Genomic DNA, 183281 nt, shown 5'->3' with positions numbered 1-183281 from the left:
GCTCGACCAGGCTCACCGAGATCAGGGCCGTGAGGCCCATTCAAGCCGCCGATCACGGCCGGCTTGGGCCACCCGGGGCCCAATTCGAGAATGACCCATACGAGGGCGGTCAGGGCGACCACAATCGCCAGCCCGGCCAATTCGAGGCGGCGGGTCAGCGGATGGATGGCGGGCATGGAACGAAAGGTAATCCGTGTCCTATATTCCCCCCATGACTTACTCCCCCGAGACCCTCGAACCCAAGTGGCAGCAGCGCTGGGCCGAACGGCATACCAACGAGCCCGACCTCGATCAGGCCCCGAAGCCGTTCTATAATTTGATGATGTTCCCCTACCCCTCCGCCGAGGGGCTCCATGTCGGGAATTTCTACGCCTTCACTGGTAGCGACGTCTACGGCCGGTTCATGCGGCTCCGCGGACACACGGTGTTCGAGCCAATCGGGTTCGATGCCTTCGGGATCCACAGCGAAAATTTCGCGCTCAAAGTGGGCATCCACCCGAGCGTGCTGATCCCGAACAACATCAAGAATTTTACCCGGCAGCTGACCGCGCTCGGCGGGATGTTCAACTGGAAGCACGTCCTCGCGACCACCGACCCGGCGTACTACAAGTGGACCCAGTGGCTGTTTCTCCAGCTCTACCATGCCGGCAAGGCCTACAAGAAAAAAGCCGCGGTCAATTGGTGCCCAAGTTGCAAGACCGTATTGGCGAACGAGCAGGTCGTTGCCGGGGCCTGCGAACGCTGCGGGTCAGTCGTGGAGCAGCGGGCCCTGGAGCAGTGGTTCTTCAAGATTACCGACTACGCCGAGCGCCTGCTCCAGAATCTCGATGACCTCTCGAAGATGGATTGGTCCAACTCGACCACCACCGCGCAACGGAACTGGGTGGGACGGAATACCGGGGCCGACATCGGGTTTGCGGCCGGTGCCGAGACGATCCGGGTATTTACCACCCGGCCCGACACTCTGTTCGGAGCCACTTTTATGGTGTTGGCACCGGAACATCCCCTGGTCGACCGGCTGACCACGGCCGGGCACCGGGCCGCCGTGACCGCGTACCAGAAGGCCGCGGCCGCCCGCGACTTGGTGTCCCGGAAGATCGGCGACAAGGACAAAACCGGCGTGTTCACCGGTGGCCACGCCATCAACCCGGCCACCGGCCAACCGATTCCGGTCTGGATCGCCGACTATGTCCTGATGGAGTACGGCACCGGCGCGATCATGGCGGTGCCCGGCCACGACGAGCGCGACTTTGCCTTCGCCGGCAAGTTCGGATTGCCGATCGTGCGGGTCATCGCGGGCCCCGACGACTCGGACACCACTCCGTTGATCGAGCCACTGGCCGAGACCGACGGATGTCGTCTGGTCAACTCCGGCAGCTACACCGGCCAGACCGTGGCCGAAGGCACCGCCTCGATCGTGGCGTGGCTCGAGCAGAGCGGCGCCGGCCAAGGCGTCGTCAAGTACCGGCTCTATGATTGGTGTATTTCGCGGCAGCGGTACTGGGGGCCACCGATTCCGATCATCTACTGCGATGCCTGCGGGCCGGTGCCGGTCCCCGAAAAGGATCTCCCGGTACTGCTCCCCTACATCGACGATTTCCGGCCCGACGACTCAGGCATCTCTCCGCTGGCCCGGCACCAGGAGTGGTACCACGTACCCTGCCCAACCTGTGGGAAACCGGGACGCCGCGAAACCGACGTGTCCGACACGTTCCTCGACTCGGCCTGGTACTTCTATCGCTACCTGTCGACCGAATTGGAGGATCGGGCACTCCACCCGGACCGGGTGAAGGCCTGGCTCCCGGTCTCGATGTACATCGGCGGCAACGAACACGCCGTCTTGCATCTCTTGTACTCGCGATTCGTAGCGATGGCGCTGCAGGAACAGGGACAGGTCCACTTCGACGAGCCGTTCCGGCGGTTCCGGGCCCACGGCCTGATCGTCAAAGACGGATCCAAGATGTCGAAGTCGAAGGGGAACGTCGTCAACCCGGACGAATACATCGCCAAATGGGGCGCCGACGCCTTCCGGCTGTTCCTGATGTTCATCGGCCCGTTTGAAGAGGGTGGCGACTTCCGCGACGCCGGCTTGGTCGGACCGCGGCGGTTCTTGGATCGGCTCTGGGACTTGGTCGATCAATGTGAACGCCGAACGCTCACCGGCGAAGAGTTGCACCGGGACATCGTGGTCAAGTGGAACGCCACCAAGAAGAAGGTGACCCGCGATCTCGAAAGCCTGGGCTACAATACGGCCATAGCAGCCCTGATGGAGTTACTCAACGCTCTCCGAGATTCGAACTGCAGCTCCCGGATGATCGTCAAGGACATGGTCATCATGGTGGCACCGTTTGCGCCCCATTTTGCCGAGGAGTGCTGGGAGCGCCTGGGCGGCCGGGACACCGTGTTCCAGGCCCCCTGGCCAACCTGGGACGAGGCCCTGACCCAAGACAGCGTTGTCGAGGTGGCGGTCCAGGTCAACGGTAAGACCAGGGGCACGGTGCGGGTGGCCCGGGGCGCCAAGGAGGCGGCGGTGCAGACCCAGGCCACCCAGGACCCCACCGTGGTGCGTGCAATAGATGGCAGGGCCATCCGGAAGGTGATTTTCGTCCCGGACCGGCTCATCAATCTGGTGGTCTAGCCGTCAACCCCTTCCGGATTCCTGACGGCAGGCTAGACTACCAAAGCTTATGATGACCCTTATCCGCGAGGCTCGGCTTCGACCCGAGTACGCCCACCTCTATCCCGAACTCGCGGCCGGCCAGTGGCTGTCCGCCTCCGAGGTAGGCGCCACCATTCTGCTGTCGCAGCTCAAGTCGAGTCGCCCACCGTCGTTAGGCGAGCGACTCTTACCCGAAGAGTATTTCGAATTCCGGGGCGGGCCGGCTCGCGGATTCGAAACCAGACTCCGGACCCGGTTCGGCGAACCGGGTCCGGCCGCCCAACAACACTAGAGACCCAACCCGATCAGGAGCAGGGCCCCGGTGGGCGCCAGAAGCCCGCCGATCAGTTCGAACACCCCCTCGGCGAACTTGACGACCTCACCCAGCGCGGTTAGCTCCTCGGCGGTCAACTCCCGGCCGCCATCACCCTTGATGACCGGATTGGCCGACGTCCCCCTCACCTGGTTTGGTCGAGAGCCGGCCCATCGCCTCCCGCAACCGGGTCCGGGATCCCTCGGCGGCCAGACTTTCAACCGGGCCCGCGACCTCTGACGGCTGCTCCCGCCACCATCGCCCCAGTCGAAGCGCCTGATTCCATTGCCATCGGCGCTGTCCTTGAGCCGGGTAACGCATCACCCCGAACAACCAGGTCCGGAACGTGGAACGCCCCTCGAACTGAGCTTTGCCTTCCAACATCTTGACGTAGGCAAGGTGAAGGACGTCCTCCCCTCGGTCTGGTCGCCCCGGCAACAGCGCATGGCCCAGGCGTATCCGTGAGAGTGAAGCCGTTCCAGCTCGCTCTCGAGGTCCCGTCGCTCCATGCGGGGTTCGGCACTCCCAGGTAACAATCGACCGTCAGGTGAGGATTGGGTGGCGGGCACCGGGCGGCCATAGGACACGCCCAGACGGGGGGCCTATAGTTTGAAGGCGAGCGCTCCAGCCACGACGACCGGATCGGCCAACACCCGCAACCCCGTTACCCCCGCTTCGAGGCTCAGGCCGATGGTCTCGCCCCGACCCCTGAGAAGATTCCTATAGCTTCGAAACTCGGCCGGACCGAGAAACGCCGAATAGGGATCGCCGAGGGTGCTAACGACGCCCTTGGCGGCTTTGACGTAGAGCTCTTCCTCGGTCAAGGAGTCGACGAAGGTCGTCCGGATCGCGCTCATCACGTCTTCGAACACCTGCGCGGTGGTGACGGTCCACTTGGCCGCCTGAACCTCCCGCCACCGGGCAACGCCCAGGCCGAGGCCAAGCCCCGCGCCGAGGCCGGCGATGAAGAGGAGTGAGGAGCGGGACCAAAGGTACATGACCAGCCTAGAGGCGCAGAATGAGTGCCAGCCTGACCACCCTGAGTTCGCCTACTTCGGAGCCGTTTCCACAATAGGCCATTGGACTTAAGCCCCATTCGGGGGGATATTTGCAGCTCAACCCCATGACTCGATTCGATTCCAAGCTCGTCGGCCGGGCGGCCGGTCCGGTTCTTTTCGCCTTGGTTCTGGCGTTCGGCCCGAGCGAGCTCTCCCCGGATGCCCGCAAAACCCTCGGCGTTACCGCCTGGATGATCACCTGGCTGATCACCGAGGCGGTCCCGATCGTGGCCACTTCGCTGCTGCCGATCGTCCTGTTTCCCGCACTCGGCGTGGCCTCGAGCCGGGAAGCGGCCGCGCCGTACGGCAATGACTTGGTATTCCTCTTCATGGCCGGATTCTTCCTGGCAACGGCCCTGGAGCATTGGCAGAGTCACGTCCGGATCGCTTACAAGCTGGTGCTGGCAGTCGGCCTGACCGGCAAGCGGGCCGTCCTCGGCATCATGCTGGCCACCGGCTTCATCTCGATGTGGATTTCCAACACCGCCACCGCCGCGATGATGTACCCGATCGCCATGGCGGTGGGGGCGCTGTTTGCCCAAGGCAAGGACGGCGACCGGACCCGGACCGCCCTGATGCTCGGCGTGGCCTATGCCGCGACGTTAGGCGGCAACGCGACGATGATCGGAAGCCCGCCCAACCTGATCGTGGTCGGCGGCATGAAAGAGCTGACCGGCACCTCGGTGTCGTTTGCCCAGTTCATGGCCCTGGGGATGCCGATCACCCTGATCTTGTTGCCGATCTGCTGGTTTCTGTTAGTCCACGTCTGCTTTCGAAGCAAGGCCGACCTCGGACCGAGCGCCGCCGACATGCTGAAGGACCGGTTGGCGTCTCTCGGCAGGATTCAAGGCGGCGAGGCCCGGGTGTTGGCGATCTTCAGCGCGACCGCCCTCGCCTGGTTCCTCCGGGAACGGAAGGAATTCGGCACCTTCACCATTCCCGGGCTGGCCGATCTCTTTCCCAAGCTGTCCGACACCGCCATCGGAGTAACCGGCGCCGTGCTGCTGTTCCTGGTGAGCGGAACCACGCGGGACGGACAACGCCGGCCGCTCTTGACCTGGACCGAAGCCCGGACGATTCCGTGGGATGTGCTGCTGTTTTTCGGGGGCGGTCTCTCCCTCGCCGATGCCATTGAAAAACAGGGCCTCACGACCTGGATGGCCGGCGGGTTGTCGGGTCTGGCCGGGTTCCCGCCCTTCGTGATCTATCTCGGCTTGGCGGTAACGGTGTTGATTCTGAGCGAACTGGCCTCGAACCTGGCCGTGGCCGCCATGATGATGCCGATTACCGTGGCGCTCGCCACCTCGCTTGGCCAACCGCCGCAAGTCCTCATGCTGGTGGCCGGATTCGCGGCCTCCACCGGCTTCATGCTGCCAGTGGCCACCCCGCCGAATGCCATCGTGTTTGGATCCGGACAAATATCGGTGCGAGACATGGCCAAGGCCGGCTTCCTGCTCGACATCGTCGCGGTCATCGTGGTGGTTACGGTCATTGCGGTGCTCGCGCCGGTCGTCCTGGCGCCATGACCGAACCGCCAACCCATCCGCTCCTGGCCGGGTATCCCGTCGTCCTCGCCATCGAAGTGGCGTGGGGCGACATGGACGCCTATCAACACGTCAACAACACCGTGTACCTTCGCTACGCCGAGAGCGGCCGGATTGCCTATTTTCAGACGGTCGGGTTTCGGCCCGGGCTCGCGGCACCGGGGGTCGGTCCGATCGTGCACTCGGTGAGTTGCCGGTTCCGGATTCCTGTGACCTACCCCGATCGCGTGCTCGTCGGCACCCGGATCTCGGCGGTCGGCGCCGACCGGCTCACGACGGAGTTCCGAATCGTCAGCACCCGGCATGACGCCGTGGCCGCCGAGGGTACCGGCATCGTCGTCGCGTTCAACTACGACACCAACCAAAGGGCGCCGGTTCCGGCCGCGGTCGTCGACCGCATTGCCGCGATCCAAGGGCCCTGATCCACCTGGAGACAGCCCATGCCCGTCATCAGCCGCGAGTTCCAACTCAACCAGCGCCCGGTCGGGATGCCCACCGCCGCCGATTTTACCCTGGTTGCCACGGAGCTCCCTCCGGTCGGGCCGGGCCAGCTCCGGGTCAAGAACCAATTCCTGTCCGTCGATCCCTACATGCGGGGGCGGATGACCGATGCCAAGAGCTACGTCCCCCCGTTTGAGCTGAACGTCGCGATGGGCGGCGGGGCCGTCGGCCGGGTCGAAGAATCGACGCACCCGGATTTTTCCGTCGGGGCCCTCGTGTTGAGCATGGAAGGCTGGCGCGAGGGCTTCGTGAGCGACGGCAAGGGGTTGGTCAAAATCGACGTGTCGGTGGCCCCGCCCCAGGCGTATCTCGGCACCCTCGGCATGCCGGGTCTCACGGCCTATGTCGGGTTGCTCGATATCGGGGGACTCAAGGACGGCGACACGGTGCTGGTGTCCGGCGCGGCCGGTGCGGTCGGCATGGTGGTCTGCCAGATCGCGAAGGCCCGCGGCTGCACGGTCATCGGTTCGGTTGGCTCCGACGAGAAGGGGGCCTGGCTCAAGGCCAATGCCGGCGTCGATGTCACAATCAACTACCGGACCACGCCGAATCTCCGAAAAGCCGTCCTCGCGGCGGCGCCGGATGGCATTGACGTGACGTTCGAGAACGTCGGCGGCGAGCACCTCGAAGTGGCGCTCGCGTGTTCCAAGCCGTTCGGCCGGGTGGCGGTCTGCGGGTTGATCTCACAGTACAACGCCACCGAGGCCGGCCCCGGCATCCGGAACGTCCCTGATATCCTGAAGAAACGGCTTACGGTGCGGGGGTTCATCGTCATGGACCACGGCCAGCGGCAGCCGGATTTCATTAAGGACATGACCGGCTGGATTGCCGCCGGCAAGATGAAGTGGACCGAGACGATCGTGGACAGATTCGAGAAGATGCCGGAGGCGTTCCTCGGCCTCTTCAGCGGTACCAATCTTGGCAAGATGGTCGTTCGCGTCAGCTAAACCCCGAGGTTCCTCATGCGCCCGTTCCTCTCCGTCGTCGCCGTCATCGGGCTCGCCATCCAGCCGGTGGCGGCCCAATCCGGATTCACGCTCGAGCAAATCCGGTCCTATCCGTTCCCGAACGAACTCGCGGCCGCCGCCACCGGCGGGCGGATCGCCTGGGCGCTGAATGAGCGGGGCCTCCGGAACCTCTACGCTGCCGAGGGGCCGACGTACGCGGCTCGGCGCCTGACCAACTACCAAACCGACGACGGCCAGGAACTCACCAGCATGGCCGTGTCGGCCAACGGGCAGTGGGTGATCTATGTCCGGGGCGGCGACCACGGGTCCAACTGGGACGACGGCCTCCCGGTCAATCCGACGTTTGCGCCGGTGCCGCCGAAGGTCCAGATCTGGGCGGTTCCCTTTGCCGGCGGTGAACCCAAGCTCCTCGCCGACGGCGATGAACCGGTGATGTCGCCGCGGAGTGATGTCGTGGCTTTCGTTCGGGGCGGCCAGCTCTTTTCGGTACCGGTCGACGGATCGGCAGCCGCCAAGCCCTTGTTCAACGCCCGGGGCAGCAACGACTCGCCTGTGTGGTCGCCTGATGGGTCGAAACTCGCCTTCGTCTCGAACCGCGGCGACCATTCGTTCATTGGCGTCTATGGCGGCTCAGACACCCCGATTGCCTGGCTCGCTCCGTCCTACACCCGCGATCGCTCACCGCGGTGGTCACCCGACGGGCGGCGGGTAGCCTTCATCCGGACCCCCGGAGCCGGCGGGGCGGTCGATTCCCTGCTGGCCCGGCGCCCCGCACCGTGGTCGATCTACGCTGCCGAGGTCGCGACTGGAGTGGCGGTCCCGCTGTGGAGCGCCCCGAAGACCCTCCGGGGCTCGGTGCCCGGCACCGACGGCGGCACCAACCTGCACTGGGGCGCCGGCCGGATCGTGTTCCTGTCGTACCAGGATGGCTGGCCCCACCTCTATTCGATGGCCGAGTCCGGTGGTGAGGCGCTGCTGCTGACGCCGGGCCGGTTCATGGCCGAGCACATCAAGATGTCGCCGGATGGCCGGTGGATGGTCTTCACGGCCAACGCCGGAATCGATCCGCTCGACATCGACCGCCGCCATGTGGTGAAGGTACCGGTCGACCGGGCGGCGGCCGAAGTCATGACGCCGGGGGCTGGATTGGAGTGGAGTCCGGCCGTCACCGGGGACGGCACCCTGGCTTTCATTTCCGCCACGACCGACCGGCCTCCGCTGGCCTCCGTCATGCCGTTAGGCGGCGGCGCCCACCGGCTGCTGGCGGAGGACCGGATTCCCACTGAGTATCCGGCCGGGCGGTTGGTCACGCCAAAACAAGTCGTCTTCAAGAGCCCGGACGGGGTGACAGTTCACAATCAGCTGTTCGAGCCTTCGACGGGTACCGGGAAACGTCCGGCCATCATTTACGTCCATGGCGGCCCGCCCCGCCAAATGCTGCTCGGCTGGCACTATTCCGACTACTACTCGAACGCCTACGCCACCAATCAGTACCTCGCCAGCCAGGGCTATGTCGTCCTGTCGGTCAACTACCGGCTCGGCATCGGCTATGGCTTCGAGTTCCATCGGCCCGCCCGGGCCGGGGCGGCCGGGGCCTCGGAGTACATCGACGTCAAAGCGGCCGCCGAGTGGTTGGCGCGGCAGCCGAATGTCGACCCCAAACGGATCGGGATCTACGGCGGCTCCTACGGCGGGTATCTGGTTGCCCTGGCCTTGGGCCGCGACTCGCGGCTCTTCGCGGCCGGGGTCGACATTCACGGGGTGCACGATCAGACCGTCGAGCGGACCCGGAACCTCTTGTACCCCGACCGCTACGAGCGAGCGCCGGACGCCGATCGAGCCAGCGCGGTGGCGTGGGCCTCCTCACCGGTTTCGTCAGTCAAGACGTGGACCTCGCCGGTGCTGATCATCCACGCCGACGACGACCGGAACGTCCGGTTCAGCCAGAGTACCGATTTAGTGCGGCGGCTCGATGCCAAGGGGGTGCCGATGGAGACGCTAGTCATCGTGGATGACACCCATCATTTCATGCGGCACGCGAATTTTCTGACCGTCGGTTCCGCCACCGTCGATTTTTTCCGGCGGAAGTTGCAGCCGTAGCCGGGGGTGACAGGCCCACGCTTTTTCGCCCCGGGTCGCACAATTCGGGTTACCGGGAAAGCCTCGAAGGTCGGCATCGTGGGGGATGCCGAGTTGCCATCTGTCACGCCGAGTCCCCAAATTATGGCCATATCCATTACCCGTCCGTCGCTATACCGTCGACGAACTGGACGAATTCCCCGACGACGGCAATCGGTACGAACTACTCGACGGGGTCCTCTTCGTGAGCCGGTCGCCCAGGCTCCAGCGCGAAATGGGACGACGTGCCGGAGCAATGGCTCGCCATCGAGGTCTCGGGAGCTGGGTCGCGAATCTACGATCGGGAGTACAAGCGTGACGCCTACCTCGAGATGGGGGTCCGGGAAGGCTGGCTGGTCGATATCAACGCCAAGCAGATTTGCGTGTCCCGGCCCAGCGCCGCTAAGGACACGCCGCACGACGCCAACCTGGTTTGGCGGTCGCCCGGAGGCCGGGAACTCCGCATCGATGTCCACGCACTTTTTCGCGGCGTCCCGACTGACCGGTAGATGGACTTCTTAGGAAGTCGGCTTTGCCCACCCCGACCGCATGGCCGGCTCCAGGGCATCACAGACGTCCCGCTTCAGGTCGGCCCGTGGGGTGACCTGGTTTCCGAGTTCGAGATATTCCTCCCGGCCACCGCCATGGGCCGGCCACGTCGGGCCGGTGCCGCCGTTCGGATTGCCGGTCGTCGCGAACCGGATCCAATAGTCACCCATCACCGCGCTTAAAGCCTCGTCGGTTTGGTCGCGCGGGAACCACGCCAACCGATTCCCGAAAACGTAGCTGATCTCGGCCGCATGGAAGGCCCCGAGTTTGTCGCCACCGGGCGCCACCCGGGTAAACTGGTACATAAAGGTCTTCTGGCCGGCCTTGGTCATCGCCCGGGCCGCGATCCGGGTCGGGCAAGTGAACAGCATGTGGGTCGAGAGTTCGAGACTCGCGCTCTCAATCTCCGCCGCGGTCGACGCCGGAAAGAGTTCGAGCACTTTTTCCGCGCCCGCGCCGGCCGTCTGGGTCACCCATTTGCGATAGCCTTCCGCGGTGCGCTCGAACCGGGGCAAGTAGATCCGGAGCGTCGTCATCTCGAGCGCGTTGGTGCCGGCCAGGAGCGGCACCTTGAGTTGCTCGCCTCGCTCGAAGATCCGGGCGGTCATGTCAGGCAACACCGATCCGTCGACGTTCGGACCCACCAACATGCCGCCGGCAAACATCCGGTCCTGGGCGGTGAGGAGATCGGCCGCCGGTTTGGCCCGTAACGCGGCCAGTTGATCCTGAGCGGTGTCGGCCCCGACCAGTTTGGCGAGGGCCACCCCGAATCCGCCGCTCGTCTTCAGGTCGAGCATCGGGGCCATCGGAGCCCCGCTTTGGGCAATGGCCCGGTGGAACAACCCCTTCGCCTGGGGGGACGCCATCAAGTGCATGATGTCGATCGAGCCGGCCGATTCCCCGAACACCGTAACCCGCGACGGATCGCCACCGAACGAGCGGATGTTCCGCTTGACCCACCGAAGCGCCTCGAGCTGGTCCATCAGGCCATAGTTGCCGGCCGCACCCTGAGGCGATTCCGCTGCCAGCGCGGGGTGGGCCAAGAACCCGAACACGCCCAAGCGGTAGTTGACCGACACGACCACCACGCCTCGGCGGGCCAGGGCCGCGCCGTCGTACCAGTTCGAGGAGCCGCTGCCGTTGAGGTTGGATCCGCCGTGGATCCAGACCATGACGGGCTTGGCGCCCGACCCCGGCGCCTGGGTCCAGACGTTGAGATACAGGCAATCCTCGCTCGGATTGAGCGGCTCATCGAAGATCTTGTCGGCAGTTCCGAACACCGCCGCGATCCCCTTGCTCCAGACCCCCAATCGATCGGTCTGCATGCAGGAGGCCCCGAATTGGGTGGCCTGCCGCGCGCCCGATCCCGCCGGACGGGAAACCGGCGGCTTCCACCGCAGCGCTCCCACCGGCGGCACGGCAAACGGCACCCCTTTGAACACGGCCACATCCCCGGACCACTCTCCCTGCACGGTCTCGCCATCGGCCTTGGCCTGTGGAGCGGTTTGGCCCGCGGCGATCGTCGCAACGAGTACGACGGCCGCGGCCGTCAGGGTCATGGCTTTCATCGAGCGCTCCGGGTGGGGTTCAGCATGAGCACGTGCTTGGTTTCTCGTTCCACCGCGCCGCGAGTATAGGCGAGCGGGAAGTACTGATAGTTGGTCCATAACGGCAGCAGGTTGTCGTAGAACGGGCTGCCGGGCTGGCCCGATTGGCCCGGCACGCTGGTGGCCACCGAGTTGTCCCAGTCGGCGGCGTCGAAGATCCCGCGATAGGTTGCCCCGCTCGATTGAAGCCATCCTGGGCCACCCGTCATGTTGACGGTGTTGTCATCGCCGCCCCGGGTGGCCGCCGCCAGATCAAAGGCATTCGACAGGGGGTGCCTGAAGTTGGCGACATGGACCGATCCGTAGCGCCAGGACGCCGGATCGGTGCCGAACTCCTTAGTGAGATTGGCCATCGCCTCGTCGAGCGCCGCCAGCACCACCGAGTCGCGAGCCGCCGCCCGAACCGGGTGCTTGATGAGACGGATCAACAGCGGCAGGTCCCATTCCCGGCCGCGCTGCCGGCCAACCTTGTCTCCCAACAACGGCTGATAGACCATCGGGCCCAGGGCCCGGAGCCAAGCAATGTAGACCAACGGCTGGGCGGCGTCCTTCCGCATCACGAAGTCCCACTGGCCGAGCAGCGAAACCGCCGGTCCAGACACGCCCCGTCGCTTCGCGGCACCAAGAAGCTCGGGGACCAACGCCTCGGCGGCCAACGAATGCTCGTCGTGCTGGAGCTGCTCGAAACCGGCTCTGGTCCAGTCGGAGCGGGAGCCTAACTGGCTGGTGACCCGATCGGCCCGGTAGGAAGTGGCCCACTCATAGTTGAGTTGGTGGGGATAGCCCTTCGGCATGATGTTGTTGTTGGACGTGGCAATGATGCCATTGGCTGGGTTGAACGACTGCGGCAATTTCGAAAACGGCAGAAAACCCCGCCACTCGAATCGGCCATCGCCCGGCACTGGCAACAGGCCACTCCAGGTCCGGTTCGGGTTGAGCCCCGCCGCGATCCACCCGATGTTGCCGTCGACATCGGCGTAGATCATGTTCTCGGTCGGGAGGCGCCACCGATAGGCCGCCGCCTTGAACGTCGGCCAATCGCGGGCCCGATTGATCGAGATCTGGGCCAGATACCCGGCCGTTCCCGGCTCGGTCCCCACGAACCGGATCACGAACCCCTTGGTGCCGGTCGAGTCCACGTTCACGATCGGCCCGTGCTCGGTGAATTCGAGGTCGACCGGCCGGGCCGGTTCGCCTTTGACCGGAATCGTGTCCCGAAGAACGGTCACCGGCTTCCACGCCCCTCGGTTCCAGTAACACCGCTTGGCGGCCGCCCGCGGACAGGGCCCGAGTTTCTCGATGTACACATCCTGCTGGTCCATCCCGACGATCGTGAATCCGAAGGCAATCCGCTCGTTGTGGCCTCCGGCCACCCCCGGCAGGGCTGGCTCGCCGGCGCCGATCACATTCCACCCGGGTCCGACCAAGTGGGTGAGGTAGCGAAGCGACGGTAACGTCACCGCCCGGTGCGGATCGTTGGCGAGTAACGGCTTGCCGGTGGCGGTCCGTTTGCCACTGATGACCCAGTTGTTGGAGCCATCGAACCGGGGATAGCCGAGACCGGCATACATCTGAGCGGCGGCGCCCAGCGAGGCGACGCCAACGCCCTTGAGGTCGAGCCCCGGAGCCGGATCGAATCGGCGGACCGGGTCCACCGGAAACAATGTTTCGACCTTGGCCAGGCCGTAGACGTTGATCAGGTTGGCCCGGTCCACCTCCGTCAGGGCGTTGCTGGTCATCGACAACGCCGCCATTCGCTGGAGCGGCACGTCGTAGGCCCAGGGCTCCGGTTTGAAATTGAGCAACGCGAATTCAATCGGGGGATGATCCCGGACCTCGCGAATATACCCGTTCACTCCGTCGACGAACGCCGCGACGATCTCCCGGGCATCCGGCGCATAACTGTTCCACTCCCGCGCCATGTCGCCGCGGTACTTGAAGAGCCGGGCAAACTTGTCTCGCTCGACGGAACCCTTGCCTAACACCTCGGCCAGCCGGCCCTCGCCTTGCCGGCGCCACATCTCCATTTGGAAGAGGCGGTCCTGGGCAGCTACGAAGCCCTGGGCGAAGAACAGGTCATGCACCGTCTTGGCGTAGATGTGGGGCACGCCCCACCGGTCGCGGCGGACTTCGACCGTGGAATCGAGCCCGGCCACGTCCATTTGCCCGTCAATCTTGGCCAACCGGGTCCGAGCGGAGTCGAGGAGGCCTTGTGCCGATACCGGAACGGCCCCCCCGAGGGCGACGAGCGCAAGGAACCTGAGGCGGAGCGTCATGGTTTCCCCTGCTCCTCGCGCCACAGTTTCCGTTGCTCACGCAAGAGATAGGCGTGGATCGCCGAGGCATCGGCCGGGGTCAGGACATCGGCAAAGCTCGCCATTCCCGAGTCCTTGAGGCGGCCGTGCAGCACGATCGAATCGAACACCGCGTGAGTCTGGATTGTGAGACGATTGAGATCCGGATAGGCGGAGAGCTGGGCTTCACCCCGGCCGCCGTGACAGACACTGCACTTGGCCCCAAAGATCGGGCCACCCCGGTCGGCCATCGCATCGGTCATCCCAGCCAGGGTCGGGGGCTCCGGCGTGGTCTGCGTTACCCGGGCCGGCGGCAAGGGGGTCGGGGCCCCGCCCAGCTTGAATGCCAAGAGCCGGCCATAGTTCTGATACCGATACGCGGCGATTTCCTTCGGGTAGACCGGCGCGATGGCGCCCCCGAAGCCGGCCAGCACCGCGAGGTACTGCTCGCCATCGATCTCGTAGCTGATTGGCGCCGCCATGATGCCGGTACCAACATCGATGTCGGCCAACTGAACTCCGGTGTCGGCCCGATAAATCCGGAGGCGCCCCGCTGAGGTTCCCTGCACCACCAGATTGCCCGCGGTGGTGAGCACCCCGCCCCCGGCCCAGTCGCCGGTGCCGATCGGCACCCGCCACCGTTCCTTCTGGGCCACCGGGTCATACCCGATCAGCACTTCCTTCGTCTTCGGCGAAGGAAGGCCGGGATGGGCCGCGATGGTTTGATCGAACAGGGCCCGCTCAGCGGGGCCCAGCAGATCCAGAATGAAGCCAAGCATGCCCACGGACCCGACATTGACGTCGCCCTTCATCCACCGGTACTCGGGCTGGTTGGCCATGACCATCCCCTGTTCCCGGGCCGGGATGTAGGCCAAGCCAGTCTGAGTGTTGAATGCCATCGGCTGCCAGTTGTGCGCCCCGGCCTGGGTCGGGAAGATCACTGCCGGTTTGTCCTGGTAATTGGCGGCCGGATTGATCTTGGGCCGGCCCGCGGAGTCGATCTCAGTGGCCCAGTTGGTGAACACGAACGGCTTGGCCGAAATGAACTGGCCGGTTTCCCGGTCGAGGATGTAGTAGTAGCCGTTCTTCGGCGCCTGCATGATCACTTTGCGGAGGCGGCCTTCGATCGTCAGGTCGGCCAGGATCATGTTGGCCGTCGCGGTGTAGTCCCAGAGTTCCCACGGCACCTGCTGATAGTGCCACTTGAGCTGGCCGTCGTCCAGATTGATCGCCAGAATCGAAACCAAGTAGAGATTGTCGCCACCCGAGGGATCGCGGTGCCAGCCAGAGTACGGCGTGCTGTTACCGGTACCGACATACAGCAGATTGAGGTCGGGATCGTAGTTCATCTCGCCCCACACCGTCCCGCCGAGGCCGGAATTCCAGTCGGTCTTCGGACCCCAGGTCTTCAGGGCCTGCTCCATCGCCGGGTTCTCGGGCGGCCCCTTGGCCGGATCGCCGGGCACCGTGAAGAACCGCCACTTCTCGGCGCCGGTCTCCAGATCGTACGCCGTCACGTAGCCGCGAACCCCGAACTCCGCGCCGCTATTCCCGATGACCACGACGTTCTTAGCCACCTGCGGCGGGCCGGTGATGGTGTAGAACCGGGTATCGCGATCGATGAAGGTATCGGCCCGCCACACCTCCTTGCCGGTCGCGGCATCGAGTTTGACCAGATACCCGTCCAGGGTTCCGACGTACACCGCGCCGTTGGCGACCTGGACGCCCCGGTTGACGACGTCACAGCACGCCCGGCGGTTATAGCTCCCGTCGACCGCCGGATCGTACCGCCACTTTTCCTTCCCGGTCTTCGCGTCCACCGCGAACACACTGCCCCACGGCCCAGCGGCGTACAAGACGCCGCCGACCATCACCGGCGTGGCTTCTTGGCCATGCTCGACCCGGCCCCGATGCGAGCGGGCCTCATACTCCCAAGCAAAGCCCACCTGACCCGCGTTCTCGGCATTGATCGCGCCGAGCGGCGAGAAGCGATCGCCGCGAAAAGTCCGACCCAGGGACGGCCAGTCGGTTTCTCGGGACGCCGAGGCTGTGCAGCCGGCCAGGGCAACCAACGCAATGACGACGCAGCGGTTCATGATGGATGTTACTCCCTCTTCCAAAGGAATGGGTTACCGCCGAGCTCGCTCCGTCCAGAATCGGGACGCGCCAGGGATGAAGCCCAGAGGCCTCGAGCAGCGACGGAACGAAATTGAACTGGATGATACGAGAAGGGTACGGCAGAGCCCCGGAGGGGTCAAGCTCGGGTGCCTCTCAATGCAAAGAAAAATCATAGTATCGGAGACAAATATTCAAATTGTGGTAGCATCGACGGATCCCTAGGTTGGATCGCGTACGGGAAGAGCAGCCCGGATGGTCCGGCGCCCACGAAACCCTCCCGCACACGTGGAGGATCTGACGATGGGGATCAATACGGCGGTCTTGGAACGATTGGCGGCCCTTCGGGTAAAACTGGCGGAGACCCGGAGCCCGGCCCGGCGGCGGAAACGGCAACCCGACATCCGGGTGATGTTCTTCCCGCCCTCCTCCGGCCGGGAGTGGGCAACACCAGGTGGTGATCCGAAATCGACCGGACGACTGGCCCTGGCCCCACAACCGCGAGTCCGACCCTGGCCGGGCCCCCGCCCCGACTGACCGCACCACGTTGGCCGCGATCGCCGAGTCTCCCTCTGTCCAGCGGGGAGCCCGGCGACACCGCGGCCATTGCCTTTCGATGCCTCACCCGCTTGCGGGCGCTCCCCATTAAACGCTAGACTCGTCCGCATGAAACCACTCGCCAGCGGACTGGCCGGGCTCGCCCGGCAATCCGCCGTTGCCCTCGGGCACTTCCCCACCCCGGTTGACGAACTGGTTCGCTTCCGTCAGTCGCTCGGCCTGAGCCAGCGGATCTTCATCAAGCGGGACGACGCCATTTCCTTCGGATTCGGCGGCAACAAAGTCCGCAAGCTCCACTACGTGATTCCCGACCTCAAGCGCCAAGGCGTCGACACCATCGTCACCTGCGGCGGGGTCCAGTCCAATCATGCCCGGGCCACCGCGGCGGCCGCCGCCGCCCATGGTTTGGCGTGTCACATCATCGTCAACGGAACCGAGCCCAGCCATCCGACGGGCAACGCTCTCCTCAACCGGCTCCTCGGCGCCACCTTCGAGTACGTCGGCGGCCGCGAGGGGCGCGTTCCCGGAATGGAAGCCGCCGCCGCCCGGTTTCGGACCGAAGGCCGCCGGCCGGCCATTGTCCCATTGGGCGCCTCCACCCCGATCGGAGCGTTAGGCTTCGCCGATGCGGTGTCGGAACTCGTGGCGCAGGACGCCGTACCCGACGTCATCGTCCATGCCTGTTCCTCCGGCGGCACCTCGGCCGGCCTGGTAGCTGGAGTGGCCATGCATGATTTGGCCACCCGGGTCATCGGGATCAGCGCCGACGACCCGGCGGCGGCGATCGAAGCCCAGGTTCGGTCCATCGTCCAAGGCATGGCTCCGATCCTCGACCTTGACGCTGAGACCCTCGACGCGGCCGTGTGGGTCGAAGTCGACGACGGCTTCGTCGGCGCCGGCTACGGCGAACCAACCCCCGCGTCCCTGGAGGCGCAGCGGGTCGCGGCCCGGACCGAGGCCATTTTCGTCGACCAGACCTATACGGCCAAGGCGCTGGCGGGGTTGATTGCCTATTGCCGCGACGGACGGATTCCCCAAAACGCCAAGGTGCTGTTCTGGCACACCGGCGGGCAGGTCGCCCTGTTCGCCTGATTCAGTAGCTTGATTGACCCGGCAAGCCTTAACCGAGAGCTGTTGCGATGCCTTTTTCACTGCTGCTCCCCCTGCTGTTGGCCGCCAACGCGCCCAACCCCAATCTCCTCGTCACGGCTCAGTGGCTGGCCGCCAATCGGCAGAACCCCCGCGTCGTCGTGCTCCAGATTGGCCGCGACCGGGCGGACTACGACCGAGGTCACATTCCCGGCGCCCGATTCATCACCGCCTCCAAGCTCTGGACCACCACCGGCCCCGGCGTTGAGCTCCCGACCGTGGCCTATCTCGATTCCCTGTTCGAATCGGTCGGGATCTCCTCGAACTCCCGGATCATCCTGTACGGTGAAGCCTGGACCACGCCCCGAGCCTTCCTGGCCCTCGACTATCTCGGCCTCGGCGACCAATCTGCCATCCTGGACGGCGGACTCATCCAGTGGAAAGCCGCCGGCCAGAGCGTCTCGACCGAGGCGCCGGTGGTCACGGCCGGCACCATCGAGCCCAAGCCCCGTCCCGAAATCGTCGTCGACGCCGAGTGGATCAAGCAGCACCTCAACGACACCAACGTGGTCCTGGTGGACGGCCGGTCGGCGGAGGAATATGCCGGCACCACCGAGGCGGAGCGGTTGCCCCGGTACGGGCACATTCCCGGCGCCGAGAATTTGCCGTGGGATCAGACCTACTCCGACGGGGCCGGCGCCCTGAACGGCGTGGCCTCGACCCTGGTCAACCCCCGGCAACTCGAGGCCCTGCTGTCGGCCGCGGGCGGCACCAATGGCAAACAGATCGTCACTTATTGCACCGTCGGACTCCGGGCCAGCCACCTCTATTTCATTGCCCGGCTGCTGGGGCACCGGCCGAAGATCTACGACGGATCGATGCGGGACTGGAGTCCCCGAAGCGAACTCCCGCTCGTCGGGCCGCCGCCCCGGGCCGCCGCCCAGCCGCCCAGCGAAGGCCTTGCCTACTTCGTCGACCCCGACTGGCTCCACCATCATTACGGCGAGGAGGGGCTGGTCGTCCTCCATGTCGATCGCAATCGGGCGGCCTACGATTCGTCGCACATCGAGGGGGCCCGGTTTGTGGCCATGAGCAGCTTCGTAACGGAGCGGAACGGGATTGCCACCGAGTTGCCGCCGCCGGCCGCGCTCGATTCCTTGCTGGAGAGTCTTGGCGTCACGGACGGCTCCAAGATTCTGCTCTACGGCGAGATCCTCGCGGTCAGCCGCTTGTTCTACACCTTGGACTATCTCGGACTGGCCGAACGCACCGTGGTACTGAACGGCGGTCTTGGGAGATGGAGGGCAGAGGGGCATCCGGTCTCGGCGCTCGGCGGGAGAGTGGGGGGGCTTACGGTGACGGCGAGGGATTCGTTGGTGGTTGAGGCGGATTGGGTTCGGGCGGCCGCGGGCGACCCGCGGGTGGTTGTGGTCGATGCTCGGAGGGCGGACGAGTATACGGGGGCGGTGGCGGAGGACGGGGTGCCGCGGGCGGGGCACATTCCGGGGGCGGTCAATCTCGATTGGAATTCGCTGTTTGAGAAGGGAAAGGCCAAGGACCCCGCGACGCTGATCGCGATGTTCCGGGCGGCGGGTGTGACCGATGGCGCGACGATCGTGACGTATTGCCGGGTCGGAACCCGGGCGGCGGCCCTCTATCTCGTGGCGCGGGCGCTGGGCAGGCGTACCAAAATGTATGACGGGTCGATGGTGGACTGGAGCCGGCGAATGGACCTCCCGATCGCGACGGGTGCGGCGGCGGGATCGATGCGCTAGCTGCCGACCGGGCGTTCGACGTAGCTCCGGATCTTCCACCGGCGCCCGTCGAGATACAGCACCATCACAAAGGTGCCGGTGACATCCGCGCCGGCGCCGCCCTCCAACCGATAGCGCATCCGGCCGAGGTAATAGGCCAACCCGCCGCTGGCCGTGAAATCGAGCAGGGTGACGTGGTAGTTCTTGATCCGGCCGGCCCGCACCAGGAGAGTGTCCGCCAGGGCATCCGTCCCCTGCACGTACCAGCCGTCGGTCGGCGAATAGAGCCCGTCTTCCGTGAACAAGCGGCCGAGCTGCTTCGGGTCTCCTTTGGCCAGGAACGTCTGCCAATCGGCCAGGACCTTCTTGACGTCGGCATAGGTATTGGCCAGGAACTCATTGCGAGACCGGGACATGACCGGCAACTCGTCGCCCGGGATCTGACCCCGGGCCGGCCCGGCGGCCCCGACCAGCACCAAGCCGACCAGACATCCAACCCGGACGCCAACCCTCATTGGAGCCTGGCGCTGAACCGGTCGAGGAACTCGCGTTCGCCCGCCGTGAGGCTCGCAATCCCCGTTTGGCTGATCTTGTCAAGGACCCGATCGAGTTCGGTCCGATTCACTTCATGGAGATCATCGCGGCGGATCTTGCCCCACCGTTCCATCGCCTTGCCGGCCCCCTCCAGCCGCGGGACCACCGGCCGCGACTGTTCTTGCCACTCTCGCATTGGGGCTTTCTGGCGGTTCTCGAGCCACTTGAGATAGAGGAATCCGCCCAGAAACCCACCAAGATGCGCGAAATGAGCGACTCCACCGCCAGCGCCGCCGCCGTTAAGACCAGACCAGAGAGAAATACCGGTCATGATCACCACCAACCAGCGGGCCTCGATCGGGAGAACCCCCCAGATGTAGATCGGCTGCCGGGGCCAGAAGTAGGCGAATCCGAGCTGGATGCCGAAGACCCCGCCGGACGCGCCGATGAGCGCGCCAAAGCCCCCGGCCGGAAAGGCACTGAAAATCAGCCACGCCAGCCCGCCGACTAACCCACTCAGGAGATAAAGCCGGACGAACTGAGCCCCGCCGAGCCGCGACTCGAGCACCGGACCGAAGAAATAGAGCCCCAACATGTTCCAGAAGATGTGACTGAACCCGCCATGGAGAAACATGTACGACACCAGGGTCCACGGCCGCCACAGGAGGCCGGCGCCCCGGAGCTCGAGCAGCGAGTTGACGGCCGGAATCGTCTGCTGGAGAAAAAACACGACGACATTCGCGACGATGATGCGAAGAACCCAGGGACTCACGAGGCCGGCCGATGGGTGCTGGGGTAGTCGACGATGTGCTCCCATTCACCCGCGTCGGAGCGGGCCACCACGGCCACCACCGGCTCGGTGTCGCTCCGGTTGAACACCTCGTGCGGGATGCCGGGTTCGATGAAAATGAAATCGCCGGGCCCGTTGTCCACCACTTCGGTCAAGCCTTCGCCATAGCAGTGGCGGACCTGGCCCGACAGGATGTAGAGCATGACTTCGAAATCGACGTGGATATGGGCAAACGCAATGGCGCCGGGCGGTACCGTGGCCACGTTCATCGACAGCCGCTTGGACCCGACGTTGGTGCCGGACAGACCGGCCTGGTACTGAATGCCGTTCCAGGCCCGGCAAATGGCACTGGAACGCAACACATGGATCCCGGCGCCACGCTCAGCGTCGGGAATCATGGGAATGGCCATCGAAGCTCCCGAAAAGTTCCTGTCTGCAATCTAAACGGGGGCCGGACCTAGTTCTTGATCTTGAGATACATCCGCCGAATCTCGACTGGAATCGGCATCCGCTTTGACTCCACCTTGAGGTCGTACACCAGGTCACCCTGCTTGGCGTCGAGCCGGTATTTCTCTCGGATTTTGGTGTCGCCGTCGATGGTCTGCTCCAGGACGAATTCCTCGGCCTTTCGTTTGACCTTGGTGCGCCGCACTTCCCCGCCAAACAGGGTATCGACCATCTCCCGGCCGTCGGTCCAAACCAGGCGCTTGAATCCGGCGCCGTCGAGCAGGGACACCGTGGAGTCGGAGAGCCCGATTTCCATCGTGTCCGACGGCCGGAGGAGCTGGCGAATCACCGGCGAACCGTCTTCACCGGTGGCCCGCCCGCCTCCGCTTGGAAAGCTGCCCGGACGCCCGCTGCCCGGGCGCCCCCCGCCCGGGCGGCGGCCGCCCCCAAAACCGCCGGGAAGACCACCCCGGTCCATCCGGCTCGGCCGATCGCTGCGGGTCGGATCGAGCTGCCATTTGCCGACCAAAGTGGGAACCTCCGCCCCCTCCGCCTGGGCCGCGAGCCGGTCGGTTCCGCCAACCAAAAGCACCGCGACAACCGCGGCCGAGTTCCAGATCTGCATTGGGTTCCTCCGTCCCACTATGAACCCTAACGGCCGGGGTTACCCCGACGCTAGTGACCCGCCGGGACGGCGGCCCGCCAGCCGGCCAGCCGCTCGGCTTCGAGATCTTTCCGCACCGTCGCGTACTCCGGCCTCGAAGCCAGGTTGACGTTCTCGTCGGGATCAGCCTCCCGATCGTACAACTCGTGAGCGGTGAATTGCTTGGTACTCCAGTTCATCCAGGTCACGTAGTGCCACCGATCGGTGAGCATACTGTAGCCCATGTACTCAATGCCGTCCGGTGCCACCCAGATCCCTTTCCGGAGAAATTGGCTGAACACCGCCGGTTTCCAGGCCTGGCCGGGGTTCTTGACCAGCGGCACCGCGCTCACTCCTTGGACGTGAGACGGCACCTCGAGACCCGCCAATTCACTGAGGGTCGGATAGACGTCCACAAGCTCGACCATCTGGCGGATCTTGAGTCCGGCCGGGATCGTGCCCGGCGCCCGGATGATCAAGGGAGAGTGGGTGTCGATCTGGTAGTTGGTCATCTTGGCCCAGCTGTTGTGCTCACCGAGTTTGTAGCCGTGATCGCCCCAGAGAACGACGATGGTGTTCTTGGTGAGACCAAGGCTGTCGAGTTGATCGAGGAGCCGACCCACCTGGGCATCGATGTAGCTCACTGAGGCGTAGTACCCGTGCTTCAACAACCGGCTTTGCGCTTCGGTAACCCCGCCCCGAAACGGATGCGGGACCTCGGCGAAATCGGCATACCCGCGCAACTCCCGCATGTTGTCGATGGCCGCTTCCGGCCCGTCTTTGGGCACGAACCGGTTTCGGGCCAGGGGAATCGCGTTCCGGTCGTAGAGATCCCAGTACTTCTTCGGGGCGTTGAACGGCAGATGGGGCCGGTAGTACCCGACCCCGAAGAAGAACGGCTGGTTCCGTTTCACGAGGTCGGCCAGTTTGCGAATCGCAGAATTGGTTTGAGCCCCGTCGTAGTACACGCTGTCGGGCAAGTCGACACTCTCGGTGGCGTTGGCCTTGAGGTACCAGAGACCAAAGCGGTCGATGGACTGAGCCTGTTGTCCCGCCGCAATGGTCTTGCCCTTGCGGGCTTCCTGAATCGCGACGTTGTCCCGGTGGTGGTAGACCGCATCCGGGTCGTACGGAAACCCGGGTACTTTGATTTCCGGTTCGCTCCACGACAACGAATCCGGAATGATGTTGTGATAGACCTTGCCGATGACGGCCGCGTAGTAGCCGTTCCGGATGAAATGTTGCGGCAAGGTCACCACATCGGGCACGGTGTTGCGAAAGTCGGTTTCCAAATCCCACACCCGGCTCGAATCCGGGCGGAGTCCGGTCATCAGACTGGTCCGCGAGGGATTGCAGACCGCCTGTTGGGCGTGGGCATCCAGAAAGGTCACACCCGAGCGGGCCAACCGGTCGATGTTCGGGGTTTTGATATCGGAATCGCCGTAGGCACCGAGTGCCGGCCGAAGATCGTCGACCGCGATGAACAGGACGTTAGGCTTGGCCGGCTCCCCGCCGCGACACCCCGCCAGGGCCAGCGCCGCTACTCCCGGCCAAAGGAACTTCACGGCGCCGGTTTCGCATTGATTTCATGGGCCTGGACGATGACCCACTTCCCGCCCCGACGCTGATACACGAACGTCCAGATTTTCCCCTCGGTCCACAGCGCGACGCCCCCGGTATCCACCATCTGGGGCCGAAAAATCCCGGTAAAGGCCCCGGAACTCGACGACAACGGCAGCACGTGGGCCGGATCCCATCTGCCTCCGGTCGAACGAACCCGTTTGAAAAAACCGCTCGCGGCCTTGGCCAACGCCTCCCGGTTCGGATAGATCCGCCCGTTGTCGACGTACACCAGATCCGGCTCGGTCGTAAACAGATCCATGAATCGGTCGATGTTCCCAATCGTTCCAATCAACCGGTCGGCTTGGATCCGAATCGTATCGGCCACCGCGGCCCGTTGCCGAGCCGAGAGCTCCTGCGCCACCGCCGGCCCAGCGGCTCCCACCAGCATCACCACCGCCGCCGCCGCTCGAAATATCCTGGCCATGTCGCGTGCCCCGATCAAAGGAGTTTGACCAACCAGTCGCCCAGGAAATAGCCCACCACCGCCACCCCGAGACCCACGACGAGCATGTCGATCCCACTTCGCATGATTCCCCGCCCGGTAAACAGGCTCCGAGCCGCCCCCACGAAGAAATGCGAGAGCATCGCCACGGCGAACGAGGTCCAGAGCGCCCACGGCTCGGTACTGATGAGCAACGGCGCCACCGGAATCAAGGCCCCGATCAAGGTGGCCGAACCCGTTACCAAGGCTTCCCGCATCGGGGTGCTGCTCGCATCCCCGATCTTCAACTCTTCCCGAACTTTCTCCGCCAAGGCCCGCTCCGGATCGGCCATGATCACCTCGGCCATCCGGCGGGCCTCCGGTTCGGAAATCCCCTTGGCCTGGTAGATCAGCGAGAGCTCTTCCGTCTCGAGCTCCGGCATCAGCCGGATCTCCTCTCGCTCCATGGCGATCTCGTGCTCGTAGACCTCCCGTTCACTTTTGGCCGCCAGATACCCGGACGATCCCATCGACAACGCGTCGGCAACCGCCCCCGCCAACCCCGCCACCACGACCGCGTGACCGGCCGTATCCAGCGACCCCTGGGCCCCGATCATTCCAGCCACCAACCCAAAATTGGCCGTCAGCCCGTCATTAAACCCATACACCACGTTTCGAACGAACCCGCCGGCCCCGGTCTGATGCCAGGGTTCACCCGGGCGCCCCAGCAGGCCCGCCAACCGTTCGGCGTGCTCTTTCGACTCCTTGGCCAGCCGCAACGCCGGGCGGCCCGCAGGGCTCCCAGTGGACCGCTCGTGGAGTTCGAGGTACCCTTTGACCTCCCGGCCTTCCTCCGCCAGCAGGGCCGGGAGGAGAAATTGGGGACCAAACCAACCCACCAACCGGGCCATGATTCGAGCCCTCCGGGTCGGGGTCGGGGCGGGCGGGAAATGTCCGGCTTCGGCCAAGATCTTCATCCAGACCCCGACATGGCGGTCTTCTACCTCGGCGAGGCTCTGGTAAATTGTTGACTTGTCTGGACTTAGCTCTACAGCGGCGAGTTTGCGATAGAGGAACGCGGCATCGGCCTCGTCCTGGAGGTGCTCGAGCCATTCAGCGGGAGGAGTTGCCATGCCCCCAATCTGCAACCAAAACCCCAAGTTAGACATCTTTCCCGACGTGCTGACAGGAACCCTACGAATGGACGCTTACCGGCTGGCCGATGCCGAGGCAGTACTGCCCCGGCTCCGCACCGGCGACCCCGAGGCCCAGGAGGCGTTGTTCCGCGCCTTTGAAGCGCCGGTCTACAGCGTGGCTCGCCGGATCTGTCGGACCACCGAGGACGCCGAGGACGTGGTCCAGGACACCTTCATCGAAGTGTTCCGGAGCATCGGTCAGTTCCGGGGTCAGGGCAGCATCTGGGGCTGGGTCCGGACGGTGGCATCGAGCAAGGCCTTGATGCGGCTCCGTCGGAACAAGTACCGCGACACCGACGACCTGGTCGATGATGTCGCTCCGATGAAGCGAGAAGACCCGGCGCTCCGGATGGACTTGGAGGCCGCGTTGGAGCGGCTGTCGGAAACCTCCCGGGCCGTCGTTTGGCTCCACGATGTCGAGGGCTACACTCACGAAGAAATTGCCGGGATGATGGACCGGACCGTCAGCTTTTCGAAATCGCAGCTGGCTCGGGCCCATGCCCGGCTCCGCAAATGGCTCGGCGAGGAGGCGATCGCATGACCCATCTTTCCATGGAGCAGCTCTTGGCCACCCGGGAGCCCGGGCTCGAGCCGCAGGTCCGCAACTGGCGCGATCACATCGAGATCTGTGCGGTGTGCCGGGCCGAACTCGATCGACTCGATCAGCGGGTGGCCCGGCTCCGGGCCCTACCCGGCCTCCGGCCGTCGCGCGATCTCTTCGGAGCTGTCCGGCTCAAAGCCGCCGCCGATCGGCGGGCCAAGCAGGTGCGCCGAGTCGTCCTGGGCGGCATGGCGTTGGCAGCATCGGTTGCCTTCGCCGCATTCATGATCAACGGCCGCCCAGACCATCGCACGTTGGTGGCCGCCGATCCCGAACTGGCCGAAATGATGAGCCAGTCGCAAGGCCTCGAACAAGCCCTTTCCGGATTTGACCAGGACCGCCAGGTGGTCGACGGTCGGGCGGTAGCGGTCACGTCTTCTCTCGAAGACCAGTTGGCGCGGGTCGACCGGCAGCTCGAAGCGGTCGGGATGCTCGAGGCGGAGGCCCGGCAGATTCGAATGATCAAGTTGTGGCGCGAGCGGGTCGGGCTGCTCGACGCATTGGTGGATGTTCACCTCACTGGTGCCCGTTACGTGGGGTTCTGAGCCCCAAGGAGTCATAGCAGGATGACCAATCGATCGCTGTGGTGCGTTGCGGCCTTGGCCCTTGCCTCCAGCCCCATGGCCGCCCAGGAGCGGCGACCGGCCCCGGAGCGAACCCCGCGGGCCCGGGTGTATCTCAACGGCGAAGAAGTGAATCCGATGGACATGGTGACGAGCCGGCGGGCCCGGATCGGCGTCGTGCTCGACATGCGGGCGGTCGACAATGACTCGATCGGGGCCACCCTGAGCGGCGTGACCCCGGGCGGGCCGGCCGCCAAGGCCGGGATTCGATCCGGCGACATCATCACCCGGCTCAACGGCCAGCGGCTGATCAAGGCCGAAGGGGACCGGAACGCAGACGACGAGCGGTCGCTCGCGGCCTTGCGGCTCACCGAGCTGATGGCCAAGCTCGAACCCGGCGATACCGTGGCGGTCGAGTACCGGCGGGGCCGGGACACCCGCACCGCCAGCATCGTCACCGCCAACGAGCGAAGCCTGGCCATGCGCGACTTGGGCGAGGGGAACACCTTCTTCCGGATGCCGCAAATCGAGGGGAACCTCCGGAACTTGGAGGGCCTGGGCGAGATCCGGGTCAACCCGCCCCGGATCAGGGGCACGCCGGACCCCAATGGCTTCGCGTTCAGCTTCGGGGGCCCGTTTGCCGACCTCGAACTGGCCCCTATCAACGCTGATCTCGGGGCCTACTTCGGTACCGCGGAAGGGGTCTTGGTCATCGACGCCCCCGAGCGGAACACCCTGGGCCTCAAGGGCGGTGATGTGATCTTGAGCGTCGATGGCCGGAAAGCCCGGGGACCATCGAGTCTGCTCCGGATCATGAGCTCGTACGAGAACGGCGATGTCATGAAACTCGAGATTCTCCGGAACAAGGGCCGCCAGACCATCTCGTCCAAGGTCGATCGCGACGAAGACTAGACGCGGCACCCATCGGCGGGTCCGAGCGAGAGGCGGTCATCCGACCGCCTCTTTTCGTTTTCGGTCTGTTCTTGCCACTAGTCCGGCCTCTCGCCACCTTACCAGTATGAGCAAGTACCGCACGATCGAAATCGACTCCTGGGCCGACTATCAGCGCTTAGTCGGCGGGAGCGAATTTCGAACCTGGGCCTTCCGGGGGCAGCAAAGCGCCAGGTGGAAACTCTTCAGCACGATCTCCCGCTATTTCAAGACCTTCCGGGTCAAGCCCGAGGCGTGGTCGCGCCAGGAACTCCGAGTCAATCGGATTTTCCGGCGGAAGGCCCATCTCTACCTGAGCCATGTGCCGGACCGGGACGACGATTTTCAGTGGCTGGCCCTGATGCAACACCACGGCGCCCCAACCCGGCTCCTCGATTTCACCTGGTCACCGTTCGTGGCGGCGTTCTTTGCCCTCGAGGCGGCCACCGAGCCGGCGGCCGTCTGGGGACTCTGTGTTCCGAGGCTCCTCGGTGAGCAAGTGACCACCGAGAAAGGTGGCGTGGCGGCCAGGGATCTTCGCCTGAACGACGCCGGCCACTACGACCGCTGGTTCATTCCCAACAACCTGCGGTTTGCGGTCCAGGGCGAACCGTTGGTCATGAATCAGCGACTGGTGGCGCAATCGGCCACGTTCGTGGTGCCGGGTGTGCTCGACCGACCCGTGGAGCGGATCATCGAATCGTATCGTGATCCCCAACGCACCCTGGCCAAGATCGTCCTCGATACCGAACGGATTCGGGACGACGCGATGTTCTCACTCTACAGCATGAACATCACCAACGCCACGCTCTTTCCCGGCCTCGACGGGATGGCGCGCTCGCTGGCCTACGAGCTCGAACACCACTGGGAGTACAACCCGAAAACCCTGGACGTCCATCCGGACTTCCTGTTGCCGCAACGAGGCGCCGGGCCCAAACACCTCAAGCGAGCCGAGCCCGGTTGACCTCACCGGCCCGCCGGACCTGGAAACGCCGGAGCGAGGCCCGGCCCCGAGAACTCAAGGCGGCCGCCTTGGCGCTGTTTGCCGAGCGCGGGTTCGGCGGCACGACGATGGAGGATGTGGCCAAGGCGGCCGGCGTCACGGTCGGCACCCTCTACCGCTACCTGCCCGACAAAGACGGCCTGCTCACCGCCCTCGGCGAGTGGGTGGTCGAGGAGCCGCTCTGGCCGGAGCCAACCGAGATGCCGATGGAGCCGACAGCGCGGTTGGCCGCGATGCTCAAGTCGATCTGGACAATCGCACGGCAGGCGCCCCATGCCGACATGCTCCGGGTCTTGGTCGCCGAGACCGGTAACGCCCCCGCCCTCGTCAGCCAATACCGGACCCAGATCATCGAGCCAACCGAGCGGGCCATCGCCGCGGTGGTTGCGACCATCGATCCGAGCCGCGATGCGCTATTGGTTGCCCGAGCCGTGCTCGGCAGCCTGCTCGGCGCGAGCATCCTCGGTGGCACCCCATCCGGTGTGATGCCTCTGATTCCCCAGCTCGCCCCGGTCGACGTCACCATCGACCTCTTGGTTCGCGCCGTCGCCGAACCGAACCGCCCTGCCGCGTCAAATCCTGTTCTCACTCGCCACTCGGGACCCGAATCGTGGTAACTCGCCGAACCGCCGCCTGGCTTCTCACGACCGCGTTGCTGGCGGACCGGGCAACCGCCCAGGGATTGCCACCCTACTTCGCCGTCAACCCGGTCATCACCTCGCGGAGCGGGCTCTTCTTTCAACCCTATGTCGACCCGGATCGGCGCTGGGAAGTTCGGCTCCTGACCGACTACGCCAGCCTGATCGAGTACTCCGGCCGGCCCACTTCGTCCGTGGTACTCGACGCTGAGCTGTTGCGGCTCGAAGGCACGGTCATCCGGAACACCGGCCGAGGGTTCGTGGGCGTGTCAGCCGGCATGAACGGCGCCTACAACGGCTTTATGGATGGGGTTCTCAACTGGTACCACCGGGTCACCGGACTCGAGGTCAAAGCCCGGGAAATCAGACCGAACAACGTCTACGACTACGCCATCAAACTCCCCAACGGCGACAGCCTGAGCCGGGCCCGGTCCGGGAGCTTCCTCGGCGACGTTCGGTTCTTGGGTGGCTACCGCCATACCGGTCATTGGCAAACGACGGTGGCGGTGACCGTGCCGACCGGCCCGCTCGGATTCGGACGCCAAGTGGCGTCAGCGGCCGCCACCACGACGTTGCGGGGCGCTCTGAGTGATCGGTGGACAGCGGAACTTGGTTTTGGGGCGGGCTACACGCCCCGATCCGGCGACCTCGCGATCTACCAGCACACGACCTTTGCCTCGGCCAGTACCGGGTTTCGGTTCCGGTTTGCCGGACGCCAGGCCATGTTCATCAACCTGTTCTATCAATCACCGAACTACCACGATACCGGAACCCGGGCGCTCGACCAACGTGAACTGACGCTGGACTACGGGTTCTTGCTCAAGGCCCGGCGGGGACCGGAATGGTTCTTGGGGATGACCGAGGACCTCGAGCCGAAGGGGCCCGCGGTTGATTTGTCGCTCAGGATTGGGGCGCGGTGGTGAACAGGCACTTCTCGAGTTCGCCGAGCAAGAACTCTTTGGAGCGCGGCTCCCGGAGATTCAGCCCGTAGTGGTTGATCAGTTGCTGCTGGAGCTTGAGCCATTCGCTCCAGCAGACGTTGCAGATCTGGTCCAGTACGCGCTGCCCCAGTGCGTTCGGGAACGGACGAAACGGAACTGGATCGCGAGACTGACCGCATCGGGTACAGGTCACTGACGGCATAGCGGCTCAAGGTTCAAGATCGAAGAAAATGGACGATGGCCCGAATGAGGCCACTCAGGCGCTCGGGAACATAACACCGAGCCAAGGCGAGCTCATCGAGGATGGCACCCTCGCAAGCATGAGCCTGACCCCGTACCACGCCAAGTATTTCGCGTATGAGCTAACCAGACGGCTTCCGGCCGACAGCAACGAGCGGCTGGCGGGCGCCGTGGCCAGTGCTCAGGTCGACCTCAACCCCTGGGGGCAAGGCGCCGGTTACGAACCCGACTTCGTGGTCGAGACGGGGGATCGGAAATATCTTGTCGAGACCAAAGCGGCAAACCAGATCGACGATCCAGAGGTCCTTGCCAAGGCGCTGGCGGCGACGACCTGGTGCCGGCACGCCTCGGCGTACGCGGCGCAACATGGCGGCAAGGCCTGGGTCTACCTCCTGATTCCGGACGCCGAGGTGACGGCCGCGGCGACGCTGGCGGGGTTGGCGGGGTTGGCGGCCCAGTGGAGCCGCTCTTGACCCATTGATTGGATCTTTTTCAGTCTCCGCTTCGAAGGGCCTTGATTCCGCTGGCCGTACCGAGCCCGGTGCCGATCCCCACCAACGCCGCCGTCAGCCAGGTAATCAGCGGTAAGATGGTCAACGGCGACGCAATCACCATCGCCAGGCCCCCCGCGATCAGCGGTGCCACCGGCGATTTGGCCGCATCGACAAACCGGAGCCGGCGCCGCACAAAACCCCGGGCAAACCCGAACGCAAAGACGGACCCGGCCACCGCAATCCCGAGCGAGATCAACTCAAACATCTGAACCCCCTTGTGTGTCAACGACTTAACCGTTGTCGCAGTACGCAACCAACCGCACTCCGGTTTCAGACTTCATCCCTCCAATGACCTGCCGATACTACGACCAGTACGCCCAAAATCGCGAGCCGGGAAGCCGGTTCAGCGACTTCCAATGATCGCCGCATGCCGGAGACCGAATGCCGAAACACCCGACGGTCGAAGTGCCCAACATCGGAACTCCCGGAAATACTCGCTGGTCACGACCTGAACGCTACCACCGGAGCAGAACGCTCCCCCAGACAAATCCTGATCCAAACGCGGTCATTGCCACCAAGTCGCCGGGCCCGAGGCGGCCGGCCCGCACGCACTCGTCCAGCGCAATCGGAATCGTCGCGGCGGTCGTATTCCCGTAGCGTTCGATGTTGTTGTAGATCTGGTCGTCCCGGAGCCCGAGTTCTTTCTGAACCACCTCGGAAATCCGGAGATTCGCCTGGTGCGGGATGACCAGCTTAAGCGCCGCTGCGGACACGCCGACTCGGTCGAGACAAGTGCGGACCGACTCCGGCATCCGAACCACCGCATTCCGATAGACCTCCTTCCCGTCCATCTGGAGGAAGTAGCGGCCTTCCCGGTACCGCTCGGCGTCAACGGTGGGGTTGTAGATCGCGCCCGGCTCGTCAACCCAGAGCTTCTCTGCGTGAGCCCCCTCGGCGTGGAGATCGAACGTCAGAATGCCACGGTTGGGGTCGTCGGTGACGCCGAGCACCACGGCGCCGGCGCCGTCGGCAAAGAGCACGGCCGTATGACGCCCCCGGGGGCTCACGTCCATCCGGGTCGATTGAATCTCCTGGCCAACGACCAGCACCTTCCGGTAGACCCCGCCCCGGACAAAGGCATCCGCCATCGAGATCGCGTAGACAAAGCCGGCACACTGGAGCCGGATGTCGAACGCCGGGATGGTCCCGACCCCGAGTTTCCGCTGGAGGAAGACCCCATTGCCGGGCAGAAAATGGTCCGGGCTGATGGTCGCGTAGATGATGGCATCGAGGTCGGTGGCGTTCAACTGTGCCATCTCGAGCGCCTGACGGGTGGCCGCGAGGCCGAGATCGACCCCGGTTTCTCCCGGGGTAATCCAGTGCCGCTCCCGAATCCCGGTCCGGGTCCGAATCCACTCGTCGGAGGTATCCATCGAGGTGGCAAACTCGGCATTGGTGACGGTCCGGGCCGGGACGGCGCGGCCGGTACCGAGAATGATGGACGAAGACATTAGTGCCGGAATTGGTAGGCGAGCTTGAAGAAAAACCCGTCGTCCTGTTTCACCAAGTCCCGGAGGGTCAGGTTCCGCTCGCCGTCGTAGCCGGCGCCGTAGCCGAAGAACGCCACCGTACCGGGCGCAGGCTGGAACGACAGCAGGACATCGACCCGGAAGCGGTTGGTGTTGGTCGCCTCGGACGGGAGCCCGTCGACATAGAGCAGGTCTCCCGTCGTGGCGCTCCGGCGTTCCGCCAGCCGCTCCGACCGGTACTCCGTAATCACCCGGAGGAAATAGGTCCGGTTGGGCTGGAACTCGAGCCGGAGCCGGGGGATCATGGTCCGGCCGAACTCACTGCCGTCGCGTTCTCGGATCAGCTTGGAATAGACCCAGTTCCCCTCGAGGCGGACCCACCGATGGGGCCGAATCTCGGCCTCCGCGGAGAACTGGAACTCGCGCGCCTCGGAGGCTTCCGAGAAGATCCCGACCTCCCGCCGGCTCACCCGAATGTTGGCACTCCCCTGGCGGAGGTTCGGGGTGCTCGCGTTGAGGGAGACCTCGACGGCCTTCTCGAGGCGGGCCAGGCCGCGATAGGGGACCAACTGACCGTTGACCAGTTGTTGGGTCCCTTCGTAGAGGTCGGGATTAAAGTCGACAAACCCGAGCCGGGTACTCCACCCATAGCTCCAGCCACCCCGAAGCCGGCCGAAGCCGGACAAGCTCTGATCGCCTTCGGTCGGCTGGTCCTGGCCGAACCGCCGATAGTCCCAATAGCGGCTGGCTCCGGCAAACAGCGTGATGCCCTCGAAGAAGGCGCCCCGCTTGCCGAAGATGGTCAGCCGGTTGAACGCCCGGAGATTGACATCACCAACGCGGGGCACGAATCCCAAAGCGGCCTCGAACCCAGGGTCCCGGCCCTCGACACTGTAGCTGAACCCCACCGATCGACCGGTTCGGTCGAACCCGACCGACCACGCCGGCGCGCTCACGGTTCCGGTACTGTCACGATGCCACGAGTTAGCAAGGTTGGCACTGAAGGCGTACAGCGTCCCGAGCGCCAATCGTGAATCGGCCGACACCGTTCGGCTGAACCCGCCACTGATCGAACGATTCGTCACGGTGGCACCGGCCAGCGAATTGGCCCCGATGTCGGAGCGAACCCGGGTGACGCTGACGAATGGATGGGTTCTTTCGCCGGTGGTCTCATCGTTGTGTTCGTCGACGGCCGAGAGGTGGGCAATCCCGACCCTCCCGAACTTCCCGGTGACTTTGCCACCCGCCACCGGATTGGCAATCCGGCGGGTGTAAACGATCGACCCCGGGGTTTGAAAGAGCTCGATGCCCTCGAGGAAGAACGGACGCCGCTCCGGGAAAAAGAGCGCGAATCGCTCGTTGAGCGTCACTTGCCCGGCGTCAGACTCGACTTGACTGAAATCAGGGTTGATGGTCCCGTCAACGGCCAGGCTGGTAAAGCCAAGCCGGAAATTGACCCCGACATCCGGATTGAGCGACTGGCGACTGAAACGCCCCGTCGTGGTATCGATCAGGCCGGCGGCGGCGGCGGTAATGAACGGCTGCACCTCGGTGACCACGCCGCGCCTGATGCCTGCCATCCCGGCCAGGAAGCCGGCCTGGGAGAGAAAACTCGTATTGCCGCGGCGGGCATCGGTCCAGGTGTCTTCGAATCCGCTTCGTTGGGTCGAACGGACCACATTGAAACCCCAGGTGAGTTCTTCGTCACTGGGGTAGCGAAGGCTCTTGAACGGGATCCGGACTTCAACGACATACCCGCTGTCCGTGATGTGTCCCTTGGAATCGAACAGATAGTTCGGACTCCGGTCGAGACCGGTGCCACCACCACCACCACCACCACCGCCGCCGCCGCCGCCCCGCCCGCCCCCGCCGCCCCCACCGGAATTCCCTTCGCTCCGGACGCCGTCTTCCTGGACCCCGAACGGATTGACTCCGAACACGAACGCCCGGCGGCGGTCGTTGAAGGTGTCCAACAAAATCTGGACCCGGTCATCTTCGTCGATCTTGTCGCGATCAGCTAAGGTGGCGCGAATCGCACCGGGGTTCCGGTCGTAGGCGACGATTCCGAAGTAGATGGCCGTCGGACTATACCAGACCCGGACCGTGGTGGCCTGTTCGGCCGGCTGCTGATCGAGGGGACGATACTGATGGAAACCGCCGACGAGCGCCGCCGAGGCCCAAGCGGGCTCGTCGAGATTACCGTCAACGACAATCGAGGTATCGACCCGCGGCGGCCGGACCACCGGCCGTGCAGGTGGTGGAGTCCCCACCACCTGAAGTAACAAGAAGCCGACCACTACTCGTAACGAAGGGCGTCGATCGTGTTCAGATTCGCGGCCCGCCGGGCCGGCCACAAGCCGAAGAACAGTCCGACGAATGCGCTGAAGGCGAAGGCCACGATTACGGCAGTGGGCGAAATGAGCGTATTCCACCCGAGCAGTTTGGACATGACCCGGGCACTCCCGGCACCCACCAGGACCCCAAACGCCCCGCCCATCAGGCAGAGCACGACGGCTTCGATCAAGAACTGGCTCATAATGTTGAGCCGGGTCGCACCAAGCGCCCGGCGGACCCCGATTTCCCGGGTCCGTTCGGTGACCGACACCAACATGATGTTCATGATCCCGATGCCGCCGACGACCAGGGACACGGCCGCGATGCTGGCTAAGAGGACCCCAAACACCTCGGTGGCCTGCTGCTGAGTGGCCAGGATTTCCTGCTGATTGCGGATTTGGAAGTCGTTGTCACCGCCGGGCCGGATCTTGTGTTCCCGCCGGAGAATCCGCTCGATGTCGACCATCCCCTGCTCAAGCGGCACATCCTCCTTGACCTTCAGGCTGACCTGCCGAATCCGATCGGTGCCCATCAATCGGAATCTGGCGGTGTTGAGGGGGATCAGAATCTGCTCGTCAGGATTCTGCCAGGACATGGCGGCGCCCTTCTTGGCCAACACGCCGATGACCTCAAACGTCTGGCCGCCGATGCTGATCAACTGCTTGAGCAGTGCGGCTGGATTGACATCGAGCATTTCCGGCACCGAGCTGCCCAATACGGCGTAGCGCTGGCGGGCGCCGTCGTCGCCGGTGGTAAACATTTGGCCGTACAGAATCGTAAAATTCTTGACCGGAAGAAAATTCGGCGTGGTGCCGACGATATTCACGTTCAAGTTCTGGTTACTGTATCCGACCGTCATGCTTCTCGACAATTCTGGGACGACGTCGGAAATGAGGTGGGCATCCTCTCGGAGTGCATCGGCATCATCAACCGTCAGGCTAACGCGAACATCGGAAGAGCGGCCGCCGAAGAACGACTGCCCGGGATACACCGTCAGCACGTTCGCACCGAGCGCGTTGATTCGGTCCTCGACCGCCTTTTGCGCTCCGCTGCCCAATGCGACCACCGCAATGACGGCGCCGACGCCGATCACGATGCCGAGCATCGTCAGGGCCGCACGCAGCTTATTGGCGCGGATGCTCGAGAGCGCCACTTTGACCGTTTCGCCGATGATCATGGCCGGGCTCCGGTTGACGGGCGGGCGCCACCAGCCGGGGCCGCGCTGCTGGTGGTCGAACGCATCCCGGGCACCGCGCCGCCGCCGGTCATGTTCGTCATCCGGTTGCGGAATTCTTCCTGCTGCTGAACCATGCTGGCGCTCGGGAGCACCAAGACGGAATCGGTCGCGGTCAGACCACTCACGATCTCGCTGTAGTCGAGATCGGTCAGACCGGTCCGCACCATCAGGGGCGTCGCCTGTCCGCCTCGCATCACGAACACGATGTAGTTGCCGCCGAACTGGAAGTCATTGCCGCCTCCGGTCCGGGGCCGGCCGCCGCCCGCGCCGCCGCGGCCACCGGCTCGCATCATCTGCTGCATGATCTGCTGCTCACTCGCCGCCAGCGTCCCACCGCTGAACCGTTTCTGAAAGATGGCCCGGATTTGCGCCTGGGTCACACCGGGCGGCAGGGTGATGGTCCGCCCGTCCGGCGTGGTCATCGTATTGGCCCCAGCCGCGGCCGGCTTGGCGGCCTCACCTTCCGGCTTTGCCGAGTCACGGGGAGCGTTTCGGGCCGCCAGTTCCTTGGCTGAGTCGGCCTGCGCCTGAGCGGCCTGCAGCATCGGCTGCAGGGCCTCCGCGCTGATCCCGAGAACCGAGGCCGCCGAGGCGACATCGCGCTGGGTCCGGAGCGCGGCGTTGGGCACCGCCAAGACACTGTCCCGGCGTCCAATGTGGAGTTCGACATCGGCGTTCATACCCGGCTTGAGGAGGCCGTTCCGATTGTCGATCCGGACCAACACCGGAAACATGGTCACGTTCTGGGCAGTCTCGGCCTGGGGCTCGATCTTGAGCACCTCACCGGTGAAGGGCTGGTTCGGGTAGGCGTCGACCGTTACCGTGGCCCGGAGACCAGCCCGGATCTTCCCGATATCGGTTTCGTCGACCAGCGTCCGCACCTGAACCAAGTTCAAGTCGGCCATCTTGAGGAGCACGGTCCCGCCGCCGACATCCCGGGTCGGCGAGGAAATAACCTGGCCCCGCTCGACGTTCTTGGCGATGATGGTCCCGGTGATCGGCGCGAGCACGTCGGTATCCTCCATCGCGATTCGGGCGTTCTCGACCTCGACCTGGGCCCGGACCACTTCGGCCTTAGCGTTGGCCAGGGCCAACACAGCCGACTCGTGCTCCTGCTCGGTGATGGACTGGGACTTGAACAGTTCGTCGGAACGCCGCCGCTGGGCGTCGGCGTTCTGGAGCCGGGCTTTCCCGACGTCGAGGTTGGCTTCGGCCTGATTGACCGTATTCCGGGGGCCGCGCTGGTCGACCCGTACCAGCAACTGGCCCCGAGTCACCACCGATCCGGTCTCGACCTTCATGTCGAGAATCTCACCGGACGCCTTGGACTTGACCTCGACCACGGTATCGGGGAGGACGGTGCCGGTGGCTCGCGCCGACACAACGATGTCGCGGCGTTCGATCGGCACCGACTGATACACGACCAGCTTCACTTCCTCTTTCTTGCATCCGAGGACCACCATCGCCGCCAACGGCGCCCAGGTCCACCCACGAGTAGCCATCGTTACTTCTCCGTCATGAAGTCGCGCTCGACCTTGCCATCCCGGAGGTGGACTTGGCGATGAGCGTGCGCGGCAATATCCAGTTCGTGGGTGACCAAGACGATGGTCTGCCCTTCCTTATGCAGCTGGTCGAAGAGCTTCAGGATCTCCTCGCTGGTCTTCGAGTCGAGATTCCCGGTCGGTTCGTCGGCCAGGATGATGCTCGGGCTGTTGACGAGCGCCCGGGCAATCGCCACTCGTTGCCGCTGGCCGCCCGACAATTCGTTCGGGCGGTGGGTCATCCGCTCGGCCAAACCGACCCGGGTGAGCGCCAGCATTGCAGCCGCCTTGCGTTCCTTCGAACCGACACCCGCGTACACCATCGGCAGCTCGACGTTCTGGAGTGCCGTGGCCCGGGGGAGCAGGTTGAAGGTCTGGAACACGAACCCGATTTCCTTGTTCCGGATCCGAGCCAGCTGATCGTCGCCCAAGTCCGAGACCCGGTAGCCGTTGAGCCAGTACTCGCCCATGCTCGGGGTGTCGAGGCAGCCGATCATGTTCATCAAGGTGGATTTACCGGAGCCCGACGGACCCATGATGGCCACGAACTCGTTCCGCCGGATGGTCAAGTCGACGCCCCAGAGCGCCCGGACCGTCTCGCTGCCCATGACATATTCGCGTTCCAGGTTCCGCACGACGATGACCGCATCGCGCGGGACCTCGATCGGCAGGATTGCCATCCGCTCGGCGGTGGTCCCGATATCGGCAGTCGTCATAGTTTCCGTCCAATCAGGGCCTGGATCTGCGCTTTGGCCCGGAGGTAATCGAACCGGGCGGTCACCGCGTCGACTTCGGCCTGGGTGAGTGATTCCTGGGAAGTGAGCACGTCAACGATCGTCGCGACCCCGAGGCGGTACCGCTCCTGCTGCACTCGCCCATCCTCGCCGGCCGCGGCAAGACTCGTTTGGGAAATGCCGGTCCGGACCCGCGCCGCGTCCAGCTCCGCCAGCCGGGTGGTCAGACTCGCCAACACTTGGCGACGGACCTCGTTGGCATTGGCCTCGGCGGTTTCGGCGGTCGAGGTTTGATTGGCGATGTTCTGCTCCCGGGTGAACCGGTTGAACACCGCCCAGTTGACCGTCAAGCTCGCCTGCCGCTGTTGGAGGAACTGGAAGTCGTTCTGTTCGCTCCCGTTGATCGAGTTGGACCCGGCCAGCGTCAGCGTCGGCCAATAGCCGGCCCGCGCCACACCGATCGAAGCCCTTGCCGCCCGGGCCGCCGCCTCGGCCAACCGCACCTGGGGGGCCCGGGCTATCGCCTCGGCGCGAAGCGCGACGGTATCGAGCACCTCGGTGACCTGATAGAACCCGGAATCATCGACCGCGGCCGCCGGCCCATCGAGCCCGATCAGCCGGCCGAGATTGGCTTCGGCCGTTGCCAGTTGGGTTGCCGCATTGATCAGTTGCACCCGGGCGTTGCCTAACGTGACGAGCGACCGGAGCGAGTCGGAGCGAATCGCGGCGCCGGCCCGGAGCCGAGCAATCGAGACCTTGAGCTGCTCATCGGCTCGCCGGACACTGGCCTCCCGGACCCGGCCTAACTGAGTGGCCGCGAGTACATCGAAGAACTGGTTGGTCGTGAGGAGGCCTTGCTGGAACCGGGCGTCCTCGAGGCTCTCGACCGCCGACTCGCGGTTGGCCCGAGCCGATCGGGACTCAGCCCCCCGCCGGAATCCGTCGAACAGTTCAATCGAACTGTTGACGCTTCCGTTGAAGCTCGTGGTGCTCGAATTCGTCTCAACCAGCTGACCGGTGCTCTGGTCCACCCGCTGACCCTCAGAAAAGAACTCCGCCGCCGAGGTCGACACGTTGAGGTTGGGGAGATAGGCTCCCTTGGACGACCGGACCCGGGCGTCGGCGTTCTTGACCACGCCCATAGCCTGGACCACCCGCGGTTGCACCCGCTCCGACCGCTCGAGGGCCTCGACCAAGGTGACCGCCGGCTTGGTTTGGGCCGCACCTGGTCCGGCCAACAGACCGATCGCAATCAGGGCCCCGAGCATCTCGTTACTTGTTGCCATTCTTCGCTTTCCGGGCTCGATGCGCGCTGTCGCGCCGAGCCAACATTGCATCGTATTTGGTCGATTGTTCCGGCGTCAGCGACGCTCGAATCTCCTGGCGAATGGCCATTCGCTGCTGATCCAACTCGGGATGCTCAGCCCGAATGGCCCGGAACATGGAATCCATCACCGGCTCGTGGAGGCGCAACACCCCACTCACCGTCTCCTCCTGCGCCGGGGTCAAGTCGAGTTCTTGGTCGAGCCGGGCCACGTATCCCTGGCGCCCGTCTTGGCCGTGGTCGGACCGGGAATGGTTGCCCCGATCGGCCAGCATGGTGGCCGCGCCACCAACGAGGCCACCGAGGGCAAACGCCGCCGCCAACAGTCGGATGGCGGCCGAACGGGATCGAATCATCGTCCCTCCAGGACCACGTAGAGGATCTGGGTCTCGCCCGGCGGGCTCGTCGCGGCGTCGAGGATGGCCACTGAAACCGACGTCGCCACCACGACCGGACCCGCGGTTTGGCGTTGCCAGCTCTGCCACAAGGCTACGCCGAGTAAGAGGGCGGCGGCCGCCGCCGCGGTGATCACGCCAGGCCGCGCCCACGTTGCCAGGATGTCCCACTGCGACGCTCGAGCCGGCAACGTCCCGAGGGTCCCATTCAGGCGGGCCAGAAACAGATCCGGATCGGGCCCTTGATACGCGTCTCGGATCAGCGAGCCCAATTCGCGATCGGGCTCGTTTCCAAATGGCATCTCCTCCATCAGGCCGGTTCCTCCACCAGAGTGGCAAGCGCTTTGCGGAGCGCCCGCCGGGCATGAAACACATAGGAGCGCGCGGTACCCTCGGGTACCTGGAGCACGCTCGCCACTTCCGCGTGACTATAGCCTTCACCGTCGAACATCATGACCGCCACTCGCTGCCGCTCCGGCAACCCGGTCATGGCCGCGTCGATCTTCTCTCGGAGCACGACCCGGCCGGCATCAGCATCCGGTAATCGCCCCCGGCTCGGCAACGACTCGTGCAACGGCTCGGCGTCGCGAACCCGGCGGCGGCGCAGTTGATCGAGCGCGGCGTTGGCCACGATCCGAAGAAACCAGGGCCGAAACGACCGGGCCGGATCGAATCGCTCGATGGCCTGCCAACCGGCGAGCGAGGCATCTTGGACCACGTCTTCGGCTTCATCCCAATTTCGGAGGAAGGAGTAGGCAACCCAACGAGCAACCACAGCATACGCCATGACCAAGCGCCCATACGCATCGGCATCGCCGGTGCGAGCCGCTTCAGCCCATCCTGATTCGGTCACATCGCTACTACGCGGGTCGGCGGAAATCCGTTGAGGCGGGTTATCTGGGGTGGTCGGCATGATCCCGGCGACGACGAAGGGCTTCAGCACCGGCAACAACCGCGAGCCAAGTACTTGCGATACCGAAGGTTATAGCCATAGGGCCGGGCAGGACCAAGAACAGCACCCCGATGACGGCGAATCCAATGGCCAGGGGGCCAAAGAGCGCCAGCCGGGCCCCGGCCACGAGGGTGCGCATCGCCAGCACCGAGCGGCTCCCGCGTTCCCGGACCCCCCTGGCATGCCGAGAACCAGTTGCGGCTGGAATCGACAGGGCCGGCGGAAGGACCCCCCGGAGCTGGCGCGGAGCCCGGACGGGACGGGTCGAGACTTCGGCACTCTGATCCAAATCACGCCGGAACTGGGCCTCCATCTCATCGGCCAGATCGGGGGCGTCGACCAAAACGTCGAGCTCGTAGTTACTGACCAGGCTCGAATGATTGAGATTGCTGGACCCGATCCTGACCCACCGGCTGTCGGCGACGACCGTCTTGGCATGCAGCATCGGGCCGTTCCATTCGTAGATCCGAACCCCAGCGCGGATCAGATCGCGGTACCCGAACCGGGTCAGGTTCCTCACCAGCGGAATGTCGCTGGTCCCCGGCACCAGCAGCCGGACGTCGACCCCCTCAGTGGCGGCGTCGACCAAATACCGATACAGCCGGCGCGGCGCCACCAAGTAGGCGTCCGTCACCCAGACCCGCTCGGCGGCCGTCGCCAAGAGCAGTTCCGTGACCCGGTAGGCCCGTTCAGTGGCCGGCTCGCCGGCCAACACCCGGACGAACGCGGAGCCGCAGGCCTCGACCTCACTCGCAAATTCATCGTCCGGTAACTGGGGCGCCCCGATGGCCCAAGTCCTCGCAAAGGCCCGGTCGAGCGCCGCCGCCGCCGGTCCATCAACGGCAATGGCCGTATCCCGCCAGGGCAGGCGGCCCCGGGCCAGGTCACCGGCCCACTCATCTCCGATGCAGAAGCCTCCCAGGACGGCCCGGCGGCCATCGGCCACCACCAGCTTCCGGTGGTTGCGACTCAAGTACGACGGGAGATCGAGCAGCCCTGGGCGGTGGAAGAAATGGATTGAGACACCGGCGGATTCCAGCAGCTGCCAGAGAGTCCGTTTGGTACCGAAGGACCCGAGCCAATCGACCGAGACTCGAACCTTGACCCCGACGCGAGCCCGAGCCGCCAGGGCCTCCGCGAATCGAAACCCGGTTTCGTCGGACTGGAAGATGTAGTTGTCGAAGTGAATCCACCGCTCGGCCCCAGCAATGAGTCCGAGCATCGCCTCGAACGCCGCCGGCCCGTCAAAGAGCAGGCCGACCCGATTGCCCGGGATTGGACGGCCTCCAGTGGCGCGATCGAAGGCTCGTTCGACCGCGTCGGCCGCCAGAGGGTGTTGGCGGCCGCGTGGACTCACGGGAGGCCGAGTCCCAAAGATTTTTCGTGAGGCCGGAGGGCGGCGAGCACGAACCCGATGTGGTCCTCGAGCGGCACCCCGAGTTCCTCGGCGCTCCCGTAGACGTCCTCCCGGCTGACACCCCGGGCGAACCCCTTGTCCTTGAGTTTTTTCTTGACGCTCGAGACCTCCAAATCGGCCAGCGAACGGGACGGACGCACCAGCGCACAAGCCACCAAAAAACCTGACAGTTCGTCGACCGCAAACAGCGCCTTGGCCAGCGGCGTGGAGCGAGCAACCCCGGAGTAGGTTGCATGTCCGAGAATGGCCTGTTGCCCGTCGTCGGGAAGGCCGTGCCCGGCGAGGATCCGGACCCCTGCCGCGGGGTGCTCCTCCGTTGCCGAGCGGGAGGGGTTCGGAAACCGTTCGTAGTCGAAGTCGTGCACCAAACCGATGATGCCCCAGTATTCGGGATCGGCGCCGAACTTTCCGGCCATGGCGCGCATCGCGATTTCGACCGCGTACATATGCTTCCGAAGGGCGTCGGATCCGGTGTATTCGTGAACCAAGGCCAGGGCAGCGGCGCGATCGAGCATGGGAGGACTCAGTGGAGTTGGCCGGTCGGGGGCGGCGGAATCAGGGCGGCCGACAAGGCCACCCGAACCAGGCTTCCGCCCAGGCCGATTTCAAACGCGTAGGTTCCTGGATGCGGGAGCGGCACGTCGAACACCAACACCGCCCCGGCCTCGACTTCGGTAATACCGGCCGGTGGCTCGCCGAACTGCACGGCGCCGTCCCCACCCATCAGTTCGCGCCCTTGGTCATCGACGAATCGGATCCGCATCGCATGCTCGCCGATCTCGGTGCGTTTGCCTTTGACCCGGAGGACCAGATGGGTCCGCGGGTGGGTAGCCGGAAAGCTGGCTACCCAGACGTGCTGAAAAATCCCCAAGACGGAGAGCTTGCCCTGTTGATCGATCAAGGCGTAGTCGGCCAACACCGCGAAATCCACGTGCACCGTGGTCAGGCCACCCGGATCGACTTGATCAGGTCGTTCGCTTTAATGGTATCGATGACCTCGAGTCCGGTGGTGACCTGGCCGAACACCGTATGCTTCCCGTCGAGGTGCGCTTGGGGGGAGTGGCACACGAAGAACTGACTCCCGCCAGTGTCCTTCCCGGCATGGGCCATCGAGAGGCTCCCCGTCGCGTGTTTATGGGTATTCAGGTGGCACTCGCACTTAATCTGATAGCCGGGCCCCCCGGTTCCGACCTGGGGGTTGTTCGGATCCTTCGAGAGCGGGTCGCCGCCCTGGATCACAAAGTCCGGGATGACCCGATGGAAGCGGGTGCCGTCATAAAAGCCCTCATTGGCGAGCTTCTCGAAGTTAGCCACCGTCTTCGGGGTTTCGGTGTCGAAGAGCTCGGCCACCATAGTGCCTCGCGCGGTCTCGATCGTAGCGGTTTTCACGGGTTGTTCCTGAGATAATGTTGGCGGGTAAAGTAAGCTCGGACACCCCCCGGTGAAACTCGGACCCGGCGGCCTTCGTCAGGCCAGACCCAAGCCCAGGCTCACGACCATCTGTCGGTCGAGGCCTTCGAATCTCGCCTGGAGCAGGTGCGGCACGCTCCCAACGCGGCCACGCTCGCGGCGATCCTGGCGGACCTGGACGAATGGGTGTTCCCACCGGCGATCATCAGCGACCGGTACCCGGTGGCGGCCGATCACACCGGTGGGGCACCGGTTTCACCGGCGGAGCATCTCCGCCGCTCGAGTGTCTGCGGTTCGACCACGCGGGCCGGGTCCTGGACCGCCCCCCTCAGCCTCGCCGCCAAGGTTCTGTTCGGCGAAATGACGATCGATCTCCGCGATGCGGTGTTCGGTGCGGATGTGATGGACATCGAGATCAACGTCTCGCTGGGATCGTTTACCCTGATCGGTCCGGCGGGCACCCAGGTCGAAAACGAGGTCGAGGAAACCCTCTCGAGCTCGACCCACTCGACTTGGAGCGCCCGGGGCGCCAGTCCGAACGGCCTGCTGATCCGAGTCACCGGCACGGCCTTCATGGGGTCGGTCGAGGTCAAGGAGAAATTCCCCTCGAGTCAAAGCAAGGGGCCGAGTCTGTTCGACCGGCTACTCGGGGGCGGCAGCTGACGGGCAGAGCTTAGCCAGGACACACCGCCCGCACTGCGGGCGGCGGGCAATGCAGACCGCCCGGCCGTGGGTGATCAGCCAATGCGAGACCAGGGTCCAATCGTCCCGAGGAACGAGCGCCATCAGATCACGCTCGACTTTCTCGGGATCTTGGTGTTTGGTGAGCTTGAGCAGCCCGGAGAGCCGGCCCACGTGGGTATCGACGACGACCCCGTGATTGATGCCGAACGCGTTCCCCAACACCACATTCGCGGTCTTTCGGCCCACCCCGGGCAGCACGCAGAGGGCTTCCATGTCCTTCGGAACCTCACCCCCGTGCCGCTCCGCCACCGCCGTGGCCATCCCGATCAAGCTCTTGGTCTTGTTCCGGAAGAATCCGGTGGACCGGACCAAGTCCTCGACATCCTCGGGCCGCGCGGCGGCCAGATCGCGAGCCGTCGGATATTTGGCGAACAACGCCGGCGTCACCAGGTTGACCCGGACGTCGGTGCATTGCGCCGAGAGAATGGTGGCGGCCAGCAACTCGAACGGGGTTCGGTGATCGAGGGCGCAATGGGCATCGGGATACTCGGCCTTGAGTTTGGCCAGGATCTTCTTCGCCCGCTTGGTTCGGTCCGCCGCTGATTCAGCCATTAGGATCTCCGCCGGGCCGCCGCAAACTCGAGGAAGCCCTCAACTGGACGGGCGTTCAGGACGTCGGCGGCCGTGAGCCAGCCTTTGCGAGCCATCATGATGCCGAACCGTACGTTGTCGAGACCAGCCTCTGAGTGAGCGTCTGCGCCGATCGAGATCGTGACCCCGGCCAACTTCGCTTCCCGAACCAACCGCCAATCGAGATCGAGCCGCTGCGGGTCGGCGTTGATCTCGATGGCCACTCCCGTCGCGGCGGCTTTGGAAAAAATCCGGGCATGATCCAGTTGATACGGATCACGGGCCAGCAGGAGCCGGCCGGTCGGATGGCCCAAAATGGTGACGGCCGGATGATCCATGACCGCGAGGATCCGCTCAGTCATCTGGTCGCGGTTCATTTCGAACCGGTTGTGGACCGAGGCGATCACGAAGTCGAAGCCCTCGAGTACGGCATCGGAATATCCGAGCCGGCCGTCGGCCAAGATGTCGGCCTCGATGCCTTTGAGCACCCGGGCACCTCCGGGCTCCTGATTCGTCCGGTCGATCTCGTCCCACTGGCGCCGCAGGTCGGATTCGCTCAATCCGCCGCTGTAGGCCGCGGTGCCGCTATGGTCGGTAATGCCGACATAGCCATACCCCGCTTGCCCGCAGATCCGGCCCAAGTCCCGAACCGAAAAACTCCCGTCCGAGTAACTAGTGTGGCAGTGGATCAGACCTTGGAGATCGGACCGTTCGACCAACCGCGGTAACCCGCCCTCGACCTCACCGAGCCCCTCGCGAAGTTCGGGAGGAATCCAGGCCATGCCTAACGCCTGGTATACGGTGGCCTCGTCTGGGGTGGCCACGAACTCACTGCCGCGCCAGAGCGCCGCCCCCCGGAGCGTGTAGCCCTTGGTGCCGGCCAGTGTCACCAACTGCTGGAGGTGTGCCGGGCTGCCGGTGGCCTGCAACAAGACCGCGCCGAGATTGGCTTCGGGCGTGACGATGACCTGGGCGCTTTCACCCCCGGCAAACCGAATCGTGGCCCGCCGCTCGTCCTGCCCCCCGAACTCATCCACACCCGGCAAGGCCGCGATGGCCTTGAGCACCTGCTCCGGCGGTTCGTTGGCAACCAGCACGACGACCATGTCCCGGACCAATTCGAGGCCGCGACGCACCTCGCCGGCCGCGATGGCCGCCGTGACACCAGGCACCTGTCCGAGCGTTGATTCGAGCCGGGCCGCCTCCTCGCCCGCATGGTGAATCAGCCGGTAGGTCGCCGCCTGACGGAGCCGGGCAATCCCCCGAAGGACGTTCTCCGCCGTCTTGGTCCCGAATCCGGGCAGCGCGGCCAGCCGGCCATCCCGGGCGGCCGCCTCGAGCTCCGGAATCGAGTCGAGATGAAGGCGCTCATGAATGGTCCGGACCTTGGCCACGCCGAGCCCCGAAATCCTCAACATCTCGATCAGCCCCGGCGGCACGTGCTCCCGAAGCTCGTCCAGCATCGTCGATCGGCCCGACTGCACCAAATCACGAATCACGGCCTGAATCCCCGCGCCGATCCCCGGCACGTCATCGAGCACACCGTCGGCCAGCCACTGCTCCGGTTCCCCGGCGACCCTCACGGTGGTCCGCGCCCCCATCCGAAACGCCCGGATCTTGAGCGGATTCTCGTTCTGAAGCTCGAGATGTTCGGCGATCTGATCCAAGACCCGGGCCACCGCTTGCCGATCGACGGTCATCGGGTGTTCACCCGCTCCACCCCCGCGGGGACTCCGCCCGGTGGAAGTAGAGCATGACACCGATACGCCAACTCGAGCACCTCTTCACCCCCAAGAACCTGCCAGAGACCAGCCGCCAGAGCGCCGTCGAAACCAGGCGAGAACAGCGCCGACCGGTCCGGACGGACCAGGCGACCCGGCTTCGGCCCGCGGATCGTCACGACCGTAAGCCCGTCTCGGGTCGGGTGGAATCCGAAGACGGCCACCACCTCGAGTTCCCCCGCGCGGGGCGCGGCAAACCAGCCGTCAAGCGGCTCGATCGGCGCCCCGGGCTGCGACTTACCCCACACCCGCTGCGGCGCGAGCTGGATATAGTAGACGCGGCCCGTCGGCTCCGACTCCGCTTCAGGGGCGTTGGCGACGAGATCATCCAGGGTCTCTCGATCCACCACCACGGTCCGAAGTCCATCAACCCAAAACAAATAAGCGGCGTGGAGAAAACCGACCAGTTCATCGACGCCGCCTCCCTCCGTTTCCGTCGGCCGAAGCTCGCGGAGTAACTCCACGACTTCCCTGACCAGGACAAAAGCCTCCCGATCCCGCCCATCGCGTCCCGCGGACTCAAGGCCCTGGCGGAGGACCGGAAACCGCTCCTCGGCCGTCGGACCGAACACCGCGTCAAACGGGTTGAGGCGCGAGGTCATGCCGGACTCTTGGGCAAGAACGAATCGAGAGCCGCGACGAATTGGTCGGGCGCTTCGACGTAGGGCACGTGACCACAGGCGGGGATCCGGCACAACGGCGCGTGAAGCAAGGCGGCCAGCGCCTCGGCCGTCTCGACCGGAATCGGATCGTCCTCGCCGTGGACCACGACGGCCGGAATCGCCGCGAGACTTGCGAGCCGGGGCCGAAGGTCGAATTCGCCCAAACTGTCCCACACCGCCTGTTGGGTCCGGCCGGTAATCCGAAACGGCCGAAGGTCCCGGGCCAGGGCCGGATCATGGAAATACCCGGCAACGGAAAACTCGAACATGCGCTGACGATAGCTTTCTTGGTCGAGTTCGCGAAGGCCGCCGGCCTGGACCCGGCGGCGAGCTTCGACAACGACGGGCGCGGCGTTTCGGGCGGCCAGCCGGCGTTCGTACTCCTCACGGGCCCCCCGCCACATCGGCGCCGCCGACACCAGCGCCAGCGACGCCACCTGCTCCGGATGTTCGAGCGCGTAGAGCACGGCCAACAAACCGCCCCAGGAATAGCCGGCCAAGGAAAGCCGGTCGAGTCCCCAGAGCCCGCGGAGCGCGTCGAGGTCAGCTATCTGTTCCCGCCAGCCCACCGCCACCTCGCGATCCACGGCCGAGCGGCCCCCGCCCCGCTGATCGTAGTACACCAACGTCCGGCCCCCCGCCAACCGGTCGAATCCAGGCAGGAGATAGTCGTGATGCGCTCCGGGGCCCCCGTGCAACACCACCGTCGGCGGGCCGTCACCGGTTCGCCGTTCGAACAGAGACACCCCGCGAACCGAACGGGTGGTGGTCATTTCACCCATACCGCGCCAAGAGCTCCCGCACCGTGTTCGCGTGAATCGTGACCAGATCCGCCAAGTCGTGGGCATAGCCGCCACCCATCACGACCGCCACCGGAATTCCCCGATGCCGACAGGCGTCGAGCACCTTGGCATCGCGGACCCGGAGCCCCTCGATCGTCATCTTGAGCCGGCCCAACCGGTCACCCTCGTAGGGGTCGGCGCCCGCAATGTACACCACCAAGTCCGGGCGGGCCGAGTCGAGCACGTCATCGAGATGGTGATCGAGTTGTCCCAAGTAGTCACGGTCGCCGGTGCCGTCCGGCAACTCGACGTCACGCCAACTCCGCTCCTTTCGAAAGGGATAATTCCGCTCGCCGTGCATCGAGAACGTCATGACATCCGGATCATCCTCGAAAATCTTGGCGGTCCCATTCCCCTGGTGGACGTCGAGATCGACGATCGCCGCGCGCCCGATTCGGCCTTCCCGCTCCAAGGTCCGGATCGCAATCGCCACGTCGTTGAACACACAGTACCCCTCGCCATGGGCCGGAAAAGCATGGTGGGTACCTCCGGCCAAATTGATCCCGGCACCGACGGCCAAGGCATCGCGGCACGCCTCCAACGTTCCCTGGGCGGTCCGCAAGGACCGCTCGGGAAGGAGCGGGCTCCAGGGGAAACCGAGCCTCCGGACCTCCGCGGCGGTCAGGGTGCCGTCGAGCACCGCATCGATGTACCGCGCCTCGTGGACCAGCGCCAACCCATCGCGGCTGATCCGTTCGGGTTCGCGAATCGCCTCAGCCGGTAGCAGACCGGCCGCGATGACACCGTCCCGCACCATTTGATATTTTCCCATGGGAAACCGGTGCCCCACCGGCAACGCCATCGACCACCGCGCCGACGACCAGGCCCGAGAGACGGCGGGACGCATCCTACAGCAGGACGGCCAAGGCGTCGGCGACTTTTTTTGTTTCCCCGTACTCGGCGGCGGTAAAGGGGTCGGGGACATCGCTGTCGACGTCGATTTGGCCCAAGATCAACGCGCCCCGCTTAATCAAGACAACGAGCTCCGACCGAGTATCGAGATTGCAGGCCAGGTAATTGCCGACGGCCCGCACGTCGCCGACATTCTGGTCCTCACCCGTGGCCACGGCGGTTCCGCACACTCCCTGCCCCACGGGAATCCGGGTATGATCGGTCACCCGGCCCGTAAAGGCCTCGAGTTCCAGCAAATCCCCGTGGAGCATGTAGAGGTACACCGAGGTGTACGGCGGCCCGGCGGCCCGAATCCGATCGGCCGCGAGTTGGAGCATGGCTTGGCGCCCGACGTCGCGGGTAAATGCGCCACGGAGGGCCGCCACGATCTTGTCGCCGTCGAGAATCGGCATCCGTCAGCCGCCCCGGCGGCCGAGGACCGCCTTGACCGAGTCCTGGCGGGCACCCCGGCGGAACCGGACCATGACCGTGTCGCCAGGGCGATGCTGCCGGAGCGCGTCGGTCATGCCCTGCAGATCGGCAATGTCGAGCGGCCCAAGGCCTTCCAGAATGTCGCCTTCCCGAAGCCCGGCCCGATCCGCGGGACTGTCGGGCCGAACCCCCGAGAGCCGGACCCCCGGACCCCCGGAGGCCATATCAGGAATCGTCCCGAGGGAAGCAGCCCCGCCTGGTTGGTTGCCCACCACCGGCTGGGGCGGCGGCGGCGCCTTGAACACGAAACTGAGCGGCGCGGTGCGATCCGCGAGGGCCCGGACGATCGAGGTGGCATACGTCGCTACTTTTTCGAGCCCGGCCAAGTTGAGCTTTTCCCAATCGTCCGTCGGGCGGTGGTAGTCCTCGTGCAGATCGGTGAACACGTGCAGCACCGGTTTCTTGGCGAGATAAAACGACTGCTGGTCGCTCCGCCCAAAACCGTCGCCCGAATATTTGAGATCGAATTTCGGCCCGGCATTCAAGGAATCGAGCAGGACTGGAAACTCGGTGGCGGTTTCGGAGCCGAACACCAACAGCCGGTCGTTCTTGAGCCGCCCCACCATGTCGAGATTCACCATCGCCACCGTTTTGTCCATCGGCACCGGCGGCGACCGGACGTAGGCCGCCGAGCCCAGGAGGCCAAGCTCCTCGCCGGAGAACGCCACCAGCACCACCGAGCGGCCCGGGGGCTTGCCCGCGAGTTGTCTCGCGATTTCAATCAACGCGACCGACCCCGAGGCATTGTCGTCGGCCCCGTTGTGGATCTCGCCGATGTTGCCGAGCGAACTCGACCGGTTGCCGTGGCCCAAGTGGTCGTAATGGGCTCCGACGATGACGTATTCCCCGCGAAGGGCCGGGTCGCGGCCGGGGATGGTGGCCACGACATTGATCGATCCGGTGGGCCGGCTTCCCTCCGGCAGGTCTTTGACGCCCGGCACGTCGGCGGCGATGGTAAACAATTGCAGCCACCCCGGCACGCCAGGCTTGGCACCGACCGCCCCGAACCGGCGGGCCAAATACTGCGCTGCGCGCTTGCCGCCCTCACTGCCGGTAAACCGGCCGCCGAGCTCATCCGACGCGAGATACTTGATGTCCTCGCGAATCGCCCGGGCCGCGCTCGTCTGGGCCGCGCTCGTCTGGGCCGCCACTGCCGAGACTCCTGCCACCAGCCCGAGCCCGACCAACATTGTCACTCGATGCAACGCCATAGCCCGCTCACTTGAATCAGGGAATAAAGGAGGTGTCGGTGGTGACCCGCCGGACAAATCCAGCCAAGAGCGCCGCGGTCCGGTCGAGGTCCTCCAACACGATCATCTCGTTGGGACTGTGCATATAGCGGTTCGGAACCGACACCAACCCGGTGGCCACCCCACGAAACGAGGTGAAGATCGCGTCCGCGTCGGTCGCCGTGTACTTCGGCGAGGCGTGCCACGCGAACGGAATTCCCTCGGCCGCGGCCACCAGAGCCAGAAGATCCACCACCCGGGGATTGGCCGATGAGCCCCGAGACAGCACCGGCCCGCCTCCGAGCTTCACGTCGCCATGCCGATTGTTCTCAATGCCCGGCGTATCAGTAGCGTGGGTCACGTCGACGGCAATGGCCACGGTCGGCACCAGCGTCGTGGCCGACGTCCGGGCCCCGCCCCCGGTGTAGGCAATTTCTTCTTGGGCCGTGGCGACGGCCGTGACCGTGGCCACCGGACGATCCTGGGCCAGCCGCCGGAGGGCTTCGAGCACCACAAACGCCCCGATCCGGTTGTCGATGCTCCGGCTCACCCAGCGGCCGTTCGGGAACTCGAGCACCGAGCTGTCGATGACGCCCGCATCGCCGACTCGAATCCGCTCGGCCGCCTCCGCCCGAGACGCTGCGCCGATGTCGATCCAGAGATCCTTGACCTTGCTGGCCTTCTCTCGATCCTCTTTGTCCATCAAGTGGATCGCCTTTTTGCCGACGACGCCCCGCACTGGCCCGCCCCGGCCCAGCAACACCACCCGCTGGCCGACCAACACCTGCTCGTCCCATCCCCCGATCGTATCGAACCAGAGGTACCCGTTCTCATCGATATTGAGGACCATCAGCCCGATTTCATCGATATGGCCGGCCAGCATCACGACCGGCCCGCCTTTGGCGCCGGTGAGCGTCGCCATCGAGTTGCCGCTGACGTCGGCGACGACGTGGTCGGCGAACCGGGAGGCCTCGGTTCGCCAGACCGATGCCGGGGCCGCCTCGAATCCCGACGGACCCGGGGTACTGAGCAGCGCCTTCAGGAAATCAACTGAACTCTGGTCCATCACGGCCCTCCCCCGAGTAGAACCACGCCGCCAAAACTAAACTACCCGACCCCCCCGGGCCTGGTGATTGCCGTCATCCCGAATACCCCTCAGATTGGTCCCATGTTCCGCCGCCTTGATCCCGCCCAGATTGTCGAGACCGCCCGCCAGGTCCGGCAGCGAGTGACCGAGCGGTTTCCAAACGCCGGGCTCCAGCGGGTCGCGGTCGAAGTGGTGGAAGTTACCGAGAGCGCCGCCGCCGACCGAGCCTGGTTTGCCAGTCCGCATTGGCCGCTCCGCATTGCGGTCGGCTTCTTCATTCTGTTGCTGGTTCTGGTCTTCGTGGCGACCTTCCTGGCCGTCCTGCAACTCCCCGCCACGTCCAGCATTCCCGACGTGGTGCAAGCCGTCGACTCGTTCATCAGCGAGGTCGTGTTCCTGGGCCTGGCCATCGTCTTCCTCTCGAGCCTCGAAGTCCGCCGGAAGCGGCGCCGGGCCCTCTGGGCCATCCACGAGCTCCGGTCGATTGCCCACGTCATCGACATGCACCAGCTCACCAAGGACCCGGAACGGATCGTGAATCCCCACCTCGGCGACGATACCGCCTCATCGCCGGTGCGGACGATGACCACGTTCGAACTGTCCCGGTACCTCGACTATTGCAGCGAGCTGCTGTCATTGCTCAGCAAATGCGCCGCCATCTACGCCCAGGATTTCGATGACCCCGTCACGATCTCGGCTGTCAACGACATCGAATCACTCACCAGCGGCCTGTCCCGAAAAATCTGGCAAAAGATCACCGTGCTCAACAGCCTGCCCCTGGGGTCCGACAGATGAGCGACATGCTCCGGATTACCCATCTGAACATCTATCCGCTCAAGAGCGGGGCGGGCATCGCCGTCGAACGGTTCGATCTCGACCGCTTCGGGCCCGAGAACGACCGCCGCTGGATGGTGGTCGACACCGACGGAGCCCTGGTAACCCAGCGCGAGAACGTCGCGCTCCGCCGCGTGGCCGCCGCTCCCGCCCCCGAGCGGCTCACCCTCAAGGCGCCGGGCCAACTGGACCTCGAGGTTCCCCGAGACGACCAGGCACCCCGCCGCACCGTCAGGGTCTGGAACGACCAAGTGGACGCCGTCGACGCCGGGGACCCGGCCGCCCAATGGCTCAGCGATTTCCTCGGTCAGGCGGTCCGGCTGGCCTACTTTCCGAGTTGGGCCACCCGCCGTACCGATAAAGACTACGACCCGATCGGAAGCGAGGTCGGGTTCGCCGACGGCTATCCGATTCTGGTGATCGGCCAGGCGTCGCTCGATGACCTGAACCAGCGCCTGGCCACCCCGCTCCCGATGAACCGGTTCCGGCCCAATGTCGTGGTCAGCGGAACGACACCGTATGAAGAAGACACTTGGCGGCGGTTCTCGAGTGGCCCGGTTGCCTTCGACGCGGTCAAGCCTTGTGCCCGATGCGTCATGACGACGACCGATCAAGACACCGGCGAACGAGCCCCGGAGCCCCTGCGAACGCTGGCGACGTTTCGGAAACAGGGCAGCGCCGTCATGTTCGGGATGAACGTGGTGCACCGCGGACCCGGGACCCTCCGGGTGGGCGACACCATGACCGTCGAGACCCGGGCCTAGCGCTGATCGGGGGGGCCGGTCCGTTTGGCCAGCAGGCGCTCGTTGAAGTCGACCCGTTCGTGGAGCTCGTTCATTTCGGTGCGGAGCGCGTACAGTTCGTCGAGCAATTCCTTCGGCGCCCCCGCGAGCTCGTCCGCGGTTTCCGGGTCCCACCGGAGCACTCGACGCCCGTCCGCGTCGCGAAACCCGCCCGAGGCAATCATGATATTGTCGATCAGATACCAAATCCCGAGACCGCCGGCGGAGCAGAGCATCAACAACCCGGTCCCGAACTTCCCGACGTAGAATCGGTGAGCCCCGAAAACCCCCAGCATCAGACCCAGAACCAGCGAGACCGTCCGGCTCTTGTCGGAAACATTACCCATAGATCCTCGTAACCTAGCGAAGCTACATTCATCGCGCACCCGGAACGTCCCCTCGAATACGGAGCCTCCATGTCCGGTGTTTCGCTCTGGCTAGCCCTGACCGCCTCGATCGGCGGTATCCCCCAGCCGATGGCCACCGGATCCGACGTGATCCGCGCCATGCACGCTCGCCATCAAGGCCGGTGGTACCGAACCCTGTCCTTCGTCCAACAGGCGATCTATCCGGACGGGCGCCCGGAAGAGGAGTGGTGGGAGGCCGCGTTGATCCCGGGGCGCCTCCGGATCGACATCGCGCCGGTCGACAGCGGCCGGACGATAATGTACCGGGCCGACTCGGACTACGTCTTCGAAAAGGGCAAACTGGTTCGTGCCGTTCCGGGACAAAACATCCTCGCCATCCTCGGATTCGACGTGTACGGCCAGGCGCCGGAACGGACCATCGGACTGGTCCAGGGCGAAGGCTTCGATCTGTCCAAGCTTCGGGACGGCGAGTGGGGCGGCAAAGCTGCCTACGTCATCGGAGGCGGAGGCCGCGAACTGTGGATCGAGAAAGACCGATTGATCTTCCTCAAGGTCATCCAACCCGGACTAGGTGGCACCTCGACGGATATCAGCTTCAACAAGTACGTCAAGCTCGGCGGTGGTTGGATCGGCACCGAAGTACTGTTCCTCCGGAACGACAAAGAGTTCTTCCGCGAGGTGGACCGCGATTGGAAGATCAATCCACAGGTCACAGACGAACTCTTTCAAACCTCTCCCTGGCGGCGTGCCGCCTGGATCCCCAAACCTTAGAGCGAACATATGCCTCAGACGGTGGCGCTACTTGGGGTGCCCTTCGACGCGGAGGGCTCTTTTGAACGAGGGCCTGCGCTGGCCCCGGCCGCGATTCGGGCCGCACTTCGCCGGGAATCGAGCAACACCTCGACCGAAGGCGGGCTCGATGTGGCCGACCCCGGCATCTTGGTCGATGCCGGAGATCTCGACTTCACCGGCCTCGACGGGGCCGCCATTCGGGCTCGGATTGAAGCCGGCGTCGCCGAGGTCCTCGAGTCCGGCTCGACCCCCTTGATCCTGGGTGGCGACCATTCGATCACCTACCCGGTGCTCCGGGCGGTGGCCCGTCGCTTCCCCAACCTCAACCTGCTGCACTTCGATGCCCACCCTGACCTGTACGACAGCTTCGAGGGCAGCCGATTCTCCCATGCCTGTCCGTTTGCCCGGATCATGGAGGAAAAGCTGGCCACCCGGTTGGTCCAAGTCGGAATCCGGACGTTGAGCCGCCCGCTTCGCGAACAGGCCACGAGGTTCGGGGTTGAAATCCACGAGATGCGGCACTGGACCGGTCCGATCAGCTTTTCATTTGAGGGCCCGCTCTACATCTCACTCGACATCGACGTGCTCGATCCGGCATTCGCGCCTGGAATCTCCCATCCGGAACCGGGCGGGCTCTCGGTCCGCGATGTGCTCGCGGTCATCCAGCGGGTCACGGCGGAACGTTTCGTCGGGGCGGACGTGGTGGAACTCAACCCGGTCAATGATCCGTCGCCCCGGACTGGGCTGGTGGCCGCCAAATTCGTCAAGGAACTCACCGAGCGACTCTACCTCGGCGCGTCGTAGTGCGGTTCGGCTCCCTGATTCTCTCGATGACCGTCGCCGGGTCGGCGGCTGCCCAGACCACCAGCCAGCAGCAAATCCGGCGATACCGGGAACAGCATGAGGTGGCCATCGTTCGGGAACTGGCCGACCTGCTGGCCCTTCGCAACGTGGCCACCAGCCTGCCCGACATTCGCGCCAACGCCCGCATGCTGGTGGCGATGCTCGCCCGGCGGGGCGTCGCGGCCCGGATCCTGGAAGCCGGTGATGCCCCGCCGGCGGTCTACGGCGAATTGTTGACCCCCGGCGCCACGAAGACCGTGGTGTTCTACGCTCATTACGACGGCCAACCGGTCGACTCAAGCCGATGGACGGGCAACCCCTGGACGCCGGTACTCCGCTCCGGAACAAAGGAACTCTCCTTGGCGGGGACGAACGGTCGTTTTGACCCGGAGTCGAGGATCTTTGCCCGCTCGGCGAGTGACGACAAATCACCGATCGTGGCCATGCTGACCGCGCTCGACGCGCTCGCGGCCAATCAGATACCGAGGTCGGTCAACCTCAAGTTTTTCCTCGAAGGCGAAGAAGAGGCCGGATCGGTCAACCTCCGGGCCATTTTGTCTAAATACCGCGACTTGCTGAAGGCAGATTTTTGGATCTTCGGCGATGGACCCGTTCATCAATCCGGGGCGGCTCAGGCGGTGTTCGGCGTGCGTGGGGTCATCGGGGCCAACCTGACGATCTATGGGCCGGCACGGCCGCTTCATAGCGGGCACTACGGGAACTGGGCCCCCAACCCCAATGCCCTGATGGTCCAGCTGTTGGCCTCGATGCGGGATTCAGAGAGTCGGATCAATATCCCGGGATTCTACGACGACGTGGCCCCGTTGACCGACGCGGATCGAGCCGCGTTCCGGTCGATGCCGGCCGTCGAAGAGCAACTGGCCGGCGAACTCCGGCTCGGGCGGACTGAAGGGGCGCCAGCCAGCTTGGCCGAGCAGTTGGCACTTCCTGCCCTCAACCTGAGCGGACTGTCCGGCGGCCGGGCCACCGGTGGCGGCGCCAATGTGATCGTGGCCGAGTCCGACGCCTATCTCGATTTTCGGCTGGTACCCAACCAGACACCGGCCCGGGTCCGACGCTTGGTCGAGGATCATTTCCGGCGCCAAGGATTTCAGGTCGTTGAAGCGGCGCCGGACTCCGCCACCCGCCGGCGGTACCCCAAGATCATTCGGGTGGTATGGTCGGGAGGATACGGGGCTGCCCGGACCGGCCTCGAGATCCCGGGGGGACGGGCCTTGCTGGCCGCCGCCGACCAGGCCCTGGGCCACCCGATCATCCGGGTGCCGACCCTTGGCGGGAGCCTCCCACTCTTCGATTTCGTGGACCTCCTCGGGGTGCCGTTCGCGATCCTGCCGATCGTCAACCACGATAACAACCAGCACGCGGAAAACGAGAACCTCCGGCTCCAGAACCTCTGGGACGGAATCGAGCTATACGGCGGGGTACTGGCCAACATGGGGCGGGAGTGGCGCCTGGTTCCCTGACCCCCCGACCACCGCGGCCGATACCAGGAGGACGATCAGCTCGTCCTCCTGGACGCCGGTCTTCGGTGCCAACGGACCCAACACCAGGGTTGCCACCAAGGCGTCGAGAGTATGGCGGGCGACGGCGGCGGGGTCACCGACCGCGATGAGGTGCCCGGTTCGCATCCGGGTGGCGAAATAGGCCGTTAGCCGGTGATGGAGATCCGACCAGATGACATGCTGGAAGAGCTCCGCCAAATCCGGCCAGTCCGAGCGCTGGCGGCCGAGTCAGCGGAACCAGCCGAGGAGTGGCTCGGTCGCCCGGGGGACGGTGGGGACGGAGCGAATGCAGCGACGATGAGGACGGCGAGGTGTGGCAGCAGGCGGTGTTCTGGCTCGGGCAATCGGGCGGTGAGCATGCGGCGACGGCGAGACCTTTCTTCGCGACCGGACCCGCGACAACTCCGTCATGATGCGGCACTGGAGCGGTAACGACCGAAGTTGGCGGAATCGGGCTTGTGAGGAAGGCCCAGTCCGAGTGGCGCTCGCGGTCCGCGGGGGTCGGGTCCGCTCGGCCAAGGTGTTCGTCGAGGGGAACTGGCCGGAACGGGCATCGGCCAGCAACCTCGGATTGGTGGGCACCGGGGCGGCCCTCGTCGCGTTCATCGAATTGGCCCGCACAGGCGGATCGTCCTCGGACGACATTCTGTTTCCGCTGACCCTGGCAGACAGTATCGTGGTGTGGCCGGCCTTTCTGTCGCTGGCACGCGACAAGTCGGCCCCCCGCTCAACCCGGAAACAGGCCGTGTTTTTGGTCAGCCAGGCCGCGGGTGAGAAGACCGCCGAAGGCTTGAGTGAGTTGGCCAGCGACGAGGACGAGGACCGGGAAGTCAGGGAGCAGGCCGTCTTCGCCCTGTCGCAATTGCCTGAGGAGAATAGAGTGCCGGTGCTTATTCGGGTCGCCATCAGCAATCGCGACCGGGAAATCAGGAAGAAGGCCATGTTCTGGTTGGGTCAGTCAGACGACCCCCGCGCCTTGGCCCTGTTCGAGGACATCCTGACCAAACCGCGCCACTAGCCAACATGGCGAATCGCGGGCGGGCAAGTTAGCTATCATAAGGTCTGTCAGGATGGCTTGAACCCTGCAGGTCTATCTACAAGTTGGGGGCTCCGACCTGGGGCCCCCTTTCGTGCCCAACGGGGGTTCTCGAAATGCGACGTCGGTACTGGCTCTCCGCAGCGGTTTTGATCGGCCTTCCTTTGGTTGCCGGGGCGTTCTTGCGGCAGAGCAAGGAGCCGCAGGACGGGGCCCGTCTCTTCTCACAAGTGTTGCAACGGATCGAAGAAAACGCCGTGGATTCGATCAGCCGGGCGGCGATCTTCGAACGGGCCGCTCGCGGCCTCGTCAAGCAACTCAACGATCCGTATGCCGACCTGTATTCGCCGGAGGAATTGGCTTCGTTCCAGCGGAACACGCTTCGGAACAACTACGGCGGCGTCGGGATGCAGATCGAGAACCAAGAGGGCGCCATTATCGTGGCCCGGATTTTCCCGAACACACCGGGCGAGAAAGGCGGCGTCATCGCCGGCGACCGGATTCTTTTTGTCGACTCCTCGGCAGTGACCGGCCTCCGGCTCGAGCAGGTCTCCCAGAAGCTGCTCGGCACCCCGGGGACCGACGTGAAGGTCACGTTCCAACGGGCCGGCGCCCCGGAAGTCATCAAGCAGACATTCAAGCGGGCGGTGATCCGGGTTCCGGCCGTGCCGTATGCCCTGATGCTCGACGGCGGTGTCGGGTACATCCCGTTGCAGAGCTTCAACGAGTCGGCCGCTCAGGACGTGGAGCGGTCGTTGCTGGCCCTGAAGGGCCAGGGCGCCAAAGCCTTCGTCATCGATATCCGCGGCAACGGCGGCGGCAGTCTCGAACAGGCGTTGGAGATCAACAACCTCTTTTTCGAGCCGGGGCAAGAACTGGCCAGCGTCCGCCATCGGGGCCGCACACCGGAGATCTACCGCGCCAGCCGAGCATCGGTCATCGATTCGATCCCCGTGGTGGTGCTCGTGGACGGGTACAGCGCCTCGGCCTCCGAGATCGTGGCCGGGAGCCTTCAGGACCATGACCGGGGGCTCGTCGTGGGAACGACTTCGTTCGGGAAGGGCTTGGTCCAGACCCTGTTCCCGATCGAGGGTGGCTGGGCCATGAAGATCACGACCGGCAAATGGTACACGCCGAGCGGCCGGTCCATTCAGGCCGACCACGACCGGTTGGGCGATGAGCGGTTTGTCGAGTACGCCGATGGCGAGGGTCCGGCGGCGGCCGATACCACCAAGCGGAAGCGGCCCGAGTTCAAGTCGGACGGCGGCCGGACGATCCTGGGCGGCGGCGGCGTCACGCCCGACGTCATCATGACACCCGATACCCTGCCGACGCAGGAGCGGGACTTGGCCCGGGCCTACCAGCCCCAATACTCGCAGTGGTATGTGGCGCTCTACAACACCAGCCTCCAGCTCAAGAAGGGCGTCAAGCCGGACTTCGAGGTCCAAGCGGCATGGCGGGAGTCACTGTGGAGCAAGGTGCAGCAATCGAAGATCAATGTTACCCGGGCTCAGTTCGATGCCGGACTCCCGTTGGTTGACCGCTCGCTCGAGCAGTGGGTCGCGAAGCTGGCCTTCGGCGACTCCGCTGCGTTCCGCCGATCGGTCCGTTACGACCGTCAGTTGACCACGGCGATGGACTATCTGAAGCGGGGGGTGACCCAGCGGCAGCTGTTGGCGCTGGCATCGGGACCGGGAACCAAGGGGAAGTGAGGGGTTCGGCACTCGGCACTCGGTGCTCGGCACTCGGCGGAAAGAAAGGGGGTCGGCTTGACGCCGACCCTTTTTTATTGGCGGGGGGAGCGGATTTTTCCTTCGGCTAGGCGGTCGGCGGCTTCCGAAGGGGGGATGCCTTCCTCGGCGGCTCGTTCGAGGACCATCAGGGTGGTGTCGTAGATGGCGTCGATCCGGGCCAGGGTGGCCTCCAGGCTGAGCTTCAACACTTCGATGGAGCCGCCGAATAGGACGCCGCCGGCGTTGGCGACGTAGTCGGGCACGTAGACGATCTTCCGGGTGGCCAGGTCAGCCCCGTGGCGGGGTTCGAGGAGTTGATTGTTGGCGCCGCCGCAGATCAAGCCCACGGTCAAGTCCGGCAGGGAGAGGTCGTTAATCACGGCACCGAGGGCACAGGGCGCAAAGATATCGGCGGGGACTCGGTGGATCCGGTCAACCGGGGCGGTCGTAGCGCCAAACTCCGCGACCACTCGGGCCACCTTGGCTGGATCGATGTCGCTCGCGATCAAGGTGGCCCCGGCCCGGTGGAGTTGGGCGGCCAAATGGTAACCGACATTGCCGCAGCCCTGGAGGGCGACGGTCTTCCCTGCCAATTGATCGGATCCCCAACGCACTTTGGCGCCGGCTTGCATGGCGCGGAACACGCCCCGGGCGGTGTGGGGTGATGGATCGCCGGAGGTACCGGCCCGGCCGGCCACATAGGTCGTTGTCTCGGCGATGAACTCCATGTCGGCTAGGGAGGTCCCGACGTCTTCCGCGGTCACGTAGAGGCCGTGGAGCCGATCGATGGATCGGCCATGGGCCCGAAGGACCGCGGGCCGATCGGATGCGGCGGGTCCGCCGAGGATGACCGATTTGCCCCCGCCGAGCGGCAGGTTGGCCAGGGCATTCTTGAACGACATCCCGCGCGACAGCCGCAAGGCATCCGTGATGGCCGCTTCGTCGGACGGGTAGTTCCACCAACGGGTCCCGCCAACGGCCGGGCCTAACGCCGTCGAGTGGATGGCGATGATGCCCCGATACCCCGAGGCCGGATCGGAGCAGAGGACGAGTTGTTCATGGCCCAGGTGGCTCAGTTGGTCGAAGATCTTCATGGACGGTCCGTGGTGCCGGACAGAATCGCGTGGCGAATTCGGGCGGCTTTGAGGGAAGGACGCCGATCGAACTCAAGCCGGCCATCGACGCGCACCTCGGCTCGGACGACGAGGGACAGACTGATCTCGGCGCCCTCCCGGCGAACGGTGAGCGGCACCGTGGCACCGATCCGGGCCCGGTACCGGGATCGGAACGCGGGGCCGAAGTTGGGATCGACCTTGAGATCGCCGATGCTCACGAGTTCGTCGCCGGGCAGGACGCCGGCGAGGGCCGCCGCCGCGCCGGGGGTGATGTTGGTGACCATCTCGCGGCCGTCAACCGTCGTGGTTCCCACCCCGAGCCTCGGCTCCAAGACGCTGTCCACCACGTAACGAAGGCCGGCCAGCGGCGCGATCCGGGACCAAGGGAATGGCTCCCGGCCGTCGATATATCGGAGGGCAAAGGTCGTCGCGAGGTCCCGGCCGGCCAGCGCATTGACGGTTGACCACCATTCGTCGGTCGTGAATCCACGACCAGCCGGAACGGTGGACCGATAGAGCGTCCGCATCACCTCATCGAGCGAGGCGCGGTTGTCGCTCGCGTCGCGAATCATGATATCGAGCAAGAGCCCCGCCAGCGACCCTTTGGGGTAGTAGATCGTCGCGGTGCCGTCGGTCGGTTGGATCCAGGTCGAGAACGAGGCATCCTCCAGGGCAATCGGCGGAGCAGCCGCAACCTCCTCGATCTTGCCTTGGGTTACGTTGAGGAACACCGCCGAATCGATGACGCCGCCACGGACCAGGGCCAGATCGGCATAGTAGTCGGTGATGCCTTCGCTGACCCAGAGGAGCGGAGTCGGCTGAGGACGGTCATAGCGATAGGGAACCAACTCCGCCGGCCGGAGCCGCTTAACGTTCCACCCGTGGAAGATTTCGTGGGCAGTAATCGAAGCGAGAATCGGAGTTCCAGCAAAGTCCGGAGTGTAGATCCCAAGGTGGGAGTTCTGGTGCTCGAGCGCGCTACCTCCGCCGAACGCCGGATCAAACACCAGCAAAGTAGTGTAGTTGGGCCATGGCGTTTCGCCGAAGACCTTGGCCATGGCCGGCACCATGGTGCCCAGTTGCTTCCACAGCAGAGCCCGGGGAGCCCCGACCAGCGCTCCGGATGGATAGGACGCGATCCGATTCATGACCCCGCCGATTGCGGCACTGTCGAGGTCGAACCGGCCAATGAACAGAGGCATGTCCACGAGATCGTGGAAATTGGCCGCGGTATACCGGCGCGGACCAGTTGACGTGAGGCCGGTGGCCACGCCCCAGCCGGTTTCGGTTTCGACCGACAGGGTGGCCGGGAAGTCGAATCCGGCACCTTCCGGGTAGAGCAGCACGTTGGTGCCGTTGACGAAAGCGAAATCGGCCCGGGACCACGCCATGGCATTGTCGAGCGTGTCGGCGGTGAAGCTGAACGCCACGGTGACCGGGCCGGGGGCGGACACTTGGACGCGCCAGGTGTCGAAATCGGTTTTGTCCCAGCGAAGGGCGGTCGTGGCCTGGGCAGCGGAGAACGAGGAAACCCGGCGGGCGTAGTTGCTGATTTCGTAGGAACCGGGAGTCCAGGCCGGAAGCGACAACTCGACGGGACCGGTCGACGACGCCTGAAATCGCATCGACACGCCGAGGCTCCGGGTTGCCGCGGTGGTTTTGTTGAAGACCAACTGGTATTCGATTCCGGTCACCACCGGGGGCGGGGACGGAGGGATCGTCCCCGTTGCCAGCAGGCCGAGGGTTGCAAGGGCTAGACGCATGGTGGAAAGTAATCGAGAGTGAGCGCCACCCCACCGACCTGATCGGGAGATGCCGAACCCAGGCGACCCACATGGTTTTAGGGACCATGGTACTTTCAAGGCTGTCCAACACTCTTGAGGAAGCCTTGATCCGCCACGTCACAAAGCTTGTTGTTCTGCTGGCCACCGTGCTCGGCACGGCGAGGCTTGGAGCCCAGAATCCGGCGGCCCAGAAGGCGGTGCTGATCACCGGTGCCAGTACCGGGATCGGGCGAACGATGACGGAATTGTTTGCCTTCAAGGGGTATTTCGTCTACGCCGGCGCGCGGAAGGATCAGGACATCGCCGATCTGAACAAGATCCATAATGTGCAGGCCATCAAGCTCGACGTGACCTCCAAGGCCGACATCGCGGCCGCCGTTACCACGGTCGAGCGGGGTGGCCGCGGACTCCATGGCCTCGTCAACAACGCCGGCGTGGCGGTGGCGGAACCGCTGATCGAGATGGAAGAGGAGGACTTGACCTTCGTTTTCGACGTGAACGTGTATGGGCCGTTCCGGATGACCAAAGCCTTCAGCAAGCTGTTGATTGCCTCCAAAGGCCGGGTCGTCACGACAGGGTCGATCTCGGGTATCCTCTCGGGCCCGCTGCTCGGAGCGTACAGCATGAGCAAACACGCCGTCGAGGCCTATACCGACGCGCTCGCCGCCGAGTTGGGCCGAGTGGGGGTCCGGGTGAGCGTGATCGAGCCGGGCGGCTATCAGTCCGAGATGGGCCGGAACGTGGTTCGGCGAATGGAAGAACGGGGCAAGAAGATCGAGGGCTCGATGTTCGAGAAGGAGCTCCGCGGGTTGCTCAACTCCACCACAGCCGAATCGCGCGACCCCAAGCCGGACGATGTGGCCCAGGCTGCCCTTCACGCGGTGTTCGACCCCGCCCCGAAGGCCCGCTACATGGTCGTGCCGAACCAGCGGCAGGCCGAAGGCACGCTCCGAAAGCAGATCCTCGAATTGGTCCAGCTCAACGAGGGCCATGCCTTCAGCTACAGCCGGGATTCTCTGGTCTCAATGCTGGACCAGGCGCTCAAGCGGCCCAAGTAGGCCATAGTATGGATGACGCGCTCCGCGCTCGGGTCGAAGCCTTGTGCACCGAGGGCTGGGCGGTCTGGGATCAGTTTGCCCTCGAAGTCCGGGAGCATCACTTTCACCCGTTTGTCGCTGCCGACTATGAAGTGGTGCTGGCGGCCTTGCTGCCGCATCGGGGCCCGGGCCGGCGATTTCTGGAGTGGGGTTCGGCCACCGGGGTCATTACGATCATGGCCGATCTGCTTGGCTTCGAGGCTTACGGAATCGAATTGGACTCGAGCCTGGTCGCCACGGCACGACGTCTGGCCGAGAAATTCGATTCGCGGGCGCGGTTTGCCGCCGGGAGCTTTCTGCCAACCGGGTATCGATGGCAGCCAAGCGACGGCGACGGGCGCACCGGCACCGTCGGCACCGGACCGTCCGGATACCTGCAACTGGGGTACGCACTCGACGACTTCGACGTGGTGTTCGGCTACCCGTGGGGGGGCGAAGAACCGATGATGCTCGACTTGATGAAGACCTATGGGCGCTCGGACGGCCTCTTGCTGCTCCACACCGTCAACGACGGCGTCAAGACCTACCGGAACGGTCGGCCGGACCCGGTTTCGCGGCTTGGCCGAAGTACTTGATGTAGCGGATCAGTTCACCGGTAAACCCGAGCCGCTCGTACACCGATCGGGCCCGAGTGTTGCTGCCGAACACATGCAGGGTGAGTGATTCAGCCCCGCGGGCCTGGACCTTCTGTTCGATTTCTTCGATCAATCGTCGGCCGATCCCCTGACCCTCGGCGTCGGCGTGGACCGCGACAACTTCAAGGTGCGCACTGGGCTGGTGACTCAGCAATTCTTCGCGCAGTTGGGCCATGACAACCCCAACGATCCGATCGTCGGGATCCACGGCGACATAAACCAGGCATTGGGGAACGGCGCCAGTGGTCCAGCGACGGAGGAGATCGGCGTCGCCTTCCCAGAGATGCTCCGCGCGACGTTCGGGCGGGAGCGGAAACGCCGCGAGCCTTGGGAACAAGGCCAGCATCGGTTCGACGTCCGCCGGGGACGCGGCGCGAATTGAATAGCTCATCGAGCGGATTGCGGGTCCAACCGCGGCCCGGGACGTTTTCGGGCTGAAACGAGATTCCGAAGCCCGGGATCCGCGGTAAAGCCCTTGCCGGTGACGAGGCCGGCCTTGGCCTTGAAGACAAAAGCCGAATCGGATCGGAACTGGCGAGCGACATTGTCGTAGGCCACTCGGGCACTCCGGAGGGTATCGCGGCGCGGCGTGATCACGACGACGTCACCGCGGGCGTCGAAGACCTGGTTCTGGATCGTGTATCCGGCCCGGCGGGCGGTCAACTCCGCGGTTTGCTGGCCCTCGGCGTCAAAGAACGTGACCCGGACCTGGATGAACTCGAGACGCTGGGCCTCTTGGTAGGTAAACGCGGAATCGGCCACGACGTAATTCTTCCGGCGGCCGTCGACAGCGAGATTGGTGACCACTCCGGTCAGGACCTGGTCCGCCGCGTCGGCCGAGCTGACTTCCGGGGCGATCGCCGGGCCGGGGGAACCGCATCCGGCCAGGGCAACCGCCAGGCCGGCCAGTCGAATGATCGTTGTCCACGAGATCCCGAGTTGTCCCACGCTGCCTGCTTTCAGATCTCAAGGTTTCGATGGCCGGTCCCGAGCGAGCGAACGATAGTACTCCTCCACCTGCTCGCGAAACTGGGGCGGCACCCGGGCCGAACCCGCCCGGCCCGGAGGTAGGACCACCCCGCCACAACGATCAACAACCCAACCGCCGGCACGACCAGCCGAGCCCAACCGGCTCCTTGCCACACGAACACGCCCTGCTCGAACACCCGGCTTGGATATTTAAACAGCAATGCGAGGAGGGACGCGAGGAAAGGAGGGGTCGTCGACATACCTATTCTGTACCGACGCCCGGGTTTCGGGGAAAGTTTCCAAGGCCCCGGATGTTGCACCGGCTCCGCAGCCGATCGAGATTGTACCGATGACTACCTGGTTCCGAGTCAATCGGCCGGTTCGAATCCTCACCGTGCTGGTGGGTGTTTTGGCTCTCGTCGCGGCCCTGGTCCCTGGATGGCTCGCGCCAACGGCAAGTGCACCCGTCATTACGCCCCCCCCCATTGCTTCGTTGGATGCCGGGATCCGGTGGACGGACTCGGCTACCCCGGCCAGCGCCCTTCAGCGTCTGGCGGTGGACCAACTTCTGGGGTGGTTGGTGGTCCTCGGGTGGAGCGCTCTGGCGGTTGGCGGGGTCACGGGACTTGCGTTGTGGGCCACCCTGGCCGGCCAGCGGATTCCGGAAGTCGCGATCCGGCGAGCAGTTGGGGCCAGTCGGGGTTCGCTGGTTCGGGCGGCCATCGGGGAAGGCCTCGGGATCGGAGCGATGGTGGTCGGAGCCGCCATCAGCCTCAGCATTGGTGCCGTTCGATTGGCCATGGCAACTTGGCCCGGCACCTCGGCAGCGCCAGGGTTCGGCGCTCCACTCATGGCGCTGGCGGCGATCGGTGGTTTGATGGTCGCGGGTGCTCTCTTCCCGTTGATTGCGGCGCGGTCCCGGGGCGTCACGGAGCAGGTTGAAACCCCGCCGCCGCTCTGGATTCCGGCAACCCAGCTGGGCGTGGGGCTCGCCACCTTGGTTGGCGCCGCCATGATTGCGGGCCAAGTGCGCCGGCCGCTGCTGGCTCCCTCCACCGCCCCAGCCACCGAGCCAGGTGCTCTCTATCAACTCGAGCACGACGGGGTCGATGTGGGGGCCCGGGGCCGGGACTATGGCCGGCTGTTGGTGGCGATGCACGGCGGAGACCCTGGCGCCGTCGCGAGCCTGACAAGTCCGGGCGGGCACGAGGGCATCGGCCCGATCGATCAGCTCACGACCGACTGCGGCCAGTGTTATGTCGGCGGTATCTACCTCAAATGGCGGCCGCTCCGGACCACCTATCACACCGCCAGCGCCGACACCTTCCGGGCTCGGGGATTCCCGATGATCGCGGGTCGGGGCTTCGCCGCCGCCGACAGCCTCGGGGCAACCCGGGTTGCCGTGGTGAACCGGTACTTGGCCGCCAGGTACTTCGAGTCGGGCCAGCCGCTTGGCCGGGAGGTGTTCTTGGCGGGCCGGATGACCGGTCCGGCCTATCGGGTCATCGGGGTGGTCGACGACCAGGACGCCGGCCGGGGGCTCGGGAGCGGAATCGGGCCGCTCGAAACGATCTACTTGAGTTCCCTCCAGGCGCCTGGACGACGAACCGAACTCCTGATCGTCGGCACCCCGCTGGATGGTATGGCCGTGCCTAACGCTGTGACGGTCGTCGACCGGACGACCCGGGCCGCTCTGGCCCGGCAACGAACGGCGGTGGTGCTTTGGTTCGGCTGGCTCTTCGGCCTCGAGGCTGCCGCGACACTGCTGCTCGCGGCCGGCGGGATTGCGGTCCTGATGGCCATATGGGTGTCCGGATCGCGGATTGAATTCTCGATCCGCCGGTCGGTTGGGGCAACGCGGTGGCAGATCCGGTCCTTCGTGCTGACGAGGGCCCTGGTGGTGTCCGGTGCGGGAACCGGCGTCGGCGTGGTGTTCTTCGGACCGGTCCTGTGGCCTGCAATCGCTCAGTTGGTGCCGGGCCTTTCCTACTGGCAGCCGGCGCTCGTCTTCGGCATGGCGGGCGGGCTGGCGGCGATCACGGTGCTCGCCTCCGTGGGGCCGGCGTGGCAGGCCGCGAAAGCCAGGCCCGCCGAGCTCACCAGCAACCGCTAAACCCACTCCCGCCGTCGAGGCTTCCATGTCCGATGTCCTGTTGGGCGCCCTCTTGGGCTTGAGTATTGGTTTCTTAAGTGGGGCCGCTCTCTTCTTCAGCTGGAAAGCCCGCCATACCCAACAGATTCGGCGCGACGCGGTGGCGCGAAGCCAGGCGGTGATCGCCGGCAAGGTGTCCGAGCAGCTCCTCCCGTTTCTACCGGGATTTACCTTCAACCCGAAGGACGTGCGCTTCCTCGGTTCGCCGGTTGATTTCGTGGTATTCGACGGACTCGCGGCGGGCCACCTGGATCGAATCGTGTTCGTCGAAGCCAAGACCGGAGCCGCCGGCTTGACCGGGCGGGAACGCCAGGTCCGTGAGATCGTGATGGCGCGCCGGGTGGAGTGGAGTGAATGGCGGGTCGGTTAGCGCTCACTACGAGTCCGCCGAGATAATGATCGTGAGGGAGTACGGCTGTGGTCAGGCCGGGAGTGCCGGACATGCAGAGGACCGGCAAGCCAATGAACTCCCGGCCGATCTGCCGGGCCAGGGCTTCGCCGCCCATGTTCGGGATGACCAGATCGGTCAGTACCAGGGCCAAGACTTCGTCCGACATCCCGGTGCCGGTATCGCTCACGGCCAGTTGCACCCGCTGGCCACATGGCTCAAGACCGACCGACACGCTGAGCGTGCCCCCGGCCGGCATCGCATCCCGCGCGTTCAGCGCCAGGTTGAGGAGGATCTGCTCCGCCTGGGCATCGTCGAGCATCACCGGCGTGGGCTCGGCTCCGATCGTCACGATCATCTGAATCGACGACGGCAGCACCGTGCGGAGCGTTGGTTCGACCGCCCGCACCAGGCCGCCCAGATCGACGATCCTCGTCGAGACCTCCACCGGGCGGCTGAGCGAGAGGAGCTGGCGGGACAAGGCGGCCCCGCGGCGCGGCGCGGCTTCGACGGCTTGAAGGTCGGCGGATCCGCCTTGGGGTCCGGCCATACGAGCCAGTTGCAGGTTCCCAATAATGATCGTGAGCAAGTTGTTGAAGTCATGGACAATACTGCTGGAGAGCCGGCCGACAGCCTCAAGCTTCTGGGCCTGCACCAACTCGGCTTCGAGCCGCACCCGTTCCGTGACATCCCGAAGATTGACCACGATCCCTTCGACCACCGGGTCCGCGGTGAGGTCGGTCGCCGCCGCCTCAACGTCGAGCCAGGTCCCGGCCCGGCCAATCCGCCATTGGGTCAGAACATGGCCAGCCGACCCAAGAAGCCAACCGGCCACCCGGCGGGGCCACTCGACATGGCCCAGGCCAGCAACCCGGGAACGACCTCGTGGCCGGCCTCTCGAACCAGGCGGCGCCACGGACGAGCCGCCGAGAGGACCCGACCGACAGCGTCGTCGTCGGCCCAATCCCGGTGAATCCGAAAGTCACTTAGAGGAGTAGGGTAAGAAACGAACTCGTTCGACTCCGTGGCGATGCCGCCAATGAAGAAGCGCATTGGCTAATCGTAATACAGCTTAGACAAAGAGATGACCACGCCGGCGGCGTGCTCTGCGGGGTTAGTTGCCCGGCTTGGCATACACCACCTCGCCGGCGATGATCGTCATCACCGTCTTCGTGGTGAGAATGTCCACCTCCGGCACCGTCATGATGTCCCGGTCGAGGATCGTCAGGTCGGCCCACTTTCCCTTAGTGATCGACCCGCGCTTGTCCTCCTCGAACGAAGCGAAGGCCGCATACTTCGTGAACATCTTGAGCGCCTCCTCGCGGCTGACCTTTTGCTCGGGATGCCACACCGAATCAGCGCCCGCGTTGCCCCGGATATCCCGGCGCGCCACGGCGGCGTAGAACTCGATCATCGGCTCGCCCCGTTCAACCGGCGCATCCGAGCCACCGGCTACCGGTAGCCCAAGGTCGAGAAACGACTTCCAGGCGTACGCCCCGATCAAGCGCTTGGCGCCAAGCCGGGCTTCGGCAAAATACAAGTCGCCGATGGCATGGGACGGCTGCATCGAGGGAATCACGCCAAGTTCCTTGAACCGCGGGATATCGGCGGGGTCGACGATCTGGGCATGCTCGTTTCGCCACCGGGGCTGGTGGACCCGCCGCCGCTCGCCGTTGGGTACCGACTTGAAGGCGGCGGCGTACATATCGAGCATCAATCGATTCCCGCCGTCTCCGATCGCGTGGGTCTCGACTTGAATCCCTTTTTCCAGGGCGCTCACCAACATCGTCCGAAACGCGGCGGTATCGGTGGTCAGCAAGCCATGGACCTTGGCATCGTCGCTGTAGGGCTCGATCAACAGCGCGCCACGAGAGCCTAACGCCCCGTCCACGGCCGCTTTGAGCGTCCGAACGGTATAGCGGCCGCCAAATTCGTCGACGCTCGCGCCGTTCGCCAGGAGCGAATCGGCATCGGAGCCGGGACCGCGAATGGCCTGGTAGGTCCGGAGCTTGATGGCCCCTTGGCCGTAGAGGCGCCGGATCCGGGCCACATCACCCCATGACACGCCGGCATCGTGGACTTGGGTCCACCCGAGTTCGACACTAAGCCGGGCTCCGATGACGTAGGCCGAGTCCTCGTCGGCGGAGGTTGGCGGGGGCACGACCCGGTAGAGAAGCCCCATGGCCCCGTCGATCAACATCCCGGTCAATTCACCCTTGACGTCCTTGTTGAGGGCGCCGGCCGGCGGAGCGGCCGTAGCCGGCGTGATCCCGGCCAGCGCGAGCGCTTTGGTATTCGCGACCAGGGCGTGCCCGTCCGCTCGGACCAAGGCCACCGGATTGTTGGGGGCAATCCGATCGAGATCGTGCCGGCTCGGAAACGCCTGGGGAACCCAGAAGGTCTCGATCCAACCCCGGCCGGTCACCCACTCCCCCGGCTTGGCGACCCCGACCCGCTCGGCCACCTTCGCAAGGAACGCCTCCTTGGTGCCGGTGCCTTCGAGATTTAGGACCATCTCCCGCTCGCCCACCCCGCTTAGGTGGTAATGCGCGTCGGCCAGTCCGGGGAGCACGGTGGCCCCGGCCAGATCAACGACCCGGGTCTTCGAGCCCTCGAACTTGGCGGCCTCGGCGTTGGAGCCAACGAAAATGATTTCGGAGCCCCGAATCGCCACGGCTTCGGCCTTGGGATTCTGATCGTCGACGGTGTAGACCACCCCATTTTTGAGCACGAGGTCGGCAGGTTCGGAGGCCGCGCAGCCGGTGGCCAAGAGCGCGGAGAGCAGCAGATGAGATCGGTTCATGGGCTATAACGTGTCGCCCGACCAGCCCCGTCGCAAGGTCTCCCTTGTGCCGAGTCGAGGGCGAGCGGTACGATTGCGGGATGGGTCGATGGATCGGAGTCGTGCTGGAAACACGGCGTTCAGGTTGACGTTCGTGAGCTCGTGGCAGATTGTCCCACGACGATTCATGGAGCTGATCCGTGACAGGAACCCTGGGAAGGTGAAGGCCGTGATGGAAGCCATGACGATGAGGATGAAGCTCGACGTAGCGGTTCTTGAGAGAGCCTACAATGAGGCGTAGCAGTGGGGTCCCGAGAGCTCCGGGGGCTGATTCGTTTCGGCTCCTACCGCACCAGATACCACTCGGTCTGACGCGGGCCAAAGAACGTCCAGCCCTCCTCCGTGAGATGGGCGTCGTCCTCCATCATCACGTAGACCTTCTGCCCGCGCCACTCCGGCACCGCCGTCGCGGTATTGAGCTCGATCGAGATATAGGAGCCTAACCGCAACGGCTTCCCCGCTCGCCCAGGCGCGCTACCGAACGACACCCCCGCCCCCAAGCCATGGCCCTGATTGCCGATGGGATGAGAGTAGATCATCGCCTCGATCCCCCGCTCCTTCATCTCCGCCATGGCGCAGTCGTAGGCCTCGGTGTTGAGCCGGCCGGGCCGCGAGCAGGGCCTCATCACCGCGTCCTGCAACGCATTGGTATTCGCCATCGCTTTCTTGAGACCGGCCGGCACGTCCCGCTCACCAGCTTTCAGCACGTACGCCATCTTCTGCCAATCGGTATCAAATCCCATCGCCGTGATGCCTATGTCGATGTGCACCACGTCGCCCCGCTTGATGATCGTGCCCTCCAAGGCCGGTCCCGGCACCGATGGCGTGGCGGAATGTTTGCCCAACTCGTAGTTGCCGCCGCCGAGCCGCTGGACCCGGACGTCGGGCTGAAACCACGTAGTGGCCCCCCGCCTGGCGTATTCGTCGAACAGGAACCGCCGCACGTCCCCGACCGTGGTCTTACCCGGCGTGATCACCGCATTGGACAGGGCCTTCTTCGCGATCTGGTCGGTGATCTTGACGAGGTGCTGGTAGGTGGCAAACTCTTCCGGAATCCGGGTATCGAGGTGGTCTTCGATCAGCGCTTCACTGCCCGTCACTCGGCACTCGGCGCTCGGCGCTCGGCATTCCGGGGTAGAGTCAATGGCTTGTTGGATCAGCTGGAAGGTCGCGTGGGTGAGGGTTCGGGTGACGCCGCGGGAGCCCTCAATGCCGAGGGCGATGGTCTTGGGTCTGAAGCGGCGGAACAGGTCGGACAGCATCTTGGACGGGTTCCGGCCTTCGGACATCGGCTCGAAATAGGCATTGATCTGCTCTTCCGGGTAGCCGGTGATCGAGAACGCCTTGACCCGGTTGCCGCCGTCATCGGCAAAGATGAAGAAATCGCGGTTGCCGGCGTAGGGGAGGGGCGGGGCGATGGTAGGGACGATCGGGTCGGCATGAAACTCCTCGTTGACCACGATCCACATCGCGACCCCGTGCCGCCGCATCATCGGCAGCAACATCTCGTGGCGCTTGGCCAGCCAGCTTTCGCGGGTGGCGAGCTGAGCGGACCATGGCGGCACCACCAGCGGCTGCTGAACCATGGCGAGCAGCCCGGCAAACAGAAGTCCAGTCATCAGTCAGTTCTCCAAGGTCTGGAGGAGGTCGCGCCACGTGAACCAACCCGGCTTGCCCCGAATATACTTCTCGAACCACTGGAACTCCACATGGGCTTTCACCAGTTGGTTCCGGGGCGCGGTAATCCCGTGGGTATCACCGGGGTAGACGAAGAACTCGGTCGGGACGCCGAGCTTCTTGAGCGCCATGTGGAGCTCCTCCGATTGAGGCCTCGGCACCCGCGGATCGCCATCGACGACGTGGATCAAGGTTGGCGTCTTGGCCGCCTTGATGTACTTGAGGGGCGACACCTTCCAGTAGGCGTCGAAGTTGTCGTACGGGAGGTCGCCGCCCATGTACCACTGCCGGTTTCGCTGAATATCACTTTGGGCATACATCGAAATCCAGTTCATGGTACCCGCGCCGCTCGAGATGGCCTTGAACCGTGCGGTGTGGGTCAAGATCCAGTTCGAGTAGTGGCCTCCGGCGCTCCAACCCATGACCCCAAGGCTATCCGGATGGGCAATGCCCTGGGCGATCAGATAGTCCACGCCCGTCATGATGTCTTCAAAGCCGCGGTCGAAGTACTTCCCGATGCCGGCGGTTTCCATCCGGTGGCGCTCGCCGTAGTTGGTCGACCCGCGGTAGTTCGGCATCAACACGGCGTAGCCGGCGCCGGCGTAAATCTGCGAGCCGTAGCCGCCATTGAAACCCAACATGTCGGCACCGGCCGGCCCGCCGTGGATTTGGACGATCAACGGATACGGACGGCCCGGAACGAAACCCGCCGGCTTCAGCAGCACCCCGCCGACCAGCTTTCCGTCCTTCGATTTCCAGGTGATCTCGTCGGCTTCGCCTAACGCAAAGCCCGCCACCTGCGGATTCGGATTGGTCAGCCGGGTCCAGGCACTTTTCGTCGCGAGATTGGCCTCGGTGCGAACCAGGTACTGGCTGGTCGGCGTCGAGGGGTCGGCGTAGGTGACCAGGATCAAACCGGTATCCTCGTCCCGGGTGGCGGCAATGGTCCCCTTTTCCCTGGAGACCTGGGTCACCGTGTTGAGGGCTACGTCAAGCGCCATGACCTGGCTGGTCGCCTGAATTCCCTCGGTGAAGTAGATCGTCTTGCCGTCCTTCGACCACCAATCCGCCGACACGCCCCCGTCAAAGCCATCACCGAGTTTCCGCCACGGTCCGCCGCTGGCGGTGACCTCCCGGAGGTAGACTCTCGAGTCCCGGGAATAGACGAAGTCGTTCGCTGCGGAGAAGGCGATCCATTTGCTGTCCGGCGAAAACGACAAGCCGCTCTCACCGATGTCGGCGGTCGTGGTCAGTCGTTCAATCTTGCCGGTCGAAACCTCGAGCAGGTATCCGTCGGCGTGGTTGCCGGTCTCGGTCACGGTCCGCTGGTACCGGTCGTTGGGCGTTCCATTGAAGCTGATCCACCGGCCATCAGGGGAGACTTCGACGTTCCCAACCGTGTAGTCGGTGCCGCCGGTCAGGCGCTTCTCGACCCGGCTTTCGAGATCCGCTACCCAGAGATGCCGCAGGGGCGAGTCTTCATTCCGGATCTTGACGTCAAACTTCTTCTCGACCCGGTCAAGGTTGTCTTTGTCGACGCTATCGGGCGCGATGAAATAAAGCGACCGGCTGTCGGGAGACATCTCCCACCAAGTAACCGGGGCGGCATGCTTGGTCAGCTGAATCGGCGCCGCGGCCAAATCGGCCACCGACAAGGCCCATACTTGCTGTTCGTCCGTCTTGCCGGCCGAGTACACAAGCCACCGGCCGTCATGGGAGAAGACGAACGTGCCGACGCCGTCCTTCGCGTCAGTGATCTTCCGGGCCTCGCCACCGTCGGTCCGCATGGCATACAGCTGGTTCCTGGCACCTGAATCGGACCGTTCACGATTCGAACTGAACACGAAGAATGACCCGTCACGAGCCCAGCGTGGCGCCGTTTCGTTCTTGTCCGGGGTGAACGTGAGCTGCCGGGCCGAACCAACCCCTTGGTCGGTCGAAACGACCCAGATGTCCGTGAACCGGCGGGCCTCTTTCCAATCCGGGACCGACAGCGCGTACAACGCCGAGCGGCCATTGGGAGAGAGAGCCAGGCTTCCCGTCTGGTTCAGCCGCTGCACATCGAGAAACGTCATTGGCCGCTTGGCTTGGGCTGACAGCGACGCCGCCGCGGCCAACCCGGCAGCCGAAACCACTGGAATCCACCGCATCAGCGCTTCTCCTCGACCGGCGCCGGCACCACGGGATAGAGTCCGGCCTCGGCCAGCCGCAAGTAGAACGGCTTCAACTTGGCCAGGAACCCATTGACCTCCGTCACCGCAGCCGGAACCTCCGTGGCCAGCGCACTCACCGCCTGACGATTCGCCTCGCTCGGTTTCACGTGGGCCCCGCCGATGTCACCACCGGTCATCGACAGGCGGATGGGAAGCGCCCGCCGAAGCTCGGAGAAATCCATACTGAACAGATCCTCGCCCGGCGTTCGGATCCCAAGCTTCCGCTTGAGGCCGACCAGTTCCTTGGTGAGCGAATCCGTCGTGGCTTTGATCGGCGCCGGGACCTTGGTCGAGTCCGGCAGTCCCTTCCGAATCGAGCCCAACTGGTCGTCGGCATCCCGCACGGCATCGGTAGCGGCGGTCAGCGTCCGGTTCAAGCCGTGGAGCTGTTTGAGTGCGTCGAACCGTTCCTTCAAGTCGGCATCCGCGATCTGGATGTCGGGATCGAGCCGGACCTGAACCGGGCCCGAGGCCGCCTCCTTGCCGTTGACGAACAGCGCAGCCGTGTAGGTACCCGGGAGCACCATCGGGCCTTCCCGCCCGCCCCCGAAGAACGATGGCAGATCTGTGCCAGCTCGTTTGGAAGGTGGCAGCGGCTCGACTCGGAAGTCCCACACTATCGTATTGATCCCCGAGGTGGGTTTGGTTTTGGCGCTGTCACCGTTCAGTTCCCGAACGATGGCGCCCGAGCCATCCTTGATCACGATCCGGACGCTGTCGCCTTTGGTCTTCAGATGGTAGGTGATCGGCGCGCCAACCGGCGGATTCTCGCCCAAGAACCGCATGTCGCCTTCGAACTCCCGCATCCGGTCCTCGGCCCGGACCCGCTCTACCGCCGGCTCAACCTCGAACACGTGGGCATCCTTGGCCGCCGCTACCGAGTATTGCTGGAACGGCGTCAGATCATCGAGAATCCAGAGCGCCCGGCCGTGGGTCGCGAGGATCATGTCGTTGTCCCGCGGGTGGAGGGTGATTTCATACACCGGCACGGTGGGGACGTTGGCTTTGACCCGGACCCACGAGCGCCCCCGGTCCGTGGTGACGAACAACCCGTTCTCGGCACCGAGATAGAGCACGTCCGGATTCTTGAGGTCTTCGGTAATGGTCCGAACCACCACGCCGCTCGGCAGGTTCGCGGCGATCGACCGGAACGAACCACCGAAGTCGGTGCTGGCATAGACGTAGGTTCCGTAGTCACCGCTCCGATGACCGTCGAAGGTCACATACACCGTGCCTTCGGCGAATTTCGAAGGCTCCACCTTGGACACATAGGCCCACTTTGGGGCATTCGGAATCTTGGGGGTGACGTTGGCCCAGGCGGCCCCATCGTCACGCGTCACCGACACCTGGCCGTCATCGGACCCGGTATAGAGCAGCCCCTTCTTGAGCCGCGACTCGGCAATCGTGAACAACGTACCGTACACGGATACGCCGTCGTTCTTGGCGATCTTGATGTCTTTGCCCTTCATCCCCATCAGATCGACCGTGTCCCGGTCGAGCGCCAGCGTCAGATCACCGCTCACGGCTTTCCACGAATGACCACGGTCGGTCGTCTTGTAGAGTGTGTTGGCCCCCGCGTAGAGCGTGGCCGGATCGTGGGACGAGAGCATGAACGGGGTGTCCCAGTTCCATCGGAGCGGCTTCTCACCCGGAACCGCCTCGGGGCGGACACTCTTCCGCTCGTTGGTCGTCCGGTCGGTCCGAACGATGTTGCCGTCCTGCGATTCAGCGTAGATGATCTTGTGATTAGTCGGATCGATCAGCCCGACGAATCCGTCGCCGCCCTGGGCTACGAACCAGTCGTCGTTGGCGCTACCGTCCTTGGAGCGCACCTGGCTCGGCCCGCACCAAGTGTTGTTGTCCTGCAGCCCGCCGCAGATGGTGTACGGGGTTTGCATGTCGAACCCGACATGATAGAACTGCCCGACTGGAATGTGCGGCAACCACATCCACTTGGCACCTCGGTCGTAGCTGATCCCGACGCCACCGTCGCCGCCGATCATCAGGTGCTCGGGATCGGAAGGGTTGATCCACATGGCGTGATAATCGACATGGATCTTCTCGTCGAGCGACCGGAAGGTCTTCCCGCCGTCGTCCGACACCAGCACGTTGAGGCCCGGGACATAGACTCTGAGATCGTTTCTCGGGTCGACCTTGATGACGCCGAAGTACATCGGCCGCGGGTTGGTCGAGCCCATCTTCCGCCAGTTGGCCCCGGCGTCGTCGCTCCGGTACACCCCGCCCTGGGTCGGATGCTCGATCCGGGCATAGACGATGTTCGGGTTGGCCCGGTAGACGTCGAGCCCCGACCGGCCCAGCGACCCCTCCGGTAGCCCCTTCGTGAGCCTGGTCCAGGTCCGCCCGGCGTCGGCGGTCTTCCAGAGGGCCGAGTTGGGCCCGCCGCCATTCATGCCCCAACTGGTCCGGCGGCGCTGATAGGTCGCCGCGTACATCACCTTGTTGTTGGTGGGATCCATGACCAACTCGATCCCGCCGGCATCCGGCCCCGCGTCGAGGACCCGGGACCACGAAATCCCGCCGTCGGTCGTCTTGTAGATGCCCCGTTCGCCCCCGGCTTTCCAGAGGTCGCCAAGCGCGGCCACGTAGACCACCTCGTGGTCGACCGGATCGACGAGGATCCGGGCGATCTGCTTCGACTCCCGTAGGCCCATGTGTTTCCACGACTTGCCGCCGTCGGTCGACTTGTAGATCCCATCGCCCCACGAGGAGCTTTGGCGGTTGTTCGCCTCGCCGGTGCCGACCCAGACCAGGTTGGCGTCGGCTGGAGCGATGGCAATGGCACCCACCGACCCCGAGCCGCCTTCGTCAAACACGGGGGTGACCGTGATCCCGTTGTTGGTGGTCTTCCACACCCCGCCCGTGGCCGCGGCGACGTAGAAGGTCCGGGGGTCGCGGGCGAGGACCGCGAAGTCATCGATCCGCCCGCTTGGGGTGGCCGGCCCGATGCTCCGGAACTTGAGACCGTCAAATTGAGCGGCGGCGGGCAGCGGCTGAACCAGCGCGAACAGCAAAAGAGCGTGGTGCAAGGGAAACTCCGGGGTAGGGATTATCTTTGGGGCATGAAAGTCAAAATCTTCAATAATCAGAGCCAAATGGTCGCCGCTGAGACCGAACTCGTCGTCAAGCCCGACACCCACTGGCGCGCCATGCTGAGCCCCGAGCAATACCAAATTGCCAGGGGCAAGGGAACCGAACGCCCCTTCTGCGGAACGCTCCTCGACAACAAACGCAAGGGATTCTACTCCTGCGTCTGTTGCGACCTCCCGTTATTCGCGTCCGACTCCAAATTCGACTCCGGGACCGGCTGGCCCAGCTTTTTCCAGCCAGTAGCCCCGGAGAACATCAAAACCGTCGCCGACAAGAGCCAGGGCATGGTCCGCACCGAAGTCCTCTGCGTTCGCTGCAACTGCCACCTGGGCCACGTCTTTACCGACGGACCGGCGCCGACCAAACTCCGCTACTGCGTCAACTCGGAGTCACTGGTCTTCACGGAGTTGCCGGGCCGGTAAACTTCTGGTACCAGCTCATCATGTAGAGCTGGGTCCGGATGAAGTTGGACGGCTTCGACGAGGTGCCGTGGTATTCACCGGAGAACCGGAGCAACTCAGTCGGCACGTTGAGTCGCTTGAGCGCCGTGTAGAATTCCTCCGACTGCGGCATCGGAGTCCGAAGATCGAGCTCGCCGGTCATCAGGAGCGTCGCCGTCTTGACGTTCTTGACGTACATGATCGGTGAGGTCTTGAGCCACGGCGTCGGATCTTCCCAGAACGGCTTGTCGTAGAAGTTGTCGATGAAAAGCGGAACATCGGTCTGTCCCGCCATGCTCATCCAGTTGGTAACCGGGCACCGAACCGCCGCGGCCGCAAACCGGGTGGTGTGTCCGATAACCCAACTCGACAACACCCCGCCGCCGCTGCAGCCCCCGACATACATCCGATTGGTGTCGATGTACCCCCGGCCAACCACCGTGTCGACGCCGGCCATCAAGTCGTCATAGTCGACGCCCGGATATTGCCGCTCGATTGCGTTCCCGAACGCGGTGCCGTAGCCGGTGCTGCCCCGCGGATTGGTGTACAGAACGACGTTGCCGTTGGCCGCGAAGTTCTGGAATTGATAGCTGAACGCCACACCGTACATCCCGTGCGGACCGCCGTGAATTTCCATGACGAGCGGATATTTCCGGCTCTTATTGAAATTCGGCGGCTTGACGATCCAACCCTGGACCTTGGTGCCGCTGGTCGAGGTGTACCACACTTCTTCGACGTCACCGAGCTTGATGTTCTGGAGGACATCACCGTTGACGTCAGTGAGCTTGGAAACCTCAGCCGGCCGGGCCACCGCAAACCGAATGATGTCGCCCGGCTCCTTCGGACCGCTCCTGGTACCGACCGCAATGCCGGCGTTCGAAATCGAACTCACGTCGAGCATGTGATTGCCCGTCGTCAGTTGCCGATAGCCGCCTTTGACCGCCGCGAAGTAGTAGTTGGCGGTGCCCCGATCCTGAACCCCGAAGTACACCCCGCTGCCGTCCGGGGCCCAGTTGAGGTCGCTCACATCGCGGTCTAAATCGCCGGAGGCCGGCCGCTGGTTGCCGCCATCGATCCCCATGAAATAGAGCTCGGAGGTCTTGTAGCTCTTCCGGCTTGAGTCGGCCCCGGCAAACGCCACGGTCTTGCCGTCCGGCGACACCACGGGGTTGGCCCAGCTCCCGGGCCTCGTCGTCAGGGTGCGAATGGACCCCGTGGCGACGTCCACGAGGTGAATGCCTGAGTTGCGGTAATTCTTGTCGGCGTTGGCCTGCCGGTGACCGTCGAACAGGATGCCCTTGCTGTCCGGCGTCCAGCTATACCCGGCGCCGCCAACCAGTTGGTCGAATCGGGATCCGACGTTGAACTCGCCCGTGGTGATCTGGCGCGGAGTCCCGCCGTCGGCGGGCACCACGAAGAGTTGGACGTAGGACAGGTCCATGAACCCGGCCCGGTCCTGACGGTAGTGGAGCTCAGTGACCCGCCGCGGAGCCGGGGTCCACTTGGCGCCCGCCGGCGCCGCCGGCATGCTGATGGCCCAGGGCCGCTCGAACTTGACGCCCATCGTAAAGGAGAGCCACTTCCCGTCCGGTGACCACGCCAAAGAACCCGGCGCTTCCGTCAGCCGGGTGATCTGGGACACCGCACCCTCGGCGTCCATCCACCGAACAAAGATCTGCGCCTTGCCGTCGGTCTCGGCGATGTAAGCGATCCGGGTCCCGTCCGGCGACCACCGCGCCGAGCCGCCCTTCAGGAGGAAGCGCTGCTTGGTCCCGTCGGCACCCATGATCCAGAGCGCCGAGTCAAACCGGTCCTCCATGGCATTGACCCACCGCCGGTTGTACACGATCTGGGTGCCATCGGGCGAGATCTGCGGGTCGCCGACGTTTTCCCAGTTGAGGAAGTGTTGGACCGTGAGGAGGGTGTCGGAGGGCGTCTCCTGAGCGGAGGCTTGGGTCGTGGCGGCGACCACGGCCAAGACCAACCCGGCAACGGCGAGTCGAATGGGGATCATTGCATTCTCCTGGATTATGGCGGTGAGCTGGCTCCAAATATACTCCACCCTGACCGGTTCGTTACCCTCCGTCGTTATCTTGGCACCCCAATGATCGATTTCACCAAGCGGGTTCTCGCTGAGACCCTGGGCACCGCTGTCTTGCTGACGGCTGTGGTCGGATCCGGAATCATGGGTGAGCGGCTGGCGGGCGGCAACGACGCGATCGCACTACTGGCGAACTCGCTTGCCACTGGAGCCACCTTGGTCTGCCTCATTCTGGCGCTCGGTCCGATTTCCGGGGCGCATTTGAACCCGGCGGTCACGACGGTGGCCGCGGCCCATGGCGACCTTTCTTGGGGTGAGGCGCTTCGGTATATCCTCGCTCAGGTGATCGGAGCCGGGCTTGGTGTGATCGTCGCCAATCTGATGTTCGGTCTGGATCCGGTATCGCTGTCCACCCACATCCGAACCGGGCCGCACCTCTGGCTCGGCGAGTCGATCGCCACGGCCGGCCTGCTGGCCGTCATCATCCTGGTCGCCCGGCAGCGCGCCGAAGCGGTGCCGGTGGCCGTGGGTTGCTACGTCACCGGAGCCTACTGGTTCACCTCATCGACCTCATTCGCGAATCCGGCCGTCACCCTCGCCCGCACCCTCACCGACACCTTCGCCGGAATCCGGCCTGATGACGTGGCCGGCTTCATCCTCGCACAAACCACGGCGGTCGCGATCGTCATCCTCGCCCGCCGAAGGCTCGGCCGCCCATGACCGCCACCGTCCTGTTTGCCTGCGTCCACAATGCCGGCCGTTCTCAAATGGCCGCGGCCTGGCTCAACCACCTGGCCAACCCGGCCAAGGCCCGGGCGATTTCCGCCGGTACCGCTCCGGGCAAAGCCGTGCATCCCGAAACCATCACCATCATGCGCGAAGTCTGGATTGACCTTTCAGAGGCAACGCCGCAGTTTCTGTCTACCGAACTCGCCGCAACCGCCGGATACTTGATCACCATGGGCTGCGGCGATGAGTGCCCGGTCGTACCAGGGGCCATCCGGGCAGACTGGCCCCTGCCCGACCCCAAAGGCCAGGCACTCGAAGCCGTTCGGGCCATTCGCGACGATATTCGGCGGCGGGTCGAAACCATGATCGCGACCAACGGCTGGACATAACCTCTTCGAAGGCCCAACCACATGATGAGAGCGACGATACTGGCGGCGGCTCTACTTGGTACCACAGCCTGCGCCAAGTCAGCCGGACAGCCGGAGGCTACGAAATCCATGTACCACGACAACACCGGACGAGACGACATCCTGACGGGCGGGGTCAAGATGATCCCGATCACGACCCCCAAGGGGACGTTCAAGGTCTGGACCAAACGGGTCGGCAACAACCCCACGATCAAGGTCCTGCTCCTCCACGGGGGTCCCGGCTTCACCCACGAATATTTCGAGGCCTTCGACAGTTTCTTCCCGGGCGCCGGGATCGAGTACTACTACTACGACCAACTCGGCTCCTACTACAGCGATCAACCGAACGAACCCGACTTGTGGGACCTGCCCCGTTTCGTCGAGGAAGTCGAGCAGGTTCGGGTCGCGCTCGAGCTCAACAAAGACAACTTCTATCTCTTGGGACAGTCGTGGGGCGGGCTCCTCGCCATCGAGTACGCCCTCAAGTACCAGCAGAACCTGAAGGGCCTGATCATCTCGAACATGATGTCGAGCATTCCGGCCTATGTCTCGTACGCCGAAAACGTCCTGATGCCGGCCATGGACCCGAAGGTCCTGGCCGAGATCAAGGCGCTCGAAGCCAAGAAAGACTACGCCAACCCCCGGTACATGGAACTGCTGATTCCGAATCACTATCAGCAACACATTCTCCGGATGCCGCCCGACCAATGGCCCGACCCGGTCAACCGGGCGTTCAAACACGTAAACCAGGCCGTCTACATCCCGATGCAGGGTCCGAGCGAGCTTGGCGCGAGCGGCAAGCTGGAGAAGTGGGACCGGAGTGCCGATCTCGGCCGGATCGCCGTGCCCACCTTGGTGATCGGTGCCATCCATGACTCCATGGACCCCGAGCACATGGAGTGGATGTCGGAGCAGTTCCCGAAGGGGCGGTATCTCGAATGTCCGAACGGGAGCCACATGGCGATGTACGACGACCAGCAAACGTACTTTCCGGGCCTGATCCAGTTCATCACCGATGTGAACCAAGGGAAACGCTGAGATAGCAATGATCCGAGGACTTCGGACCGTATCGTATCCCGCCCCCGGACCTCGCGAAGGGCAAGGCGTGGTACAGCAAAGTGCTCGAGCAAGAGCCCTACTTCGACGAGCCGTTCTACGTCGGCTACAACGTGGACGGATTCGAATTGGGATTGGTGCCCGACGCCAAGCCGGGACCCGACGGGCCAATCGGGTGCTGGGCGGTGGACGACCCCTTCGGCAACAGGTTCGGAATCATCGAGAATCCCCTTTTCAAACTGACCGAGGTCCGGTAGCGCTTCGGAGTTGACCATGGAATACCGGTTCTATACCTGCGATGTGTTTACCGATGCCCGGTTCGGCGGCAACCAGCTGGCGGTTTTTCCTCGCGCCGCTGGCTTAAGCGATGGCCAGATGCAGCAGATCGCGCGGGAATTCAACTTCGCGGAGACCTCGTTCGTGCTGCCGCCGGAGTCGGGACACACCCGCCGAGTCCGGATCTTCACGCCGACCCGGGAAGTCCCCTTCGCGGGCCACCCGAATATCGGCACGGCCGCCATGCTCGCGGCACACGGCGAGCTTGGGGCGGTCGGGACCCGTCTCGACGTCGTGTTCGAGGAGATCGCGGGACTGGTGTCCGTCACGATCGAACCCCGAGCCGATGGGCGGTTTTGGTGTGAACTGGCGGCGCCGGAGCTGCTGTCACTTGGCCCGCCGGTGCCGGTCGCAGCGGTGGCCCGCGCGGCTTCACTCGCGGATGGCGACATCGTCACCACGACTCACGAGCCCCGGGCCGGATCGGTGGGACTCGCCTTCCTGCTCGCGGAAGTTCGGAACCGGGCCGCCCTCGAGCGAGCCCGGCCGGACATCTCCGCGCTCGATCGGCTGGCCGGTCTGGAGTTCGGGCAGCCGTATCTCCACCTGTATGCTCGAACCAGCGACGGGTTCGACCTCCGAACCCGACAATTCTCGTCCGGCGACCCGATGTTGGAGGATGCGGCCACCGGCAGCGCCAACGCGGCCCTGGCCGGACTCCTGGCTCACTACCATCCGGAAACCAACGGAACGTTTCGCTGGCGAATCGCGCAGGGAGCGGAGATGGGACGGCCGAGCGTTTTGGAGGCACGAGCGGAGAAACAGGAGGGCCAAGTTGCGAACGTGTGGATCGCCGGCGAAACCGTGGCGATGACCACGGGTCTCTTCGCCCTCTAAGCGGACGAAGAGACCCCGGTCGGCGTGCTTTACGGCTTCTCGACCAGCTTGGGAACAGCCGGGTAGAGCCCCACCTCCGCCAGCCGCTGAGAGAGCGGCTTCAACTTGTTCACCGGCGCATTGACCCGGTCAATCGCCGCGGGCACCTCGGTCTTGAGTTCATTCCATTGCGCCAAGTCCACCTCGGTCGGCGGAACCGTGGTGCCGCCGATGCTCCCGATGACCCCGCTCAACTTGAACGTGATCACTTTTGGGAATTCCGAGAAGTCAAACTCGGATTCGTCTCCTTCGTCACGGATGAAGAAGGTCTTCTTGATGGGCTCGAGCTCATTGGTCAGGCTGTCGTAGGTAGCCCGGATGCCGGCAGGGACCACGGTGGTGTCGGGGAGCGCGGTCTTCATCCCGGCCAACTGGGTATTGGCGGTCCGTGCCGCCGTCGCGGTCTCCGCCAACCGGGCCTCGAGCCGCTGGCCTTCCTTCAAGAGCCGGTATTCCCGCCCAGTCTTCGAACGACCCCGGCCTGCGGCTGGGCTCACCTCGGCTACATCGTCGGACGGGAGGGACGGGTCGAACGGGCCTCCGTCGTGGTCCTTCGGGCCAGCCATCCCGAGTTCGGCAGGGCGGCGAGCACCGCGATTCTCGGTTCGGTGTTCAAGCCCGCCCTCCGCCGTCGGGCTCGTCGGTCCGATGCCTTTGAACGGCCAGATCGCCGTGGTAACCGCTACTGAACCGTCACCAGTTCGAGGCTGAAAACCAGCACGGCGTTCGGCGGGATCGGCCCGCTCCCGTTGGCGCCGTAGCCCTGCTCCGACGGAATGACCAGCAACCGCTTGCCCCCGACCTTCATGCCGGGCACCCCGTCGTCCCATCCCTGAATGACCCGCTTGTCGCCGATGCGAAACGAATACGGCCTCCCGTTGCTGGCGTCGAACTGGGTGCCGTCCGGTAGGGTACCAACATAGTTGAGCGATGCCGTCGTGCCGATCGTGGCCTCGGCGCCGGTGCCGACCACCAAGTCTTTGTAGTAGAGACCGGTCGCCGTCTTCGTCATGGTGGCGACGTCGACTCCTAGTGCCGGTGCGAAGGTGGTGGTCGGGATGACGTCAGCGGCCGGCGCGGCCGGAGCCACAGCCGGCGGCGCTGCGGCAGCCGAGTCGGCGTTGGCCCCGGCGTCGGGTTTCGCGCCACAGGCGGCGAGGATCAGGGCGAGGGTCGGGTAAATCAGGTTCCGGGGCATCGAATGACCTGCGGGAAATGGTGAGGCGGAAAGATCGCGGCACCACCCCGGCCCGGCAACTACCGCCCGGTCGGATCCCGGCGTCCGGTCAGCAGTCGAAGCAGCAGTCGCTCAGCCCGAGCTTCAAATCGGTCCCGCCAGTCCCGGTCCACCCGCCATTCGGGGACCTCATCCTCGCACGGTTCGTCGTCGGGATTCGCCTGGGCGAGGAACCCGGCCACGATCGGCAACGCCGCGGTGGCGCCGGTCATCCGAAGGCTTCGGCCATCGTCGAACCCAACCCATACACCGACGACGAGCGTGGAGGAGTACGCCACGAACCACGCATCACGCCAGTCATTCGAGGTGCCGGTCTTCCCGGCAATCGCACCGAACCGGCCTCCGACATCGAGCGCCCGTCCGGTGCCGCGGGTCACGACACCTTCGAGGGCCGAGGTCACCAAGCGGACTCCGCTGGGCCGATCTTCCGGGCATCCTTCCCGAAGTAGAAGCGGGCAGCCGCCCCGACCCCGTGAATCTGGTTGTCGCCGTCCTGGCCCAGGTCGATCTCATTGAGGTAGGCCTCGAGGAGCTCGGCCTTGCCGTGTTGCGCTTCCAAGACCGAGGCATAGGCCGATTCGCGGAGCTTCCGAAGCGGGGTCCGGTCGGCCGACAGAAACAGATTCTTCGCGAGCTGCTGAGTCAGGGTGCTCCCGCCCTGGGTCACCCGGCGAGCCTTGAGGTTGGCCAACAGCGCCCCACCGATCCGCCGGAAATCGAGGCCGGCATGCTCGTAAAACCGTTGGTCCTCCACCGCGAGCACGGCCTGAATGAGATGTTCGGGGAGCTCTTCGACCCGGAGCGGGATCCTCCGCTCGGCCAACCGATCATCGATCGTGGCCACGAGCACGGGCTGTTCCCGGCTGCCGTCGCCGCCCCAGGGCAGGGCTCGAGAGTAGACCGCGCTCGGCATTCGGGCCTCAGGACTCGTCAACTCGGCGCGGAACGCCGCCTCGCCCGCGATGCCGAGCCCTCCCACCGCCAGCGAGAGCACCAGGATCTGGCCGAGCCGCCGAGCCGGAATCCGGGCCCGAAGCGAGCTGATGGTCGTCTGACACCGGGACCTGAAGGCCTGCCACGACACGGGGCGCTCCGGAAAAGAGGGGTCGGTACCTGACTTGGACGCATGAGAGGGGTAAAGGGTTTCAGGCTGGAACGAGAGGCTCGGCGCTCGGCGCTCGGCACTCGGCGGGTGGTCAAGGATGCCCTCGATCACGTCGAGGAGGGCATCCGGGTCGACCGGAGGAGCGGTTAGTGTCGGTCCGGAAAGGCCGCATTCGAGAGCCGGGTGATGCCGCGCTCCCGTTTTTGTTTGGCCACCATCTTCGCCACGTCGTCGAGCAGTCGTTTGGCGTCGTAGACGATGCCGTCTTTGATGGTGTACTTGATGCCGCCCACCCGTTCGACCTTGCCGGTCTTATCGTTCAACCGGACGAACCCAGAGCCGTAAAGCACCTTGAGGTTGGCGATCGGGTTCTCGGGGACCACGACGAGATCCGCGAGCATTCCGGGACGGATGACCCCAAAATCCGGGGCCCGGCCAAGCGGGCGCGTCAAGGTTTCCGCGGCGTGCAGCGTGGCCGCCCGGATCACTTCGAGGGGATGGAACCCGGCCTCCTGCAAGAGCTCCATTTCCTGAATCGTCGAGAAACCGTACGTGTTGTAGATGAATCCCGCGTCCGAACTCGCCGTCACCCGCCCGCCTAGGTTCTTGTAGTCGTTGAGCAACTCGAACCACACCCGGTAGAAGTTCCGCCAGGCCACCTCGTCCCACGTGGTCCAATTGTAGAAGTAGGCGCCGTGGTTGACGCGGTTCGGAGTATAGAAATCCCAAAGCGATGGCAGCGTATAGGTCTCGTGCCAATCGGCATTCCGTCGGGCCATCAGGTCGCGGCCCGAGAGGTAGGCGGTCATCGTGGGGTCGAGGGTCACGTCGTGGGCTTTGAGGGTGTTGAGCAGGGCCCACCATTTTTCGCCTTTGGGCTTGACCAAGCTCCACTGTCTGGCCACCTGCCCAAAGCGCCATTGCTCGTCGTTGTAGTTGTAGCCCTCGGGATACGGCTGGACGTCGGCGTTCTCGTACATCGCTTCGAACAAACCGTAGAAGTGAGTCAGGGTGCCAAGCCCCAGCTTGGCGGCGTCGGCGGCGTTGACCTGGTTGACGCCGGTCTGGGCCAAGTGGGCCACGGTACCCAGGCCGTTCTTCGCTGCCTCGTCGGTGATGGCGCCGAAAATCTCCGGTCGGTAGGACGTCAGCTTGAACCCGTCAACTCCGCGCTGCTTGGCCTCCCGGACCCAAGCCCGCGCTTCCTCGGCGGTCTGGAACGCCGAGGAAAAATCCCAGACGCCTTTGGGGACTTCGTAAAGCCACATCCGCGGAGCGGTGATTTCGTTTTTGGCGCTCCGGGCCTTCTCACGGAGTTCCCAGGCATCTTCTCCGAACGGGACGCCCCGGCCGCTGGTAATCCCGTGGGCCATCCAGAGCTTGTAGGCATATTCGGCCTCGGGCGCCTTGGTCCCATCCTCGATATGAAGGTGGAGATCGACGAGGCCCGGCATGACAAACATGCCCTGCACATCGATCTCCTTGGTGGCTCCCGTGGGCCGGCCCTTGGGATCGATCGGCACATTCGGAAATCCAACGTCGACGACCTGGGTGATCCGGTTTTTCTCAATCACGATGTCGACCGGACCCCGCATCGGGCCACCGGTTCCGTCAATCAGATTGGCGCCGCGGAGGATCAGTTTGGCCCATGGCCCCTCACCTTCGGCCCGGGGAGGCGCCGGTTTGGACGGTGGCTGGGCGAGGAGCGGGGCGGGCGCGGCAAGCGCCAAGGCGAGAACGAGCGCAGTGGGTAACATGGGTTCAAACTACGACGCGACACCCCACTTGGGGAGGGCCCCGCGACACCGTATTCTTCCCCTTCACCAAGGAGATGCGCCATGGCAGCGAAAACGATGTTGATTCTCGGCGGGACCGGATTCATCGGCCCGAACACCGTCAAGTACGCCGTGGCTCGCGGACACCGCGTCACGATCCTGACCCGCGGGCGGAGTCAGACGAAAGTGGCCGACGTCGAGCGCCTGATCGGCGACCGGGACAACGATCTGAGCGCCTTGGCCAAACGGAAATGGGACGTGGTGCTCGACAACAACGCCCGGGATTACCGCTGGGTGGACCGGAGCCTCAAAGCGCTCAAAGACTCGACCGGCCACTACCTCTTCGTCTCGTCGATCTCGGCGTACAAGACCGACTCGATGGGGTACCAATTCAAGGACCGGGTGTTGCCCAAGCCGATCATCGACGAGGATTCGGAGCGATTTACCCCACCGGCCACCTGGAAAGAGGGCGACACCGCCCCCTACGGCTTGACCAAGGCGTTATCCGAAAATCTCTGCCACGCCGTTTTTCCGGGACGAACCACGGTCGTTCGGCCGGGTTTGATCGTCGGCCCGACCGATCCGACCGATCGGTTCACCTATTGGCCGGTGCGGATCGACGAAGGCGGCGAGGTGCTCGCCCCCGGCAATCCCAACCACGCGGCCCAAGTCATCGACCAGCGCGACTTGACCGAGTGGATCGTCCGCCTGGCCGAGAACGGGACGATGGGCAACTTCAACGCCACCGGTCCGACCGGCCGGATGTCGATTGCCGAAATGCTGTACGGGATCCGAGCCACCACCGCGACCCCGGTGAGCTTCACCTGGGTCCCGGAGAGTTTTCTCGAGGAGCAGAAGGTGGCCCCGTGGAGCGATATGCCTGCATGGTCTCCGGGCGAGGCCTTGATGTACGTCAACGTGTCCCGAGCCGTGGCCGCCGGGCTCACGTTCCGCCCCCTGGCCGATACCGTCCAGGACACTCTGGAGTGGGACAAAGCCCGTCCGGCCGCCGAGCGTGCCAAACGAGCCGCCGGCATGACCCGGGCCCGGGAGCGAGACGTCCTCGCCGCCTGGCACCAACGCCGCGGATAGCTCTCGCTACTGCCGAGTGCCGAGCGCCCAAACCCGTGGAGCATCGTCGGCATCGAGCCAGGTCCCGAGAATCCGGTTGGGGCCAATCCACGTTGGTTCGAAACCGACCGGCAGTTCAACGGTGGTGAGCCACGCGCCCTCTCGGTCAAACACGGTCCATCGTCCCGGGCGGGTTCGGTGGTCGGGGCCGAGGTAGTCCCGGAACCAGAGTTCGCCGTCGGCCCCGGGCAACACCCGGTCGTAGGCCGGTTTCGTCTTGGGAATCGGCGTCGTGGCGAGGAACTTTCGATACCGGGCCCGGGCCTCTTCGTTAGGCAGGCCGGCCCACGCCAAATCGGCGGCGAGGTCGGCCGCGGTAACCGGCTCCGGCGTATGATCCCGCCGAATCCGGCTCCGCAGCCGGCCCGAGGGCCCGTAGAGGTCGAACTCATAACGATCCGAGGGCGCCACCACGACTAAGCTGTCCGCCGCCACGAATCGCGATGAGCGGCCAAACGGCACCGCGGCAATGTTCACCGAAATCACCTCGCCGTTGTGGGTCTTGATCTCAAGCACGGCTTCCAAGCCGGGGAATCGGCCCACTGCCGTGACCGAACCATCCGCGGCCACGACCCGGAGGTCGACCGAGTCGCGAACCAGGCCGGACGTGGTGGGCTCCCGGCCCGACCGCGCCGGACTGACCAGGATTCGCCCGTCCGGCAGCACCCCAATCATCGAATTGGCCAAGGTCCCTTGGCCGAGGTCGATCATGGCGCTTCGAACGATCTCCCCGGTGGGAGCGATGACCGAGAGCCGGCGGGTGCTCCGGTCAAACACCAGCACCGAATCGCCGGCCCCGACCACGAGCGATGCGATCCGCTCGAACTCCCCCGGTCCGGACCCCTTCCGCCCGACGGTGTTGAGCCGCGCGCCCTTGGCGTCATAGAACCGAATTTCGCTGGTGCCTTGATTGGCAACCACGATCCGGCCATCCCGAAGCTCGACGGCGATGACGGTGCCGCTGAACTCATCCGCCGGGTCGCCACTCCCCCCAAGGTCGAGTCCGGGAACGGAGTCGACCCGGTACCACCCCGGCGACCGCGCCGCGGACGAGGTGACGACGGTAATCCCGGCGCTATCCCGCCGGACCGTGGCCGGGCCCGGCGGCGGCGGGGTGTCCCGGCATCGCGACAACCCGACCAACACCACATTGAGCAACCAGATCGTCCTCATGCCGGATGGTAAGATGGCCCCGAGCCGTGGTCAACGCAGCTCTTGCGCCCAAAGGCCTCTTGGCGGTGATTACTTGATCATGCAGAGCGAACTCATCCAGGCCGCCCGTCGCCTCTATCGCAGCCCGGGCTTCAGCCTGACCGCCGCGCTCTCCCTGGCCCTCGGCCTCGGAGCCGCGACCGCCGCTTTCAGTGTCATCGACGCGGTCCGGTTTCGCGCCCTTCCGTTTCGTGACGGCCACCGTTTGGTCATCGTGAGCGAAACCTCGGGTGATCGAGCCGCCCCCTGCGCCGGCGGCTGCGAGGTCGGATACGAGACCTTCGCCAATGTTCTCCAGACCCACTCGTTCACCACCGTCGATTTGGTGGCGGGCTACACGAGCGGCGCCAAGGCCCTCACCTTGGGCACCGAGCCGATCGTCATCCTCGGCGGCGTCGCGACGCAGAGCTTGTTCACGATGCTCGGGACCGAGCCGGAAATGGGCCGAGTCTTTACTGCGCTCGACGACCGGCTCGGCGTGGAACTCGTCACGGTCATCAGCCACGATCTCTGGGTGAACCATCTCGGGCGCGACCCGAAGATCTTGGGCCGGTCGATCAAGTTGTCCGATAGCCGGTACACCGTGATCGGCGTGATGCCGGCCGGATTCCGTCACGAGGTGAACAGTCTGTTCTGGCTTCCGGCGGTCCCGACCCTCGACCCGAGCACCAAGCCCTCGATTCGGACCCTGACGGTGGTGGCCAGGCTCATGTCCGGCGCCACCGTCGAGCAATTCCGGGCCGAACTCGGGGCCATCGACCCGGCCGCCCTCCGCGGAGCCCGGCCACCCACGGCTCCTCCGGTCCGGCTCGACGCGCTCCCGCTCCGGGACCGGTACGCCGCGGCTACCCAGTCCCACGACCTGATCTTCGCGGCGGTCATGGCCTGCATCCTCCTGATTGCGGCGGCGAACGTGGCCAACTTGACGTTGGTGCGGGCCCTCCACCAGCGCCGCGAGTTTGCCGTCCGGTCGGCGTTAGGCGCCGGCGCGGGTCACCTCACCCGTCAATTGATGGCGGAGCAGCTCCTGCTCGTGGCGGGGGCAACGGTGGCGGGCGTGGTGTTCGCCCGCTGGTTGCTCGGCGTCCTGGCGGGTGTCGACGTGCTCCAGTCGCTCCGGCCGGCCGGGATGGACTACCAGATTGATGCCCGGGTCCTCGGGTTCGCGGTGGCCGTGGTGGCCTTGTTCGTGGTCGGCTTGAGCGCGGTCCCGGCCCGGCTGGCCCGGCAACTCGACTTGCATGGGTTCCTCCGTCAGAGCGGATCACAGTTGGCAGGTGGGCGAGTCGGGACCTTGCTGCAGCGGTCGTTCGTCGTGGCCCAAGTGAGCGGGGCCGTGGTGCTGGCCGTCTCGGCCGGACTCTTGGCGAAGACGGTGATCCGCCTCGGGCAGGTGGATCTCGGTTTCGACGCCAGCCACGTCGTGGAGGCATTGCCGAGTTTCCCGCATCCGTGGCGGGCCAAGGAGAAGTTCGTGCCGGTCACCGAACAGATCGCCCGCGATCTTGCCGCCCTTCCTGGTGTTGCCGCGATCGGAGTCCGGGCGGTCGCGCCACTGGGGCCCCGTGGCACTGTGCCGCAACTGACACTCGAGGGATCGGCGACGCCGTTGGCGCCGGCCCTAGTGCCGCCCAGCGGTTGGGCGGTGGACACCGGGTACTTCCGCACCGTCGGCGTCGGATTGGTCCGGGGCCGGGGGTTCGGGAGCGAAGACACCGAGGCGAGCCCGACGAGCATCATCGTCAACGAGTGGGCCGCACGACGGTGGTGGCCTTCCCAGGATCCGTTAGGCAAGGTCATTCAGGTCGACACCGCGCCCGGGTTGCCGGTTCGGCTGGCCGTCGTCGGCGTGATCCGTGACAACAAGGCGGCGCAACCAAACCTCCTCCTGGCCTCGGAGGGACCGGAGCTCTACCGGCCGTTGACCCAGGCGCCCTCGGCCTTTCCGACTTTCCTGATTCGGGCCGGCGGCGGGACGGCGCCGCTCCTCAAGCCGATCCGGGAGACGCTGGCCCGCTTGGTTCCCGACCGGCCCCTCAACGCGACCACGATGACGACACGCGTCGACCAGCAATTGGCCGGTGTCCGCGCCAATGCGTACCAGGTGCTCGGCTTTGCGGCGGTAGGGTTGGCGCTCGCGGTGTTGGGCGTCTACGGCGTGTTGGCGTTTTCCGTGGGCCAGCGAACCCAGGAAATCGGCATCCGCGGCGCCCTCGGCGCCGGCGCCGGTCGAATTCGGAGGATGGTGCTCCGCGATACCGCCATGCTGGCGGCGGCGGGCCTGGCCATCGGCCTGCCGCTGGCGGCGGCCGCGGCACGGTGGTTAAGCGATCTCCTTCACGGAACCAGCCCCACCGATCCGGCGGTCCTGGGCGCGGTCGCGGTCGTTACAATGGTCGCGGCGTTGTTGGCGGGTTACCTCCCGGCCCGCCGGGCGGCCAGGGCCGATCCCTTGGTGGCCCTCCGAAGCGACTAGAAAATCGCTGGCCCAATTCCGGCACCCCGGGGGCCTGCCGCTGGCGCTCCCCGCGGGAACGAGGCATCTTTAGGGTCGTGCCTTCCCTCCACCAGTGACCCGGACATCGATGGCGGAAATCCGCCGCCCTCGGGGCTGGCTCAAACACCTCGCGCCGCTCGACGTCCTCACCATGGTTTACGTGGTGAGTTCGTTTCTGATCGTCACGGTTCAAGCCGCCGGCGCCCACAGCCTGCGGCTTTCGGGCATGATGTTCGGGTCGCTCGTGCTTGCCCACGTCCTGCTGCTCGTGCTGGTGATGTTGGCGGTCGAGGCCCGGCACCGCCGCACCTGTTCGACGCCTTGTTTGCTGGCGGAGTGGTATCCGCTGGTGGTGCTGTTGGCGGTCTATGGCTCACTGGATATCATCAACGGACCCCGGGAAGCCGCCGCAATGTCCTACGACGCGGTCGTTCAGCGCTGGGAACTGGTCACCTTTGGTCGTCAGCTCGCCCATGACTGGAGTCGGTCCCGGAACGGGAGTGCCATCGCCACGTGGCCGCTGTCTCTGGCGTACCTCGCGTTCTTTCCGATGGTCATCTCGGCGCCAGCGGTGCTCTGGTGGCGAGGCCATTTCGAACGGGCTCGGCAGACCATCTTCGGCATTTCGCTGGCTTTCTTCACCTGCTATCTCGTATTTCTTCTCTTCCCGGTTGCCGGACCGAACTACTTGTGGGGCTGGCCGACGGTCAGCGGCCAGGCCAATCTCCCCGCCCAGATGGTCCGCGACCTCATTGACCTGGGCGACTCGTGGGGGTCGGCCTTTCCGTCGAGCCACGTCGCCGGTTCGATGGCGGCCGTGCTCCTGGCTTTTCGAAACTGGCGCCCCCTCGGCTGGACTCTGCTCCCGTTTGCGATCGCGATTCTCATCGGCGTGGTCTACTTCCAAGTCCACTATGCCGTGGATGTGGTGGCCGGACTGACGATTGCCGTGCTCGCCACCATGGCCTCTTCCCGCCTCTGCCCCTTGGCTCGCCCCGCGATATGAGCCGGACCGTCCGCCTCCTTGCGATCCTGGCGGGGATGGCGGTGCTGGTTCTGCTGGTGTGGCAGGTTGGACTCGAGGCCCTGTGGTCGGGGTCCCGTGCCGTCGGATGGCTGTTGATCCCGATTCTCCTCTTGCACGCGGTCGTGTACGGTCTCAACGCCGTCGCATGGTGGATTACCCTTGCCCACGAACCGAACGGCCCCGACTTCCTGACCGTGTTTCGGATTACCGTGGTCGGTTTCGCCATCAACTTCATTTCGCCGGTGGTCAATGCCGGCGGTGAGCCGTACCGGGCCGCCGCCCTTTCCGCCTGGCTCGGCACCCGCCGGGCCGCCGGCTCCGTGCTCCAATACGCTCTGCTTCACGCCATCAGCTCCCTCTTGATGTGGCTGACGGCGGTGGGTTTTGCCCTGTTGGTCGGCCAGATCAGCAGCAGTATTCGCCTGGCCCTGGCCGGATCCGCCACCGGGATTTCGATCGCGCTCGCGCTGGTCCTCACCGGACATCGCCACGGCTTCGTCGGCAGCCTCGCGACCGGGCTGGCACGGCTTCGCCTCGGACGTTTCTCACACTGGCTAGTGGCCCGGGAAGCGGCGTTCGCGGCAGTCGACGACCAGGTCACGACCCTGCATCGGGAGCGGCCCGGGCGGTTGGCGCTCGCCGTACTGGTGGACTATCTGTCACGGTGGGTGGCGGCCGTTGAGCTGCTGCTGGTAGCCTACGGATTGGGCATCGCCGTCAGCATCCCGGCGGCCATGATGATCTCCGGCCTGTCGGCCCTCGCGGTGAACCTCCTCTTCATGATGCCCTGGGAACTCGGATCCCGTGAGGGGTCGCTCTATGTGTTCTTTGCCTTGGCCGGGGTGCCAGCGTCGGTCGGACTGGTCGCGGCGGTGGTTACCCGGATCCGAGAGTTTGTCTGGTGCGGGCTCGGACTGGCCCTTGCCGGACGATCGAACCACCCGAACCCCGAGCCACCAGCTTCGAACTGACCGCTAGCCCCGCCGCGCCGGCGCCGGGCCCGCCACCGATTCAAAATACTCAGCCATCCGTTTCCGAACCGACTCGTCGGGCAATCGCCCCATCGCGGCACCCATGTTGTCGCGCATGTTGGTCGGCTTGCTGGTACTCGGGATCGCCGCGGTGATGGCCGGGTGACCGATGACGAACTTGAGGAAATATTGAGCCCAACTGTCGACGTCGATGTCCTTGGCCCACTCCGGCAACGGCTTCCCGGCCACCCGGGAAAACAGCGACGCCCGCCCGAACGGCAGCGCGACGAGGACTCCAATCTTCCGTTGCAGCGCCAACGGCAAGATCACGTCCTCGACGTTTCGATTGGCGATTGAATAGTCGATCTCGATGAAGTCGAGCGGTTCGTTCCTCATGATCGACTCGAGTTCGGCGTACTGGCCGTCGCTCGTCGTGGTCACGCCCAAATATCGGACCCGTCCCTGCTGCTTCAATTCCTTCAAGACCCCGAGTTGGGTGGGCATGTCGCCGAGGTTGTGAACTTGGATGAGGTCGATTTTGGGTTTCTTGATCCTGGCAAACGAGGTTTCGATTTGCGCCAGGGCCGCCGCCCGGTCGGCCGATCCGCCGCGGCTTGCCACGTTGACCTTGGTGGCCCAGAACACTTTGTTGGCGACACCGAGTTCCTGGACGATGCCCCCGGCGACCTCCTCGGAGGCGCCGTAACTCGGGGCGGTGTCGAACACCGTGCCGCCGAGATCGACCATCGTCTTCATCACCTCCCGAATCGCCGAAACGTCCTCGCTCCGGGCCACTTGGGAAAACGTGGCCGAGCTTCCGAGACCGACCACGGGAATGGCCTCGCCGGAGGACGGAATCGGGCGGGTGATCAGCTTTTTCCCTTGGGCCAGCAACACCCGGAGGTCCACGGCGAGGGCGGCGGCAACTCCAGCAGTCAGACCAACCCACTCACGGCGACTTTGCATCAGACTCTCCAGCAAGGGTCATGAAAAAGGTACCGCAAGCCTCGAGGCTCGGGCGACTGCCCCATCAGAGCCACGCGGGCAGCCGCCCGACTCCAGGCGCCCCCAGGAATCGGGTCATTCGTTCGAGTTCCGCTCGAATCGCGGTTCGGAGATCCGGCTCGACGATTCGCCCGGCCACCAAGCCGATGTCGACATCGAGGCAGCCTTCGCGCACCGAAAGGTTTCCCCACCCGATGACAGCGTCCCGCCACAAGAGCGGCAACGCGTAGTACCCGAGTTTTCGCTTGGGTGCCGGCGTATAGGCCTCGAACCGGTAGGCCCAGCCCCAGAACAGTTCGAACCGCCGACGGTCCCACACGACGGGATCGAACGGGGCCAACAACCGGGCCTCGTCGAACCGCGCATCGGGTTTCCACGGTACTGATTCATCCGCGGGCCAATACCAATCGATACCATCGATCCTGGCCCGGGCCAGTCTGGCCTTGGCCCGGTCGAGCGCGCCCTTCCGTTCGGGTCCGAGTTGCGGGGCGCCAAACCGAAGCCGGCTCACCAGCCCACTCAGACTGGCCGCCGGCAGCGGAGCGTACTGGTTGACGACGACATCCACCAACTCGTCCATCGCCTGCCGGCGAGACTCGGCGTCGGTCGGCCGGACCGGATGGGTATGGGCGGCATAGATCCGGATCCCGCTCTCCCGCCGCACCACCCGGAGCAACCCTTGGTAGTGCAAGTTGTTGAGGAGGTGCGACGTCGCGGTCGAGGAGCCGCCCCAATAGTTGGTGACCCGGCCGTGCCCGAAGTGCTCATCGACTTCGCGGGGATGAACCGGTCCGTGTTCCCGGACAAAGCCCACCAGCTCCCGACTGCGTTTCTTGGTGCTGACCCGCCAGGCCGCCGGAGCCACCCGCGGGTGCATCAACGCCTGCAAGGCGCGAGGCAGGAACCCGTAGTTGACGAAGAAATCCTCTTCGATGTCGAGTTTGGCGTAGCGTCGCTCGAGATCGCCGACCGTGTAGCCAGTAACTCGGTGGCGGAGCGTCAGGTCCTGGGCCCGGGCCGGCGCCCGGATCGGATCGGCTTGCACGAAACCGAGTTTGGTAATGGCGCGGCCGAGCGTGGTGGGCGGAAACAGCGAACGAGCCACGGCGTAACGCCGCAGGCGATCGAGAGATATCACGACCGGCGAATTACGAAACCCCGATCGATCTCCGCAATCGATCGGGTCCCGCTTTGGCGCATGATGGTCTTGAGTTCCCGGCGAAGGAGCTCGAGCACCATTTCGACGCCCGGCTGACCAAAGGCGCCCAAGCCCCAGAGATACGGCCGGCCGATCCCGACACCGCGGGCACCGAGGGCCAGGGCCTTGAACACGTCGGTGCCGCGGCGAAACCCGCCGTCGATCATGACCGGCATTCGGCCGGCAGCCCCTTCGAGGACTTCCGGCAACGCTTCGACGGTCGATCGGTTGGCGTCTTCAGCTCGGCCACCGTGATTCGACACGACGATGGCGTCGATCCCGTGGCGGACGGCCAGGGCCGCGTCTTCCTTGGTCAGGATCCCCTTGAGGATCACTTTCATCCGGCTCATGTCCCGGATTCGTTTGATGGATTCCCACGTCAGCACCGGGGGGTGGAGCGCCGTGACCCGGCTCAAGTCGAGCCCAGAGAACATCGGCTTCCGGCGCATCCGGTTGGCGTAGCGGTCGCTATCGTGGCAGGCGGTGCACTGCCGGGTATCGGCCCGGGCGCCCCGGACCTCCGTCTCCCGGTTGCTGCCCTCTTTGAGATCCACCGTCACCACCAGGGCCGGCGACCCCGCCCGCTCGGCGCGTTGGACCATGGCCCGGGCCACGTCCCAGTCATTGGTTGGGTAGAGCTGAAACCAGACCGGCGCCCCGCGGGCTTCGGTGACCTCTTCGATGGAACTGGTGGCCACCGTGGAGAGCACCAGATGGTAGCCCTTGGCCAAAGCCGCGCGCGCCACGGCCATTTCGCCGTCGGGATGAAACGCCTTGCCGCTGCTCGTTGGAGAAAGGAAGATCGGGGTTTCCCACGACGCGCCGAGCACCCGGGTGGTGGTGTCGATCACACTGACGTCCCGGAGCCGGCGGGGGCGCAAGGCAAACCGGCTGAAGCCTTCGCGATTGGCGCGGACGGTGCCATCGGAATCGACCCCCGTGGCGAGGTACGCCCAGTGCGCCGGTGGGATGGCATTCCGGGCCACCGGCTCGAAGTCCATCACGTTGAGCGCCTGCTCGGGCGCCGTGATCAGCGCGGGCTCCTGAAACACCGAGTCGAGGGCGCGCTCCGGATCGCGGCCGAAAAAGATCCGGCTTAGACTGTCCGTCGAAAGCCCCGAAGGCAAAAGCGGACTCGCGGCGAGGAATCGCAAGAATTGGCGGCGGTTGGCGGTCCCGTCCCCGGTCATAGCGCCTGCGCCGCTTGCCGGGCCAGGACCGCCACCCGCTGGTTGAACGACGCAAACCGCTCGTCGCTGGTGAATCCGCGGACGTAGCGGGCATAGATCTGCTGGAGGATGACCGCCAGTTTGAACACGCCGAAGACGTAGTAGAAGCGGAGATTTCCCACCGTGGCTCCGGCCTGCTCGGCGTACCGGTCCGCGAACCGCTGCCGCGTCCACATCCCGGGCGCGAGAGGCCCCATGGCGGCGGCCCGAAACGGCGCCGGATCGCCCGGCTCGAGCAAGTAGGCGAGCGCGGTGCCCAGATCCATCAACGGATCGCCGATCGTGGCCATTTCCCAATCGAGCACCGCTTCCACCCGGCCCAGGTCGCCGGCGGCCAGCATCACGTTGTCGAACTTGAAGTCGTTGTGAATGACCGCGGCGGCGCGATCCGCCGGCATGTTCTCCGCCAGCCACCGCCCGACGGCGTCGAGGTCGGGCACCGCCTCGGTCTCCGCTTTGGCATATCGCTCAGTCCACCCTTTGACCTGGCGGGCCACGTACCCGTCAGGTTTGCCGAAGTCGGCCAAGCCAATGGCCCGATAGTCGAGGCGGTGGAGGGCCGCGAGGGTATCCGCCATGGCTTGGCAGAGCCGGCCCACCAGAGCCTGATCGGTCATGAGTTCGGACGGAAACACCTGACGGAGCACGACGCCATGACGCCGTTCCATCAGATAGAAGGGCACCCCGAGCACCCCGAGATCCTCGCAGTAGAACAGCGGCCGGGGCGCCGGCCCGAACACCGGCGCCAAGGCGCTCAGGATTTTGAATTCGCGGCCCATGTCGTGGGCCGATTTGACCTGGTTGCCGAACGGCGGGCGCCGGAGCACATAGTCGAACCTGTCGACACTGACGAGGTAGGTCAGGTTGGAATGGCCGTGGCGGAATTGGCGAATGACCGGGTCGCTCCGGAGTCCTGGTTGCTGGGTTTTCAAATAGGCCGCGAGCGCACTCTGGTCCAGCTCTTCGCCCGGCCGGATCGAATCGGCGGCATTGGGCAAGAGACTCACGCCTGCTCCTCGAGTCGTTGGTGCAGGCGCTGCATGCCCTTGATCCAGCGGTCCCGGTCGGCCGCCTTCCGGGCGATGTATTCGCGGACCTGGGGATGCGGCAGGATCAGAAATGTCTCCACCTCCATGCCCCTGACCACCGCCTCGGCCACCGCCTCGGGCTCGATGGCCTCGGGCGACAAGAGCGCCGTGATCCGCTCGTCACTGAAGGTGAGCATCGGGGTCTTGACGCCTAACGGGCAGACACAGGACACCCGTACCCCCAGGGCGCCGTAGGTTACCGCCAGCCATTCGGCAAAAGCCACGGCGGCGTGCTTGGTCACCGCGTACGGAGCGGAGCCGAGCTGGGTCAACAGACCGGCCGCCGAGGCCACGTTGACGAGGTAGCCTTGGCCGCGGCGGATCATGTCGGGCACCAGCACCCGGGCGACCCAGACGTGCGCCATCACATTGATGTCCATGATCCGGCGCCATTCGGCGTCGGGCGTCTCGGGGCCGCCGCCGATGGCGATGCCCGCATTGGAGACGAACACGTCGATCGGGCCGACCCGTTGCTCGACCTGAGCCACCAGCGCAATCAGATCCCGTTCCTGGCTCACATCGGTCCGGAATGCCACGCCATTGATGGCCGCCGCCACCGCTTCGGCACCCGGCAGGTCTACATCGGTCACGACCACCCGGGCCCCCTCGGCGGCAAACCGATGACAGAGGGCCCGGCCGATGCCGCTGGCGCCCCCGGTGACCACCGCCACCCGGCCGTCGAGTTTCATGACTTCGGGGTCCACTTCCGGAGTTCGAGCTTGGCCACCGACTCGCGGTGCACCTCATCGGGGCCATCGGCCAACCGAAGGGTCCGGGACTGGGCCCAGGCATAGGCCAGGAAGGTGTCCTGGCTGACCCCCATGCCGCCGTGCGCCTGGATGGCCCGGTCGAGCACCTGCAAAGCAACGTTAGGCGCCACCACCTTGATCATCGCGATTTCGGCGCGGGCCGCCTTGTTGCCGACGGTGTCCATCATGTGGGCCGCCTGGAGCGTCAAGAGGCGGGCCTGATCGATCTCGATCCGGGAATCGGCGATGTCGCGGCGGATGGTGCCCTGATCGGCAATCCGTTTGCCGAAGGCGGTCCGCTGATGGACCCGGCGGCACATCAATTCGAGGGCCCGCTCCGCCACCCCGATCAGCCGCATGCAGTGGTGAATCCGCCCGGGACCGAGCCGCCCTTGGGCAATTTCGAACCCGCGGCCTTCGCCCAGCAGGAGATTCGAGACCGGGACCCGGACATTGGTAAACGACACCTCGCCGTGTCCGTGGGGGGCGTCGTCGTAGCCGAACACCGTCAGCATTCGTTCGATCGTGACGCCGGGGGCGTCGGTCGGCACCAAGATCATCGACTGCTGGAAATGGGTGGCGGCGTCGGGGTTGGACCGGCCCATGACGACCAAAATCTTGCAGCGGGGATCGCCGGCACCGGAGGTCCACCACTTCCGTCCGTTGATGAGGTAACTGTCGCCGTCCTTGGCGATGGACGCCCGGATGTTGGTGGCGTCGGAACTGGCCACCTCGGGCTCGGTCATGGCGAAGGCGCTGCGGACCTCGCCATTCAGCAGCGGGTCGAGCCAGCGGCGCTGGTGCTCTTCGGTTCCGTAGCGTTCGAGGACTTCCATGTTGCCGGTGTCGGGGGCGGAGCAGTTGAACGGCTCCGACCCGATCGGCGAGCGACCCATGACCTCACAGAGCGAGGCGTATTCGAGGTTGGTGAGGCCGGCGCCGTGTTTGGAATGAGGGAGAAACAGGTTCCAAAGGCCGGCGGCGCGGGCTTTGGTCTTGAGATCCTCGACCACCGCCGTGGGGTGCCACCGCCGGGCGGCGACCTCGGCGTGAAAGATGGCTTCGTTGGGATAGACATGCTGATCCATGAAGGCGATCAGCCGGCCGCGAAGGTCAGCGGCCCGGGGCGAGAGTTCGAAGGCGGTCATCCGCCAAACTTATCTCGCCCGCCGGGCCCGCGCGATGCTTCTCTGGGCTATCGGATCCCGGCGCCGCGCCGGCCCCCGACGCGTGACGGACCGGAGCTTCGGAGCCCGCCCGGTGTTGACGGGGAGGTTCGGTTGATTGCCACCCCGTGGTTGCCGTGGGCACCCGGGCGATCGAGGTCGCAGTCATCGTCCACTCCGCCGCGGCCGCCCCGAATCAGAATCGTCGGACCGCGCCGAGCGGTGAATCCCTCTGACCCATCGATGGCTGGGTAGTCGCCGCCGGGGGCCTGGAACGACATCGGCAGCCCTCGGTCCCGGATTTCCACGATCTCGTCGGCGGGAGCGGCCGATGACTCCGATGTGACGGCGGACGGCCCACCGACCGGCTGGATCGTCAGTTCGGCAACGGCCGGCACGACGGCCGGTTCGACCGGGGCGGGTTCGGTTTGCGGCGCTGGAAGGGGCTGGTCCGCCAGGACGCGCTCGACCGGCCGGTTCCTAGGTGCCCGGGGCGGGCGGCCGGCCTCAAGGTCCGAGATCCCGGCGGCTGGGTTGGCGGGGGCTTCGATCAGCTGAAGGTCGCGAGCGGACTTCGCGCCGGTAGCGTCTTCGGGAGACCGGGCGGGCGTGGAACATGCGGCTAGCCAGCCCGCGGCGACCAGGCTCGAAACGATGACGGCTTTCATGGATGCCCTCAGTTGGAGATCACCGAGCAATGTATCGTATCAGGCAGCTTTTGGCTCGATCGCATTTGCCGCGCCAGGCGGTAAGTTGAGATAGCGCATACCGCCGGTTGGCGTCCAACCGGCTCTCCTGTCACCACCATGGTACACCGATCGTCTCTTCGGAGGGACACATGACCAAAGAGTGGGGCCGCCCCGGGCTCGGGTTTTTGCTGGCCGCGCCCCTGCTAGTCGGCTGCCAGGGTCCGAGCGTCGGGGGGCCGGATGCGGCCCTTGCCGACACTCTCAAGGCCCGGATCGAGACCGCCTACGACTTTACCAAGCCGGGTGTCGCCGGGCGGATGAACGCCCTGTACCCGGATTCGGGCCGGGTCGTTTCGGCCAGCGGCGGCCAGATCGTGGCGTCGACCGATTCGATCCGGGCCGGCATCGCGGCCTTCTGGGCCAATGCCGGGCAGAACATGCGGGACGCCGAATGGGTCTGGGGTGAGGTCTACGTCGACCGACTCGGCCCGGACGCCGGGGTCCTCACGGCGACTTGGTCGATCCCCCATATCGCACCGACCGGGAATCCCCACACGATCCTGGGTGCTTGGACGGCGGTCTTTCGCCGACTCGGCGGGAACTGGATGATCGTGGCGGAGCATCTCTCGGTTCCGCCGGCCTGACAGTTGACTACTTTGCAATACAAAGAACTTGACAACTAGTAGAACTTGTCAGATGTTCGCTCCATGAGCGAGGAATCGGTGAATCCAAGCCCGGGACCGAGTGCCGCGGCCGGCGGGCCCATCATGCGTTGGGCCCTGGCCGCAGCGGTGGCCGGCTTCGGAAACTGGGTGTTGTACGATGCCCGCCCCGGAATCAACTGGACCCTGTGGACCGGCGCCGCCGTGGCCGGCCTCTTGGCGTGCTCCCGCCCGCACGGCCAGCCGCCGCGGTCCATCCTGATTCTGGGCGGCGCTTCGGTCGTGATTGCCGGAGCGACGGCGGTGACCGCCAGTCCGGACCTCTGGAGGCTGATCGGCCTGGCCATCGTCTTCCTCTTGGCGATCCAGATGTTGCTGACCGCCAACCCTTCTCCCCGATCGATCACCGCCCGGTTCGCGGCGACCGCGCCGCTGGTGGCCATCGGGATCGCGGCGGTGCAGGCAATGCGCCAGGGCGTCGACGCAACCCACGTCATCCGGTCGACCCGGGCGCGGGCGCGGGTCCGGGGCCTCGCCATCACCCTGCCGGTCTTGGTCGGCTTTGCGTTGCTGCTCGCGGCGGCGGATCCGGTCTTCGCCGCATGGCGGGACGCGGTCGGAGACCTGGTGAGCCGGGAATTCGGGCCGCGCGTGGTGTTTTTCGGAGTCCTCCTCGTGATCGTGCTCGGTGCCTATGGATACGCGTCGATCGAGTCGGGACGCTCCCCCGCGATGGAGGACAAGGCCCCCGAGAAGTGGCTGGGATCGACCGAGCGATTGATGCTGCTCGCCGGCGTCGCCGGACTGCTCTGGCTGTTCCTGGCGGTGCAGTTGGGCTACCTCTTCGGCACTCTCCCGGAAACACCGGCCTCCGGGGTGACCTTTGCGGAGTATGCCCGACGAGGCTTCGGCGAGTTGTCCGTCGTCGCCTCCGCGAGTGCGCTGCTGATCGTTGCCTCGGAGCGTTATGGCAATGATGAGGGGCGTGAGCGCCTCCTCCGCCTTGTGACCTTCGCGGTCATCGCGGCGGTGATGTTGCTGCTCGGCTCGGCCTTCCGACGAGTGTGGCTGTACGAGGCGGCGTACGGATTCACGACGGCAAGGCTGTATGCCCAGGCCTACATGAGCGCGGTCGCCGGGGGCCTGGTGATACTGGCACTCGAGGTCGCCGGGGACTTCGATGCCGGCCGGCTTTTCCGCCGCGCCACGGCGGTGGCCATGATCCTCTTCATCGCGCTCATCTACTGGAACCACGAGGCTTGGATCGCCAACCGGAACATCGACCGATACACGGACACGGGCAAACTCGACGTTGCCTATCTCACGCGGGGCCTGTCGTCCGACGCGATCCCAGCGATTGTGGCGCGGCTCCCTTCGCTTCCTGAGCCGATGCAGTCCGAGATCCGCCGGGACGTGGGCGAGGAGTTTGCCAAACGGACGGAAGGCCGTCCGCACCGCTGGTTCGAGTGGAATTGGGCCACTGGCCGGGCCCGCCAGGCGCTAGGCGCGAACGGCGTGTCGCCCTAGAGGAAGTTGGTGGCGCGCCCGGTCCCGTCGCGACCCCAGAACGCCACATCCCATCCGCGATTGCCACCCATTGCCGGCTCGACCGGGAGAAACGATCGTCGCCCAACGGAAGCAGCTCGGTGGCCACGGCATTGCTGCTGCCGGCCCCCGAGATCGACTGCACCGTCAGCTTGCCGCCGACGGCGGTGGAGATCGACTTCGAGCCGAAGGCCTCGAAGGTCCCGACGTAGCGGGCGGGATCCATCGGGGCGCGGGGGACCGCCTCGGGGGTCAGTTGCTTCGGCTTGGCGATCCCGAACATCTCGGGCAGCTCGGCGTCGAAGATCCAGTTCGCCAACGGGTAGCCCTGGTTCGGCACATTCGCGGCCGAGGTGCCGGGCGTGGCGCCATCGAACACAAAGTGTCATATTACAACAACTTACGATAGACCAACCGAACGAACAACTGACTGGAATTCGGGCGAAGCAGGGACGACCAGTGGTTGCCACGTTTCCCGGCGGCCGAGGCCGTTCGCTTGACCCGGCCCGGCTGAACTCTTAGTTCTCAGTCCGATGCCATTCGCCACCTACACCAACTTCGAACGAGACGAGTGGGCCCCGCTCCGGTTCAACACCCCCCTCACCTTGACCGAGGCGGACCTGGCTGAGCTTCGGGGCGTGAACGACCAGCTCTCGATGCGGGATGTCGAGGAAGTCTACCTTCCCCTTTCGCGGCTTCTCAACCTCCATGTGGCCGCCACCCGCGACTTGGCCCGGGTGGCCGATATTTTTCTCGGCAAGACGGCCGGCCGGAAGCCCTATATCATCGGGATTGCCGGCAGCGTGGCGGTCGGGAAGAGCACCACCGCCCGGGTCATGCAGGCGCTCCTAGCCCGATGGCCTGACCACCCGACGGTCGAGCTCATCACCACCGACGGCTTCCTGTACTCCAACGCCCAGTTGGAGGAGCGGGGGTTGATGCAGCGCAAAGGCTTTCCGGAGAGCTACGACGTTCGGCGCCTGGTCCAGTTCGTGGCCGACGTGAAGGGTGGTGCCCCCACGGTTGCAGCTCCGGTGTACTCGCATCTGGTGTACGACATCGTGCCCGGGGCCGAGGAAGTGGTCCGCCAGCCCGACATTTTGATCATCGAGGGCCTCAACGTGCTCCAAGGCGCCGACGGCCGCTTGGGCGACGGTGACCGGCCCTTCGTGTCGGACTTCTTCGATTTCTCGATCTATGTCGACGCCGACGAGACACACATCCGGCAATGGTTCCTGAGCCGGTTCCAGCGGCTTCGGGACACCGCGTTTCGCGACCCCAAATCCTTCTTCCGCCGGTACGCCGAGATGAGCGACGCGGAGGCGCTGGCGTTTGCCGGCCGGGTCTGGACCGAGATCAATGGCCGGAACTTGCAGGAGAACATCGAGCCCACCAAGGAGCGGGCCCATCTGATTTTGGAAAAGGGCGCCGACCACAGTGTGACCAGAGTGAGACTCCGGCGTCTCTAAACGAAACCTCGGAGCCCAAGGCCCCGTACACACCAGTTCACAACCGCCCGTCCTGACTGAAAGGAATTTGATGCGCTCCCTCGACCTCGTCGCCATCCTCCTCACTGGCGCCATCTCCGCTACCCTGGCATCATCGGCCGCCGCCCAAGCCGCCGCGCCTGCCGCCACCGCGGCCGCCAATCCGAAACTTCTAGGCACCTGGGAAGGGCCTTACACCACCGACGGGCCCTCGGGCACCATGACCGTCACCCTCGCCAAGGACGGTACGGGCTTCAAGGTCACCGCCTCGTTAGGCGGAGGCGAGGCCCCGGCCCCCGGCGAGCCCCGGGACCTGGTAATCGATGGCGACACCGTCACCTGGAAGCAGGTCTTCGGCGAGTACGACGTGACGTTTAAGGCCACCCTTAGCCCCGACGGGGCCCAGGTTACCGGTACCCTGGAAGCGATGCAGGGCGGGAGCTTCGTTGGCGGGGGGAGCTACACGCTGGCCAAGAAATAGCAAAAAAGGGCCGGGGCGAGCAGACGCTCGCCCCGGCCCTTCGCTGGTTTCACCCCGCCCTATTGTCGCAGCCGGTTGGTCTTGAGCAAGATCGCACCGGACTCGTGCCCCGCCCCGTACCGCCCCGACGCGTCGGTCCCGTTCATATAACGGATTTCCGCGACCTCGGCGACTCGAATGTTTTTGAGGTTCTCGACGCTTTCCTGCTTGACGTCATCGACGTAGGCCACCGGGCCCGACTTTTTGTTGGCTTCGTCAGCCATCATCCGGTCCCGATCGGCATTGGCGGTTTGGGACGCGGCGTCGATGGATCCCGTCGGGTTGTCCTCGCTCCCGGTGTTGCGGCTGGACGGCCGGGAGGCCGCCGATCCGAACGAAGCCGACCCGAGGCCTCCCTTGGAGCGGGCGGTCTTGAGCCACTGGGGCCGCAGGAGCCGAACCGCGTCATGCACGGTCGAGATATCCTCCCGCTCCTTGATTTCCTCGACAGTGATGAGATACCGGTCCTTCTTTTGGGCGGCGGCGGCCGTGCTGCCGACCGTCAGTCCGGATCCCGCGATGACCAACGCCAGCCCGATCTTCTCGATCATGAAGCCTCCCCTGGAGCCGAGTTTTCCGCCTGATGCCATCTTCAACGTAGCCGTCGGTCGGCCTGGACGTCAACAACCTCGATCCGTTCGATGACGTCGCCCTCGAGGATCTCATCGACGACGTCCATGCCGCGGGTGATCTGACCCCAGACGGTGTAATCGAAATCGAGCCGGAGGTTGTCGACCAGATTCACGAAGAGCTGGGCGTCGCCGGTGTTCCGGCCCCGAGTCGAAATCCCGAGGGTACCCCGTTCGTGGGAGAGCGGTCCGACTTCGTCGGCCAGGAACCGGGCATCGCCATAGTACTCGTTGGCATTGGGGCTGCCGCCTTGAATCACGAAGTTCGGTTCCACTCGGTGCCAGGTCAGCAAGTCGTAATACCCCTGGCGGGCCAAGGCGACGACCCGGGCGGTGGTGACGGGAGCCAGATCCGGTCGCAGGGTGATCTCGAAACTGCCGCCGCCCGACCCTGGGCTCATGACCACCACGAGCTTGGTTCCATTGGCGGGGACCGAATCCGGGGCCTGTTTGGGTAGCGGGACCAGATTGGCCACCTTGGTCACCCCGGTCCACTTGGTCACCAACCGAGCGGCCCGGTTGGCCACCTCGGGATCGAAATCCCGGAGATAGGGCTCGAGGTTCGCCGCCAAGCCCGGGTCACCGAGCTCACCTAACCGGTCCAGGATCGCGACTCGGGGATCGCGGGCGTTCTCCCGGCGTTCGGCCGTGAGTCGGCGGAGGGCCGCCACCAGCGATCCAGCCGCCCGGGCGCGATCGGGGGCGCCTTCGAGCAGCTGGGCGGCGGTCATCACGAGTTGGTAGTCGGTCCGGGCCAGCTGGGCGCGGAGCACCGAATCATTGGCGTGACCGCGGACCTTGAGGAGCCCGGTTATCGCGGCGTGGCGCACGTTGTCCTCTGGATCGGCGGCGAGAGCCAAGAGCCGGTCGCCATCACCAACAATGGCCGCCGCGCGGGCGGCATAGGCACGAACCTGCCAGGTTGGATCGGCGGCCAGGCGGCCCAGCAGGGTGGCGGCCCGGGCCGGCGCCGCTTTGACCAAGGCCAGCACGGCATGGGCCCCCCGGTGCCAGCTCGCCAGGCTTTCGATCCGTCCGCGGGGAGAGGCCGCCAGCGAGTCGACGATCCGCCCCAACGCGTCGGCCGCGGCGAGTGAATCCGGACAGGGGTTGGCGAGGAGATCGAGCGCCTCAAGGGCAACAGCGCCGGAACGATCCTTGGTGGCGCGGAGCACCGGACCGCAATCGCCCGATTGGAAATGACGACTGAAGGCGCGGAGCGCCTCGAGCCGGACCCTGGGCTCGGGGTCGGTCATCCCCCGCGTCACGGCATCCCGCCGCTCGGCGAGGTCGGGAGCTGCCGATGCCCACCCGATCGCGAGCCGGCGGACCTCGGGATCGGCATCGGTCAGTGCCTTGGCGAGCAAAGGCTGAGGCCGGCGGCCGGCCCGCGCGAGCGTGGCGACCGCGGCGCGCCGCACTCGGGCTGCCGCCGCCGGATCGCTCCCGCCGGGGTAGAGGGTCAGTTGCTCCAAGCGATCGAGCGCCCCGCTGCTCAAGAACGCCACCCGGCCGTTGATCCGGACAAATGACTCGGCCCCGCGAACGATCTCGACCACCGTGGCGGGGCCGGCGGCCTCCGCCAGCCAGCCGTCGAACAACGCCGCGGTCTTGGCCGCCCGAGCCGGATTGGTCTGGCGGACCCGGCCAAGTGCCCGCGCCGCCGCCGCGAGTTCGAGCGGCCGGGGCCCGAGGGCCAAGAGCAACCCGGCCACGGTATCGGCGGCGGTCGAGTCTTTGGCAAGCTGGGCCAACGCCCAGATCGCTTCGGCTCGAATGGCGGGGTTCGGGTCTTTCAGGTCAAAGGCGACTCGGGGCACGGCGGCCGCCCGTTCAGACCGGCCCAGCGCTCTGATCTCGGCGACTCGGCACTCGGAGGCTCGGCGCTCGGCGCTCGGCGCTCGGCACTCGGCGGGGAGTTGAGTTTGCAGGAACAGCGCGAGGGCGATCATTGGATGCCGACCATGCCTTTGACTGAGAGGCGGAGCTTCTGGGCGTCATAGCCGATGCCGTCTTTGAAGACTAACCGGACGTTGCGGATAACGGCGGGGGTGGCGGCGAGGTTGCCGTCGAGCACCACCAAATCGGCTTGTTTGCCGATGGTGAGGGTGCCGCGCTGGTTGAGTTCGCGGAGGACTTGGGCACCGTTGGCCGAGATGATCTTGATGGCTTCGACCGGGGTGAATCCGGCTTCGATCAGGAGTTCGTAGTTCCGGTGATCGCCGGAGCCGGGCAGGCTTCCGTTGCCCCAGGGATCGACCCCGGCGGCGAGGAGGCCGCCGGCTTGGACCCACTTCCGTTCGAACTGCATCATCTTCTGGAACAGCCGGGGCGAGACGAAACCGTTGCCCTCGTTGGTGGCTTTGAGTTCGGAGAGAACGACGGCCCGGGCGGCCGGGGCGATCATCTCAAGCGCTTCCGGGGGAACCTTGGCGCGGCCGGGCACGAACAACTCATAGACCGATAGCGTCGAGGTCAGCGCCACGTTTCGGGCGAGCAGCTCGCGGATCGTTGAATCGACCGCGGGCGAGTCGACGTCGACGTCGGCTTGGATCCGCATGTTCTTGGGCGAGCACCGGTCGGGCTCGCGGTCCGGGACCCAGTCGCTGTTGGTGATGAACCCGTGTTCGAGGTTGTCGATGCCGAGGGCGGCGGCTTCGCGGAAGCTGACCGAGCAGAGATGGCCGGTGACTCCCATCCCGTGCTTATGGGCTTCCTCGATGGCGGCGCCTAACACGGCGCGGCCGACCCCGCCCTGGAACTTGAGCCAAGTGACGCCTTCGCTGGCGAGGTAGGCCACCACCCGGCGGGCTTCTTCGGGGCTTTCGAGCCGGCGCTCGCGGCCGGGCCCGGGATCGGGACCGTCGAGGTACGGGCCGCTCAAGTGCATCCGGGGTCCGGGGGCCAGGCCCCGGTCGATGTCGCGCTTGGTGTTGATCTCGTCGTACGGCATCTGGGCGCCGGCGGTGCGGACGGTGGTGATGCCGCCGCCGAGATAGAGCCGGGGAGCCGAGACTGCCATCTGGGTCAGGCCGGCGCTCGAAAAGAAGTATTGGTGGGCGTGGAGGTCGTAGAGCCCGGGGATCAGCGTGGTCCCCGTGAGATCATGGACCTTGGCGCCAGGGGGCACGGTGACCAATGCGTCGTCACCGACCGCGGTGATCCGGCCGTCGGTGAAGACCACAGTTTGGTTGTCGCGAACCGGTGCGCCGGTGCCGTCGATTACCCGGACGTGCCGAAGGGCTATGACGGGCGCGTCTTCGACCACGAACTGCCGGGTCAGGGGCGACAGCGTGGGTCGGGGTTGGGCCGCGACTGGAGTGGTCAGGGCGACGACGAGCATCGCCTCCTGGAACGAGGGCATTCTCATGAGGTGGAGAATACCAACAAAATCAGGGTTCCGCGATTCGGCGGGCCTCAGGCCGTCTTGACCGAGGCCGCCAGTTCGAGTCCCAACTCCCGAACCGACACTTCGCGCATTTCGATCTTTCGGATCTTGCCGGTGACGGTCATCGGAAACCCCTCGGAAAATCGGATATACCGGGGAATCTTGAAGGTGGCGATCTGGCCTTTGCAAAACGCTCTGATCTCCTCCTCGGTGGCGGTGTGGCCGTCCTTCAGTTTGACCCAGGCGCAGAGTTCTTCGCCGTACCTCTGATCGGGCACCCCGACGATCTGAACGTCTTGAATTTTCGGGTGCCGATAGAGGAATTCTTCGATTTCTCGGGGAAAGATGTTCTCCCCGCCCCGGATGACCATGTCCTTGATCCGCCCGATGATGTTGACGTAGCCGTCGTCCCGCATCACGGCCAGATCACCGGTGTGCATCCAGCCAGCCCGGTCGATCGCGGCCGAGGTGGCGAGCTCGTCGCCCCAGTAGCCGAGCATCACGAGGTAGCCCCGGCTCAGGAGTTCTCCGGGAATGCCGCGGGGGACCGCTCGCCCGGTGTCGGGGTCGATGATCTTGCACTCGACGTGGGGATGAACGGCGCCGACGGTGGCGGTCCGGTGTTCGAGGTCGTCGGCCTTGCCACTTTGGAACGAGACCGGGGAGGTCTCGGTCATGCCATAGCAAATGGTGACGTCCCGGAGGTACATCCGGGCGATGGTTTCCTTCATCACCTCGACCGGACAGGGTGAGCCGGCCATGATCCCGGTCCGGAGGCTCGAGAGGTCATAGCCGGCAAAATCCGGATGCTGCAGCTCGGCGATGAACATCGTTGGTACGCCGTAGAGCGAGGTGCACCGCTCGGCCTGGATGGCCTCGAGGGTGGCCTTGGCGTCGAACGCGACGTCGGGATAAACCACCGCCGCCCCATGGGTCAGCGCGCCGAGATTGCCCATGACCATGCCGAAGCAGTGGTAGAGGGGCACGGGGACACAGATCCGGTCGGCGGCCGTGTAGCCGCAGCCTTCGCCGACGAAGAACCCGTTGTTGAGAATGTTGTGATGGGAAAGGGTGGCGCCCTTCGGGAAACCGGTGGTGCCCGAGGTGTACTGGATGTTGATCGGGTCGTCGAAATCGAGTTCCGACTCTCGGTCCCGGAGCTTGGCCGCGAGGGCAGGCCCGCCGCCTTCGAGAAACTCCTCCCACCCCAGCATGCCCGCGGAACCCTCGCCGAGGAGGACGGTGGCCCGGAGCGAGGGGAGCTCGGGGGTCACGGCCCGGAGCAGTTCGAGATAGTCGGTCTGCCGGAAGTTCCGGGCGGCCACCAAGACGGTGACGGCCGATTGACCCAGGGCATACTCGAGTTCGTGGCGGCGGTAGGCCGGGTTTACGTTGACCAGCACCGCCCCGATCTTAGCGGTGGCGTACTGGACGATCAGCCACTCGACACAGTTCCCGGCCCAAATCCCGACCCGGTCGCCCTTCTCCACCCCGAGGGAAAGGAAGGCCCGAGCGGCCCGTTCGACCGTTTCGTGGAGCTCGCCATAGGAGAGCCGGACCCCTTGGTGGCAGCTCACGACGGCCAGCGCCGCGGGGGTTTCCCGGGCAACCCGGTCCAATTCCGCCCCGATGGTCCGGCCGATTAGGGGGGCCGTCGAGGGGCCTGAGACGTAGGAAAGTGCCGACATAGAGGGCTCCGAGGGGTTTCCAAGGGGAATTTAGAGGGAAAAAGCCATTTTCCCTATTGTGTTCCTGGAGAGGCTTCTTAGATTTTCTCTCGGAAGTTGAATCCCGTAGTAATTTGCTCGTGTCCTTTTCCCAGGAGAACGCATGGCAGCCAAGAAGAAACCCGCCAAGAAGGCGACCAAGAAGGTGACCAAGAAGGCGACCAAGAAGGCAGCACCGAGGAAGGCGGCGAAGAAGCCGGCCGCCAAACGGAAATAGAGGGCTCCGAGGGGTTTCCGAGGGGAATTTAGAGGGAAAAAGCCATTTTCCCTATTGTGTTCCTAGAGAGGCTTCTTAGATTTTCTCTCGGAAGTTGAATCCCGTAGTAATTTGCTCGTGTCCTTTTCCCAGGAGAACGCATGGCAGCCAAGAAGAAACCCGCCAAGAAGGCGACCAAGAAGGTGACCAAGAAAGCAGCACCGAGGAAGGCAGCGAAGAAGCCGGCCGCCAAACGGAAGCCGTCTGCTGCATTCATGAAGCCGATGAACCTGAGCGAGAAGCTCGCCGTGGTGCTTGGTTCGAAGCCGTTGCCCCGGACCGAAGTCACCAAGAAGCTCTGGGCCTACATCAAGAAGAACGATCTGCAGGACAGGAAGAACCGGCGGAACATCAATGCCGATGCCGCGCTCAAGCCCGTGTTCGGTGGCAAGGCGACGGTCAACATGTTCGAGATGACCAAATTGGTGAGCAAGCACCTGAGCTAACCGCGATTTCTGCGGGGATCACCAGGGGGGGCCGGACGTCTCCGGCCCCTTTTTTTGTCTCGGCACTCGGCGTTAGCGGAGATCGAGGACGCGGCGGGCTTTACCTTGGGAGCGGGCGATGGTGCCGGGGGGTTCGACCCGGACGGTGGTGGCGATGCCGATGAAGGTCTTGATGTCGTGAGCCAGGATTTGGGCGCCTTGCTGGGCGGCGTGGGAGGAGATGGTATCGTCCTTCAGTTCGACCACGACGTCGAGGGTGTCGAGGCGGCCCTCGCGGCGGACCTCCAGCAAATAGTGGGGACAGTAGAGGCCGATCTTGAGGATGTACTCCTCGACCTGGGACGGAAACACGTTGATTCCCCGGATAATCAGCATGTCGTCGCTCCGGCCGGTGATCCGGGCCAGGCGGCGCATCGTGCGGGCGGTGCCGGGCAGCAGGGCGGTGAGGTCGCGGGTTCGGTACCGAATGACGGGTAGCGCTTCCTTGGTGAGCGAGGTCAGAACCAGCTCACCGGCGGTACCATCCGGCAACGGCGTCCCGGTCTGGGGGTCGACGATCTCGGGGTAAAAGTGGTCCTCCCAGAGGGTCAGGCCATCCTTCGTTTCGACGCACTCGTTGGCAACGCCGGGGCCCATCACTTCCGATAGGCCGTAGATATCGACCGCATCGATCGCAAACCGGTCTTCGATTTCCCGCCGCATTTCCTCGGTCCAGGGTTCAGCGCCGTGGATTCCCACCTTGAGCGAGAGCATCCGGGCATCGATCCCGAGCCGCTGGCATTCGTCGCCGATGACCAGCAGGTACGACGGGGTGCACATGATGACGTCGGGGCGGAGATCCTGGATCATCTGAATCTGCTTATCGGTCTGGCCCCCGGACATCGGGATCACGGTACAGCCCAACCGCTCGGCGCCGTAGTGGGCCCCGAGCCCCCCGGTAAAGAGCCCGTAGCCGTAGGTCACTTGGACGATGTCGCCCTTCCGGCCCCCCGCGGCGCGGATCGACCGGGCCACCAGCTTGGACCAGGTCTCGATATCCTTGGCCGTATAGCCAACCACCGTGGGCTTGCCGGTCGTGCCGGAGGAGGCGTGGACCCGGACGACCTGTTCCCGGGGAACGGCGAACATTCCGAACGGGAAGGTCTCCCGAAGATCTTCTTTGGCCGTGAAGGGAAACCGGGCCAGATCCTCGAGGGTCTTGAGATCGCTTGGGTGGACCCCTTGGCGCTCGAACTTCTCCCGGTAGCGGGGCACGTTCTCATAGGCGTGGGCCAGCGACCACCGGAGCCGCTCCAGTTGAAGGGCCGAAATTTCGTCGCGGGTGGCCACTTCAATCCGGTCGAGTTCCTTCTTACTCGGGCCACTGCGGAGCGTCTTGCCGTACCGAATCGTCTCGGCGCGCTTGACGAGCTTGAAGGCGGCTGGCTTAGCCACGGGCAGTCTCTCCGAGTGGCGGAATCCGGTCGGCCCAGGGGCGGGCCTGTTCAAGCTGACCCGCGAGCCGAAACAGGGTGGCTTCGTCGCCCAGCTTGGTCACGAAATGAAGACCGATCGGAAGACCGGAGGCATTCCATTCGAGCGGCACGCTCATGGCGGGCTGCCCGGTGGCGTTGAACAGCGGCGTAAACGGAATCGTCTCGAAGATCTGATCGGCCATCTGGTGGAGAAGGCCGGTCACCTTGACTAACCGGCCCGACCCGATCCGGCCAACGATTTCGAGCGCGGCGCGTTCCGCCGGTTTCGGCTGGAGGGCGCCGATCGGAAAGGGCGGCACTGCCAGGGTGGGTGTGAGCAAGACGTCGTACTGCTCGAAGAACGCTCCGACCTTCCGCCCGACCTGCCCAACGACCCGGAGCGCAATGGCCAGATCCTCGGCGGAGAGCGCTTTCCCGAGCAGGCGGACGGCCCAGGTGGCGGCTTCGAACTCGGTCCGGGTCGGTTTCTTCCCGAGAATCAGGCCGGCATCGTGAACATCGGCGGCGCACTCGGAGCACACCATCGTGACGAACGCATTAGCGAATCCGGCGCCGTCGAAGACGGGTGCTGCCTCGAGGACGTGGTGGCCTAACGATTCCAGCAGGGCCGCCGTGTTGGTCACCGCGGTCACACAGTCCGGATGCGAGGCTTGGCCGAGGAAGGACCTCGTGGTGAAGGCGACCCGGAGCTTGCCAGGCTCTCGGGTCACTTCCTCGAGATAGGGCCGCTCCTGAGCCGGGCAGGCGTAGGGCGCTCCGGGATCGGCGCCGGCGGTGGCGTCGAGTACCGCGGCGCTATCGCGGACGCTCCGGGTAATGACGTGGTCGACCACCGCGCCGTGCCAGAGTTGGCCGACATCCGGGCCGGTTGGATTCCGGCCCCGGCTGGGCTTCAAACCAAACGCGCCGCAGCAGGAAGCCGGGATCCGGATCGAGCCACCGCCGTCGCCGCCGCCCGCGATGGGCACGATCCGGGCAGCCACCGCGGCGGCGGAGCCACCACTCGAGCCGCCGGTGGTGCGGGCAAGATTCCACGGATTCCGGCTCGGCCCAAACCGTTCCGGCTCGGTATACGGAGTGAGGCCGAACTCCGGAGTATTGGTCTTGCCGAACGGGACCAACCCGGCCCGGCGAAACCGCGTCACCAACTCGGTATCGTGATCGGGACGGTAATCGCCGAGGAAGCGGCTGCCGGCCCGATAGGGCTCGCCCTTCACCAACTGGACCAGATCCTTGATCAGGAACGGGACGCCGCCGAGCGGCCCGGCGCCGACCGGGGCGGCCCGGGCAGCGTCGTCCATCCGGTGGATGATGGCATTGAGCATGGGGTTCAGGCGGTCGGCCCGGGCCAGCGCCGCCTCCAGCACCTCGCGCGCGGAGACCTGCCGGGTCCGAATCAGCTCGGCGAGGCCGTGCCCATCGTATCGGTGATAGTCATCAAAAGGCATGGGGTCTCGGCAAAAAAGATCAGAACCGGATCACGAAGTCCACGTAGGGAACCCCGGGGAACACTCCACCGTCCGTCGTATTGAGGAGCCCTAACGACACCGACATCTTCTCGCCGAAAATCCGAAGGCCGTAACTCAAGCCCACATCACCGCCACCGTAGTGGAAACGCTCCGGGATCTCCCCGGTGATTTTGTCGTCCTTGGCGCCGGCGGCAAGATGGGCCCGAGCTTGGTTGGCCTCCTCTGTCGGGCGAGTGCGGCGGCTGGAGCGAAGCGGCGGGTGACCGTACCCAAAAGTCACAGCGCCTAACGCCATCACATAATCGAGGTACTCGCGCCCCTCGGCGTCCCAAAGCCGGGATCCCGCGCTCCGCATCATCATCGTCGTCGGCAGCCCGCTGAGGTCGCCCGGCCCAAACAGAGACTCGGGTCGCTTGCTGCCGGTCGAGGTCACACCCGGAATGGTCATCCGAGCAGCTTGAGCGAACCCCACTGACGGGGATCCCGCCGGTCGCCCCGGAGATAGATCCACCCGTTCCCGCCGCCCCACGCCAACTGTCCGGCCCGCCGGATCCGCCCCGGGCGGGCCTCGTTGACCGCCACGTCGAACAGGACGAGCGGCTGGCCGGACGTTTCCCCGAGTTCCCCGCAGGGCAACCTGACCGTGAGCGAGTAGCCCAACTCGAGCCAAGCCGATCCTCCCCGAATCTCCGCTGCCATGGCCCGGTCCTTCTCGTCGATGGCCCGGGCCAGAATGCCCCCGGCCTCATCGGGCCGAATTACGAATGCCCGTGGTTCGCCGGCCGCGCCGATCTGGTAGTAGACCTGGATGCCGTCGGAGTGGATATCGTCGGGTTCGTTATCGAGCCGGAGCGGCGCCGTACCGGCCGGGGAGACCACGACCTCGGGTTTCTGGACCTGCACCGCGAGGTAGAGATGACCGACATCCCAGTTGACGAACGCCGTGGCCGCAAAATCGTCGGGGCCGGCGTACGGCTCCTCGCTCCGGTAGTAGTGCCCTTCGTCGGCCATCTCGAGTGGCGCCCGATCATCGAATCCGTCAAGCGACCCGTCGAGGGCCGGTTGCCGGTCCACCCGAAGCGCCCGCCCCTCGGTGCGGATCGGCCGCTCGGCGAGCAACGCCTTCCGAACCACCGGAGCCGCCCGCGCCCCGCCCAAGGCAATCGAGCCATCCGGCGTCACCACCGTGGCCGTCCCCTGCCCCAGCCGAATCTCGACCCGACCCACCGTGACGCGATCAGGCTGAACAACCACCTCACCGACACCGCCGGAAAGGTCGAGCACCGCCGCCAGCCGACGAAGCGGGCCGGAGCGGACGAGATAGAACGGACGCTCGGGGTCGCCCGGTCGCCCGAGGCCGGTGGCCCGGATGACCGTGCCGCCCACCAGGTGGAGGCGCACCGTGGCTTCCCCTTTCCGCGCCGCGAGTACCACGTCGCCGCCGTCGGCCACGAACTGCTCGGCCCCCTTGGCAAACTCGTGGTCCAGCACCGCCGGTTCCCACCGGCCGGCGGTTTCGACGACGACCTCGCCGTCGAGGTGCCACGGCAACTCGAACCCCGGATCGCCATCGACGAGGTCGAGGATCCAATCGGGCCCGGTAATGACGGTCCGCTTGAACGAGGAAAATTCACCCACTACCCAGGCCCAGTCACCGGACTCATCGAAGGCCAAACACCGGGCGTCTTCCATTGTCGGCGAACGGCCCCCCGGCATCGGCGCATTGTGGGCCAGGGTCGACCGGTACCAGAACAGGTCGCGCGACACGTAGGAGCCGGCGCCGGGATCGGCCAGCCAGTGAACCCCGTCGGCATGGAGGGTCAACTGCAGCCGATCGGGATGCCCATGGCCACCGCCGTACCCCCCGCACTCGAGGCTCAGGTACCGAGTACCCCGCCGGAGTACCGCCACGCCCTGGGACGCCAGCAACTCGCTGTTCCAGGCGAACGGTTCCGCCTCGGGCAGCGACTCGGCCATGGCGAACAGCATCCACCACGAGAGGTCGGCCCGGGTTGTGGTCGCGCGAGCGGTTTCGCCGGCATCGTGGAGATAGGCGTCGTAAGTCAGTTCGCCCCGGGCCGGTTGGCGGTAGAGCGCGGCCAGCCAGGAGCCCAAGTCGTCCGGGGCGTCGTCGCCCAATCGGGCCAGCGCCCACTCCCACACTTCGAGATATGCCGGATGAGCCAGGGAGACGCCGAACCGGGAGTCCTTCCGGGCCGGAAACGTGAGGTCCGGCAGCGCCGTTCTGGCCGGAGCCATCAACGCTCTGCCTAACGTTTGTACCAAGACCGGATCGGCGAGCAGATCGGCCCCCGCCACCCGGGCCCAGGCGATGCCGGTCACTAACCCCCGGATCGCGAACAAGTGATAGTTCTCGCCCTCGGCCCACATCCCGTCGTCCCCGAACCCTTCGGTCAGGTGGCCGAGCAGGCCGGTCCGTCCCTCGATGGCCGATTGGGCCAGGTCGTCATCATCGAACCAGACCGCGATGGCCGTCAACGCCGCCGCGTTCCAGGTTTGCCGATTGCTCATGCCCTCGTCGAATTCGCCGATCAGCTGGGCCGCTTCGTCGGCAATGGCGTTGATCGCTTCGACGTCGGCTTCGTTGAGCCAGCCGCGCTCCCGGAGGAGATGGGCGGCCGCGAGGTAGTTGGTGATCCAAATCGACTCGAGATAGGTCGAGAAGAAGAGGTGGGTGGGGCCGAGGACATTGTCGTCGTTGGGAAGCGCGTGATACAACTCGTAGTAGGCCGCCAGCAGCTGACAGGCCCGTTCGGCGCACCGCTGATCATCCGTCAGGACCGCGACGGCCGCCAGCTCGGCCGCCCGCTCGGCGATCCAGAGGTGCTGGGTCCGGGCCCAGTGCCCGTCGTGGCGGGGGCCGGTGACGGTGGCCTGACATGCCCCGCAGGTGTGGACCTTCGGACTCCAGGGATCGAAGGCCAGAATCGTCCCGCACTTGGGACAGATCCCGCCGTCGGTCGAGAGCATGGCTTTTTGGTCCGGCACTACCGGCGCCTGCTCCAGCAGCCGTCCGGCCCGCGCCAGCTGGCGAGCCAGTAGTGCCGCCAGGTCGCCCCGCCCGAGCAACGGCCGCCGCGCCTCGATCTCCTCGATCGTTACCACACCCGCACCCCTTCCCATGCCCATTGCAGTGGTAAAACGGTCGACCCCTGCTCCGCCGCCACCCGGGCGGCCCGGGCCGGATCGTCCCCGATGACGAAGAACATCGTCCCGCCGGCGCCCGCCCCCGCCGCTTTGCCGCCTAACGATCCGCAGTCGGCCATCGCCTGCTCGAGCCGGGCCATGACCGGCGTTTGCATCCCCGGGTCGAGCCGCTGTTGGATTTGCCAATTGGCCGACCAGAGGTCGCCGACCTCTCGCTCATCGCCCGCTTCGAGGGCTTCGGCCATCCTGATACCAAGTGCGGCCAGGCCCTCGAGCGCCGCCACCTCCCCGGCCTCGCGCGCGACGAACCGGGCCATGACCCGCCCGATCGTGGCCGACGATACCCTCGACTGCCCGGTGTAGCACACGATGATGTGACGGGCCAGCCAGTCGGCAAAGGCCGGCGGCACTGCCAACGGGCGGACCAGAACCCCGGCGGCCGAGAAGTCTAACCGATGAAACCCACCGAGTGCGGCGGCATATTGGTCTTGCTTGCCGGGCGGCGGCGCCGAGCGAGTGGTGAGTCGGCAAGGCGGCAACTGATGGATCCGGACGGCCGCTTTGAGGAGGTCGAGCCAGCCGTCCCGCTCATTCATCACATCCCAATCGGCTTCGACCACCTGGGCGAGGTCTTTGGCCTCGAGCCGGTAGCGGTCACCGCCAACTTGCAGTTCGGCTTCCGCACGGAGTTCGATGGCGGCGTTGACCACGACCCCCCGTCGTTCGGTCGCGAAGGGGGCCACGTCGGTCCACGCTCCCGCAAAGTCGAGCCGGGTCGGCGCAGAAGCCCGAACTAGAGGGGGAGCAGACCAAGGCACGCCCAAAGTTATCGGGGTTGGGAGGAGCGCGCATCGGGCTTCCGCGATCCCGAGTGGACCGCCCGCCCCCGACCGCGTAGCTTGGGAGAACTTCCAGGAAGAGACCCGCGTGCCACCCCTCCGTCCTTCCGCGAGCACCATCGTCGCTCTCGCGGCCCTCTCGCTTGCCCGATTCCCGCTTCCCGCGTTGGCGCAGGCCCGGGACTCGACGCCGTTCGAGGTGGTCGCTAGCCGAAACGTGATGGTCACTTCCCGAGACGGGGTCCGCCTCGCGACCGACGTCTACACCCCGGGGCGGGGCGGCGTGGTGTCCGGCCGGTTCCCGACCATCGTCGAGCGGACCCCGTACAACATGGCCAGCGGGGCCGAATCGCAGGTCCAGTATTTCGTGCCGCTCGGCTACGCGGTGGTGCGCCAGGATATCCGGGGGCGCTACGGTTCCGAAGGGAAGTGGCGACCACTCCGTGACGACGGGCCCGATGGGGCCGACTTGCTGGCGTGGATTGCGGCCCAGCCTTGGTCCAACGGCAAAGTGGGAACCGTCGGCACCTCGTACGGCGGCGCCACTCAGCACGCGATCGCCATCACCAATGCGCCGAGTTTGGCGGCCATGGTGCCGGTCGACGCGATGAGCAACACCGGGTACTACGGGATTCGCCACCACGGCGCCTTCGAGCTCCGGTGGCTCAACTGGATCATGACGTTAGGCAACGCCACCGGCACCCGGGCCGCGGCCACCGGCCTCTCGGCTTCGCCCAACGCACTCTTGGCCGCCACCCGGGCCGCCGCCACCCCCGCGGCCATTCCGGCGTTGCTCGAACTCGGTACCAAGATCCAGGAATCGGCGCGGGCGCTGCCGCTCCAGGCCGGGACCACGGCGCTCAAGTTCGCCCCGGACTACGAATCGTGGTTGGTGGAGGCCATGCGGCACGGTGACAACGACGCCTATTGGGCCGATATGGGTGCCAGCGTGGTGGACCATCTGAGGCGGTACCAAGATGTTCCCGCCTATCACGTTACCGGGTGGTACGACTCCTGGGGAACCCAGGTGGCCAACATGAACTACCTCCAGTTGTCGAAGACCAAGAAGAGCCTCCAGCGCCTGATCATCGGACCCTGGACCCATGGCGGGCAGGAAGTGAGTTATGCGGGCATGGCCGAGTTCGGTGACGCGGCCGCCATCGACATGAACGGGCTTCGAAAACGGTGGTTCGACCGCTGGTTGCTGGGAATCGAGAACGGGGTCGACCGGGAGCCGCCGGTCCGGCTCTTCGTGATGGGCGGCGGTGATGCCCACAAGACGCCCGACAACCGGTTGTTCGTGGGCGGAGCCTGGCGCGACGAGCGCGAATGGCCGCTCGCACGGACTCAATACACTCCGTATTACCTCCAGGCCGGCGGCTCCCTGGCTCCGCGGATGCCGCGAGCGGCCGCGCCGACAGGGTACTCCTTCGATCCCCGGAATCCGGTGCCGACGATCGGCGGCAATGTCTCGTCCGAAGGGGTGCTGATGCCCCGGGGAGCTCAGGACCAACGGTGCTCACCGGCCCACTGGCTCTGCCGGGACAATCTTCCGCTTTCGGCCCGGGCCGATGTGCTGGTGTTTCAGACTCCGCCTCTCGAACAGGACCTGGAGGTCACCGGCCGGCTGGTGGTGACGCTCTGGGCCGGCTCCGACGCGCGGGACACCGACTTCACCGTCAAGCTGATCGACGTCTATCCTCCAAACCCGGATTACCCCGCGGGTGTGGATCTCAACGTGGGCGATGGGATCGTCCGGGCTCGCTATCGCCAGTCGCTGAAATCGGCCCGGCTCCTCGCCGGAGCCGGTCCCCAGGAATACACCATCGAGATGTATCCGACGTCACTCATCTTCGGGCGCGGGCACCGGATCCGGCTCGATATCTCCAGCAGTAACTTTCCGCGGTTCGATATCAATCCGAACACCGGCGAGCCCCTCGGTCAGAGCCGGCGATGGAAGGTTGCCGAGAACGCCGTCTACCATGATCCCGCGCACCCGTCGCGGATCGTTCTCCCCATCATTCCGCCGGCCAACAGGTAACCTATCGCAGCCGCCACTCCGCCAGGCCGGCCAGTTCGCCCCGGATGTCCATTCGCACCCCCTCGAGCCGCCGGTTCATTCCCTGGACGCCCCGGGCGTGATAGAGAAAGGTGACCGGCACCGAGTCGCGGAACACCGGCACCAAGGTGCGGCCTTGTCCCCGCACCGACAACCCGGCTAGGTCCGCCAGGGATCGAAGGTATCCCAACTGGAGATCACCTGAGATCCCCATGACCGCCGCCTCAAAGTCGTGCCCGCCCTGGACCCGTTCCAGAAACGTGGCCAACTCGACCTGCCGGATGATGACCGTGACGCCGATCCGCGCCAGCTGCTGCTGGATCATCTGCTCCATGGCCGCCTCGCCGCTACCGACGGTGAGCAGTTCGAAGCTCCGGGGCGAACTGCCTAACATGGCCCGCCCGCGACCCGGAGCATAGAGCGGCGCCACGACCGGCCCCCGGCTCAACTCCGGCGGCAACGGCCCCGACGCCGGCACCCCGAATCCGAACGAATAGCCCGACACGATCGAGGGCCGGTCGATGGCCAAGCCGATGGCCCGCCGAACCGCAACGTCGTCAAACGGCGGCCGCCGGGTGTTGAACACGATGGCATAGCTGAACAACAGCGAGTAGTCGAGGACCCGGAGCCGGTTGGTGTTCGGGGCCAGGATTTCGCTGGCCGTGGCGCTGCTCGCCACCGCCGTGTCGGTCGGGGTCGGGATCACGATCGGCGGGCTCTCGGCCCTGGCGCCCCGGCCGGTTACCGCGGTTCTCCTTGGGATCACCGATTTCGCGCTGGCGTTGCCCCGGGTGGTCGTGTTGCTGTTGCTCGCGGCGCTCTGGCAGCCGAGTGCGGCGCTCATCGTCCTCACGTTGGGGTTGACGGGGTGGATGCCGGTAGCCCGGCTTACTTATGCCGAGACCCTGAGTCACCTCGACCGGCCCTACGCTGAGGGGTCGCGGGCGCTCGGCGCGGGGCCGATTCGGTTGTTTCTGACGCACCTGCTTCCCAACGTGGCACTGCCGCTCCTCACCGCCGCCACGTTGGGTTTGGGCAACGCGATCACGCTCGAGGCCGGATTGTCGTTCTTGGGGCTCGGGGTTCAGCCGCCGGCCACCTCGTGGGGCACCTTGATCGCTTCGGGACGCGACACCGTCGTCAATGCGCCGTGGGTCGGCCTGGTGCCGGGGTTGGCCTTGGTATTGGTCGTGGTCTCGGCCACCTTGGTAGCCGACGGATTCGAGACCAGGTCGGCGACGGAGGCGGCCAGGGTACGATGAAAACCAAAATGCCGCTGCTGGCCGTGGGCCTGGTCGTCCTGACCTTCCTGGCTTTCTACCCGATCCTTAACGCCGGTTGCACCAACTGGGACGACCCGGCCCAAGGGCTACCGCCCCTCGGGCTTCAGTCAGCGAGGGCCGAGGACAGCGCGGCCGGCGTCGAGCATGACCGCCGGTCGCTTGGATCAGGCCAGATCGAACCGATCCAAGTCCATCACCTTGGCCCACGCCGCCACGAAGTCCCGCACGAACTTCCCCTTCGAGTCGTCCTGGGCGTACACCTCCGATACCGCCCGGAGCTCTGAGTTCGACCCGAAAATGAGGTCCACCCGAGTAGCGGTCCACTTCACGTCGTCCGTCACCCGATCACGGCCCTCGAACCCGTCCGCGGCGTTCGAGGTCGCTTTCCACGTGGTCCCGATGTCGAGCAGGTTCACGAAGAAGTCGTTGGTCAGGATCTCGGGACGGTCCGTGAAGACGCCGTGCTTGGACTGCCCGAAATTCGCGCTCAGCACCCGGAGGCCGCCCACGAGCACCGTCATCTCGGGCGCGGTCAGCGTCAGGAGCTGCGCCTTATCGACCAGCAACGCCTCGGCCGATACGGTGTAGTCCGCTTTCTGGTAGTTTCGAAAGCCATCGGCGATCGGTTCGAGCACGGCGAACGACTCCACATCCGTCAGCTCATCAGACGCATCCATCCGCCCGGGAGAAAAGGGCACCTTCACTTTGAACCCGCTCTTCGTCGCTGACCGCTCGACCGCCGCGCACCCGCCCAGAACGATCAAATCGGCGAGCGAAACCTGTTTCCCGTCGGTCTGGGCGGTGTTGAACTCCTTCTGGATGGTCAGGAGGGTCTCCAGAACCCGCGCCAGCTTGGCCGGCTGGTTGACCTCCCAATCCTTCTGCGGCGCGAGGCGGAGCCGGGCACCGTTCGCGCCGCCACGCTTGTCGGAGCCACGAAAGGTGGAGGCCGACGCCCAGGCGGTCGAGACGAGCTGGGCGACGGACAGTCCCGACGCGAGGACCTTGCGCTTGAGAGCCGCGATATCCTTCGTGTCAATCAGCGGGTGATCCACGGCGGGGATGGGGTCCTGCCACAACAGCTCGTCCCGCGGCACGAGCGCGCCGAGGTAACGGGGCCGCGGCCCCATGTCGCGATGGGTCAGCTTGAACCATGCCCTGGCAAACGCCGCTGCCAGCTGGTCCGGATGTTCGTGGAACCGCTTCGAGATCGGGCGGTAGATCGGATCCACCCGGAGCGCCATGTCGGCGGTGGTCATCATCGGCGCGTGCCGCTTCGCCGGATCGTGCGCATCCGGCACGGTCGCGGCCGTGGCGGGGTCTTTGGGCGTCCACTGGTGGGCTCCGGCCGGGCTCTTCGTCAATGCCCACTCATAGCCGAACAGCGTATCGAAGTAGCCGTTGTCCCAAGTGGTCGGGTTCGGCTTCCAGGCGCCCTCGATCCCGCTGGTGGTGGTGTCGCCACCCTTGCCGGTGCCGAAGCGGTTCTTCCAGCCCAGCCCCTGTTCTTCGATGCCGGCTCCCTCGGGCTCCGGTCCGACCAGCTTAGGATCGCCGGCGCCGTGCGCCTTGCCGAAGGTGTGGCCACCGGCGACAAGGGCGACCGTCTCCTCGTCGTCCATCGCCATCCGCTTGAAGGTCTCCCGGATGTCTCGGGCCGACGCGAGGGGATCCGGCGTGCCGTTCGGTCCTTCGGGGTTCACGTAGATCAGTCCCATTTGCACGGCGCCAAGCGGGTTCGCGAGTTCCCGGTCGCCGGAGTAGCGCTTGTCGCCGAGCCATTCCGCCTCGGCGCCCCAATAGATGTCCTGGTCGGGCTCCCAGACGTCCGCGCGGCCCCCGGCGAAGCCGAAGGGCTTGAGTCCCATCGACTCGATGGCGCAGTTGCCGGCGAAGATCATGAGGTCGGCCCAAGAGACCTGCTTGCCGTATTTCCGTTTGATCGGCCAGAGCAGCCGACGGGCCTTGTCGAGATTGCCGTTGTCGGGCCAGCTGTTGAGAGGCGCAAAGCGCAGAGTGCCCGAAGCCGCGCCGCCGCGGCCGTCACCCGTGCGGTAGGTTCCGGCGCTGTGCCACGCCATCCGAATAAAGAGCGGCCCATAGTGACCGTAGTCGGCCGGCCACCAGTCCTGCGAGGTCGTCATCAACTCGAAGAGGTCCTTCTTCAGGGCCTCGAGGTCGAGCTTCTTGAATTCTTCGGCATAGTTGAACGCCGTGCCCATGGGATCGGACAGAGGCGAATTCTGATGGAGTATCGCGAGGTTCAGTTGGTTGGGCCACCAGTCCCGGTTCGACCTGCCTCCAGCCGTCGTTGCCTGGCTCCCTCCGTGAATGACCGGGCACTTGTCTCCGGCCTTGGGTGCATTGCCGTCCATGATTCGCTCCGATGGTGCGTAAATTTGAGTGTCCGATCAATTCAAAATACCATCCGAGATCACCGGAAGACCATCCCAAGCTGGGTTAGGCCCCGGGGCGCCGGCCCGATCGCAGGCGCCACAACCCGAGCGCCGAGGGGATGATGTCGTCCGCCAGGTGAAACAGGGAGAGGAGGATCGAGAGCACTACTCGGACCCGGCGGGTGGATCTAGACTTCCCAGAGCCCCGATCCGAATGGAGCCGTGACATGCCGAACCCGGCCAAGAACAGGTTGCGCCTTTGGTACGATCGCGACGCCGAGGACTGGAACGCGATCGTCGGCAACGGCGGCCAGGAGAGCGCGTGCGGCCTGGTGCAAGGACCAATGGGGACTGTCCTGGCAGATCACGCCGATCGCCCTGACCAAGGCGATCACCGATCCCGATCCCGCTGCCGCCAAGCGCGCGTTCGATGCGATGATTCGGATGAAGAAGATCGATATCGCCGCCATCAAGGCAGCGCGCGAGGACCCGTAAAGTGGAGGTCATGATTCGGCGCGCAGGCGTCTCCGACGCGTCGGTACTGGCGGAACTGGCGGCGCGCACGTTCGCCGATAGTTTTGGCGCGGACAACCGCCCCGAAGACCTCAAGGTCCACCTGGAGTCATCCTATGGCAGGGCCCAGCAGGCCGCTGAGCTAGCCGACCCCGACGTCCGAACCGTGCTCGCGTACCGGGACCACCAACTCATCGGTTTCGCCCAAGTGCGCCGCAAGTCGGCGCCGGCGTGCGTGGTGGCCGCCGAACCGGTTGAACTCCATCGTTTCTACCTGGTTCGCTCCGTGCAGGGAACCGGAGCGGCGATGCCGCTGATGCTCGCGGCGCGCGAGGCGGCCCAAGAACTCGGTGGCCATCACTTGTGGCTCGGTGTCTGGGAGCGAAACCCGCGAGCGATCGCCTTTTATCTGAAGGCCGGGTTCGCGAAAATCGGGAGTCATGACTTCTTAGTGGGGAGCGACCGGCAAACCGACTGGGTACTCCTCGCCCCGCTCTTGGCGGATGGCTGAGGCGGGGGGTTGGCTGGCCGCCAATCGGCAGTAGTATTGAGGAGACTCTGACTCAGGCCTTCCATGCGAATCGCTCCCTGGCTCGCGCTCCTCAGCGCCGCGCTCCCGTCCATCGCCACCTCACAGTCTCTCGAGAACCTGGGATCGGGCGTCCGCCAGTACGTCTCGGTCGACGCCCCGGTCGTGGCCCTGACCCACGTGCAACTGATCGATGGCACCGGGACGGCACCCCGCGCCGATCAGACCATCGTGCTCGAGCGGGGCAAGATCAGCTGGGTCGGACCGGCCGCCGGTGCCAAGATCCCCGCCGGCGCCCGAGTCATGGATCTCACCGGCCACACCGTGATCCCCGGCCTGGTCGGGCTCCACAATCACACCTTCTACTACACGCTCGCGCCCCGCGCCGTGCAGTCGAACTTCACGGCACCCCGTCTTTACCTCGGCGCGGGGGTCACCACCATCCGGACCACCGGCAGCGCGTCGCCCTATGCGGAGATCAACCTCAAAGCCAACATCGAACGCGGCGAGATCCCCGGCCCCCGGCTCTTCGTCACCGGACCGTACCTGATCAGTCCCGGACCCGACATGCGTCTCGACCTCCTCGGCATGCACGAGCTGTCGGGTCCCGAGCAGGCCCGCAAAGTCGTCGACTACTGGGCCGAAGAAGGGGCCACCTGGCTCAAGGTCTACAACCAGCTCCAGGTGGCGACGCTCGCGGCGATCACCGACCAGGCCCACAAGCGCGGGCTCAAGGTGACCGGGCACCTCTGCTCGGTGGGTTTCCGGGACGCGATTGCCGCGGGGATCGACGCCCTCGAACACGGCCTGATGACCAACTCCGAATACCTGCCGAACAAGCAGCCCGATCTCTGTCCCGCGGGCATCCGTGACGTCTATGTGAAGCTCGACATTGCCAACGATCCGCGGATCAAAGCCACCTTCGCCGACATGGCCGCCCGCAAGGTGGCCATGACCTCGACTCTTGCCGTGTACGAATCAGGGACTGCCGGACGGCCCTGGGGCGACGACCCGCGGCTCTGGGACGCGCTTGCGCCCGACTCGAAGGCCGAGGAAGAGGCCCGCCATCGCGGCGTCGAGGCCGCCGGCCATTCCGAGATAGCGCAGCAGGCGCTCAAGAAGTCCATGGAGTACGAGGTGGCGTTCTTCCGGGCCGGCGGCCTGCTCGGCGCCGGCGTCGACCCCGCGTGGAATGTGCCGGCGGGGATCGGCGACCACCGGAACTATGAATTGCTGGTCGAGGCCGGGCTCACCCCGGCCGAGGCGATCCAGGTCATGTCGCTCAACGGGGCCACGGTCCTGGGAATCGCCGATCGGTTGGGTTCGATAGCGGTCGGCAAGACCGCCGACCTCGCGGTGATCGCCGGAGATCCGGTGAGCAAGCCCGCCGACATTCGGAAAGTCACCGTGGTCTTCCGCGACGGCATCGGCTACGACAGCGCCAAACTCTATGCCTCGGTCAAGGGGCTCGTCGGCATTCGATAGGCAGCGAGCCCTTCGTCACGAGATCGGCTTCGCGCCAGCCAACTGTTTCACCAGCTGGTAGAGAAACGCGTGCCCCTCGAAAAACGACTGCACCCGGATCCGTTCGTCTCGGCCGTGGAAGCGGATGTCGTCCCGGTCGAAGAAGAACCCTTGCACCCCATACGTCGGGATCCCGGCTGATCGGAGCAGGCGGCCGTCGGTCGCGCCCATGACCATGATCGGCACCGTGACGACGCCGGGCCACATCGCGGTGGTGATCTCGGATACGGCGCTCATCACGTCCGGCCGGAGCGGCGAGGCCGGCCCGCGGCCCAGCGCGTTGACGCGGCTGATGGCAACCGCCGAATCGGCGACGACCTTACGGAGGGCGGCCTCGACGTAGTCCGGCTCGTCCTCCGGAAGGACTCGGCAATTGATCGTCGCGGCCGCCAACTGGGGCAGCGCGTTCATCGCATGGCCGCCCTCGAGCATCGTCGCCACACAGGTGGTGCGGAGGGTGGCATTCCACGACGTCGACGACCGGGCCACTCGGAGCATCGCCTCGCGTGATCCCGCCGCCACCCGCTCGAGATCGGCTCGGACGGCCCAGGTCTCGGTCTTGGCCATCTGCTTGAAGTACGCGGCGGTGACTTCGTTCGTCTTCAAGGGTCGGTCGAGCCGCCAACGGGCCGAAGGAATCGGGTAGAAGATCGCCTGGACCGCTGCGCTTGGGCTCCCATCTTCGCCGACCAGGTTCGGAAACCGCGCAATCCAACGCCGGGGGTCATGACCGGCATCGAGGGCGGCACGGTCGGCGGCGAACACCGCCGGGCGGCTCAGGGCCGGCAGGATCAACAGGCCCCCGAACGCCCAGAGGGTCATCCAACAGGCGTAGCCGACCAGCGCTTCCGCCGGAGTTCGGGCGGCCAACGCGAAAGCCGTCGAGCCGGCCCAGCCGCCCAGGAGATTCCAACCCAAGACCACGAGGAAAGTCCGGAGGGGCAACCCGTTGTTGATCTGCCATTGACGCCGGACGGTTTCCACGGAGAGGTCTTCCCTGAACTCTCTCGCCAACCAGCGTTCGGGAAGCAGGGTTTGCGCGGTTGGGCCGAGCCCGAGGATCCCGCCGGTGAATGCCGGGTCCGTGGCGGTCGCGATCAGCCGTGATTCGCCTTCGGCGGGGGCTGCCTTGGCTACGATCCCGGCCACCGCGCGGAGCAGGAGCCGCCGACCGAGCGCCAAACCGGCGGTCGCGACGAGGATCGACGTTCCGAATCCACCGGTGAGCTGGAAGCTGGTGTAGCTGAGAACCCCGACCGTGGTCAGCACCAGGCTGTGCGCCAATACGCCGCGCGACCAGGAACGGAGGTAGGCCCTCATCGTCGGGCGCGGCTCCGGCATCAGCAACCGACCGCCCAGGAAGTCGAAGACCGCCTGCGCGGCGACCGCGGCGGCAAAGACCAGGGCACCGTCGGAGAGGCTGATGGCGTTCGGACGGGCCCTGCAGAGGAAGAACAGACCGCCGGATGCCGCCACCACCCAGAAGCCGATGTTGGTGATGCCGAGCCGGAGACGGCGACGGGCCAGGGCCATGGCCTCCGGGGTCACCGGGTCACCGCCTTGATCCAGCTGATCTCCAACTGGAACGGCCCGGCTCGCTGGTCCGCGATCAGAACCCCGACCGAGACGATCTTCTCCGCTGTCAGCAGCGGCAGGTTGGCCAGTCGCCGTCCGCGAAACGTCGGCACGAAGTCGTCGAAGGCCAGTTGGTACTCGCCCCACTCGCCCCGCCTCGGCATGAACGCGAGCTGGTACGTGGGTGCGTTGAAACCCGCCCCGGTTTGGACGGTAAACTGGTATCCCCGTCCGTCGCCGCGGACCCGGAGCACGAAGGTGTCGGAGCCCTCGAGCTTGTCTCGGAGCGGCGCCGAGCGCGCCGAGGCAAAGCCGCCCCGGTTCTCCAGCGAAACCACCCCGGAAAACACCGCGCCACCATCGGCGCCGAGTTGGAACTGGCTCGAGGAACGGCCGCCCATCACGTCATCGTTCACGATCCGCCAGGGAGGGGTTTTGGTCGGAGCCCGGAAGTCGTAGAGCATCCTACCGGCGGTATCGGCGGTCATCGTCAGGGCCAGTGAGGTTAACCAACACGCAATGATCATCGGGCCGAACGGAGCCAGGTTCGGAACGGCACGAGGTCGCGAAAGACTTGGGCGCCAAGACGCCGCAACTGCAGGGCATGGGCGGCGGCCGCTCGCCCGCCGCCGATGAGCGAGGTGCCCCGGGGCAACCCCCTGGCGAGGCGATCGAGCTCTTTGGCTGTCTCGGGACCGGCGACCTCGAGAACCAGGCTGATCGCCACGGCCCGGGCGCCGAGGGTCCGAGCGGCCGTGATGATGTCATTGGCGGGCAGGCTGGTGCCGAGATAGACAACCTTCCAGCCCTCGGTCGCGGCGCTCGCGGCAGCCAACATGGCGCCCAGCTCCACCAGTTGTCCGGTGGTCGTGGTCACGACGATGACCGGAGCGTCGGGCTCGACCGCCGCGCGTTCAACCAGCCACGCCAGGAGGCGACGGACCTCGATCGACGCCAGATGCTCCTGGGCCGGGGAGAGGTCGCCACCCGCCCAGCGGTCGCCGATCCGCCATAGGAGCGGCGCGATGAAATGATCGAGCATGGTCGGCACGCTCAGGTGGAGCGAGACCGTCTTGAGGATTCGCTCGAGACGGGCGGCATCCAACGCCTGAATCGCGTCGAAGGCCGTGGCGAGGTGCGAGGCGATCGCCCGCGTGGTTGCCTCAGCCAGCGCCGGAGCAGTGACCCTCGTGGCGGAATCGTCGGAACGCACCAGCTTCTCGAGCTCGCGCGGGGAGAGGCCGGCCACCGTCCCGATGCTCCGCCCGGCGATGATGGCGCGATGGAGCAGCTTGAGCCGCTCGACGTCGGCATCACTGTAAAGCCGCTGCCGGCCGCCGCTTCGCGACGGCTCCACCACCTGGTACCGGCGTTCCCAGGCCCGAAGCACGTCGGGGCTGAGGCCGGTGCGGGCGGTGACGACCCGGATCGGGTGTTTGGCGGTGGCGGGCACACTATCCATTCAGTAGCGGCCTATGAACCATAGTGGGCCAACTCCGTCAAGTCAATGTTTTGTCCAGCTATATACCTTGACAACAGATGAACGAAATTGTATTTTCCCCCCTTGGCTCATCTGAGGCCGACGAGTAGGCAAACCGATGGTTGGTTCATCCATACCCAAAGAAGGCACCATGACTGCTACAGCTACGATCCATCAGGACATCGTCGACATCGCCGTCGCCAACGGCTCGTTCAAGACCCTGGTGGCCGCGGTGGCCGCTGCCGGTCTGGTGGAGACCTTGAAGGGCGAGGGTCCGTTCACGGTCTTCGCGCCGACCGACGCGGCGTTTGCCAAATTGCCGGCGGGCACGGTCGAGGCCCTGCTCCAGGACCAAGCGAAGTTGACCGCCATTTTGACCTACCATGTCGTTCCGGGGACCGTTCTTGCGGCCGACGTGGTCAAGTTGACCTCGGCGACTACCGTGCAGGGCGGGACGGTCGCGATCGCGACGCGCGATGGTAAGGTGATGATCAACGGCGCCGAGGTTCTGGCGGCGGACGTGATGGCCTCGAACGGGGTCATTCACGTGATCGACTCGGTTCTGCTCCCGAGCTGAATCAGCTTCGGCGCAGAGGAAGAGGCGGCCCCAGCGAGGGCGGCCCCAGCGAGGGCGGCCCCTTTTTCCTATGAGACCTAACGGTTCGCCTCCACCAGAGTACGCTCAATGAAACGGACCTATCTGATTGTCGGCCATTCGAGCGGGATTGGGCTTGCCATGGCGAAGAACGCCTTGGCCCTGGGCCATGCGGTGATCGGTCTTTCCCGGCGGACATCCGGATTGTCGTCCCCGGACCTCATGGAAATCGGCGCCGATGTCTTGGAGGCGGATCTGGCGACGGTCGGCATTCCGGCCACCTTGGATGGCGTGGCCTATTGTCCCGGGAGCATCAACCTCAAACCATTCCGGAGTCTCCAGGAGTCCGACTTCCTCGCGGACTTCAAGATCTCCGCGCTTGGTGCGGTGCGAGTCCTTCAGGCGGCGGGCACCGCGCTCAAGGCCGGGCAGCACGCCGGGGTCGTCCTCTTCAGTACCGTCGCCGTCCAACAGGGGATGCCCTTCCATGCCTCGGTCGCCATGGCCAAGGGCGCGGTGGAGGGTTTGACCCGGTCGCTTGCCGCCGAATGGGCGCCCTCGGTTCGCGTCAACGCCCTGGCCCCATCCCTCACCCACACACCGTTGACCGCACGAATGCTCACCAACGAGGCCCGGATTCAGGCCAGTCGGGACCGGCATCCACTCAAGCAGATTGGTCAACCCGAAGACCTGGCCGGCGCCGCGTTGTTCTTGCTGAGCGACCAGGCCAAGTGGATCACGGGTCAAGTGTGGGCGGTTGACGGGGGGATGTCGGCGGTCCGGGTGTGACGCATGCCAGTTGTCCGCAGGCCGCGCGGCCGGATCGACCGTGCATCCTCATGCTGCGGAGTCACCTCGAGTAGGGCTGCTGGTCCTCACGGCCGGGGGCCCCGACCTCGCCACGACGGATCGCGGCCGCCCTGGCGGTCACCGCCTGCTTCTCGGCATCGGTCAGGCGGGCCACGTTCTTCACTTGCAGCGCCATGCGCGGGTTCCTGGCCAACGTCGATTCATGGCGCATCAGGAAGTCCCAGTACAAGGTGGTGAACGGGCACGCTCGGTCGCCGCTGCGGAGTGCGGGGTCGTAGCAGCAGGCCTTGCAGTGCGGGCTCATCCGCTGGATATACTTGCCGGTGGCGATGTAGGGCTTGCTGCCCATCACGCCGCCGTCGGCGTACTGGCTCATCCCCAGGGTGTTGGGCAACTCGACCCACTCCACTGCGTCGACATAAACCGCCAGGTACCAAGCGTGCACCTGCTTGGGCTGCACCCCCAGCATCAGCGCGTAGAGACCGGTGACCATCAACCGCTGGATGTGATTGGCGTAGCCGTACGCCAGCGTCTGGGTCAGCGCATCGCCGAGGCACGCCATGTCTGTGGCGCCGGTCCAGTACCAGGCGGGCAGATCTTCCGCCGCGCCAAGGGCGTTTCGCTCCCGGTACTCGGGCATCTGGGTCCAGTAGATGCCGCGCACGTATTCGCGCCACCCAAGAATCTGGCGGATGAAGCCCTCGACACTGGCCAGTGGCGCCTGCCCGTCGTGGTACGCCCGTTCGGCTGCAGCCACCACTTCGCGGGGGTTCAGCAGCTTCAGGTTGAGCGCGGCCGACAGGTGCGAATGGTACAGCCACGGGTCGCCCGGCCACATCGCGTCCTGGTAGCGCCCGAACAACGGCAGGCGCTCCGTGATGAAGGCGCGCAAGGACTTGAGCGCCTGCGCCCGGGTCACCGGCCAGTCGAAGCGGTCCAGCCGGCCGGGGTGCGGCGCGAAACGGGTATTGACCAGCGCGATCACCTCGCGAGTGACCGCATCGGGTTTGAAGGACCGGCGCGGCGGCACCTTACCCGGACCGGCAGCGCCGAAGGCCTCGCGGTTCTCGGCGTCGAAGTTCCATTGGCCGCCGAGGGGCTCACCGGCCTGCATCAGCACATCATGTCGCTTCCGCTGCTCGCGATAGAAGTACTCCATGCGGAGCGATTTGCGGCCTTTGGCATGGGCGGCGAAGTCGCGGACGCTACTGAAGAAGTGGCGGTCCTCGCGGACCTCCAGCGGCAGACGGTTGGACTTGGCCACGGCGTTGATCGCTTGCAGCACCCGCCAGTCGCCCGGTGCGGTCATCACCAGTCGGGCGGGCCGGAGGCGCTCGACGTCGGCCTGCAATTGGGCGCCCAGGGTGCCGCCGTTGCCGGCAGCATCCAGCCGGGTGTAGTGGAGCGGCCGGCCGGCAGCTTGCAGGGCCAGCGCGAAGTGCCGCATTGCCGCCAGGAACATGGCCGTTCGCGGTTTGCTCGACCACACGTGGGTCGACTCGTCAGCCACCTCGGCCATCCAGACGGCGTCGACACCCGCATCGAAGCCGTCGAACGCGGCGGCTTCGAGATCGAGCTGGTCACCCAAGACCACGATCAAGACGCGCAGTTCAGCCACGCGGCGCCTTGGCGTGACGACATGCCTTGGAGCAGTACTTCACGGCGGCCCAGTTTTTTGCCCACTTGCGACGCCAACTCATTGGCAAGCCGCACGCCACGCAGGGTTTGCTCGGCAACGCGGCTTTGTTGCCGCGGAACGAGCGGTTGCGCGGAGGCATGCCGACCAACTTAGCGAGGCCGCGCAGAGCGGTCCAGCTGAAATGCATGCCCAGTCCGCGGGACGGGCGTCAAGCTGGGACAGGCCGATGGCTCGGCCTTGGGCCTCGCGACGATCCACCTCGGGCACGCGGACCCCGGCCGGCCGGCGCTCCCCCGGAAAGGCCCCATGACTCTTCTTTATCGGCGCCAGGCGGCACCGATCTTCGGCGCAGGTGACATTCAGCGTGCCCCGGCCAGCAGGGCTAACGCGAGGACGGCCCTGGCCGACCAGGCCACAGTTCGGACCCAGTTCATCCGTACCAGCCTGCGGTGGGTCGCGACGTCGAACCCACCCTCAAGCCGTCGGTGGGCGGGTACCTGCCAGAAGCCGGTGCTCACCCAGATCAGCCCCAAGACGGAAAGCCCACCCCAAGCAAGGACGCCCCCCATCCGCCAGGCGAGGACGACGGCGCTCGCCAACTCGGCGACCATCGGCAGCGCAACGACCCAGCCGGTCCGGCGGGTGTGCCGCCGCTCGTATTCCACGAATCCGCTGTCGCCGACGTGCTGGAACAAAGGGTAGTGAACGATTTGCACGAACCAGATGACACCCAGCATGAACAACGTCGTCGCGCAGTGGACGAGCAGCAGCCAGGCGTTACCAGAGGATGGGGCCATCTGAGCGAAAGGGTTCGCTTGCCGGGTGGAGAGGAATCCGGTTCTCCGGCGCGGAGCTTCCCCTACAAGTGGTCGTTGTCGCGTCCGTCCCTGATCGCCGCCATTACCAGGCCGACGATGCAGACCCCCACTGGAATCGAAACCGCGACGCCCATGGCAAACAGCGCGAGGTCACTCACGTTGATCTCCGATCATCAGAAGAGCGACGGTGCCAAAGGAGAGAATCGACGGCACCCACAGACCGACGAAAGCGCCTTGCTCGCGGCTGCCGGTAAACCAGAGCGTGATGGACAACAGGAATGAGACGAACGCCGCCCCAAGGATGCCCAGCCCCGCACGAACTCGAAGCTTACGTCGCTGCATGTTGGGAACTCCCGAAGATGGTTTGGTCACGCCGGGGCCCGTCACAGGAAGGCCACAAGGCAAGACAGGCCGAGCAACGCCAACGCGGGCAGCGACTTCTTGATGGGATCGCGAACTTTGAGATGCATCGACACGGCACCGAGCATCAAGACCGCGGTCCCAAGTGCCGCCGGCCGAGAAACGGTCGGCCACCAGATCCCAGCCAAGAGCAGGATGGCCAAAGTGACTTTGGCGATCCCGACCGCGGTCACCGACCACGGAGGCAGTCCATAGGTGGCGAACTCCTCACGGAGCGTTTGGGCGTTTTGGCCGCGCCATGCGGTCGGCTTCCCGGCTCGCAAGACCCAGACATTGAGAAGCCCCAACGCGATGAGCACGCTGCTTCCGATTCCTAGGAACTCCATCCCTAACCTCCTTGTTGGTCCTGACCCGTTTGTCATACACCGGCCATGCTGTCCATGTGACATACAGGTACGTTGCACGCTTGTACTGGTTTTGTCAAGCAAATTGGTGGAGATGGGCCGGGTTTGAACCCGAGCTCGACCTTCGCGGCTGACCTTCCGCGTCAGTGCCGGCCCCGGCATCTTCCTCTTGTCGTGGGCATTGCGCTCGTCACCCTGGTGGTGGTGGGCATTGCCGTGTTCTGGCCCGGCGTGTTGTGGTCCCTCGTCGTCATCGGCCCGCTGATTGTCCACGGCGTCATCGACATGACCCAGACCCACCAAGCGGTCCGGCGGAACTTTCCGGTCATCGGCCACGGCCGCGCTCTCCTCGAAAAGATCCGGTCCGAGATCAACCAGTATTTCGTCGAGTCCACCAACGACGGAAAACCGTTCAGCCGGAACGATCACTCGGTGATGTACTAACGGGCCAAGGGTGAACTCGACACCCTGCCGTTCGGCACCCAGCGTGATGTCTACGCGGCCGGCTACGAATGGATCAACCACTCGCTGATGCCCACGACGCCAGACCACACGTCCGAACGGGTGTTGGTGGGTGGGCGGGCCGGCCTGCCGGGTGCCGTACTCCGCGTCGGTCTTCAGCGTCTCGGCGATGAGCTACGGCTCGCTGAGCAAGAACGCGGTACTGGCTCTCAACACCGGCGAGGTTGGCTTAAGCCCCTACCACCTCGGCCCTGGTGGTAACCTGATCTGGCAGATCGGGACCGGATACTTCAGCTGCCGCGACAAGCAGGGACGGTTCAACCCGGAGGAATTCTCCTGGCGAAAAAGCTGACGCCGGAGATCGTCGAGATCCGTGGCGTCGAACCGGGGAAAGACGTCATTTCCCCACCGGCCCACACCACATTCTCGACCCTGCTTGGGCTGGTCGAGTGCTTCCACCAGCTCCGCGAGGCGTCGGGCGGCAAGCCGGTCCCGGTGGCCCGGTATCACAAGGAGACGGTGAAAAGCTGCTTCGAGGTTCTCGGTACGGCGGGATTTACTCGTCTGTCGGACCTCAAGCCCTGGTACATCATGCGGCGGGTGACGGCGACCGAGATTCGCAACTACAGTGAGATCTATCCGGCCATCGAACCAGGGTCGCTGTTGGCGTCCGGCGTCACCGGGAGTCTGGCGCACGGCTGGGAGGCCGCCCGGCCCGACCGGTTTTGACCGGGGCCGAGCCGGCGGCGTTGCTCAAGGCGCGCCTCGAATCGGTCGGCCTGCGGCGGCCCCATCCGCCAGCTTACCACCATCCACAGTCACGACGCCGTTGACCACGACGTAGTCGAACCCTTCCGAGTACTGGGCCGGGTTGGCGTAGGTGGCTCGCTCGCGGACCCGGGCCAGATCGAACACCACGATGTCGGCGTCGGCGCCCGCCGAGAGCCGGCCCTTGCGGCGCATCACCGGCGCCGCCTTCACCAATCGCTCGGCCGGCATCAGGGTCATTTTCCGAATCGCTTCCATCAGCGTGAGATGGCGCCCCTCCCGGACGTACTCTCGGAGGAACTTGGCATAGGTACCCGCGCCCCGCGGATGGCCGCGACCGTCCAGGATCCCGCCGTCACTGCCGACCATCACCAGCGGATGCGTCAGCGCGGCGACGTTGGCCCCCTTGGTGACGAAGTGAATGACCACGCCGTCGGGCTTCCCGTCCTCGCGGTACTGCTTGAACGTTGCCTCGGTGAGCCGTTCGCCGGTCTTGACCAACTCGATGTCGGAATAGGTGATCGTCATCCGCTGCTGCCAGCCCGGGTCGAACACGGCGGATTCAAGCCCGGTCGAGCCGGCCTCCCACGGATATGCGTCGGCCATGACGTCGATGCCCCGAGCCCGGGCCCCCGAAATCAATTCGAGGGCGGTCTCGACCCCGCGCTGCACCACCGAGATCGAGTTCAAGTGAACGACCTGCGCGGAGACCCCCGTCGCGGCGGCGTCGGCGATGACCTCTTGAATACCTTTGACGCTGTTTTCCGGTGCCAGCGGACCGAGGAACCGGGTGTGCAAATGGGCCGGCACCCCGAACTCGGCGCCGAGCCGGAAGAGGGTGAGGACTTCCTCTTCAGAGGCCCCCGGCGTGTACTGGACTCCGAATCCGATCCCGACCGCGCCTTCCATGATGGCTTGGCGCGCGAGTTTGAGCATTTCGGCGAGTTGCAGGTCGGTGGCCGCTTTTTCCCGGTCGGTGATCCCGACAGCCGCCCGGAGCGCCGCGTGACCGACCGTGGTGCCGTAGTTGACCAGCATGCCGCCCCGGCCCAGGCTGTCGTACCACGCCGTCATGTTCACCGGGCCGCCGTGCATGCCGAGGATGCTGGTGACGCCGTCGGTCACTTTGTAGCGGCTGCCCTCGGGTGTGAATCCGCCGCTCAGGATGTCGATGAACCCGGGCGCGACGATCCGGCCGCGGGCGTCGATCACCCGCTTGCCGGTAATCGACGCGTCGGTGACGATGACCACGGTCGCGCCACGAATCCCGACGTTGGCGATCCGGTCGGTCCGGGTTTCGGGATCGATGACCCGGCCTCCGCGAATGACCAGATCGAACGGCGGTTCCTGCCCGGTGGTCGTGGAAGCGGCGCCGAACAGCAAGGCGGTGCTGAACAGAAGGACGACATTCATAGAGCCTCCGAAGGCAGAACCGACCGCTCAGGTGAGGGTTCGGAAACTTGAGGCTAACGGCGCAGCCGATTCGGCGGAAGGGGCCAGTCCAACCCCCGTTAGATTCCGCCGATGACGTTCCGTATTCTCGTAACCGACGGGATCGACCGCGAAGGCGCCGATCTCCTGCAGGGGGTTTCCGACTTCATCGTCGACGAACTCCCCACCCTTCCCGCTGAAGACCTGCTGGCCCGGATCGGCGACTACGACGCGATCGTCGGGCGAAGCGCCACCAAGATATCCGAACCCTTGCTCCGGGCCGGGCGGTGGGAGCGAGACAAGTTCCTCGGCGCCGAACTCAAGGGCCGGACCTAAGGTGTGGTCGGGCTGGGCCGGATCGGGGGCGAAATCACCACGCGGGCCCGCGCGTTCGGCATGAAGGTTCTGGCCTACGATCCCTATGTGTCCGAGGAGCGGTTCCTGGCGCTGGGCGCGGGCCGAATAGCGACGTTAGGCAGCCTCTGCGACGTGGCCGACATTGTCACGGTACATACCCCGCTGACCGACGAGACCCACGGCCTGGTCGGGGCGGTGGAATTGGCCCGGCTTCGGCCCGGCTCGATCGTCGCCAATTTGGCGCGGGGCGGCATCGTCGACGACGAGGCCCTCCGGGCGGCGTTGGAGCGCGGACATCCTCGGGGCGCGGCGCGCGACGTCATCACGTTAGGCGGCACGGTGGCCGCCGAGCATGGGATCGGCAAGGTCAAGGCAAAGTGGCTCCCGCTTCAATTCAGTGGCACCCAGCAGCGGATGCTCCGAGCCATCAAGCGGGAGTTCGATCCGGCCGGGTTGCTGGCGCCCGGCAACCTCCTCTGAGTCGGACGAAGCCGCTCCGGGGCCGGTGGGACGTCGAGCAACGTTCTACCTGGTTTTGGATCCGGGTTGATAGGTTCGCTCGGCGTGTTTCTCGACGTCTTCGCGGTAGAACAGAACGTCCTTGAATTGGCCTTGGGAGTACATCTTGGCCTGGTCGTAGAAATGGGGCGACGTGGGGTCGCCACTCACTCCGCCGGCCAAGACACTCTTGGCCCGGACCCGGGGCCCGAACTCGACGGCGGCGACGAAACTGTTGCCGCTGGTCCCGTACATCTTCTTGGTTCCGTAGAACCGGCTGCCGAACGACGCCAACGACCCCCACTGGGCCGACGCGAACCCCACCGGCAAGCTGGGCAACGAATCGTTGAACGGCTGCACGATGTCGCCCGATACCCGCTGGAACCGGTTCACCTCGCCCCACCCGGTCTTCCAGGTGCCGAAGTCCGCCTCCAGCTTCGTCACCGCCGTGACTAACGCGTCGAGACGCGCGGCGGCCGAGGCTTTCTTCGCGATGTAGTCGAACACCGATCCAGCTTCCGTGTCGTCGGCAGCCCGGGCCACCCGGACCATTTCCTGCCCCCAATATACCGCCACCGCCGTTGGCACCGAGGCCACTGAGAACCGGAGATTCCAGGACCGCAGGGAATCGATCGGCTCCTTGAGCTGGGCTTTGAGGGGTGACGACGACGCCAGCTGGTCATAGGCCTTGAACAACCCCGGCAAGATCGGCTCGAACCCGGTAAGGTACGAATCGTACGCCGCCTCGATCAGCGACTCGACCGTAAAGCCCTTCCGGTTCTCCAGCACCCGGACCGCGTGAACGCCGCGGGCGTTCTCCTCGTCGGGCGCCATGTAGGACGGATAGTCCTTTCGCCTGGGGCTGGCCGAACCCGAGACCGTGAACGGCGTCGAGTTGCAGTTCTGAATCCACCCGGTGGCTGGATTCCGCACCTGGATCATCTCGTCGAAGGTGTGGAGCCCCTGCCACTCGGTGGCGGGATCGCTGCCATCCACCACGCCGGCCCAGTTGAACTTGGGATCGCGCTTCGGCATGAAGTTGCCGTGGAAGTAGGCGATGGTGCCCGCCCCATCGGCAAACACCGTATTGTTCGAGGAATTGGTTTTGAGCTCCATGACGGTCTTGAACTCGTCATACCCACGGGCTTTGGTCCGGAGGAACGACTGCACCAACGCTTTTTCGTGCTCGACCATCAACGTGACGCTGATCCACTTTCCGCTTTCTTCCCGAATCACCGGCCCGTGGTGACTGAAATAGGCCGTGAACTCCCGCACGGCGGTGGAATCGCCGTCCCGGTATGCCAGCCGGATCTTCTTCTCGGTAAACGGGCGCACCTCGGTACCGTACCGATAGCCGGTAGCTCTATCGCCCCGGACCACGGTTTCAGCATATTCGTCGATGACGTCGGCGGCGCTCGAGGTGTGCATCCAGCCGCTGTGCTCGTTGAAACCCTGGTAGATGAAGAACTGGCCCCAGGTAACCGCGCCGTAGGCGTGGAGACCCGCTTCGCTCACCATCTGGACTTCGGGCCGGAAATAGAACGAGGTGTGGGGATTGATCATCAGCAGGGCATGACCCGTGGCGCTGTTGGCCGGGGCGATCGCAAAGCCGTTCGACCCGCGCGGCTCGAGGTCCTCCCCCGGCTCCACGGCGGCAACCGGCATCGGCGCCGTCCCGCCATAGAACGCTTCCAATCCGGGGAGTGAAATGCTCTCGATGTCGCCACCGATACTGCCTTCGCTGAACGCCAGGGCCATCCACGGTTCAAACCGGGTCAGCAACTTGGGCTTCACCGCCGGGTGGGTGTAGAGGTAGTAGTTGATGCCGTCGGCAAAGGCATCCATCAAGGCCTTGAGCCACCCGGGGCTCTTCTCGTATTCCTTCTTGACCTCGAGCGTGTCGATGAACAACCGCATCCGAAGATCGGAGAATAGCGCGGAGGGGCCTGCCACCTCGGCCAGCCGCCCCGTCGCCACGATGTAGTTGGTTTCGACCCGATTGAAGTCGTCTTCCGATTGGGCATACAACAGGCCGAACACCGCATCCGCATCGGTCTTGCCGTAGACGTGGGGAATCCCCCAGTTATCCCGAATGATCGTCACGTTCTTGGCGCGGGCCTCCCACCGGCCCAGGTCGGGATTCGCCGGTGCGGCGGGGGAGCAGGCGACGAGGAGGGCCAGGCACAGCAAGCGTGTTTTCATCGCCATACGTTACCGCTGTCTCGGGCCCCCGCGTAAGCCCGGGGCCTGGCACTGCGGCATCCGGAAGGCACCGATCCGCGTCGAATAGTTGGCGCTGTCCCTCTTGAGGTAGTCGCCGACGTACCATATCGTGCAGTCGTCGGCCGGGTCCATGGCCGTCTGCGTGTAGTCTTCCCATCGCATGGTGGTGGTTTGCGCGGCTTGGCCGGTCGCCAGCACGGTCTCTCGCAGAGTCAGACGCCCCTTTGGATCATTGGCCATCCGCCCCGCAAACCGCTGGCCGGCAAAGTGGGGCGTCCCGCCGAACGAATATCCGATCCCGATGTTGCCCTTTCGGTCCATGGCCGGACTCGCCATCCAGCGATAGAACCGGTCCGGCGCATAGGTTCCTTGCTGATAGAGACCCACATTGCGGGCTTCGTCCAGGCGAAACTCGTACCACCGGACCCCGCCACCACCCGCCCGGGTGTTGACCGAGTGGACGGCCACGATCGACTCCTGCTTGCCGATCCGGCGATAGACCACCCGGGCCATCAGTTTATCACCCTGGGCATCGAGCCGCCGGTCGGTCCCGGGTTGCGGCACGCAGTCGGTGAGTTGGCCGTCGCAGAGGTAGTGATACCGGGCGACCGGAATCTTGGTGGGACCGGTCACTGTTGTTTTGGTCGAGTCCTCCCAGTCGACGTGGAAAGTCCAGGCGTAGACCCCGTCGTCCTCCATGATCTCGTTTAACTGGGCCCCGCCGGCCGCCAACATGATATTCGGCGCTCCGGGCGGCGGAAGTTCCTGGCCATCAAGATCGGCGTTGTTGAGGAAATTGACCCCGTCGATGATCACGCACTGTTCTTTGGCGTCGCCACCGACCAGCATCTTGGCCCGTTCCACCACGCAGGCATGTTTCTGGATCACCTCGTCGCCGGTACTGGTCGGCACATAGTATCCGTCCGGCCAGACCGCCGGCCGCGGATAGTCAGGAAAGAGCGCCCGCGGAAACTCGTACCGATAGTAAGGCCCCATCGGATCAGTCCCGGTACTGATCGCATAGCACATCGCGAAGCTCGTTCTCGGCACTCGGCCCTCGGCGCTCGGCATTCGAGTGCCGAGGGCCGAGTCCTGAGTGCCGAGCAGTACGGCTGAGCCGGGTTGAGGGGCGGATCGGAGCAGGTGCTTTGAAAAAATCGGCATAACGATCAACCAGCGGCCGGCGAGTTGGTCATAGCGAGCCACCGCGTCGCCATTGTTCTGGGTCTCGCAGGGGCCGCCGAAATGTCGGAAGAGGGCCCTGGTCTCGACCGGCCCGTAGAGGGGGGTGCCGGTTTTGGTGAAGATCGCGAGCCGAGTATTGATGATCTGCATAACGTGATCAGGGCCGACGGCCAGACTGTTGTCAGAAGGGTTCCGCTGGGTCGAGATCCCTTGGGGACCGACGAAGCCGGCCCCGAGGCCATCGAAGCTCGCGATCAGCGCCGGCGGCGGTTTGGCGCCTGGCCTGGTCTGCTCGACCATCACGGCCGGGGTGCCGAGGACGATCAAGAGCATCGCTTTGAGAGTTCGAGTCATGGCTGAGGATAGGCCCCGCGCCGAATTGAAGCGAGGGGAGCCCAGGCCACCGTCACCATTACATCCGGGTATTATTGACAATACAATAATACCCGGATACAATAGCCGCCGATGCCTCTACTATCCGACCGTCTGGCCATCGCGTTCGAGGGTCCCCGCTGCGTCGCGGATGGGCCGCTGCCCGACGTGGCGCTCGCTGTCAAGAAGATCCTGGCCCGGGGTAGCCGGGGCGAGATCTTGGTCTTCGACCGAGTGACCAGTACGCCGATCGATCTCGATCTGAGCGGTACCGACGCCAACGTCCTGAGCCGGCTCGAGCTGCCGAAGCGGAGTCCGGGCCGCCCCAAACTCGGGGTGGTGCCGCGGGAGGTTACCCTGCTGCCCAGGCATTGGGACTGGCTCCACGACCAACCCGGTGGGGCTTCGGTCACCCTCCGGAAGCTGGTCGACCAGGCCCGCCAGAACACGGTCGATGCCGAACGGATTCGGAAAGCCCGCGAATCGGCGTGCCGGTTCTTGACCGACATGGCCGGCGACCGGCCCGGTTTTGAAGAGGCGCTCCGGGCCCTCTTTGCCGGCGACCGGGCCCGGTTCGAGCAACTCGTGGACCGGTGGCCGAACGACATCAAAGCCCACGCGAGGACGCTTGGGGCGGAGGCCATGCCATGCACGACTTGACCGAAGGCCCGGTTTGGGGTCACCTGATCCGCCTCGCGGTGCCACTCGCCGCCGGGATGCTGTTTCAGACGCTCTATTACCTGGTCGATCTCTACTTCGTCTCGCAACTCGGCGACGCGGTCATCGCCGGCGTCAGCGCGGCCGGCAACGTCCAGTTCATCGTGATGGCGCTGACCCAGATCCTGGGCGTCGGGACGATGGCCTTGATTGCCCACGCCATCGGCCGGAAGGACCGAGCCGACGCCAACCTGATCTTCAATCAGAGTCTGGTCCTGGCCGCGGTAGCCGCGGCCGCCACGCTGGTGGGTGGGTACGCGTTGGCAAGCGTCTACATGAAGGAGCTCGGCGCCAATGCCGCCACCGCCGCGGCCGGCACCGAATACCTCCATTGGTTTCTGCCTGGCCTGGCGCTCCAGTTCGCCATGGTGACCATGGGCTCCGCGCTTCGTGGCACCGGGATCGTCAAGCCGGCCATGGTGGTCCAAATGCTGACGGTACTGATCAACGCCGTGTTGGCTCCGATCCTGATTGCCGGGTGGCTCACCGGGGTTCCCCTCGGCGTGGCCGGAGCGGGGCTCGCCACCTCGATTGCCATCGCCATCGGCGTCGCTCTGATGTGGTTCTACTTCGTCAGGCTCGAGAAGGCCGTGGCCTTCGACGCCGGGATGTTCCGGCCCCGGCTCGAGGCCTGGAAGCGGATTCTCCGGATCGGCCTTCCGCCGGGTGGTGAATTCGCCCTGATGTTCGTGTTCATGGGAGTGGTCTACTGGATCATCCGAAATTTCGGGCCCGAAGCCCAGGCCGGTTACGGTCTGGGATCGCGCGTCATGCAGGCCATCTTCCTCCCTGCTATGGCGATTGCGTTCGCCACCGCGCCATTGGCCGGCCAGAATTTCGGAGCGGGCAAGTTCGAGCGCGTCAAGGAAACCTTCCGCGCCTCGATGATCTTGGGCTCGATCATCATGGCCGGGCTGACCCTGCTCTGTCAGTGGCAGCCCGAGTGGTTCTTTCACGGGTTCACCAACGAGGCCGCCGTCATCGGCGTCGGCGCTCAATTTCTTCAGTACGTCTCGTGGAACTTCGTGGCGTCCGGCCTGATCTTTACCTGCTCGGGCATGTTCCAAGCCCTCGGCAACACATTGCCGGCGTTGCTGAGCAGTACGTCCCGCCTGTTCATCTTCGCGATCCCGGCGGTCTGGATGTCGGGCCGCCCGGGATTCGAATTGCGGCACCTCTGGATTCTCTCGGTGTCGACGACGGCGGTCCAGGCCCTCGTCAGCTACGGGCTGCTCCGCCGGGAATTGCGGCACCGGCTCACGATCGGCTAGCGGCGGACCTATATTGGGGTCGGCACCCATGACCGCTTCCCAGCCACCCGTCGATCTCGCCTTCCGGCCCACCAGTTATTGGGACCCGGCCAGCGCCGAGAGCGCCATCCTGCTCAATGTGAAGGGTGACCTCCGGCGCCAGATGATCCGCGATTTCATCACCGGTCAGACCGGTCACCTCGGGGAGCTCGACCCCGAGCTGCTCGAGGCCGAACTCGATGATGAGACCCGGAACAACCTCGGCGCCAACGACCCCCGGTGGCTCGGCGGCGAGTACCTTCCGGATTATTTACCCGGCGAAGTCGAGATCGCGCGGCTGGTGCTGGAGTCAACTACCCGGGACGTTTATTCGGTCCGGGCTCGCCGGCGCACTCGCGGCATCAAGTACCGGGTGGTCGATGAGTACGATACGGTGTTCACGCTGACCCGCCGGTCGTCGGTGCGCCCGCTCCGGCTCGGTGAATTGATCGAACTGATCGAATCAACGGCGGTCGATGGCGCCGACCGAACCGAGAGCTTCACCGACGAGTTTCGGGATGCGGCGGCGGAGGATACCGAATCATTGGAGGAATCAGCCGATTTCATTCACGTCGAGTCTGACCTCTATCCGGAGTTGGCGCGGTGGTCGGCCTGGAAAGCGGCGGATTGGATCGACCGGCGGATTGCCGTCGACGACGTCACCGGATAGCGACCGGTCGAACTCGGCGGATCGCGGCGTAGTTCAGCAGGCAGATGCCCGCCGAGTGGGCGAGGTACAAGACCCGGCCTCGGGTCAGCCGTTCCGGGTAGTTCGGATCGGTGGCCCAAACCACCAACGTCCAGATCAACCCCACCAATCCGACGGCCGCCGCAACGAGCAGGAGCTTGATCCCGAATCCGCGACCGGTCACCGTTGCCCATCGGACCAAATTGATCGGCGTGACGAGGAGCAAGATGCCCATCGCTCCGGCCAGGGCCAGGAACATCACGAACGCGGAACCGCTCGGACCGGTAGGATCCTGGATCGCATACCAGCCGGTCAGCATCAGGCCGGCAAAGGCCGTCGCCACCGCAACCCTCATGAGCACTCCTTGAAGACCTTTCGCCCGTGAACGTGCTCGAACCGCGCTGGCAGCAAACCTGGCGCGATCTCGGCTTGCCACAACCGGCCCCGGCCGTATTTGACCGACTCCTGGCCCGATATCGGGAGTCCCATCGGGCCTATCACACGGTCCAACACCTCGAGGAATGTTTGGCGCTGCTCGACGAACTCCGTTCGATGGCCCATGAGCCGGCGATCATCGAACTGGCCCTCTGGTATCATGACGCGGTGTACTGGCCCCGCCGCTCGGACAACGAGGCGGCCAGCGCCGCCCTGGCCAGCACCGACCTCGACGTGGTCGGTGCGCCGGGTTCGCTGATCGAGGCGGTGTCGGCCATGATTCTGGCCACGACCCACCAAGCTGCGCCACCTCCTGGGGACACGGGGATCTTGATCGATATCGACCTCGCCATTCTGGGCGCGGAGCCGGCCCGTTTTGCGCAGTATGAGCGCCAGATCCGGAGCGAATACTCCTGGGTACCGGAATTCCTGTTCCGGCGAAGGCGGGCCGCGGTGCTCGCGGGGTTCTTGGCCCGCCCGGAGATCTACCAGACCCCGTTGCTCCACACCCGGCTTGAGAAGCGGGCCCGCCAGAATCTCGCGGCCGTGGTCACATAGAGGTTAGCCGCCGGGGAGCGGCAGTCCGAGGACCCGGTAGAGGATGCCGATCGGGAGCCCGATATTCCCGATGAAGTGGGCAATGATCCCGGGCCAGGTGCTCCGGGTCCGCTGCGCGACGTAGGCTAGCGGAAGGGTCATCGGGAGATAGGCCACCACGCTGCCCAAGTTCGTGTGATAGAAGAAATGGAACAGATTCCACAAAAGCCCATTGACGAGCCACGCCCATCGGCCGAACACGAGCTCCTGCCGGGGAAGGATGATCCCCCGCCACCACAGTTCCTCGCCACCGATGTTGAAGAGCAGGCTCCCGAACACGAAGAACAGCCAGACATCCCAACGGCCTTTCAAATCAAAACCGAAATCCGCCTGGCGCATTCCGCCCATGAAGTCGCCGAATTCCTTGGAGGCATCATAGAACCGGACTCCCTCGACCCAGCCGGCGATCGGCCCGATCGCGAATTGTAGGGCATAGGTACCCAGCACCAGACCCAACGTCCAAGCCCAATCGGTCTTGGTCATCGAACGGAGCCGGAGCCGGTCACGAAACGGCGCCCAACTCCAGGGCCGGCCCTCGAGCCGGTAGGCGGCCACTGCGGCGACGAGCATCAGGACGAGCGGGCCGACAAAGGTGACGACAAAGACGAGAAACGGCGGCGAGCCATTCCGCACCATTGCCGGAAGGAGCCCGAGAATGGCGGTGGCGAAGATGGCCGCTGGAATGCCGAAATACAGGAGCGAGCCCAGGGGACCGATCGGCTTGAGTGGAATCTGGTCAGACACCGGCGTTTCTCGGTTCTTGATCAAGTCTTGGCGCGTTCGGGGGGGGCGGCGAACCCATTGTACGCTAACCCGAACTCGTCCGCAATTCGCCTGGTTGGCAAGAGGTCATTGGAGTGAAGGAGGCGGAGCTTGAACGATCGGGTCGGACAGGTAGGCGGCGCGAATCCAGATTGGGTGGACGCCGGTCGGGCCAACGTACCCCCGAGCCGGAGCGATCGAGAACTCAACCACATGGCGACCAGGCTCCTGGGCCGCCGGGGTAGCGGTGGCCCAACCGGCATGGCCGAGTCGGTTGCGATTGTCGGTCCGGGAGAGTTGGCCCACCGACCGGCACAACGTGAGGGCGACATCGCCCTCGGATCCGAGTTCGTACTCGAAGAACCCGGGCCAGTCGAGCTGAAACGGCGGGACCGGTCCGGCCGACCGGAGAAAACCCTGCGCCGGGGCCGTCGGCAGGGTGGCCTCTTCCGGCCAGGAACGGTTGTCCCGTCCGGGACCGCGATGCTCGGTGCCTAACGGCGCACTGCCATTGGGCCAAGGCCATGCCACCCTTCACTTCCCGCTCGGGTGTGGCTGGGAGGTGGGCGACGAAAGCCCGCATCAGGGTCCGCTCGAGCCACTGGTATCGGAGCAGCCGCCGGACCGTTTCGTCGACGCCGTAGCCGACCCGGGCCTCCGCCGCATAGCTGGCGGGCCCGGCGAGTTCCGGCACCCCGATCGACGACGCCATGATCAGCGTTCGCTCCGGGCGGCGCGGAGCATCGTGACGCCGGTGTAGAGCACCACCACCGCTACCAACCACCGCACCGCGGTCAGCGGCAGCGACTTGACGATCAACACGGCAATCAGCACCGCTGGAATTCCGCCGAGGGTCAGACCTAACGCCGCCCGCTGGCGATAGGCCCCCGCTCGCATGAACCGGATCCCAGCCATCACCATGAGAAACGCGCACGATCCCATCATGATCGGAAAGGCGGCCTTCGGGTTCATCCCGAGAACCGCGATCATGATCATGGCCGGACCATAGAGTCCGATTCCCAGGGTCATCAAGGCACCGAGAGCAAAATTGCCGGCCGCGGCCAGCGCCAGTTTCCCGCCAGTGAGTCCAACCGCATCGCCGCCGCCGACGACGATCCCGAGATTCGTCAGGGTAAACAACAGCGCCGCGACCAACAGCGCGGTGCCCATGCCGATCTGAATGGTCCGGCGGGGCCACCCGGCCACCACGCCGGCACCGAGCCAGGCGCCCAGCACGGCCGCCACGATCAACGTCAGAAGGGTCGTGAATTCCACCTCGACCACGGAGATGAAGAACAACGCCTGCACCAAGGTCGGAATCGTGTGGCCGACGTTCAGGGTCCCGGGGATTCGTTCGTCTGGTACCAGCTTGAGGAGCCGGTACATTGCCGTGGTCGGCGCGTACGAGCCGATCCCCAAGGTGTCGAAGAAGTTGATGACGAACCCGAGCCCGATATGGGTCGGGGTCGGCGGGCCGTGGTCGTCATCGGACTGGGCTTTGCCGATTTTGAACCAAACGACGATGTAGACAACGGCAAAGATGCCCAGCGCCGCGAGCAGGTAGACGACCCGAGAATCGGGCATGAGTAGTACCTCTGGATTGTGAAGGTTTACGGAGCGCCCAGTCCGACGATCGCCTCACCGGCATGCACGATCGGGTGCGAGACCCGCCAAAGAATGTATCCCGATTCCGGGGCCGTGAGGACAGCGCGCGGCAATCCCATCGGATCTCGGACCTCGGCCAGCGCGGCGCCGGCCTCGACGGGGTCGCCGGCGCGGACCAGGGTCCGGCACCAGCCCTCGGCGGGGGCCTCGAGAAACCGATACTGGGTCAGCTCAATTGGGCGGTGGACGGGGATCGCCCGGGCGCCGAGCATCCCGAGGTCCGCTGCCACCCCAAGCACGCCATCGAGATGGAATTCGACATCGGATTTTGGCATCAGGCCGTGCGAGCCGCCCTCGGCGAACACCGCGAACTCCCGGCGCGCCGCCCGGGCGGTACAACTCCGCCCGGACTGGCCAAGGAGCGACGGATTGATCCGAACCAGGAAATCGGATCCGAACGACCGAGCCAACTCGAGATTCCGCCCGTCGAACGCCGCATCCCCGGTTTCCTGGCACACGACGAAGCGCGACATCTCTTCCCGGAGATCGCCGCCATGGAGATCGATCAGGCTGACGGCGGCGTTGGCCCAGCTGGACAGGATCGCATCGGCAAGAGCCTCACTGAAGCTGCCATCCGGCCGGCCGGGAAAGCAGAAGTTGATGTTCTTGCCATCGATCGGGCAGAGATACTCGGTTCGTTCGCCGTAGCCCGGTCCGTTCACGACCGGAATGATGGAGATGGTGCCCCGAAGGGTGCGGGCATCAATTCGCTCGGCCAAGCGATACGCCGCCTCGACCCCGGCCACCTCGTTCGGATGAATCCCCGCCATCACCGCCAGGGTCGGGCCATCCGAGAGGCCGATGATGTCGATGGCCTGCCACGAATGCCCCGCCAGGGCGGGGGCCGCGAACCGGAGCGTCCGGTAGTTGATCCCGGCGCGGGTCATTGGTGTCGGGTGGCGAGCAAACCCATGCGCCACAACACAAAGACATAGTCGGTGGCGATTTCCCGGAGCCGGTCGTACCGGCCCGATGCCCCCGAATGCCCGGCGCCCAGATTGGTGTGCAACAGCAACGGATTGGAGTCGGTCTTCAGGGTTCGAAGCCGGGCCACGTACTTGGCGGGCTCCCAGTACATCACCTGGCTGTCGTTGAGCGAGGTCCGGACCAGCATGGCCGGATAGGCCTGGGCCGCCAGGTTGGTGTAGGGACAATAGGGCCGGATCCAGCGGTACTCGGCCAGGACGGCGGGATTGCCCCATTCCTCGTATTCGCCCACCGTCAGCGGCAGCGAGGCATCGAGCATCGTGTTGATGACGTCGACGAACGGAACCTGAAGGACCGCCGCTCCGCAGACCTCGGGGCGGAGGTTGAGCACCGCACCGATCAGGAGCCCACCGGCGCTCCCGCCCTCGATAACCAGGCGCGACCGATCCGTCTTGCCGATGGCAACCAGATGATCGGCGGCCGAGATGAAATCGGTGAACGTGTTCATTTTGGCGGCCATCTTGCCGGCATCATGCCAGGGCCGGCCCATCTCGCCGCCGCCCCGGATGTGCGCCACCGCGAAGACGACACCCCGGTCGAGCAGTGAAAGCCGGTTCGAGGTAAACGATACCGGATAGGGAATCCCATAGGAGCCGTAGCCGGTCAGATAGGTCGGGCGTGGCCCGGCCGCCATCTGATCCGTCCGCCACACCAGTGACACCGGGATCCGGGTCCCGTCGGCGGCCTTCGCAAACACCCGTTCACTCTGATATCGGGCCGGGTCGTAGTCACCCAGGACGTCCTTGCGTTTGAGGAGCGCCGACGTCCCATCCACCATGTCGAAATCGTAGACCGACGAGGCGGTCACGAACGATTCATACCGATAGCGGAGCTGATCGCTGTCCCATTCGGCGTTCATCCCGGGCCCGGCATCGTAGACCACCTCGGGGAACTCGACGTACCGCACCTGGTCGGTAGTCGCCTCCGCCACCCGGATCCGGGCCAGGCCGTCATGGCGCTCCCACGCCACCCAGTGCCCCGCAAAACACTCGACGCCCTCGATCACCACGTCACCCCGAAGCGGGAGCACCTCGGTCCAGTTGGCCGGCGCGGGGTCGACCACCGGCGCGGTCACGACCCGAAAGTTTTTGCCGCGGTCGTTGGTCCGAATGAAGAACCGGTCGCCGTGATGGTCGAGATCATATTCTCGATCCTGGATCCGCGGAGCCACCACTCGCCACGAACCGGCCGGCGTCGCTGCCTCGAGGATCTGGGCTTCGGTCGTGGTATGGCTGGCCGAGAAGAGGAGCAAAAATCGGCGGCTCCTCGTCCGGGTCACCATCACCCGGAACCGCTCATCGGTTTCCTCGTAGACGAGCACGGCGGGTTCGCCTAACGCCATCCGGTAGACCCGATAATCCCGTTTGGCGTGGTCTTCGATCGTGTACAGGATGGTACGGCTGTCCGCGGCCCAGACCGCCGACCCGGCCAGCGGCACCGGCTTGACGGCCATCGCCCCGGAGTCGAGGTCCTTGATGAAGAGGGTGTACTCCCGGCCCCCGGTCACATCGGTCGAGTAGCAGAGCTTCCGGCCGTCCGGGCTCACCTGCATCAGCCCGACGCTCAGATACGGATGCCCAACAGCCATGGGGTTCAGGTCGAGGAGGACCTCATCGGGTGCTCCCGCGGCGTCCCGGCGGCGGCAATAGGTCGGGTACTGCTTCCCTTCCTCGGTCCGGCTCCAATACCAGTAGCCGGTGTCCCGGTACGGCACCGACAGGTCGGTCTGTTTGATCCGGGCCAGCATTTCGTCATAGAGGCTGGTCTCGACCGCCTTGAACGGCTCAAGTACGGCCTCCGTGTAGGCGTTCTCGGCCTCCAAATAGGCCCGAACCTCGGGACGCTCCCGGTCGCGGAGCCAGAAATAGTCGTCCGTCAGGGTGTCGCCATGGAGGACGACCGGGTGCAGCTCCCGGAGGGCCACCGGCGGGGTGAGGCGTTGAGTCATCGATGAAATCTAGACGGAGGGAGGGTCGGGCCACGGCGCCGCGACCACATTCGAGGTGCCGATCGAGAGAAACACCTCCACACCCGCCGCGGCCTGCTGGGCCCGCTCCAACGCTCGCGGCGGCAGGCCCTCACCGAACCACACGACATCGGGCCGGAGCATCCCGCCGCATGCCGGGCACCGGGGAACCGCCTCGGTGTCCTCGAATGTCTCGGGCACCCGACTGCAGTCGAAACACTTGACCCGCCCGATATTGCCGTGAAGCTCCACGACGTCCCGGCTCCCAGATCGGGCATGCGGCCCGTCGACATTCTGAGTGATGAGCGTGCACCCCGGTACCAGCCGCTCCAAGGCCGCCAGCGCCAGATGGCCGGCGGTAGGCCGAGCGGCCGCCGCCGCCGAACGGCGCATTCGGTACCAGCTCCAGACCAAATCGGGATTGCGCCGAACCCCCCGGGGGGTGGCGAGGTCCTCGGGCCGGTAGTCGGCCCAGGGACCGGTCATCGTGTCGCGAAAGGTGGGGATCCCGCTTTCCGCCGATACTCCGGCCCCGGTCAGTACCGCGACCTGCCCTGCCGAACGGAGCGCCCCGGCAACTTCAGCGAGCAAGGAACCCTTCGAGACGGGTCTTCACGGCGGGCCATTCGTCATCCAGGATGCTGGAGTACACCGTGTCGCGGCGGACCCCGTCCCACATCAGCCGGTTCCGCCGAAGCACACCCTCCTTGACGGCGCCCAGGCGTTCGATGGCCTGCTGCGACCTGGTATTCCGACCATCGGTCTTGAGCTGGACCCGCAAGGCCCCCAAGTGGTCAAAAGCATGCCGGAGCAGCAACAGCTTGCACTCAGTATTGATCGGGGTCCGTTGGGCACCGACGCCGAGCCAGGTCCACCCGATCTCCAGGATTCGATCCGACCGGTGAATGTCGAGGTACCGCGTCGAACCGACTGCCCGATCGGATTTATCATCGATGGTCGTGAACGGAATCTCGAGGCCTTCGGAGGCGGCCTTCCAGGCTTTGTCGATCAATTGCTCCACAACAACCCGCGTGGCGGGTCGCGGCACCGGCATGTATCGCCAGATGTCGTCGTTTTGCGCGGCGTCCAGCAAATCGTCGATGTGGCGATGGTCGAGCGGCTCGAGCTGAACGTGCTCGCCGTAGAGAACCACCGGGGTTGGATTCGTGTGACCTCAATGTCCTCACTCGGACCAGCCCGCAAGAGTCCTTGCGGGCCATTCCCCGGCCCCCGACCTTTCCCCCATGATCGACCTTGCCCGGTTCGGCACCCGCGCCGCCATCTACCAGGACGGCGTCAGCCATACCTATGCCGAATTGGCTCGGCGCTCGGCGCTCGGCGCTCGGCACTCGGCACTCGGCGGGGGCGAAGCCCGAGTAGTCTTCCTGGTGCCGCCGGGGTTCATTCACGTGGCGGTGCAGCAGGCGATTTGGGGGGCCGGCGCGATCGCCGTGCCACTGGCCCTCTCGCATCCGGCCCGCGAGCTCGAGTACATCCTCGACGACAGCGGGGCCGGCTTGGCCATCGCATCCCCGGCCCTCTCTGACCGCCTACGCCCCCTGGCCGAAGCCCGCCGGATCCCGTTCCTCACCACCGACCAATTGCTCCAACCCGAAGCACCCCTCGCCGAGTGCCGAGCCCCGAGTGCCGAGTGCCGAGCCCGAGCCCTCATCGTGTACACCAGCGGAACGACGGGACGGCCCAAAGGCGTGGTGACCTCCCGCGGGGCGCTGGCAGCCCAGATCGAAACCTTGGTGGACGCCTGGGGATGGACCGCCAGCGACCGGAGCCTTCATGTCCTGCCGCTGCACCATATTCACGGCATCATCAACGCCCTCTCCTCGGCGTTGTGGGTGGGGGCCAGCGTCGAGTTCCTCGATCCCTTTGAACCGATCCGGGCCTGGGATCGCTTGGCCTCGGGCGAGATAACCGTCTTCACGGCGGTCCCGACGATTTACAACCGGCTGATCGCCGCGTGGGACGCGGCCGACCCCCCGACCCGGGCCCGTTGGTCTGCTGGAGCCCGCGGTCTTCGGCTGATGATGTCCGGCTCGGCCGCGCTTCCGGTGGGGGTGCTGATCCGCTGGGAGGGCATCACCGGTCACCGCCTCCTCGAGCGGTATGGGATGACGGAAATCGGCATGGCGCTGTCCAATCCCCTCCACGGGGAGCGCCGGGCCGGCACCGTCGGACAGCCCCTACCTAACGTGGAGATCCGGCTGACCGACGAAACCGGCGCCCCCGTTTTGGCGGGGCAACCGGGCCAGATCGAGGTCCGCGGGCCCCAAGTGTTCCACGAGTACTGGGGCCGGCCCGACGACACCGCCCGGAGTTTCAAGGATGGCTGGTTCGGCACCGGTGACGTGGCGCTGATCGAGGCCGGTTACTACCGGATTTTGGGCCGCGAGAGCACCGACATCATCAAATCGGCCGGCTACAAGATTTCGGCGCTCGAGATCGAGGAGTTGGCCCGCGAGCACCCAGACGTCACCGACTGTGCCGTGGTGGCACTGCCCGATCCCGACTTGGGCCAACGGATCGCGGCCGCAGTGGTACCGGCCCCAGGATCCGAACTCGCGGCGGGGCCGTTCCGGAGTTGGCTCAAGGAACGCCTGGCGCTCTACAAGGTGCCGAAGGACATCCGGTTCGTGGAGGAATTGCCGCGGAACGCGATGGGAAAGGTGGTCAAGCAGGATCTGCGTCGGCTCTTCGGCGGTGAATGATGGGCTCGGCACTCGGCCGTTTTGGGTGGGGCGGCACTGCTCGTTAGGTTGCGAGTATCACAGTCAGAGATCAAGGGGCTCCTATGTTCGTTCGCCTCCGGTTGGCACTCGGGTTGGTCCTCGGCTTGAACGCGGCGGCCGCCGCGCAAGGGTTTGAACCCCGGCTACTCGACGGACTGACCTGGCGGGACATCGGACCCCACCGGGCCGGCCGGACCAAGGCGGCGGTCGGGGTTCCCGGAAAACCCAACCTGTTTTATATCGGCGTGGTCAATGGCGGGGTGTGGAAGACCACCGATTTCGGGCGGACCTGGAGTCCGATCTTCGATGAGCAGTCCACGGGGTCGATCGGGGCGATCGCGATCGCGCCGTCCAATCCGGATATCATCTACGTCGGGAGCGGCGAAGGACTCCAGCGGCCCGATCTGTCCACCGGCAACGGGATTTACCGGTCCGCTGATGCCGGGCGGACCTGGCAGCACCTCGGACTCCGCGACGGCCAGCAAATTCCCCAAATCGTCGTCGACCCCCGCGATCCAAACCGGCTCTTCGTCGCGGTGCTCGGCCACCCGTACGGACCGAACGCCGAACGGGGGCTTTTCGTCTCTTCCGACGGCGGCCGAACGTTTACCAAGGTCTTGGGGTCCGACGAGAATACCGGGGCCATCGATGTGGTCCTTGATCCGGTCAACCCCGACGTCGTTTACGCCGCGCTCTGGGAGGCACGGCAGGCACCGTGGGAAAACGGGGCCTGGAATGGGCCCGGTACCGGCCTGTTCAAATCGGTTGACGGCGGGAAGACCTGGCGCCAACTGACCCAAGGCCTCCCGACGTTTGAGAAGGATGGACTGGGCCGAATCGGCCTGACCGTCGCGCCGAGTACGCCGAGCCGGCTGTTTCTGACGGCCGACCTCCGCGACGGGGGATATCTCTATCGTTCCGATGACGCCGGCGAGACCTGGACTCGGATCTCTGACGACCCCCGGATCGTGTCGCGGGCGTCGGACTTCGCGGAGGTGAAAGTCCATCCGACGAATCCGGACATCGTGTACACGGCGAGTGTCGTGGCGTGGAAATCGGTGAACGGCGGGCGAACCTTCACCGCCATGAAGGGGGCACCGGGCGGCGATGACTACCATCGGATCTGGATCAACCCGGCCAACCCGGACATCATCCTGATGGCCGTTGACCAAGGCGCGGTCATTACGGTCAACGGTGGCGAGACCTGGAGCAGCTGGTACAATCAACCGACGGCCCAGTTCTACCATGTGTCCACTGACAACGCGTTTCCGTACCGGGTCTGCGGCGGCCAGCAGGAGAGCGGCTCAGCCTGCGTCCGGAGCCGCGGCGATGGCGGCCAGATCACCTTTCGAGACTGGACCCCCGTCGGCGTCGAGGAGTACGGCTACGTCGCCGCCGACCCGCTGGATCCCGACGTCGTGTATGGCGGCAAGGTGACCCGGTTCGACCGGCGGACCGGTCAGGTTCAGGACGTGGCCCCGAAGCCGTTCCGGTCGCCCGGGTACCGAGCCCTCCGCACCGCCCCGGTCGTGTTCTCGACGGTCAACCCGCGAGCGCTCTACTTCGCAACCAATACGGTCTGGAAGACGCTGAACGGCGGCCACTCGTGGACCGAGATCAGCCCCGACCTGACCCGGACGGATTCGGTGGTCCCGCCGAATGTGGGACGCTACGCCACCACTCCGGTGGCGATGGCCCGGCACCCTGGCGTGATCTACACCGTGGCGCCGTCGTATCTCCGGGAGAACATCCTCTGGGCCGGAACCGACGACGGGCTCATCCATCTGACGGTAGATGGCGGACGGACCTGGAAGAACGTGACGCCCCCCGCCCTGACCCCGTGGGCCAAGGTCTCCTTGATCGACGCCTCCCACTTCGATCCGCTCACCGCCTATGCCGCGATCAACACGCTCCGCTTGAGCGACCTGACGCCCCACATCTACCGGACCCGGGACGGCGGCCGCACCTGGACGCACATCACCGAAGGCATTCCAACCGGCGCCACCATCAACGCGGTCCGCGAAGACCCGAAGCGGAGGGGACTCCTGTTTGCCGGAAGCGAAACCACCGTGTACGTGAGTGTCGATGACGGCGACCACTGGCAGTCGCTCCGGCGGAACCTCCCGGCCACCTCGATTCGCGACCTCGTCATCAAAGACGATGATCTCGTCGTCGGCACCCACGGCCGCGGCTTCTGGATTCTCGATAACATCACGCCGCTTCGGCAACTGACCGGGGAAACCGCCCGGCGGGACGCCGTACTCTTCACGCTCCAGACGGCCACCCGGGTGCGCTGGAACATGAACACCGACACCCCGATTCCGCCGGAGGAGCCCGCCGGCCAGAATCCGCCCGATGGCGCGATCATCGACTACTGGCTGGCCAAGACCGCCTCCGGCCCGATCAGCCTCGAGATTCTCGACTCCACCGGGGGAGTGGTTCGCCGGTACTCGAGCGACCAAGCCGCGGCAGCGATTGCCGACGAGGGAAATGTGCCGGCGTACTGGATCCGGCCGACTCGGGTTCTCAAGGCAACCGCTGGCGCCCACCGGTTCCTCTGGGACCTCAAGTATCCGGAGCCCGAGGGCTTCAGCCGCTCATTCCCGATTGCGGCCATCAAAGGGCAAACCGACAAGGAACCCGACGGCGTCTGGGTAATGCCAGGCCGCTATCAGGCCCGGCTCACCGTCAATGGCGTGAGCACGACGCAGTCGTTCCGCGTCCGGATGGATCCCCGGGTCAGGACCTCGACGGCAGCCCTCCGGCGGCAATTCGTCCTGTCACGGAGGATTTCCGATGCCGCCGGCCGGATAGCCGGCGCCGACCAGACGCCAGCGCTCTCGGGATTGTTAGGCCAGTTGCAACAACTCTACGGCACCCTCCAAGGAGCCGACCAGGAACCCACGGCCTCGACCGTCGCGGCCGTGACGGACCGATTGGGCGCGCTCGACCGGATCCTCGGCCGGCCCCGCTAACCCGCCGTGAGCCGGCAAAGGACTGGGGCCACGGTGACCTCGAGGACGTCAAGGCGGGTGCCAACTACCTGAAGAAACTTCCCTACGTCAACGCCGCGCGGATCGGGATTACCGGCACCAGTTACGGCGGCTGTATGACCCTCTCAGCCATCACCTTTGCTCCGGGCTTTTTTCAGGCGGCGGTGTCCGGCGCCGGGTATGGCGACTGGATCGACTGCTACACCGAGCAGGAGTATCGTCACGTCAAGTTGTTGGATTACGAGTACGGACCCTTGTCACCCGAGACCAAAGCGCTCTACCAGCGCAGTTCGCCGTACTATGACGTGAGCAAGATCGAAACACCGGTCATGCTGGTTCACGGCACCGGACGGTTCCCCAACTCCCACGCCTCGAAGAAATTCGCGGACGGACTCGAACGCTACTACAAGGTGTTCAGCTACAGGACGTATCCGAACGAGAACTGTTACGTCAACAACCCAACCAATCAACGACAAATGTTTCTCGACATGGTGGAGTTTTTCAACGCATACCTGAGGGATCAATGATGCGACGGATCGTGGTGGGGCTCGTGGTGATCTCGGCATTCGGCGCTCGGCGCTCGGCGCTCGGCCAGGCGGCGGCGGTGGCGGAGCGGGTGGTTTCGGTGGGGTCGCTGGTGGCGGGCGAGGGGCCGCTATGGAGCCCGGATGGGAGCCGGATTCTTTATCCGTCGTCGCTCGGCGGGGGGGCGATCTGGAGCGTGGGGGTGGATGGCGGGGCTCCCGTCCGAGTCACCCGGGAGATCGCGACCGGACTCGTCCGCCTCGCTCCCCGGGGCGACGTCCTCGTGTACCTGAGCGACAAGGGGGGCAACCCCGAGATCTGGCTCTGGAATCTCGCGGCCGGCACCGACCGCCGGCTCACCAATCTGGGCGCCCGGATCAATGCCCTGAGCTGGTCGCCGGACGGGAAGACCATCGCGTTCTCGGCCCTGCGGTACGGTCAATTCGACCTCTGGAGCGTCGACGTCGCCACCGGCAAGGTGCTTCAGGTTACCAGCGACCCACGCTACGAAACCTACCCCGTGTGGACCCCCGACGGCCGGTCATTGCTTTACATTCGCTCGGACGACCGCTGGGCCGACCATGAGATCATGATGGTACCGGCGGCGGGAGGCGCGTCCCGAGTCATCGCCACCGATCAAGACCTGTTCGACTACGGCACCATGAGCCCCCGAGCCCGGTTCGGATATCCGCTGCTTTCCCCCGATGGGAAATCGGTCCTCTTCCGGTCGCACCGAAGCGGCTGGATCAACTATTGGGTCGCCGGCCTCGACGGCGGGGCCCCGCGGCAACTCGCCCCGGAAGCGGCCGACCAAAGTGATGCGAAATGGTCGCCTGACGGCTCCTCGGTGGTCTTTGCGTCGCTCCACAACGGAACCCAAGACCTTCGAATCGTCGCGGCAACCGGCGGGGCCGCCCGGATCGTCGTGCCGGTCACCCGGGGGGTGGCCGCCTCACCCGAGTGGTCTCCGGACGGGAGCAAGATCGCGTTTACACTCGCCACCCCGACCCGGCCCGCGGATCTCTATCTCGTCGCCGCGGCCGGGGGAGCGACCAAGGCCCTGACCACGTCGATCACCCCGGAAATCGAGAAGACCCTCATCGCTCCGGAAAAAGTCACCTATCAAAGCGACGGGTTCACGATCACGGGCTATCTCTACCGCCCGGCCCTGATCCGCCCGGGGGAAAAGCTCCCCGGTATCCTCTACATCCACGGCGGCCCGACCGGACAGTTCAGCGACACCTACTTGCCGCAGGCCCAGTTCCTGGCCCAGATGGGCTACGCCGTCCTGGCCCCGAACATTCGGGGCAGTTCCGGCTACGGGAAGGCCTTCGAGGACGCCAACAACCCGTGTTGGACCCATTGCGACCTTCGGGACGTGGTCCAGGGTGTGGCCTTGCTCAAGACGCTCCCCTACGTCCAGGCCTCCCGGATGGGCATTACCGGCAACAGCTACGGCGGGATCATGAGCATGGGAGCCATCGCCCACGCGCCCGGGGTGTTTCAGGCGGCGGCGCCCCAATCGGGCTACGCTGATTGGATCGGTTTTCAGAGCTACAACACCGAGCTTCAGCATTCGAAGCTCAATGCCTACGAATGGGGCCCCTACCCGGACAGCGCCGCGGTCTACCGGCGGAATTCCTCGATCTTCTCGGCGGCAGCGGTCACCACGCCGGCCTTCGTGCTCCATGGCGACGGGGTTACCCAGGCGTGGCGGCCGGGCGTCTACCCGATCCCGGCCTCCCTCGAGTTCGTCCATGCCCTCGACCGGCTCAACAAGGTCGTCAAATACAAGGTCTACCCGGGGGAGACCTACTACGTGGGCGGGCGGGAGAACTCGAAACAGGTCCTGCTCGATCTCCTGGAGTGGTTCGACCAGTACCTCAAGGACAGTTAGGCGGATATCGAGGGGGGGCTTGCGGAATCCGAGCGTTAGGATAGCGCCGCCGGAGCCCCCAAAATCCCCCCCCTTCCGCAATGGCGAAATTGGGCGCATAATAGGGTCGGCATCCATTCACACCTAACCATTCGGACCACGAATCATGGCAACTCGTCGACCTTCGACCCGGTCTAAGGCAGCCCCCAAGACCCGTTCGCGCTCGACCTCGAAGGTTCCCGGTATCTCGCGGATCGACCAGGCGAGTACCCGGACCTTCGGCTGGTTCTGCCGCTTTGGGTATCGCCCAACCCCGAGCGGAACCCGTCCCAAGTTCACCGCCTTCTTCGGCGATGTCAGCAATGGCGGCAAGAAAAAGGCCTTCGACAAGGCGATGGCCTGGCTCAAGACCGTCCAGCGCAGCGGACGGCCGCCCAAGAAGAAATAGGTCCGTCGGACCGAGCGAACCCGGCCGGCTATCGTTCACCTATGCTCCGAAAGTTCCTCGCCGCCCTCGGACTCGTCGCTCTCGTTTTCACCGCCGGGGCGTTCGACCTCCGCGAGCACGGCTCGATCCTGCCCGGTCTCGGCGGTCGCCCGATCGAGGCCGTCGTCGACGTCGCACTCACTGGAGACTCCACCGGCTACGCGGCGTTCGCCATCAATCGCTGCCGATTCCTGCTCGGCAAACGCCGGAAAGCCTGCTACGAGGAACTGCTCCTCGCCACTGTGGCACGACAGCACGTCCGCCTCGCCATGGACGGCCTGTCCATCATCAGCCAGCGTGATCCCGAAACCCAGAAGTACGGCCACGACCTGACCCATGTGGTCGGGATCAATGCGTGGACCCCCGACGAAGCCGTCGGCCCGGTGTACGACTCCTGCACCGGGCTGTTCCAATCCGGCTGCTACCATGGCGTGGTCCAGGCCTATCTCGACGCGCAAGGCACCGACAGCACCACCGTCTACGGCCTCTGCAATCAAATCAACTCGGCGGCCACCAACGCCTGGCTCCGGTTTCAGTGCGTGCACGGCATTGGACATGGGTTGGTCAGCAACATGGCCATGCACCTGCCCAAAGCCCTGGCCGGATGCGATTGGCTGGTCCGCGAGTGGGACGCGGCCTCCTGCTATGGTGGAGCCTTCATGGAGTTCATCGTCGCGGCCCGGGGCCAATCGCACCATCCGCACAAACCGGCGGTGGCCGCCGCCGAAGAGCAGGACCATGACGGTCACGACATGAACGCCATGGCGGCCGACTCCTTTCCGGCCCGGAACCGGGCCGATCCGCTCTACCCCTGCTCCGCCCTGGCCCCGAAGTACCAATCGGCCTGCTACGGGATGCAGGCGGGCATCATCATCGAAATCGTTGGGGCCGACTTCGGCAAGATCGCCAAGGCGTGCGATCGGGCGCCGCTCGGCATGCGGCCGGCCTGTTACCAAGGCGTCGGCACCTTCGTGAGCGGCTATGTGGTGCGGAACCAGGAAAAGGCCATCAAGCAGTGCGAGAAGGGCAGCCCGGAGTACCAAGCGTGGTGCTTCGTCGGCGTTGTGAAGAACTTGATCGACGTCACCGCCCTCCCGGATGAGGGCCTGAGTTTCTGCGCCCGGCTTACGGACCGGGCCCTGGCGGTGGCCTGCTACACCGCCATCGGCGAGCAAATGGGGATTCTTTTTCCCAATTTCGACCAGCGCGAGGCCCAATGCGCCAAAGCGCCCGTTCCCTACATCCCGGCCTGCCGGTACGGCGCCGTCCTGATCGGCGAGCGGCCCCCCGAACTGACCCCGTTCGTCCCGACGACCTGATTGTTAGACGTCACCCCTCGAGCCGCCGGAGGAACCGGCCTGGATCGAGCAGAAAATCCCGGATCAAGGTGACGTGGTCGAGCGACTGATACACGGTGGGCCATGCCGTGCTCGCCGTGGACGAGGCCACCCTGAACCGGACCCTGGCTCACGAGCGAATCCACGTCACCCAGTTCGAACGGTGGAGTCTTTTGTTCCCGGTGGTGTACGGCTTGACCTCATGGGCCGCGTGGCGCCGCGGCCAACACTATTATCTCGATAACCGCTTTGAGCGGGAAGCCCGGGAGGGGGCAGGGCATCCCTAGGCTTCGTCGGTATCGACCTGGCCCGTCACCTTCCGGGTCACATGCGACCAGGACATCCCGATCGTCAGCACCAGCGCCAGGGCGACGAGGACGACATGAGCCACCGCCCGGCTGCTGGACGGGTTCAGAACGTGCCAGTCGATCAAAGCCCAGGCCAACGCGCCGAGGATCCCGAGCATCAACAGGGCGCCCGTCCATCCGATCGACCGGCGGGTGGCCTGCAGGAAGAACACCCACACCGCCACCAACAGCAGGCCGACCAACAGTTTCATGGGCAGTTGCTGGCGGACGAGATCCAGTTGACCTTGAACCAGTGGGTTCAAGGCCCAATGGAAGAAGGAAAAGCCTTCGGGGTTGAAGGTGCCGTACACCAAAACCAAGGCGGCCAGGAACCGCCCCAGAACGCCCTTCCAAGAAACCCCTTCTCTGCCTGCATTGCATCCTCCGGTAGGCGCCGCCGGGCAAGGTAGCGGCCCCTTAGGCACCTTGCCAGCCAATCAGGCGTACCTGATTGGACGGGCCCAAGGTATTTTTATTGCGGCTCCCCCTAGAACACCCATTTCTTTCCTGGACCGTACCATGCCAACGGAACTGAGTCCTATCGCCAAGGCAATTCGGGCTCAATTATCCCGACACAAGGACCCCAGGGCAGCCGCCGGCGCCAAGGCCTACATGAAGTCCGAGATGCCGTTCTACGGAGTGGCGGCCCCGGAACTTCGGAAGATCTGCGGCGCGGTGTTCGAGGCCCACCCCATCAGCATGGCCGCCGACTGGCGCCGGATCATTGCCGAGCTCTGGGATCTGGCCACCCATCGCGAAGAGCGGTACGCCGCCATCGAATTGGCCGCCTACCCGCCGTACCAGCGGTTCATCTCCCTGGCCTCCCTGCCGTTGTGTCGCCGGATGATCCAGGAAGGGGCTTGGTGGGATTACGTCGATAGCCTGGCTCATCGGGTGGCCGTGCTTCTCGCCACTTATCCGGACCGGGTCAAGCCGACGCTCCGGGCCTGGGCCCGGCACGAGAACATCTGGCTCCGCCGGGTCGCGATCATCAGTCAGGTCGGATTTCGGGAACAAACCGACGTCGGATTGCTCCACGACTGCATTGCCCCGTCACTCCAGGCCCCTGAGTTCTGGCTCCGCAAAGCCATCGGCTGGGCCCTCCGGGAGCACGCCAAGGCCAACCCTGAGGATGTTCGCCAGTACCTCGTGGCGCACCAAGCCGACTTATCGCCTCTGTCCCGCAAAGAAGCCATGAAGGGCTTCACCTTCGTGAAAAAGCACGGTACTCTTCGGCAGACTAACAGGAGTGGCAAATGAACCGGCGCAATTTCGTGGCGGGCGTGAGTGGATCGGTGCTCGGCGCTCGGGTGCTGGTCGGGACGACGTCCAACCTCGGCATGCCCAGCGCCGAGTCATCGGTCGCCGAACTCCAAGCGGGGATGCAATCCGGAGCGTACACCGCCCGTGAGGTAACCGAGATGTACCTGGCCCGGATCGAGAGCATCGACCGGCGCGGTCCGGCGGTTAACTCCGTCATCGAGGTCAATCCGGAAGCGATCGGCATCGCGGAATCGCTCGATCAGGAGCGGCGGGCCGGACGGGTTCGCGGACCGCTGCACGGGATCACGATTCTGATCAAGGACAACATCGACACCGCCGACCGCATGCAGACGACGGCCGGCTCGTTGGCCCTCGAGGGATCGATCGCACCCAAAGATGCCGGTATTGTCGACCGGCTCCGGGCCGCCGGATGCGTTCTGATCGGCAAGACCAACCTCAGTGAGTGGGCCAACTTCCGGTCCAGTAATTCGTCGAGCGGGTGGAGCGGCCGGGGCGGGCAGACCAAGAACCCGTACGTCCTCGACCGGACCCCCTGCGGATCGAGCGCCGGGTCGGGGGCCGCCGGGGCCGCCGCCTTGGCCACGATCACCATCGGAACCGAAACCGACGGCTCGATCGTCTGTCCGTCCTCGATCAACGGGTTGGTGGGCATCAAACCGACCGTTGGGCTGTGGAGCCGGGCCGGCATCATTCCGATCTCCCATACCCAGGATACCGCGGGCCCGATGTGCCGGAGCGTGGCCGATGCCGCCGCGCTCCTTGGCCCGCTCACCGGCGTCGACCCGCGCGATCCCGCCACCACCGCGAGCCGCGGGCACTCGGAGACCGACTATCGCCGGTTCCTCGATCCGGCCGGCCTCCGGGGAGCCCGGATCGGCGTAATGCGAAAGCACATGAACATCAGCGCCAAGACCGAGGCGGTCTACGACGCGGCCATCGCGGCGATCAAGGCGGCCGGCGCCACCATCGTCGACTCCGTGGACTTGGCCGATCCCGGTCCACTCGGCGCGGCGGAATGGCAAGTCCTGGCCTATGAGTTCAAGGCCGGCGTCGAGGCCTATCTCGGATCGTTAGGCAGCACCGCCAAGCACCGGACACTCGCGGATCTCATCGCGTTCAATCTGGCCAATCGGACCCGGGAAATGCCCCACTTTGCCCAGGAAACATTCGACTTGGCCGCCAAGATGGGCCCGCTCTCGAGCCCCAAGTACCGGACCCTGCTGGCCACCTGCCGGCGGTTGGCTCGGACCGAAGGCCTCGATCGGCGGTTCAACCAGCACCGGCTCGATGCCTTGATTTCGGTCACGTCCGGGCCGGCCTGGCCGATCGACCTCGTCAACGGCGATCGCTTCACCGGCGGAAGCTCAACCTACGCCGCGGTAGCGGGTTATCCGAACATCACGGTGCCCATGGGTCAGATCGGCGGCCTGCCGGTCGGCTTGTCGTTCGTGGGCCGGGCGTGGAGCGAGGGCCGCCTGATACAACTGGCCTATGGGTTCGAAGAAACCACCAAAGCCCGCATGGTTCCGACCTTCCGGACCACCATCGGCTGACCGCCCTTTCCCTCCCCGGGCGACCCTGGGATCTTCGAACCCATGCCGATCGCCCGCAAAGCCAGGATTTTCTGGCCGGTCGTTCTCCTGGTGTTCTTGGCCGACTGTAGCACCAAAGACCTCGCGGAGACCCACTTGGTGCCGTGGGTCTCCGAGCCGGTGGTCGGGGATGTATTTCGCTTGACCCTGGCCTACAACCCTCAGGCCGCCATGAGCATCTCCCTCGGAGAGCAATCGCGGCCGATCATCAGCCTGATCGTGCTGATCCAGATCGGGGTCCTCGGCTACCTGTACCGGAAGAGCACCAACCGTGACACGATCAAAGTGCTGGCCATCGCCCTCGTCATCGCCGGGGCGGTCGGCAATCTGGTCGACCGGATCCGGTCGCCGCGCGGGGTGGTGGATTTCATCGACGTCGGCATCGGATCGATTCGGTTCTGGACCTTCAATCTCGCCGACATCGGCGTGACGGTCGGTGCCGTGCTGCTGGCGTGGCAATTGTCCCGGAGTGAGGAACCACAACCTGGATGAAATGGGTCTTGCTGGGATTGCTGGTCGCCACCGAAGCGGCGACGGCCCAAACCGCCCCGGCCCTAGGCCGGCTCTCGAACGCCGGGGTCGGTCGGGCCGCGTCCCAGGTAGACTCCGTCTTTGTGGATCGGACCAAACCCTCCGCCTTGATCGATGGCGGTGACTGGGCCTCGTACCTGTTGGCCCGGCTCGGGGCCGGACCGGTTCCTGACAGCCTGGGAATCGCCATCGATATCGACTCGACGCACATCGAAGTGTCCGGTCGCCTCGCCGACCTGCCGCCGGAAACCCGGGCCCTCCTCGGCCCCCTCGCGGCGCGGTTCAGTCCCAATACGATCGTCGCCGCCGACATCATCGTCCAGCGAACCGGCCGAGAATTAATGCGATTCTGGCTCCGGGGTCTCAACGTCAACGGACGTCCTTTTCCGGAGTTCTTTCTCGCTCCGATGATGGCCTCCGTCGGGCGCCAGTATCCGGCGCTGACCAAGAGTGGCCGCGACCTCTACGTCCAAGTGCCCCCCGACGGCCAATTCGCGCTCGGCGACGGTGGCGTCGTCATTGCGGTGATCGCGGCTCCCGACAGCGGGGCCGCTGCCCGTCCCCCGCTGCGGAGGCGCTAGGGCGGGATTCTGCCGCCTGTACCTGGGCATCGTGGGGCTCGCGTTTCTCGTCAATCCCGTGGAGATGGCGGGCTTCCTCTCGCTCCGGCTTGGGTCCCGCGATCACGTGGAAATTCGGGCGGTCGAGGGCGGTCTCCGACTGGGGCTCGGCGGGTTCCTCCTAGTGGCGAGCCGGCAAGATCGGTGGATCCGAGCCGCCCTCGGTTCGGTAATCCTCAGCGGATGCGGGCTGGCCTTCGGACGGGGGATCGGGATGGTCCTCGAACGTCAGGTCGATCGGGTTCAGTTTGGAGTGCTCCGGTTGGAGCTCGGGGCGGCCGTCGTAGCGTTCGCCGCATTCAACCATGCCCGCGGCGCCATTGAGACCGGGTTCCACGAGGTTCGCCAGGCGTTGGAAGCGGCGGGACCCGCCGGCCTCCTAGCCGAAATCCCGGCCGACAGCACCGCCTTCCTGGAGCAGATCGCCCCCGAACGAGAGGGTCTGGGCCGGATGCTGGCGGATCGCCTCGTTGCCTCGTTCACCGCCGATGCGCCGAATCGGATTCAGGACCTCCGGGAGGCCGTGGGCCGCGGCGACGCGGAAGCCGCCCAACGGATTGCCCAAACCTTGATAGGGATGTGCGGCTTGATCGGGGCCGAACCGCTCGCCAAATTGGCGGCGCTGGTAGAAGCCGACGCCCGCCTCAAGCGGGTCGGCCAAGCGGAGCGGTACCTGGAGCACCTCGACGTCGAGTTGGCCCGGGTCCAGGCCGAGCTCAAGCGGTAGCAGGCAACACCCAAAATGGGGTCCGGGGAAGTTGCCCCGGCCCCTAGCCCCTAACGCCCCTCGTCGATAGGCTACTACACCCTTTAGACGAGATCCTCCGCTCATGTCCCTCCGGCCGTCATTCCGGCTTGGTATCGTTGCCACCCTGTCACTCCTTGCCCTGCCCTCGGTCGCGGTTGCCCAGCGGAACCGGCCCACCCCCTCGGTGGCACCCGCGCCTCCGCCGGACGTGAACCTGCTCAACGGCCTGGCTTGGCGGAACGTCGGCCCGTTCCGGGGCGGGCGGGCCACGACCATTACCGGGGTCCCCGGTCAGCCGCTGGTGTATTACATGGGGGCAACCGGCGGCGGGATCTGGAAAACCGACGATGCGGGGGCCAACTGGCGGCCGATTGCCGACGGCCAGCTGAAAATGGGCTCGGTCGGAGCGCTGGCGTTGGCGCCGGACGACCCCAACGTGCTCTATGCCGGCATGGGCGAAGCGCCGGTTCGTGGCGTATCGTCGTCCTGGGGCAACGGTATCTATAAGACCACCGACGCCGGCAAGACCTGGAATCATCTTCCCGGCCTTCGGGAAAGCCGGACCATTGCGCGGGTCATCGTCCATCCCAAGAACAGCGACCTGGTGTATGTGGCCGTTCAGGGCAGCCGGTGGGGCCCGAGCCGGGACCGCGGCGTGCACCGAAGCCTGGACGGCGGCAAAACCTGGAAGCTCCTCCTGACCGGCGATTCACTGACCGGCCCGAGCGAGCTCACCATGGACCCGACGAACCCCCGGGTGCTGTACGCCTCGATGTGGGACCACCAGCGGCTCCCGTGGTACGTGCGCTCCGGCGGCCCGGGCAGCGGGATCTGGAAGACGACCGACGGGGGCGACACCTGGACCCGCCTGACCAAGGGATTGCCGGGGCTCATGGGAAAGATCGGCGTCGCCGTGTCGGCGACCCTGCCGAGCCGGGTCTGGGCCATCGTCGAGGCCGAGCAAGGAGGCCTCTACCGTTCCGACGACGGCGGGGACAGTTGGCGGCTCGTCAATAGCGACCGGGTACTCCATGCCCGGCCCTGGTATTACATGCGGGTTACCGCCGACCCCACCAACGCGGACGTCGTCTACGTCATCAACGCCCCGGTCATGAAATCGATCGACGGCGGGAAGAGCTTCACGACCCTGCCCGACGTCCACGGCGACAACCACGATCTCTGGATCAATCCCGCCAATCCGATGAACCTCGCCAAGGCCGACGACGGCGGGGCGGCGATTTCGTTTACGGGTGGCGTCACCTGGTCGTCGATCATGAATCAGCCGACGGCCCAGTTCTATCGGGTCAGCGTGGACAGCCAATACCCGTATTGGCTCTACAGCGGGCAGCAGGACAACTCGTCGGTGGCCATGCCGAATGCGGTGATGGGCCCCGGCATCGGCAATGAAGAGTTCCACTCCGCCGGCGGCTGTGAGAGCGCCCACGTGGCATTCGATGTGGCCAACCCACGGTACCTCTACGGCAACTGTTACGGCGGGATCATCAGCGAGTACGACCGGGTGCTCAAGACCGACCGCAACGTGATGGCGTACCCGTATCTCGGCTTGGCGGAGCCCTCGAATCTGACCAAGTACCGGTGGAACTGGTCGAGTCCGATCGTCACCTCCTCGCACGACCGGAAGGTGATCTATCACGGGAGCAACGTGGTGTTCCGCTCCGCGGACCGGGGCCAGAGTTGGGTGGCTATCAGTCCCGACCTGACCCGAAATGACCGCACCAAGCAAGGCGCCGGCGGCGGCCCGATTACCAACGAGGGGGCCGGCGGCGAAGTCTATGGCGCGCTCTACTATCTGGCCGAGTCGCCCCATGACGCCAGCGTGCTCTGGGCCGGCACCGATGACGGACTGGTACAGGTCACTCGCGACGGCGGAACAACCTGGAACAACGTCACGCCCAAGGGCTTGCCCGAGTCGTTGATCAACATGATCGAGGTGTCGACATTCGATCCGGCCACCGCGTTCATGGCCGTGAGCCGTCACAAGTGGAACGACAACACGCCCCATGTCTTCAAGACCACCGACTACGGCGCGTCATGGACTCGGCTGGTGACCGGGTTCCAGGACGGCGATCCGGTTCGGGTGGTCCGGGAAGATCCAACCGTCAGGAACTTGCTCTATGCTGGGACCGAGACCGGGTTCTTCGTCTCCTATGACGGCGGCCTCGCGTGGCAACGGCTCCAACTCAATCTGCCGCACGTACCGGTCACCGATATCCGGGTTCACCAAGACGACTTGGTGATCGCGACCGAGGGGCGGGCATTCTGGATTCTCGATGACATTGCCCCGATTCGGAATTTGATCGCCGCCGGCGGAACCACCGGCCTGACACTGTTCCAGCCCCGGACCACGGTCCGCACCGAGCTCGGCAGTAACGGCACCGTGCCCGGCATGGGCAAGAACGCGCCGCAGGGCGCGTTGATCTCGTTCTGGGCTCCGACCCTCGATACCGCGACGATCGCCAAGCTTGAAATCCTCGACGCCCAGAACGCGGTCGTCCGCACGTTCGCCACCGACGCCAAACCGGCCGAGGGCGGCAAGCTCACCATCAAGTCAGGATTCAACCGGGTCATCTGGGATCTCCGGCGCGAGCCACCCACCCGGCTCGCCGGGGTGTTCGGGGCCGAAGCCGGAACCGCCACCACCGGCTACCGGGTGGCGCCGGGCCGCTATCAGGTCCGCCTCACCATCGGAAAGGAAATCGCCACCAAGAGCGTCGACGTCGTCGCGGACCCGCGGACCAATCCCTCCCCCGCCGACATCCGGGGTCAGCAAGAAGCGCTGGCCCGGGCCTACGAGCGGATCGACGAGATACATCGCCGGATCATCACGCTCCGCTCGATCCGCGACCAGGTCAAGGCGTTGACGGACCGCACCACCGGTCAACCGGACGGCGATTCGGTGGCCACCGCCGGTCGGGCCTTGACGGCGGCCATCGACTCCGTCGAAGGAGTCATGATCAACGCCCGGGCCCGAACCTTCCAGGACGTCATCAACTTCCGGAACGGGCTCAACGACCAATACCTGAATCTGGTGGCGGCCATCGACGGCACCGACGCGCCGGTAACCGTCGGGATGCGAACCCGGTTCGATGATCTCGAAAAGGAGTGGGCGCCGATCGCGGCCCGGGTCAGGCAGATCATCGGAGGCGACGTCGAGCGGTTCAACGCCACGATTCGAGCCCGGAACGTCCCGGCGGTCATTGTCCCGAAGAACCGCGAGCCGATTCCGTGACCGGCGCCGCGGAGTTTGGGTTTACCGACGAATCGGTCCCGACCAGCTATGACGAGTTCTTGGTGCCCCGGCTGTTCAACCCGTGGGCGGAGGCACTGGTGCACCGGCTGGCGCCGGAACCCGGACTCCGGGCGCTCGACGTGGCCTGCGGGCCCGGCACCGTGGCCAGGGTCCTGGCTCGATCGCTCGGGCCAAAGGGAATCGTCGCGGCCTCAGACTCATCACCGGCGATGATCGCCCGGGCGGAATCGAAGCCGGAGGTCGAAGACGGCGCTCCGATCGCCTATACGCTCTCCCCGGCGGCGCCACTGCCGTATCCCGACCAGAGCTTCGACGTCGTCACCTGCCAGCAGGGACTGCAGTTCTTCCCCGATGCCAGAGCGGCGTTGACGGAAATGCGCCGGGTGCTCACGCCACGCGGGCGGCTCGGCCTGAGCGTCTGGTGCCCGCCGGAAGACTGCTCCGTGTTCTTTGCCTTCCAGCAGGCCCTTCGTCTGGCGGACCTGCCTGAGCTCGCCGATTTCATGAACGTTCCGTTCCCCAGGTGGACCGGCGAGGATCTGGCCGGCCGGGCCCGGGGCGTCGGCTTCCAGTCGGCCGGGGTGGTCGATGAAACCCACGACCTGGTCTTCGAAGGAGGCGTTCCGGAAACCCTCCGGGCCTTCTCGGGCACTCCGATCGGACCGATGCTGACCAAATTGACCGCAGCCGAGATGGCGGGGCTGGTCCGGGCCGCCGACCAGACCTTTGCGCCGCTGATGGCGGGCGGCACGGTCCGCGGCCCGATGCGATCCTGGATCCTCGAGGCAACCGCCTAACGATGATTCGGCGCCTTGCGGTGATCACAAGCCAAGCCGAGGTGGCGACGCCCGACGAGCGGAGTGTGGCTCACCGGGTTGGGCGGCTCCTCGGCGAGAACGGGATCACCCTGGTGTTCGGCGGATCGGCGGTCGGCGCCGCCGGGGCGGTGGCGGAGGCGGTAGCCGGAGCCGCCGGGCGCCTGATCGGGGTCGTCGTCGAATCGGGCGTCCCGGTCCGGCCGGATTTGACCGAGCGGCGGGAGGCCGGATCACTCGAGGAACAACGATCGATCGTCGCCTCCTTGGCCGACGGCTACCTGGCCTTGCCCGGCGGGTTTGATTCGATCGAGGCCGCCCTTCACACCTTTGACCAGACCGGCGGCCGCGGAACCGAGCAGCCGCTCGGCCTCCTCGACGAGGGCGAGTACTATTCCAAGTTGGTCGGACTCGCGCCCGATCCGGTGCTCGATCGGTTCTTCACGGAAACCCAGCGGGGCCGGCTGGTCGTTGCCAAGAGCCCAACCGAACTGCTCCGCCGACTGACCGGATACCGCCCGCCGGAAACCCGGCGCGACCAACCCTTCGACGACGACTGACCTCATGCCGCCACTGACGTCGCTCCTGATTGCCGCAACCCTCGCGGCCGCACCCGGAACCGCCTATCAGGCCGTCTTCATGCGAGCGGCCCCGGGACACTTGCTCCGTCTGATCGACGCCGTCAAAGCCCGGATGCCGGTCTTCGAGGCCGCGGGCGAACCTCGGCCCGTGTTAATGCGGCACGCCCAAGGTGACCAGTGGGACATCCTGCTGCTGGTGCCGATCGGAGGTGTGGCGGAATTGCTCGGCGCGGAGCGGGCCATGGAGAACGATTTTCTCCGGCGGATCGGCCGGGCCGGTAACTTCATCTCCACGAAGATCACCGGCGCGGCCTGGGATTCGTTCACCATCGGGTTCTATCGCGACCTCCAGTACTACGCCGCGCCGTCGAAGGTGTCGGCCGAGGAGGAAGACCGGGCCGCCAGGGCTGCCGGCTTCGAATCGCGGAATCACATCGGGCCGTACCTTCGCCAATTTCTGAACGGTCACCACGACACCGTGGGTTCCGTCGTCCGGTGACCACTATCGCGATCCTCAAGACCGTTGCCGTCGGGTTCGGCCTCATCTCGGTGTATCTGAACGCCAGGCAGAACGTGATGGGGTGGGCCACCGGGCTCGTCAACGTCGGACTGTACAGCTACCTCTTCTTCAAGGACCAGCTGTTTGCGCTGATGGGCCTGCAGGTCTTCTTCTTTGTGATCTCGCTCTACGGGTGGTATCACTGGCTTCGCGGCGGGGAGACTCGAAAAGGCCTTCCGGTGACGAGCTTGTCAGTGGCCATGGGCCTCGGGCTCACGGCCGTGGCGGCCGGCGGATCGCTCGGACTCGGCTGGGCACTCGATCGCTTCACGCCGGGCCAAGAGCCGTATCTCGATTCGTCGATCTCGGTGGTGTCGATGCTCGGGCAATGGATGATGGCCCGGAAGTATGTGGAGGCGTGGTGGGTGTGGATCGGGGTCAACACGGTGTCGGTGCCGTTCTTTGCGGGTCGGGGTGACTACCTGACCGCCATCCAGTACGCCGTGTTCTGGGGGTTAGCGGTCAGCGGATTGGTTCAATGGCGCCGGTCCCTCGTCGCATCGTCCTGACCGGATCGGAATCGACCGGCAAGACCACCTTGGCCAAGGCCCTGGCCGGCCACCTCGGCACTCCCTGGGTTCCGGAGTTCTCCAGAACGTACGCGGAATCCAAGGGTCGACCGTTGACGGCTGCTGACGTCGAGCCGATTGCCCGAGGCCAAGCCGCCGCCGAGCCGGCCGCCCTGGCGGGTCAGGGCGGTGGGCTGATCGTGTTCGACACGGATCTGGTGAGTACCGTGGTATACGCCAGACACTACTATGGCGCGGTCCCGTCCTGGATCGGGGCGACGATCCGCCGCTATCCTCCTTCGCTCTATTTGCTTTGTGACATCGACCTGGGTTGGATTGCCGACGGCATTCGGGACCGGCCGGCTCAGAGAACCGCAATCCACGCAGAATTCCGTGACACCCTCTGCGAGTTTGGATTCAAGCCGGTTGAAATTCAGGGAACCGGTGCTGCGCGGCTGGCTTCCGCTATCGAAGCAGTCAGCCAGATTCGATTTCTCCTTACTTAGTGGTCAGGGTATCTCATGCTCCGCACTCTCAAGGAACTCATCACCGGCCAGGCCGCGGCGCCGTTGACTTCGACCCCGGCCTCCCGGCCACCAGAGATCCAGGTGGCGGCCGCCGCCCTGCTGGTTCAACTGGCCCACGCCGACGGCGAGTTCTCCCCGGCGGAGCGGGCTCAGGTCGAGGCGGCGCTGGTGCGCCATTTCAATCTCGATCCCGCCACGATCGCGGAGATTTTGTCCCTCGCCGAGCACGAACAGAAGCAATCCATCGACGATTTTCGGTTTACCCGGGTGATTCGGGAGCATTTCGACGTGGGTCAGCGGATGGTGCTCGCGGAAATCATGTGGGGTGTCGCGCTCGCCGACGGGCGAGTCGCGGATCAGGAGAGCCACCTGTTCCGAAAACTCGGCCACTTGCTCGATCTCCAGCCTGGGTACCTCGCCGAGGCCCGGCGGGCGGCCCAACCGGGCCCGCCACATGGGACTTGATGGCACCGATGTCCCTCGGCGCGCAATCGCGTAAATCGGAACCTCGGTTGCGTTTCGCCGGCGGAACCGGCGATGTTTGCGCCCCCATGACCGTCACCACTCCCGATCTCGACGCCGCGTTGGCCCGCTTGGGCTACGCGGAATTCCGGCCGGGGCAGCGGGAAGCGGTCGAGACCATCATTCAGCGACGCCGGCTCCTCCTCGTGGCCCCGACCGGTGGGGGCAAGAGCCTGATCTACCAGCTGCCCGCCACGGTCCTCGGCGGCACGACGCTGGTGGTGTCGCCGCTGGTGTCGTTGATGCACGACCAGGTGGCCGCGCTCCAATCCATGGGGGTTTCCGCCACCTTCCTGGCGGCTACCCTGAGTTCCGAGGAAGTTCGAGGGCGGATGTCGGGCCTGGCGCGGGGCGAGTATGCCATTGCCTACGTCGCGCCTGAACGGTTGGCCTTTCCCGGGTTCCGCGGACTGGCCCGCGATCTCGATTGCCCGCTCGTGGCCGTCGACGAAGCGCACTGCATCAGCGAGTGGGGTCACGATTTCCGGCCCGAGTATCTTCAGATCGGCGACCTGGTGGCCGACCTCTCGAGCGCCCGAGTGTTGGCCTGCACCGCCACCGCCACTCCGATCGTCCGCGACGAGATCCTGGCCCGGCTTGGCCTCCCGGCCGACACCCCGCAGCTGGTTCGCGGCTTTGCCCGGCCCAATCTCGGCCTCAGGGTTCGAGACACCCGTTCCGCGGTGGAGGTAACCCGAGCAGTGGACGAAACCCTCCGCGAGGCGATCGGGGCCCCGGGTGCCGACCGGGGCCGCGCGATCATCTACGCCCCAACCCGCCGGAAAACCGAAGAGGAGGCCGATCGGCTCAAGTCCGCAGGATGGCGGACGGCCGCCTATCATGCCGGGCTCGACGGCGGGGTCCGCGCCAAAGCCCAGCAACGGTTTCGAGACGGCAAGCTCGAAGTGATCGTCGCCACCAACGCATTCGGAATGGGGATCGACCGCGCCGACGTTCGAGCAGTGATTCACCTGGCCCCTCCCGGCTCGATCGAGGCCTACTATCAGGAAGTCGGCCGGGCCGGGCGGGACGGCGCCGATGCCATCGGTCTCCTTTGTACGAGCCCGGGTGATCTTCCCCTTCGGCGCCGGCTGCTCGAATCGCCGAACGAAGGCGAAACCCCCGACCCCGCCCGGGTCCAGCATCGGTGGTCGATGTTTCTGGAATTGATGCGCTGGGCCGAGGGGGGCACTTGCCGCCACGACGCCATCCTCCGGTACTTCGGCGACGAAGCCGAGACGCTGGCAGGGTGTGGGCGGTGTGACACCTGCACGGCGCTCGACGAACCGGAAGCCGCCAACGCGGCTGACACCGCCACGATGGTCCGGAAGGCCCTGAGCGCCGTGGCGCGGACTCACGACAAATTTGGGCTCCAGGCCGCGCTGAACTTGCTGGCGGGCTTGCCTGATCCGCGATTGGCGCGCTCCGGCCTCGACGCCACCAAAACGTTCGGCATCCTCAGGGACAAGAGTCCAGAGTGGATTCTTTCACTCCTCCGGCGCTGCGTGACCGCCGGATGGGTCGATTTCACCACCGGCGACCGGCCGATGGTCTTGCTGACACCGGCCGGCAAAGTCGTGTTGTTTGGCGACGGGCCGGTTCGGGTGTTGCTGCCTCCCGACGAAACCGCCCGGCCCAAGACCCGGGCCGGAGGGAGCGGGTCAAAACGGAAAGCCGCCGCCGACCCGGCCCTCGATCCTGCCGATGCGGCGCTGTTCGAGGCCCTCCGAGCCCGGCGGCTGGAGTTGGCCCGAGCCGGTGGGGTGCCGCCCTATGTCGTCGCCAGCGATCGAACCCTTCGGGAGCTCGCCGAATTGAAGCCGCGAAATCTGGCCACACTTGAGGGGATCTACGGGATCGGGCCGGCCAAGGCGGCCCGCTACGGCAAGGACCTGTTAGCCGTCTTGCGCCAAGGGGTCGAGTGAGTAATGTAGGTTGGGTGTCCATGGTCCAATTCGGAGGTCTTCGATGATCCGTCGGTGCTGGTTCGTTCTCGCCCTGGCCATCGTTCCCGCTTCACTCGGCGCTCAGACATCGAGCTACGACGGCTACCGCCGGACCTCCGAGTATGTCACGATGCGAGACGGCATTCGGTTGGCCGTCGATGTGCTCAGGCCCACCAAGGCGGGGGTCCTCCACCAAGAGAAACTCCCGGTCGTCTGGACTCACCACCGGTACAACCGGGCCTTCTTCCGAAACGACTCCTTGATCGACTACGTCAAGGGATTCGGGCGGGGCGCCGCTGAGATCATGAACCGAGGTTACATCGTGGCGGCCGTCGACACCCGGGGTGGCGGAGCATCGTTCGGAACCCAGCAAGGTTTCTTCATGCCCGAGGAAACCAAGGACGCCTACGAGGTCACCGAGTGGCTCGCAGCGCAGCCGTGGTCCACTGGCAAGATCGGCATGGTCGGCCGGTCGTACCTCGGCATTACCCAACTCTTCACGGCCAGCACCGCGCCGCCGCACCTCGCCGCCATCTTCCCCGAGATGTACGTGTTCGAATGGTATCCGATGATCTACCCGGGGGGCGTGTTCCGGGACGACTTCTTCAGCCAGTGGCAGAGCCTGACCCATCAGCTCGACAGCGGCGAGAAGTTCACCTGGGGCGCGATGAACTTCCAAGGCGTCGCGCCGGTCGACGGGCCGAACGGAATGGTCCTCCGAGACTCGGCCATCGTGGGCCACCGGGTCAATCGCGACATGTATGAGATGTGGAGCGGGGTACCGTACCGGAACAGTATCGATCAGAAGTCCGGCACGCCGATCTTCCTCGAGCGGGGGCCGGCCTCCTATCTCAAGCAGATCAATGCCTCCAAGGTGGCCATCTACGGATTGGCCGGCTGGTACGACGCTTTTCCGCGGGACGCTTTTCTTTGGTTCGCCAACCTCACCGTGCCCCAGAAACTCGTGGTCGGACCCTGGTTCCACGGGCAGACCGATGGCTTCAACCTCGCAGCCGAACAGATTCGCTGGTTCGACCGCTGGCTCAAGGGTGTCGACAACGGGATCGACCGGGAGCCTCCGATCAAGTACTACGTCATCGATGCTCCCGCGGGCCGGGAATGGCGAACCGCCCGGCATTGGCCCCTGGTGGAGGCCAAGCCGACCAACTTCTACCTCCGGGAAGGGAAGCCCGGGCGACTGATGCGGGAGCCGCCGGTCACCCTGGTCTCGGCCGACAGCCAAGTCATCGATACCACGGCAACGTTAGGCAAAGGCAACCGATGGGCCAACACCTACGGCGGGGCCATTGGCTACCCTGATTTGGCCGCCAACGACGCCAAGGGCTTCACCTACACGACGGCGGTCCTCACCGACCCGCTCGAAGTGATCGGCCACCCGGTGATCCATCTCTGGGTAACGTCATCGGCGCGCGACGTCGATGCCGTGGTCTATCTCGAGGATATCGAGCCGTCGGGGCGGTCTACCTACGTAACCGAGGGTGTGCTCCGTGCTTCCCACCGCAAACTCGGAACCCCGCCCTTCAAGAACTTCGGCCTCCCCTGGCCTTCGAGCCAGGTCGGTGAAGCCACGCCGCTGCCGAACGCTCCGACCGAGTTGGTGTTCGACCTGCTCCCGACCGCCAAGCGGTTCCGGCCGGGGCACCGGATTCGGGTCACGGTCCAAGGCGCCGATCGCGACACCCACAGGAAGGTCATCCCGAATCCGCCGCCCCGGGTGGCGATCTATCGGGACGCGAGTCGGCCGTCGCGAATCGTGTTACCGCTGGTGCCGGTCCGTTGACCGGTCAGGAACGAGCGGCGGCCAACACCCGGGCTCGCCAGAGATAGACCGGGACGCCGAGCAGCAGCAGGAGGGCGCCCCGCACGGCGTTGGCCGGATTGGATAGGATCGAGCCGAACACGACATACGCCGCCGCAGCCACGAAGATGGTGACGGTCACGGGAAACGCCGGACACCGAAAGCCGGTGGTTGCCGGCGTCCGGCGACGGATCACCACCAACGCCAGTCCGGTCGACCCAAAGAAGATCCAATCGGCAAAGACCACATAGTCGAGGAGCTGAGCGTAGGCGTTGGTCGACACGAGGACCGTCGCCCACGCACCTTGAAATACCAAGGCCGCCGTCGGGGTCTGATACCGGGAATGCAGCTTCGAAAACCAATCGAAGAACAGACCATCCCGAGACATGGCCTGATACACCCGCGGGGCAGCCAGAATGGTCAGGCCCAAGAACCCGAACGTCGACGCCACGATCCCGGCGCTGATGAACCGCTGCCCGGCGGGACCGAGGAATACCGCCATCGTCTCAGCCGCCGGCGCCCGGCTCGCCGCCAACCCACCGGGACCAAGCGCCTTGAGGTAGGCTATGTTAGTCAACAAGTACGCCATCACGACGACCGCCACTCCCGCCAGAATGGCCTTTGGCAATACCCGCGTTGGGTCAATGAACTCTTCGGCGATGTTGTTGGTTTGTTGCCAGCCCCCATACGAGAACAACACCGGGACCAACGCGGCCGACACCGCCAACCAGAGGTTGGTCGGCGCGGTGACTGTCGTGGCCGCCGCCGGCAGGGACTGGGTTTCCCCAAGGAACGCAATGACGATCAGGACCCCGATGGCCGCCAGTTTCAGGACCGTGAACAGGTTCTGAACCCAGGCGCCCCAGGCCACCCCAAGGACATTGACGGCCGTCAGGGTCCAAATGGCGGCCACCGCGAGGTACGGAATCACGGCGGCCGGGAGACCAGCCAGAGACGAGAGATAGGTGGCAAAGGTATAGGACACCGCGGCAATCGCCCCGGTCGCGATGATCAGCAGCATGGCCCACGCGTCCATGAAGCCGGCTAACGGACCAAACGCCTCCCGCAAATAGGCGTACTGACCACCCGCCTTCGGGAGCCGCTGCCCCAACTCGGCAAAAATAAAGGCACCGGCAATCGCCACGACCGCGCCTAACGCCCAGACGCCGAGCACCAAACTGCTGGTCCCGACCCGCTGGGCCACGATTGGGGGATTGAGAAAAATCCCCGAGCCGATGATCCCGCCGATGACCGCCATCGTGCCGCTGAAGAGCCCGAGTTTCCTGGCATAGGTGGTCATGGAACCGGCGCCGAGGCCCAGGGCTCGGTGGGCCGGACGATCTCAAAGTTCTCCGGCGGCCTCTTTCCAGCCAGGTGCTCGACGAAGTAGTCCCACCGCCGCCGAATCACATACGGCTCGTTCAAACTGTGGGCCCGGTTCGGCAGCACCAGGAAATCAAACGACTTGTTGGCCTTGATCAGGGCATCGGCGACTTGCACCGTCATGGCCGGATGGACGTTGTCGTCCATGTCACCGGTCATCAGGAACAGCTTGCCCTTCAAGTTCTTGGCATAGGTCCCGTTAGCGGAACTCTCGTAATTGTCGGTCTTCCGGAGCGTGTCGCGCGTCATCAAGCCCTGATACTTTTCCGACCAATAGATGTTGTAGCTCCGGTTGTCGTGGTTGCCGCTCGACGACACCGCCACCTTGAAGAAGTCCGGATACCGGAACATCGCGTCGGCCGAGGCAAACCCGCCGCCGGAGTGTCCGAAGATCCCGACCCGATCGACGTCGAGGAACCGGTACCGGGCGCCGAGTTGCTTGATGACCGCGACATGATCGGGCAGCCCATTGTCGGTGAAATTGCCGTAGTAGTTGTCGTGGAACGCCTTCGATCGCATCGGAGTGCCCAAGTGATCGATCTGGAGCACGACGAAACCGAGTTGCGCCAGGGCAAAGGCTTCGCCGCCCGACTTGAAACTCCAGCCGCCGACGCTGCCAACCTGGGGGCCCGGATAGATGTTGTTGATGACCGGATACTTCTTGGTGCTGTCGAGCCCGGGGGGCAGGTAGATCACCCCGTAGAGATCGGTCACCCCGTCGCGCGCCTTGGCGGTAAAGACTCGGCCGGGCTGCCAGCCGATTTCCTTGAGCCGGCTGATGTCGGCGGTCTCCAGCGTCCGGATCACGTGGCCGTCGAGCGGCGAGCGGAGCACCGTCACCGGAGCCGTCTCGATCCGGGAGTACGAGTCCACGATATACTTGCCGCTCGGCGAGAACTCGACGTCGTGGTGGGCGTCTTCCGGCGTCAGCAACACGAGGCCAGTGCCGTCGTAGTTGACCCGGTAGAGCTTGGCGTAGTACCAGAACTGCCCGGCCTCGCGGCCGCGAGCGGTGAAGTAGACCTGCTTGGCAACCTCATCCACGTATTGGATCGCGCTCGCGAACCAGGGGCCTTCGGTCAGCCGGTTCTTGACCTTCCCGTCGGCGCCGTACCGATAGAAATGGGCCCACCCGTCACGCTCCGACCACCAGAAAATGTCCTGCCCGTCCCGGCTCGTGTACCAGGTCTGTGGGTCGGTCGGTGGTGACCACTCCGCGTAGGTGGCCATGCTGTCACTGGCCACGATGGTTTGGGACCCGGTCGCCGCATCGACGGCGGTGAGCCAGGCTCGTTTCGACCCCCGCGAAAGGGCGGCGAGGTAGACCTTGTCGCTCGCCTCATTCCAGACGGAGTCTCGGGCCGAGCCGGTGGTATTGAGCTGCGTCGGCACCGGACTCTGCCGAACCTCGACATTGGTTTTGGTGATCACGTCAATGAGGTGCAGCGTCGGGACCGGGACCACGCTGTCGCCGGGCAGCGCATAGGGCTGGCTGTACAGCTTCGGGCGCTGCGGCGTCATCGAGATGTAGTGCATCTGCTCGACCCGCCGCTCGTCCTGGCGCCACACCGCCAACTTCTTCGAGTCAGGCGACCATCGGATCGTCGGACGCCGCAGCACTGGTCGAACCAAGTCACTGGGCCGCGGCATGGTGAGCCCGTACCCCCAGTACTCGACCCCGTCGGTCGTCAGCTGGGTCGAGTCTTTGCCGTTGCGGGGCCGGACCCAGACATTGTGCTTGGCGATGAACGCCTCCCACTTCTTGTCGGGAGACAGGACGAACAGCACCTCGCTCGGCAAGGTATCCGACACGACGCAGCGATACCCGGCAATGTCGCAGACGAATTTCTTTCGGCTTGCGGTGAACTCGATTTCCCGTTCGTTCTGGCCGTCGTTGCCGAATTTGAAGGAAGCGAACGGCAGCCGGCTCGGATCGTACGCCGTGTCTCGCGCCACGGTCATGGCGGCCGCCAGACGAGCGTTGTCGAACAGCAACGACCGGCTGCCGCGGACCGGGTCGACCACCACGTACTCGGCGCCGGTGGCCGTCTTGTTCCGGTACCAGAACCGGTTGCCGTCCGGGTACCACTGCGGCCGAACCGAGTCGCCCGAGACCAACCGGCTGGTGTTCCAAGACAGCAGGCGGTCCGCCCGCGAATAATCCACCTGTGCCGTGGCCTCGGTCACCAAAACCAACCCGCAAACGCCCGCCAACAGAAAACGCATAGAAACCTCAAGAGACAGTGTGTTCAAGCCGAGTCCCAAACCAATGTCGGCCCCCAACGCCCCGCCCGCTAGTGTCCACCATCTAGCTCCGCACCCTCTTCAGCAGTACAATTTCAGGAGTCCTCTCATCACCTCGAGATCCCGATGGACCCAATCGCCGCCCTCGACCACGAGCAACTCGCCCTCTTCCAGAGCCGCACTCCTCGCTCGCGGCAACTCTTCGAGCGCGCCCAACGGGTCATGCCCGGCGGCGATACCCGAACCGGCACCTTCCACCTGCCCTACCCGCTGTTCATTTCCCGGGGCAAGGGATGCCGGCTCTGGGACGCCGACGACAACGAGTACCTCGACTTCCTGAACAACTTCACCTCGCTGCTCCACGGTCATGTCCATCCGGCCGTCCACCAAGCGATGGTGACGCAGGCAAGTCAGGGCACCGTCCATGGTACCGCCAACGAACTCCAGGTTCAGTTGGCCGAACTGCTCCGCAAACGGGTGCCGTCGGTCGAGCGGATCCGGTTCTGCAACTCGGGCACCGAAGCCACCCTGTTTGCCCTCCGAGCCGCCAAGGCGTTCACCGGCAAGCCGAAGATCATGAAGATGGAGGGTGGCTACCATGGCTCCCACGACCAAGTGGCCGTGGCCATGGCACCGCCGTACGGGACCAACGCCACGGCCGGTCTTTCCCCGGGCGCATTGAGTGAAGTGCTGCTCGGCTCGTTCAACGACCTTGAGGTCACGGCGACGCTGATCCGCAAGCACCGGGACGAGTTGGCCGCGGTGATCGTGGAGCCGATGATGGGGGCGGCCGGCGCCATTCCGGCCGAGCCCGCGTTCCTCGAAGGCCTCCGCGCGGTCACCGCCGAGTGCGGGGTGCTGCTGGTGCTCGACGAGATCATCACCTTCCGGCTCGGCTTCGGCGGGATCCAGGAGCGCTACGGCATCCGGCCCGATCTGACCACTTTCGGGAAGATCATCGGGGGCGGATTGGCCGTCGGCGCCTTCGGTGGCCGGGCCGACATCATGGCCACCTACGACCCGACTCGGCCCGGCGCCATCGTCCACTCGGGCACCTACAATGGCAACGCGGCCACCATGGCGGCGGGCCAGAAGACGCTGGAGCTTTTTGACCGCGAGGCGGTGACCCGGCTCAACCAAGCCGGCGACGACCTCCGGGCTCGCCTCAATGAGACCCTCGACGCCGCCGGCATCGATGGGATCGTGGCCGGGATTGGCTCGGTCCTCCAACTTCATTTCATGGCAGCGCCGCTCCGGAACGCCCGCGACGCCAACCGCGGCGACCGGCGGCTCCTCCGGCTGATGCACTTGTCGCTCCTCAACCGGGGTGTGTTTGCGGCCGCCCGCCAGATGTATGTTCTATCGACCGCGATGACTCCGGAAACCCTGGATCAGTTCGTCCGTCACTTTACCGCCGCCCTCCAGCCCATCGCCGAGGCGGCCAAGCAGGCTACCCCAATGGCAGGTGCCCGATGATCCGTTCAATGAGACTGGTGTCCCTCGGCTTGGTACTTCTCGTTCCCCGAGTGGCGGCGCAGACCCTTCAGGCCGCTGTCGCCAAGATGCTTGATGGCCTCACGGCCAAGAGCTCGATCTACGCCAAGCACATTCCGTCTGGCAAAACGATCGACGTCCGCGGCGATGTTCCGATGAATACGCTGAGCGTCATCAAGCTCCCGGTGATGATCCAGGTGTTTCGTGACGTCGAGGCCGGCAAGATCAAACTGACCGACCGGTACCTCGTTCGCGCCGAAGACCAGCGGGCCGGCAGCGGCTTGATCCAGACCTTCGACGTTGGCCTCAACCCGACCATTCGGGATTTGGTCGAGCAGATGATCATCACCAGCGACAACACCGCCACCGATATTCTGATCAAGAAAGTCGGGGTCGACCGCGTCAATCAAACCCTGGCCAAATTCGGATTCAAGCAAACTCGGCTCAAGTTCACCACTGGCGATTTGTTCCGGGAAGTCTGGGTTCGGGCCGATCCGAAGAACGCGGCGATGACGGACCTTGAAGTCTTCACCAAGGGGTTTCCGCGGGACGCCGCCGGCTCCGCCCGGAGCTTCACGCTCGAGGGCGATTCCACCAAGTGGCTGGGCCGGACCACGGCCCGGGAGATGGTCCAGTTACTCGAAGGCATCAAAGACGCCAAGTACGCGGACAAGGCCCACAGCCAACTGATGGTGGACATGCTGCTCCGCCAGTTCTCCAGCTCCCGGTTGCCGCAGCGGCTGGCCTGGAAACCGGGCGTATCGATCGGCCACAAGACGGGCGACTGGCCACCGTACGCTGGAAACGACGTCGGCATCATTTTCTATCCGGGCGGGCCGTTGATCGTGGCGGTGTTCACCAACCAGAACACCGGCGATTTCTTCGAACTCGAAGCCACCGAGGGCCGAATTGCCGAGCGGTTGGTCCGGGATTGGAAATGAAGACCGTCAACAACGCCGGGGATCGCGCCGACCTGGTTCGGCGTCTGAGGACCGTGGCGCCGGGTGGCCATGGGAGAGGTCGAGGGGCTCCGACCCTTCGTGGCGACGGGACAGCTTGCACTGACACTCTACGTGGCCCACGTCGTGGTCGGCATGGGTGTGCTCGACGTGATCGGGCGGCTAGAGAATCAGACCTTGCAGTTTGCCTTGCTCTGTTCGGCCATGTTCTGCGGCTTGGCCATGCTGTTCGCGAGCCTTTGGCGAATCAGGTTCAAGCAGGGACCGCTTGAAGCGGTCATGCGAGCGTTGACTGACGCGAGAACGAAGCCTGTTTCAAAGTAGTCTCTTGAGAGGTTGTGAGAAATGGCTGC

The 183281-nt window shown here is 65.3% G+C and carries 169 protein-coding genes and 3 pseudogenes; 80 read left to right on the top strand and 92 right to left on the bottom strand.

Annotated features, from left to right (window positions below; genetic code table 11):
- Window positions 1-211 precede the first annotated feature (211 nt).
- Entirely contained in the window at window positions 212-2638 is a 2427-nt protein-coding gene (locus EXR94_10190) for a leucine--tRNA ligase (protein MSR03088.1), read from the top strand.
- Window positions 2639-2687: 49 nt separating this feature from the next.
- The gene (locus EXR94_10185) at window positions 2688-2951 is read left to right on the top strand and encodes a hypothetical protein (GenBank protein ID MSR03087.1); all 264 of its coding nucleotides are present in this window, start codon (window positions 2688-2690) and stop codon (window positions 2949-2951) included.
- A 623-nt stretch (window positions 2952-3574) separates the two neighbouring features.
- Here the strand turns inward: EXR94_10185 and EXR94_10180 are convergent.
- The gene (locus tag EXR94_10180; protein ID MSR03086.1) at window positions 3575-3970 is read right to left on the bottom strand and encodes a hypothetical protein; all 396 of its coding nucleotides are present in this window, start codon (window positions 3968-3970) and stop codon (window positions 3575-3577) included.
- A gap of 125 nt (window positions 3971-4095) precedes the next feature.
- On the opposite strand from EXR94_10180, the gene EXR94_10175 reads away from it, so the two are divergent.
- The 5 genes from EXR94_10175 (at window position 4096) to EXR94_10155 (ending at window position 9670) form a co-directional block, all read left to right on the top strand.
- Window positions 4096-5556 carry an SLC13/DASS family transporter gene (locus EXR94_10175; GenBank protein MSR03085.1) on the top strand — a complete coding sequence of 487 codons (1461 nt, stop codon included), beginning with the start codon at window positions 4096-4098 and terminating at the stop codon, window positions 5554-5556.
- Window positions 5553-5996: an acyl-CoA thioesterase gene (locus tag EXR94_10170; protein MSR03084.1), complete on the top strand. Its 444-nt coding sequence runs from the start codon at window positions 5553-5555 to the stop codon at window positions 5994-5996. The genes EXR94_10175 and EXR94_10170 overlap by 4 nt, the downstream gene beginning before the upstream one ends.
- 18 nt (window positions 5997-6014) lie before the next feature.
- The gene (locus tag EXR94_10165) at window positions 6015-7022 is read left to right on the top strand and encodes an NADP-dependent oxidoreductase (GenBank protein ID MSR03083.1); all 1008 of its coding nucleotides are present in this window, start codon (window positions 6015-6017) and stop codon (window positions 7020-7022) included.
- A 15-nt stretch (window positions 7023-7037) separates the two neighbouring features.
- Window positions 7038-9143: a S9 family peptidase gene (locus EXR94_10160; protein ID MSR03082.1), complete on the top strand. Its 2106-nt coding sequence runs from the start codon at window positions 7038-7040 to the stop codon at window positions 9141-9143.
- A gap of 263 nt (window positions 9144-9406) precedes the next feature.
- The gene (locus EXR94_10155) at window positions 9407-9670 is read left to right on the top strand and encodes a Uma2 family endonuclease (GenBank protein MSR03081.1); all 264 of its coding nucleotides are present in this window, start codon (window positions 9407-9409) and stop codon (window positions 9668-9670) included.
- A 9-nt stretch (window positions 9671-9679) separates the two neighbouring features.
- Here the strand turns inward: EXR94_10155 and EXR94_10150 are convergent, their stop codons facing one another.
- From EXR94_10150 to EXR94_10140, 3 genes are read right to left on the bottom strand one after another with little or no spacing between them, the layout of a single operon-like run.
- On the bottom strand, window positions 9680-11377 hold the full coding sequence (locus EXR94_10150; protein MSR03080.1) for a carboxylesterase family protein: 1698 nt from the start codon (window positions 11375-11377) through the stop codon (window positions 9680-9682).
- The gene (locus EXR94_10145; GenBank protein ID MSR03079.1) at window positions 11275-13593 is read right to left on the bottom strand and encodes a penicillin acylase family protein; all 2319 of its coding nucleotides are present in this window, start codon (window positions 13591-13593) and stop codon (window positions 11275-11277) included. The genes EXR94_10150 and EXR94_10145 overlap by 103 nt, the downstream gene beginning before the upstream one ends.
- Entirely contained in the window at window positions 13590-15707 is a 2118-nt protein-coding gene (locus EXR94_10140) for a PQQ-dependent dehydrogenase, methanol/ethanol family (protein MSR03078.1), read from the bottom strand. The genes EXR94_10145 and EXR94_10140 overlap by 4 nt, the downstream gene beginning before the upstream one ends.
- A gap of 685 nt (window positions 15708-16392) precedes the next feature.
- Here EXR94_10140 and EXR94_10135 point away from each other — a divergent pair.
- Both EXR94_10135 and EXR94_10130 read left to right on the top strand, forming a co-directional pair.
- On the top strand, window positions 16393-17376 hold the full coding sequence (locus EXR94_10135; GenBank protein ID MSR03077.1) for a pyridoxal-phosphate dependent enzyme: 984 nt from the start codon (window positions 16393-16395) through the stop codon (window positions 17374-17376).
- 47 nt (window positions 17377-17423) lie between these two features.
- A complete protein-coding gene (locus tag EXR94_10130; GenBank protein MSR03076.1) occupies window positions 17424-19148 on the top strand; it encodes a sulfurtransferase in 1725 nt (574 codons plus the stop codon).
- Here EXR94_10130 and EXR94_10125 read toward each other — a convergent pair.
- The 4 genes from EXR94_10125 to EXR94_10110 are packed head-to-tail and all read right to left on the bottom strand — an operon-like array spanning window position 19145 to window position 21247.
- The gene (locus EXR94_10125; GenBank protein ID MSR03075.1) at window positions 19145-19642 is read right to left on the bottom strand and encodes a nuclear transport factor 2 family protein; all 498 of its coding nucleotides are present in this window, start codon (window positions 19640-19642) and stop codon (window positions 19145-19147) included. The genes EXR94_10130 and EXR94_10125 overlap by 4 nt on opposite strands.
- Window positions 19639-20478 (bottom strand): rhomboid family intramembrane serine protease, encoded by an 840-nt coding sequence (locus tag EXR94_10120; GenBank protein ID MSR03074.1) that lies wholly within the window; start codon window positions 20476-20478, stop codon window positions 19639-19641. The genes EXR94_10125 and EXR94_10120 overlap by 4 nt, the downstream gene beginning before the upstream one ends.
- On the bottom strand, window positions 20430-20861 hold the full coding sequence (locus EXR94_10115; protein MSR03073.1) for a cupin domain-containing protein: 432 nt from the start codon (window positions 20859-20861) through the stop codon (window positions 20430-20432). Before EXR94_10115 ends, EXR94_10120 begins: the two co-directional genes overlap by 49 nt.
- Before the next feature lie 47 nt (window positions 20862-20908).
- Window positions 20909-21247 carry a hypothetical protein gene (locus EXR94_10110; protein MSR03072.1) on the bottom strand — a complete coding sequence of 113 codons (339 nt, stop codon included), beginning with the start codon at window positions 21245-21247 and terminating at the stop codon, window positions 20909-20911.
- Here EXR94_10110 and EXR94_10105 point away from each other — a divergent pair.
- On the top strand, window positions 21216-21671 hold the full coding sequence (locus EXR94_10105) for a hypothetical protein (GenBank protein MSR03071.1): 456 nt from the start codon (window positions 21216-21218) through the stop codon (window positions 21669-21671). The genes EXR94_10110 and EXR94_10105 overlap by 32 nt on opposite strands.
- Here the strand turns inward: EXR94_10105 and EXR94_10100 are convergent.
- Genes EXR94_10100 through EXR94_10090 form a run of 3 tightly spaced genes read right to left on the bottom strand, consistent with a single transcriptional unit; the run spans window position 21574 to window position 24754 of the window.
- Entirely contained in the window at window positions 21574-23076 is a 1503-nt protein-coding gene (locus tag EXR94_10100; protein ID MSR03070.1) for a DUF4976 domain-containing protein, read from the bottom strand. The genes EXR94_10105 and EXR94_10100 overlap by 98 nt on opposite strands.
- A 26-nt stretch (window positions 23077-23102) precedes the next feature.
- Window positions 23103-23588: a hypothetical protein gene (locus EXR94_10095; protein MSR03069.1), complete on the bottom strand. Its 486-nt coding sequence runs from the start codon at window positions 23586-23588 to the stop codon at window positions 23103-23105.
- A gap of 14 nt (window positions 23589-23602) precedes the next feature.
- The gene (locus tag EXR94_10090; protein ID MSR03068.1) at window positions 23603-24754 is read right to left on the bottom strand and encodes a hypothetical protein; all 1152 of its coding nucleotides are present in this window, start codon (window positions 24752-24754) and stop codon (window positions 23603-23605) included.
- On the opposite strand from EXR94_10090, the gene EXR94_10085 reads away from it, so the two are divergent.
- The 6 genes from EXR94_10085 (at window position 24717) to EXR94_10060 (ending at window position 29439) form a co-directional block, all read left to right on the top strand.
- A complete protein-coding gene (locus tag EXR94_10085; GenBank protein MSR03067.1) occupies window positions 24717-25322 on the top strand; it encodes a sigma-70 family RNA polymerase sigma factor in 606 nt (201 codons plus the stop codon). The two genes, EXR94_10090 and EXR94_10085, sit on opposite strands and share 38 nt — an antisense overlap.
- The gene (locus tag EXR94_10080; protein MSR03066.1) at window positions 25319-25927 is read left to right on the top strand and encodes a hypothetical protein; all 609 of its coding nucleotides are present in this window, start codon (window positions 25319-25321) and stop codon (window positions 25925-25927) included. The genes EXR94_10085 and EXR94_10080 overlap by 4 nt, the downstream gene beginning before the upstream one ends.
- Before the next feature lie 21 nt (window positions 25928-25948).
- Complete coding sequence (locus EXR94_10075) at window positions 25949-26857, top strand: PDZ domain-containing protein (protein ID MSR03065.1); 909 nt, start codon at window positions 25949-25951, stop codon at window positions 26855-26857.
- A 106-nt stretch (window positions 26858-26963) separates the two neighbouring features.
- On the top strand, window positions 26964-27839 hold the full coding sequence (locus EXR94_10070; GenBank protein MSR03064.1) for an FRG domain-containing protein: 876 nt from the start codon (window positions 26964-26966) through the stop codon (window positions 27837-27839).
- Window positions 27836-28495 carry a TetR/AcrR family transcriptional regulator gene (locus EXR94_10065; protein MSR03063.1) on the top strand — a complete coding sequence of 220 codons (660 nt, stop codon included), beginning with the start codon at window positions 27836-27838 and terminating at the stop codon, window positions 28493-28495. Before EXR94_10070 ends, EXR94_10065 begins: the two co-directional genes overlap by 4 nt.
- On the top strand, window positions 28489-29439 hold the full coding sequence (locus EXR94_10060; protein ID MSR03062.1) for a hypothetical protein: 951 nt from the start codon (window positions 28489-28491) through the stop codon (window positions 29437-29439). The genes EXR94_10065 and EXR94_10060 overlap by 7 nt, the downstream gene beginning before the upstream one ends.
- Here EXR94_10060 and EXR94_10055 read toward each other — a convergent pair.
- Complete coding sequence (locus tag EXR94_10055; protein MSR03061.1) at window positions 29417-29659, bottom strand: oxidative damage protection protein; 243 nt, start codon at window positions 29657-29659, stop codon at window positions 29417-29419. The genes EXR94_10060 and EXR94_10055 overlap by 23 nt on opposite strands.
- A gap of 28 nt (window positions 29660-29687) precedes the next feature.
- On the opposite strand from EXR94_10055, the gene EXR94_10050 reads away from it, so the two are divergent.
- On the top strand, window positions 29688-30170 hold the full coding sequence (locus EXR94_10050; protein MSR03060.1) for a hypothetical protein: 483 nt from the start codon (window positions 29688-29690) through the stop codon (window positions 30168-30170).
- Window positions 30171-30189: 19 nt separating this feature from the next.
- On the opposite strand, the gene EXR94_10045 is transcribed toward EXR94_10050, so the two are convergent.
- From EXR94_10045 to EXR94_09980, 14 genes are all read right to left on the bottom strand, one after another.
- Window positions 30190-30456 (bottom strand): hypothetical protein, encoded by a 267-nt coding sequence (locus EXR94_10045; GenBank protein ID MSR03059.1) that lies wholly within the window; start codon window positions 30454-30456, stop codon window positions 30190-30192.
- Window positions 30457-30706: 250 nt separating this feature from the next.
- The gene (locus tag EXR94_10040; protein MSR03058.1) at window positions 30707-31702 is read right to left on the bottom strand and encodes a ketoacyl-ACP synthase III; all 996 of its coding nucleotides are present in this window, start codon (window positions 31700-31702) and stop codon (window positions 30707-30709) included.
- Window positions 31702-34152 carry a hypothetical protein gene (locus tag EXR94_10035; protein ID MSR03057.1) on the bottom strand — a complete coding sequence of 817 codons (2451 nt, stop codon included), beginning with the start codon at window positions 34150-34152 and terminating at the stop codon, window positions 31702-31704. Before EXR94_10035 ends, EXR94_10040 begins: the two co-directional genes overlap by 1 nt.
- Entirely contained in the window at window positions 34017-35231 is a 1215-nt protein-coding gene (locus EXR94_10030; protein ID MSR03056.1) for an FtsX-like permease family protein, read from the bottom strand. The genes EXR94_10035 and EXR94_10030 overlap by 136 nt, the downstream gene beginning before the upstream one ends.
- On the bottom strand, window positions 35228-36793 hold the full coding sequence (locus EXR94_10025) for an efflux RND transporter periplasmic adaptor subunit (protein MSR03055.1): 1566 nt from the start codon (window positions 36791-36793) through the stop codon (window positions 35228-35230). The genes EXR94_10030 and EXR94_10025 overlap by 4 nt, the downstream gene beginning before the upstream one ends.
- A 2-nt stretch (window positions 36794-36795) precedes the next feature.
- The gene (locus EXR94_10020) at window positions 36796-37548 is read right to left on the bottom strand and encodes an ABC transporter ATP-binding protein (GenBank protein MSR03054.1); all 753 of its coding nucleotides are present in this window, start codon (window positions 37546-37548) and stop codon (window positions 36796-36798) included.
- Window positions 37545-38903 (bottom strand): TolC family protein, encoded by a 1359-nt coding sequence (locus EXR94_10015; GenBank protein ID MSR03053.1) that lies wholly within the window; start codon window positions 38901-38903, stop codon window positions 37545-37547. The genes EXR94_10020 and EXR94_10015 overlap by 4 nt, the downstream gene beginning before the upstream one ends.
- Window positions 38839-39246: a hypothetical protein gene (locus EXR94_10010; protein ID MSR03052.1), complete on the bottom strand. Its 408-nt coding sequence runs from the start codon at window positions 39244-39246 to the stop codon at window positions 38839-38841. The genes EXR94_10015 and EXR94_10010 overlap by 65 nt, the downstream gene beginning before the upstream one ends.
- Window positions 39243-39587, bottom strand: a complete 345-nt coding sequence (locus EXR94_10005; GenBank protein MSR03051.1) for a hypothetical protein — start codon at window positions 39585-39587, stop codon at window positions 39243-39245. Before EXR94_10005 ends, EXR94_10010 begins: the two co-directional genes overlap by 4 nt.
- Window positions 39588-39595: 8 nt before the next feature.
- Window positions 39596-40228 (bottom strand): sigma-70 family RNA polymerase sigma factor, encoded by a 633-nt coding sequence (locus tag EXR94_10000; GenBank protein MSR03050.1) that lies wholly within the window; start codon window positions 40226-40228, stop codon window positions 39596-39598.
- Window positions 40179-41594: a cardiolipin synthase B gene (locus tag EXR94_09995; protein ID MSR03049.1), complete on the bottom strand. Its 1416-nt coding sequence runs from the start codon at window positions 41592-41594 to the stop codon at window positions 40179-40181. Before EXR94_09995 ends, EXR94_10000 begins: the two co-directional genes overlap by 50 nt.
- The gene (locus EXR94_09990; GenBank protein MSR03048.1) at window positions 41591-42169 is read right to left on the bottom strand and encodes an HD domain-containing protein; all 579 of its coding nucleotides are present in this window, start codon (window positions 42167-42169) and stop codon (window positions 41591-41593) included. Before EXR94_09990 ends, EXR94_09995 begins: the two co-directional genes overlap by 4 nt.
- Before the next feature lie 8 nt (window positions 42170-42177).
- Window positions 42178-42591 (bottom strand): hypothetical protein, encoded by a 414-nt coding sequence (locus tag EXR94_09985; protein ID MSR03047.1) that lies wholly within the window; start codon window positions 42589-42591, stop codon window positions 42178-42180.
- 5 nt (window positions 42592-42596) lie between these two features.
- Entirely contained in the window at window positions 42597-43043 is a 447-nt protein-coding gene (locus EXR94_09980) for a peptidylprolyl isomerase (GenBank protein ID MSR03046.1), read from the bottom strand.
- 147 nt (window positions 43044-43190) lie between these two features.
- Between EXR94_09980 and EXR94_09975 the strand changes: the two genes are divergently transcribed.
- Window positions 43191-43727, top strand: a complete 537-nt coding sequence (locus tag EXR94_09975) for a hypothetical protein (GenBank protein MSR03045.1) — start codon at window positions 43191-43193, stop codon at window positions 43725-43727.
- On the opposite strand, the gene nth is transcribed toward EXR94_09975, so the two are convergent.
- Genes nth through EXR94_09935 form a run of 8 tightly spaced genes read right to left on the bottom strand, consistent with a single transcriptional unit; the run spans window position 43707 to window position 51341 of the window.
- Window positions 43707-44360 carry an endonuclease III gene (gene nth / locus EXR94_09970; protein ID MSR03044.1) on the bottom strand — a complete coding sequence of 218 codons (654 nt, stop codon included), beginning with the start codon at window positions 44358-44360 and terminating at the stop codon, window positions 43707-43709. The genes EXR94_09975 and nth overlap by 21 nt on opposite strands.
- Entirely contained in the window at window positions 44360-46078 is a 1719-nt protein-coding gene (locus tag EXR94_09965) for a histidinol-phosphatase (protein ID MSR03043.1), read from the bottom strand. The genes nth and EXR94_09965 overlap by 1 nt, the downstream gene beginning before the upstream one ends.
- Window positions 46075-46761 (bottom strand): hypothetical protein, encoded by a 687-nt coding sequence (locus EXR94_09960; protein MSR03042.1) that lies wholly within the window; start codon window positions 46759-46761, stop codon window positions 46075-46077. Before EXR94_09960 ends, EXR94_09965 begins: the two co-directional genes overlap by 4 nt.
- Window positions 46758-47678 carry an alpha/beta hydrolase gene (locus tag EXR94_09955; GenBank protein ID MSR03041.1) on the bottom strand — a complete coding sequence of 307 codons (921 nt, stop codon included), beginning with the start codon at window positions 47676-47678 and terminating at the stop codon, window positions 46758-46760. Before EXR94_09955 ends, EXR94_09960 begins: the two co-directional genes overlap by 4 nt.
- Complete coding sequence (locus EXR94_09950) at window positions 47596-48510, bottom strand: histone deacetylase (protein ID MSR03040.1); 915 nt, start codon at window positions 48508-48510, stop codon at window positions 47596-47598. Before EXR94_09950 ends, EXR94_09955 begins: the two co-directional genes overlap by 83 nt.
- 1 nt (window position 48511) lies before the next feature.
- Entirely contained in the window at window positions 48512-48967 is a 456-nt protein-coding gene (locus tag EXR94_09945) for a GAF domain-containing protein (GenBank protein MSR03039.1), read from the bottom strand.
- Window positions 48968-48970: 3 nt separating this feature from the next.
- Window positions 48971-50257 (bottom strand): M28 family peptidase, encoded by a 1287-nt coding sequence (locus EXR94_09940; GenBank protein ID MSR03038.1) that lies wholly within the window; start codon window positions 50255-50257, stop codon window positions 48971-48973.
- A 16-nt stretch (window positions 50258-50273) separates the two neighbouring features.
- Window positions 50274-51341, bottom strand: a complete 1068-nt coding sequence (locus tag EXR94_09935) for a M42 family peptidase (GenBank protein MSR03037.1) — start codon at window positions 51339-51341, stop codon at window positions 50274-50276.
- A gap of 102 nt (window positions 51342-51443) precedes the next feature.
- On the opposite strand from EXR94_09935, the gene EXR94_09930 reads away from it, so the two are divergent.
- Window positions 51444-52157, top strand: a complete 714-nt coding sequence (locus EXR94_09930; protein ID MSR03036.1) for a hypothetical protein — start codon at window positions 51444-51446, stop codon at window positions 52155-52157.
- 5 nt (window positions 52158-52162) lie between these two features.
- Window positions 52163-52960 (top strand): MOSC domain-containing protein, encoded by a 798-nt coding sequence (locus tag EXR94_09925; protein ID MSR03035.1) that lies wholly within the window; start codon window positions 52163-52165, stop codon window positions 52958-52960.
- On the opposite strand, the gene EXR94_09920 is transcribed toward EXR94_09925, so the two are convergent.
- Entirely contained in the window at window positions 52957-53325 is a 369-nt protein-coding gene (locus EXR94_09920; GenBank protein ID MSR03034.1) for an NINE protein, read from the bottom strand. The two genes, EXR94_09925 and EXR94_09920, sit on opposite strands and share 4 nt — an antisense overlap.
- A gap of 69 nt (window positions 53326-53394) precedes the next feature.
- Between EXR94_09920 and EXR94_09915 the strand changes: the two genes are divergently transcribed.
- The 3 genes from EXR94_09915 to EXR94_09905 are packed head-to-tail and all read left to right on the top strand — an operon-like array spanning window position 53395 to window position 56465.
- Window positions 53395-54117 (top strand): hypothetical protein, encoded by a 723-nt coding sequence (locus tag EXR94_09915; GenBank protein MSR03033.1) that lies wholly within the window; start codon window positions 53395-53397, stop codon window positions 54115-54117.
- A gap of 9 nt (window positions 54118-54126) precedes the next feature.
- Window positions 54127-54942: an agmatinase gene (gene speB, locus EXR94_09910; GenBank protein ID MSR03032.1), complete on the top strand. Its 816-nt coding sequence runs from the start codon at window positions 54127-54129 to the stop codon at window positions 54940-54942.
- Window positions 54942-56465, top strand: a complete 1524-nt coding sequence (locus tag EXR94_09905; protein MSR03031.1) for a M20/M25/M40 family metallo-hydrolase — start codon at window positions 54942-54944, stop codon at window positions 56463-56465. The genes speB and EXR94_09905 overlap by 1 nt, the downstream gene beginning before the upstream one ends.
- Here the strand turns inward: EXR94_09905 and EXR94_09900 are convergent.
- On the bottom strand, window positions 56412-56702 hold the full coding sequence (locus EXR94_09900) for a hypothetical protein (protein MSR03030.1): 291 nt from the start codon (window positions 56700-56702) through the stop codon (window positions 56412-56414). The two genes, EXR94_09905 and EXR94_09900, sit on opposite strands and share 54 nt — an antisense overlap.
- Window positions 56703-56913: 211 nt before the next feature.
- Here EXR94_09900 and EXR94_09895 point away from each other — a divergent pair, with 211 nt between their 5' ends.
- Window positions 56914-57522, top strand: coding sequence for a HEAT repeat domain-containing protein (locus tag EXR94_09895; GenBank protein ID MSR03029.1), 609 nt, complete (start codon window positions 56914-56916; stop codon window positions 57520-57522).
- Between the two features lie 134 nt (window positions 57523-57656).
- On the top strand, window positions 57657-59252 hold the full coding sequence (locus tag EXR94_09890) for a S41 family peptidase (GenBank protein MSR03028.1): 1596 nt from the start codon (window positions 57657-57659) through the stop codon (window positions 59250-59252).
- 74 nt (window positions 59253-59326) lie between these two features.
- Here the strand turns inward: EXR94_09890 and EXR94_09885 are convergent, their stop codons facing one another.
- The gene (locus EXR94_09885; protein ID MSR03027.1) at window positions 59327-60367 is read right to left on the bottom strand and encodes a Glu/Leu/Phe/Val dehydrogenase; all 1041 of its coding nucleotides are present in this window, start codon (window positions 60365-60367) and stop codon (window positions 59327-59329) included.
- Entirely contained in the window at window positions 60364-62151 is a 1788-nt protein-coding gene (locus EXR94_09880) for a M61 family peptidase (GenBank protein ID MSR03026.1), read from the bottom strand. Before EXR94_09880 ends, EXR94_09885 begins: the two co-directional genes overlap by 4 nt.
- 71 nt (window positions 62152-62222) lie before the next feature.
- Here EXR94_09880 and EXR94_09875 point away from each other — a divergent pair, with 71 nt between their 5' ends.
- Window positions 62223-63230 (top strand): SDR family NAD(P)-dependent oxidoreductase, encoded by a 1008-nt coding sequence (locus EXR94_09875; protein ID MSR03025.1) that lies wholly within the window; start codon window positions 62223-62225, stop codon window positions 63228-63230.
- 8 nt (window positions 63231-63238) lie between these two features.
- A complete protein-coding gene (locus tag EXR94_09870; GenBank protein ID MSR03024.1) occupies window positions 63239-63844 on the top strand; it encodes a class I SAM-dependent methyltransferase in 606 nt (201 codons plus the stop codon).
- Here EXR94_09870 and EXR94_09865 read toward each other — a convergent pair.
- The gene (locus tag EXR94_09865; protein MSR03023.1) at window positions 63786-64295 is read right to left on the bottom strand and encodes a GNAT family N-acetyltransferase; all 510 of its coding nucleotides are present in this window, start codon (window positions 64293-64295) and stop codon (window positions 63786-63788) included. The two genes, EXR94_09870 and EXR94_09865, sit on opposite strands and share 59 nt — an antisense overlap.
- Window positions 64292-64867 (bottom strand): LPS export ABC transporter periplasmic protein LptC, encoded by a 576-nt coding sequence (gene lptC / locus EXR94_09860; GenBank protein MSR03022.1) that lies wholly within the window; start codon window positions 64865-64867, stop codon window positions 64292-64294. Before lptC ends, EXR94_09865 begins: the two co-directional genes overlap by 4 nt.
- A gap of 355 nt (window positions 64868-65222) precedes the next feature.
- Between lptC and EXR94_09855 the strand changes: the two genes are divergently transcribed.
- Window positions 65223-66986, top strand: coding sequence for an FtsX-like permease family protein (locus EXR94_09855; protein ID MSR03021.1), 1764 nt, complete (start codon window positions 65223-65225; stop codon window positions 66984-66986).
- Window positions 66987-67011: 25 nt separating this feature from the next.
- A complete protein-coding gene (locus EXR94_09850; GenBank protein MSR03020.1) occupies window positions 67012-67395 on the top strand; it encodes a hypothetical protein in 384 nt (127 codons plus the stop codon).
- Window positions 67396-68208: 813 nt separating this feature from the next.
- Here the strand turns inward: EXR94_09850 and EXR94_09845 are convergent.
- The 5 genes from EXR94_09845 to EXR94_09825 form a co-directional block, all read right to left on the bottom strand.
- Window positions 68209-68466: a hypothetical protein gene (locus EXR94_09845; protein ID MSR03019.1), complete on the bottom strand. Its 258-nt coding sequence runs from the start codon at window positions 68464-68466 to the stop codon at window positions 68209-68211.
- Window positions 68467-68527: 61 nt separating this feature from the next.
- Window positions 68528-70216 carry an amidohydrolase gene (locus tag EXR94_09840; GenBank protein ID MSR03018.1) on the bottom strand — a complete coding sequence of 563 codons (1689 nt, stop codon included), beginning with the start codon at window positions 70214-70216 and terminating at the stop codon, window positions 68528-68530.
- Between the two features lie 323 nt (window positions 70217-70539).
- Window positions 70540-71874: a M24 family metallopeptidase gene (locus EXR94_09835; GenBank protein ID MSR03017.1), complete on the bottom strand. Its 1335-nt coding sequence runs from the start codon at window positions 71872-71874 to the stop codon at window positions 70540-70542.
- Window positions 71875-71877: 3 nt separating this feature from the next.
- Complete coding sequence (locus EXR94_09830) at window positions 71878-74082, bottom strand: S9 family peptidase (GenBank protein ID MSR03016.1); 2205 nt, start codon at window positions 74080-74082, stop codon at window positions 71878-71880.
- Entirely contained in the window at window positions 74082-77192 is a 3111-nt protein-coding gene (locus EXR94_09825; protein ID MSR03015.1) for a hypothetical protein, read from the bottom strand. The genes EXR94_09830 and EXR94_09825 overlap by 1 nt, the downstream gene beginning before the upstream one ends.
- 66 nt (window positions 77193-77258) lie before the next feature.
- On the opposite strand from EXR94_09825, the gene msrB reads away from it, so the two are divergent.
- The gene (gene msrB / locus EXR94_09820; protein ID MSR03014.1) at window positions 77259-77675 is read left to right on the top strand and encodes a peptide-methionine (R)-S-oxide reductase; all 417 of its coding nucleotides are present in this window, start codon (window positions 77259-77261) and stop codon (window positions 77673-77675) included.
- Here the strand turns inward: msrB and EXR94_09815 are convergent.
- Complete coding sequence (locus tag EXR94_09815) at window positions 77653-79707, bottom strand: S9 family peptidase (GenBank protein MSR03013.1); 2055 nt, start codon at window positions 79705-79707, stop codon at window positions 77653-77655. The two genes, msrB and EXR94_09815, sit on opposite strands and share 23 nt — an antisense overlap.
- A 93-nt stretch (window positions 79708-79800) precedes the next feature.
- On the opposite strand from EXR94_09815, the gene EXR94_09810 reads away from it, so the two are divergent.
- From EXR94_09810 to EXR94_09790, 5 genes and pseudogenes are all read left to right on the top strand, one after another.
- Entirely contained in the window at window positions 79801-80454 is a 654-nt protein-coding gene (locus EXR94_09810) for an aquaporin family protein (protein MSR03012.1), read from the top strand.
- The gene (locus EXR94_09805; protein ID MSR03011.1) at window positions 80451-80852 is read left to right on the top strand and encodes an arsenate reductase ArsC; all 402 of its coding nucleotides are present in this window, start codon (window positions 80451-80453) and stop codon (window positions 80850-80852) included. Before EXR94_09810 ends, EXR94_09805 begins: the two co-directional genes overlap by 4 nt.
- 21 nt (window positions 80853-80873) lie before the next feature.
- Window positions 80874-81908, top strand: a complete 1035-nt coding sequence (locus EXR94_09800) for an alpha/beta fold hydrolase (protein ID MSR03010.1) — start codon at window positions 80874-80876, stop codon at window positions 81906-81908.
- 7 nt (window positions 81909-81915) lie between these two features.
- Window positions 81916-82183: pseudogene (locus EXR94_09795) on the top strand (VOC family protein).
- A gap of 16 nt (window positions 82184-82199) precedes the next feature.
- Window positions 82200-83099, top strand: coding sequence for a PhzF family phenazine biosynthesis protein (locus EXR94_09790; protein MSR03009.1), 900 nt, complete (start codon window positions 82200-82202; stop codon window positions 83097-83099).
- Window positions 83100-83128: 29 nt separating this feature from the next.
- Here the strand turns inward: EXR94_09790 and EXR94_09785 are convergent, their stop codons facing one another.
- From EXR94_09785 to EXR94_09765, 5 genes are all read right to left on the bottom strand, one after another.
- Window positions 83129-83704: a hypothetical protein gene (locus EXR94_09785; protein ID MSR03008.1), complete on the bottom strand. Its 576-nt coding sequence runs from the start codon at window positions 83702-83704 to the stop codon at window positions 83129-83131.
- 116 nt (window positions 83705-83820) lie between these two features.
- Window positions 83821-84336 (bottom strand): FKBP-type peptidyl-prolyl cis-trans isomerase, encoded by a 516-nt coding sequence (locus EXR94_09780; GenBank protein MSR03007.1) that lies wholly within the window; start codon window positions 84334-84336, stop codon window positions 83821-83823.
- A gap of 59 nt (window positions 84337-84395) precedes the next feature.
- On the bottom strand, window positions 84396-84776 hold the full coding sequence (locus EXR94_09775; GenBank protein ID MSR03006.1) for a hypothetical protein: 381 nt from the start codon (window positions 84774-84776) through the stop codon (window positions 84396-84398).
- Complete coding sequence (locus tag EXR94_09770; protein ID MSR03005.1) at window positions 84773-85459, bottom strand: hypothetical protein; 687 nt, start codon at window positions 85457-85459, stop codon at window positions 84773-84775. Before EXR94_09770 ends, EXR94_09775 begins: the two co-directional genes overlap by 4 nt.
- A 167-nt stretch (window positions 85460-85626) precedes the next feature.
- Window positions 85627-87237 (bottom strand): amidohydrolase, encoded by a 1611-nt coding sequence (locus EXR94_09765; protein MSR03004.1) that lies wholly within the window; start codon window positions 87235-87237, stop codon window positions 85627-85629.
- 96 nt (window positions 87238-87333) lie between these two features.
- On the opposite strand from EXR94_09765, the gene EXR94_09760 reads away from it, so the two are divergent.
- On the top strand, window positions 87334-88347 hold the full coding sequence (locus EXR94_09760) for an NAD-dependent epimerase/dehydratase family protein (GenBank protein ID MSR03003.1): 1014 nt from the start codon (window positions 87334-87336) through the stop codon (window positions 88345-88347).
- Window positions 88348-88353: 6 nt separating this feature from the next.
- On the opposite strand, the gene EXR94_09755 is transcribed toward EXR94_09760, so the two are convergent.
- Window positions 88354-89307, bottom strand: coding sequence for a hypothetical protein (locus tag EXR94_09755; protein MSR03002.1), 954 nt, complete (start codon window positions 89305-89307; stop codon window positions 88354-88356).
- Between the two features lie 28 nt (window positions 89308-89335).
- On the opposite strand from EXR94_09755, the gene EXR94_09750 reads away from it, so the two are divergent.
- From EXR94_09750 to EXR94_09740, 3 genes are all read left to right on the top strand, one after another.
- Entirely contained in the window at window positions 89336-92074 is a 2739-nt protein-coding gene (locus EXR94_09750; GenBank protein MSR03001.1) for an FtsX-like permease family protein, read from the top strand.
- Between the two features lie 94 nt (window positions 92075-92168).
- Window positions 92169-93101, top strand: a complete 933-nt coding sequence (locus EXR94_09745) for a phosphatase PAP2 family protein (GenBank protein ID MSR03000.1) — start codon at window positions 92169-92171, stop codon at window positions 93099-93101.
- The gene (locus EXR94_09740) at window positions 93098-94093 is read left to right on the top strand and encodes a flippase-like domain-containing protein (GenBank protein ID MSR02999.1); all 996 of its coding nucleotides are present in this window, start codon (window positions 93098-93100) and stop codon (window positions 94091-94093) included. The genes EXR94_09745 and EXR94_09740 overlap by 4 nt, the downstream gene beginning before the upstream one ends.
- 3 nt (window positions 94094-94096) lie before the next feature.
- Here the strand turns inward: EXR94_09740 and EXR94_09735 are convergent, their stop codons facing one another.
- The 7 genes from EXR94_09735 to EXR94_09705 form a co-directional block, all read right to left on the bottom strand.
- Window positions 94097-95059, bottom strand: coding sequence for an aldo/keto reductase (locus EXR94_09735; protein ID MSR02998.1), 963 nt, complete (start codon window positions 95057-95059; stop codon window positions 94097-94099).
- A 64-nt stretch (window positions 95060-95123) separates the two neighbouring features.
- Entirely contained in the window at window positions 95124-96236 is a 1113-nt protein-coding gene (locus tag EXR94_09730) for a winged helix-turn-helix domain-containing protein (protein MSR02997.1), read from the bottom strand.
- Window positions 96233-97486, bottom strand: coding sequence for an alpha-hydroxy-acid oxidizing protein (locus EXR94_09725; protein MSR02996.1), 1254 nt, complete (start codon window positions 97484-97486; stop codon window positions 96233-96235). Before EXR94_09725 ends, EXR94_09730 begins: the two co-directional genes overlap by 4 nt.
- A complete protein-coding gene (locus EXR94_09720) occupies window positions 97483-98523 on the bottom strand; it encodes a phosphotransferase family protein (GenBank protein ID MSR02995.1) in 1041 nt (346 codons plus the stop codon). The genes EXR94_09725 and EXR94_09720 overlap by 4 nt, the downstream gene beginning before the upstream one ends.
- A 5-nt stretch (window positions 98524-98528) precedes the next feature.
- A complete protein-coding gene (locus EXR94_09715; GenBank protein MSR02994.1) occupies window positions 98529-99302 on the bottom strand; it encodes an SDR family NAD(P)-dependent oxidoreductase in 774 nt (257 codons plus the stop codon).
- Complete coding sequence (locus EXR94_09710) at window positions 99299-100510, bottom strand: acyl-CoA dehydrogenase (GenBank protein ID MSR02993.1); 1212 nt, start codon at window positions 100508-100510, stop codon at window positions 99299-99301. Before EXR94_09710 ends, EXR94_09715 begins: the two co-directional genes overlap by 4 nt.
- A gap of 47 nt (window positions 100511-100557) precedes the next feature.
- The gene (locus tag EXR94_09705) at window positions 100558-101196 is read right to left on the bottom strand and encodes a hypothetical protein (GenBank protein ID MSR02992.1); all 639 of its coding nucleotides are present in this window, start codon (window positions 101194-101196) and stop codon (window positions 100558-100560) included.
- Between the two features lie 170 nt (window positions 101197-101366).
- On the opposite strand from EXR94_09705, the gene EXR94_09700 reads away from it, so the two are divergent.
- The 4 genes from EXR94_09700 to EXR94_09685 all read left to right on the top strand — a co-directional run bounded on the left by EXR94_09700 (window position 101367) and on the right by EXR94_09685 (window position 105392).
- The gene (locus tag EXR94_09700) at window positions 101367-101861 is read left to right on the top strand and encodes a hypothetical protein (protein ID MSR02991.1); all 495 of its coding nucleotides are present in this window, start codon (window positions 101367-101369) and stop codon (window positions 101859-101861) included.
- Window positions 101862-101924: 63 nt separating this feature from the next.
- Window positions 101925-103406, top strand: a complete 1482-nt coding sequence (locus tag EXR94_09695) for a DUF4173 domain-containing protein (GenBank protein ID MSR02990.1) — start codon at window positions 101925-101927, stop codon at window positions 103404-103406.
- 551 nt (window positions 103407-103957) lie between these two features.
- Window positions 103958-104893, top strand: a complete 936-nt coding sequence (locus tag EXR94_09690; protein MSR02989.1) for a type I pantothenate kinase — start codon at window positions 103958-103960, stop codon at window positions 104891-104893.
- Window positions 104894-104963: 70 nt separating this feature from the next.
- Window positions 104964-105392, top strand: a complete 429-nt coding sequence (locus tag EXR94_09685; GenBank protein ID MSR02988.1) for a hypothetical protein — start codon at window positions 104964-104966, stop codon at window positions 105390-105392.
- Between the two features lie 59 nt (window positions 105393-105451).
- Here the strand turns inward: EXR94_09685 and EXR94_09680 are convergent, their stop codons facing one another.
- Genes EXR94_09680 through EXR94_09665 form a run of 4 tightly spaced genes read right to left on the bottom strand, consistent with a single transcriptional unit; the run spans window position 105452 to window position 111136 of the window.
- Window positions 105452-105982 carry a hypothetical protein gene (locus EXR94_09680; protein MSR02987.1) on the bottom strand — a complete coding sequence of 177 codons (531 nt, stop codon included), beginning with the start codon at window positions 105980-105982 and terminating at the stop codon, window positions 105452-105454.
- 41 nt (window positions 105983-106023) lie between these two features.
- Window positions 106024-108012: a hypothetical protein gene (locus tag EXR94_09675; protein MSR02986.1), complete on the bottom strand. Its 1989-nt coding sequence runs from the start codon at window positions 108010-108012 to the stop codon at window positions 106024-106026.
- On the bottom strand, window positions 108009-109430 hold the full coding sequence (locus EXR94_09670) for an amidohydrolase (GenBank protein MSR02985.1): 1422 nt from the start codon (window positions 109428-109430) through the stop codon (window positions 108009-108011). The genes EXR94_09675 and EXR94_09670 overlap by 4 nt, the downstream gene beginning before the upstream one ends.
- 47 nt (window positions 109431-109477) lie before the next feature.
- On the bottom strand, window positions 109478-111136 hold the full coding sequence (locus EXR94_09665) for an AMP-binding protein (protein ID MSR02984.1): 1659 nt from the start codon (window positions 111134-111136) through the stop codon (window positions 109478-109480).
- A 396-nt stretch (window positions 111137-111532) separates the two neighbouring features.
- Between EXR94_09665 and EXR94_09660 the strand changes: the two genes are divergently transcribed.
- On the top strand, window positions 111533-111877 hold the full coding sequence (locus tag EXR94_09660) for a hypothetical protein (protein ID MSR02983.1): 345 nt from the start codon (window positions 111533-111535) through the stop codon (window positions 111875-111877).
- Between the two features lie 72 nt (window positions 111878-111949).
- Here the strand turns inward: EXR94_09660 and paaF are convergent, their stop codons facing one another.
- The 5 genes from paaF to EXR94_09635 are packed head-to-tail and all read right to left on the bottom strand — an operon-like array spanning window position 111950 to window position 118948.
- Entirely contained in the window at window positions 111950-113266 is a 1317-nt protein-coding gene (gene paaF, locus EXR94_09655) for a phenylacetate--CoA ligase (GenBank protein MSR02982.1), read from the bottom strand.
- A gap of 37 nt (window positions 113267-113303) precedes the next feature.
- Window positions 113304-114800, bottom strand: coding sequence for an amidase (locus tag EXR94_09650; protein MSR02981.1), 1497 nt, complete (start codon window positions 114798-114800; stop codon window positions 113304-113306).
- A 19-nt stretch (window positions 114801-114819) separates the two neighbouring features.
- Entirely contained in the window at window positions 114820-115269 is a 450-nt protein-coding gene (locus EXR94_09645; GenBank protein MSR02980.1) for an aminotransferase class III-fold pyridoxal phosphate-dependent enzyme, read from the bottom strand.
- A complete protein-coding gene (locus tag EXR94_09640) occupies window positions 115266-117971 on the bottom strand; it encodes a hypothetical protein (protein MSR02979.1) in 2706 nt (901 codons plus the stop codon). The genes EXR94_09645 and EXR94_09640 overlap by 4 nt, the downstream gene beginning before the upstream one ends.
- Window positions 117941-118948, bottom strand: a complete 1008-nt coding sequence (locus tag EXR94_09635) for a hypothetical protein (protein ID MSR02978.1) — start codon at window positions 118946-118948, stop codon at window positions 117941-117943. The genes EXR94_09640 and EXR94_09635 overlap by 31 nt, the downstream gene beginning before the upstream one ends.
- On the opposite strand from EXR94_09635, the gene EXR94_09630 reads away from it, so the two are divergent.
- Complete coding sequence (locus EXR94_09630) at window positions 118683-120869, top strand: CocE/NonD family hydrolase (protein ID MSR02977.1); 2187 nt, start codon at window positions 118683-118685, stop codon at window positions 120867-120869. The genes EXR94_09635 and EXR94_09630 overlap by 266 nt on opposite strands.
- A 1-nt stretch (window position 120870) precedes the next feature.
- Here EXR94_09630 and EXR94_09625 read toward each other — a convergent pair whose 3' ends face one another.
- The gene (locus EXR94_09625; GenBank protein ID MSR02976.1) at window positions 120871-121653 is read right to left on the bottom strand and encodes a hypothetical protein; all 783 of its coding nucleotides are present in this window, start codon (window positions 121651-121653) and stop codon (window positions 120871-120873) included.
- Here EXR94_09625 and EXR94_09620 point away from each other — a divergent pair.
- Window positions 121520-122149, top strand: a complete 630-nt coding sequence (locus EXR94_09620; protein ID MSR02975.1) for an ABC transporter permease — start codon at window positions 121520-121522, stop codon at window positions 122147-122149. The genes EXR94_09625 and EXR94_09620 overlap by 134 nt on opposite strands.
- A 185-nt stretch (window positions 122150-122334) precedes the next feature.
- Here EXR94_09620 and katG read toward each other — a convergent pair whose 3' ends face one another.
- Window positions 122335-124545, bottom strand: coding sequence for a catalase/peroxidase HPI (katG, locus tag EXR94_09615; protein ID MSR02974.1), 2211 nt, complete (start codon window positions 124543-124545; stop codon window positions 122335-122337).
- A gap of 248 nt (window positions 124546-124793) precedes the next feature.
- Between katG and EXR94_09610 the strand changes: the two are divergent.
- The 3 genes and pseudogenes from EXR94_09610 to EXR94_09600 all read left to right on the top strand — a co-directional run bounded on the left by EXR94_09610 (window position 124794) and on the right by EXR94_09600 (window position 127093).
- A pseudogene (locus tag EXR94_09610) lies at window positions 124794-125061 on the top strand (hypothetical protein).
- Window positions 125062-125071: 10 nt separating this feature from the next.
- Complete coding sequence (locus tag EXR94_09605) at window positions 125072-125590, top strand: GNAT family N-acetyltransferase (protein MSR02973.1); 519 nt, start codon at window positions 125072-125074, stop codon at window positions 125588-125590.
- Window positions 125591-125653: 63 nt separating this feature from the next.
- On the top strand, window positions 125654-127093 hold the full coding sequence (locus EXR94_09600; GenBank protein MSR02972.1) for an amidohydrolase: 1440 nt from the start codon (window positions 125654-125656) through the stop codon (window positions 127091-127093).
- 15 nt (window positions 127094-127108) lie between these two features.
- Here EXR94_09600 and EXR94_09595 read toward each other — a convergent pair whose 3' ends face one another.
- The 3 genes from EXR94_09595 to EXR94_09585 all read right to left on the bottom strand — a co-directional run bounded on the left by EXR94_09595 (window position 127109) and on the right by EXR94_09585 (window position 130169).
- Window positions 127109-128473 (bottom strand): M20/M25/M40 family metallo-hydrolase, encoded by a 1365-nt coding sequence (locus EXR94_09595; GenBank protein ID MSR02971.1) that lies wholly within the window; start codon window positions 128471-128473, stop codon window positions 127109-127111.
- Between the two features lie 203 nt (window positions 128474-128676).
- On the bottom strand, window positions 128677-129234 hold the full coding sequence (locus EXR94_09590) for a CIA30 family protein (protein ID MSR02970.1): 558 nt from the start codon (window positions 129232-129234) through the stop codon (window positions 128677-128679).
- Window positions 129231-130169, bottom strand: a complete 939-nt coding sequence (locus EXR94_09585) for a MerR family transcriptional regulator (protein ID MSR02969.1) — start codon at window positions 130167-130169, stop codon at window positions 129231-129233. The genes EXR94_09590 and EXR94_09585 overlap by 4 nt, the downstream gene beginning before the upstream one ends.
- Window positions 130170-130305: 136 nt before the next feature.
- Between EXR94_09585 and EXR94_09580 the strand changes: the two genes are divergently transcribed.
- Together EXR94_09580 and EXR94_09575 are read left to right on the top strand one after the other, a co-directional pair.
- The gene (locus EXR94_09580; protein ID MSR02968.1) at window positions 130306-130764 is read left to right on the top strand and encodes a fasciclin domain-containing protein; all 459 of its coding nucleotides are present in this window, start codon (window positions 130306-130308) and stop codon (window positions 130762-130764) included.
- 108 nt (window positions 130765-130872) lie between these two features.
- Window positions 130873-131571, top strand: coding sequence for an SDR family oxidoreductase (locus tag EXR94_09575; protein MSR02967.1), 699 nt, complete (start codon window positions 130873-130875; stop codon window positions 131569-131571).
- A 61-nt stretch (window positions 131572-131632) separates the two neighbouring features.
- Here the strand turns inward: EXR94_09575 and EXR94_09570 are convergent, their stop codons facing one another.
- The 5 genes from EXR94_09570 to EXR94_09550 all read right to left on the bottom strand — a co-directional run bounded on the left by EXR94_09570 (window position 131633) and on the right by EXR94_09550 (window position 134795).
- Entirely contained in the window at window positions 131633-133210 is a 1578-nt protein-coding gene (locus EXR94_09570) for a cryptochrome/photolyase family protein (protein MSR02966.1), read from the bottom strand.
- Entirely contained in the window at window positions 133203-133370 is a 168-nt protein-coding gene (locus tag EXR94_09565; GenBank protein ID MSR02965.1) for a DUF2256 domain-containing protein, read from the bottom strand. Before EXR94_09565 ends, EXR94_09570 begins: the two co-directional genes overlap by 8 nt.
- A 220-nt stretch (window positions 133371-133590) precedes the next feature.
- The gene (locus tag EXR94_09560; protein ID MSR02964.1) at window positions 133591-134028 is read right to left on the bottom strand and encodes a hypothetical protein; all 438 of its coding nucleotides are present in this window, start codon (window positions 134026-134028) and stop codon (window positions 133591-133593) included.
- A gap of 171 nt (window positions 134029-134199) precedes the next feature.
- Window positions 134200-134391, bottom strand: coding sequence for a hypothetical protein (locus EXR94_09555; GenBank protein ID MSR02963.1), 192 nt, complete (start codon window positions 134389-134391; stop codon window positions 134200-134202).
- A 41-nt stretch (window positions 134392-134432) separates the two neighbouring features.
- Window positions 134433-134795: a DoxX family protein gene (locus EXR94_09550; protein MSR02962.1), complete on the bottom strand. Its 363-nt coding sequence runs from the start codon at window positions 134793-134795 to the stop codon at window positions 134433-134435.
- Between the two features lie 192 nt (window positions 134796-134987).
- Between EXR94_09550 and EXR94_09545 the strand changes: the two are divergent.
- A pseudogene (locus EXR94_09545) lies at window positions 134988-136004 on the top strand (hypothetical protein).
- A 24-nt stretch (window positions 136005-136028) separates the two neighbouring features.
- On the opposite strand, the gene EXR94_09540 reads toward EXR94_09545, so the two are convergent.
- A complete protein-coding gene (locus EXR94_09540; GenBank protein ID MSR02961.1) occupies window positions 136029-137456 on the bottom strand; it encodes a D-glutamate deacylase in 1428 nt (475 codons plus the stop codon).
- 111 nt (window positions 137457-137567) lie between these two features.
- Here EXR94_09540 and EXR94_09535 point away from each other — a divergent pair, with 111 nt between their 5' ends.
- Window positions 137568-137810: a hypothetical protein gene (locus EXR94_09535; protein ID MSR02960.1), complete on the top strand. Its 243-nt coding sequence runs from the start codon at window positions 137568-137570 to the stop codon at window positions 137808-137810.
- 3 nt (window positions 137811-137813) lie between these two features.
- Entirely contained in the window at window positions 137814-138311 is a 498-nt protein-coding gene (locus tag EXR94_09530; GenBank protein MSR02959.1) for a hypothetical protein, read from the top strand.
- 45 nt (window positions 138312-138356) lie between these two features.
- Here the strand turns inward: EXR94_09530 and EXR94_09525 are convergent, their stop codons facing one another.
- Both EXR94_09525 and EXR94_09520 read right to left on the bottom strand, forming a co-directional pair.
- Window positions 138357-140537, bottom strand: coding sequence for an acylase (locus tag EXR94_09525; GenBank protein ID MSR02958.1), 2181 nt, complete (start codon window positions 140535-140537; stop codon window positions 138357-138359).
- Window positions 140538-140540: 3 nt separating this feature from the next.
- Window positions 140541-142091, bottom strand: a complete 1551-nt coding sequence (locus EXR94_09520) for a hypothetical protein (GenBank protein MSR02957.1) — start codon at window positions 142089-142091, stop codon at window positions 140541-140543.
- 111 nt (window positions 142092-142202) lie between these two features.
- Between EXR94_09520 and EXR94_09515 the strand changes: the two genes are divergently transcribed.
- From EXR94_09515 to EXR94_09505, 3 genes are read left to right on the top strand one after another with little or no spacing between them, the layout of a single operon-like run.
- Window positions 142203-142769 carry a DUF2239 family protein gene (locus EXR94_09515; GenBank protein ID MSR02956.1) on the top strand — a complete coding sequence of 189 codons (567 nt, stop codon included), beginning with the start codon at window positions 142203-142205 and terminating at the stop codon, window positions 142767-142769.
- Window positions 142757-144097 carry an MATE family efflux transporter gene (locus tag EXR94_09510; GenBank protein MSR02955.1) on the top strand — a complete coding sequence of 447 codons (1341 nt, stop codon included), beginning with the start codon at window positions 142757-142759 and terminating at the stop codon, window positions 144095-144097. The genes EXR94_09515 and EXR94_09510 overlap by 13 nt, the downstream gene beginning before the upstream one ends.
- Before the next feature lie 28 nt (window positions 144098-144125).
- A complete protein-coding gene (locus EXR94_09505; GenBank protein MSR02954.1) occupies window positions 144126-144785 on the top strand; it encodes a hypothetical protein in 660 nt (219 codons plus the stop codon).
- On the opposite strand, the gene EXR94_09500 is transcribed toward EXR94_09505, so the two are convergent.
- Window positions 144775-145158 carry a hypothetical protein gene (locus tag EXR94_09500; GenBank protein ID MSR02953.1) on the bottom strand — a complete coding sequence of 128 codons (384 nt, stop codon included), beginning with the start codon at window positions 145156-145158 and terminating at the stop codon, window positions 144775-144777. The two genes, EXR94_09505 and EXR94_09500, sit on opposite strands and share 11 nt — an antisense overlap.
- A gap of 26 nt (window positions 145159-145184) precedes the next feature.
- Here EXR94_09500 and EXR94_09495 point away from each other — a divergent pair, with 26 nt between their 5' ends.
- Window positions 145185-145796 (top strand): N-methyl-D-aspartate receptor NMDAR2C subunit, encoded by a 612-nt coding sequence (locus tag EXR94_09495; protein ID MSR02952.1) that lies wholly within the window; start codon window positions 145185-145187, stop codon window positions 145794-145796.
- Between the two features lie 3 nt (window positions 145797-145799).
- Here the strand turns inward: EXR94_09495 and EXR94_09490 are convergent, their stop codons facing one another.
- From EXR94_09490 to EXR94_09460, 7 genes are all read right to left on the bottom strand, one after another.
- Complete coding sequence (locus EXR94_09490) at window positions 145800-146579, bottom strand: CPBP family intramembrane metalloprotease (GenBank protein ID MSR02951.1); 780 nt, start codon at window positions 146577-146579, stop codon at window positions 145800-145802.
- A 105-nt stretch (window positions 146580-146684) separates the two neighbouring features.
- Window positions 146685-147128 (bottom strand): hypothetical protein, encoded by a 444-nt coding sequence (locus tag EXR94_09485; GenBank protein MSR02950.1) that lies wholly within the window; start codon window positions 147126-147128, stop codon window positions 146685-146687.
- Between the two features lie 183 nt (window positions 147129-147311).
- Window positions 147312-148181 (bottom strand): sulfite exporter TauE/SafE family protein, encoded by an 870-nt coding sequence (locus tag EXR94_09480; protein MSR02949.1) that lies wholly within the window; start codon window positions 148179-148181, stop codon window positions 147312-147314.
- A 26-nt stretch (window positions 148182-148207) separates the two neighbouring features.
- Entirely contained in the window at window positions 148208-149149 is a 942-nt protein-coding gene (locus tag EXR94_09475) for a succinylglutamate desuccinylase (protein ID MSR02948.1), read from the bottom strand.
- Entirely contained in the window at window positions 149146-151197 is a 2052-nt protein-coding gene (locus tag EXR94_09470) for a S9 family peptidase (protein MSR02947.1), read from the bottom strand. The genes EXR94_09475 and EXR94_09470 overlap by 4 nt, the downstream gene beginning before the upstream one ends.
- 9 nt (window positions 151198-151206) lie before the next feature.
- Window positions 151207-151806, bottom strand: a complete 600-nt coding sequence (locus EXR94_09465; GenBank protein ID MSR02946.1) for an NAD-dependent protein deacylase — start codon at window positions 151804-151806, stop codon at window positions 151207-151209.
- Window positions 151796-152368: an N-acetyltransferase gene (locus EXR94_09460; GenBank protein ID MSR02945.1), complete on the bottom strand. Its 573-nt coding sequence runs from the start codon at window positions 152366-152368 to the stop codon at window positions 151796-151798. Before EXR94_09460 ends, EXR94_09465 begins: the two co-directional genes overlap by 11 nt.
- Before the next feature lie 91 nt (window positions 152369-152459).
- Between EXR94_09460 and EXR94_09455 the strand changes: the two genes are divergently transcribed.
- The 6 genes from EXR94_09455 to EXR94_09430 all read left to right on the top strand — a co-directional run bounded on the left by EXR94_09455 (window position 152460) and on the right by EXR94_09430 (window position 161464).
- Window positions 152460-153938: a long-chain fatty acid--CoA ligase gene (locus EXR94_09455; GenBank protein ID MSR02944.1), complete on the top strand. Its 1479-nt coding sequence runs from the start codon at window positions 152460-152462 to the stop codon at window positions 153936-153938.
- Window positions 153939-156804: 2866 nt separating this feature from the next.
- Entirely contained in the window at window positions 156805-157479 is a 675-nt protein-coding gene (locus tag EXR94_09450) for a hypothetical protein (protein ID MSR02943.1), read from the top strand.
- Window positions 157476-159374, top strand: coding sequence for a S9 family peptidase (locus EXR94_09445; GenBank protein ID MSR02942.1), 1899 nt, complete (start codon window positions 157476-157478; stop codon window positions 159372-159374). The genes EXR94_09450 and EXR94_09445 overlap by 4 nt, the downstream gene beginning before the upstream one ends.
- Before the next feature lie 145 nt (window positions 159375-159519).
- Window positions 159520-159801, top strand: coding sequence for a hypothetical protein (locus tag EXR94_09440; GenBank protein MSR02941.1), 282 nt, complete (start codon window positions 159520-159522; stop codon window positions 159799-159801).
- Window positions 159802-159842: 41 nt separating this feature from the next.
- Window positions 159843-161159, top strand: a complete 1317-nt coding sequence (locus EXR94_09435; GenBank protein ID MSR02940.1) for a hypothetical protein — start codon at window positions 159843-159845, stop codon at window positions 161157-161159.
- 116 nt (window positions 161160-161275) lie between these two features.
- Window positions 161276-161464 (top strand): hypothetical protein, encoded by a 189-nt coding sequence (locus tag EXR94_09430; protein MSR02939.1) that lies wholly within the window; start codon window positions 161276-161278, stop codon window positions 161462-161464.
- Here the strand turns inward: EXR94_09430 and EXR94_09425 are convergent.
- The gene (locus tag EXR94_09425) at window positions 161461-161736 is read right to left on the bottom strand and encodes a hypothetical protein (GenBank protein ID MSR02938.1); all 276 of its coding nucleotides are present in this window, start codon (window positions 161734-161736) and stop codon (window positions 161461-161463) included. The genes EXR94_09430 and EXR94_09425 overlap by 4 nt on opposite strands.
- 307 nt (window positions 161737-162043) lie before the next feature.
- Here EXR94_09425 and EXR94_09420 point away from each other — a divergent pair, with 307 nt between their 5' ends.
- The 13 genes from EXR94_09420 to EXR94_09360 all read left to right on the top strand — a co-directional run bounded on the left by EXR94_09420 (window position 162044) and on the right by EXR94_09360 (window position 176830).
- Complete coding sequence (locus tag EXR94_09420) at window positions 162044-162784, top strand: DNA alkylation repair protein (protein MSR02937.1); 741 nt, start codon at window positions 162044-162046, stop codon at window positions 162782-162784.
- On the top strand, window positions 162781-164361 hold the full coding sequence (locus EXR94_09415; protein MSR02936.1) for an amidase: 1581 nt from the start codon (window positions 162781-162783) through the stop codon (window positions 164359-164361). The genes EXR94_09420 and EXR94_09415 overlap by 4 nt, the downstream gene beginning before the upstream one ends.
- 42 nt (window positions 164362-164403) lie before the next feature.
- Window positions 164404-164892 (top strand): signal peptidase II, encoded by a 489-nt coding sequence (gene lspA / locus EXR94_09410; protein MSR02935.1) that lies wholly within the window; start codon window positions 164404-164406, stop codon window positions 164890-164892.
- The gene (locus tag EXR94_09405) at window positions 164889-165512 is read left to right on the top strand and encodes a hypothetical protein (protein ID MSR02934.1); all 624 of its coding nucleotides are present in this window, start codon (window positions 164889-164891) and stop codon (window positions 165510-165512) included. Before lspA ends, EXR94_09405 begins: the two co-directional genes overlap by 4 nt.
- Before the next feature lie 31 nt (window positions 165513-165543).
- On the top strand, window positions 165544-166278 hold the full coding sequence (locus EXR94_09400; protein MSR02933.1) for an Hpt domain-containing protein: 735 nt from the start codon (window positions 165544-165546) through the stop codon (window positions 166276-166278).
- A gap of 103 nt (window positions 166279-166381) precedes the next feature.
- Window positions 166382-169549, top strand: a complete 3168-nt coding sequence (locus EXR94_09395) for a glycosyl hydrolase (GenBank protein MSR02932.1) — start codon at window positions 166382-166384, stop codon at window positions 169547-169549.
- Window positions 169423-170367, top strand: a complete 945-nt coding sequence (locus EXR94_09390; GenBank protein ID MSR02931.1) for a methyltransferase domain-containing protein — start codon at window positions 169423-169425, stop codon at window positions 170365-170367. The genes EXR94_09395 and EXR94_09390 overlap by 127 nt, the downstream gene beginning before the upstream one ends.
- Window positions 170368-170369: 2 nt before the next feature.
- Window positions 170370-170945 (top strand): hypothetical protein, encoded by a 576-nt coding sequence (locus tag EXR94_09385; protein MSR02930.1) that lies wholly within the window; start codon window positions 170370-170372, stop codon window positions 170943-170945.
- A 333-nt stretch (window positions 170946-171278) separates the two neighbouring features.
- A complete protein-coding gene (locus EXR94_09380; protein ID MSR02929.1) occupies window positions 171279-172034 on the top strand; it encodes a nicotinamide riboside transporter PnuC in 756 nt (251 codons plus the stop codon).
- Window positions 172004-172540 (top strand): NadR-like protein, encoded by a 537-nt coding sequence (locus EXR94_09375; GenBank protein MSR02928.1) that lies wholly within the window; start codon window positions 172004-172006, stop codon window positions 172538-172540. Before EXR94_09380 ends, EXR94_09375 begins: the two co-directional genes overlap by 31 nt.
- 15 nt (window positions 172541-172555) lie before the next feature.
- Window positions 172556-173026 carry a TerB family tellurite resistance protein gene (locus EXR94_09370; protein ID MSR02927.1) on the top strand — a complete coding sequence of 157 codons (471 nt, stop codon included), beginning with the start codon at window positions 172556-172558 and terminating at the stop codon, window positions 173024-173026.
- Window positions 173026-175008, top strand: coding sequence for an ATP-dependent DNA helicase RecQ (locus EXR94_09365; GenBank protein ID MSR02926.1), 1983 nt, complete (start codon window positions 173026-173028; stop codon window positions 175006-175008). The genes EXR94_09370 and EXR94_09365 overlap by 1 nt, the downstream gene beginning before the upstream one ends.
- Before the next feature lie 43 nt (window positions 175009-175051).
- Window positions 175052-176830 (top strand): CocE/NonD family hydrolase, encoded by a 1779-nt coding sequence (locus tag EXR94_09360; protein MSR02925.1) that lies wholly within the window; start codon window positions 175052-175054, stop codon window positions 176828-176830.
- Window positions 176831-176834: 4 nt separating this feature from the next.
- Here the strand turns inward: EXR94_09360 and EXR94_09355 are convergent, their stop codons facing one another.
- Entirely contained in the window at window positions 176835-178148 is a 1314-nt protein-coding gene (locus EXR94_09355) for an amino acid permease (protein ID MSR02924.1), read from the bottom strand.
- A complete protein-coding gene (locus EXR94_09350) occupies window positions 178145-180457 on the bottom strand; it encodes a S9 family peptidase (GenBank protein ID MSR02923.1) in 2313 nt (770 codons plus the stop codon). The genes EXR94_09355 and EXR94_09350 overlap by 4 nt, the downstream gene beginning before the upstream one ends.
- A 144-nt stretch (window positions 180458-180601) precedes the next feature.
- Between EXR94_09350 and EXR94_09345 the strand changes: the two genes are divergently transcribed.
- From EXR94_09345 to EXR94_09335, 3 genes are all read left to right on the top strand, one after another.
- Window positions 180602-181951 carry an aspartate aminotransferase family protein gene (locus EXR94_09345; GenBank protein ID MSR02922.1) on the top strand — a complete coding sequence of 450 codons (1350 nt, stop codon included), beginning with the start codon at window positions 180602-180604 and terminating at the stop codon, window positions 181949-181951.
- Complete coding sequence (locus EXR94_09340) at window positions 181948-182910, top strand: serine hydrolase (protein ID MSR02921.1); 963 nt, start codon at window positions 181948-181950, stop codon at window positions 182908-182910. Before EXR94_09345 ends, EXR94_09340 begins: the two co-directional genes overlap by 4 nt.
- A 63-nt stretch (window positions 182911-182973) precedes the next feature.
- Window positions 182974-183252, top strand: a complete 279-nt coding sequence (locus tag EXR94_09335; protein ID MSR02920.1) for a DUF418 domain-containing protein — start codon at window positions 182974-182976, stop codon at window positions 183250-183252.
- The last annotated feature ends 29 nt before the right edge of the window (window positions 183253-183281 follow it).

The organism is Gemmatimonadota bacterium, assembly GCA_009692115.1.
GTDB lineage: Bacteria > Gemmatimonadota > Gemmatimonadetes > Gemmatimonadales > GWC2-71-9 > SHZU01.
The sequence above is the reverse complement of the archived record's forward strand: the minus strand, read 5'-3'. Positions and strand labels throughout refer to the sequence as shown.

Bases quoted from the DNA above. Each gene is read 5' to 3' on its own strand.
- EXR94_10190 (MSR03088.1), top strand. From the start codon at position 212: ATGACTTACTCCCCCGAGACCCTCGAACCCAAGTGGCAGCAGCGCTGG.
- EXR94_10185 (MSR03087.1), top strand. From the start codon at position 2,688: ATGATGACCCTTATCCGCGAGGCTCGGCTTCGACCCGAGTACGCCCAC.
- EXR94_10180 (MSR03086.1), bottom strand. From the start codon at position 3,970: ATGTACCTTTGGTCCCGCTCCTCACTCCTCTTCATCGCCGGCCTCGGC.
- EXR94_10175 (MSR03085.1), top strand. From the start codon at position 4,096: ATGACTCGATTCGATTCCAAGCTCGTCGGCCGGGCGGCCGGTCCGGTT.
- EXR94_10170 (MSR03084.1), top strand. From the start codon at position 5,553: ATGACCGAACCGCCAACCCATCCGCTCCTGGCCGGGTATCCCGTCGTC.
- EXR94_10165 (MSR03083.1), top strand. From the start codon at position 6,015: ATGCCCGTCATCAGCCGCGAGTTCCAACTCAACCAGCGCCCGGTCGGG.
- EXR94_10160 (MSR03082.1), top strand. From the start codon at position 7,038: ATGCGCCCGTTCCTCTCCGTCGTCGCCGTCATCGGGCTCGCCATCCAG.
- EXR94_10150 (MSR03080.1), bottom strand. From the start codon at position 11,377: ATGGACCAACTATCAGTACTTCCCGCTCGCCTATACTCGCGGCGCGGT.
- EXR94_10145 (MSR03079.1), bottom strand. From the start codon at position 13,593: ATGACGCTCCGCCTCAGGTTCCTTGCGCTCGTCGCCCTCGGGGGGGCC.
- EXR94_10140 (MSR03078.1), bottom strand. From the start codon at position 15,707: ATGAACCGCTGCGTCGTCATTGCGTTGGTTGCCCTGGCCGGCTGCACA.
- EXR94_10135 (MSR03077.1), top strand. From the start codon at position 16,393: ATGAAACCACTCGCCAGCGGACTGGCCGGGCTCGCCCGGCAATCCGCC.
- EXR94_10130 (MSR03076.1), top strand. From the start codon at position 17,424: ATGCCTTTTTCACTGCTGCTCCCCCTGCTGTTGGCCGCCAACGCGCCC.
- EXR94_10125 (MSR03075.1), bottom strand. From the start codon at position 19,642: ATGAGGGTTGGCGTCCGGGTTGGATGTCTGGTCGGCTTGGTGCTGGTC.
- EXR94_10120 (MSR03074.1), bottom strand. From the start codon at position 20,478: ATGGGAGCACATCGTCGACTACCCCAGCACCCATCGGCCGGCCTCGTG.
- EXR94_10115 (MSR03073.1), bottom strand. From the start codon at position 20,861: ATGGCCATTCCCATGATTCCCGACGCTGAGCGTGGCGCCGGGATCCAT.
- EXR94_10095 (MSR03069.1), bottom strand. From the start codon at position 23,588: ATGGCCAGGATATTTCGAGCGGCGGCGGCGGTGGTGATGCTGGTGGGA.
- EXR94_10085 (MSR03067.1), top strand. From the start codon at position 24,717: ATGCCCCCAATCTGCAACCAAAACCCCAAGTTAGACATCTTTCCCGAC.
- EXR94_10090 (MSR03068.1), bottom strand. From the start codon at position 24,754: ATGTCTAACTTGGGGTTTTGGTTGCAGATTGGGGGCATGGCAACTCCT.
- EXR94_10080 (MSR03066.1), top strand. From the start codon at position 25,319: ATGACCCATCTTTCCATGGAGCAGCTCTTGGCCACCCGGGAGCCCGGG.
- EXR94_10075 (MSR03065.1), top strand. From the start codon at position 25,949: ATGACCAATCGATCGCTGTGGTGCGTTGCGGCCTTGGCCCTTGCCTCC.
- EXR94_10070 (MSR03064.1), top strand. From the start codon at position 26,964: ATGAGCAAGTACCGCACGATCGAAATCGACTCCTGGGCCGACTATCAG.
- EXR94_10055 (MSR03061.1), bottom strand. From the start codon at position 29,659: ATGCCGTCAGTGACCTGTACCCGATGCGGTCAGTCTCGCGATCCAGTT.
- EXR94_10050 (MSR03060.1), top strand. From the start codon at position 29,688: ATGGACGATGGCCCGAATGAGGCCACTCAGGCGCTCGGGAACATAACA.
- EXR94_10045 (MSR03059.1), bottom strand. From the start codon at position 30,456: ATGTTTGAGTTGATCTCGCTCGGGATTGCGGTGGCCGGGTCCGTCTTT.
- EXR94_10040 (MSR03058.1), bottom strand. From the start codon at position 31,702: ATGTCTTCGTCCATCATTCTCGGTACCGGCCGCGCCGTCCCGGCCCGG.
- EXR94_10030 (MSR03056.1), bottom strand. From the start codon at position 35,231: ATGATCATCGGCGAAACGGTCAAAGTGGCGCTCTCGAGCATCCGCGCC.
- EXR94_10025 (MSR03055.1), bottom strand. From the start codon at position 36,793: ATGGCTACTCGTGGGTGGACCTGGGCGCCGTTGGCGGCGATGGTGGTC.
- EXR94_10020 (MSR03054.1), bottom strand. From the start codon at position 37,548: ATGACGACTGCCGATATCGGGACCACCGCCGAGCGGATGGCAATCCTG.
- EXR94_10015 (MSR03053.1), bottom strand. From the start codon at position 38,903: ATGCAATGTTGGCTCGGCGCGACAGCGCGCATCGAGCCCGGAAAGCGA.
- EXR94_10010 (MSR03052.1), bottom strand. From the start codon at position 39,246: ATGATTCGATCCCGTTCGGCCGCCATCCGACTGTTGGCGGCGGCGTTT.
- EXR94_10005 (MSR03051.1), bottom strand. From the start codon at position 39,587: ATGCCATTTGGAAACGAGCCCGATCGCGAATTGGGCTCGCTGATCCGA.
- EXR94_09990 (MSR03048.1), bottom strand. From the start codon at position 42,169: ATGCTCGATCGCGCCGCTGCCCTGGCCTTGGTTCACGAATACACCGGA.
- nth (MSR03044.1), bottom strand. From the start codon at position 44,360: ATGGCTGAATCAGCGGCGGACCGAACCAAGCGGGCGAAGAAGATCCTG.
- EXR94_09965 (MSR03043.1), bottom strand. From the start codon at position 46,078: ATGACCGTCGATCGGCAAGCGGTGGCCCGGGTCTTGGATCAGATCGCC.
- EXR94_09960 (MSR03042.1), bottom strand. From the start codon at position 46,761: ATGACCTCGCGCCTCAACCCGTTTGACGCGGTGTTCGGTCCGACGGCC.
- EXR94_09950 (MSR03040.1), bottom strand. From the start codon at position 48,510: ATGCGTCCCGCCGTCTCTCGGGCCTGGTCGTCGGCGCGGTGGTCGATG.
- EXR94_09945 (MSR03039.1), bottom strand. From the start codon at position 48,967: ATGCCGATTCTCGACGGCGACAAGATCGTGGCGGCCCTCCGTGGCGCA.
- EXR94_09940 (MSR03038.1), bottom strand. From the start codon at position 50,257: ATGGCGTTGCATCGAGTGACAATGTTGGTCGGGCTCGGGCTGGTGGCA.
- EXR94_09935 (MSR03037.1), bottom strand. From the start codon at position 51,341: ATGGACCAGAGTTCAGTTGATTTCCTGAAGGCGCTGCTCAGTACCCCG.
- EXR94_09930 (MSR03036.1), top strand. From the start codon at position 51,444: ATGTTCCGCCGCCTTGATCCCGCCCAGATTGTCGAGACCGCCCGCCAG.
- EXR94_09925 (MSR03035.1), top strand. From the start codon at position 52,163: ATGCTCCGGATTACCCATCTGAACATCTATCCGCTCAAGAGCGGGGCG.
- EXR94_09920 (MSR03034.1), bottom strand. From the start codon at position 53,325: ATGGGTAATGTTTCCGACAAGAGCCGGACGGTCTCGCTGGTTCTGGGT.
- EXR94_09915 (MSR03033.1), top strand. From the start codon at position 53,395: ATGTCCGGTGTTTCGCTCTGGCTAGCCCTGACCGCCTCGATCGGCGGT.
- speB (MSR03032.1), top strand. From the start codon at position 54,127: ATGCCTCAGACGGTGGCGCTACTTGGGGTGCCCTTCGACGCGGAGGGC.
- EXR94_09895 (MSR03029.1), top strand. From the start codon at position 56,914: ATGATGCGGCACTGGAGCGGTAACGACCGAAGTTGGCGGAATCGGGCT.
- EXR94_09890 (MSR03028.1), top strand. From the start codon at position 57,657: ATGCGACGTCGGTACTGGCTCTCCGCAGCGGTTTTGATCGGCCTTCCT.
- EXR94_09885 (MSR03027.1), bottom strand. From the start codon at position 60,367: ATGAAGATCTTCGACCAACTGAGCCACCTGGGCCATGAACAACTCGTC.
- EXR94_09880 (MSR03026.1), bottom strand. From the start codon at position 62,151: ATGCGTCTAGCCCTTGCAACCCTCGGCCTGCTGGCAACGGGGACGATC.
- EXR94_09875 (MSR03025.1), top strand. From the start codon at position 62,223: ATGGTTTTAGGGACCATGGTACTTTCAAGGCTGTCCAACACTCTTGAG.
- EXR94_09870 (MSR03024.1), top strand. From the start codon at position 63,239: ATGGATGACGCGCTCCGCGCTCGGGTCGAAGCCTTGTGCACCGAGGGC.
- EXR94_09865 (MSR03023.1), bottom strand. From the start codon at position 64,295: ATGAGCTATTCAATTCGCGCCGCGTCCCCGGCGGACGTCGAACCGATG.
- EXR94_09855 (MSR03021.1), top strand. From the start codon at position 65,223: ATGACTACCTGGTTCCGAGTCAATCGGCCGGTTCGAATCCTCACCGTG.
- EXR94_09850 (MSR03020.1), top strand. From the start codon at position 67,012: ATGTCCGATGTCCTGTTGGGCGCCCTCTTGGGCTTGAGTATTGGTTTC.
- EXR94_09845 (MSR03019.1), bottom strand. From the start codon at position 68,466: ATGCGCTTCTTCATTGGCGGCATCGCCACGGAGTCGAACGAGTTCGTT.
- EXR94_09840 (MSR03018.1), bottom strand. From the start codon at position 70,216: ATGAACCGATCTCATCTGCTGCTCTCCGCGCTCTTGGCCACCGGCTGC.
- EXR94_09835 (MSR03017.1), bottom strand. From the start codon at position 71,874: ATGACTGGACTTCTGTTTGCCGGGCTGCTCGCCATGGTTCAGCAGCCG.
- EXR94_09830 (MSR03016.1), bottom strand. From the start codon at position 74,082: ATGCGGTGGATTCCAGTGGTTTCGGCTGCCGGGTTGGCCGCGGCGGCG.
- msrB (MSR03014.1), top strand. From the start codon at position 77,259: ATGGTCGCCGCTGAGACCGAACTCGTCGTCAAGCCCGACACCCACTGG.
- EXR94_09815 (MSR03013.1), bottom strand. From the start codon at position 79,707: ATGATCCCCATTCGACTCGCCGTTGCCGGGTTGGTCTTGGCCGTGGTC.
- EXR94_09805 (MSR03011.1), top strand. From the start codon at position 80,451: ATGACCGCCACCGTCCTGTTTGCCTGCGTCCACAATGCCGGCCGTTCT.
- EXR94_09800 (MSR03010.1), top strand. From the start codon at position 80,874: ATGATGAGAGCGACGATACTGGCGGCGGCTCTACTTGGTACCACAGCC.
- EXR94_09790 (MSR03009.1), top strand. From the start codon at position 82,200: ATGGAATACCGGTTCTATACCTGCGATGTGTTTACCGATGCCCGGTTC.
- EXR94_09785 (MSR03008.1), bottom strand. From the start codon at position 83,704: ATGGCTGGCCCGAAGGACCACGACGGAGGCCCGTTCGACCCGTCCCTC.
- EXR94_09780 (MSR03007.1), bottom strand. From the start codon at position 84,336: ATGCCCCGGAACCTGATTTACCCGACCCTCGCCCTGATCCTCGCCGCC.
- EXR94_09765 (MSR03004.1), bottom strand. From the start codon at position 87,237: ATGTTACCCACTGCGCTCGTTCTCGCCTTGGCGCTTGCCGCGCCCGCC.
- EXR94_09760 (MSR03003.1), top strand. From the start codon at position 87,334: ATGTTGATTCTCGGCGGGACCGGATTCATCGGCCCGAACACCGTCAAG.
- EXR94_09750 (MSR03001.1), top strand. From the start codon at position 89,336: ATGACGGTGCCGCTGAACTCATCCGCCGGGTCGCCACTCCCCCCAAGG.
- EXR94_09740 (MSR02999.1), top strand. From the start codon at position 93,098: ATGAGCCGGACCGTCCGCCTCCTTGCGATCCTGGCGGGGATGGCGGTG.
- EXR94_09735 (MSR02998.1), bottom strand. From the start codon at position 95,059: ATGCAAAGTCGCCGTGAGTGGGTTGGTCTGACTGCTGGAGTTGCCGCC.
- EXR94_09725 (MSR02996.1), bottom strand. From the start codon at position 97,486: ATGACCGGGGACGGGACCGCCAACCGCCGCCAATTCTTGCGATTCCTC.
- EXR94_09715 (MSR02994.1), bottom strand. From the start codon at position 99,302: ATGAAACTCGACGGCCGGGTGGCGGTGGTCACCGGGGGCGCCAGCGGC.
- EXR94_09710 (MSR02993.1), bottom strand. From the start codon at position 100,510: ATGACCGCCTTCGAACTCTCGCCCCGGGCCGCTGACCTTCGCGGCCGG.
- EXR94_09705 (MSR02992.1), bottom strand. From the start codon at position 101,196: ATGAAAGCCGTCATCGTTTCGAGCCTGGTCGCCGCGGGCTGGCTAGCC.
- EXR94_09700 (MSR02991.1), top strand. From the start codon at position 101,367: ATGACCAAAGAGTGGGGCCGCCCCGGGCTCGGGTTTTTGCTGGCCGCG.
- EXR94_09695 (MSR02990.1), top strand. From the start codon at position 101,925: ATGAGCGAGGAATCGGTGAATCCAAGCCCGGGACCGAGTGCCGCGGCC.
- EXR94_09690 (MSR02989.1), top strand. From the start codon at position 103,958: ATGCCATTCGCCACCTACACCAACTTCGAACGAGACGAGTGGGCCCCG.
- EXR94_09685 (MSR02988.1), top strand. From the start codon at position 104,964: ATGCGCTCCCTCGACCTCGTCGCCATCCTCCTCACTGGCGCCATCTCC.
- EXR94_09680 (MSR02987.1), bottom strand. From the start codon at position 105,982: ATGATCGAGAAGATCGGGCTGGCGTTGGTCATCGCGGGATCCGGACTG.
- EXR94_09675 (MSR02986.1), bottom strand. From the start codon at position 108,012: ATGATCGCCCTCGCGCTGTTCCTGCAAACTCAACTCCCCGCCGAGTGC.
- EXR94_09670 (MSR02985.1), bottom strand. From the start codon at position 109,430: ATGAGAATGCCCTCGTTCCAGGAGGCGATGCTCGTCGTCGCCCTGACC.
- EXR94_09665 (MSR02984.1), bottom strand. From the start codon at position 111,136: ATGTCGGCACTTTCCTACGTCTCAGGCCCCTCGACGGCCCCCCTAATC.
- EXR94_09660 (MSR02983.1), top strand. From the start codon at position 111,533: ATGGCAGCCAAGAAGAAACCCGCCAAGAAGGCGACCAAGAAGGTGACC.
- EXR94_09650 (MSR02981.1), bottom strand. From the start codon at position 114,800: ATGCCTTTTGATGACTATCACCGATACGATGGGCACGGCCTCGCCGAG.
- EXR94_09645 (MSR02980.1), bottom strand. From the start codon at position 115,269: ATGACCATTCCGGGTGTGACCTCGACCGGCAGCAAGCGACCCGAGTCT.
- EXR94_09640 (MSR02979.1), bottom strand. From the start codon at position 117,971: ATGGGCATGGGAAGGGGTGCGGGTGTGGTAACGATCGAGGAGATCGAG.
- EXR94_09630 (MSR02977.1), top strand. From the start codon at position 118,683: ATGGCGGCGTTGACCACGACCCCCCGTCGTTCGGTCGCGAAGGGGGCC.
- EXR94_09635 (MSR02978.1), bottom strand. From the start codon at position 118,948: ATGGTGCTCGCGGAAGGACGGAGGGGTGGCACGCGGGTCTCTTCCTGG.
- katG (MSR02974.1), bottom strand. From the start codon at position 124,545: ATGGACGGCAATGCACCCAAGGCCGGAGACAAGTGCCCGGTCATTCAC.
- EXR94_09605 (MSR02973.1), top strand. From the start codon at position 125,072: ATGATTCGGCGCGCAGGCGTCTCCGACGCGTCGGTACTGGCGGAACTG.
- EXR94_09600 (MSR02972.1), top strand. From the start codon at position 125,654: ATGCGAATCGCTCCCTGGCTCGCGCTCCTCAGCGCCGCGCTCCCGTCC.
- EXR94_09595 (MSR02971.1), bottom strand. From the start codon at position 128,473: ATGCCGGAGCCGCGCCCGACGATGAGGGCCTACCTCCGTTCCTGGTCG.
- EXR94_09590 (MSR02970.1), bottom strand. From the start codon at position 129,234: ATGATCATTGCGTGTTGGTTAACCTCACTGGCCCTGACGATGACCGCC.
- EXR94_09585 (MSR02969.1), bottom strand. From the start codon at position 130,169: ATGGATAGTGTGCCCGCCACCGCCAAACACCCGATCCGGGTCGTCACC.
- EXR94_09580 (MSR02968.1), top strand. From the start codon at position 130,306: ATGGTTGGTTCATCCATACCCAAAGAAGGCACCATGACTGCTACAGCT.
- EXR94_09575 (MSR02967.1), top strand. From the start codon at position 130,873: ATGAAACGGACCTATCTGATTGTCGGCCATTCGAGCGGGATTGGGCTT.
- EXR94_09565 (MSR02965.1), bottom strand. From the start codon at position 133,370: ATGCCTCCGCGCAACCGCTCGTTCCGCGGCAACAAAGCCGCGTTGCCG.
- EXR94_09560 (MSR02964.1), bottom strand. From the start codon at position 134,028: ATGGCCCCATCCTCTGGTAACGCCTGGCTGCTGCTCGTCCACTGCGCG.
- EXR94_09555 (MSR02963.1), bottom strand. From the start codon at position 134,391: ATGCAGCGACGTAAGCTTCGAGTTCGTGCGGGGCTGGGCATCCTTGGG.
- EXR94_09550 (MSR02962.1), bottom strand. From the start codon at position 134,795: ATGGAGTTCCTAGGAATCGGAAGCAGCGTGCTCATCGCGTTGGGGCTT.
- EXR94_09540 (MSR02961.1), bottom strand. From the start codon at position 137,456: ATGAATGTCGTCCTTCTGTTCAGCACCGCCTTGCTGTTCGGCGCCGCT.
- EXR94_09535 (MSR02960.1), top strand. From the start codon at position 137,568: ATGACGTTCCGTATTCTCGTAACCGACGGGATCGACCGCGAAGGCGCC.
- EXR94_09525 (MSR02958.1), bottom strand. From the start codon at position 140,537: ATGGCGATGAAAACACGCTTGCTGTGCCTGGCCCTCCTCGTCGCCTGC.
- EXR94_09520 (MSR02957.1), bottom strand. From the start codon at position 142,091: ATGACTCGAACTCTCAAAGCGATGCTCTTGATCGTCCTCGGCACCCCG.
- EXR94_09515 (MSR02956.1), top strand. From the start codon at position 142,203: ATGCCTCTACTATCCGACCGTCTGGCCATCGCGTTCGAGGGTCCCCGC.
- EXR94_09510 (MSR02955.1), top strand. From the start codon at position 142,757: ATGCACGACTTGACCGAAGGCCCGGTTTGGGGTCACCTGATCCGCCTC.
- EXR94_09505 (MSR02954.1), top strand. From the start codon at position 144,126: ATGACCGCTTCCCAGCCACCCGTCGATCTCGCCTTCCGGCCCACCAGT.
- EXR94_09500 (MSR02953.1), bottom strand. From the start codon at position 145,158: ATGAGGGTTGCGGTGGCGACGGCCTTTGCCGGCCTGATGCTGACCGGC.
- EXR94_09480 (MSR02949.1), bottom strand. From the start codon at position 148,181: ATGCCCGATTCTCGGGTCGTCTACCTGCTCGCGGCGCTGGGCATCTTT.
- EXR94_09475 (MSR02948.1), bottom strand. From the start codon at position 149,149: ATGACCCGCGCCGGGATCAACTACCGGACGCTCCGGTTCGCGGCCCCC.
- EXR94_09470 (MSR02947.1), bottom strand. From the start codon at position 151,197: ATGACTCAACGCCTCACCCCGCCGGTGGCCCTCCGGGAGCTGCACCCG.
- EXR94_09455 (MSR02944.1), top strand. From the start codon at position 152,460: ATGATCGACCTTGCCCGGTTCGGCACCCGCGCCGCCATCTACCAGGAC.
- EXR94_09445 (MSR02942.1), top strand. From the start codon at position 157,476: ATGATGCGACGGATCGTGGTGGGGCTCGTGGTGATCTCGGCATTCGGC.
- EXR94_09440 (MSR02941.1), top strand. From the start codon at position 159,520: ATGGCAACTCGTCGACCTTCGACCCGGTCTAAGGCAGCCCCCAAGACC.
- EXR94_09435 (MSR02940.1), top strand. From the start codon at position 159,843: ATGCTCCGAAAGTTCCTCGCCGCCCTCGGACTCGTCGCTCTCGTTTTC.
- EXR94_09425 (MSR02938.1), bottom strand. From the start codon at position 161,736: ATGAAACTGTTGGTCGGCCTGCTGTTGGTGGCGGTGTGGGTGTTCTTC.
- EXR94_09420 (MSR02937.1), top strand. From the start codon at position 162,044: ATGCCAACGGAACTGAGTCCTATCGCCAAGGCAATTCGGGCTCAATTA.
- EXR94_09415 (MSR02936.1), top strand. From the start codon at position 162,781: ATGAACCGGCGCAATTTCGTGGCGGGCGTGAGTGGATCGGTGCTCGGC.
- lspA (MSR02935.1), top strand. From the start codon at position 164,404: ATGCCGATCGCCCGCAAAGCCAGGATTTTCTGGCCGGTCGTTCTCCTG.
- EXR94_09405 (MSR02934.1), top strand. From the start codon at position 164,889: ATGAAATGGGTCTTGCTGGGATTGCTGGTCGCCACCGAAGCGGCGACG.
- EXR94_09395 (MSR02932.1), top strand. From the start codon at position 166,382: ATGTCCCTCCGGCCGTCATTCCGGCTTGGTATCGTTGCCACCCTGTCA.
- EXR94_09385 (MSR02930.1), top strand. From the start codon at position 170,370: ATGATTCGGCGCCTTGCGGTGATCACAAGCCAAGCCGAGGTGGCGACG.
- EXR94_09375 (MSR02928.1), top strand. From the start codon at position 172,004: ATGGCGCCGGTCCCTCGTCGCATCGTCCTGACCGGATCGGAATCGACC.
- EXR94_09370 (MSR02927.1), top strand. From the start codon at position 172,556: ATGCTCCGCACTCTCAAGGAACTCATCACCGGCCAGGCCGCGGCGCCG.
- EXR94_09365 (MSR02926.1), top strand. From the start codon at position 173,026: ATGGCACCGATGTCCCTCGGCGCGCAATCGCGTAAATCGGAACCTCGG.
- EXR94_09360 (MSR02925.1), top strand. From the start codon at position 175,052: ATGATCCGTCGGTGCTGGTTCGTTCTCGCCCTGGCCATCGTTCCCGCT.
- EXR94_09355 (MSR02924.1), bottom strand. From the start codon at position 178,148: ATGACCACCTATGCCAGGAAACTCGGGCTCTTCAGCGGCACGATGGCG.
- EXR94_09350 (MSR02923.1), bottom strand. From the start codon at position 180,457: ATGCGTTTTCTGTTGGCGGGCGTTTGCGGGTTGGTTTTGGTGACCGAG.
- EXR94_09345 (MSR02922.1), top strand. From the start codon at position 180,602: ATGGACCCAATCGCCGCCCTCGACCACGAGCAACTCGCCCTCTTCCAG.
- EXR94_09340 (MSR02921.1), top strand. From the start codon at position 181,948: ATGATCCGTTCAATGAGACTGGTGTCCCTCGGCTTGGTACTTCTCGTT.